Origin of the sequence: Sphingomonas sp. NY01, from assembly GCF_038809135.1 — a bacterium.
GTDB classification, from domain to species: domain Bacteria; phylum Pseudomonadota; class Alphaproteobacteria; order Sphingomonadales; family Sphingomonadaceae; genus Sphingomonas; species Sphingomonas carotinifaciens.
The window spans coordinates 2,142,501-2,372,665 of the sequence record NZ_CP101722.1 but is presented as its reverse complement, the minus strand read 5'-3'; the positions used below and the strand labels follow the sequence as shown (position 1 = coordinate 2,372,665).

The 230,165-nt window shown below is 67.8% G+C and carries 203 protein-coding genes, 3 tRNA genes and 1 riboswitch (2 of these 207 cut by a window edge); of the genes, 125 read left to right on the top strand and 81 right to left on the bottom strand.

The genetic code is table 11. The annotated features are described in order from the left end of the window. Positions 1–89, top strand: partial view of an Hsp20 family protein gene (locus NPJ82_RS11445; protein ID WP_112382730.1) — the end only. The gene continues 382 nt to the left of window position 1, outside the view; the window shows 89 of its 471 coding nt (coding positions 383–471); its start codon lies beyond the left edge, outside the window; the stop codon is at positions 87–89. 178 nt (positions 90–267) lie between these two features. Here NPJ82_RS11445 and NPJ82_RS11440 read toward each other — a convergent pair whose 3' ends face one another. Both NPJ82_RS11440 and secG read right to left on the bottom strand, forming a co-directional pair. Further along, positions 268–1,917: a CTP synthase gene (locus NPJ82_RS11440; RefSeq protein WP_112382731.1), complete on the bottom strand. Its 1,650-nt coding sequence runs from the start codon at positions 1,915–1,917 to the stop codon at positions 268–270. A 110-nt stretch (positions 1,918–2,027) separates the two neighbouring features. After that, on the bottom strand, positions 2,028–2,396 hold the full coding sequence (gene secG, locus NPJ82_RS11435; RefSeq protein WP_342657448.1) for a preprotein translocase subunit SecG: 369 nt from the start codon (positions 2,394–2,396) through the stop codon (positions 2,028–2,030). 257 nt (positions 2,397–2,653) lie between these two features. Between secG and NPJ82_RS11430 the strand changes: the two genes are divergently transcribed. From NPJ82_RS11430 to NPJ82_RS11380, 11 genes are all read left to right on the top strand, one after another. Next, on the top strand, positions 2,654–2,989 hold the full coding sequence (locus tag NPJ82_RS11430; RefSeq protein ID WP_112382913.1) for a MarR family transcriptional regulator: 336 nt from the start codon (positions 2,654–2,656) through the stop codon (positions 2,987–2,989). Beyond that, positions 2,934–3,284, top strand: a complete 351-nt coding sequence (locus NPJ82_RS11425) for an SH3 domain-containing protein (protein ID WP_342657447.1) — start codon at positions 2,934–2,936, stop codon at positions 3,282–3,284. The genes NPJ82_RS11430 and NPJ82_RS11425 overlap by 56 nt, the downstream gene beginning before the upstream one ends. Further along, positions 3,281–4,192 carry an N-acetyl-gamma-glutamyl-phosphate reductase gene (argC, locus tag NPJ82_RS11420; protein WP_342657446.1) on the top strand — a complete coding sequence of 304 codons (912 nt, stop codon included), beginning with the start codon at positions 3,281–3,283 and terminating at the stop codon, positions 4,190–4,192. The genes NPJ82_RS11425 and argC overlap by 4 nt, the downstream gene beginning before the upstream one ends. Before the next feature lie 9 nt (positions 4,193–4,201). Then, the gene (gene zwf / locus NPJ82_RS11415; RefSeq protein ID WP_149680738.1) at positions 4,202–5,665 is read left to right on the top strand and encodes a glucose-6-phosphate dehydrogenase; all 1,464 of its coding nucleotides are present in this window, start codon (positions 4,202–4,204) and stop codon (positions 5,663–5,665) included. Between the two features lie 52 nt (positions 5,666–5,717). After that, a complete protein-coding gene (pgl, locus tag NPJ82_RS11410) occupies positions 5,718–6,425 on the top strand; it encodes a 6-phosphogluconolactonase (RefSeq protein WP_267349755.1) in 708 nt (235 codons plus the stop codon). Then, positions 6,422–8,242: a phosphogluconate dehydratase gene (edd, locus tag NPJ82_RS11405; RefSeq protein WP_342657445.1), complete on the top strand. Its 1,821-nt coding sequence runs from the start codon at positions 6,422–6,424 to the stop codon at positions 8,240–8,242. Before pgl ends, edd begins: the two co-directional genes overlap by 4 nt. Before the next feature lie 77 nt (positions 8,243–8,319). After that, positions 8,320–9,288 (top strand): glucokinase, encoded by a 969-nt coding sequence (gene glk, locus NPJ82_RS11400; RefSeq protein ID WP_342657444.1) that lies wholly within the window; start codon positions 8,320–8,322, stop codon positions 9,286–9,288. A gap of 26 nt (positions 9,289–9,314) precedes the next feature. Then, positions 9,315–9,920, top strand: a complete 606-nt coding sequence (gene eda, locus NPJ82_RS11395; RefSeq protein WP_112382739.1) for a bifunctional 4-hydroxy-2-oxoglutarate aldolase/2-dehydro-3-deoxy-phosphogluconate aldolase — start codon at positions 9,315–9,317, stop codon at positions 9,918–9,920. A 581-nt stretch (positions 9,921–10,501) separates the two neighbouring features. Next, positions 10,502–11,752 carry a lipoprotein-releasing ABC transporter permease subunit gene (locus tag NPJ82_RS11390; protein WP_342657443.1) on the top strand — a complete coding sequence of 417 codons (1,251 nt, stop codon included), beginning with the start codon at positions 10,502–10,504 and terminating at the stop codon, positions 11,750–11,752. Next, complete coding sequence (locus tag NPJ82_RS11385) at positions 11,745–12,425, top strand: ABC transporter ATP-binding protein (RefSeq protein ID WP_112382741.1); 681 nt, start codon at positions 11,745–11,747, stop codon at positions 12,423–12,425. Before NPJ82_RS11390 ends, NPJ82_RS11385 begins: the two co-directional genes overlap by 8 nt. Continuing rightward, positions 12,416–12,892, top strand: a complete 477-nt coding sequence (locus tag NPJ82_RS11380; RefSeq protein ID WP_342657442.1) for a glutathione peroxidase — start codon at positions 12,416–12,418, stop codon at positions 12,890–12,892. Before NPJ82_RS11385 ends, NPJ82_RS11380 begins: the two co-directional genes overlap by 10 nt. Before the next feature lie 38 nt (positions 12,893–12,930). On the opposite strand, the gene NPJ82_RS11375 is transcribed toward NPJ82_RS11380, so the two are convergent. Continuing rightward, positions 12,931–13,506 carry a DUF308 domain-containing protein gene (locus NPJ82_RS11375; RefSeq protein WP_149680732.1) on the bottom strand — a complete coding sequence of 192 codons (576 nt, stop codon included), beginning with the start codon at positions 13,504–13,506 and terminating at the stop codon, positions 12,931–12,933. Between the two features lie 139 nt (positions 13,507–13,645). Between NPJ82_RS11375 and dnaE the strand changes: the two genes are divergently transcribed. Beyond that, the gene (dnaE, locus tag NPJ82_RS11370; protein WP_342659006.1) at positions 13,646–17,092 is read left to right on the top strand and encodes a DNA polymerase III subunit alpha; all 3,447 of its coding nucleotides are present in this window, start codon (positions 13,646–13,648) and stop codon (positions 17,090–17,092) included. 266 nt (positions 17,093–17,358) lie between these two features. Here the strand turns inward: dnaE and NPJ82_RS11365 are convergent, their stop codons facing one another. Continuing rightward, positions 17,359–18,429 carry a PA0069 family radical SAM protein gene (locus NPJ82_RS11365; protein WP_342657441.1) on the bottom strand — a complete coding sequence of 357 codons (1,071 nt, stop codon included), beginning with the start codon at positions 18,427–18,429 and terminating at the stop codon, positions 17,359–17,361. 54 nt (positions 18,430–18,483) lie between these two features. Between NPJ82_RS11365 and NPJ82_RS11360 the strand changes: the two genes are divergently transcribed. After that, complete coding sequence (locus tag NPJ82_RS11360; protein WP_342657440.1) at positions 18,484–18,822, top strand: VOC family protein; 339 nt, start codon at positions 18,484–18,486, stop codon at positions 18,820–18,822. Positions 18,823–18,825: 3 nt separating this feature from the next. Here NPJ82_RS11360 and moaB read toward each other — a convergent pair whose 3' ends face one another. The 3 genes from moaB to NPJ82_RS11345 are packed head-to-tail and all read right to left on the bottom strand — an operon-like array spanning position 18,826 to position 21,963. Further along, the gene (gene moaB, locus NPJ82_RS11355; protein WP_342657439.1) at positions 18,826–19,353 is read right to left on the bottom strand and encodes a molybdenum cofactor biosynthesis protein B; all 528 of its coding nucleotides are present in this window, start codon (positions 19,351–19,353) and stop codon (positions 18,826–18,828) included. Beyond that, positions 19,343–21,172, bottom strand: a complete 1,830-nt coding sequence (locus NPJ82_RS11350) for a lytic transglycosylase domain-containing protein (protein ID WP_342657438.1) — start codon at positions 21,170–21,172, stop codon at positions 19,343–19,345. The genes moaB and NPJ82_RS11350 overlap by 11 nt, the downstream gene beginning before the upstream one ends. Beyond that, positions 21,169–21,963 (bottom strand): uracil-DNA glycosylase, encoded by a 795-nt coding sequence (locus tag NPJ82_RS11345; RefSeq protein ID WP_342657437.1) that lies wholly within the window; start codon positions 21,961–21,963, stop codon positions 21,169–21,171. Before NPJ82_RS11345 ends, NPJ82_RS11350 begins: the two co-directional genes overlap by 4 nt. 105 nt (positions 21,964–22,068) lie before the next feature. Here NPJ82_RS11345 and NPJ82_RS11340 point away from each other — a divergent pair, with 105 nt between their 5' ends. Continuing rightward, a complete protein-coding gene (locus tag NPJ82_RS11340) occupies positions 22,069–23,724 on the top strand; it encodes an electron transfer flavoprotein-ubiquinone oxidoreductase (RefSeq protein ID WP_342657436.1) in 1,656 nt (551 codons plus the stop codon). Between the two features lie 43 nt (positions 23,725–23,767). Beyond that, complete coding sequence (locus NPJ82_RS11335) at positions 23,768–25,300, top strand: tetratricopeptide repeat protein (protein WP_342657435.1); 1,533 nt, start codon at positions 23,768–23,770, stop codon at positions 25,298–25,300. A 61-nt stretch (positions 25,301–25,361) separates the two neighbouring features. Here NPJ82_RS11335 and NPJ82_RS11330 read toward each other — a convergent pair whose 3' ends face one another. Beyond that, positions 25,362–25,868, bottom strand: a complete 507-nt coding sequence (locus NPJ82_RS11330; RefSeq protein WP_174236566.1) for a helix-turn-helix domain-containing protein — start codon at positions 25,866–25,868, stop codon at positions 25,362–25,364. 60 nt (positions 25,869–25,928) lie between these two features. Here NPJ82_RS11330 and NPJ82_RS11325 point away from each other — a divergent pair, with 60 nt between their 5' ends. The 6 genes from NPJ82_RS11325 (at position 25,929) to NPJ82_RS11300 (ending at position 33,627) form a co-directional block, all read left to right on the top strand. Beyond that, the gene (locus NPJ82_RS11325; RefSeq protein ID WP_342657434.1) at positions 25,929–27,026 is read left to right on the top strand and encodes a branched-chain amino acid aminotransferase; all 1,098 of its coding nucleotides are present in this window, start codon (positions 25,929–25,931) and stop codon (positions 27,024–27,026) included. Positions 27,027–27,070: 44 nt separating this feature from the next. Then, positions 27,071–27,145, top strand: a tRNA-Gln gene (locus tag NPJ82_RS11320). A 483-nt stretch (positions 27,146–27,628) separates the two neighbouring features. Continuing rightward, positions 27,629–27,757, top strand: coding sequence for a hypothetical protein (locus tag NPJ82_RS11315; protein WP_342657433.1), 129 nt, complete (start codon positions 27,629–27,631; stop codon positions 27,755–27,757). 576 nt (positions 27,758–28,333) lie between these two features. After that, positions 28,334–30,946 (top strand): TonB-dependent receptor, encoded by a 2,613-nt coding sequence (locus tag NPJ82_RS11310; RefSeq protein ID WP_342657432.1) that lies wholly within the window; start codon positions 28,334–28,336, stop codon positions 30,944–30,946. A gap of 82 nt (positions 30,947–31,028) precedes the next feature. Further along, positions 31,029–31,454 (top strand): DUF2946 family protein, encoded by a 426-nt coding sequence (locus NPJ82_RS11305; RefSeq protein ID WP_342657431.1) that lies wholly within the window; start codon positions 31,029–31,031, stop codon positions 31,452–31,454. 148 nt (positions 31,455–31,602) lie between these two features. Further along, on the top strand, positions 31,603–33,627 hold the full coding sequence (locus NPJ82_RS11300) for a TonB-dependent receptor (RefSeq protein ID WP_342657430.1): 2,025 nt from the start codon (positions 31,603–31,605) through the stop codon (positions 33,625–33,627). A 252-nt stretch (positions 33,628–33,879) separates the two neighbouring features. On the opposite strand, the gene NPJ82_RS11295 is transcribed toward NPJ82_RS11300, so the two are convergent. Then, positions 33,880–34,896 carry a helix-turn-helix transcriptional regulator gene (locus tag NPJ82_RS11295; protein ID WP_342657429.1) on the bottom strand — a complete coding sequence of 339 codons (1,017 nt, stop codon included), beginning with the start codon at positions 34,894–34,896 and terminating at the stop codon, positions 33,880–33,882. Between the two features lie 267 nt (positions 34,897–35,163). Here NPJ82_RS11295 and NPJ82_RS11290 point away from each other — a divergent pair, with 267 nt between their 5' ends. Together NPJ82_RS11290 and NPJ82_RS11285 are read left to right on the top strand one after the other, a co-directional pair. Next, entirely contained in the window at positions 35,164–35,343 is a 180-nt protein-coding gene (locus NPJ82_RS11290; RefSeq protein ID WP_342657428.1) for a hypothetical protein, read from the top strand. Further along, on the top strand, positions 35,344–35,700 hold the full coding sequence (locus NPJ82_RS11285) for a hypothetical protein (protein WP_342657427.1): 357 nt from the start codon (positions 35,344–35,346) through the stop codon (positions 35,698–35,700). A 118-nt stretch (positions 35,701–35,818) separates the two neighbouring features. Here NPJ82_RS11285 and NPJ82_RS11280 read toward each other — a convergent pair whose 3' ends face one another. Continuing rightward, positions 35,819–36,310 carry a MucR family transcriptional regulator gene (locus NPJ82_RS11280; RefSeq protein WP_112382762.1) on the bottom strand — a complete coding sequence of 164 codons (492 nt, stop codon included), beginning with the start codon at positions 36,308–36,310 and terminating at the stop codon, positions 35,819–35,821. A 146-nt stretch (positions 36,311–36,456) separates the two neighbouring features. Between NPJ82_RS11280 and NPJ82_RS11275 the strand changes: the two genes are divergently transcribed. Then, positions 36,457–36,660: a DUF5818 domain-containing protein gene (locus tag NPJ82_RS11275; protein WP_149682454.1), complete on the top strand. Its 204-nt coding sequence runs from the start codon at positions 36,457–36,459 to the stop codon at positions 36,658–36,660. Between the two features lie 105 nt (positions 36,661–36,765). Further along, positions 36,766–37,041, top strand: coding sequence for an HU family DNA-binding protein (locus NPJ82_RS11270; RefSeq protein WP_112382917.1), 276 nt, complete (start codon positions 36,766–36,768; stop codon positions 37,039–37,041). 49 nt (positions 37,042–37,090) lie between these two features. On the opposite strand, the gene NPJ82_RS11265 is transcribed toward NPJ82_RS11270, so the two are convergent. Beyond that, positions 37,091–39,196: a S9 family peptidase gene (locus NPJ82_RS11265; RefSeq protein WP_342657426.1), complete on the bottom strand. Its 2,106-nt coding sequence runs from the start codon at positions 39,194–39,196 to the stop codon at positions 37,091–37,093. Positions 39,197–39,296: 100 nt separating this feature from the next. Continuing rightward, positions 39,297–40,754 carry a L,D-transpeptidase family protein gene (locus NPJ82_RS11260; RefSeq protein ID WP_342657425.1) on the bottom strand — a complete coding sequence of 486 codons (1,458 nt, stop codon included), beginning with the start codon at positions 40,752–40,754 and terminating at the stop codon, positions 39,297–39,299. Positions 40,755–40,928: 174 nt separating this feature from the next. On the opposite strand from NPJ82_RS11260, the gene NPJ82_RS11255 reads away from it, so the two are divergent. From NPJ82_RS11255 to NPJ82_RS11235, 5 genes are all read left to right on the top strand, one after another. Next, the gene (locus NPJ82_RS11255) at positions 40,929–43,568 is read left to right on the top strand and encodes a TonB-dependent receptor (RefSeq protein ID WP_342657424.1); all 2,640 of its coding nucleotides are present in this window, start codon (positions 40,929–40,931) and stop codon (positions 43,566–43,568) included. Further along, the gene (locus NPJ82_RS11250; RefSeq protein ID WP_342657423.1) at positions 43,568–44,668 is read left to right on the top strand and encodes a Ca2+-dependent phosphoinositide-specific phospholipase C; all 1,101 of its coding nucleotides are present in this window, start codon (positions 43,568–43,570) and stop codon (positions 44,666–44,668) included. Before NPJ82_RS11255 ends, NPJ82_RS11250 begins: the two co-directional genes overlap by 1 nt. A gap of 133 nt (positions 44,669–44,801) precedes the next feature. Continuing rightward, positions 44,802–45,284 (top strand): DUF2141 domain-containing protein, encoded by a 483-nt coding sequence (locus tag NPJ82_RS11245; protein ID WP_342657422.1) that lies wholly within the window; start codon positions 44,802–44,804, stop codon positions 45,282–45,284. 58 nt (positions 45,285–45,342) lie between these two features. Next, the gene (locus tag NPJ82_RS11240; protein WP_112382766.1) at positions 45,343–45,714 is read left to right on the top strand and encodes a DUF6481 family protein; all 372 of its coding nucleotides are present in this window, start codon (positions 45,343–45,345) and stop codon (positions 45,712–45,714) included. Continuing rightward, the gene (locus NPJ82_RS11235) at positions 45,711–46,379 is read left to right on the top strand and encodes a spermidine synthase (RefSeq protein WP_342657421.1); all 669 of its coding nucleotides are present in this window, start codon (positions 45,711–45,713) and stop codon (positions 46,377–46,379) included. The genes NPJ82_RS11240 and NPJ82_RS11235 overlap by 4 nt, the downstream gene beginning before the upstream one ends. A gap of 830 nt (positions 46,380–47,209) precedes the next feature. On the opposite strand, the gene NPJ82_RS11230 is transcribed toward NPJ82_RS11235, so the two are convergent. Genes NPJ82_RS11230 through NPJ82_RS11210 form a run of 5 tightly spaced genes read right to left on the bottom strand, consistent with a single transcriptional unit; the run spans position 47,210 to position 57,087 of the window. Continuing rightward, positions 47,210–49,294 carry a glycoside hydrolase family 97 protein gene (locus NPJ82_RS11230; protein WP_342657420.1) on the bottom strand — a complete coding sequence of 695 codons (2,085 nt, stop codon included), beginning with the start codon at positions 49,292–49,294 and terminating at the stop codon, positions 47,210–47,212. Further along, positions 49,291–50,889, bottom strand: coding sequence for an alpha-amylase family glycosyl hydrolase (locus NPJ82_RS11225; protein WP_342657419.1), 1,599 nt, complete (start codon positions 50,887–50,889; stop codon positions 49,291–49,293). The genes NPJ82_RS11230 and NPJ82_RS11225 overlap by 4 nt, the downstream gene beginning before the upstream one ends. After that, entirely contained in the window at positions 50,889–52,697 is a 1,809-nt protein-coding gene (locus NPJ82_RS11220) for an alpha-amylase family glycosyl hydrolase (protein WP_342657418.1), read from the bottom strand. The genes NPJ82_RS11225 and NPJ82_RS11220 overlap by 1 nt, the downstream gene beginning before the upstream one ends. Beyond that, positions 52,697–54,199 (bottom strand): tryptophan halogenase family protein, encoded by a 1,503-nt coding sequence (locus NPJ82_RS11215; protein WP_342657417.1) that lies wholly within the window; start codon positions 54,197–54,199, stop codon positions 52,697–52,699. Before NPJ82_RS11215 ends, NPJ82_RS11220 begins: the two co-directional genes overlap by 1 nt. Positions 54,200–54,255: 56 nt before the next feature. After that, positions 54,256–57,087 carry a TonB-dependent receptor gene (locus tag NPJ82_RS11210; RefSeq protein ID WP_342657416.1) on the bottom strand — a complete coding sequence of 944 codons (2,832 nt, stop codon included), beginning with the start codon at positions 57,085–57,087 and terminating at the stop codon, positions 54,256–54,258. Between the two features lie 182 nt (positions 57,088–57,269). Between NPJ82_RS11210 and NPJ82_RS11205 the strand changes: the two genes are divergently transcribed. Both NPJ82_RS11205 and NPJ82_RS11200 read left to right on the top strand, forming a co-directional pair. Then, complete coding sequence (locus tag NPJ82_RS11205; RefSeq protein ID WP_342657415.1) at positions 57,270–58,295, top strand: substrate-binding domain-containing protein; 1,026 nt, start codon at positions 57,270–57,272, stop codon at positions 58,293–58,295. Positions 58,296–58,321: 26 nt separating this feature from the next. Beyond that, positions 58,322–59,800: an MFS transporter gene (locus tag NPJ82_RS11200; RefSeq protein ID WP_342659005.1), complete on the top strand. Its 1,479-nt coding sequence runs from the start codon at positions 58,322–58,324 to the stop codon at positions 59,798–59,800. Here the strand turns inward: NPJ82_RS11200 and NPJ82_RS11195 are convergent. The 4 genes from NPJ82_RS11195 to NPJ82_RS11180 all read right to left on the bottom strand — a co-directional run bounded on the left by NPJ82_RS11195 (position 59,751) and on the right by NPJ82_RS11180 (position 63,890). Next, entirely contained in the window at positions 59,751–61,106 is a 1,356-nt protein-coding gene (locus tag NPJ82_RS11195) for a HAMP domain-containing sensor histidine kinase (RefSeq protein WP_342657414.1), read from the bottom strand. The genes NPJ82_RS11200 and NPJ82_RS11195 overlap by 50 nt on opposite strands. Positions 61,107–61,116: 10 nt before the next feature. Further along, entirely contained in the window at positions 61,117–61,836 is a 720-nt protein-coding gene (locus NPJ82_RS11190) for a response regulator (protein WP_149683319.1), read from the bottom strand. Positions 61,837–62,067: 231 nt separating this feature from the next. Then, positions 62,068–62,538: a hypothetical protein gene (locus NPJ82_RS11185; protein WP_342657413.1), complete on the bottom strand. Its 471-nt coding sequence runs from the start codon at positions 62,536–62,538 to the stop codon at positions 62,068–62,070. A 113-nt stretch (positions 62,539–62,651) separates the two neighbouring features. Beyond that, entirely contained in the window at positions 62,652–63,890 is a 1,239-nt protein-coding gene (locus tag NPJ82_RS11180; RefSeq protein ID WP_342657412.1) for a TetR/AcrR family transcriptional regulator, read from the bottom strand. 155 nt (positions 63,891–64,045) lie between these two features. On the opposite strand from NPJ82_RS11180, the gene NPJ82_RS11175 reads away from it, so the two are divergent. The 3 genes from NPJ82_RS11175 (at position 64,046) to NPJ82_RS11165 (ending at position 67,518) form a co-directional block, all read left to right on the top strand. Beyond that, a complete protein-coding gene (locus NPJ82_RS11175) occupies positions 64,046–65,290 on the top strand; it encodes an acyl-CoA dehydrogenase family protein (RefSeq protein WP_342657411.1) in 1,245 nt (414 codons plus the stop codon). Positions 65,291–65,349: 59 nt separating this feature from the next. Further along, complete coding sequence (locus NPJ82_RS11170; protein WP_342659004.1) at positions 65,350–66,330, top strand: phosphotransferase family protein; 981 nt, start codon at positions 65,350–65,352, stop codon at positions 66,328–66,330. 114 nt (positions 66,331–66,444) lie between these two features. Then, positions 66,445–67,518 (top strand): PAS domain-containing methyl-accepting chemotaxis protein, encoded by a 1,074-nt coding sequence (locus NPJ82_RS11165; protein ID WP_342657410.1) that lies wholly within the window; start codon positions 66,445–66,447, stop codon positions 67,516–67,518. A 2-nt stretch (positions 67,519–67,520) separates the two neighbouring features. Here NPJ82_RS11165 and NPJ82_RS11160 read toward each other — a convergent pair whose 3' ends face one another. The 5 genes from NPJ82_RS11160 to NPJ82_RS11140 form a co-directional block, all read right to left on the bottom strand. After that, positions 67,521–68,576 carry a low specificity L-threonine aldolase gene (locus tag NPJ82_RS11160; protein WP_205411615.1) on the bottom strand — a complete coding sequence of 352 codons (1,056 nt, stop codon included), beginning with the start codon at positions 68,574–68,576 and terminating at the stop codon, positions 67,521–67,523. Between the two features lie 41 nt (positions 68,577–68,617). Next, positions 68,618–68,728: riboswitch (SAM-I-IV-variant riboswitch) on the bottom strand. A 42-nt stretch (positions 68,729–68,770) separates the two neighbouring features. Next, entirely contained in the window at positions 68,771–69,649 is an 879-nt protein-coding gene (locus tag NPJ82_RS11155) for an acyl-CoA thioesterase II (protein ID WP_342657409.1), read from the bottom strand. 32 nt (positions 69,650–69,681) lie between these two features. After that, positions 69,682–70,809, bottom strand: a complete 1,128-nt coding sequence (locus tag NPJ82_RS11150) for an acyl-CoA dehydrogenase family protein (RefSeq protein ID WP_342657408.1) — start codon at positions 70,807–70,809, stop codon at positions 69,682–69,684. 13 nt (positions 70,810–70,822) lie between these two features. Then, complete coding sequence (locus NPJ82_RS11145) at positions 70,823–72,007, bottom strand: acyl-CoA dehydrogenase family protein (protein WP_342657407.1); 1,185 nt, start codon at positions 72,005–72,007, stop codon at positions 70,823–70,825. Further along, entirely contained in the window at positions 72,004–74,025 is a 2,022-nt protein-coding gene (locus NPJ82_RS11140) for a 3-hydroxyacyl-CoA dehydrogenase NAD-binding domain-containing protein (RefSeq protein WP_342657406.1), read from the bottom strand. Before NPJ82_RS11140 ends, NPJ82_RS11145 begins: the two co-directional genes overlap by 4 nt. 225 nt (positions 74,026–74,250) lie before the next feature. Between NPJ82_RS11140 and NPJ82_RS11135 the strand changes: the two genes are divergently transcribed. After that, entirely contained in the window at positions 74,251–74,427 is a 177-nt protein-coding gene (locus tag NPJ82_RS11135; protein ID WP_162844001.1) for a hypothetical protein, read from the top strand. 3 nt (positions 74,428–74,430) lie between these two features. On the opposite strand, the gene NPJ82_RS11130 is transcribed toward NPJ82_RS11135, so the two are convergent. Continuing rightward, positions 74,431–75,897 carry a glycerol kinase gene (locus NPJ82_RS11130; RefSeq protein WP_342657405.1) on the bottom strand — a complete coding sequence of 489 codons (1,467 nt, stop codon included), beginning with the start codon at positions 75,895–75,897 and terminating at the stop codon, positions 74,431–74,433. Between the two features lie 112 nt (positions 75,898–76,009). Between NPJ82_RS11130 and NPJ82_RS11125 the strand changes: the two genes are divergently transcribed. The 3 genes from NPJ82_RS11125 (at position 76,010) to NPJ82_RS11115 (ending at position 77,482) form a co-directional block, all read left to right on the top strand. After that, on the top strand, positions 76,010–77,185 hold the full coding sequence (locus NPJ82_RS11125; protein ID WP_240313510.1) for an AI-2E family transporter: 1,176 nt from the start codon (positions 76,010–76,012) through the stop codon (positions 77,183–77,185). Between the two features lie 58 nt (positions 77,186–77,243). Then, positions 77,244–77,320: transfer RNA gene (locus NPJ82_RS11120), tRNA-Asp, on the top strand. 85 nt (positions 77,321–77,405) lie between these two features. Next, a tRNA-Asp gene (locus NPJ82_RS11115) sits at positions 77,406–77,482 on the top strand. 340 nt (positions 77,483–77,822) lie between these two features. On the opposite strand, the gene NPJ82_RS11110 is transcribed toward NPJ82_RS11115, so the two are convergent. The 4 genes from NPJ82_RS11110 to NPJ82_RS11095 form a co-directional block, all read right to left on the bottom strand. Continuing rightward, the gene (locus NPJ82_RS11110) at positions 77,823–78,026 is read right to left on the bottom strand and encodes a DUF2842 domain-containing protein (protein ID WP_112382787.1); all 204 of its coding nucleotides are present in this window, start codon (positions 78,024–78,026) and stop codon (positions 77,823–77,825) included. Beyond that, entirely contained in the window at positions 78,023–78,559 is a 537-nt protein-coding gene (locus NPJ82_RS11105; protein ID WP_149683283.1) for a 5-formyltetrahydrofolate cyclo-ligase, read from the bottom strand. The genes NPJ82_RS11110 and NPJ82_RS11105 overlap by 4 nt, the downstream gene beginning before the upstream one ends. A gap of 177 nt (positions 78,560–78,736) precedes the next feature. Beyond that, positions 78,737–79,045 (bottom strand): cell division protein ZapA, encoded by a 309-nt coding sequence (locus tag NPJ82_RS11100; protein ID WP_112382789.1) that lies wholly within the window; start codon positions 79,043–79,045, stop codon positions 78,737–78,739. Continuing rightward, positions 79,045–79,239: a hypothetical protein gene (locus tag NPJ82_RS11095; protein WP_342657404.1), complete on the bottom strand. Its 195-nt coding sequence runs from the start codon at positions 79,237–79,239 to the stop codon at positions 79,045–79,047. Before NPJ82_RS11095 ends, NPJ82_RS11100 begins: the two co-directional genes overlap by 1 nt. A 224-nt stretch (positions 79,240–79,463) precedes the next feature. Between NPJ82_RS11095 and gap the strand changes: the two genes are divergently transcribed. The 29 genes from gap (at position 79,464) to NPJ82_RS10950 (ending at position 105,458) form a co-directional block, all read left to right on the top strand. After that, positions 79,464–80,474, top strand: coding sequence for a type I glyceraldehyde-3-phosphate dehydrogenase (gene gap, locus NPJ82_RS11090; protein WP_149683282.1), 1,011 nt, complete (start codon positions 79,464–79,466; stop codon positions 80,472–80,474). Between the two features lie 16 nt (positions 80,475–80,490). After that, complete coding sequence (locus NPJ82_RS11085) at positions 80,491–80,949, top strand: MOSC domain-containing protein (RefSeq protein WP_342657403.1); 459 nt, start codon at positions 80,491–80,493, stop codon at positions 80,947–80,949. Further along, a complete protein-coding gene (locus tag NPJ82_RS11080) occupies positions 80,946–82,136 on the top strand; it encodes a phosphoglycerate kinase (RefSeq protein ID WP_112382793.1) in 1,191 nt (396 codons plus the stop codon). The genes NPJ82_RS11085 and NPJ82_RS11080 overlap by 4 nt, the downstream gene beginning before the upstream one ends. 128 nt (positions 82,137–82,264) lie before the next feature. Beyond that, the gene (locus NPJ82_RS11075) at positions 82,265–82,495 is read left to right on the top strand and encodes a ribbon-helix-helix protein, CopG family (RefSeq protein WP_112382794.1); all 231 of its coding nucleotides are present in this window, start codon (positions 82,265–82,267) and stop codon (positions 82,493–82,495) included. Continuing rightward, positions 82,492–82,821, top strand: a complete 330-nt coding sequence (locus NPJ82_RS11070; RefSeq protein ID WP_342657402.1) for a type II toxin-antitoxin system PemK/MazF family toxin — start codon at positions 82,492–82,494, stop codon at positions 82,819–82,821. The genes NPJ82_RS11075 and NPJ82_RS11070 overlap by 4 nt, the downstream gene beginning before the upstream one ends. A 38-nt stretch (positions 82,822–82,859) precedes the next feature. Next, positions 82,860–83,768, top strand: a complete 909-nt coding sequence (locus NPJ82_RS11065) for a class I fructose-bisphosphate aldolase (protein WP_342657401.1) — start codon at positions 82,860–82,862, stop codon at positions 83,766–83,768. Between the two features lie 67 nt (positions 83,769–83,835). Beyond that, the gene (gene thiE, locus NPJ82_RS11060) at positions 83,836–84,525 is read left to right on the top strand and encodes a thiamine phosphate synthase (RefSeq protein WP_342657400.1); all 690 of its coding nucleotides are present in this window, start codon (positions 83,836–83,838) and stop codon (positions 84,523–84,525) included. Between the two features lie 84 nt (positions 84,526–84,609). Continuing rightward, positions 84,610–84,777: a hypothetical protein gene (locus NPJ82_RS11055; RefSeq protein WP_342657399.1), complete on the top strand. Its 168-nt coding sequence runs from the start codon at positions 84,610–84,612 to the stop codon at positions 84,775–84,777. Between the two features lie 83 nt (positions 84,778–84,860). After that, positions 84,861–85,442 carry a M23 family metallopeptidase gene (locus NPJ82_RS11050; protein WP_342657398.1) on the top strand — a complete coding sequence of 194 codons (582 nt, stop codon included), beginning with the start codon at positions 84,861–84,863 and terminating at the stop codon, positions 85,440–85,442. 56 nt (positions 85,443–85,498) lie between these two features. Next, positions 85,499–86,062, top strand: coding sequence for an elongation factor P (gene efp / locus NPJ82_RS11045; RefSeq protein ID WP_112382798.1), 564 nt, complete (start codon positions 85,499–85,501; stop codon positions 86,060–86,062). Between the two features lie 94 nt (positions 86,063–86,156). Next, positions 86,157–86,969 (top strand): inositol monophosphatase family protein, encoded by an 813-nt coding sequence (locus NPJ82_RS11040; protein ID WP_112382799.1) that lies wholly within the window; start codon positions 86,157–86,159, stop codon positions 86,967–86,969. Between the two features lie 302 nt (positions 86,970–87,271). Beyond that, a complete protein-coding gene (ndhC, locus tag NPJ82_RS11035) occupies positions 87,272–87,646 on the top strand; it encodes an NADH-quinone oxidoreductase subunit A (RefSeq protein WP_112382800.1) in 375 nt (124 codons plus the stop codon). Beyond that, positions 87,616–88,203 (top strand): NADH-quinone oxidoreductase subunit B family protein, encoded by a 588-nt coding sequence (locus NPJ82_RS11030; RefSeq protein ID WP_342657397.1) that lies wholly within the window; start codon positions 87,616–87,618, stop codon positions 88,201–88,203. The genes ndhC and NPJ82_RS11030 overlap by 31 nt, the downstream gene beginning before the upstream one ends. Continuing rightward, on the top strand, positions 88,200–89,036 hold the full coding sequence (locus tag NPJ82_RS11025; protein WP_342657396.1) for an NADH-quinone oxidoreductase subunit C: 837 nt from the start codon (positions 88,200–88,202) through the stop codon (positions 89,034–89,036). The genes NPJ82_RS11030 and NPJ82_RS11025 overlap by 4 nt, the downstream gene beginning before the upstream one ends. Continuing rightward, complete coding sequence (locus NPJ82_RS11020) at positions 89,033–90,268, top strand: NADH-quinone oxidoreductase subunit D (RefSeq protein WP_112382802.1); 1,236 nt, start codon at positions 89,033–89,035, stop codon at positions 90,266–90,268. The genes NPJ82_RS11025 and NPJ82_RS11020 overlap by 4 nt, the downstream gene beginning before the upstream one ends. Next, positions 90,268–90,939 (top strand): NAD(P)H-dependent oxidoreductase subunit E, encoded by a 672-nt coding sequence (locus NPJ82_RS11015; RefSeq protein ID WP_112382803.1) that lies wholly within the window; start codon positions 90,268–90,270, stop codon positions 90,937–90,939. The genes NPJ82_RS11020 and NPJ82_RS11015 overlap by 1 nt, the downstream gene beginning before the upstream one ends. Further along, positions 90,939–92,240, top strand: a complete 1,302-nt coding sequence (gene nuoF, locus NPJ82_RS11010; RefSeq protein ID WP_112382927.1) for an NADH-quinone oxidoreductase subunit NuoF — start codon at positions 90,939–90,941, stop codon at positions 92,238–92,240. Before NPJ82_RS11015 ends, nuoF begins: the two co-directional genes overlap by 1 nt. Then, entirely contained in the window at positions 92,240–94,243 is a 2,004-nt protein-coding gene (gene nuoG / locus NPJ82_RS11005; protein WP_112382804.1) for an NADH-quinone oxidoreductase subunit NuoG, read from the top strand. Before nuoF ends, nuoG begins: the two co-directional genes overlap by 1 nt. Next, positions 94,240–95,295, top strand: a complete 1,056-nt coding sequence (gene nuoH, locus NPJ82_RS11000; protein ID WP_112382805.1) for an NADH-quinone oxidoreductase subunit NuoH — start codon at positions 94,240–94,242, stop codon at positions 95,293–95,295. The genes nuoG and nuoH overlap by 4 nt, the downstream gene beginning before the upstream one ends. Continuing rightward, on the top strand, positions 95,292–95,777 hold the full coding sequence (gene nuoI / locus NPJ82_RS10995) for an NADH-quinone oxidoreductase subunit NuoI (protein ID WP_112382806.1): 486 nt from the start codon (positions 95,292–95,294) through the stop codon (positions 95,775–95,777). The genes nuoH and nuoI overlap by 4 nt, the downstream gene beginning before the upstream one ends. A gap of 61 nt (positions 95,778–95,838) precedes the next feature. Continuing rightward, entirely contained in the window at positions 95,839–96,450 is a 612-nt protein-coding gene (locus NPJ82_RS10990; RefSeq protein WP_112382807.1) for an NADH-quinone oxidoreductase subunit J, read from the top strand. After that, entirely contained in the window at positions 96,447–96,752 is a 306-nt protein-coding gene (gene nuoK, locus NPJ82_RS10985; protein ID WP_112382808.1) for an NADH-quinone oxidoreductase subunit NuoK, read from the top strand. Before NPJ82_RS10990 ends, nuoK begins: the two co-directional genes overlap by 4 nt. A 4-nt stretch (positions 96,753–96,756) precedes the next feature. Further along, a complete protein-coding gene (gene nuoL, locus NPJ82_RS10980) occupies positions 96,757–98,856 on the top strand; it encodes an NADH-quinone oxidoreductase subunit L (protein ID WP_342657395.1) in 2,100 nt (699 codons plus the stop codon). A gap of 7 nt (positions 98,857–98,863) precedes the next feature. Continuing rightward, the gene (locus NPJ82_RS10975; protein WP_267349546.1) at positions 98,864–100,411 is read left to right on the top strand and encodes an NADH-quinone oxidoreductase subunit M; all 1,548 of its coding nucleotides are present in this window, start codon (positions 98,864–98,866) and stop codon (positions 100,409–100,411) included. Continuing rightward, positions 100,411–101,877, top strand: a complete 1,467-nt coding sequence (gene nuoN, locus NPJ82_RS10970; RefSeq protein ID WP_342657394.1) for an NADH-quinone oxidoreductase subunit NuoN — start codon at positions 100,411–100,413, stop codon at positions 101,875–101,877. The genes NPJ82_RS10975 and nuoN overlap by 1 nt, the downstream gene beginning before the upstream one ends. A 13-nt stretch (positions 101,878–101,890) precedes the next feature. Beyond that, positions 101,891–102,607, top strand: a complete 717-nt coding sequence (locus NPJ82_RS10965; protein ID WP_342659003.1) for a biotin--[acetyl-CoA-carboxylase] ligase — start codon at positions 101,891–101,893, stop codon at positions 102,605–102,607. A gap of 8 nt (positions 102,608–102,615) precedes the next feature. After that, positions 102,616–103,395 (top strand): type III pantothenate kinase, encoded by a 780-nt coding sequence (locus NPJ82_RS10960; RefSeq protein ID WP_342657393.1) that lies wholly within the window; start codon positions 102,616–102,618, stop codon positions 103,393–103,395. Between the two features lie 147 nt (positions 103,396–103,542). Continuing rightward, complete coding sequence (locus tag NPJ82_RS10955; protein ID WP_342657392.1) at positions 103,543–105,180, top strand: ribonuclease J; 1,638 nt, start codon at positions 103,543–103,545, stop codon at positions 105,178–105,180. Between the two features lie 5 nt (positions 105,181–105,185). Next, positions 105,186–105,458 carry a DUF1467 family protein gene (locus NPJ82_RS10950; protein WP_342657391.1) on the top strand — a complete coding sequence of 91 codons (273 nt, stop codon included), beginning with the start codon at positions 105,186–105,188 and terminating at the stop codon, positions 105,456–105,458. Here the strand turns inward: NPJ82_RS10950 and NPJ82_RS10945 are convergent. Further along, entirely contained in the window at positions 105,415–106,515 is a 1,101-nt protein-coding gene (locus tag NPJ82_RS10945; protein WP_342657390.1) for an AI-2E family transporter, read from the bottom strand. The two genes, NPJ82_RS10950 and NPJ82_RS10945, sit on opposite strands and share 44 nt — an antisense overlap. Positions 106,516–106,656: 141 nt before the next feature. Beyond that, entirely contained in the window at positions 106,657–108,891 is a 2,235-nt protein-coding gene (locus NPJ82_RS10940) for a hypothetical protein (RefSeq protein WP_342657389.1), read from the bottom strand. A 223-nt stretch (positions 108,892–109,114) separates the two neighbouring features. Between NPJ82_RS10940 and NPJ82_RS10935 the strand changes: the two genes are divergently transcribed. From NPJ82_RS10935 to NPJ82_RS10920, 4 genes are read left to right on the top strand one after another with little or no spacing between them, the layout of a single operon-like run. Further along, positions 109,115–110,296 carry a hypothetical protein gene (locus tag NPJ82_RS10935; protein WP_342657388.1) on the top strand — a complete coding sequence of 394 codons (1,182 nt, stop codon included), beginning with the start codon at positions 109,115–109,117 and terminating at the stop codon, positions 110,294–110,296. Between the two features lie 36 nt (positions 110,297–110,332). Next, entirely contained in the window at positions 110,333–111,424 is a 1,092-nt protein-coding gene (locus NPJ82_RS10930; protein ID WP_342657387.1) for a DUF2336 domain-containing protein, read from the top strand. Continuing rightward, positions 111,421–112,791, top strand: coding sequence for a HAMP domain-containing sensor histidine kinase (locus NPJ82_RS10925; RefSeq protein WP_342657386.1), 1,371 nt, complete (start codon positions 111,421–111,423; stop codon positions 112,789–112,791). Before NPJ82_RS10930 ends, NPJ82_RS10925 begins: the two co-directional genes overlap by 4 nt. Beyond that, a complete protein-coding gene (locus tag NPJ82_RS10920; RefSeq protein ID WP_342657385.1) occupies positions 112,788–113,123 on the top strand; it encodes a hypothetical protein in 336 nt (111 codons plus the stop codon). Before NPJ82_RS10925 ends, NPJ82_RS10920 begins: the two co-directional genes overlap by 4 nt. A gap of 44 nt (positions 113,124–113,167) precedes the next feature. On the opposite strand, the gene NPJ82_RS10915 is transcribed toward NPJ82_RS10920, so the two are convergent. Genes NPJ82_RS10915 through gltX form a run of 3 tightly spaced genes read right to left on the bottom strand, consistent with a single transcriptional unit; the run spans position 113,168 to position 116,110 of the window. Beyond that, the gene (locus NPJ82_RS10915; protein WP_112382822.1) at positions 113,168–113,371 is read right to left on the bottom strand and encodes a hypothetical protein; all 204 of its coding nucleotides are present in this window, start codon (positions 113,369–113,371) and stop codon (positions 113,168–113,170) included. 4 nt (positions 113,372–113,375) lie between these two features. Beyond that, the gene (locus NPJ82_RS10910; protein ID WP_112382823.1) at positions 113,376–114,659 is read right to left on the bottom strand and encodes a citrate synthase; all 1,284 of its coding nucleotides are present in this window, start codon (positions 114,657–114,659) and stop codon (positions 113,376–113,378) included. Then, a complete protein-coding gene (gltX, locus tag NPJ82_RS10905; protein WP_240313504.1) occupies positions 114,656–116,110 on the bottom strand; it encodes a glutamate--tRNA ligase in 1,455 nt (484 codons plus the stop codon). Before gltX ends, NPJ82_RS10910 begins: the two co-directional genes overlap by 4 nt. Positions 116,111–116,168: 58 nt before the next feature. Between gltX and NPJ82_RS10900 the strand changes: the two genes are divergently transcribed. Next, positions 116,169–118,229 carry a ComEC/Rec2 family competence protein gene (locus NPJ82_RS10900; protein ID WP_342659002.1) on the top strand — a complete coding sequence of 687 codons (2,061 nt, stop codon included), beginning with the start codon at positions 116,169–116,171 and terminating at the stop codon, positions 118,227–118,229. Between the two features lie 7 nt (positions 118,230–118,236). On the opposite strand, the gene NPJ82_RS10895 is transcribed toward NPJ82_RS10900, so the two are convergent. Both NPJ82_RS10895 and purF read right to left on the bottom strand, forming a co-directional pair. Further along, positions 118,237–118,947 carry an SDR family NAD(P)-dependent oxidoreductase gene (locus NPJ82_RS10895; RefSeq protein ID WP_149683261.1) on the bottom strand — a complete coding sequence of 237 codons (711 nt, stop codon included), beginning with the start codon at positions 118,945–118,947 and terminating at the stop codon, positions 118,237–118,239. After that, positions 118,947–120,404: an amidophosphoribosyltransferase gene (gene purF, locus NPJ82_RS10890; protein ID WP_112382827.1), complete on the bottom strand. Its 1,458-nt coding sequence runs from the start codon at positions 120,402–120,404 to the stop codon at positions 118,947–118,949. Before purF ends, NPJ82_RS10895 begins: the two co-directional genes overlap by 1 nt. 141 nt (positions 120,405–120,545) lie before the next feature. Here purF and NPJ82_RS10885 point away from each other — a divergent pair, with 141 nt between their 5' ends. From NPJ82_RS10885 to NPJ82_RS10865, 5 genes are read left to right on the top strand one after another with little or no spacing between them, the layout of a single operon-like run. Beyond that, positions 120,546–120,797 carry a Rho termination factor gene (locus NPJ82_RS10885; protein ID WP_342657384.1) on the top strand — a complete coding sequence of 84 codons (252 nt, stop codon included), beginning with the start codon at positions 120,546–120,548 and terminating at the stop codon, positions 120,795–120,797. Positions 120,798–120,842: 45 nt separating this feature from the next. Continuing rightward, positions 120,843–121,205 (top strand): phosphoribosyl-AMP cyclohydrolase, encoded by a 363-nt coding sequence (hisI, locus tag NPJ82_RS10880; RefSeq protein ID WP_342657383.1) that lies wholly within the window; start codon positions 120,843–120,845, stop codon positions 121,203–121,205. Further along, entirely contained in the window at positions 121,202–121,714 is a 513-nt protein-coding gene (locus NPJ82_RS10875) for a hypothetical protein (RefSeq protein WP_342657382.1), read from the top strand. Before hisI ends, NPJ82_RS10875 begins: the two co-directional genes overlap by 4 nt. Positions 121,715–121,746: 32 nt before the next feature. Then, entirely contained in the window at positions 121,747–122,184 is a 438-nt protein-coding gene (locus NPJ82_RS10870) for a MerR family DNA-binding transcriptional regulator (protein ID WP_112382831.1), read from the top strand. 12 nt (positions 122,185–122,196) lie between these two features. Beyond that, positions 122,197–123,999 carry an acyl-CoA dehydrogenase C-terminal domain-containing protein gene (locus NPJ82_RS10865; RefSeq protein WP_342657381.1) on the top strand — a complete coding sequence of 601 codons (1,803 nt, stop codon included), beginning with the start codon at positions 122,197–122,199 and terminating at the stop codon, positions 123,997–123,999. 1 nt (position 124,000) lies between these two features. Here the strand turns inward: NPJ82_RS10865 and NPJ82_RS10860 are convergent, their stop codons facing one another. Genes NPJ82_RS10860 through NPJ82_RS10850 form a run of 3 tightly spaced genes read right to left on the bottom strand, consistent with a single transcriptional unit; the run spans position 124,001 to position 127,469 of the window. Further along, positions 124,001–125,230, bottom strand: coding sequence for a cell wall hydrolase (locus NPJ82_RS10860; protein ID WP_342659001.1), 1,230 nt, complete (start codon positions 125,228–125,230; stop codon positions 124,001–124,003). Between the two features lie 41 nt (positions 125,231–125,271). Then, the gene (cysK, locus tag NPJ82_RS10855) at positions 125,272–126,192 is read right to left on the bottom strand and encodes a cysteine synthase A (RefSeq protein WP_342657380.1); all 921 of its coding nucleotides are present in this window, start codon (positions 126,190–126,192) and stop codon (positions 125,272–125,274) included. Next, positions 126,189–127,469, bottom strand: coding sequence for an MFS transporter (locus NPJ82_RS10850; protein ID WP_342657379.1), 1,281 nt, complete (start codon positions 127,467–127,469; stop codon positions 126,189–126,191). The genes cysK and NPJ82_RS10850 overlap by 4 nt, the downstream gene beginning before the upstream one ends. 172 nt (positions 127,470–127,641) lie before the next feature. Between NPJ82_RS10850 and pdhA the strand changes: the two genes are divergently transcribed. Further along, positions 127,642–128,685: a pyruvate dehydrogenase (acetyl-transferring) E1 component subunit alpha gene (gene pdhA, locus NPJ82_RS10845; RefSeq protein WP_112382835.1), complete on the top strand. Its 1,044-nt coding sequence runs from the start codon at positions 127,642–127,644 to the stop codon at positions 128,683–128,685. A gap of 1 nt (position 128,686) precedes the next feature. Next, a complete protein-coding gene (locus NPJ82_RS10840; protein ID WP_342657378.1) occupies positions 128,687–130,126 on the top strand; it encodes a pyruvate dehydrogenase complex E1 component subunit beta in 1,440 nt (479 codons plus the stop codon). Between the two features lie 40 nt (positions 130,127–130,166). On the opposite strand, the gene NPJ82_RS10835 is transcribed toward NPJ82_RS10840, so the two are convergent. The 4 genes from NPJ82_RS10835 to NPJ82_RS10820 are packed head-to-tail and all read right to left on the bottom strand — an operon-like array spanning position 130,167 to position 133,226. Continuing rightward, complete coding sequence (locus NPJ82_RS10835; protein ID WP_342659000.1) at positions 130,167–130,790, bottom strand: TadE family protein; 624 nt, start codon at positions 130,788–130,790, stop codon at positions 130,167–130,169. Continuing rightward, the gene (locus NPJ82_RS10830; RefSeq protein WP_342657377.1) at positions 130,790–131,395 is read right to left on the bottom strand and encodes a TadE/TadG family type IV pilus assembly protein; all 606 of its coding nucleotides are present in this window, start codon (positions 131,393–131,395) and stop codon (positions 130,790–130,792) included. The genes NPJ82_RS10835 and NPJ82_RS10830 overlap by 1 nt, the downstream gene beginning before the upstream one ends. After that, positions 131,392–132,903 carry a pilus assembly protein TadG gene (locus NPJ82_RS10825; RefSeq protein ID WP_342657376.1) on the bottom strand — a complete coding sequence of 504 codons (1,512 nt, stop codon included), beginning with the start codon at positions 132,901–132,903 and terminating at the stop codon, positions 131,392–131,394. The genes NPJ82_RS10830 and NPJ82_RS10825 overlap by 4 nt, the downstream gene beginning before the upstream one ends. Beyond that, positions 132,900–133,226, bottom strand: a complete 327-nt coding sequence (locus NPJ82_RS10820) for a pilus assembly protein TadG-related protein (RefSeq protein WP_342657375.1) — start codon at positions 133,224–133,226, stop codon at positions 132,900–132,902. The genes NPJ82_RS10825 and NPJ82_RS10820 overlap by 4 nt, the downstream gene beginning before the upstream one ends. Positions 133,227–133,318: 92 nt before the next feature. On the opposite strand from NPJ82_RS10820, the gene NPJ82_RS10815 reads away from it, so the two are divergent. Continuing rightward, positions 133,319–133,975 (top strand): squalene/phytoene synthase family protein, encoded by a 657-nt coding sequence (locus tag NPJ82_RS10815; protein WP_342657374.1) that lies wholly within the window; start codon positions 133,319–133,321, stop codon positions 133,973–133,975. Between the two features lie 66 nt (positions 133,976–134,041). Beyond that, positions 134,042–134,500 carry a histidine kinase gene (locus tag NPJ82_RS10810; protein ID WP_342657373.1) on the top strand — a complete coding sequence of 153 codons (459 nt, stop codon included), beginning with the start codon at positions 134,042–134,044 and terminating at the stop codon, positions 134,498–134,500. Here the strand turns inward: NPJ82_RS10810 and trmFO are convergent. From trmFO to NPJ82_RS10775, 7 genes are read right to left on the bottom strand one after another with little or no spacing between them, the layout of a single operon-like run. Beyond that, positions 134,430–135,803 carry a methylenetetrahydrofolate--tRNA-(uracil(54)-C(5))-methyltransferase (FADH(2)-oxidizing) TrmFO gene (trmFO, locus tag NPJ82_RS10805; RefSeq protein WP_342657372.1) on the bottom strand — a complete coding sequence of 458 codons (1,374 nt, stop codon included), beginning with the start codon at positions 135,801–135,803 and terminating at the stop codon, positions 134,430–134,432. The genes NPJ82_RS10810 and trmFO overlap by 71 nt on opposite strands. 45 nt (positions 135,804–135,848) lie before the next feature. Continuing rightward, a complete protein-coding gene (locus NPJ82_RS10800; RefSeq protein ID WP_342657371.1) occupies positions 135,849–137,141 on the bottom strand; it encodes a methyl-accepting chemotaxis protein in 1,293 nt (430 codons plus the stop codon). A 33-nt stretch (positions 137,142–137,174) separates the two neighbouring features. After that, a complete protein-coding gene (locus tag NPJ82_RS10795; protein ID WP_342657370.1) occupies positions 137,175–138,365 on the bottom strand; it encodes a DUF885 family protein in 1,191 nt (396 codons plus the stop codon). Continuing rightward, positions 138,362–142,126 carry a LamG-like jellyroll fold domain-containing protein gene (locus tag NPJ82_RS10790; protein ID WP_342657369.1) on the bottom strand — a complete coding sequence of 1,255 codons (3,765 nt, stop codon included), beginning with the start codon at positions 142,124–142,126 and terminating at the stop codon, positions 138,362–138,364. Before NPJ82_RS10790 ends, NPJ82_RS10795 begins: the two co-directional genes overlap by 4 nt. Positions 142,127–142,146: 20 nt before the next feature. Further along, positions 142,147–143,430: an MFS transporter gene (locus NPJ82_RS10785; protein ID WP_342657368.1), complete on the bottom strand. Its 1,284-nt coding sequence runs from the start codon at positions 143,428–143,430 to the stop codon at positions 142,147–142,149. 40 nt (positions 143,431–143,470) lie between these two features. Further along, positions 143,471–144,274: a 2-keto-4-pentenoate hydratase gene (locus NPJ82_RS10780; protein WP_240313507.1), complete on the bottom strand. Its 804-nt coding sequence runs from the start codon at positions 144,272–144,274 to the stop codon at positions 143,471–143,473. Between the two features lie 18 nt (positions 144,275–144,292). Then, positions 144,293–144,478, bottom strand: a complete 186-nt coding sequence (locus NPJ82_RS10775; protein WP_342657367.1) for a hypothetical protein — start codon at positions 144,476–144,478, stop codon at positions 144,293–144,295. Between NPJ82_RS10775 and NPJ82_RS10770 the strand changes: the two genes are divergently transcribed. The 6 genes from NPJ82_RS10770 (at position 144,477) to NPJ82_RS10745 (ending at position 151,208) form a co-directional block, all read left to right on the top strand. Continuing rightward, positions 144,477–145,502 carry a LacI family DNA-binding transcriptional regulator gene (locus NPJ82_RS10770; protein WP_267349941.1) on the top strand — a complete coding sequence of 342 codons (1,026 nt, stop codon included), beginning with the start codon at positions 144,477–144,479 and terminating at the stop codon, positions 145,500–145,502. The genes NPJ82_RS10775 and NPJ82_RS10770 overlap by 2 nt on opposite strands. A 70-nt stretch (positions 145,503–145,572) precedes the next feature. After that, positions 145,573–146,991, top strand: coding sequence for a glucuronate isomerase (gene uxaC / locus NPJ82_RS10765; protein ID WP_342658999.1), 1,419 nt, complete (start codon positions 145,573–145,575; stop codon positions 146,989–146,991). 65 nt (positions 146,992–147,056) lie between these two features. Continuing rightward, positions 147,057–147,896 carry a 5-dehydro-4-deoxy-D-glucuronate isomerase gene (gene kduI, locus NPJ82_RS10760; protein WP_112382848.1) on the top strand — a complete coding sequence of 280 codons (840 nt, stop codon included), beginning with the start codon at positions 147,057–147,059 and terminating at the stop codon, positions 147,894–147,896. Between the two features lie 5 nt (positions 147,897–147,901). After that, complete coding sequence (gene kduD, locus NPJ82_RS10755; protein WP_342657366.1) at positions 147,902–148,657, top strand: 2-dehydro-3-deoxy-D-gluconate 5-dehydrogenase KduD; 756 nt, start codon at positions 147,902–147,904, stop codon at positions 148,655–148,657. A gap of 12 nt (positions 148,658–148,669) precedes the next feature. After that, positions 148,670–149,680 (top strand): sugar kinase, encoded by a 1,011-nt coding sequence (locus NPJ82_RS10750; RefSeq protein WP_342657365.1) that lies wholly within the window; start codon positions 148,670–148,672, stop codon positions 149,678–149,680. Next, positions 149,667–151,208, top strand: a complete 1,542-nt coding sequence (locus tag NPJ82_RS10745) for a carboxylesterase family protein (RefSeq protein ID WP_342657364.1) — start codon at positions 149,667–149,669, stop codon at positions 151,206–151,208. The genes NPJ82_RS10750 and NPJ82_RS10745 overlap by 14 nt, the downstream gene beginning before the upstream one ends. Positions 151,209–151,232: 24 nt before the next feature. On the opposite strand, the gene NPJ82_RS10740 is transcribed toward NPJ82_RS10745, so the two are convergent. Beyond that, positions 151,233–151,436: a hypothetical protein gene (locus tag NPJ82_RS10740; protein WP_342657363.1), complete on the bottom strand. Its 204-nt coding sequence runs from the start codon at positions 151,434–151,436 to the stop codon at positions 151,233–151,235. A gap of 31 nt (positions 151,437–151,467) precedes the next feature. Next, the gene (locus NPJ82_RS10735) at positions 151,468–151,875 is read right to left on the bottom strand and encodes a cupin domain-containing protein (protein ID WP_342657362.1); all 408 of its coding nucleotides are present in this window, start codon (positions 151,873–151,875) and stop codon (positions 151,468–151,470) included. A 230-nt stretch (positions 151,876–152,105) separates the two neighbouring features. Here NPJ82_RS10735 and NPJ82_RS10730 point away from each other — a divergent pair, with 230 nt between their 5' ends. Continuing rightward, entirely contained in the window at positions 152,106–155,093 is a 2,988-nt protein-coding gene (locus NPJ82_RS10730; RefSeq protein ID WP_342657361.1) for a TonB-dependent receptor, read from the top strand. 1 nt (position 155,094) lies between these two features. Here NPJ82_RS10730 and NPJ82_RS10725 read toward each other — a convergent pair whose 3' ends face one another. Continuing rightward, on the bottom strand, positions 155,095–155,988 hold the full coding sequence (locus NPJ82_RS10725; protein ID WP_342657360.1) for a DMT family transporter: 894 nt from the start codon (positions 155,986–155,988) through the stop codon (positions 155,095–155,097). Positions 155,989–156,105: 117 nt separating this feature from the next. Between NPJ82_RS10725 and NPJ82_RS10720 the strand changes: the two genes are divergently transcribed. From NPJ82_RS10720 to NPJ82_RS10660, 13 genes are all read left to right on the top strand, one after another. Further along, entirely contained in the window at positions 156,106–157,740 is a 1,635-nt protein-coding gene (locus NPJ82_RS10720; protein ID WP_162527082.1) for a TldD/PmbA family protein, read from the top strand. A 26-nt stretch (positions 157,741–157,766) separates the two neighbouring features. Continuing rightward, positions 157,767–159,101 carry a TldD/PmbA family protein gene (locus NPJ82_RS10715; protein WP_342657359.1) on the top strand — a complete coding sequence of 445 codons (1,335 nt, stop codon included), beginning with the start codon at positions 157,767–157,769 and terminating at the stop codon, positions 159,099–159,101. Between the two features lie 232 nt (positions 159,102–159,333). Further along, on the top strand, positions 159,334–160,032 hold the full coding sequence (locus NPJ82_RS10710; protein WP_342657358.1) for a DUF4159 domain-containing protein: 699 nt from the start codon (positions 159,334–159,336) through the stop codon (positions 160,030–160,032). A gap of 7 nt (positions 160,033–160,039) precedes the next feature. Next, entirely contained in the window at positions 160,040–161,026 is a 987-nt protein-coding gene (locus NPJ82_RS10705; protein WP_342657357.1) for a MoxR family ATPase, read from the top strand. Then, positions 161,010–161,870, top strand: coding sequence for a DUF58 domain-containing protein (locus NPJ82_RS10700; protein ID WP_342657356.1), 861 nt, complete (start codon positions 161,010–161,012; stop codon positions 161,868–161,870). The genes NPJ82_RS10705 and NPJ82_RS10700 overlap by 17 nt, the downstream gene beginning before the upstream one ends. Next, positions 161,867–162,919, top strand: a complete 1,053-nt coding sequence (locus tag NPJ82_RS10695) for a BatA domain-containing protein (protein WP_342657355.1) — start codon at positions 161,867–161,869, stop codon at positions 162,917–162,919. The genes NPJ82_RS10700 and NPJ82_RS10695 overlap by 4 nt, the downstream gene beginning before the upstream one ends. Further along, on the top strand, positions 162,916–164,982 hold the full coding sequence (locus tag NPJ82_RS10690) for a DUF4175 domain-containing protein (protein WP_342657354.1): 2,067 nt from the start codon (positions 162,916–162,918) through the stop codon (positions 164,980–164,982). Before NPJ82_RS10695 ends, NPJ82_RS10690 begins: the two co-directional genes overlap by 4 nt. Then, complete coding sequence (locus NPJ82_RS10685) at positions 164,979–166,700, top strand: carboxypeptidase regulatory-like domain-containing protein (protein WP_342657353.1); 1,722 nt, start codon at positions 164,979–164,981, stop codon at positions 166,698–166,700. The genes NPJ82_RS10690 and NPJ82_RS10685 overlap by 4 nt, the downstream gene beginning before the upstream one ends. Before the next feature lie 269 nt (positions 166,701–166,969). Next, on the top strand, positions 166,970–176,869 hold the full coding sequence (locus NPJ82_RS10680) for an Ig-like domain-containing protein (RefSeq protein ID WP_342657352.1): 9,900 nt from the start codon (positions 166,970–166,972) through the stop codon (positions 176,867–176,869). Between the two features lie 22 nt (positions 176,870–176,891). Beyond that, positions 176,892–178,112 carry a TolC family protein gene (locus NPJ82_RS10675; protein ID WP_342657351.1) on the top strand — a complete coding sequence of 407 codons (1,221 nt, stop codon included), beginning with the start codon at positions 176,892–176,894 and terminating at the stop codon, positions 178,110–178,112. Continuing rightward, on the top strand, positions 178,112–180,247 hold the full coding sequence (locus NPJ82_RS10670; RefSeq protein ID WP_342657350.1) for a type I secretion system permease/ATPase: 2,136 nt from the start codon (positions 178,112–178,114) through the stop codon (positions 180,245–180,247). Before NPJ82_RS10675 ends, NPJ82_RS10670 begins: the two co-directional genes overlap by 1 nt. Further along, the gene (locus tag NPJ82_RS10665) at positions 180,240–181,421 is read left to right on the top strand and encodes an HlyD family efflux transporter periplasmic adaptor subunit (protein WP_235904138.1); all 1,182 of its coding nucleotides are present in this window, start codon (positions 180,240–180,242) and stop codon (positions 181,419–181,421) included. The genes NPJ82_RS10670 and NPJ82_RS10665 overlap by 8 nt, the downstream gene beginning before the upstream one ends. A 13-nt stretch (positions 181,422–181,434) precedes the next feature. Continuing rightward, complete coding sequence (locus NPJ82_RS10660) at positions 181,435–182,334, top strand: 2-hydroxyacid dehydrogenase (protein ID WP_342657349.1); 900 nt, start codon at positions 181,435–181,437, stop codon at positions 182,332–182,334. Positions 182,335–182,451: 117 nt separating this feature from the next. Here NPJ82_RS10660 and NPJ82_RS10655 read toward each other — a convergent pair whose 3' ends face one another. The 6 genes from NPJ82_RS10655 to NPJ82_RS10630 form a co-directional block, all read right to left on the bottom strand. Beyond that, complete coding sequence (locus NPJ82_RS10655) at positions 182,452–183,393, bottom strand: Gfo/Idh/MocA family oxidoreductase (RefSeq protein WP_342657348.1); 942 nt, start codon at positions 183,391–183,393, stop codon at positions 182,452–182,454. Next, on the bottom strand, positions 183,390–184,028 hold the full coding sequence (locus NPJ82_RS10650; RefSeq protein WP_342657347.1) for a 2-dehydro-3-deoxy-6-phosphogalactonate aldolase: 639 nt from the start codon (positions 184,026–184,028) through the stop codon (positions 183,390–183,392). Before NPJ82_RS10650 ends, NPJ82_RS10655 begins: the two co-directional genes overlap by 4 nt. Beyond that, a complete protein-coding gene (locus tag NPJ82_RS10645) occupies positions 184,025–184,933 on the bottom strand; it encodes a 2-dehydro-3-deoxygalactonokinase (protein ID WP_342657346.1) in 909 nt (302 codons plus the stop codon). Before NPJ82_RS10645 ends, NPJ82_RS10650 begins: the two co-directional genes overlap by 4 nt. Before the next feature lie 58 nt (positions 184,934–184,991). Continuing rightward, on the bottom strand, positions 184,992–185,705 hold the full coding sequence (locus NPJ82_RS10640; protein ID WP_342657345.1) for a FadR/GntR family transcriptional regulator: 714 nt from the start codon (positions 185,703–185,705) through the stop codon (positions 184,992–184,994). 85 nt (positions 185,706–185,790) lie between these two features. Then, positions 185,791–186,651 carry a glutathione-dependent disulfide-bond oxidoreductase gene (gene yghU, locus NPJ82_RS10635; RefSeq protein WP_342657344.1) on the bottom strand — a complete coding sequence of 287 codons (861 nt, stop codon included), beginning with the start codon at positions 186,649–186,651 and terminating at the stop codon, positions 185,791–185,793. A 55-nt stretch (positions 186,652–186,706) separates the two neighbouring features. Beyond that, positions 186,707–187,957, bottom strand: a complete 1,251-nt coding sequence (locus NPJ82_RS10630; RefSeq protein WP_342657343.1) for an FAD-binding oxidoreductase — start codon at positions 187,955–187,957, stop codon at positions 186,707–186,709. Between the two features lie 44 nt (positions 187,958–188,001). Between NPJ82_RS10630 and NPJ82_RS10625 the strand changes: the two genes are divergently transcribed. Both NPJ82_RS10625 and NPJ82_RS10620 read left to right on the top strand, forming a co-directional pair. Further along, positions 188,002–188,916: a dihydrodipicolinate synthase family protein gene (locus tag NPJ82_RS10625; protein WP_342657342.1), complete on the top strand. Its 915-nt coding sequence runs from the start codon at positions 188,002–188,004 to the stop codon at positions 188,914–188,916. 8 nt (positions 188,917–188,924) lie between these two features. Next, positions 188,925–189,923, top strand: coding sequence for a 4-hydroxyproline epimerase (locus NPJ82_RS10620; RefSeq protein WP_342657341.1), 999 nt, complete (start codon positions 188,925–188,927; stop codon positions 189,921–189,923). A 191-nt stretch (positions 189,924–190,114) separates the two neighbouring features. Here the strand turns inward: NPJ82_RS10620 and NPJ82_RS10615 are convergent, their stop codons facing one another. After that, complete coding sequence (locus NPJ82_RS10615) at positions 190,115–191,308, bottom strand: Xaa-Pro peptidase family protein (protein ID WP_342657340.1); 1,194 nt, start codon at positions 191,306–191,308, stop codon at positions 190,115–190,117. Positions 191,309–191,391: 83 nt separating this feature from the next. Between NPJ82_RS10615 and NPJ82_RS10610 the strand changes: the two genes are divergently transcribed. Beyond that, positions 191,392–191,832: a hypothetical protein gene (locus NPJ82_RS10610; RefSeq protein WP_342657339.1), complete on the top strand. Its 441-nt coding sequence runs from the start codon at positions 191,392–191,394 to the stop codon at positions 191,830–191,832. Between the two features lie 25 nt (positions 191,833–191,857). Next, positions 191,858–192,745: a DMT family transporter gene (locus tag NPJ82_RS10605; protein ID WP_205411619.1), complete on the top strand. Its 888-nt coding sequence runs from the start codon at positions 191,858–191,860 to the stop codon at positions 192,743–192,745. 28 nt (positions 192,746–192,773) lie between these two features. On the opposite strand, the gene NPJ82_RS10600 is transcribed toward NPJ82_RS10605, so the two are convergent. The 3 genes from NPJ82_RS10600 to NPJ82_RS10590 all read right to left on the bottom strand — a co-directional run bounded on the left by NPJ82_RS10600 (position 192,774) and on the right by NPJ82_RS10590 (position 195,203). Beyond that, entirely contained in the window at positions 192,774–193,574 is an 801-nt protein-coding gene (locus NPJ82_RS10600) for an SDR family oxidoreductase (protein WP_342657338.1), read from the bottom strand. A 62-nt stretch (positions 193,575–193,636) separates the two neighbouring features. Continuing rightward, positions 193,637–194,068, bottom strand: a complete 432-nt coding sequence (locus NPJ82_RS10595; protein ID WP_112382875.1) for a DUF488 domain-containing protein — start codon at positions 194,066–194,068, stop codon at positions 193,637–193,639. Positions 194,069–194,099: 31 nt separating this feature from the next. Continuing rightward, positions 194,100–195,203 (bottom strand): GDSL-type esterase/lipase family protein, encoded by a 1,104-nt coding sequence (locus NPJ82_RS10590; protein WP_342657337.1) that lies wholly within the window; start codon positions 195,201–195,203, stop codon positions 194,100–194,102. 97 nt (positions 195,204–195,300) lie between these two features. Here NPJ82_RS10590 and NPJ82_RS10585 point away from each other — a divergent pair, with 97 nt between their 5' ends. Beyond that, a complete protein-coding gene (locus NPJ82_RS10585) occupies positions 195,301–196,311 on the top strand; it encodes a glycosyl hydrolase (protein ID WP_342657336.1) in 1,011 nt (336 codons plus the stop codon). Here the strand turns inward: NPJ82_RS10585 and NPJ82_RS10580 are convergent. From NPJ82_RS10580 to NPJ82_RS10570, 3 genes are all read right to left on the bottom strand, one after another. Continuing rightward, complete coding sequence (locus NPJ82_RS10580) at positions 196,295–196,459, bottom strand: hypothetical protein (protein ID WP_342657335.1); 165 nt, start codon at positions 196,457–196,459, stop codon at positions 196,295–196,297. The two genes, NPJ82_RS10585 and NPJ82_RS10580, sit on opposite strands and share 17 nt — an antisense overlap. A gap of 422 nt (positions 196,460–196,881) precedes the next feature. Further along, on the bottom strand, positions 196,882–197,655 hold the full coding sequence (locus tag NPJ82_RS10575; RefSeq protein WP_342657334.1) for a glutaredoxin: 774 nt from the start codon (positions 197,653–197,655) through the stop codon (positions 196,882–196,884). A 70-nt stretch (positions 197,656–197,725) separates the two neighbouring features. Beyond that, positions 197,726–198,856 carry a Gfo/Idh/MocA family oxidoreductase gene (locus NPJ82_RS10570; RefSeq protein WP_342657333.1) on the bottom strand — a complete coding sequence of 377 codons (1,131 nt, stop codon included), beginning with the start codon at positions 198,854–198,856 and terminating at the stop codon, positions 197,726–197,728. Positions 198,857–198,978: 122 nt separating this feature from the next. On the opposite strand from NPJ82_RS10570, the gene NPJ82_RS10565 reads away from it, so the two are divergent. The 4 genes from NPJ82_RS10565 (at position 198,979) to NPJ82_RS10550 (ending at position 203,213) form a co-directional block, all read left to right on the top strand. Continuing rightward, positions 198,979–199,602 carry a TetR/AcrR family transcriptional regulator gene (locus NPJ82_RS10565; protein ID WP_112382879.1) on the top strand — a complete coding sequence of 208 codons (624 nt, stop codon included), beginning with the start codon at positions 198,979–198,981 and terminating at the stop codon, positions 199,600–199,602. Between the two features lie 63 nt (positions 199,603–199,665). Then, the gene (locus tag NPJ82_RS10560; RefSeq protein ID WP_342657332.1) at positions 199,666–201,051 is read left to right on the top strand and encodes a sugar porter family MFS transporter; all 1,386 of its coding nucleotides are present in this window, start codon (positions 199,666–199,668) and stop codon (positions 201,049–201,051) included. A 207-nt stretch (positions 201,052–201,258) separates the two neighbouring features. Further along, a complete protein-coding gene (locus NPJ82_RS10555) occupies positions 201,259–201,696 on the top strand; it encodes a hypothetical protein (protein ID WP_149683219.1) in 438 nt (145 codons plus the stop codon). Between the two features lie 38 nt (positions 201,697–201,734). Then, entirely contained in the window at positions 201,735–203,213 is a 1,479-nt protein-coding gene (locus NPJ82_RS10550; protein WP_342657331.1) for a pirin family protein, read from the top strand. Between the two features lie 92 nt (positions 203,214–203,305). Here NPJ82_RS10550 and NPJ82_RS10545 read toward each other — a convergent pair whose 3' ends face one another. Next, positions 203,306–205,321 (bottom strand): M3 family metallopeptidase, encoded by a 2,016-nt coding sequence (locus NPJ82_RS10545; RefSeq protein ID WP_342657330.1) that lies wholly within the window; start codon positions 205,319–205,321, stop codon positions 203,306–203,308. Positions 205,322–205,330: 9 nt separating this feature from the next. Then, complete coding sequence (locus NPJ82_RS10540) at positions 205,331–206,464, bottom strand: pyridoxal-phosphate dependent enzyme (protein WP_342657329.1); 1,134 nt, start codon at positions 206,462–206,464, stop codon at positions 205,331–205,333. An 84-nt stretch (positions 206,465–206,548) separates the two neighbouring features. On the opposite strand from NPJ82_RS10540, the gene NPJ82_RS10535 reads away from it, so the two are divergent. Beyond that, positions 206,549–207,025, top strand: a complete 477-nt coding sequence (locus tag NPJ82_RS10535) for an Lrp/AsnC family transcriptional regulator (protein ID WP_267350353.1) — start codon at positions 206,549–206,551, stop codon at positions 207,023–207,025. 4 nt (positions 207,026–207,029) lie between these two features. Here the strand turns inward: NPJ82_RS10535 and NPJ82_RS10530 are convergent, their stop codons facing one another. The 6 genes from NPJ82_RS10530 to NPJ82_RS10505 form a co-directional block, all read right to left on the bottom strand. Next, positions 207,030–207,200: a hypothetical protein gene (locus NPJ82_RS10530; protein WP_342657328.1), complete on the bottom strand. Its 171-nt coding sequence runs from the start codon at positions 207,198–207,200 to the stop codon at positions 207,030–207,032. 378 nt (positions 207,201–207,578) lie between these two features. Next, positions 207,579–208,667, bottom strand: coding sequence for an FAD-dependent oxidoreductase (locus NPJ82_RS10525; protein WP_342657327.1), 1,089 nt, complete (start codon positions 208,665–208,667; stop codon positions 207,579–207,581). 5 nt (positions 208,668–208,672) lie between these two features. Next, complete coding sequence (gene rfbC, locus NPJ82_RS10520; RefSeq protein WP_112382886.1) at positions 208,673–209,221, bottom strand: dTDP-4-dehydrorhamnose 3,5-epimerase; 549 nt, start codon at positions 209,219–209,221, stop codon at positions 208,673–208,675. After that, positions 209,218–210,543, bottom strand: coding sequence for a Gfo/Idh/MocA family oxidoreductase (locus tag NPJ82_RS10515; RefSeq protein WP_342657326.1), 1,326 nt, complete (start codon positions 210,541–210,543; stop codon positions 209,218–209,220). The genes rfbC and NPJ82_RS10515 overlap by 4 nt, the downstream gene beginning before the upstream one ends. Beyond that, on the bottom strand, positions 210,540–211,358 hold the full coding sequence (gene rfbF / locus NPJ82_RS10510) for a glucose-1-phosphate cytidylyltransferase (protein ID WP_342657325.1): 819 nt from the start codon (positions 211,356–211,358) through the stop codon (positions 210,540–210,542). Before rfbF ends, NPJ82_RS10515 begins: the two co-directional genes overlap by 4 nt. Continuing rightward, complete coding sequence (locus NPJ82_RS10505) at positions 211,355–212,440, bottom strand: SDR family oxidoreductase (protein ID WP_342657324.1); 1,086 nt, start codon at positions 212,438–212,440, stop codon at positions 211,355–211,357. The genes rfbF and NPJ82_RS10505 overlap by 4 nt, the downstream gene beginning before the upstream one ends. Before the next feature lie 445 nt (positions 212,441–212,885). On the opposite strand from NPJ82_RS10505, the gene NPJ82_RS10500 reads away from it, so the two are divergent. The 3 genes from NPJ82_RS10500 to NPJ82_RS10490 all read left to right on the top strand — a co-directional run bounded on the left by NPJ82_RS10500 (position 212,886) and on the right by NPJ82_RS10490 (position 216,093). Next, positions 212,886–213,611, top strand: coding sequence for a response regulator transcription factor (locus NPJ82_RS10500; protein ID WP_112382890.1), 726 nt, complete (start codon positions 212,886–212,888; stop codon positions 213,609–213,611). A 131-nt stretch (positions 213,612–213,742) separates the two neighbouring features. After that, positions 213,743–214,636 (top strand): glycosyltransferase, encoded by an 894-nt coding sequence (locus NPJ82_RS10495; protein ID WP_342657323.1) that lies wholly within the window; start codon positions 213,743–213,745, stop codon positions 214,634–214,636. Beyond that, the gene (locus NPJ82_RS10490; protein WP_342657322.1) at positions 214,633–216,093 is read left to right on the top strand and encodes an oligosaccharide flippase family protein; all 1,461 of its coding nucleotides are present in this window, start codon (positions 214,633–214,635) and stop codon (positions 216,091–216,093) included. The genes NPJ82_RS10495 and NPJ82_RS10490 overlap by 4 nt, the downstream gene beginning before the upstream one ends. A gap of 3 nt (positions 216,094–216,096) precedes the next feature. Here the strand turns inward: NPJ82_RS10490 and NPJ82_RS10485 are convergent, their stop codons facing one another. The 5 genes from NPJ82_RS10485 to NPJ82_RS10465 form a co-directional block, all read right to left on the bottom strand. Continuing rightward, on the bottom strand, positions 216,097–217,434 hold the full coding sequence (locus tag NPJ82_RS10485) for an outer membrane beta-barrel protein (protein ID WP_342657321.1): 1,338 nt from the start codon (positions 217,432–217,434) through the stop codon (positions 216,097–216,099). Between the two features lie 86 nt (positions 217,435–217,520). Further along, the gene (locus NPJ82_RS10480; RefSeq protein ID WP_149683209.1) at positions 217,521–218,396 is read right to left on the bottom strand and encodes a hypothetical protein; all 876 of its coding nucleotides are present in this window, start codon (positions 218,394–218,396) and stop codon (positions 217,521–217,523) included. Positions 218,397–218,406: 10 nt separating this feature from the next. After that, positions 218,407–218,904 carry a glycosyltransferase gene (locus NPJ82_RS10475; protein WP_342657320.1) on the bottom strand — a complete coding sequence of 166 codons (498 nt, stop codon included), beginning with the start codon at positions 218,902–218,904 and terminating at the stop codon, positions 218,407–218,409. Continuing rightward, positions 218,901–220,019, bottom strand: coding sequence for a Gfo/Idh/MocA family oxidoreductase (locus tag NPJ82_RS10470; protein WP_342657319.1), 1,119 nt, complete (start codon positions 220,017–220,019; stop codon positions 218,901–218,903). Before NPJ82_RS10470 ends, NPJ82_RS10475 begins: the two co-directional genes overlap by 4 nt. A 50-nt stretch (positions 220,020–220,069) precedes the next feature. After that, positions 220,070–221,026 carry a hypothetical protein gene (locus NPJ82_RS10465; protein WP_342657318.1) on the bottom strand — a complete coding sequence of 319 codons (957 nt, stop codon included), beginning with the start codon at positions 221,024–221,026 and terminating at the stop codon, positions 220,070–220,072. A gap of 318 nt (positions 221,027–221,344) precedes the next feature. On the opposite strand from NPJ82_RS10465, the gene NPJ82_RS10460 reads away from it, so the two are divergent. From NPJ82_RS10460 to NPJ82_RS10420, 9 genes are all read left to right on the top strand, one after another. After that, positions 221,345–222,631 carry a hypothetical protein gene (locus NPJ82_RS10460; RefSeq protein ID WP_342657317.1) on the top strand — a complete coding sequence of 429 codons (1,287 nt, stop codon included), beginning with the start codon at positions 221,345–221,347 and terminating at the stop codon, positions 222,629–222,631. Further along, complete coding sequence (locus tag NPJ82_RS10455; protein ID WP_112382899.1) at positions 222,628–223,956, top strand: ATP-binding protein; 1,329 nt, start codon at positions 222,628–222,630, stop codon at positions 223,954–223,956. The genes NPJ82_RS10460 and NPJ82_RS10455 overlap by 4 nt, the downstream gene beginning before the upstream one ends. Positions 223,957–223,987: 31 nt before the next feature. Next, positions 223,988–225,358 (top strand): Wzz/FepE/Etk N-terminal domain-containing protein, encoded by a 1,371-nt coding sequence (locus NPJ82_RS10450; protein WP_342657316.1) that lies wholly within the window; start codon positions 223,988–223,990, stop codon positions 225,356–225,358. After that, entirely contained in the window at positions 225,358–226,092 is a 735-nt protein-coding gene (locus tag NPJ82_RS10445) for a hypothetical protein (protein ID WP_342657315.1), read from the top strand. The genes NPJ82_RS10450 and NPJ82_RS10445 overlap by 1 nt, the downstream gene beginning before the upstream one ends. 161 nt (positions 226,093–226,253) lie before the next feature. Further along, positions 226,254–226,952, top strand: coding sequence for an exopolysaccharide biosynthesis polyprenyl glycosylphosphotransferase (locus tag NPJ82_RS10440; protein ID WP_112382902.1), 699 nt, complete (start codon positions 226,254–226,256; stop codon positions 226,950–226,952). 10 nt (positions 226,953–226,962) lie between these two features. Next, the gene (locus tag NPJ82_RS10435) at positions 226,963–228,123 is read left to right on the top strand and encodes a glycosyltransferase family 4 protein (RefSeq protein ID WP_342657314.1); all 1,161 of its coding nucleotides are present in this window, start codon (positions 226,963–226,965) and stop codon (positions 228,121–228,123) included. A 43-nt stretch (positions 228,124–228,166) separates the two neighbouring features. Then, positions 228,167–228,730 carry a polysaccharide biosynthesis/export family protein gene (locus tag NPJ82_RS10430; protein ID WP_267351565.1) on the top strand — a complete coding sequence of 188 codons (564 nt, stop codon included), beginning with the start codon at positions 228,167–228,169 and terminating at the stop codon, positions 228,728–228,730. Beyond that, positions 228,730–229,284: a UDP-N-acetylglucosamine--LPS N-acetylglucosamine transferase gene (locus NPJ82_RS10425; protein ID WP_342657313.1), complete on the top strand. Its 555-nt coding sequence runs from the start codon at positions 228,730–228,732 to the stop codon at positions 229,282–229,284. Before NPJ82_RS10430 ends, NPJ82_RS10425 begins: the two co-directional genes overlap by 1 nt. Before the next feature lie 550 nt (positions 229,285–229,834). Next, positions 229,835–230,165, top strand: the 5' end (the start) of a protein-coding gene (locus tag NPJ82_RS10420) for a cellulase family glycosylhydrolase (protein WP_342657312.1). It continues 926 nt past the right edge of the window; 331 of the gene's 1,257 nt are visible here — the first part of the coding sequence; its start codon is at positions 229,835–229,837; its stop codon lies off the right edge, out of view.

Here is a 230,165-nt window from a genome sequence, read left to right as displayed (position 1 = left end):
CGATGAAGCCCAAGACGATCGCGATCAAGACGGGTCAGCCGCTCGCCGCGGTGGAGCATGTGGACCAGGGCGAAGCCCAGGCCGCATAAGCCCAAGCTCGGCGCCGACGTCGAACTCCCTTTGATACGGCGCCGCGGGGCGCCCGGGCCGAGAGGTCCGGGCGCTTTGTTTGTTTTGGGCGTTGCGCTGCTTGGGCGGCCTCTCACCCCCCATCGCTTTGCGATGGGTCCCCCCTCTCTCCCCGGAGGGGAGAGGGCTACTTAACAATCACACAAGCCGGCTTTGCTTCAGGGCGGCGCCGATGAAGCTGGCGAACAGGGGGTGGGGGTCGAACGGCTTGGACTTCAGCTCCGGGTGGAACTGCACGCCGACGAACCAGGGATGGTCGGGCCGCTCGACGATTTCGGGGAGCGTGCCGTCGGGCGACATGCCGGAAAAGACGAGGCCGCCCTTCTCCAGCGCTTCCTTGTAGCCGGTGTTCACTTCGTAGCGGTGACGATGGCGCTCGGAAATGTCGTTGCTGCCGTAGATGGAGGCGACGACGCTGTTGCCGGCCAGCTTGGCATCATAGGCGCCGAGCCGCATCGTGCCGCCCATGTCGCCGCTCGCCTCGCGCTTCTCCAGCCCGGCGCGGCCCATCCATTCGGTGATGAGGCCGACGACCGGCTGTTCGGTCGGGCCGAACTCGGTGGAGGAGGCATCCGCGATGCCGGCAAGGTCGCGCGCACCCTCGACGCAGGCCATCTGCATGCCGAAGCAGATGCCGAAATAGGGCACGTTGCGCTCGCGCGCGAAGCGGACCGCGGCGATCTTGCCCTCGGCACCGCGCTCGCCAAAAGCGCCGGGGACGAGGATGGCGTGGCACGGCTCCAGATGCTGGGCGACCTCGCCGTGATCGCCCTCGAACAGCTCGGCGTCGATCCAGCGGATGTTGACCTTCACCTTGTTGGCGATGCCGCCATGGACGAGCGCTTCGTTCAGCGACTTGTAGGCATCCTGCAGGCCGACATATTTGCCGACCACGCCGATCGTCACTTCGCCCTCCGGATTGGTGAGGCGGTCGACGATCTCGGTCCAGCGGGCCAGATCGGGGGCGGCGCCGGGTTCGATCCCGAAGGCGCGCAGCACCTCCGAATCGAGCCCTTCGGCGTGATATTGCAGCGGCACCGCATAGATGCTGGCCGCGTCGAGCGCGGGAATGACCGCGGAGGACGGCACGTTGCAGAACAGTGCGATCTTGGCGCGCTCCGACGGCGGCAGCGGCTTTTCGCAGCGGCAGACCAGCACGTCCGGCGCGACGCCGAGTGCGGCCAGTTCGCGCACCGAATGCTGGGTCGGCTTCGTCTTCAGCTCGCCGGCAGCGGCGATATAGGGGACGAGGGTGACGTGGATCGAGATCGAGCGGCCACGGCCAAGCTCGTTCTTCAGCTGGCGGATCGCCTCGATGAAGGGGAGCGATTCGATGTCGCCGACGGTGCCGCCGATCTCGCACAGCACGAAATCCAGATCCTCGCCGTCATCGTCCAGCGTATCGGCCTGGGCGAACGCCTTGATCGCGTCGGTGACGTGCGGGATGACCTGCACGGTGGCGCCCAGATAGTCGCCGCGACGCTCGCGCTCGATGATCGTCTTGTAGATCCGGCCCGAGGTGACGTTGTCCGACTGACGGCTGGCAACGCCGGTGAAGCGTTCATAATGGCCGAGATCGAGATCGGTCTCCGCCCCGTCGTCGGTGACGTACACCTCGCCATGCTGATACGGGCTCATCGTGCCCGGATCGACGTTCAGATAAGGGTCGAACTTGCGGATGCGCACGCGGTAGCCGCGTGCCTGAAGAAGAGCCGCAAGAGAGGCCGCCATGAGGCCCTTGCCGAGCGACGAGACCACGCCGCCGGTGATGAAAATATACCGCGCCATGGGAGGAACCGCCTAGCTTGGATGGGGGGTAGACGACAACAGCAAAGATGCACGCCCGCATGGGAATGCGGGCGAGCCGTGCCTGTTATCGTGACGAAAAACGAACGGCGTCAGCGCGCCAGCGGAACGGCCGAGTTGTCCGCGGGCTGGACGGGCGCTGCCGCATTGTCGGCCGGAACCGGGGCAGGGGCCGTGGCGGGCGCCGTCTGGGTCGCGGGCGGCGTGCGCGCCAGCGAGGTATCGATCTGCGGCGCGGCGCGGGTGGCCGCATAGACCGCGAGCACGATCGAGAAGCCGACGAACAGCGTCGCCAGCACCGCGGTGGCGCGGGTGAGGAAGTCCGCCGCGCCGCGTGCCGACATCAGCCCGGACGGACTGCCGCCCATGCCGAGCCCGCCACCCTCCGACCGCTGCATGAGGACCACCGTGACGAGAGCCGCGGCGATGATAGCGTGGACGACGAGCAGGAAGGCGAACATGGAGGGCTGGATTTCCCGGGCAAAGCTTGTGTGTAACGGCACGCACATAGGCGAGGGGTCGGTGGGGATCAACCGGCGTGCGCCGGACCGATCCGGACCTTTGCGTCACAAACGGTACGCAAACGCAGCGATTCGACGGAAACCTGCCGTGCCAAGCGGCGTTATGACAGCGAAACAACGCCCGGCAAATGCCCGGAACAGCTAGTGGATTCGCGAACGTGGCAGCACCTGTCGAAGCCCAGTCGCTGGCGGTATGGATGACCGCGCTGGTGGACTATGTGCGATCCGGTGAACCGGACCTGACCAATCGACAGATGGCACTGTTGATGGTGGTGTACCTGCGACCCGGCCCGCATACGGTGCGCGGTCTGGCGCGCTGTTTGAACGTGTCGAAGCCGGTGGTGACGCGTGCCTTGAACAGATTGGGCGCCCTCGGCTATCTGCGCCGCCAGCGCGACGACAGCGACAAGCGCAACATCTTCGTCGCACGCACATCTGAAGGGGCGGACTTTCTTGAAGAATTCGGGCATTTCATCGGTGAAGGCGACGCCCCAGCCCGGCACGGCTCCGTCCCGCAGGGCGTTCCAGCTTAGCGGGCCGACCGTTCGCCTGGACCCGCGTACCCATGCGGTGCGCGGCGACCTGGCGGACGTGCGCCTGGCCGAATACGTATTCGCCCCCCATTATGCCGCCCCGGTGCTACGCACGCTGCGACAGGCGACGTGCTTGCGTGTCGCACGCGAGAGGACAAGCGAAGTGATGGCCGATCTGGATGCCGGCACCCGTTTCGAGGTGCTGGAAGTGACCGGCGGCCTGGCCTGGGGTCTGGCGGCCGAGCAGGGGTTGGCGGGCTATGTCGATGCCGACCTGCTGGACGAGGCGGCATGAGCGCGACCGTCTTCATCGATGGTGCGGCCGGCACCACGGGGCTGGAGATCCGCGAACGGCTGGCGGGGCGCAGCGATCTGTCGGTCGTGACGCTGCCCGAGGAACGGCGCAAGGATGCGGCGGCGCGCGCCGAGGCGCTCAACGATGCCGATTTCGTGATCCTGTGCCTGCCCGACGATGCGGCGCGCGAGGCGGTGTCGCTGATCGCCAACGACCGGACGCGGGTGGTGGATGCCTCCACCGCGCACCGGGTGGCACCGGACTGGACCTATGGCTTTGCCGAACTGGAGCCGGACCAGGCGGAGAAGATCGCCGGGGCGCGGTTCGTGTCCAATCCGGGCTGCTACCCCACCGGGTTCCTGGCGCTGGTGCGGCCGCTGGTGCGGGCCGGGCTGGTGGCGGCCGATGCCGCGCTGTCGGTCTATGCCGCGTCCGGCTATTCGGGTGGCGGCAAGGCGATGATCGCCGAATATGAGGCACCGGGCGCGTCCGCCTTCCGTCCCTATGGCCTGGGGCTGGCGCACAAGCATATTCCGGAGATGCAGGCGCATGCCGGGCTGACCCGCGCGCCGATCTTCGCGCCCGCCGTGGTGCCGACCTATCGCGGCATGGTGGTCGAAGTGCCGTTGTTCCTCCACGCCGACTGGGACGCGGTGGAGGATGCGCTGGCCAAGGCCTATGCCGACAGCGCGCTGGTATCGGTGGCGAGCGGCGATATCGGCGCGATCGGCATCGAGGAAAATGCCGGAACGGACCGGATGACCTTGCGCCTGTGCGGCAATCGCGCCACGGGACAGGCGCGGCTGGTCGCCACGCTCGACAATCTCGGCAAGGGTGCCGGGGGTGCAGCGGTCCAGAACCTCAATATCATGGCCGGGCTCGATCCGGTCGCAGGGCTAGTCCTGTAAGGAGACACCATGACGCGCAACCCCGTGGGCAAGCTTCTGCTGTTCGGTGCGACCGGCGATCTGGCGCAGCGCATGCTGCTGCCGTCGCTGTACGGCCTTCACGCCGATGGGCTGTTGCCCGACGGGTTGACGATCACGGGCACCGCGCGTTCCGATCATGACGATGCCAGCTTCCGCGCCTTTGCCGCGCACGCGCTGGACACGTTCCTGCCCGCCGACCGCAAGGACGAGGGCGCGATCAAGGGCTTCCTGGAGCGGTTGCAATATCAGGCGCTCGATGCATCCTCGCTGGAAGGCTTCCCGACGCTGGCCGAAAAGGTCGGCGACGTGTCGGGTGGCCTTGCCATCTACCTGTCGACCGCGCCGAGCCTGTTCGAATCGACGATCAAGGGCCTGGAGTCGGTCGGGCTGGCCGGCAACACGGTGCGGATCGGTCTGGAAAAGCCGCTCGGCTACGATCTTGCGTCGTCCAAGGAGATCAACGACGCGGTCGCCTTCGCCTTTCCGGAGGAGCGCACGTTCCGCATCGACCATTATCTGGGCAAGGAGACGGTCCAGAACATCCTGGCGCTGCGCTTCGGCAACTTCTTCTTCGAGCCGATCTGGAATGCGCACGGCATCGACAATGTGCAGATCACCATCGCCGAGACGGTTGGGCTGGAAGAACGCGCAGGCTATTATGAAAGCGCGGGCGCGCTGCGCGACATGGTGCAGAACCATATCCTGCAACTGCTCGCGCTGATCGCGATGGAGCCGCCGGCGCGGTTCGACGGCACCGCGGTTCGCGACGAAAAGGCCAAGGTCTTTCGCTCGCTGCGCCTGATGGAGCCGCAGGAGGTGCCGCACGTGACCGTCACCGGCCAGTATGGCGACGGCGCGGTGGGCGGCAAGATCGTCAAATCCTATGCCGAGGAACTGGGCAAGCCGTCCTCGACGGAGACCTTTGTCGCGATCAAGGCGCATGTCGACAATTGGCGCTGGCAGGGGGTGCCCTTCTACCTGCGTACCGGCAAGCGGATGGCGACGCGGCGCAGCGAGATCGCGATCCAGTTCAAGCCGGTGCCGCATTCGATGTTCGCGGGGCGCGGCGGGCTGCTCCAGCCCAACACGCTGATCATCCGGTTACAGCCGGAGGAATATATCCAGCTGCTGGTGATGGCCAAGGAACCGGGGCTGGACCGCGACGGCATCCGCCTGCGCGAGGTGCCGCTGAACCTGTCGATGGACGCCGAGTTCGCGGGCAAGCGCCGCCGCATCGCCTATGAACGTCTGCTGCTCGACCTGATCGAGGGCGACCAGACGCTGTTCGTGCGGCGCGACGAGGTGGAGGCGCAGTGGGCCTGGATCGATTCGATCCGCGCCGGCTGGGACGCCAATGCGATGAAGCCGAAAAGCTATGCCAGCGGAAGCTGGGGCCCATCCGCCGCGATCGCGCTGACCGAGCGCGACGGCGTGACGTGGCAGGACGACTGATACGCCGCTGGCCGCACGAGCGGGCCATCGCGGATGCACAAGGACAGGATATATGACCGAGATCGAATGGTGGGATTATGAGGACGCGGCCGAGATGGCCGATGCCCTTGCCGGCGATATCCAGTTCATCATCGAGGCGGCGATCGATGCGCGCGGCGCGGCGGTGATCGCGCTGGCCGGCGGCAAGACGCCGCTGCCGATCTATGAAAAGCTGGTCAAGGCCAAGCTGGACTGGAAGCGGGTGACGATCCTGCCGACCGACGAGCGCATCGTGCCGCTGGGCGACCCGCTGTCGAACGTCACCGCGCTGGGCAAGACCTTCATCCCCAAGGGTGCGCGGGTGATCCCGATCGTGCCGGCGGCGACCGAGGACTACAAGGCCGCGGGCCGGTCGGCGGACGCGCTGTGCCAGGATCTGCACTGGCCGCTGGACCTCTGCCTGCTGGGCGTGGGCGGCGACGGGCATACCGCCTCGATCTTCCCCGGTCCTGATTTTGACGAGGCGCTGAACGGCCCCAAGGAGCGCCGCGCGCTGGGCGTGATGCCCGAACCGCTGCCGCCCGAGGCGCCGGTCGCGCGCGTGACGCTGAGCCGCGCGGGCATCGCGTCGGCGCGCGCGCTGATGATCGCGATTTCGGGCAAGGCGAAGAAGAAGGTGCTGGAGGACGCGATCAAGCAGGGTGCGTCGTCCGCCTATCCGATCGGCCGGGTGCTGGCCGAGGTGGAATTGCCCGTCGATATCCATTGGAGCGAACAGTGACGCTGAACGCTGCCGTTTCCGCGGTCACCGACCGCATCATCGAACGGTCGCGGCCGGGGCGTCAGGCCTATCTGGACCTGATCGCGCGCGAGGCGGCGACGGCGATCCGGCGACCGAATCTGGGCTGTGCCAATCTGGCGCATGCCTATGCCGGGACGGATGAAGACCGCGAGGCGATGAAGGCCGATCGCGGCATGAACATCGGCATCGTCACCGCCTATAACGACATGCTGTCCGCGCACGCCGTCTACTACCGCTACCCGGAACTGATGAAGGTCTGGGCACGCGAGGTGGGGGCGACCGCGCAGGTGGCGGGCGGCGTGCCCGCGATGTGCGACGGCGTGACGCAGGGCTATGCCGGCATGGAGCTGTCGCTGTTCAGTCGCGACACCATTGCACTCGCGACCGCGGTGGCGCTGAGCCACGGGACGTTCGAAGGGGCAGCCCTTCTCGGCATCTGCGACAAGATCGTGCCCGGCCTGCTGATGGGTGCGCTGCGCTTCGGGCATCTGCCGATGATCCTGATCCCCGGCGGGCCGATGGCGACGGGCCTGGCCAACAAGCAGAAGGCGGCGGTGCGCGAAGCCTATGCGGAAGGCAAGGCGACGCGCGAGGAACTGCTCGACGCCGAGATCGCCGCCTATCACGGCAAGGGCACCTGCACCTTTTACGGCACGGCCAACACCAACCAGATGATGATGGAGGTGATGGGCCTGCACATGCCGGGCGCCGCCTTCGTCAATCCGGGCACCAAGCTGCGCCAGGAACTGACCCGCGCCGCCGTGCACCGGCTGGCGGGGATCGGGCATCGCGGCGAGAACTGGCGCCCGCTGGGTCACTGCGTCGATGAAAAGGCGATCGTCAACGCAGCGGTCGGCCTGCTCGCGACGGGCGGATCGACCAACCATCTGCTGCACCTGCCCGCCATCGCGCGCGCGGCGGGGATCGTGATCGACTGGGAGGATTTCGACCGGTTGTCGGCCAGCGTGCCGCTGATCGCGCGGGTCTATCCCAACGGCTCGGCCGACGTGAACGGGTTCGAGGCGGCGGGTGGCATGCCGTTCGTCATCCGCGAGCTGCTGGGCGCAGGGCTGCTCCACGGCGATATCATGACCGTGGCGGGCGAGGACCTGTCGGCCTATGCGAACCGGCCGGTGCTGGACGCGGCGGACGCGCTGGCCTGGGAGCCGGTGGGGGAGAGCGGGGACGAGAGCATTCTGAGGACGGCGGCGGCGCCGTTTTCGGCAGATGGAGGGATGCGTATCCTGTCCGGCAATATCGGGCGGGCGTGCATCAAGGTGTCGGCGGTCGAGCGCGAGCGCTGGGTGGTCGAGGCGCCGGCGCGGGTGTTCACCGACCAGGCGGACGTGCTGGCGGCGTTCAAGGCGGGCGAGCTGGAGCGGGACGTGGTGGTCGTCATGCGCTTCCAGGGCCCCCGGGCCAACGGCATGCCCGAGCTGCACAAGCTGACCCCGCCGCTGGGCGTGTTGCAGAATCGCGGGTTCCGGGTGGCGCTGGTCACCGATGGCCGCATGTCGGGCGCGAGCGGCAAGGTGCCGTGCGCGATCCATCTGAGCCCGGAAGCGCTGGGCGGCGGACCGATCGGCCGTATCCGCGACGGCGACATCATCCGGCTGGATGCGGTGGCCGGCACGCTGGACGCGCTGGTCGACCCCGCCGAATGGGAAGCACGGCCGCTGGCCGACGCACCGCCCGCCGCGAACGGCATGGGTCGCGAATTGTTCGGCCTGTTCCGCGGTCTGGCGGACGAGGCGGAAAAGGGCGCGTCCGCCGTGCTGGCCGGCGCGGGGCTGTAAGAGAAGAACCGCATGCAGGCCGCCGCCCGGTCGTGGCGGGCGGCATGCGTGCGGTGGCGAGCAGGGGAAGAGGATCAATGGAAGTCGTAGCCGTCGATATCGGAGGCACCCACGCCCGCTTCGCCATTGCCGAGGTGGAAGGGGGCCGCGTCGTCAGACTGGGCGAGGTCAGCACGCAGAAGACGGCTGAACATGCCTCGCTGCAGACCGCGTGGCAGGCATTCGAGGCCGAGGTCGGCCGGGCGCTGCCGAGAGCGGCGGCGCTGGCCATCGCATCGCCGATCACCGGCGACGTGATCCGCCTGACCAACAATCCCTGGGTGATCCGCCCGTCGCTGATCCCCGAGCGGCTGGGCGCCGACATATATACCGTCATCAATGATTTCGGTGCGGTCGGCCATGCGGTCGCGCAGGTATCCGACGAGCATTTCCTGCACCTGTGCGGACCGGACGAGCCGCTTCCCGCCACCGGCATCACCACGGTATGCGGCCCCGGCACCGGGCTGGGCGTGGCGCAGGTGTTCAAGACGGGCGGCTATTACCATGTGCTGGAAACCGAGGGCGGGCACATGGATTATTCGCCGCTGGACGGGATCGAGGATGCCTTCCTGCGCCGGCTGCGTCGCACCTTTACCCGCGTGTCCGCCGAGCGCATCTGCTCTGGCCCCGGGATCGTCGCGATCTACGAGACGCTGGCGGAGATGGAGGGGCGCGCCGTGCCCAGCCGCGACGACAAGGCGATCTGGACCGAGGCGCTGGAGGGCACCGATTCGATCGCGCTGGCGGCGCTCGACCGCTTCTGCCTCGCACTGGGCGCAGTGGCGGGCGACTTCGCGCTGGTGCAGGGCGCCAAGGGCGTGGTGATCGCCGGCGGACTGGGTTTCCGCATCAAGGGCAAGCTGATCCGCTCCGGCTTCGACCAGCGCTTCGTCGCCAAGGGCCGCTTCCAGTCGATGATGGCGAAGCTGCCCGTCAAGCTCATCACCCATCCGCAGCCCGGACTGTTCGGCGCCGCCGCGGCGTTCGCGCAGCAGCATACCGCCTGATTTCCGATCCACGGGGAACCGATCCAATGACCGATATCGCCACCATCATGCAGACCAGCGCCGTCATCCCGGTGCTGGTGATCGAGGATGCCGCCACCGCCAAACCGCTGGCCGAGGCGCTGGTCGCCGGCGGCCTGCGCGTCCTGGAAGTGACGCTGCGTACGCCGGCGGCGCTGGAGGCGATGGCCGAGATGAAAAAGGTGCCCGGCGCGATCGTCGGTGCCGGCACGGTCGTGAACGAGCAGCAGTTGCGCGACGTTGCGGACGCAGGGGCCGAGTTCATCGTGTCGCCCGGCCTGACCGACCGGCTGGGCCGCGCGGTGATCGACAGCGGCATCGCCTATCTGCCTGGAATTGCCACCGCAGGCGACATCATGCGCGGGCTGGACCTGGGGCTGACCCATTTCAAGTTCTTTCCGGCCGAGACGAGCGGCGGGTTGAAGGCGCTGAAGGCGCTGGCGGCACCCTTCTATCAGGCGCGATTCTGCCCGACCGGCGGGATCACCGAGGCGTCGGCGCCCGACTGGCTGGCGTTCAAGCCGGTGCTGTGCGTCGGCGGAAGCTGGGTAACCGGCGGGTCGATGGCGGATGTTGAGGCAAAGGCGCGGGCGGCCGCGGGTTTGCGGGGGTAGTATCCTCCTTCCCCTCTCCCCTTTCCGGGGAGAGGGCGCTGGATCGCTCGTCGTTTCCTGACCTCCGTGCCACGCACGCAAGATCATAAACCACATCAATCAGCCACCTGCCGTTCATCTTCGCTGCGCTAGGTAAAAATCCCGTCCAGGGCGCCGGAGTCGGCGGTGGGAACGGCAGTCTGGAAGCTCCCCGTATCTCATGTCGGCTTCGGCGGCATTCCGGCGGAAACAATTGCGGTTCCGCGTGGTTCTGCTGCACGGCATGTTGCCGAAAAAGCAAACGCCCGGACCGTTGCCGATCCGGGCGCCTGCGTGACGATCGCTCGTCAGCCCCCTTGTCCCGCTCTCGCTCCAGCCCCTTGAAAGGCGGGCGGAAGAGCATTCCCCGAACCACGGCCGTTGCCTGTGTCTCAAGTGAGTTCTTGCTAGGTAAGCCACCGGGCTTTGTCACGCGTCATCAAGACGAGCTTACACGATTGGCCGGGCGCTGTGACTTGCGCGCAACATCGCGCGCCATTGCCAGCCCGGCAGGTGCCGCCTAGAGCCTGTATCATGCATTCCAAGGATCGATCGACCCGCCCATGATCCTCTCTCGCTATGAACGGATGATCGCCCGGCGCTACCTGCTGCCGGGCAAGGGGGAAGCCTTTATCTTCCTGGTCGCGTCGATCAGCCTGGTCGCGGTGATGCTGGGCGTCGCCGCGCTCGTCATCGTGATGAGCGTGATGAACGGGTTCCGCGCCGAACTGTTCGACAAGATCGTCGGCCTGAACGGCCATGCGGTGGTGCAGGGCATCGGCGGGCGCCTGCCCGACTGGCAGGACATCGTGCGCGATGCGAAGCGGACGCCGGGCGTGACCAGCGCGGTGCCGCTGATCGAGCAGCCGTTGATGTCCAGCTATAACGGCCGCGTCGAGGCCGTGCTGGTGCGCGGCATGCGCGTCGCCGACATTCGCGGCAACAGTGCAATCGGGTCCAAGATCGTGATGGGTAACCTGTCCAGCGTCACGCCGGGCAGCAATCGGATCGCGATCGGCAGCCGCCTGGCCGAGGCGCTGGGGGCGACGGTGGGGTCGGACATTTCGCTGATCAGTCCGCAAGGGCAGACCACGCCGTTCGGCACGATGCCGCGCATCATGAGCTTCAAGGTCGGCGCGATCTTCGAGATCGGGGTGTACGATTACGACAAGGCGTATGTCATCATGCCGATCGAGGATGCGCAGACCCTGCTGCTGATGGGTGACGCGGTCGGCATGATCGAGTTGCAGACGGTGAATGCCGACCGGGTCGGGGAGATATTGGCGCCGCTGGCCGACAGGATGGGCGGGCGCGCGGTGATCGCCGACTGGCGGACGATGAACGCGCAACTGTTCGAGGCGCTGGCGGTGGAGCGGGTGGCGATGTTCACCGTGCTGTCGATCATCATCCTGGTGGCGGTGTTCAACATCCTGTCCTCGCTGATCATGCTGGTGCGCGCCAAGACGCGCGACATCGCGATCCTGCGCACCATGGGCGCGACGCGCGGCGGGCTGATGCGCATCTTCATGGTGGTGGGCACCACCATCGGCGCGCTGGGCACGGTCGCCGGCCTGATCCTGGGTGCGATCTTCCTGTTCTATCGGCAGGGGGTGGTGAACATCGTGCAGCTCGTCACCGGTCAGAATCTGTGGGACCCGTCGATCCGCTACCTGACCGAATTACCGTCCAAGACCGATCCGGTCGAGGTGGTGGTGATCACGGCGATGGCCCTGATCTTCTCCTTCCTCGCCACGCTCTACCCGGCCTGGAAGGCGGCGAGCACGGACCCCGTACAGGTGCTGCGCTATGAATGAACCCGTTCTCCAGACCACCGACCTGGCGCGCAGCTTCACGCAGGGCGGGCAGACGATTGACGTGCTGCGCGGCGTGAACCTGTCGATCGCGCCGGGCGAGATCGTCGCGCTGCTCGGGCCGTCCGGATCGGGCAAATCGACGCTGTTGCAGGCGGTGGGGCTGCTGGAAGGCGGCTTTTCCGGATCGATCCGTATCGCCGGCGAAGAGGTGGCGAAGCTGGACGCGCACGGCCGCACGATCACGCGGCGTGACCGGCTGGGCTTCGTCTATCAATTCCACCATTTGTTGCCCGACTTCAACGCGATCGAGAATGTCGTGCTGCCGCAACTGGTGCATGGGGCGGAGACGGTGCCGGCGCAGGAGCGGGCGACGGCGTTGCTGACCGCACTGGGGCTGGGGCATCGGCTGACGCACCGACCGAGCCAGTTGTCGGGGGGCGAGCAGCAGCGGGTCGCGGTGGCGCGAGCGCTGGCCAATCGGCCGGCGCTGGTGCTGGCGGACGAGCCGACGGGCAATCTGGACGAGCATACCTCGCAGGTGGTGCTCGCCGAATTCCTGCGGCTGGTGCGGGGCGAGGGTTCGGCGGCGCTGGTGGCCACGCATAACGAACGGCTGGCATTGAAGATGGACCGCGTCGTGCGGCTGCATGAGGGGATGCTGGAATGCGCGTAACCGACCTGTCCGTGACGGCAGCGGGCGGTGGCATGGTGTCGCTGTCGGACCATGCGGGGCAGGTGCTGCTGATCGTCAACACCGCGTCCAAATGCGGGTTCACGCCGCAATATGAGGGGCTGGAGGCGCTGCACCGGCGCTATGGGGCGCGAGGATTCTCGGTGCTGGGCTTCCCATGCAACCAGTTCGGCGCGCAGGAGCCGGGCGATGCGGCGGAGATCGCGAACTTCTGTTCGACCAGTTATGACGTGACGTTTCCGGTCTTCGCCAAGATTGACGTGAACGGGGCGGATGCGGACCCGCTGTTCGTGCTGTTGAAGGACGAGGCGCCGGGATTGTTGGGATCGAAGGCGGTGAAGTGGAACTTCACGAAGTTCCTCGTCGACCGCGAGGGGCGCGTGGTGCGACGCTATGCGCCGACGACGAAGCCGGAGGAGCTGGCGGCGGATATCGAGGGGCTGTTGTAAAGCCAGCCCTCTCCCCCCGAGGGGAGAGGGCTTATGGATCAGAGCGCGAAGGCGTCTGCGCCCTTTTTGTGGTTCAGGGCCGAGACGATGGCGGTGATGCCGCCGAACAGGAAGCTGAGGCCGAGGATATAGCCCGGCAGGGTCAATGCGCTCCACGGCAGCGTCGCCAGCACCACCAGGGCAAGCACGATATTAAGTGCGCCGAGCGCAAACATCGCGCCGCGCCCGCGTCGCATGCGGCGGCCCCAGACGATCTCCAATATGCCGCGCAGACCCAGCCAGACCGCGACGAGCAGCGTCAGCGACAATGCGCCGGTCGCCGGTTCGAACGCCATGATGAGGCCGATGAACAGCGACAACAGGCCGAAGCCGATCGCATAGCCGCGCCCCTCATGCCCCTGGCCGAAGATGCCGGCGCCGATCGAGACGATGCCGGCGGCGATGAAGCAGGCGCCGATCACCAGCGTCGCGGCGAGCGTCGCCGAGAAAGGCCAGGCGAATGCGGCGACGCCGATCGCCGCGGACAGGATGCCATAGCCCAATATCCAGCCCCAGCCGGACCCGACCCTGGGGGTGCCGATGGACATTTGCGGATCCTGGGAGGCGTCGGTCATGCGGGCATTCTTCCTGTGATTCACGATCGCAACGGGTCGATCGGACGAGGGTTCCGTGCTGGTCGAATCATGCGGGTCGGGCTATGGGGATGCGATGCATTCCGGCTATGTCCCGCTCCGCATCTTTTCCTCCTTCACGATGCTCGACGGGGCGATGGACCCCAAGGCGATCGCCGCGCAGGCGAAGACGCAAGGGTTTCCCGCCGCCGGACTGACCGACCGTAACGGCCTGTATGCCGCGATGGCGTTTTCGGACGCGGCCAAGAAGGCGGGCGTGCAGCCGGTGGTCGGCACGATGCTGGGTCTTGCCCGGCCGGACATGCCCGAGGGCGTGCCGCCGGTGCTGGACTGGATCGCGCTCTATGCGCAGAACGAACGCGGCTACGACAATCTGTGCGCGCTGGTGTCGGCGGCCCATCTGGAGCGGCCGATCGAGCTGCCGGCGCATGTCTGCTTCGAGACGCTGGCGCGGCATTGCGACGGGCTGGTGGCATTGACCGCGGGCGGGGAGGGCGGACTGGCGCGGCTGTTCGCGGAGGATCAGCCGGCACGTGCGGGCACCTATGCGGACCGTTTGCAGGCGCTGTTCGGCGACCGGCTGTTCGTGGAGCTGTGCCGGCGCGACGATCCGGTCGAGATGGCGGCCGAGCAGGCGCTGATCGATCTGGCCTATGACCGGAACCTGCCGCTGGTCGCGACGAACCCGTGCTGCTTCACCGACTCCGCGTTCGGCGATGCGCATGACGCGATGTTGTGCATCGCTAATTCCACCTATGTGGAAAGCGAGGACCGGCCGCGTAGCTGTCCGGAGGCATGGCTGAAGCCCGCGGCGCAGATGAAGGCGCTGTTCGCGGACCTGCCCGAGGCGATCGACAACACGCTGATCGTGGCGCAGCGTTGCGCGGTGATGGCGCCGTGGCGGAAACCCATCCTGCCCAGCCTGGCGGGCGACCGTGACGGCGAGGCGGAGATGTTGCGTCGCGACGCGCGCGCCGGGCTGGAGGCGCGGCTCGACCGCATCGCCGAGCTGGAGGGCGAGGGGGTGCCGGGCTGGCGCGAGGCGTATCACGAGCGCCTGACCTTCGAGGTCGACATCATCATCCAGATGGGCTTTCCCGGCTATTTCCTGATCGTTGCGGACTTCATCAAATGGGCAAAGGACCATGACATTCCGGTGGGCCCGGGGCGTGGTTCGGGCGCGGGCTCGGTCGTCGCCTGGGCGCTGACGATCACCGACCTCGATCCGCTGAAGCTGGGCCTGCTGTTCGAACGCTTCCTGAACCCGGAACGCGTGTCGATGCCCGACTTCGACATCGACTTCTGCGAAACGCGGCGCGGCGAGGTGATCCGCTACGTGCAGGAGAAGTACGGCCGCGATCAGGTGGCGCAGATCATTACCTTCGGTAAGCTGAAGGCGCGCGCGGTGCTGAAAGACACCGGCCGCGTGCTGCAGATGAGCTATGGCCAGGTCGACCGGCTGGCCAAGCTGGTGCCCAACCACCCGACCGACCCCTGGGACCTGAAGCGGGCGCTGAACGGCGTGCCCGAGCTTGCCAGGGAATATGCCAACGACAACCAGGTCCGGCGCCTGCTGGACCTGGCGACGAAGCTGGAGGGTCTGCCGCGCCATTCGTCGACACACGCCGCCGGCGTGGTGATCGGCGACCGACCGCTGGCGCAACTGGTGCCCCTCTACCGCGATCCGCGATCCGACATGCCGGTGACGCAGTTCGACATGAAATATGTCGAGGGCGCCGGGCTGGTGAAGTTCGACTTCCTCGGCCTGAAGACGCTGTCCGTGCTGCAAAAGGCGGTGAAACTGCTGAACAAGCGCGGGGTCGAGATCGATCTTGCCGCACTGCCCTGGGATGACGAGGCGACCTACGGCCTGCTCCAGAAGGGCGACACGGTGGGCGTGTTCCAGCTGGAATCGGAAGGCATGCGCCGGACGCTGTCCGCGGTCCGGCCGACTAATTTCGGCGACATCATCGCGCTCGTCTCGCTCTACCGGCCGGGGCCGATGGACAACATCCCCTCGTTCGGGCGCCGCAAGCAGGGCACGGAAGAGATCGTCTATCCGCATGCGCTGCTGGAGCCGATCCTGGCGGAGACCTACGGCATCTTCGTCTACCAGGAACAGGTGATGCAGGCCGCGCAGATCCTGGCGGGATATTCGCTGGGCGGCGCCGACCTGCTGCGCCGCGCAATGGGCAAGAAGATCAAGGCGGAGATGGACGCGCAGCGCGCGACCTTTGTCGAGGGATGCCTGAGCGCCAACGGTATTCCCAAGGCCAAGGCGAACGAGCTGTTCGACTTGATCGACAAGTTCGCCGGATATGGCTTCAACAAGAGCCATGCCGCCGCCTATGCGCTGCTCGCCTACCAGACGGCGTGGCTGAAGGCGCATCATCCCCACGAATTCTATGCCGCGTCGATGTGCTACGACATGGCGCTGACCGACAAGCTGGCGATCTTTGTCGACGATGCGCGCCGCATGGGCGTGACCATGCTGCCGCCGTGCATTCATGCCAGTCAGGCCGAGTTCGATGTCGAGGTGCATGGCGAGGGACTGGCCGTCCGCTATGCGCTGGGCGCGCTGAAGTCGGTCGGCGAGGGCGCGATGGAGAAGCTGGTCGCCGAGCGCGTCGCAGGCGGTGCCTTCACCACGCTGGATGCACTGGCGACCCGGGTCGATCCGCGCCTGATCAACAAGCGGCAGTTGGAGACGCTGGCGGCGGCGGGCGCGTTCGACGGGGTGGAGGCGAACCGCGCCGGGGTGCATGCGGTGGCCGAGACGATCCTGGCGATCGCGGCACGCACCCATGCCGGGCGGACGAGCGGGCAGGGCGGCCTGTTCGGCGACGGGCCGCAGGCGGGCGATGCGATCAAGCTGCCGGCGAACGCGCGGTGGAGCCTGTCGGAAAAGATGGAGCAGGAGAAGGAGGCGTTCGGCTTCTATTTCTCCGCGCATCCGGTCGACCGGCACGCGCATATCGCGCGGATGCATGGCGCGCGCAGCTATACCGCGCTGTCCGAACTGGTGATCCCGGACGACGGGACGCGTGCGGGCGCGACGATGGCGCTGTTGATCGAGGATGCGCGGTGGCGCACCTCGGCGCGAGGCAAGCGCTATATGATGGCGCAGGTATCCGATGCGACGGGGCAGTTCCTGGCGACGTGTTTCGACGATGCGGTGGCCAAGGATCTGGAGGACGCGGCACGGGTCGGCGGATGCGGGCTGGTCACCGTGGAGTTGGACCGCCGGCCGGGCGAGGAAGCGCCGCGGGTCAGCATCAAGCGTATTCAGCCGTTCGAGAATCTGGCGTCGCAGGCGCGGTTCGTGCTGGAGGTGGCGATCCGCGATGCAGCGGCGTTCCGCCCGCTCGCCGCGTTGCTGTCCGAACATCGCGGCGCCAAGGGGGAAGTCCGCGCGCGGCTGACGCTTCCCGACGGGGGCGAGGCGATGGTGATGCTCGGGCGCGACTTCCTGCTGGACGCGGAACTGGCCGAGCATGTCGAAACCCTGCCGGGGGTGACGGGGGTGGAGATGAAGAACTCCGATGCGCGGTTGGCGCTGGTGGGTTAGCGCCGAGCGCTACAAGGCCAGGCAGCACTGCTGGTCTGCCCCTCACCCTCCCCACGGCTGCGCCGTGGGTTCCCTCTCCCCGGAGGGGAGAGGGATTGTATGGATTACTTGCTTTCGCCTTCGGGCTCTTCGGCGTTGTTGCCGTAGCCGGCACCCGACTCCTGCTCGGTGGGGGTGTCGTCCTGCTGCGGGTCCTGTTCAGGGTCGATCATCGTTCGTCTCCTTCGCAGGTTCAACGGCTGGGATGGCCGCGCGATCCTTTGAGGTCAGAACAACTCGCCCTGCGCCCCGGCCAGCTTGCGGAACAGATCGGTGCGTAAGGTAATGCGCTCACGGTTGAGGTCGTGGCGGCGGCAGGCGAGGTGGAAGCGGGTGCGCAGCAGATCCGCCCAGGGGCCGCTGCCCTTCATGCGTTTGAAGAAGTCCGGATCATTGTCGCGCCCGTCGCGCATCGCCTGGATCGTCGCCATCACCTTGCCGGCGCGGTCGGGGAAATGCGCGTCGAGCCAGGCGCGGAACAGCGGCGCGACCTCATGGGGCAGGCGGACGGGAATGAAGAAGGCGTTGCGGGCGCCGGCCTGCGCGGCGCGTTCGATCAGATGCTCCATTTCATGGTCGGTGATCGCCGGGATGACGGGGGCGATCGAGACATAGACGGGCACGCCGGCATCGGCGAGGCGGCGGACCGCGGCGAGACGGCGTTCGGGATGCGGCGCGCGCGGCTCGATGGTGCCGGCGATCTTCGGGTCGAGCGAGGTGATCGACATGCACACCGCCGCCAGCCCGTCAGCCGCCATGGGCCCGAGCAGATCGAGGTCGCGGACGACGCGGTCGGATTTGGTGGTGATGGTCAGCGGATGGCGGGTTTCCGCCAGTATTTCAATAACGCTGCGGGTGATGCGCCAGTCGGACTCGATGGGTTGATAGGGGTCGGTGTTGGTGCCGAGCGCCATGGGGGCGGGGGTGTAGGTCGGCCGGGCGAGTTCGGTGCGGAGCAGGGTGGCGGCGTCGGGTTTGGCGAAGAGGCGGCTTTCGAAGTCGAGTCCGGGGGACAGGTCGTGAAAGGCGTGGGTGGGGCGGGCGAAGCAGTAGATGCAGCCATGTTCGCAGCCGCGATACGGGTTGATCGAGCGGTCGAAGGGCACGTCGGGGGAGGCGTTGCGGGCGATGATCGTGCGGGGGCGTTCGACCGTCACCGTGGTGCGCAGCCGCGGGGCCTCGCCGTCGATCGCCTCGCGCGCGTCGAGCCAGTCACCATCGGCTTCGTGGCCGGGCAGGTTGAAGCGGGTGCTGGCCGCGTTCATCGTGGCGCCGCGCTGGGGGCGAGTCTTTGCCATTGCGCGATGCTATCGGGCGTGTCAGAACATAGCAAGAACAAGGGAGGCGACGAGATGGCGCGGTTGAACTATCTGGAACTGCCGGTGCGCGACCGGGAGGCGGCGAAGGGTTTCTATGCGCAGGCGTTCGGCTGGGACTTCAGCGATTTCGGGCCGAGCTATGCGGCGACGGTGTCGGGCGATACTGACATCGGGCTGGACGCCGACCGCGATGCGGTGCGCCAGCCGCTACCGGTGATCGAGGTGACGGACCTGGAGGCGGCACTGGCCGCAGTGGCTGGGGCGGGGGGCACGATCAGCGTGCCGATCTTCGCCTTTCCCGGCGGGCGGCGATTCCATTTCCGCGACATGGACGGGCATGAATTGGCCGCGATGCAGCCGGATGCCGGGTAAGGCTCAACGCTCCTGAAGGCGGGGCATCAGTTCCACGAAGTTGCAGGGGCGGTGGCGGCTGTCGAGCTGATCCTTGAGGATGCCGTTCCAGGCGTCCTTCACCGCGCCGGTGGAGCCGGGCAGGGCAAAGATATAGGTGCCGCGGGTGACGCAGGCGCAGGCGCGCGACTGGACCGTGGAGGTACCGATCGTCTGGTAGCTGAGCCAGCGGAAGAGTTCGCCGAAGCCGGGGATCATCTTGTCGGCGACGCGCTCCACCGCCTCCGGTGTCACGTCGCGGCCGGTGACGCCGGTGCCGCCGGTGGTCAGGATGCAATCGACCTCGTGATCGTCGATCCAGGCGTGCAGGCGCGCGATGATCTGTTCCGCCTCGTCGCGGATGATCGCGCGGTCGGCGAGTTCGTGACCCGCCCCGGTCAGCAGGCCGACCAGCGTGTCGCCGGAGCGGTCCTCGGCCAGGCTGCGGGTGTCGGAGACGGTGAGGACGGCGATGCGGACCGGGCGGAAGGTGCGGGTGGGATCAATCGGCACGCGTCACCGTGGTCGATTGCGGACTGACCGCCGCCTGTACCGCGATGGCGGTGGTGGCGTCGGCGGTGGCGCGCGGATTGGGTTTCGCGTTCATGCGGACCGCCGCGGCGCCCGGCAGGCCGGGAAAGCGCGGCCACATGCCCTGCGCCAGCGCGGTGCGGCTGGGCGACCTGACCTTGCCCGCCTGCCCCTCGTACATCCAGTAGTTGCGCAGCACCGTGGTGACGTAGCCGCGCGTTTCCCAATAGGGGATGCTTTCGATGTAGAGCAGCGGATCGCCGCCGTCATGGACGATGCTGTTCCATTCCCCGACCGGCTTGGGGCCGGCATTATAGGCCGCGATCACCTTGGGCAGCAGGCCGCCGGTGATGCCCGCCATGTCGCGCAGCCGCTCCAGATGGCGCTGGCCGACATCCATGTTGGTGGACGGCTTGGTTAGTGCGGACTTGTCGATGGAGACGCCGCGTTCACGCGCGAAGTCGGTCGCGGCGGCGGGCATGATCTGCATCAGGCCATAGGCGCCGGCGGGGCTCACCACCTTGTTGCGGAAACCCGATTCCTGAAGCGTGTGGGCATAGACCAGCGCCTTGTCGACGCGCCAGCCGCTGTCCGGCGTCCAGTTCGGGGTGGGGTAGCGTGCCTCGGCGGTGGCGGTGACACCGGCCGGGCAGTTATGCGCCAGCCAGACGGTGGTCGCCGGCAGGTCGAGCGACTCCGCGAGGCGAACGAGGCTGCGGAACTCGGCGGGGGCACCGATGCGCGCCTGTTGGCGGATCACGGTATCGGCCAGCTCGCTCTCGCCGATTTCCGCCAGCGCGGCGGCGACGCGGATATTGGGGCGGCGGTCGAGCGCGGCCCAGTCGGTGGCGACCAATTGCCCGCCGGGCTGGGTCTGCGTCTTCAGGCCGAGCGCCTGTCGGGCGAGTTGACCATAGAAGCTTTCGCCGAACTGCGCGGCGGCCTTCAGCCGGCCCTCGATCTTGTCGGGGCGGCCGCACACCATGTCGGCACGCGATGCCCAGTAGAGCGCGGCGGCGCGCAGATCGACATCGGAGGCGCGGGCGGCAACCCCCTCGAACCCGTTCTCGGCGGCGGCACAGTCGCCCTGGCGCCAGGCGGACAGCGCGCCAGCCCAGCGGCCCTGGATCGCCCATTCGCCGCTGCCCACCGCCGCCTTGGCCGCCATGGCGCGGGCATTGGTGTCGTCACCGCCGAGGAAATACATCCAGGCGACCCGCTGCTGCCACTCGGTCTGCGCTTCGGGCGTGAGGCCGCTGGTGGATTCGAGCAGCGCCTGTGCCGGTGCACCCTGGTCCGCCTTCACATAAGGCTGCATCTGTACCGCGAGGGTGGCGGCGATCTCGTCGCTTTTCACGCTCTTGGCACGGGCGCGGCGAGGCGCGCCGTCGCGCCAGATCAGCGTCTGGGTTTCAGGAAGCGGGGGAAGTTCGCTGGCGCCGCGCGACCTGGCGAGGCGGGCGAGCTGCTCGGCCTGGGGCAGTTCGGGCGCTTCGTTCAGGACGGCGAGCAGCTTGTCGAGGTCGACGCGCGGCGATCCCTTGACGGTGTAGAGCTCGGCGCGGGCGATGGCGTGGAGCGGACCCGGCTTCAGCGCGTCGAGCTGCAGCTGGGCATCGGTCCAGCGGCCGTCGCGGATCGCGCCGAAGATGGCGCGGTAACCGACCTGTTGCGCGTCGTCGAGCAGCGTGGGGATGCGCGGGGTCTTGGCGGTGGTTGCGCTATTGGCCGGTTCGGCGGTGGCCGCCGCCGCGGCCATGGTGACCGCCAATGCGCATGCGATCGCCAGCGTGCGCGTCATGCCCCGATATCCTTCATCAGCAACTGCAAATCCCTCCAGGTCTCCGCCTTCGCCACCGGCTTTTCCAACAGGAACCTTGGGTGGAAGCTTGCCACCACACCGGTATCCTGCTCGCCGGTCGACCCCTCGATGCCGGTTCTATGGTTAAGCCGGTGCAAAATCCCGCGCGCCTGACGCATTTCGGTCCCAAGGATGGCACGGCTCGCCGCATTGCCGAGCAGCAGCAGCCTTTTCGGCGCGACCAAGCCGACATGGTGGCGGGAGACCTCGCCCAGCCGGGTTTCCAGTTCGCGCGGCATGCGGCCGGCGGCGGGGCGGCGCGCGCAGACCGCGGCGATGTGCACGGTGTCGCGCGACAGGCCGATCGCGGCAAGCATCCGGTCGAACAGGCGCCCGGGCGCCCCGGACAGCAATTGCCCCGCCTGTCCGTCGTCGCGGTCCGGACAGTCGACCAATATCATCACGGCCGCATCCGCCGGACCGCTGGCGGCCAGCGAAATGCCGGTCCAGCCCTGCTCCGGCGCCTCTGGCCCCATGCGCCAGGTGGCGAATGCCTCCAGCGTGTCGGGCAGGGCGGCGGGTGCCGGAGCGATGGCGGCGGAAGATACGGGCAGTGCGACAGGGGCGAGGCCCGGCATGGGCGCGAACGCCTCGTCCGACGGCGCGGCGAGCCAGTCGAACGGATCGTCGCCGACGATCAGGTCCACGCCGGCATCGTGCCACCATTCGAGCGCGCTGGCGGCAAGTGCGGGATCGATGGTCTGGTAAGCCCCCATATTGGGTTCACCCATGCTTCAAGGTTGACGAAAACGTCAATCTGTCGGATCGGCAAAAGGGACAAATTGGTGTTGGCCCGCGCCCGGAAGAGGTGACGCTACGGCCACCGGAGGATGCGCATGACCGAACGCGAATCAATGCCGTATGACGTCGTGATCGTGGGAGCGGGCCCGGCGGGCCTGTCTGCCGCGATCCGTCTGAAGCAGCTGGCCGCCGAGGGTGGCACCGAACTTTCGATCTGCGTGCTGGAAAAAGGCTCGGAGGTCGGCGCGCACATCCTGTCGGGCGCGGTGATCGATCCGCGCGCGCTCGATGAGCTGCTGCCCGACTGGCGCGAGGATGGCTGCCCGATGGCCGAGGTGCCGGTGACGCAGAACCATCACTGGATCCTGTCCGCCACGAAGAAGCGCGTGCTGCCGCATCTGTGGACGCCGCCCTTCATGCACAACAAGAACACCTATACCGGCAGCCTGGGCAATCTGTGCCGCTGGCTGGCGGGCAAGGCCGAGGAACTGGGCGTCGAGATCTTCCCCGGCTTTGCCGCGGCCGAGATCCTGTTCCACGACGATGGTCGCGTGAAGGGCGTCGCCACCGGCGACATGGGCGTGGCGCGCGACGGCACGCGCAAGGCGGACTGGCAGCCGGGGCTGGAGCTGCACGCGAAATATACCTTCTTCGCCGAGGGGGTGCGCGGGCATCTGAGCAAGGAGATCATCCGCCAGTTCGACCTCGACCGCGACAGCCAGCCGCAGGTGTACGGCCTGGGCATCAAGGAATTATGGGACATTGACCCCGCCAAGCACGAACTGGGCAAGGTGGTGCATACGCAAGGGTGGCCGCTGGGCGACGATGCCAATGGCGGCGGCTGGATCTATCACCAGGCGAACGGGCAGGTGTCGATCGGCTTCGTCACCTGGCTGAACTATTCCAACCCCTATCTGTCGCCCTTCCAGGAAATGCAGAAGTGGAAGACGCATCCCGAGATTGCCGAGTTGCTGAAGGGCGGCAAGCGCGTGTCCTATGGTGCGCGGGCGATCAACGAGGGCGGGTTGCAGGCGATCCCGAAGCTGGTCTTCCCCGGCGGCGCGCTGATCGGCTGCTCGGCCGGCTTCCTGAACGTGCCGCGGATCAAGGGCACGCACACCGCGATGAAGTCCGGCATGATGGCGGCCGAGGCTGCGTTCGAGGCCGTGCAGGCGGGGCGTGAGGGCGACGAACTGTCCGCCTACCCTGACGCGTTCGAGCAGTCCTGGGTCAAGAAGGAGCTGTCGATCGTCCGCAACACCAAGCCGCTGGTGGCACGGTTCGGCGACTTCATGGGATCGGGGCTGGCGGGCGTCACCATGTGGCTTGAATATTTCAAGCTGAAGATGCCCTTCACGATGAAGCAGCACCGCGATCACGAAACGCTGTGGCGCAAGGATCAGGTGAAGCCGCCGGTCTATCCCAAGCCGGACGGCGTGCTGACCTTCGACCGGCTGTCCTCGGTGTTCCTGTCGAACACCAATCACGAGGAGGACCAGCCGGTGCACCTGACGCTGAAGGATGCGTCGGTGCCGATCGAACATAACCTGCCGCTCTATGACGAGCCCGCGCAACGATATTGCCCGGCCGGCGTCTATGAAGTGGTGGGCGTCGAGGAGGGTGATCCGAAGTTCGTGATCAACGCGCAGAATTGCGTCCACTGCAAGACCTGTGACATCAAGGACCCGACCCAGAACATCAACTGGGTCGTGCCCGAAGGCGGTGGAGGCCCGAACTATCCGAACATGTAGCCGCATCATCGGGATCGTCCTGGCGTTTTGCCCATCCGCCGCCTTGGCCTCGGCGGATGGGGGCAGGGACGACCTGTCCGCCTATCTGGCGGCGCGGATCGCCGCGGCGCAAGGGCGGCCCGATGCGGCGGCGGCGCGCTTCGGCGAGGTGCTGGCGGGTCGGCCCGACGATCCGGTGATCGCGGTGCGGGCCTATCGCGAAGCGCTGGCCGCGGGCGACGATGCGCTGGTCCGCCGGGCCGCGGCGGTGTTGCAGAAGGCCGATGTCGCGCCGCTGGACGTGGCGCTGATCGCGGTCGCCGATGCCGCGCGGCGGAACGACCCGGCCGCGCTCGATGCCGCGGCAACCCGGCTGGAGCGCGGCGGGCTCGCCATCCTGGCGCCCTCGCTGCATGGCTGGGCGGCGTTTGCGCGGGGCGAGGACCCGAACCCGATCCTGACCGCGACCAAGGATGTGGTGGCACGGCGCCTGTCGCTGGAAACGCAGGTCCTGCTGTCGATCGCGGCGGGGCGTGACGATGGCGGCGGCGCGCGTATCGCCATCGAGGGGGCACAGTCGCCGCTCGATATCCGCATCGCCGCCGCACAGTTGCTGTTCCACCGCCATCGTCGCGATGCGGCGCGGGCATTGATCGCGGGAAGCGATCCGACGCTGACCGCGCATCGCCGCGGCATCGGGGCGAAGCCGACGCTGGCTTTCGGGGTATCGCGGCTGCTCGCCCGCGTGGGCGCCGAGATTGCGGGGCAGGGGCCGCGTTCGCTCGCCATCGCGCTGGCCCGCGCCAGCCTGTCCGCCGATCCGGGATATGACCGCGCGCGGCTCGTGCTGGCCGACGCCTTGTCGCGCGACGGCAGCGAGGGGCAGGCGCTGGCGGTGCTGGACGCCGTGGGGCGCAAGAGCCCCTTCGTCGAACCCGCCGCGGCCAGCCGCATCGGGTTGCTGGATGCGATGGGCAAGGGCGGCGTCGCACTCGATCTCGCACGGGCCCGCGCGACGGCCCGCAATGCATCGTCACGCGACTGGCAGGTCTTCGCCGACCTGTTATCGGAGGATGGCCGCTTTGCCGAGGCGGCCGGCTGGTATGCGCGCGTCGTGGCGGCGGAACCGCCGGTGCCCTGGGCGGCGTGGATGCAATATGGCAGCGCGCTCGATCAGGCGGGGCAGTGGGCGCAGGCGGAGCCGGCCCTGGCGCGGGCCGTGGCGCTGGCGCCCGACGAGCCGCTGGCGCTCAACTATCTCGGCTATGCCCGGGTGATGCGCGGGCAGGATGTCGCGGGTGCGACGAAGCTGCTGGAGACGGCGAGCCGGATCGCACCGAACAATCCGTCCATCACCGACTCGCTCGGCTGGGCCTATCATGTCGCCGGCCAGTCGCGCCGGGCGGTGCCGCTGCTGGAGCGTGCGGCGGCGGAGGAACCCGCCAATGCCGAGATCGCCGAGCATCTGGGCGATGTCTACTGGGCGCTCGGCCGCAGGTTCGAGGCGCGCTATGCGTGGCGGGCGGCCGCCTTGTATGCCGAAGCGCCGGACGGCGAGCGGCTTGTCGCCAAGCTCGCCCGCGCGCCGGAGGGGTGAAGGGGTATCCGCATATGGGCGGGATGATGCCGGTCGTGCCCCACCGGCGGGGGGTCAGGGGTCAACCCGGACGTTTGTCCAGCAGGCGCAATTTTTCGATGCGGGTGCGCTCTTCCTCCGGGATCAGTCCTTCCAGCACCGTCCAGAAGCCGGTCACCGCCTGTTGCCCCGCGCGGGCATAGGCCAGGGACAGCTTCTCGCGCAGCGCCTCGAAGAGCGTGCTTTCCATCGTCAAACCCTCGGGCGTCAGGCGCAGCAGCCTTTGGCGCCGGTCCCGGTCGCCGGGCCTCGTCTCCAATAATCCTCGTTCGGTTAGTTCGTTGAGCACGCGGCCCAGCGACTGTTTGGTGATGGCCAGTATCGACAGCAATTCGCTGACCGTCATGTCGGGCCGCCGCGCGATGAAGTAGAGCGCGCGGTGATGCGCACGCCCCAGCCCTTGCGCCGCCAACCCGCGATCGATCGATCGCACGATATGGCTGTTGCCGAAATACATGAGTTCCATGCCCTTGCGGAGCTCTGGTTCGCGGAGAAATTGTGCCGATGCGGACTGGTTCAAGGCAGTCATGTTGACCGGTTTAGCCATCGGTCCTACGCGTCCGCAACCTGATTGTTTGAGAGGACCGCCATGCACGCGCCGACGACCGTCCCGTTCCGCTTCGATCCCAGCGCGACCCCGGTCGACGCGAGCGAGCGTGCGGCGCGGCTGGTCGACCCCGGTTTCGGGCGCGTCTTCACCGATCACATGGCGCTGATCCGGTGGGACGATGCGCAGGGCTGGCACGACGCGCAGATCACCGCGCGCAAGCCGCTCACCCTCGATCCGGCCGCCGCGGTCCTGCATTATGCGCAGGAAATCTTCGAAGGGATGAAGGCATATTCGCTGGAGGATGGCGGTATCGGCCTGTTCCGGCCGGAGATGAACGCGCGCCGGTTCAACGATTCCGCGCGGCGCATGGCGATGCCCGAATTGCCCGAAGCGCTGTTCCTGGAATCGATCGAACGGCTGGTGCAGGCCGATCGCGACTGGATCCCGACGATGGAGGGCGGGTCGCTCTATCTGCGGCCGTTCATGATCGCCAGCGAGGTGTTTCTGGGGGTGAAGCCCTCGTCCGAATATCTCTACATGGTGATCGCCTCATCGGTCGGTGCCTATTTCAAGGGCGGCGCGCCGGCGGTGTCGATCTGGGTCAGCCAGGGCTATACCCGCGCAGCCCCCGGCGGCACCGGCGCGGCCAAGTGCGGCGGCAATTATGCGGCCAGCCTGCTCGCGCAGAAGGAGGCGATCGCGCAAGGGTGCGACCAGGTCGTGTTCTTGGACGCGGCCGAGCGCAAATGGGTCGAGGAACTGGGCGGCATGAACGTCTTCTTCGTCCTCGACGACGGCTCGCTGGCGACGCCACCGCTGAGCGGGACGATCCTGCCCGGCATCACGCGCGATTCGGTGCTGACGCTGGCCCGCGATGCCGGGCTGACGGTGCGCGAGGAGCCTTATTCGCTCGATCAGTGGCGCGCCGATGCGCAGAGCGGTCGTCTGGTCGAAGCGTTCGCATGTGGCACGGCGGCGGTGGTCACGCCGATCGGCAGCGTGGCTGAGCCGGCCGGGCGCTTCACCATCGGATCGGGTGGCCCGGGCCAGCTCACCACCAAATTGCGCGAGCAACTGGTCGCGATCCAGCGCGGCCATGCGGCCGACCCGCATCAGTGGCTCCGCCGCCTAGATTGAGGCTTTTCAAGTGGCGCGCCGCCCTTTAAGGCGCGCCACTCCACTGGGGCGTCGCCAAGCGGTAAGGCAACGGTTTTTGGTACCGTCATACGCAGGTTCGAATCCTGCCGCCCCAGCCATCTGCCTGAAATCCCAGCCAATTGGCTGCTAAGTGTTTAAAGATACTGGCTGACTATCAGGGTCGGCCGTTGGCACCTGCACAATTGTGCATCGGATTGTGCCAATGCGCTGGCCGGGAAGGCCGCGGTTTTGGACTGTCTTCAACACGTTTACCGGCGCGGGCACATTTTCTGGTGGCGCCGAATTCACCGTTTATTGGATAATGGCACCCTAGATGTCCGGCTGTCGCTGCGGACCACCGACCGGAAGGCAGCGCGCAACATGGGGGCGGCGCTCACGGCGGTGACGCCGAAGGTGCTGGAGATGCTCTACAGGCGGAGCAGGCCGAGTACCGAAACAATCGGGCAGGCGTTCTAGGTGATTGTGAAGGCCGGAAGGTCTGCACCTTGCAACAGTCGATGCCGTACGATGTCTAGAACCATTCGACCACCAGTCTGGCCTTCGTCGACTATGTCGAACGGCTGAAGCATCCGGGCGGTCACATGTCCTTCCTGCCGGCCGAAGAGCGCAGGCTGGAGGCGGAGGGCTGGAGCACGCAGCGGATCGCGGGGCTGCGTGCGATCGTCACCATGCCCATGTTGGCCCGATTTCATAAAGACCTTGCCAGTTGATCGGCCGGGTCGCGCGTGGTGCGCTGCCGATCATGGCAACGGTCCGCCCGATAAATATGGCCGCAACGAGGTCGGTACGGCGGTTGGGCGGGACGAGGCTGGCCACGACGACGGATCTGGCGCCAAAACGACATTGTGATCAAACGAAGTGATGGTCCGAGCAGCCGTTGGCAACCATCCGCTAGTGCAGGCAGGCATACCGTGGGTGAAGATGCGCAAGAGTGCGACCAGCAACTTTCTTCGCTGAGGCGTGCGGTGGTCCGCGTCATCAACCGCGGGACGATCAGCACGCCCATCGCTCAGGCGCTGAGCAGATTGCGATAGGCGGTCTCGGTGGTCCGTGCCGTGGCGTCGTGACGCCGTGACGCCGTGACGCGCAGCTTCCAGATTCACGATGTCGCGGTCAACGTCATGACGCGTTGCGCAAACGACGCCGCTGACGTCCACTTCGGTTGCAGGCGTTGCGGCGGCTCGCCGGTGCATATCCGACGATTGTGCATGCCACCTGCCTTGATCCCGACCCACTGTCTGCCCTACGGAGTTACGTGATAACATAACCATACAAAAGGGTTAACTATGAGATCGTTCGCGATCGCAGTGTCCGTTGCCTGCGCGTTTTCGTCACCGCTTTCGGCACAGGATGCCGGTCAGGCCGCCGATCCGGAAGAGCCGGACACCGAACGGGGCGAGATCATCGTGACGGGCAGCCGTTTTGGCGGTCGCACCGCGACCCAATCCTCGACGCCCGTGGATGCCATCTCCCGCGAGGAACTGCAGCAGAGCGGCCGGGTGGACCTTATCCAGATGCTCAAGGTCCAGGTGCCGAGTTTCAGTGCGCCCCGGCCGCTTGCATCGGGCGTCGGCGATTTCATCCAGCCGCCATCGCTGCGCGGGCTGGGTGCGGGCGAACTGCTGGTGCTGGTCAACGGCAAGCGTCGGCATACGACGGCGGATCTGAATTCGAGCAACGGCATCGGCCGCGGCGACGTCGCGGTCGACTTCAATGCGATACCGACGCTGGCACTGTCGCGGATAGAGGTGTTGCGCGACGGGGCGGCGGCCCAGTACGGCTCCGACGCGATCTCGGGCGTCATCAACATGATCCTGGACCGCTCCATCGGCACCCATGCCCAGGCAAGCTACGTGCAGACCACAGAGGGGGACGGCGATACCTATGAGGTTTCCGCCTCGACCGGGGTGCGGCTTGGCGAGGAGGGCGTTTTTCGTCTCACCGCCGCCTATCAGGATCGGGGCGGGACCAACCGTGCCCGGCCGGATACCCGGCAGCAATATTTCGGACTGAATGCTGCCGGCCGCCCGGTTGCGCCATCGGCCAATTACGGGTCGGGCGTCGGCCGCACGCCCAGCAACGGTGCGCTCGACCCGCGTGAGGCGGATTTCGATCGCAACGTGTTCCAGCAGGGCGATCAGCCGAGCCGCAACTACCAGCTCTTCTACAACCTCGTGGCACCGATGGGTGGTGGCGCCGAGCTGTACAGCTTTGGCGGGTATAACCGCCTGAACGGCGACATCCGGTATCTTTTCCGCCGGGCCGGGCAGGACGAAACCGTGCGCGCGCTCTATCCCGACGGCTATAGCCCCGGCCTCGCCACGCGCTTCGAAAATGTCTCCACGGCGCTTGGCCTGCGCGGCGACGATCTGGCCGGATTTGCATGGGACCTTTCGACCGCCTATGGGCTCAGCACCGTCCGCACCAGCTATGTCGACAGCGTCAACGTGACGCTTGGCGCCGCATCACCCTCGCGTTTTTATCGGGGCGGCAGCGACTTCTATCAATGGACCAGCAACCTCGACTTCACCCGCGAAATTCCGCTGGGTGACGACCAGCCGCTGCGGATCGCGTTTGGGGCGGAGTATCGCGAAGAGGATTATCGGCTCTTCTCCGGTGCGCCCAACGGCTATCGCAACGGCGGCGTGCTGATCCCGGACGGCCCCAATGCCGGCCGGCCGGGGCCGATCGGCTCGCAGCCCGGACCCAGCAACGGTCCCGACGATCGCGCGTCGATCGATCGCAACAGCGTTGCGGCCTATGCCGAGGTCGAAAAGCAGGTTTTCGAGCGCCTGCTTCTTTCCGGCGCGGTCCGGCACGAGCGATACTCCGACTTTGGCAACACGACCAATTTCAAGGTCGCCGGGCGCCTGGGACTGTTCGGTGGGCTGGCACTGCGCGGGTCGTACAATACCGGCTTTCGCGCGCCGGCCCTGGCGCAGTCAGGCTACAACGCGTCGAACACGCTGATCCTGAACGGGACGCAGGCGATCGTGCGGGTCGCAGCGGTCGACAATCCCGCGGCGCGACTGGCAGGCGCGACCGATCTCAAGCCCGAAAAATCCCGAAACGTGTCGGTCGGAGCGGTGTTCGAAACCCAAGGGTTTACGGCAACACTGGACGCGTATCGGATCAAGGTGCGCGACCGGATCGCGATTTCGTCGACGTTCCAGGATACGCGGCTGACCAACTTCCTGGCCGCCAACGGCCAGTCCGGCTTTGCCGCGCTGTCCTTCCTGACCAATGCGGTGGATACCCAGACGCAGGGTATCGATCTGGTGGTGAATTACCGGCACCGCTTTGGCGACGGCAGCCGGTTCACCGGCACGCTGGCAGGCAATTACAACAAGACCCGCTTCGATCGGATCGCGGGCACGCCTGCGCCGATCGCCGCGCTGGGCATCACGACGCCGTTGTTCGACCTGACGCAGCAGTTGCGCTTTTCGGACAGCCTTCCCCGCGACAAGGTGACCCTCGACCTCAACTATGCGCGCGGGCCGTTCACCCTGTCCGTCACCAACACGCGCTATGGAAAGGTTTCCACGGTGGCGCTGCTCAACCGGACACCGGCCCAGGTTGCGGCGCTGGTGCCCGGCTATGACGTGCAACAGGTGCCGGCCGCGAGCAATACGGCCAATTCCGACATCATCCAGCGGTTCGGTGCCAAGGTGCTGACCGACGTCGAACTGGGCTGGCAGGCGACACCCGCCCTCCGGTTGAGCGCCGGTGCGCAGAACCTGTTCGACGTCTATCCGGACGAGAACATCGCCTCCACCGTTGCCAGCGTTGCCGCCGGCACCAACGGTTCCGACAATGCCGGCACGCAGCCCTATAATGCGATATCGCCTTTCGGTTTCAACGGGCGATCGGTCTTCGTTCGCGCCGGCCTCGCCTTTTGAACAGGGCGGGTATCGGCGGCGGCGGCAGAGCGGGCGGAAATGCCCAAGTGACACCGGCCGGCATCGACGATAACCCGCCAGCGTGATCGCCGTCCGGCATCTTCTGGCGCAACGCCGTCTTGCCGTGCTGATCTGCGCGGCGGCCTTGCTGCTGAAGCTGCTGGTGCCGACCGGGTACATGATCGGGAACGATCACGGGGGCCTCGGCATCGTCATCTGCCCGGGCGCGGCACCGATGATGACGATGCCGGCCGGTGACGACGCCATGGCGGCGATGCATGACACGGCGCCCGAGCAAGGGCCATCGAAGGAGCATGGCAAGTCCGAGATGCCATGCGCCTATGCGGGCCTGTCGGCGCAGATGCTCGGCGCCGTCGATCCGGTCGTGCTGGTGGCCGCGCTTGCCGTCGTGGCGGCGATGGCGCTGCTCCCGGCGCCGCGGCGCGTTCATCGATCCGCGCACCGTCTACGGCCGCCTCTGCGCGGCCCTCCGCTCCCCCGCGACTGACGACTGTGGGCCGCCCGGTCTGACCGGACGCGGCCGCTGGCTTTCATGTGATCCGGCCCGCGCGCGTGGTGCGCGCTCGCGACGTTTCGACGGGCAGGCGGCGCTGGCTTCCGGCCATGTTCGCTCTGGCCGAAATGTGGGGAATGGCATGTTTCGAGTTCATCGTCTGACAGGCGCGGCATCCTGCCTGCTGCTGTCCACGGCCGCCGTCGCGCAGGAGCGTGAGGCGTCCACCACCCGGCCCGATACGCAGGTCGCGATCGGTGGGGGCGAGATCGTCGTCACCGCCAGCGCGATGGCACGATCGACCGCCCACGTGCTGACCTCGGTCGACGTGCTCGGCGGCGACGTGGCGCAGCGCCAGAATGTCGACAATGCGTGGGAGCTGTTCGCGCGGCTGCCGGGCGTGGTGCTGACCGATTTCAACCAGGGTACGACCTCCGGCCGCTTCTCGATCCGCGGCTTCAACGGCGAGGGCGAGATCAACGCCGTCAAGCTGCTGATCGATGGTGTGCCGTCCAACGACAATGCCGGGCGGATGGACTTCATCGACATGGTGTCGCCGCTCGACATCGCCTCGGTCGAACTGGTGCGCGGCACGTCCGACCCGCGCTGGGGCCTCCACGCCATCGCCGGCAGCGCGAACGTCAGGACGCGTACCGGTGGCACCTATCTCGACGCGCGTGGCATCGCCGGCGCATTCGGCACCCGGGACGCGCAGCTCTCGGCCGGGGTCGAGAGCGGCCGGCTGAGCCAGAACTACCTCTTCGCCTATCGCCGGACCGGCGGATACCGGGACCATGCCGATCTCGACCGGCTGAACTTCGCGGGCAAGTGGTTCTACGACCTTGGGCCGGCCAAGCTCGGCGCGATCGTCCGCCACAGCCGCGCGGAGGCGGAGGAGCCCGGCTATCTGATCGATGCCGACGCGTATCGCGACCGGTGCCGGTCCTATGCGGTGTCGGAAACCGATGGCGGCACGCGCCGCTTGTCGCAATACAGCCTGCATCTCGATGCCGATCTTGCCGCCCGCCTGTCGCTGACCGCGGTGGGCTACGCCAACAGCATCGACGACAATCGCTATGTCCGCTTCTCCGCCGATGTCGCGCAGCAGCAGCGGCTGACCGATGAGCAGCAATATGGCGTCGTCACCGGCCTGCATTGGCATGCCGCCGACTGGCTGATGGCGGAGGCGGGCGGCGATGTGCAGTGGCAGCACAACCGGAGTTTGCGCTGGACCACCGACCGCCGCACCATCGTGGCGGCAACGCGCGACCAGGATTTCGACCTGACGGTCGGCGGCGCCTATGTGCAGGCGATCGTGACGCCGCTGCGCTGGCTGACGGTAACGCCGGCGTGGCGGATCGACCGGGTCGGCGGCACCTTCACCAACCGGCTGAACGGGGTCAGCTACCCGCTCAACGACTATGGCACGATCAGCCAGCCCAAGCTGTCGGTTGCACTGACGCCGATCACCGGCATCACCGCCTATGGCAATTACGGCCGCACCTTTCAGATCGGTGCCGGCTCGGGCACGTTCGTCGTGCCGCCGCGGGTCCGCGACCTCGAAGCCTCGATCAACGAAGGTTTCGAGGCCGGGATAAAGCTTGCGCAGGGCCGCTGGCTGACCGCGCGCGCGGCGGTGTGGCAGCAGACCGCCAGCGGCGAGCTGCGCCGGCGCCTGAACGATCCGTCGGGCGAGTTCGACAATCTGGGCGAAACCCGCCGCCGCGGCTTTGACCTGGAGGCAAGCGTGCAGCCGGTATCGGGCCTTTCCGCCTGGGCAAGCTGGTCGCACCAGAAGGCGGTGATCCGCGTCGCCGATCCCGCCGCGCCGCTGACTGCCGGCAACGAGATCGATCACGTTCCCCGCAACGTCTATACCGCCGGCATCGAATGGGCGCCGGCTGCGCTCCCATGGCGCGCTTCGCTATGGGGCAATGGTCAGTCCGCCTACGAACTGAACACGGCAAACAGTCAGGGGCGCTATGGCGACTATTTCCAGGTCACCGCCGAGATCGCCTATCGGCTGACCAAGGCGATCGAGGTGTCGACGCAGGTTCGCAACCTGACCAACGACCATTATGAATATGTCTGGTTCGACGGGGCCCAGCGGCTGCACGCGCCCGCCGATCCGCGCAGCCTGTTCGCATCGGTACGGGCGCGCTTCTGACGCCCGATGGGTCACGGTGTCGTCACCGCTCGGCCCGACCGGTTCGTGGCCGGGTGGTGGCTGCGGCCTCAATCCTTGTGGATCAGCGCCTTTGCCTTCCACGGCGCTGGCGCTCGGTGTCGGCGCTGTCACTATCACTGGCAAGAGTTTTCGGTGCTACTGTGTGGGTGGCCATCGCCGTTGGGCGTCATTGGTCATGGGCGGGGTTGTCGCCCGAAGGGCTATACCTGCCCGGCATCCGTGGTGGTAGGATCAGCCACCGGCATGGCGGCTGCTCGGCAGATGTCCGAAGCGCTCGCGATACCGTTTGGCGAAGTCGCTCATGTGAACGAACCCCCAGCTCGCCGCCACCTGACGGATCGTCTCGCTTTCGGACAGGCGAAGTTGCGCATGCACCCGGTCGAGACGCCGTGCGATGATGTAGTTGATCGGCGTGCAGCCCATTTGCTGCTTGAAGGCGATTTGCAGCGCACGCACGCTGATGCCGGCGGCTTCGGCCAGATCGCGGATGGCAATCCGCTCGCGCAGATGCGCTTCGATATGATCGATCGCCTGCCGGACCGCACGGCCGGTCGCGGTGGGAATGTGCAATGAGGATCCGGTGCCGATCATCGGCCAGCTTCCGGCGAGTTGATAGAGCAGCACCTCCTGCAACAAGGGGAGCATCAGGTCGATCGGGCCTGCCGCCGTGGACAGATGCTGGCGCAGGGCGGTGACCGTGGAGCGCACCGCGCGCAACCCGGTGGTGTCGAGATCGACCACTGTTTCGAACTGCGGCAGCATCGTCGTCTCGGCGCCGAACAGCGCTCGGCAGGCGTCGAGAACGGCACCGCGGCTGACGGTCGCGCTGATCGCGGAAAAACCCGGCGTGGCCTGTTCGCGCCGCATCACGTCGAACGAGGTGAGCAGCGCCTGTGCCGGGCTTACGATCACGTCCGCGCCGTTCTGGTTGATCCGGACCATGGCCCCGGCCTCGACGAACCGGATCGTGACGAGTTCGGCCGTCATCATCGGGCTGGTGATGAAGCCGGTCCGGCTCTGGGTTTCCCAGACGCTGAGGGTTTCGCTCTGGCTCCCTTGGAACGCCAGATGGACGCTCCGACCCTGAGTCGCGAAGCTGACCGCGATGCCGCCGCTCGCGTTCAGGCCTTCCAGCTGGTCGGGGCTGGTGACGCTGTGGATGAAGCCGGCTTGCGGCCGCCACCCCGTCGCCACGCCGTTATCCTCCGCCTGAGCATTGATCCTATTGCTGTCGATATTACTTGACATGTGATATATATGCACCACTAGGTCAGGTTGTCATGCAAAGATTGCGAAGGCGTTCGTAACGCCGCCGCAATGGTGACGAGGTGGCGGACGGCTACCATGTCAATATTGCGAAGACGTGTTTACCGCCATCGCGATCGATAACTGTAAACTGTTGATATTATCTCACTTTTCCCGGTTGTCGCCTTCAATGGCACCCCGATTTGCTTTAAAAGTCCGATTATCGACTGCCATTTCGGGGCAATCGTCGGACGGAGGAGTATTCGGGAAATGGCAAGTCGTGACGTCGCCGTCGCGCATCTGCGCAAAGCGTTGGCGATCCTCGACGCGGAGTCGAGCGATGTGGCGGCATGTCACGTGCAGCTTGCGATCGATCTCATTCTCGCGCCGCGTTGCGGATCGCTCGACACGGGGTCCTTGGCCGCTGTTGCGACGTCGGCGGCCGCCTGAATGTTGCGGCATCCGGACCGGATCCAGGCATTCTACCCGGGGATTGCTCGGCAGGACCCTGGCAAGATCTCAGGACATCATGGCTTGCGGACCAGCGCAGCCAGCGAAATCAAGAGCGTGTTCACGATGATCCGCAGCAACTGTCACACCGATTTGGCGGAAGATCATGAGTTGGCGATGGAAAAGGTCGACACGGCTCTGGATGTGCTGAGCCATTTCGACGGTTCGATCTTCAGTGGTGACGGATGCTGGGCGGATCCGTCCGCCGCCTTACGCGCGATCCGCGAATCCATCGCGCTCCTGCAAAGCGCCGAGGCGATTGCGCTACGCGGGCTGAGGGCGCAACCGGTCGGCTAGGATCGCGACACGAATTCGGCCTCCAGCGAAGGGGCGCGGTCGCTGCTGCCAGGATGACTGCGCCGCCCGGCGGTGGCGGGGTTCGGCAGCTGCCGACCCCCGACCGTCGCGACGCGGTTTATTCGCCGGTCAGATGCGCCTGGGCCGCGGCCTTGGCCTCGCTGGCATTCTTCGGCTTGCGCGCAGGAGCGGCGCCGGCTTTGCGACCAAGGCCGATCTTGTGGGCCATGGCGCGGCGGCTTTCCGAATAGGTCTCGGCAACCATCGGATAATCCGGCTTCAGGCCGAAGCGTTCGCGATAGGCTTCCGGCGTCAGCCCGTTGGTCTTCAGGTGGCGGCGCAGCGTCTTGTACGGCTTGCCGTCGATCATCGAGATGATGTGATCCTTGGACGCGAGTGACTTTCGCACCGAAACGGCGGGCGTATAGTCCTGCGTGTCCGGCTGCGCGGTGTCCTGCACCGTGCCGCTGGCAAGCTGTGCCACCGTGTCATGCATCGTGCGCAAGAAGGCCGGCACGTCTTCCGCCGAAACCCGCGTGTTGGAATTGCCAAGCCAGGCGACCGTCAGTTCCGTTGCCAATTCTACCGTGTTGAACACGTCGTCCGCCATATCAAGTCCTTGCATCGTGGGAGTTCGATTGGGTCGAGTTAATTACAATCTCAAGCTAAGCAAGTGTTTTGCGAAGAGTTTTTGTCAGAATGCGACAGGATTGGGACGTGGCTTTGCTGATGCCCGCGATTGGGATAAAGCGGGGCATGGCTGTTATCGGAACACGGATCGACGAAACGGGCATGCTGATCCGCGATGGCGGCGGCTTCTACCTGCGGCGTGATCTCGGTGGCCGCTATCTGCTGGCGCTGCCGCGTACGCCGGTCGATCTGGTGGAGAAGCGGGTGCGGCTTGTCGGCACGCTGGTCGGCGACGATCTGGTCGATGCCGACGGCGTCGCCCCGGCGTGACCTGCCGCCCGATCTGACACCGGTTCTCCGCTACCTGCGACCGCCATCTGTCGCCAAGCCGCATTTTGCCCGCTAAAGGCGGCGCCCCAATTGGAGACGATCATCATGAACAATGCCGAACTCGCCGAAACGCTTGTGACCAATCACGGCCTGACCAAGGCCGATGCCCGCAAGGCGGTCGACGATCTGATGGCCGCCATCGTGGCCGCCGCCGCCAAGGGCGACGAGGTGTCGCTTTCCGGCTTCGGCAAGTTCAAGATCAAGGACAGCCCGGCGCGCGAAGGCCGCAACCCCGCCACCGGCGAGACCATCCAGATCGCCGCTGCGCGCAAGCTGACCTTCGTGCCGGCCAAGGCGGTCAAGGACGCGCTGAACGGCTGAACCGGACCGGCGACCGCGCGGGGCTCCTCGCGCGGTCGCCCGTTTCCCGTTATTTCCCGCCCGGCGCGACGCCGAGGTGGTCGAGCATGAACGCCTGCCACTCGGCGTTCTGGCGATAGCGTTCGAACCGGCCCGACTTGCCGCCATGTCCCGCCTCCATGTTGGTGCGGAAGAGGAGCGGATTGCTGTCGGTCTTGCGCTCGCGCAGCCGGGCAACCCATTTTGCCGGCTCGTAATATTGCACTTGGCTGTCCCACAGGCCGGTGCCGACGAACATCGCCGGATAGGCCTTGGCCGCGACATTGTCGTAGGGCGAATAGCTCAGCATATAGTCGTAGAAGGGCTTTTGCGCCGGATTGCCCCATTCGTCATATTCGAAGGTGGTGAGCGGGATCGACGCGTCGAGCATCGTCGTCACCACGTCGACGAACGGCACCTGTGCGACGATCACCTTGTAATCGGCGGGTGCCATGTTGGCGACCGCGCCCATCAGCAGCCCGCCGGCGCTGCCGCCCATCGCTGCGACCCGGTCCTTGGCGCCATATTTCTGCGCGATGAGATAACGCGTCACGTCAATGAAGTCGGTGAAGCTGTTCTTCTTGTTGAGCAGATGGCCGTCATCATACCAGCCGCGCCCCATTTCCTGCCCGCCGCGGATATGGGCGAGGGCGTAGACGACGCCGCGATCGAGCAGGGCGATGCGCCCGGCATCCACCGCCGGGTCCATCGATATGCCGTAGCTGCCATAGGAATATTGGAACAGCGGGGCGGTGCCGTCGCGCGCCACGCCCTTCTTGTATACCACCGATACGGGGATGCGCGTCCCGTCGCGCGCCGGCGCCCATAGCCGTTCGGTGACATAGTTCGCCGGATCATAGCCCGGCACCGGCGCGACCTTCAGCACCCGGCGCGCGCCCGTCTTCGCATCGACCTCATAGGTGGTCGTCGGCGTCTTGAGCGAGCCGTAGCTGTAGCGCACGACGCGCGCGCCGGGCTCCTCGTTGACCGACAGCGCCATCTGATAGGCGGGCTCGTCCGCCTCGACGGCGGTCGACCGCCCCTGTGCGTCCAGCAGGCGGATCATCCGGTTGCCGCCCTCGCGCTGGTTGATCGCGACAAATCCTTCGAAGGGCTTGAAGTCCTCGATGAACACGCTGTCGCTTGGCCGTGTCAGGTCCTGCCACCCGGCGACGCCCCCGGCGATCTGCGCATCGGCGACGGTGACCAGCTTGTAGTTCTTGGCCGCACGATTGGTGCGGATCACCCAGCGGCCACCGGCATGATCGGCACTGTAGCGGAACTCGCGCGCGCGCGGCGCCAGCACGGTGAAGCGCGTCGGATCGCCCGCCGGGGCACAACGCTGTTCGTCGCTGACCGTGCTCTGCACGGTGATGCACGCGTATCGATCGTCCATCGTGCGCATGATGCCCATCTGGAAGGTGTCGTCCTTCTCCTCGTAGAGCAGGCGGTCGGCGCTGACCGGGGTGCCCAGCACATGCGCCATCACCCGGTAACCGCGCAGCGTGACGGGGTCCTTGGCGATGTAGAGCAGGGTGCGGTTGTCGTCCGCCCACACGATGTTGGGCTCCACATTGGTGATCGTGTCGCTCAGCACGCGGCCGGTGGCGAGATCCTTGACCTTCAGCACATATTGGCGCCGGCCGACGACATCCTCGGCCCATGCGACCAGTTTATTGTCGGGGCTGACCTGCCATTCGGACAGGGCGAAGAAGCTGTGGCCCCTGGCCATCGCCGGCTGGTCGAACATCAGTTCGGCCGGGGCATCCGGTGCGCGGCGCCGTTCGACCACCGGATAATCGGCACCCGTGGCGAAGCGCGTCTGATACCACCAGCCATTGTCGCGGTAGGGGACGCTGCTGTCGTCCTGCTTGATGTGCGACACCGTCTCTTCGTACAGCCGGGCCTGCAGCGGCTTCAGCGAGGCCAGCCGCGCATCGGCATAGCTGTTCTCCGCATTCAGATAGGCGAGCATCTCCGGATTTTTGCGGCTGTCGTCGCGCAGCCAGTAATAATCGTCCTCGCGCACGCCGTTGGGCGACGTGACCTGATAGGGCTTCCTGGCCGCGCGCGGCGCTTCCTGCGCGGTGGCGGCGACGCCGATCATCGCCGCACCTGCCACCATCAACCTCATCATCGCTGCGTTCCCCTTGTTCCGGAACGCCAAGGCTAGGCGTGGCATCGCCCGGCCGCCAGCAGGAAAATGGCGGCCGGGGCGGGGGCGTCAGGGGCGAGGCTTACGGCCCGACATCGGCAGCGTCCGACTTGACGCGCAGCGCCTTGCCCGCCTTGAACCCGAGCGCGGAGCCGATGCGATCGTCCCAGCCATAGGGATCGTTGCGCACGATCGGCTCGCCGGCCTCGTCGAACAGCACGGTGTGGTAGAGCATGCGGACCGGGATCTGGCGCGGCAGCTTGACGAACGTTTCCTTGCCCGTCGCCCGTGCCTTGTGCCACTCGTCCAGCACGCCCTCGTCGCGGGCGAGCATCTCGGCGAAGCCGAGCGCATCCTCCACCCGCACGCAACCATGGCTGCGCTGGCGCTGCACCATATTGAACATCGCCTTGGCCGGGGTGTCGTGCAGATAGATCGCATGCTCGTTCTGCATGTCGAACTTGACCAGTCCGAGCGAATTCTTCGGACCCGGCTGCTGCACGATCCAGCCATCCTTCCAGGCCATGTTGTTCGCGCGGAGATAACCGGCGCCCTTGCTCGCCAGCTCCTTCTTCTGGATCGAACGGGGCACCGTCCAGGTCGGGTTTGCCACCAGGCGGAAGATGGGGGAGCCGAGTTGCGGCGTTTCGGTATCCGGCTCGCCGACGACGACCTTGCGGCTGTCGACGATCTTGCCGTCGCGCCAATAGGTCAGGCGTGCCGCGGCCAGGTTCACGTCGATCCGGGTGGCGGGCGGATTGCGGTCCAGCCAGCGCACCCGCTCCATGGCGATCGCGATGGCGCGCGCGCGGTCGAGGTCGGACATGTTGAGAATGGCCAGCGCCTCGTTGCCGATCAGGCCATCGGGTTTCATCCCGTAATCCGCCTGCATCGTACGCACGGCCGCAACCATCGCCGGGGTATAGCGATCCCCTTGCGCACCCTCGGCCGGCAGATAGTCCAGCACCACCAGTTCGCGGGCGATCGCCGGAATGCGCGGATCGACCGCATTCGCCTCGATCGCCTCGCCGGTGCCGGCGATGGCGGGTGCCGGACCGTCCGGCTGGCGGCTCAGCTTGCGATAGGCCGCAGACAGCCGCTTGTAATTGGCGTCGGTGGGCGCCAGCCCGTTCAGCCAGCCACTGATGTCGTCGGCGCGCAGCGCCGCGGCCAGACCGGCGCGCAGATCCGGATCGGGCCGGGGCACGGTATAGACCTCGTATAATTTGGTCGGGTCGGTCGCGCCGCGCGCCAGCGCGCCGGCAAAGTCCAATGCCTGCTTGGTCAGGGCGGCATTGTCCGAACCGCTTGCGGCGAAGGGCAGGTGATCCAGGCCGTGATCGGCACGGGCGGCGATGGCGTCGCGCAATTGCTTGCTCGTCCGGTCGCTCCACTGTGCGGGTTGTGCCGCCTCGCTCGCATTCGATCCCGCCGTCTGCTCCGCCGGCTGCGTGTTGCAGGCGGCGAGCAGCAGGGCCAGCGCTACCGAGGTCCCGAATTTCGAATGTCCGATTTTCGAATGCCCGATTATCGAATGCACGTGTTTCTCCGCCAATGGTTGCCGGGGGAAACGCGCGACCCGGCCACTCGGCTCCCGCGACGGAAACGCGTCCGTAACGAAACTGTCGCGGCTCTGACCTTTGGGTGACACGCATACCGGTTAGCCGCCCGGCAAAGGGCGCCAAGCCAATGGCGCCAAAGGGGAATTTACTCGATGGTGTCTCTTCGCAGCCTGTTTCGGGCATCGGTCTCGCTCGCCCTCGTCACCGGCACGGCTGGCATGGCCCACGCCCAGTCTGTGACCGCGCAGGATGAACGCACGGGCGGGAACGATGCCGATGCGACCGGCGAGGATATCGTCGTCAACGGCTCCTATGCCCGCAGCCTGTCGGCGGCCGCGGAAACCAAGCGCCGGGCGGCTTACGGCGTCGATTCGATCAGCTCGACCGATATCGGCAAATTCCCGACCCAGAATGTCGCGGAAGCGTTGCAGCTCGTACCCGGCGTCGCGATCACGCGGCCGCGCGGCGAGGGGCTGTATGTCAGCGTCCGGGGGCTCGGGCCGCAGTTTCAGAATACGCTGATGAACGGTCGCACCGTCGCCCTGAATGACCTTATCGAAAATGGCGGCGCCGCCGGGCGCCAGTTCCGCTTCGAAATGCTGCCGGCCGAATTCACCAGCAGCATCGATGTGGTGAAGACGCCCACCGCCGACATGAGCGAGGGCGCGCTGGGCGGCAATATCGACGTCAAGACGTTCCGCCCGCTCGACGTGGGCAACGGGACCACGCTGAACCTGCGCGGCACCTACACGACGCAGACCGAGAAGGTGAAGCCCAACGCGACGATCCTGACCAGTGCCAGGAGCGCGGACGGCAGCTTCGGCATCCTTGCCGGCGCGCAATATTGGGGCAAGGCGGTACGCAACGACCGCTTCATGAATTTCGGTTGGCTGCTCGATCGCTACACCGCTGCCGCCGCCGGCGGACTACCCACCGGTCTTTATTCGCCCACCCGTACCCGCCCGACGGTGGAGACCGAGGATCGCAAGCGCGTGTCCGGCATCGTGTCCGCCCAGTGGCGCCCGACGCCCGAGCTGGAGACCACGCTGGATGTGATCGCGACGCGGCTGGATGTCGCCTATGACGAGTTCGGGCTCGACATCTATCCCGACGATCCCGGCACGTCGGTGGTGCCCGGATCGGTCGTGCGCGACGGCGACACGATCACCCGCGCGACGATCAACCGCGTCCGCTTCATGGCCTCGCGCGAATACAGCCTCAACCGGCACGACCTGCTGACGATCGGGCTGAAGCAGACCTGGAACCCGGATCGCTGGCACCTGTCGGCCAATGTGAACTGGTCGGCCGCGCACAGCTTCCATCCCGATTACCGGACCGGGACGGTGCGCAGCCGCGCGGTGTTCAACGCGCCGCTGACCTATGACGCGTCGGGCGGGTACAAGGTGCTGCCCGTCTTCACCACGCCGGTCGATCCCACGGTTGCGGCCAACTACACCCTCTACCCCTTCAACATCGCACCCAAGGACAGCAAGGACTGGGACAGCTATTCGCGGGTCGACGTGGCGCGCGACATGGGCGGCGTGCTGGCGAAGCTGGCGGCGGGTGCCGAATATCACTGGCGCAAGCGCGACTATTTCCGGCGCGACTATAACGTCAATCCGGCGGCGAACACGCCGCTCACGTCGCTTGGCGCGGGCGCGTTCGAACAGATGCCGTTCAACGATTTCCTGAAGGATGTCGGCGGCGCGGTGCCGCGCAACTGGCTGGTGCCGGTGACGGGCGCGTTCGTGAACGCCTTCTTCACCCCGGCGGTGGAGAACGCACCGCTGACGCTGGGCGATCGCCGTTCGTCCTTCGTGGTGACGGAAAAGATCGCGGCGGGCTATCTGCGCGCGGATTACGAGCTGGGGATGATCAGCGGCAATGTCGGCGTGCGCTACGTCCATACCGATCAGGTGGCGAGAGGTACGCTGACCAGCGGCACCACCGCGACGCCGGCCAGTTTCCCCAAGACGTTCAACAACGTGCTGCCCAGTTTCAACCTGCGTGCCGACCTGTCCGCCACCCTGGTCGGCCGCCTGGCCGCCAGCCGCGTCCTCACCCGCCCCAACGTCACCGACAGCGCCCCGCGCATCACTGTGTCGACCGACGCCCCCACCGCCAGCGGCGGCAACCCCGAACTCGTCCCCTTCCTCGCCACCCAGTTCGACGGCTCGCTGGAATGGTACTTCGCCCCCTCCGGCCTCCTGTCTGGCGCCATCTTCTACAAGGCGATGGATGACTATATCACGCAACAGAACCTCACCATCGACATCCCGGGCCGGGGCACCGTCCGCCTCGCCACCCAGGTCAATGGCGGCAATGCCAAGGTCTACGGCGCCGAGGTCGCCTACAGCCAGGTGTTCACCTTCCTGCCTGCGCCGTTCGACGGCTTCGGCGTGCAGGGGTCGTACACGCACACCTCGGTCAAGGCGGATTACACCGCCGGCTCGCGTACCATCCGCGACCAGCTGATCGGCTTGTCCAAGAACAGCTTCAATCTGGTCGGCTTCTACGACAAGGGGCCCTTGTCGGCGCGGCTTTCCTATGTCTGGCGCGACCGCTACCTGGCGGGGACCGGCAGCACGGTACAGGCGCCGACCTATGTTGCGCCCTTCGGATCGCTGGACGGCAACCTGTCCATCCGCGTCACCGACGCCGTGACGCTCAGCCTGGAAGGGATCAATCTCGCCGGCGCGCGGCAGAACAGCTACAACGACGACCGGCTGCGCTTTGGCGAGATCAACTATTATGGCCGCACGATCCTGTTTGGCGCGCGGGCGGCATTCTGATGATGAAGCGCGCACTTCTTGCCCTTTGCGCACTGGGAGCGGTGGCGGCGGGCGAGCCGCCCGCGCGGATGAACGACATCCAGGTCGTCGGCTCGCACAACAGCTTCAAACGACGCATTCCCGCCGCGGTGATGGAGGAGTTGCGGCGGCGCGAGCCGAAGCTGGCGGACGGGCTGGATTACGATCACCTGTCGATCACCGAACAGCTCGACCGCGGGGTTCGCCAACTGGAACTGGACATCTTCGCCGACCCGGATGGCGGCCGCTATGCCGATCCCAGGGGCGAGGCGCTGGCAAAGGCGGCGGGGGAGAAGACGGGCTTTGACCGGGCGGCGATGCTGCAACCGGGGTTCAAGGTGTTCCACATCCCCGACATCGATTACCTGTCCGGCTGCGTCACCTTTCGCCGCTGCCTGGCGGAAATCGACGCCTGGTCGCGCGCCCACCCCGATCACCTGCCGATCATGGTCACGATCAACGCCGCCGACCAGCCCTCCGGCCGCCCGGGCATCACCGACCCCCTCCCGCTGACCGCCCCCTTGCTCGACGCCCTCGACCGCGAACTCCTCGCCGTCCTGCCCCGCGACCGCCTGATCACCCCCGACACCATACGCGCCCACGCACCAAGCTTACGCCACGCAATACGCACCCGCGGATGGCCCACACTTTCTGCCGCGCGGGGCCAGTTGTTCTTTCTCCTCGACGTCCGGCCCGCGGTGGGCGAACTGTACCGCGCCGGCCATCCTTCACTGGCCGGGCGGCCCATCTTTGGCTGGTACGACGTGGGAGATCCCGATGCTGCGGTAGCGATCGTCCAGGATCCGCTGGTGGACGGCGCGTTGATCCGGCGTTTGGTGAAGGACGGCATGATCGTCCGCACCCGCACGGATGCCAACACGTTCGAAGCGCGGGCGGGCGACTATCGCAAGGCTCGAGCCGCGATTGCCAGCGGTGCGCAGGCTGTCAGCACAGATTATTATCCAGGCGCTCCGACGCGCATGGGACAAAACTTTACGGTGACGTTGCCCGGCGGTGTGATGGAGCGGTGCAATGCCTTGCTGTTGTCGGGGCATCGTGACGTGGGGAAAGACTGCCGGTGAGGTAAGGCGACAGCGCGCGTTCATGTTGAGGATGCAAAGGGCGCAGGTGCCATGGCGGTGATTGCGTGCGTCTGCCGAGCGGCAGATGAGGCAGGTCACCATATGGTGTCGCCGGTAAGCGCGAAGGGACCCGATGCTGAACACGATGATGATGCTGGTGCTTTCGAGTGCTGCCGCAGCGGCGAGCGTTCAGGGCAGCAATCCGACGCAGGGTGGGGCATGCGAGGCGGGGACTGGGCAGCGGGTCATGGTGACGGTGCGAGGGCTGAAGGGGGCGACGGGGATGGTGCGCATCCAATTGTACGACGGCCCCGGATTCCTGAAGAAAGGTACGTGGTTAAGCCGTGTCGAGGCGAAGGCGAATCGGTCGGAGATCACGATGTGCATCGCCGCGCCTCGCCCCGGACAATATGCGATCGCCGTGCGCCATGACACGAACGGCAACGGCAAATCCGACTGGAACGACGGTGGCGGCTTCTCACGCGATCCCAAGCTGTCGCTGCTCAACCTGAAGCCGAGCTTCGACAAGGTGGTCCTCCCGGTCCATGCCGGCACCACCAACGTCGTGGTGACGATGAACTACCGGCAGGGATTGAGCATCGGGCCGGTCGATTGAGCGGTGCCATGAATCTCTGATCTTTCCCGCCGCCAACTTTGTGCTAACAGGCGCCGGCATGACAGGATTCAAAGTTCCGAGCTTCCAGGATCGCGCCGCAGCGGCGCGTGAAGCAAAGCAGCGCGCGTTGGAGAAGATGCGCAACAAGCCCGTGGTCGATGCGGCGGTCGTGGCAGAGCGCCTGGCAGCGGCCGAGGCGAAGGAGGCGGCAGCGGCCGAGCGACGGGCCGCGCGACAGGCCGAGATCGAGCAGAAAAAGGCGGCAAAGGAAGAGCTTCGCGCCAAAGCCGCCGCCGAGGCCGCGGAAGCCGCCGAGCGCGCCGCAGCCGCGCGCCGGCCCGCACCGCCGCCCGTCCTGCCCACCCCGGCCGAATTGAAAGCCGCGCGCGATGCGCGCTATGCCGCACGCAAGGCACGCCAGCGGGGATGACCCCCCGCGAGCTGATCGGCGTTGCCGAGGTGCCCGGGGGACCGCCGCTCAGGCTGTTCCGCCGGGGCGGCGACTTCATGATCGTGCTCGAACGCAACGAACTGATGAGCACGCGCATGAGCGGGTCCGAGGTCGCACTCGGCACCATGACGTGCGAGCGGTTGCGCGGACACCCGGCGCCGCACCTGCTGATCGGTGGGTACGGCATGGGGTTCACGCTGCGCGCGGTACTGGGGCTGCTGGGCGGGCACGCGCGGGTGACGGTAGCCGAGCTGGTGCCGGGCATCATCGAATGGGCGCGCGGGCCGATGGCGGCGATGACCGACGGATGCCTGGACGACCCCCGCGTCACGCTGGCAATGGGCGATGTGGCCGAGGCCATCCGCGCCGGCGTCGGGCGTTATGACGCGATCATGCTGGACGTGGATAACGGGCCGGACGGCCTGACCCGGCCGGCGAACGACGGCATCTACACGCCGGAAGGACTGGCCGAGGCCCGCCGTGCCCTGCGCCCCGGCGGGGTGCTGGCGATCTGGTCTGCGGGTGCGGATGCAGCGTTCACGCGGCGGCTGGGGCAGGCGGGGTTCGCGGTCGATGAGGTGCGGGTGAAGGCGCGCGACAACGGCAAGGGGCCGACGCATGTGATCTGGTTCGCGCGGCGTTAGAGCGGGACGGCTTCATTCTGATACGCTGATACGCGCGGCGATGTGTCTCTCGATAGATCGTCTCGATACGCGGCTTTGCCGCTATTCGACGACTATTCGAGACGAACGGGGGGAATGGATCGATACGGCGTCTCGGTACGCGTCTTTGCCGCTATTCGGCGATTGATCGAAACCGAGGGCAAGGGATGGATCAAGCCGATGTCATCCGGTCCTAGGTCGTGAACTCACAAACGACCGCTGTCGGTAACCCGCCTGAATGTCTGAGATTGGGTGGGAAGTGGTCAGGCGACTATCAGCGGCATATTGCAAAAGCAGCCGTTCGCGCAGAGCCTCTCGCCATGCGCCTCCCCATGCTCCTTTGCTTACCCATCGTGCTGGCTGCTTGCTCGTCAGGTTCAGGTGAGCAAGCAGCCGCAGCCCGCAATGCCTCAGAAGCGAGAGAGCCTGCAGCAATCAAGTCGGCTCGCCAGGCTTGTAAGCACCTGCGCGAACCGCCAGGAGAACACGAGAAGTTCGACGTAGGCATTACGGACTACGAAGCGTGCCTCGGCGAAAGGGCGAACCTGACACACCCGGCTAATCCACAACTTTGCAATCTCGCCAAGAGCACAATGTCGGCTTCTGGGACATGCGTCTTAGGGGAGTGAGGTCTACATCTGGGCGGCTTTGGACATTTCACATTTATGAGTCTGCGACCCGGTCGGGCCGGCCAGGTATCTCCTTGTCAGCAGCGCGTTTGTGGAAGCACCCCACCCCAATCCAGCGACAGATGAACGGCACCCGGTGCTGTTCACCTGTCGATCCCGAAGGGGAGGGGCCTCTTGTTTGTATCAGCGGCCTGCCTTGAAGCGGATGGCCTGGCCGCCGCCGGGGGCGAGCGACAGGATGATCGTGTCGCCCTTCTTCACGCGCTTTGTCTCGAAGGCGATCGCGTGGCGGGCTTCGGTGGCGTAGGTGGCGCCGGGGCCGTCCTTGTAGATTTGCGCGGTGTAGGTGCGGCCGGGTTCGAGGAAGTCGAGCGTGACCGTCACGTTGCGCGGGTTTTCGTCGGTGATGCTGCCCAGATACCAGTCGCGGCTGTTGCGATCGGCCCGCGCGAAGGTGACGAAGTCGCCGACCTCGCCGTTCAGCACGCGGGTGTCCTGCCAATCGGTGGGCACGTCGCGGATGAAGCGGAAGGCGTCGGGGTATTTCGCGTAGTTCTCCGGCGTGTCGGCGGCCATCTGCACCGGCGAATAGAGGACGACGTAGAGCGCAAGCTGCTTGGCGATGGTCGACTGGATCGGGCTGTTGTCCGAACCGGTCAGGCTGAGCACGCCGGGGGTGAAGTCCATTGGCCCCTCCAGCATGCGGGTGAAGGCGAGGTTCGCTTCATGTTCGGGCGGGTTCTTGCCGGGCCATGCGTTATATTCCATGCCGCGTGACCCCTCGCGCGCGAGCCAGTTCGGGTAGGTACGGCGCAGCCCCGTGTCCTTGACGGGTTCGTGCGCGTCGATGCCGACGCGGTATTTGGCGGCGGCCTGCACGACGCGCAGGTGATGGTTCACCATCCACTGGCCCTCATGCCATTCGCGCGCGATGGAGCCGTCCGGGTTGGCGCGCTCGATCTGGCCGGCATCGGCGACATAGCCGGTCTTCACCACATGCTCGCCGTGATCGGCGGCGAATTTGAACGCCTGGTCGAACTGGCTCTCGTAATGGCTGGCGGCACCCCCGGTTTCGTGATGGCCGATCAGCGAGACCTTCTTCGACTTCGCGTATTTCGCGAGATAGTCGGCATCGAAGTCGGCGGTCGGGGTGGCGAACTGCATCGCACTGCCATTGCCGGCCCAGTCGCCGTCCCAGCCGACGTTCCAGCCCTCCACCAGTACGCCTTGGATGTTGTTGGCGCCGGCAAAGTCGATATATTTCTTCACGTTGGCGGTGGTGGCGCCGTGGCGGGGGCCGCGCGCCCACGTCCAGTCGCCCTTGATCATGTTCCACCACACGCCGACGAACTTGCCCGGCTTCACCCAGGACACGTCACCCAGCTTGTTGGGCTCGTTCAGGTTGAGCATGAGGTGGCTCATATAAAGGCCGGGGGCGTCGTCGGCGATCAGCAGGGTACGCCACGGCGTCGTCCAGCTTCCCGTCTTGACCACCTTCGGTCCGCCCGAGCCGGGGGTGAGGACGGTGCGCAGCGTGTTGCCTTCGGTCTTCATCACCGCGGTGGAGGCATAGTCGACGAGGGCGGCCTCGTGCAGCGCGACATGCGTGCCGCCGGCCAGCTTCAGCGTGATCGGGGTGGCGGCGGTGCCGACCGCGGACAGGGGTGTGCGCTGGTAGAGATATTCCTCGCGATTCCACTGGAACGCGACCTTCCACCAGGCGGTGGCATCCTCGGCGAAGCTGAATTCGGTCAGCTCGTCTGCAATGTTGGCGCCGTGCATGTTCGCCTGATCGGGCACCTCGTAGCGGAAGCCGATGCCATCGTCCTGCACGCGGAACACGACATCGATGACGCGGTGGAGCGGCGTCGTCTCCATGAGGCGGACGCGCATCTCCTTGTGATTGTCGCGGATCGTGCGCCATTCGCCCCAGGGTTGCGTCCATGTCGTATCGACGGGCTTGGCATGGGTGACCGACTGGATGCGCAACTGACGCTCGATCTTGGGCGCGTCGGTGAACAGGAAGCCGAGGCGCGACGGGGCGACGATCAGCGTGCCGCCGCGCGAAACGGACCAGAGCGCGCGGCCGTCATTGTCGGTGGTGACGGAGACGGCGATGCGGCCATCGGGCGAGGTTTCGATCGCCTCCGGCTGGTCGGCGGGGCGGGCGAACTTGAAGGTTTCGTTGACGGCAGGGGCGGCGGTGTCCTGCGCGGACGCCGTGGTGGTGGCGAGGCCGAGGGCCAGCAGGGCGGCGATACGGGTCATGCGATCTTCTCCGCGATCAGGGCGGCATAGGGGCCGAAGCGCCAGCCGGTGCAGTCGTTGACATGGGTGAGGGGGCGCCACGCATCGGCGTCTTGCGGCGTCCAGCGGGCAGGGGTTTCGGCCATGTTGAAGACGCAGAGCAGCGTCTGATCCCCCTCATGACGCTCGAAGGCGAGCAGCGTATCGGTGACCGTGACGAGGTGCAGGTCGCCGGTGGCGAGGGCCGGGTTGTCGCGACGCAGGCGGATGAGCGCGCGCGTGAGGTTGAGCAGCGAGGCCGGATCGCCCTCCTGCCGGTTGACCGCGAACTGGGCATGATCCTCGCCCAGCGGCAGCCAGGGCCGGGCGTCGGAAAAGCCGCCGTTCACGGCGTTGCTGCTCCACGGCATGGGCGTGCGGGCGCCGTCGCGCGACAGGGTGAGCGGCCAGTTGGCGATCGCCTCCGGATCCTGCAGCCGGTCGAAGGGCACCTCGACCTGGGTGAGCCCCAGCTCCTCGCCATTATACAGGAAGACATTGCCGCGCAGGGCGAGCAGCAGCAGCATCTTCATGCGCGCGAAACGGTCGCGATAGTCGGGCGCCACCCAGCGCGAGACGGCGCGCGGCGCATCATGGTTCTCGAACGCCCAGCTCGGCCAGCCGATATTGTCGCCCGCCGGCCAGCGCTCCAGCGCCTCGGCGACGACCGCCGGGGTCAGGCGATCGGCATACAGGAAGTCGAAGCCATAGGCGGTGTGAAGACGCTTCGCCCCTTCGGTGAACAGCTTCATCTCGCGGTCGGCATCGTCGCCGCCGACCTCCGCCACGGTGAAGCGGCCGTCATATTCGTCGAGCAGGGCGCGGATGCGCTCCAGAAAGGCCGGGATGCCGGCATGGCTCTGGTTGTGGATCTTGAGCTGGTAATCGAACGGACGGGTGCGGACCTTGCCCGTGTCGGGTGCCGGTGGATTGTCGGTCAACTCATGCGTGTGCATCATGAAGTTGATCGCATCGAGGCGGAAGCCGTCGACGCCGCGATCGAGCCAGAAGCGCGCGGTGGCGAGCAATTCCTCCTGCACCGCGGGCAGGTGGACGTGAAGCTGCGGCTGCTCTTTCAGGAAGTTGTGGAGGTAATATTGGCGGCGGCGCGCGTCCCAGGTCCAGGCCGGGCCGCCAAAGACCGATTGCCAGTTGGACGGGGGCGAACCGTCGGGCTTGGCATCGGCCCAGACATACCAGTCGGCGCGCGGGTTGTGGCGGCTGGCGCGGCTTTCGACGAACCACGGATGCTCGTCGGAGGTGTGGCTGTACACCTGATCGATGACGACGCGTAAGGACAGGTCATGCGCGCGGGCGACGAGGGCGTCGAAATCGGCCAGCGTGCCGAAGATCGGATCGACGTCGCGGTAGTCGGCGACGTCATAGCCGAAATCCTTCATCGGCGAGGTAAAGAAGGGCGAAAGCCAGATGGCGTCGACGCCGAGGCTGGCGACGTGATCCAGCCGGGCGGTGATGCCGGCGAGGTCGCCGATGCCGTCATTGTTGGAATCGGCGAAGCTGCGCGGGTAGATCTGGTAGATCACCGCGCCTTTCCACCAGGGTTTTGGGAGGGGCATCAACGGGGCTCCGCGACGCAGACGGCGTAGCCGAAGGCGGGAAGGGTGAGAAGGAGGCTGCCGGGTGCGGCGGCCTGGGTAGGGCAGGGGCCGGCGAGCGCGGTGAAGCGGGTGGCGGCGGTGTCGACCTCGACCCCTTGCGTGACGGGTTTGTCGCTGGTGTTGAAGGCGAGCAGGATCTCGCGGCCCGTGTCGGGATCGATGCGGGAAACCGCGAACAGACCGGGCTTGTCGTCGCGGGCGCGGATGATCTGGCGGCCGCGGGTGAGGGCGGGGTGCGAGAGGCGGAGTTTCGCCAGCGTCGCAATTTCGCGGTAGAGCGGGTGGCTGGTGTCGAAGTTCGCGGTGGCGGTGGTCGCGGTCGTGCCGACAAGTTTGTTGTCGTTATAGACCGCGACCTTGCTGGCGAACATGTCCTCGCGGGCGTCCTGATCGTTGCCGTCGCCGGCAAAGCCCTGCTCGTCGCCGGAATAGATGGTAGGTACGCCCCGCAGCGTCATGAGCATCGCATGGCCGAGCTGGACGCGCTTCAGCACCTCGTCGTCCGACGCATTCGGGTTCGCCTCGCGCACGTCGCGGGCGAAACGGCCATGGTCGTGATTGCCGAGAAAGGTGGGAAGGATCATCGCGGTGTCCTCGCCTCGCGCGTAGAGCACGTCGCCCTCGAACAGGGAGGCCAGCTCGCTGGTCGGCTTGTTGCCCGCCACCGTGTCGATCACCGCGTTCATGAAGGCGAAGTCGAGGACCGCCGGGTAATCGGCGATCTTCGTCCAGCGCGCGAGATAGCCGGGCTCCATGCCCGAGGTGACTTCGCCGAAGATGTGGAAATTGGGGATGCCGTTGGCACGCGCGCGCGCCTGCATCGCGGGCACGAAGCTGCGCCAGAATTCGGGGTTCACATGCTTGGCAGTGTCGACGCGGAACCCGTCGACGCCGAACCGGTCGATCCAGCCGCCGAAGATGTCGATCATGCCGGCGATGACGCGCGGGTTCTCGGTCATCAGATCGTCGAGGCCGGAAAAGTCGCCGGTGGTGCTGCTCTCGTCGGCAAAGGTCGTGTTGCCGCGATTGTGATAGTAGATGGGGTCGTTGAGCCAGGCGGGGGTCTTGGCGTTCCGCTCCGCAGGCGGAACGTATGGGGTGTAGGCGTAGGCCGGGTCGGTGAGTTTCGCGAAGTTCTGCGGCGTCTGCACGCCGTCGCCCGCAAAGCCGGGATTGATGGCGGCACCGTTCAGCCCGCCCTTGCGGCTATAGGGATAGTTGCCGCGATCGCGGTAGGGGCAGGGCGATCCTTCGGCGCATTCGCGGTACTGGATCACATCGGCGGTGTGGTTGACGATGATGTCCATATAGACCTTCATCCCCCGGCCGTGCGCGGCATCGATGAAGGCGCGCAGGTCCGCCTCCCTGCCGAGGTGCGGATCGACGGTGGTGAAGTCGGTGATCCAGTAGCCGTGATAACCGGCGCTCTCCCGGCCCTTCGCGCCCTGCACCGCCTTGTTCTTGAAGATGGGCCCGAGCCAGATCGCGGTGGCGCCGAGCGACTGGATATAGTCGAGACGCTGCGTCAGCCCCTTCAGGTCGCCGCCGTGGAAGAAGCCCTTGTGCGTCGGGTCGAAACCGGTCCGGAGCGGGCCGCCGGTCAGGCCGCCGCGGTCGTTGGCGGGATCGCCGTTTTCGAAGCGGTCGGGCAGGACGAAGTAGATCACCTCGTCCTGCGGCAGGCGCTGGCGATAATCCTGGGCAGGCGCCGCGGTGGCGGTGGCAGTGGCGAGCAACGTGCTGGCGAGGAGGGCGAATAGTCTCATCAAGCGGCCTTTGAAACGGGGGCGGCGCAGTGCGCGGCGATGAAGGCGTCGTGGGCGGGCATGCGCGCGGCGACGGCGGCGGCATGGGTGCGGGCGAGCGCCAGGAAGTCGGCGAGGTCGGCGGGCGGGATCGCGTCGGCGAGCGCGTGGTGGCCGAGGGGCTGTACGCCCTGGCCGATCAGGACCTGGAGCCAGCCGACCTCGGTGAACAGCTCGTCGCCCTCGCGCAGGATGCGGCCATTGGCGCGGAACAGGGCGAGGCGCTCGGCAAGGCTGTCGGGCAGGGGGGCGTCGCGGCGGGCCTGCCAGAAGGGCTCGGTGCGGGCGTTGGCGTGATAGTGAAGGATGAGCAGGTCGCGGATCGCCAGCCATTCCGCTTCGGTACGCCGGTTGAAGGCGGCGATGTCGGCACCGGCCAGCGTCTTGCCCGGCCAATATTCGAGCAGGCGGGCGATGCCGGACTGGACAAGGTGGATGCTGGTCGATTCCAGCGGCTCCATGAACCCGGCGGCGAGCCCGAGCGCGACGCAGTTGCCGACCCAGGCGGCGCGGCGGCGGCCGGTGGTGAAGCGCAAAGGTCGCGGGTCGGCGAGGGGCGCGCCGTCGCAGCCGGCGAGGAGGCGGGCAGTGGCCTCGTCGTCGGAGAGATAAGCGCTGGCATAGACGATGCCGTTGCCGGTGCGATGCTGGAGCGGGATGCGCCATTGCCAGCCGGCGGGGTGGGCGGTGGCGCGGGTGTAGGGGGGGAGGGGCGAGAGGCGGGCCGTGGGAACGGCGATCGCGCGGTCGCAGGGGAGGTGGTGGGACCAGTCCTCGAACGCGGTGCCGAGGGTTTCGCCCAGCAGCAGGCTGCGAAAACCGGAGCAGTCGATGAACAGGTCGCCGGCGACCCGTCGATCGCCCTCGAGGTGAACGGCGGCGATGTGGCCGGTTTGGCCGTCGCGCTCGACGCCGGTGATGCGGCCTTCGATGCGCTCCACCCCGGCGGCCTCGGCATGGCGGCGCAGGAAGGCGGCGTAGAGGGCGGCATCGAAATGGAACGCCCAGGCGATGCCGCTGGGCAGATCGGGGCGCCCGTGGTCGCGGGCGAAGCGGCCGGCGGCGGCGGCCTGCGCGGCGGCGCTGTAGTTCCACAGCGAGTCCGGACGGCCGGCGCGCAGCCAGTAATGGTGAAAGGGGACAAGGCCGAGCGCGCGGCCGATGGTGCCGAAGGCGTGGGTGTAGCGGCTGCCGTCGCCGGACCAGCCCGCAAATTCGATGCCGAGTTTGAACGTGCCCTGCGTCGCACGCAGGAACGCGTCCTCGTCGATCCCCAGCATGTGGTTGAAGATGCGCAGCGCAGGGATCGTCGCCTCGCCGACGCCGACGGTGCCGATCGCGTCGGATTCGACCAGCCGGATGCGGTGATCCGGCGGCAGGAAGCGGGCGAGCGCGGCCGCGGCCATCCAGCCGGCGGTGCCGCCGCCGACGATGACCACGCTTCGGGTGCTGGAGCCGGTCATGAGCCTCCCCTCGGCATGCGATGCCCCCTCCGGGGTGGAAGGGGCAGTCTGCGACATCAGAAGCGGTAGGTGAAGCCGGCGAGGAAACGGCGGCCGAAGCGCTGGAAGTCGATCACTTCGGCGGTGTTGGTGCCGTTGATCGTCTTGAACGGCTCGTCGGTCAGGTTCTGGCCCTGGAGGAACAGCGACAGGCCATTGAACGTGCCGGACGAGAAGTCGTAGCCGATCTGGCCATCGACGATCAGTTCGCCGGCCGCCCGGCGGCGGGTACGCTGCGCACCGAAGCCCGACAGTTCACCGATGAAGGTCGAACGGTAGCGGACCGAGCCACGCACGTTCAGGCCCCACTTCTCGAAAAAGGCGGTGCCGTTCGCCACCCAGCGCGAATAGCCGGGAATATCCTCCGCCGCGCCGCCCGGCGTGGGGGTGATTTCGGTCTTGGTATAGGAGCCGCCCCCGGTCACGCCGAACCCATCGAGCGCACCGACGATCTGGCCGAGCGGCAGCGTCCCGGCGAGTTCGACGCCGTAGATCTTGCCGCCCTCGCCGTTGATCGGAATGGTCGCGCGGCCAAGCGTCGGCGTGCCCGCAGGAGCGGCCGGGGGCAGCGGGAAGCCCGAGTAATCGTACGGAACCTCCAGGTTATAAACGAAGCTCTTCAAGTCCTTGAAGAACCCCTGCACCGCCAGATAGCCGCGATTGCCGAAATACTTTTCGATCGTCACGTCATAGGAATTGGAACGGATCGGGCGGAGAAAGGGATTGCCGCCGCTGCCGGTCAGGATGCCTTCCTGAAGGCTGAAGCCATAGCCGAGCGCGACACGCATGTCGTCCATGCGCGGACGCTGCATCTGCCGGGCGGCGGCGGCGCGGATCACCCAGTCGCTGGCGAGACGCAGGCTGAGGTTCGCGCTGGGCAGGATGTCCAGATAATCGTCACCCCGCGTGATCGTGCTGAACCCGGTGCCGTTGAAGACGAGACCGGAAGACTTCTGTTCGGTGAGCATCGCCTGCACACCGATATTGCCGGTCAGTTCCGCCGACCCGATCGGCTGGCGCAGATCCGCCTGGAGATAGGCGGTCATGATGTCCTCCTTCACGCGGAAGGCGGAGGAGACCACGTCGTTGCTGTTGTTGCGGGTCAGTGAATAGATGCCGCCATCCAGCACGGCACGCGGATCGTAGCTGAGCATCGGACCGAGACCCAGGTAGGACAGGTTGGTCGGGTCGAGCCGATACTGGCTGGGCAACGTACCCTGCGCAGCGCCACTGGCAAGTACCAGGAAGAACTGGTTCGGCGTCAGCGACTTGTCATGCGTCGTATAGTTGAGCCCGAAACGGGCCGCCGAAATCGGGCTGCCGATCTCCCGCTCGATCTCGGCGCGGTACTGGCGGATCGAGTCGCGGACCGAGCGGTCATTGTAATAGCCGGCCTGACGCGTGGCGCCGCCCCAGCCGAGCGGATCGGTAAGCTGGATGAGGTCGGGATCGGAATAATTGAGGGTCGGCGTGAAGGTGGTGCCGTTCGGCGTCGTCTGGAAACCGATGGTGTCGGTCGCGCCGTTGCCGGGGCCGAAACCCGTGCCGGCATAGCTTTCCAGCACCAGCTCGCGACGCTTGGTGAGCGAGTAGGACACGTCGACCTGGGCGTTCCAGCCGTCGTCGCCCTCATATTTGGCATTGTAGCCGAAGGAGTAGAGCTTGGCCTTGCGGTCGAAGGCGTCGTTGCGGACGACCGCTTCCACACCGTTCCATGTGCCGCCGGTGACGAGACCGTTGGTGACGGTCGGGTTGGTAAGCGTCGGCGCGGGCGAGCCGAAGCCGAGCGGCAGTTCGATGCCGCGCTTGATCTGCTCGTCGGAGAAGTCCGAGTAAAAGGCGTCGAGCGTCGTGGTGACGGTATCGGTCGGCTTCCACTGCACCGTGCCGGACAGGCCGAGGCGCTTCAGCGTGGTCGAGGTGACATAGGATTTGGAGCCGCCGATGACGTTGGTCGGCGTGCCGTTCACCGGCACCTGCGCATAGCCCCAGGCGTTGAACTCCTGGATCTGGTACGGCTCGTCCAGATAGGAGGCGGACAGCGCGACGCCCAGCGTATCGTCGGCGAACTGGTCGACATAGGTCGCGGTCGCGCGGTAGCCGAATTCCTTGGAACCGGCGTTCAGCTTGCCGATATCGGCATAGGTGCCGCGCGCGCCGACCGAGATGACCTGCCGGCCATAATCGAGCGGGCGGATGGTGCGCAGGTCGACGGTGCCGGACAGGCCCTGACCGATCAGGCCGGCCTGCGCGGTCTTGTAGATCAGCACCTGATTGACGACTTCGGCGGGATATTGGTCATATTCCACCGCGCGGTTGTCGCCGGTCGAGGTCTGTTCGCGGCCGTTCAGAAGCGTGGTCGAGAAGTCGGGGGCAAAGCCGCGGATCGAGATGGCGTTGGAGCGGCCGTTGACGCGCTGCGAGGTGACGCCGGGCAGGCGCGCGATCGACTCCGCGATCGAGGCGTCGGGCAGTTTGCCGATATCCTCCGCCGAGATGGATTCGACGACGAGATCGCGGGTCTTCTTCTCCACCACCGCATTTTCCAGCGCGCGGCGGAAGCCGGTGACGACGATGTCCGCGCCTTCCTCTTCCGGTGCCGGTTGGGTCGCGACGGGCGATTGCTGGGGGGTGGTGTCACCGGTGACGGCGGCGTTGTCGCCCTGCTGGTCGGCGGCGCTGGCGGGCTCGTTGGGGTTTGCGCCGGTGCTGGTGCTGGCTGCCGGATCGGGCACCGTGGTCGATGCCTGGGCGAAGGCCGGGCTGGCGAGCGTCAGGGCCAGCGAGCTGGCGCCGAGATGAAGCGCGAGGCGGGCGGCGCGCGCCGACGCGGCGGTACGAACGATCATAACTATCCTCCCCGAGGAGCCCTTGGCGCTCTTGTGTCGCCATGAGCATGTGTGTGTATCCGCAATGGATTTTGCCGCGGTGGAAGCCAAGGAATGCGCATACGTATTCTATGCGGCCGATATGGTACCGTTGCAGCCGGGCCACGGTTGACGGCGTATCGCAGCGGTAGGATGAGACGGGGGTGACCGGCCGCAAGCCCACCTCCTTCGACATCGCGCAACTCGCCGGCGTGTCGCAGCCGACCGTCAGCCGGGCGCTGCGCGGCAGCACGACGGTGAGCGCGGCGACGCGCGCGCGCATCCAGGCGATCGCGAAGCAGTTGAACTATACCGTGGACCGGGCGGCCTCCAACCTGCGATCGGGGCGGACGCGGACACTGGCGCTGCTGCTGTTCCGCGACCCGTCACCGGGGCATACGCTGATCAACCCGTTCTTCCTCGGCATGCTGGGATCGATGATGGGCGCGTGCGCGGAGGCGGGATACGACCTGCTGATCTCGTTCCAGGATTTTTCCAGCGACTGGCATGTCGATTATGAGGACAGCCACCGTGCGGACGGGCTGATCCTGCTGGGGTACGGGGATTATGCCCAGTACCGTGCACGGCTGGAGCAGCTGGTGGCGCAGGGTACGCGCTTCGTGCGCTGGGGATCGGTGGCGGCGGGGCAGCCGGGGCTGACGGTCGGGTGCGACAATGTCGCGGGAACCGCGGAGGCGACGCGGCACCTGATCGCGCGCGGGCGGCGGCGGATCGCGTTCCTGGGCGATGCGACGGACCATTACCCGGAATTTCACGATCGATATCGCGGCTATGCGATGGCGCTGGCGGAGGCGGGGCTGGGGGTCGATCCGGCGTTGCAGGTGCCGGCGCTGTCGAGCGAGGAAGAGGGCGAACGGGCGGCGCGCGAATTGCTGGCGCGGGGGGTGGCGTTCGATGCGATCGTTGCGGCGAGCGACCTGATCGCGCTGGCGGCGATGCGCGTGCTGCATGCCAGCGGACGGCGGGTGCCGGACGATGTGGCATTGGTCGGGTTCGACGATATTCCGGCCGCCGGGTTCGCCAGTCCGCCGTTGACCACGGTGGCGCAGGATGCCGACGGGGCGGGGCGATTGCTGATCGATACGCTGCTCGCCGAACTGGGCGGGCGACCGCGGCGCAGCGTGCTGTTGCCGACACAATTGATGGTGCGCGGGTCCACCGGCGCCTGAACAGATAAAAAAGGGGAGAGAGGGTGATGGAGAAGCCGCGGCAAGGCTTTCGGGGCCTGTGGAATATTTCGTTCGGCTTTTTCGGCATCCAGATCGGCTTTGCGCTGCAAAATGCCAATGTCAGCCGCATCTTCCAGTCGCTGGGGACGTCGGTGGACGATCTGGCGTTCCTGTGGATCGCGGCACCGCTGACCGGACTGCTGGTGCAGCCGGTGATCGGGCATTACAGCGACCGGACCTGGGGGCGGCTGGGGCGGCGGCGGCCATATTTCCTGGCAGGTGCGGTGCTGGCGACGGCGGCGCTGGTCGCGATGCCCAATGCGCCGGTACTGCTGGTCGCGGCAATCCTGCTCTGGCTGCTCGATGCGTCGCTGAACGTGTCGATGGAGCCGTTTCGCGCATTCGTGGGCGACATGCTGCCCAAATCGCAGCGGACCGCGGGCTATGCGTTCCAGACCGGGTTCATCGGCGCGGGCGCGGTGGTGGGCAGCCTGGCGCCGATCGTGCTGACCGATGTGTTCGGGGTGGCGAACACCGCCGCTGGCGGGGGCGTGCCGCCATCGGTGCAATATGGCTTCTACATCGGGGCGGCGGCGCTGTTCGCGGCGGTGCTGTGGACGGTGCTGACCACGCGTGAATATTCGCCCGCCGAAATGGCGGCGTTCGAGGATGCGGAGGGCGAGGTTGCCGCCGCACCCGCCACGGTGCGGCGCGGCAGCGGGCTGGCGCCGTTGTGGATCGCGCTGGGCATCGCCGTGATCGTCGCGGTGGAGCGGCTGGCGCTGGACAAACCGCTCTATATCCTGGGCGGCGGATTGATCGCCTATGGCGCGGCGCTGATCGTCAGTGCGGGGCTGGTGCGGCGGGGCCGGGGCGACAATGCGCTGAGCCAGATCCTCGGCGACCTGGCGGCGATGCCGCAAACGATGCGGCGGCTGGCGCTGGTGCAGTTCTTCACCTGGTCGGCGCTGTTCATCATGTGGATCTACACCACGCCGATCGTCACCGCGCGCGCCTTTGGTGCCACCGATGCGGCGAGTGCGGCGTATAATGCGGGTGCGAACTGGGTCGGCGTGCTGTTCGCGGTGTATAACGGCGTGGCCGCGCTATGGGCGTTCGTGATGCCGGCGCTGGCGGCGCGGATCGGGCGGCGCGATACGCATATCCTGGGGCTGCTGAGCGGGGCTGCGGGCTTCGCTTCTTTCCTGGTGGTGCGCGATCCCATGGTGCTGGTGGGGTCGATGGTGCTGATCGGCATCGCCTGGTCGTCGATCCTGACCATGCCCTATGCGATCCTGTCGGCCGCGCTGCCGCAGGAGAAGCTGGGCATCTATATGGGGCTGTTCAACATCTTCATCGTGCTGCCGCAGCTGATCGTGTCGTCGGTGATGGGCGAGGTGGTGCGCCGCTTCTTTCCGGGCGATCCGGTATGGGCGATGGGCATCGCCGCCGCGGTCATCGTGGCAGCGGCGATGGCGATGCTGCGCGTGCCGCGGCGAGCGTGATCGTCGCGCAAAGCCCGCCCTCGGGCCGGTTGGCGAGGGTGATCTCGCCACCGGCATCGCGGACGATCGAGCGGGCGAGCGCGAGGCCGAGGCCGATCCCGCCGGTTTCGCGATTGCGGGAGGTTTCGAGGCGGGTGAAGGGATCGAAGACGTCGCCCAGACGGTCGGGCGGGATGCCGGGGCCGCGGTCCATGACGTGGATGGCGATCCGCTGACCTTGCGCGTCGATGCGGACATCGGCCGCCTCGCCATATTTCACCGCATTCTCGATCAGGTTGCGAACCGCGCGGCGCATCAGCGAGGGGCGCAGGCGCAAGCGCAGGCGCGGGGTTTCGGCGAAGCTGACATCCTGGCCGAGATCGCGGAAATCCTCCACCACCGCATCGACCAGCGCGGCGAGATCGACCTCGGTTGCGGGCTCGCTGGGACGACCCATGCGGGCGAGCGACAGGATGTCGTCCAGCATGCGGTTCATTTCCGAAATGGTGTCGGCCATGCGGGCGCGGTCGCCGTCATCCTCCACCGATTCGATGCGGACGCGAAGCGCAGCGAGCGGGGTGCGCAGGTCGTGGCCGATCGCGCCCAGCATCCGGTCCTTCTCGTCCAGCATCGCCGCGACGCGCAGGCGCAGCGCGTTGAAGGCGGCGATCAGCGCGGACACGTCGAGAGGGCCCTGTTCGGGTACCGGCGGCCCCTCGATACGGGGGTCGAAGCCCTCGGCGGCGCGGGTGAGGTCGCGTAAAGGGCGCGATATACGGCGGCCGATCCAGAGGACGGGCAGGAGGATGATGCCGTAGAGGATCAGCGTCTGGAAGATCAGGCGCCAGACGAGGTACATGGTGTCGTGCGGCCAGCCGGAGCGGGTGACCAGCCAGCCGCGGCCGGGCTGTTCCACCGCGATGACCAGTTCGGCCCGCCAGCGTCGCGGCGGCTGGCCCCGGCGGTTCTCCACTTCGGGACGGGGCGGGCGTACGCCGGTGACGATGCGCAGCGGCGTGTGCCCGGCCTCCGCCAGTCCGGCGCGGATCGCCGCCTCCACCGTCGGTTCGGGCGCCATCGCCGGGCCGATCGGATTGAACGCCATGCGGCGGACGCGACCGCGATCGGCGACGGGGCCACGCCCGTTCGCGGTGCGCTCGATCGCGTCGTTGAGCCGGGCGATAGCGGGGCCGGTGACCTGTTCGAGCAGCAGCGAGCGGCGCTCGCGCAACAACAGGCCGAAATTGATCGCCTGCGCGACGAACAGCCCGATCGCGACGAGCAGCGCCATCTGCCCGGCGAGGCTGCGCGGCCAGATGCGCATCATGCCGGCATGCTCACAGGCGGGTGACCTCGGCGGCCAGCGTGTAGCCGCCGCCCCAGACCGTCTTGATGATATCCGGCGCCTTGGGATCATGCTCGATCTTGCGGCGCAGGCGGCTGACCTGATTGTCGATCGCGCGGTCGAAGGCGGCGGCCTCGCGCCCTTGCGTCAGGTCGAGCAACTGGTCGCGGGTCAGCACCTGACGGGGGCGGGTGACGAGCGCGAGGAGGAGGTTGTATTCGCCGGTGGAAAGGGGGACCGAGACGCCCTCGCGATCGACCAGCGTGCGTTCGCCCGATTTCAGCACCCAGCCGGCAAAGGCGTAGGAGCCGCTTTCGGGCGCGTGCTGGCGGGTGCCGCCGGACTGGGTCCGGCGCAGCACGACCTTGACGCGGGCGGACAGTTCGCGCGGCGAGAAGGGCTTCACTACATAATCGTCGGCGCCCATTTCCAGCCCGACGATGCGGTCGGTCTCCTCCGACCGGGCGGTGAGCAGGATGACGGGGACGTCGCTGGTCGCGGCGATGTGGCGGCACAGGGAGAGCCCATCCTCGCCGGGCATCATGATGTCGAGAATGACGAGATCGATCGCATAGGCGGCGAGGCGAGTGCGTGCGCTTTCCGCGTCGCCCGCCTGGGTGACGCGAAACCCCTGTTTGGTGAGGTAAACGGCAAGCGGTTCGCGGATCGAGCGTTCGTCGTCGACGAGCAGCAGGTGCGGCGTATCGGTCATGATGTCGGGCTGTAGCATGGCCATCCCCTTCTGACAGGCGGGCCTTTTCGATTGGTGGGGTGGGCATGGCGCTTCGGCCCCGACCCGTTCGGCCTGGAGCGAAGCCGAAGGCGCCAGGTGCGGGTGGCGATGCTTCGACTTCAGCGCAAAGCGCTGAAGTTTATCCTGAGCGGCTGGCTTGCCAGCCAGTCGAAGGGCTCAGCACGAACGGCGGGAGGTATCAGGTCCGGTTCAGTCCTCGTGCGCAGGCGGACCACCGGCAGGACCGCCTGCAGGGCCGCCGCGTCGGTGATCGCGGCGGTGGTCGCGCATTGCCTGTAGCTCGGTGGCGTCGAGGCGGCCGTCATGGTTCGCATCCGCGCGGTCGAAGCGTTGTAGCATGCGGTCGCGGAAGCCTTCAGCGGTCAGCGGCGGCCGGTCGGGGCGGGCGGACGCGTTCGCCCGCGGTGGCGCGCCATCGGGACGGGGCGCACCGCGCATCCGCTCGCGCGCGGCGCGCATCTCGTCGGGCGTGACGCTGCCGTCGCGGTTGGTGTCGAGGGTGGCGAAGCGGCGGTCGGCTTCCGCGGCGACGGCGGTGCGGGCGATCGTGCCGTCGGCGGCGGGCGCGACGCCGAAGGGATTGCGGGGGGCGGTCTGGGCAGACGCCGCGCCGGCGAGCAGCGTGGCGGCGAGCGTGAGGGCGGTCAGGGTGGCGCGCATGGGGTGTCCTGTGACTGGGCGAGCGTGATGCCCGATGACCGCCCTTCTGAACCCCGCCTGTCGCAGCGATATGTCGCGCACGGGGTCAGTTGTCGCAAATTGTCGCCAGCGGGTCAGCCGGCCATGCGGTCGTCGAACAGGCCGTAAAGGATGGTGGAGGCGTACATCGCGATGGCGCGCTCGCGCGGCATGGTGGAGGCCCATTTGCGCATGTCGAACGCGGCATTCTGGATCGCCATCAGCGTCTGTGCGGCGATCAGCGCGTCGACGGCGCGGATCGACCCTTCGGCAATGCCATCCATGATCGTGCCGGCATAGCGGCGGGCGATGCGGTTGGAGCGTTCGACCATGGCGTCGCGGACATCGTGCGGCAGGCCGGACAAGGCCGTGGTGCGGAGCAGCGGACTGCGTTCCGCGAACTGCACGTCGAGCAGCGTCGCGGTGGCGCTGGACAATCGGTGCCACTGGCTGCCGCCCGCGGCGTCGGCGCGGCTCTGCGCCGCGGTGATCGTATCGAAGCTGCGCCGGTAGCAGGCGATGACCAGATCGTCCTTGGCATCGAGATGGTGGTAGAAACTGCCCTTGGTGACGTTCAGTTCGGCGGCGATGCGCTGCACGCTGGCACCGCGATAGCCAAGCTGGTTGATGAGGCGGGTGGCCGCGAACAGGAAGGCGGCGCGACCGGGCTCCCCCTCCGGCCCCAACAGGTCGATCGGGGCGGGCGACCAGTCCGCCCCGGCGACCGCGATGCCATGCGCAAGGACATCGAACAGCCGTGCCTCCACCCGGTCATATTGGTCGGGTTCGTAGCGGGGCAGCCACAAGGGCAGCCAGAAGGTGTTTTCGAGCAGCACATGGGCACGCGCGCCGTACAGATCGGTATGCGCGCGGCTGGGCGCCGGTCCCCAAAGCGCGCGGGTGGCGCGAAAGACCTTTTGCCAGCCGGCCATCAGCGTGCTGCGCGCGGGTTCCTCCATGGCGCGCAGATCGGACAGCACGGCGAAGGCGGTTTCTTCCCCCCGCTCGATCCGGGCGAGGCGGTCCATGTTGAGCGCGACATAGCGGGCGACCCGCGCCTGGGGCGTGGGTTCGGCCAGCGCCGTGGTCAGCATCTCCATCAGCCGGTCCAGCGTATATTCGAACGCGGCGGCGGCAAGATCCTCCTTGCGCTTGAAATAATAGGTGACGCTGGTGGTGTTGAGGCCGACGCGGCGCGCAACATCGGCAAAGGTCATGCCCTTGGCCGATTGCTCATTGATCGCATCGGCGGCGGCGGCGAGGATCGCGTCACGCTTCTGCCGGAAACGCCGGGTGCCCTGTTCCGTCTTCGTCGCGTCCGTGCCGTCCTGCATGGCTGGCATGCTACCACCGGAAGTCGCAAGCGACAGCCTTTTTTCGAGTATGGGGTTTGGGCGCCGAACCAGGCTTTGTCCGGTACGGCTTCGCCACTTTACCGAATATCGGGTATGGCATAGAAGTTCGCCAAACAGCGAACAGGAGAGCGACGGTGGATTTCACCCTGACCGACCGCGAGACACGTATGCGCGACCGCGTCCGTGACTTTATCGATCGTGAGATCCGCCCGCGCCAGCCGCTCTATGATGCGCAGGCGCATGACGGCGAGCGGTGGAAGATCCTGCCCGTCATCGAAGAGGTGAAGACGCTGGCGCGGGCGGAAGGCTTGTGGAACCTGTTCATGCCGCCGGGGTCGGGGCGCGCGCCGGTGGACGACAGCTTCACCTTCGAAGGCGAGCAACTGACCAACCTGCAATATGCGCTATGCGCGGAGGAAATGGGGCGGATCGGCTGGGCGCCCGAATGTTTCAACTGCTCGGCGCCGGATACGGGCAATATGGAGGTGTTCCACCGATACGGCACGCGCGAGCAGAAGGACCGGTGGCTGAGGCCGCTGATGGATGGGTCGATCCGTTCCGCCTTTCTGATGACCGAGCCGGCGGTGGCATCGTCCGACGCGACCAATATCGAGACGCGGATGGTGCGCGACGGCGACGATTATGTCGTCAACGGACGCAAATGGTGGTCGAGCGGGGTGGGCGATCCGCGCTGCAAGGTGGCGATCGTGATGGGCAAGACCCGGACCGACGGCCCGCGCCACCAGCAGCAGTCGATGATGATCCTCGACATGAACGCGCCCGGCGTGCGGATCGAACGGATGCTGTCCGTCTATGGCTATGACCATGCGCCGCACGGGCATGGCGAGGTGGTGCTGGAGAATGTGCGCATCCCGGCCGCCGACATGCTGCTGGGCGAGGGGCGGGGGTTCGAGATCGCGCAGGGGCGGCTGGGGCCGGGGCGCATCCATCACTGCATGCGCACGATCGGCGTGGCGGAGGCCGGGATCGAGGCGATGGCGCGGCGACTGCTCGGCCGGGTCGCGTTCGGCAAGCGGATCGCCGACCATAGTGTGTGGGAGCAGCGGATCGCGCGGGCGCGGATCGACATCGAGATGACGCGGCTGCTCTGCCTGAAGGCGGCGGACGTGATGGACAAAGCGGGCAACAAGGCGGCGCAGCTGGAGATCGCGATGATCAAGGTGCAGGCACCGACCATGGCGCTGCAGATTCTGGACGATGCCATCCAGGCGCATGGCGGGGCGGGCGTTTCCAGCGACTTTTCGCTGGCGCATGATTGGGCGGCGGTGCGTACGCTGCGCTTCGCGGACGGGCCGGACGAGGTGCATGCGCGTGCCATCGCCAAGGCCGAGCTGGCCAAGTACGAGGCGCCGCGGTGAACGCCACGGCGGCGGTGGGCGAGCGCGACCGGCTGGACCTGGACCGGCTGGACGCGTGGATGGCGGGCCACGTTCCGGGCTATGCCGGCCCCTTGTCCTATGCCAAGTTTTCGGGCGGGCAGTCCAACCCGACCTATCGGCTGGATACGCCGGGCGGCGCCTATGTGTTGCGCCGCAAGCCGTTCGGGCCGATCCTGCCGTCCGCACATGCGGTCGACCGGGAACACCGGGTGATCGCGGCGCTGCATCCGACCGGCTTTCCGGTGCCGCAACCGCTGGGGCTGTGCGAGGACGGGGCAGTGATCGGCGCGCCCTTCTACGTCATGGCGCTGGTCGAGGGGCGGACGCTGTGGGACGGCGCGCTGCCCGGCATGGCGGCGGCGGCGCGCCGGGCGCATTACGAGGCGATGATCAATACGCTGGCGGCGCTGCACCGGATCGATCCGGCGGCGGTGGGCCTTGGCGATTATGGCCGGGCAGGCAATTACTTCGAACGCCAGGTCGCGCGCTGGACCAAGCAGTACCGCGCGGCGGAAACCGATCGGATCGAGGCGGTGGACCGGCTGATCGACTGGCTGCCGCGCACCCTGCCGCCGCAGACGGGGGTGTCGATCGTGCACGGCGACTACCGGATCGACAATCTGATCTTCGCGCCCGACGGGGCGGAGGTGCGGGCGGTGCTGGACTGGGAATTGTCGACCTTGGGCGATCCCTTGGCCGATTTTTCCTATCTGTTGATGAACTGGCAGACGCCGCCGGACGGGCGGGCGGGGATCGCCGGGATGACGGGCGCGCAGACGGGCATTCCGACGATGGAGGAGGCGGTGGCGCGCTACTGCACGGCGACGGGGCGGGACGGGGTGCCGCAGCTCGACTGGTATTTTGCCTATAACCTGTTCCGGCTGGTGGGCATCGTGCAGGGGATCAAGCGGCGGATGATCGATGGCAACGCATCAAGCGCACAGGCCGAGCAGACGGTGGCACGCCTGCCGATGCTGGCGGCGGCGGCGTGGCATTTCGCGACGCGCGCGGGGGCGTGAGTGCTGGCCGATCCGTCGCGCATGCCCCCGGAATGATCCGATATTGATGCATGTTGGTCAAGTTATGGGCCAGGTTTAAGATTGGCTTAGCGGTCTTCGGTGCAGAGGGAAAATATGGCACAAAGGCTTCCCGAGGAAATCACCAGCAGCGCGTTGCGGGAAGGCGCCCTGTGGGCGGCGATCGACCGGTCCCAGTTGCTGGTCGAATTCGAGCTGGATGGTCGGGTGGCGTGGGCGAACGCCAACTTTCTCCAAGCGACCGGATACCGTCTGACGGACATCGTCGGGCAGCATCATCGGTTGTTCTGCCCGCCCGATTTTGCCGCCTCGCCCGAATATGACGTGTTCTGGAAAGCGCTAGCAAAAGGGTCCTTTCAGGCGGGGCAGCATCGCCGGTTGGGCCGGGATGGCCGCGCCTTGTGGCTGGAGGCGACGTACAACCCGATCTGCGATGCCACCGGCGCGCCGCGGAAGGTGCTGAAGATCGCCACCGACGTGACCGCGCAACGCCGCGAAGCGGCAGCGGCCGAGGGCATGCTGAGCGCCATCGATCGGTCGCAGGCGGTGATCGAATTCGATCTGGCCGGCCGGATTCTGTACGCCAATGCAATTTTCTCCGACCTGTTCGGTTGCCACAGCAGGCATCTCGTCGGTCAGCATCACCGCACGTTCTGCGACGAGGGCTATGCGGCGTCGGAGGAATACCGCGATTTCTGGCAGGCGCTGGGGGAGGGGCAGTTCGCGTCCGGCCGGTTCCGGCGACGTGCGGCGGATGGCCGCATGATCTGGATTCAGGCGACCTATACGCCGATTCTGGATGCGGACCGCCGACCGTGGAAGGTGGTGAAGTTCGCCACCGATATCTCGGCACAAGTCAAGCTGGAGCAGGAAGTGGCAGCGCGGCTGGATGAAAGCCAGCGCTTTCGGGGCGAGGCGGATGCCCGACGCGCGGATGTGGAACGCGTGCTGGACGAGCTGACCCGCGTGGTGGACAGCATTGCCGGCATCGCCAGCCAGACCAACATGCTGGCCCTGAACGCGACGATCGAGGCGGCGCGGGCCGGTGATGCCGGGCGTGGCTTCGGCATCGTCGCCGGCGAGGTGAAGAAACTGGCCAACGACACGCGCGCCGCGACCCATGCGGCGCGCGCGATGCTGGCGGACACGGCGGCGTTCGCCACCCGCTGAGATCAAGCGGGAACGAGGTCCTCCGCCAAGGCGGCGGCGCGAATGTCGGCGATCAGCGCCTCCACCCGGTCCGGATCGGCATCCCAGGCGAACATGAACCGGGCGCCGCCGCCGATAAAGGTGTAGAAGCGCCATCCCCGCTCACGCAGGCCCGCGAGCACGGATTCGGGCGCCTGGAGGAACACCGCGTTCGCCTCCACCGGGAACATCAGCCCGATGCCGGGCAGGTCGGCGACCCGCTGTGCCACGCGCTGTGCGCAGGCATTGGCGTGGGCGGCATTGCGGACCCAGGCACCGCTGTCGAGCAGGCCGACCCAGGGGGCGGCGAGGAAGCGCATCTTGGACGCAAGCTGGCCCGCCTGCTTGCAGCGATAATCGAAATCCTGCGCCAGCGCGCGATCGAAGAACAGGATCGCCTCGCCCACGCCCATGCCGTTCTTGGTGCCGCCGAAGCACAGCACGTCGACCCCGGCCTGCCATGTCATCGCCGCGGGCGAGCAGCCGAGCGTGGCGCAGGCATTGGCGAAGCGGGCGCCGTCCATGTGAAGGCGCAGGCCCAGTTCGCGGCAGGTGGCGGACAGCGCCTCGATCTCCGCGATGGTGTAGACCTGGCCGGTCTCGGTCGGCTGGGTGATGGTGACGGCGCGCGTCTTGGGAAAGTGGATGTCGGAGCGGCTGGTGGCGAGGGCTCGCACCGCCTGAGGCGTCAGCTTGCCGTCGGCGGTCTGCGCGACGAGCAGCTTGGAGCCGTTGGAGAAGAATTCGGGCGCGCCGCACTCGTCGGTTTCGACATGGGCGGACGAGGAGCAGATGACGCTGTGATAGGACTGGCAGAGCGCGGCGAGCGCCAGCGAATTGGCGGCGGTGCCGTTGAAGGCGAAGAAGACCTCGCAATCGGTGTCGAACAGGCGACGGAACGCGTCGGCAGCGGCATCCGTCCAGGGATCGTCGCCATAGGCGGGGGCATGGCCGCGGTTCGCCTGCGCCATCGCGTCCCAAGCCTCCGGACAGATGCCGGCGTAGTTGTCGCTCGCGAATTGCTGGGCAGTGTGGGGCACGCGTAGGGTTCCTGTCTTGCAGAGACGGAACGACGCAATGGGAAGGGCCCGAGGTTTGCCAGTCGGCCACATCCCCCCATCCGCGGATGGGGGCACCACCTTGCCCGGGAGCAGGTTGGTGCCGGGCGTCGGCCCGACTCTTGATGTTGTGGCGGGGCGGGTAGCAAAGGATTGTGGGCAGGGCAAGGGGCGCGTCAGCTGCGCTGACGGATCAGGCCTTCCTGGGCGACGCTGGCGACGAGGCGACCGTCGGCGGCGAAGATGGTGCCGCGGTTGAAGCCGCGTGCATGGCCGGCCCAGGGGCTGTCGGTGACGTAGAGCAGCCATTCGTCGGCGCGGAACGGCTCGTGCAGCCACAGCGCATGGTCGAGGCTGGCGGTCTGGATCGAGGGCGTCAGCCAGTGGACACCGTGGGGCAGCATGGCGGTGCCGAGCAGCGCCATGTCCGACGCATAGGCGAGGATCGCGCGGTGCATCGCGTCGTCGGCGTCGATGGGCGCGACGAGGCGGAACCAGATGGCCTGTCTGGGGGCATGTTTTTCCGGCGACATCCAGTCGTGCGGATAGACCGGGCGCATCTCTATCGGGCGTTCGCGCAGCAGCAGGCGGCGGAGCTTTTCGGGAATGGCGTCGGCGGTGTCGCGGCGCAGTTCCGCCTCGCTGCGCAGGGATTCCGGGGGCGGCACCTCGGGCATCATGTCCTGATGCACCAGGCCGTCCTCGGGCATCTGGAACGAGCATGCCATGTTGAGGATCGGCCGGCCGCGCTGCATGGCGATCACCCGACGGGTGGCGAAGCTGCGCCCCTCGAAATCGCGGACGACGCGGTAGATGATCGGGAAGGCCTCGTCGCCGGGCCGCATGAAATAGGCGTGGAGCGAATGGGCGACCTTGGGCGCGTCGGTGGCGCGCTGTGCCGCCTGCAAGGCCTGCGCGATGACCTGTCCGCCAAAGACGCGGCCGACCCCGCCCGGCTGGCGACGGCCGCGATAGAGGTCGGTATCCAGTTCCTCGACATCGAGCAGGTCGACCAGGTCTTGCGCAAGGCGGCGGGGATCGGTGGTGTCATCCATCACCACCCGTGATGGCGTGCTTTCCGTAAACGTCAATAGCCCGATGCGACCGCCAGCCGATCGGCATGATAATTGACGTCGCCGAAGAACTCCGCGAGAACGCGCGCGCGCTTCATGAAGAAGCCGATGTCATATTCGTCCGTCATGCCGATGCCGCCGTGCATCTGGATGCCCTCCTGTACGGCGAGCGTGGCGGCGAGGCCGGACATCGCCTTGGCGACCGACACCGCTTCGTCCGCTGCCGCATCGCCCGCGTCGAGCAGTTGCTGCGCCTTCAGCACCGCGGCGCGCGCCACCTCCATCTCGCTATACAGATGTGCGGCGCGGTGTTGCAGTGCCTGGAAGCTGCCGATCGGTTGGCCGAACTGGCGGCGTTCCTTGAGATAGCCGACCGTGCGGTCCATCGCGCCGGTGCCGACGCCGAGCAGCTCGGCCGCGGCGCCGGTGCGGCCGGCGGCGAGCAGGCGGGCGAGGGGGACAGCGCCGGCATCGACCTCTCCGACGACGGCATCGGCATCGACCTCCACGCCGTCGAAGACGAGATCGGCGGCAAGGCCGGCATCGGCGAGCCGGTGAGCGTCCGCCGACAGACCGGCACGGTCGCGATCGAGCAGGAAGAGGGTGAGGCCCGCCTGTTCGCCGGGTGCGCCTGCGGTGCGGGCGGCGACGAGGATCAGGTCGGCGGTGTGACCGTGCGTGACGAACCGCTTGGTACCCGACAGGCGAAAGCCGTTGCCCGCACGTTCGGCGCGCAGGGCGATATGATCGCGATGCTTGGGCCCTTCGTCGATGGCCAGCGCGGCGACAGTGTCGCCCGAGACGATGCCGGGAAAGACGTTTGCGGCATGAGGCGTATCGCTCAACGCGGCGACGGCCGCTACTGCGGTGGACAGGAACGGGGATGGAGAGAGGTTGCGGCCGATCTCCTCCAGCACCACCCCCGCCTCGACATGGCCGAGGCCGAGGCCGCCTTGTGCCTCGGGAATGAGGATGCCGGTAAAGCCCAGCTCGGCGAACTGCTTCCACAGGTCGCGCGAGAAGCCGGTCGGGTCATTGGCATCGCGCAAGCCGCGCAGATGCGACGGCGGCGCGGCATCGCCGATGAAGTCGCGCGCGGTGTCGCGCAGCATCGACTGTTCTTCGTTCAGGAACAGGGGCATGGGGGTAAACTCCTCAGGCGCCGGGCAGGTCGAGGATGCGCTTGGCGATGATGTTGAGCTGGATTTCGCTGGTGCCGCCCTCGATCGAATTGGCCTTGGTGCGCAGCCAGGCGCGGGGCTTCGCGCCGCCGTGCGAGCGTTCGCTCTCCCATTCCAGCGCGCCCGATCCGCCTGCTGCCATGACGAGTTCGTGGCGCGCCTTGTTCAGCTCGGTGCCATAATATTTCATCATCGATGGTTGCGCCGGATGCGCCTGACCGGCCTTCAGTTCGTCCATGAACCGCTCGCTCATCGCGGCAAAGGCGCGGGCGCGAATGTCGAACAGTGCGATCTGGCCGCGCAGCAGCGGATCGGCGAGGCGACCGGCCCCGTCGCGGCCGATCGCCTGAACCGCGCCGTCGATCAGCGCGGTCTCGCCGCGCGCGCCCAGCCCCATGCCCGAGATCATCTCGCGCTCATGGCCGAGCAGATATTTCGCGACGTCCCAACCCTTGTTCTCGTGGTGGATGCGGTTGGCCTTGGGGACCTTCACGCCGTCGAAAAAGGTCTCGCAAAAGGGCGAATAGCCGCTGATCAGCAGGATCGGCCGGGTCGAGACGCCGGGGGATGCCGTGTCGAACAGGACGAAGCTGATCCCGCCCTGCTTGCTCTCCTTCGAGGTGCGGACGAGGCAGAAGATCCAGTCGGCCTTGTCGGCATAGGACGTCCAGACCTTTTGGCCTGAGACGACATAATGATCGCCGGCATCCTCCGCCCAGGTGGCGAGCGAGGCGAGGTCGGAGCCGGCATTGGGTTCGGAATAGCCCTGGCACCAGCGGATTTCACCGCGCGCGATCTTTGGCAGGTGGTCGAGCTTCTGTTCCTCGGTGCCGTATTTGAGCAGCGCGGGGCCGAGCATCGAGATGCCGAAGGAATAAAGCGGGGAGCGGGCGCCGAGCGCGCGCATCTCCTCCCGCAGGATCTTGGCCTCTGCCGGCGACAGGCCGCCGCCGCCATAAGCGCGCGGCCAGTCGGGCACCGTCCAGCCGCGCGTCGCCATGCGGTCGAGCCAATCCTTTTGCGCCGGCGAGGATGGCTGGAAACGGCGGCCGCCCCAGCAGATGTCCGTATCGGAGCGGACCGGCTCGCGCATTTCGGGCGGGCAGTTTTCCTCCAGCCAGGCGCGGGTCTCGGCGCGAAAGGTGGCGAGGTCGCTCATTTGATGTTGCCCTGGCGCAGGCTGTTCGCGACGGGAAAGCCGTGCTTGTCGAGGCCGGCGACGATCTTGTCATAGCCCTCGGCCTTTGCCCAGAACATCGGGCCGCCGCGATAGACCGGCCAGCCATAGCCGTAGATCCACACTACATCGATGTCGGACGCGCGCTGCGCCTTGCCTTCCTCCAGGATCAGCGCGCCTTCGTTGACCATGGTGTAGAGGGTGCGCTCGACGATTTCCTCGTCGCTGATCTGGCGTTGCGGGGTTTGCGTCTTCAGGCGCCATTCGTCGAGGATCTCGGCGACGCGCGGGCTGGACCGGGGCGTGCGCTTCTCGTCATAATCGTAGAAGCCGGCCTGTTTCTTCTGGCCCCAGCGCCCTTCCGCGGCGAGCTGGTCGCGGACGCTTTCGATGCGGGTCGGATCGCGGTGCCAGCCGATGTCGACGCCGGCGAGGTCGGCCATCTGGAACGGGCCCATCGGCATGCCGAATTCGACATGGACGCGGTCGATCTGTTCGGGGCTGGCGCCTTCGAGCAGAAGGGCGTTGGCCTCCGTCTGGCGCGGTATCAGCATGCGGTTGCCGATAAAGCCATAGGTGACGCCGGCGACCACCGCGACCTTCCGGATCTTCTTGGCAAGCGCCATGACGGTGGCGAGGACGTCGCCCGCGGTCTTTGCGCCCCGGACCACTTCCAGCAATTTCATGACGTTGGCGGGCGAGAAGAAGTGCATGCCCACCACGTCCTGCGGCCGGGCGGTGCAGGCGGCGATGGCGTCGATATCGAGATAGGAGGTGTTCGACGCCAGAATCGCGCCGGGCTTGGCGATGGCATCGAGGCGGGTGAAGATATCCTGCTTCACCTCCATATTCTCATAGACGGCCTCGATGACGAGATCGGGGGTGCCGAGCGCGTCGAATTCGAGGGTCGGGGTCAGCAGCGCCATGGCGCGTTCGACCTGTTCGGGCGTCATCCGGCCCTTGGCCGCGGTCGCCTCGTAATTGCGGCGGATAACGGCAACGCCGCGGTCCAGCGCCTCGGCACTGGTTTCCACGATGGTGACGGGCAGGCCGGCGGACAGGAAATTCATGGCGATGCCGCCGCCCATCGTGCCGGCACCGATGATGCCGACATGATCGACAGGGCGGAGCGCGGTTTCGGCGGGCACGTCGTCGATGCGGGCGGCCTGCCGCTCGGCGAAGAACAGATGGCGCTGCGCGGCGGACTGGTTGCCTGTCATCAGGCGCATGAATTCGGACCGCTCGAACTCGACGCCCTCCGGGTAGCCGGTCTCGCTGGCCTTGACGATGCAGGCGATGTTGGCGGCCGGCGCCTCGAAACCGCGGAAGCGGCGGGCATTGGCCTTGGTGAAGGCGGCGACGGCGTCCGGGTCGGGGGCAAGCGCACGCTGCGACGCGCGGGGGATGGGACGCTTTGCCCTGATCTCCCGGGAGAAGGCGAGCGCGTCTTCGGCCAGGCTGTCCTCGCCGACGATGCGGTCGATCAGGCCGGCATCGAGCGCGGTGCGTGCGGAAACCGGATCGCCCTTGGCCGTCATTTCCAGGGCCAGCGGAATGCCCGCGACCCGGGGCAGGCGCTGCGTGCCGCCGGCACCGGGAAGCAGGCCCAGCTTCACCTCGGGCGTGCCGAGCTTGGCAGAGGGCGCGGCGACGCGGTAGTGGCAGGCAAGCGCCACCTCGCACCCGCCGCCCAGAGCGGTGCCGTGGATCGCGGCGACGATCGGCTTGTCCGACGCTTCGATCATGTCGACCAGCATGGGGAGCAGCGGTGCCTGCATCGGCTTGCCGAATTCGGTGATGTCGGCGCCGGCGAAGAAGGTGCGGCCGTCGCAGCGGATCACCATCGCGGCGATCGACGCATCGGCGACACCCTGCTTCACCGCCGCCTCCAGCCCCTGCCGGACCGCGGCGCCCAGCGCATTCACCGGTGGGTTGTCGGAGACGATGACGAGGATGTCGTCATGTCGTTCGGTGCGGATGGGGGATGCGGTGGTGGTCATCGAACACTCTCCTGGTCGATGGCGGCGGCGTCGTGCGCCATACCATGCTTTCTAATCTGAATGGGTGTATCGCGCCGTATCTGCGGCGGCGCAAGCGCATTATCGTGCCGTCCGGCCGAACCCGATCTTCAACATGATGTTGGAAGCACAGGCTTAACGCTTTGTGTGTTTGTGTTGGCGTACAAGCGCGTTAGCCTTGGGCGGCGGACTTCAGGGAGATCGGTGATGGACGGTGCGAGCGATGACCAGGGTTCGGAGCGTGCGGAGCTGCATTTTCTGGCGGCGCTGACCGACGAGCTGATGCGCCACCTGATGGACGCGGGCGTGCTGAGCCGTGCGCAGTTGCAGGCGATCGAGAATGCGGTGGCCGAGCGTACGGGCAGCGTGCCGCGCGCCTGGTAGCGGCTAGGCGCCGGTGACGCGGCGGACGGCGTCCGCCCAGCCGGCGAGACGCGCGGCGCGGGTCGATGCGTCCAGCGAGGGGCGAAAGGCGGTAGTGGCCCCGCGCATCGCCGCGGCCTCCTCCAGCGAGCCGAACAGCCCGATGCCGACGCCGGCGAGCATCGCGGCGCCAAGCGCGGTCGTCTCCGCAAAGTGCGGCCGTTCGACCTCCAGCGCGAGCATGTCGGCCAGATCCTGCGCCATCCAGTCGTTGGCGACCATGCCCCCGTCGATGCGCAGGCGGTGCCAGTCCTGACCGTCGGCGGCGAAGGCGGTCTTCAGGTCGTGCGCCTGATGCGCCATCGCCTCCAGCGCGGCGCGCACGACATGCGCCTTGTTCGAGGCGAAGCTGAGCCCGGAAATGGCGGCGCGCGCGTCCGGCTCCCACCAGGGGGCGCCGAGGCCGCTGAGCGCGGGCACGAGATAGACACCGGCGCTGTCCGGCACGCTGCGGGCGAGCGCGTCGGTTTCGGCGGCGTCGCGGATCAGGCCGAGCGAATCGCGCAGCCACTGGATCAGGCTGCCGGCGACGAACACCGATCCTTCCAACGCATAGGTGCGCATGCCGCCGACCTGCCACGCGATGGTGGACAGCAGGCGATGGCCGGAGGTGCAGGCGCGGGTGCCGGTGACCGACAGGATGAAGGCACCGGTACCGAAGGTCGCCTTGGTCTCGCCGGGTTTGAGGCAGGACTGGCCGATGGTGGCGGCCTGCTGGTCGCCGGCAAGCCCGGTGATCGGGATCGCCCCGCCAAAGGCGCTGGTGGTGCCGAAGCGGCCCGCGCAGTCGGTGATCTCGGGCAGCGCAGACAGCGGCACGTCGAACAGCGCGGCCAGGTCGTCGTCCCAGCCGCCGCCGGGGGCGGTGTTCATCAGCGCGGTGCGGCTGGCGTTGCTGGCATCGGTGATGTGGAGGCCACCGGTCAGTTTCCAGACCAGCCAGCTTTCCACAGTGCCGATCGCCAGCCGGTCGCCGGCTTCGGCCAGTTGCGGCCAGTGACGCAGCGCCCAGCCGATCTTTGAGGCGGAGAAATACGGATCGAGAATCAGGCCGGAGCGCGCCTGGACGAGCGGTTCATGGTCATGCTCGCGCAACTGGCGGCACTCGGCGGCGGTGCGGCGATCCTGCCAGACGATGGCGGGAGCGAGCGGCTCGCCGGTCGCCTTGTCCCAGAACACCACGGTTTCGCGCTGGTTGGCGATGCCGATCGCGGCGATCCGGTCCGCCCCGCCGGCTTGCGCGACCATCGCGGCGGTGACGTTGAGCGAGCGGCGCCAGATTTCGGCGGCGTCATGCTCCACCCAGCCGGGCCGGGGATAATGCTGGGTCAGGGCCGACGCCTCGCTGGCGACGCAGCGGCCATCGGCGGTGAACAGCATCGCGCGGGTGGAGGTGGTGCCCTCGTCCAGGACCAGAAGATATTCACGCATCGGCGGTACGCTAGCCGGGATTACTTGGACCAGGAAAGGCGCTAGACCAGATATCATGCAAGACACCGATCCCGATCAGCCGGCGGATGCCGCGCCGCCCCCGACGCTTCCCATGGGGGACAGTATCCTGGGCATTCCGAGCGGCGTGGACGCGGAGGATGCGGTGCGGATCGCGATGCGGCGCGACCGGCTGCTCGCCGCGCTGACCCTGACCGCGGGGGTGGGGCTGGTGCTGGCGCTGCCCTTTGCGTTGAAGGAAGGGGCGGAGTTCTTCCTGCCGCTGACCACCGCACTGGTGATCGCGGTGGCGCTGGTGCCGGTTCTGGAATGGCTGGAGCGGCGGCGGGTGCCGTCGCCGCTGGCGTCGATCCTGTGCGTGCTGATCTTCCTGATCGTCGCCAATGTCGCGCTGGCCGCGATCGTGGTGCCGGCGACCGACTTCTTCCGGCTGCTGCCGAGCCGGCTGGGGCGCATCCAGGACAATCTGGCGCCGCTGCTCGATCTGTATTCCAACCTGGAACGCTATGTGAACCGGGCGCTGCGGCAGGTGGCATCGACACCGGTGCGATCGCCCTCGACCCCGGCGGTGGCGCCGCCGTCTTCCATTCTGGAGCTGGCGGCGACGTCGGCGCCGACGGTGATCGTGCAGTTCCTGTTCGGGGTGCTGGTGGTGTTCTTCTTCCTGTCGGGGTGGACGCGGATGCGCCAGCAGACGATCACCGGGCGGACGAGCTTCGATGGGGCGATGGCGACAGCGCGGGTGATCCAGGACGTGGTGGACGACGTGTCGGCCTATCTGGGGACGATCACGATCATCAACCTGGCGCTGGGCGGGGCGGTGGCCGGGGTGCTGGCGCTCTACGGCATGCCCTATCCGCTGATGTGGGGCGGCATCGTCGCGCTGTTGAACTACATCCCCTATTTCGGGCCGGTGATCGGCGCGATCCTGCTGGCGCTGGGCGGGCTGATGACCTTTGGCGACATCTGGACCGCGCTGGTGCCGCCGGCGATCATGTACGGCATGCACCTGGTGGAGGCGAACGCGATCACGCCGTTCGTGGTGGGCCACCGGCTGACGATCAATCCGATCCTGATCCTGATCTCGCTGAGCTTCTGGGGATGGGTGTGGGGCACGATCGGCGCGCTGCTGGCGGTGCCGCTGCTCATCATCATCCAGACCGTCATAAAGGCGGCGGGCAAGCCCGATATCGCCGGTTTCCTGTTCGAGCACGGCACGCTGGTCCAGCAGCAGCAGGACCGCCGCAAGCCGGCCGCGAAAGAGCCGTGAAAAAGAGGCGTTGACACCCGTCGGGCGCTCGCCTAGTTGGCGCGCCTCGACGCTTTCAGCGGGTGTAGCTCAGTTGGTTAGAGCGCCGGCCTGTCACGCCGGAGGTCGCGGGTTCGAGCCCCGTCACTCGCGCCATTTCCCCTTGTCGGGGCGGTGGTCAAGGAATGTCGAAATCCCTGTGGATCGCACGATCTCGCGCTAGTGCGACATCGGACGCTTAGCGGGTGTAGCTCAGTTGGTTAGAGCGCCGGCCTGTCACGCCGGAGGTCGCGGGTTCGAGCCCCGTCACTCGCGCCATCCCTTTCATGGGACGGCGTATCCACCGCCTCGCGGGATGCGAGGATTTTATTCTCCCCGGTGATGTTGAAAACTCAGGTGCGGCTTTGGTCGGGCGCCTGTTGATTTTTGTTCGCGCGAAGACGCGAAGGCGCGAAGAAGATTTTGTTCGCGCGGAGACGCGGAGGCGCGGAGAGGTTCGCCGAGCCGAAGGCTCATTCATTTACCACAGGCCGTTGCTTGTCTTCCGATCGCGGAGGTCAGGCGCGGCTGCGGCAGGCGCAACTTCTCCGCGCCTCCGCGCCTCCGCGTGAACCCATCTTCTTATCTTCGCGTCTTCGCGTCTTCGCGTGAATCAAGATTATCGCCGCCCGCCTTCCATCCAGCGAAGGAGGGGTTTCATCGGCGTGATCCAGACGATGCCGGTGACGAGATAGAACACCAGTTGCAGCGTCCAGTGCCAGCGGCCGACCGTGACGGACAGGCTGGTGATCAGGATGGCCCAGGCGGCGATGATCGCGAGGATCAGGAGCATGCCTGCGGGTTTGCGCCAGCTGGGGTTCATGGGACGATCCAATCGAGTTCGGTGGCGATCGCGTGCAGCGGGATGTCCCAGGCGTCGGGCGCGAGGGCATCGACCTGTTGCACGCTCCAGGCGATGCCGATGCGGCGGGCATCGGGAAATTCGGCGAAGGCGCGGTCATAGTGGCCGGCGCCTTGGCCCAGCCGGTTGCCCCGCGCGTCAAAGGCGACGAGGGGAGTGAGGATGATATCCGGCGTGGCGGGCGGTGCTGCGGGCAAGGGCTGGCGCAGGCCGAAGGGGCCGGTGACGAGCGGCGCGATGCCGTCCCAGTTGAGGAAACGCAGCGGCGTGGCGCGATCGATGACATGGGGCAGCGCCACGGCGAGCCCGGCCTTGCGCGCCGCGTCGGTGAAGGGCGCGGGATCGGCCTCCGCGCCGACCGGCATGTAGCTGGCGATCGTGCGGGCACCTTGCAGCATCGCCAGAAAGGCGGCGGGAACGGGCAGGGCACGGACGCGATCATGCCCGTCGCGAACCGCCCGCATGCGGGCGCGCAGGGCGCGTTTATCGGTCATGAAAGGCGGGTGGCGGGACCGCCATGGCCGTTTGCCGGAATATCCACTGACGCCCAGTACGTCAGGTGGGGACCATGTGCGTCGGGCCAGGGCCCGGGCAGGGACAGCCCCCTTGGATGATGAATAGCCTCAGGGATGATCGAGGCTCGTACCGGGCAGAACCCGCCGGACACGGACTTAGGCGCTCGGACCGGTTTGCTCAAGGGCATTGGCGAGACTTTCCAACCGATCGGCAATGCGATCGAGCGTCGCCTCGCTGATCGCGGCGCCCGCGGGAGGCTGGCGCTCGACGGCTTCGAGGTCGTCGGCGAGCATCAGGGCGACGAACAGCATCGCGCGTTCGCCATGCTGGCCGCCGGCGGCGCGCAGCGCCGCGGTCCAGCGCTGATCGAGAACCTGCCCCAGCGTGCGCAGCCGCGCCTCTTCGCCATCGCGGCATTGCACGGTGTGCGGGCGGCCGCCGATGCTGAGCGTGACCTGTGCCATCAGTTCTGCGCCCCGCGCGCAATGACCTCGTCAAGCGCGTGCACCGCCTCCGCCATGCGCTCCTTGAGCGCGGCGTGGCGTTCGGCCAGCGCAGCGGCACTGTTCAGCCGCGCCTCGATCGCGGATTCGATGCGCGCGATGGCGGCGTCGATACGGTCCACGGCGGTGGCGGGCGGTGCGGTCGGCTCTGGCATGATCCGGACTTAGGCGGCGGCCGGGGTTGCGGCAAGCGGGAAGCAGTGCACCGCCCATGTTGCCGGCGAAGGCGGCGCAACGGTTGACAGCAGGCGGCGCGGCTCCGAAAGGCAGTGCCGAACGCTTAAGCGCGTGCAGTGCAGCGATGTGCCGTGACGGGCGGGCGTGATGATCGCCGGGGTGCTCCCGGTGATTTGACAGACATTTGTAGGAGATTGCTGGCATGACGGTCAAGGTTGCAATCAACGGCTTCGGCCGCATCGGTCGTCTGGTCGCCCGCGCCATTCTGGAGCGCGGCGCAGGCGAACTGGAGCTGGTCGCGATCAACGACCTGGCGGACGCCAAGTCGAACGCCTGGCTGTTCAGCCGCGACAGCGTGCACGGCAAGTATCCGGGCGAGGTTCATGCCGAGGGCAACGACATCGTCATCGACGGCAAGCACATCCGCGTGACCGCCGAGCGCGATCCGGCCAACCTGCCGCACAAGGAACTGGGCGTCGACCTGGTGCTGGAGTGCACCGGTTTCTTCACGGACAAGGCATCGTGCCAGAAACATCTGGATGCCGGCGCCAAGAAGGTGCTGATCTCGGCACCCGGCAAGGGCGTCGACCTGACCGTCGTGTACGGCGTGAACCATGACAAGCTGGAGGCCGGTCACACGATCGTGTCGAACGCATCGTGCACCACCAACTGCCTGGCACCGGTGGCGAAGGTGCTGAACGATGCGATCGGCATCGAGCGCGGCCTGATGACCACGGTGCATGCCTATACCAACGACCAGAAGATCCTCGACCAGATCCACCCGGACCTGCGCCGCGCGCGCGCCGCGGCGATGTCGATGATCCCGACCACGACGGGCGCCGCCCGCGCGGTGGGCGAGGTTCTGCCCGAGCTGAAGGGCAAGCTGGACGGCTCGGCGATCCGCGTGCCGGTGCCCGATGTCAGCCTGGTCGACCTGACCTTCACGCCCAAGCGCGACACCACCAAGGACGAGGTGAACGCGATCCTGAAGGCCGCCGCGGACGAGGGCCCGCTGAAGGGCGTGCTGGTCTTCTCGGACGAGCCGCTGGTCTCGATCGACCTGATGCACTCGCCGCAATCCTCGACCGTCGACAGCCTGGAGACGGCGGTGATCGACGGCAAGCTGGTGCGCGTGGTCAGCTGGTACGACAATGAATGGGGCTTCTCCAACCGCATGGTCGACACCGCGACCGCCATGGCGAAGTTCCTCTGAGCCGAGCGGGGTGGGCATGACGGGTACGCTTGCAGGCATCGCACGGCGTGCCCGCCCCAAGGCACCGATGGAGGTGTTGACCAGCGCGGCGGTGACGCTGGACGGCGGGGTCGAGGGCGACTGGCGAGGCCAGGTAAAGCCCGGCGGCCGCGGCCGGCGGCAGGTGTCGCTGATCGAGCGGCGCGACTGGCTGGCGGCGATGGCCGAGCTGGGCACCGACCTGCCCTGGCAGGAGCGGCGCGCGAACCTGCTGGTCGATGATCTCGACCTGCCGCAGGTGCCGGGGACGCGGTTGCGCATTGGCCCGGTGCTGCTGGAAATCACGGTGGAATGCGATCCGTGCATCCGAATGGAGGCGGTGGCGCCCGGGCTGGAGGCGGCATTGACCCCGGACTGGCGCGGCGGCGCGCTGGCGCGCGTGATCGAGGGCGGAACGATCGCTGTCGGCGATCAGATCAGGATCGAGGAAGCATGACCAAGGCATTCAAGACGCTCGACGATATCGGCGAACTCCATGGCAGGCGCGTGCTGGTGCGCGAGGACCTGAACGTGCCGATGGCGGACGGTCAGGTGAGCGACGACACCCGGCTGCGCGCCACGATCGCAACCGTCACCGAACTGGCGGACAAGGGCGCGATCGTATTGATCCTGGCGCATTTCGGCCGGCCCAAGGGGGTGCCGAACCCGGACATGTCGCTGGCGATGCTGGCGCGGCCCTATAGCGCGGTGCTGGGGCGCGAAGTGCGCTACATCGACTGGGAAGGCGACGCGGCGGCGGTGGCCACGATGCAGCCGGGCGACATCGCGATCCTGGAGAACACCCGTTTCTTCGGCGGCGAGGAAAAGAACGATCCGGCAGTGGTCGAGCGGTTCGCGAAGCTGGGCGACCTGTACGTCAACGATGCGTTTTCCGCCGCGCACCGGGCGCATGCCTCGACCGAGGGGCTAGCGCGGGTGTTGCCCGCCTATGCGGGCCGCGCGATGGAGGCCGAACTCGACGCGTTGGAAAAGGCGCTGGGCGCGCCCGAGCATCCGGTGGCGGCCGTGGTCGGCGGGGCCAAGGTCTCGACCAAGCTGGCGGTGCTGAAGCATCTGGTCGGCAAGGTCGATCACCTGATCATCGGTGGCGGCATGGCCAATACCTTTCTGGCTGCGCGCGGCGTCGACGTGGGCAAGTCGCTGTGCGAACACGACCTGACCGACACGGCCGAAGAGATTCTGGAGGCGGCGGACCGGGCGAACTGCACCGTTCACCTGCCGTACGACGTGGTGGTCGCCACCGAATTCAAGCCGAACCCTGCGACGCGGACGGTGAACGTCCATGAAGTGGCCGCGGACGAGATGATCCTGGACCTGGGGCCGAACGCGGTGGAAGCGCTCGGCGACGTACTGAAGAATTGCCGGACGCTGGTGTGGAACGGGCCGCTGGGTGCGTTCGAAACGCCGCCCTTCGACACCGCCACCGTCAGCCTGGCCAAGACCGCCGCGGCGCTGACGCAGGATGGCAGCCTCGTCTCCGTCGCCGGCGGCGGGGATACGGTGGCCGCGCTGAACCAGGCGGGCGTGGGGGACAAGTTCACCTTCGTCTCGACCGCGGGCGGCGCGTTCCTGGAATGGATGGAAGGCCGCGAACTGCCGGGGGTGGCCGCGCTTCGCGCCTGAACGCCCTCAAAAGGTTAGACATTTAGACGCCGCGGGGGCTTACGGGCCGCCGCGGCGTTTTTCGTCATGGTGCATTGCAATGCACGGCCAAGCGGCGTAGGTTAAACGCGTTAAACGGAGAGTGATGGATGCTCGGCGTCCGGTTGGATACGGAACTGGAAGAACGGCTGGCGGCCGTTGCGCGCACGCAGGGGCGCAGCAAGAGCGACATCGCGCGCGAGGCGGTGCGACGCTATGTCGACCTGCACGACGAAGCGTATCGCCGGGAGGCACGCCGTCAGTCCGAGCGCGCGTCGCGGCGGGACAAGGCCGAGGATTTCGCGCTGTGGAACGCGATGGCGGCCGAGGACGCGGCATGAAGATCAGCCACGGCGCGATCGTGCTGGCGGGCACCGCCGAGAAGGGCGGCGATCACCGCCCGTTCCTGGTCGTCCAGTCCGACCTGTACAACGAAACGCACAACACCATCACCCTGTGCCCGATGACCAGCGTGGTGGGGGGCGAGGCGCTGTTCCGCGTCGCCTTCTCCCCGCGCGAGCATACCGGCCTCACCGTCGAGTGCGAGGTGCAGTGCGACAAGATCCTGTCGGTACCGCGCGGGCGCATCGTCAAGGTGCTGGGCCACGCCTCGCCCACGCGGATGGAGCAGGTGGACCAGGCGCTCCGGCGCTGGCTGATGCTCTGAACCCGATCCTTTCACGTCACCTTCCTCAGGAGAGTTCGATGACCCCGATCGTCAAGGCCATATTGGACAAGTACGAAGGCACCAATCCGGCGGTGAAGGCCAATCTGGCCCGCATCCTGATGCAGGGACGGCTGGGCGGCACCGGCAAGCTGATCATCCTGCCGGTCGATCAGGGGTTCGAGCATGGGCCGGCGCGCTCCTTTGCGGTCAACCCCGACGCCTACGACCCGCATTACCATTTTCAGCTGGCGATCGATGCCGGCCTGTCGGCCTATGCCGCGCCGCTGGGCATGCTGGAGGCGGGCGCGGAGACCTTTGCCGGGCAGATCCCGACCATCCTGAAGATCAACAACTCCAATAGCTGGGCCACCTCGATCAACCAGGCGGTGACGGGCAGCGTCGAGGACGCGGTGCGGCTGGGCTGCGCGGCGATCGGCTTCACCATCTATCCCGGGTCGGACGGCATCTTCGATGCGATGGATCAGATCGCCATCCTGTCGGCACAGGCCAAGGAAGCGGGCCTCGCCACGGTGATCTGGAGCTATCCGCGCGGCGGCAAGCTGTCCAAGGACGGCGAGCTGGCGCTGGACATCGGGGCCTATGCCGCGCACATGGCGGCGCTGCTGGGTGCGCATATCATCAAGGTGAAGCTGCCCTCCGCCCATATCGAGCAGCCGGAGGCGCAAAAGGTGTATGAGGGCACCGACTGGTCCAACCAGGCGGACCGCGTGCGCCATGTGGTGCAGGCGAGCTTTGCCGGGCGCCGGATCGTGGTGTTCTCGGGCGGTGCGGCCAAGGGCGCGGACGCTGTCTATCAGGATGCCCGCGACATTCTGGCCGGTGGCGGCAACGGATCGATCATCGGGCGCAACACCTTCCAGCGGCCGCGCGCCGATGCGGTGGCGATGCTCGACAAGCTGGTCGCGATCTACAAGGGCGAGGCATGAGCCATCTTCCCCTCCCGCTTGCGGGAGGGGAGTTGTTGCGCGCCGGTTGCGCGACTAGGAGCGGGGCATGACGCTTGAAGACGATCCCCTTGGCCCGCTCGACCCGAATTTCGCCGCCGCATTCACGCGCGACGTGCGGCGGCCGCCGTGCCAGCTTTACCTGATCTCGCCGCTGGAGGTTGGGGGCGACTTTCCCGACCGGCTGGCGCGCGCGCTGGCCGCCGGGCCGGTGGCGGCGTTCCAGTTCCGGGTCAAGGACATGGACCAGCATGTCGCGGCCAAGCTGGCCGAACCGTTGCAGCGGCTGTGCGCGGAGCGCGAGGTCGCCTTTATCGTCAACGATTCGATCAGCCTGGCCAAGCGGCTCGGGGCGGACGGTGTGCATCTGGGGCAGGATGACGGCGACCCGCGCGAGGCGCGCGACGTGCTGGGGCCGTCTGTGCAGATCGGTGTGACCTGTCATGACAGCCGCCATCTGGCGATGGAGTCGGGCGAGCGCGGTGCGGATTATGTCGCGTTCGGCAGCTTCTATCCGACCACGACCAAGGCGGTGAAGCATCAGGCGGAACCGGTGCTGCTATCCTGGTGGTCGACCGTGTTCGAACTGCCGGCGGTGGCGATCGGGGGGATCACCCCGGACAACGCCGCGCCGCTGATCCGGGCGGGCGCCGACTTCATCGCGACCTGTGGTGCGGTGTGGAACGGCGACGAGGCTGCGGCAGTGCGTGCCTTTTCCGAGGTGCTGGACGCCGGATAAGCCGCGGAACTCATTGCGGATCGGAAACAAGCAGGAAGCGCTGCGTTTTTCATCGATCTGGGCGATGTGTGTGTGGAGCGTGTGATGCGGAAGCTGGGTATGGCGATGGCGGGCGGTATCGCCGCCGCGGTAGTGGCCGTCGCGACCGGGCCGGCACCGGCACAATCGCGTGCCGGTGATGGGACGCAGGCGCATCATGGTCCGACGACGGCTCTTCATGTGGCGGCAAGCGGCGACGCGGGGACGCGCTGATCCGGATGTGCTGTGCCAAGCCTGGGCGCCATCGTTGCGGATGGTGAGAATGAACGTCGGCGTGATGTGCCGGGCCTGATGCGGTGACGCGGCTCGGTTGGGGTATTCTGGCGCTGATCCTGCTCGTCGCTGGCGCCTTTGCGTCGATGCTGTCCTTCGGGCCGTCGCCGGCGCCTGTGCCGACCCCGCGGGGCTCGGCTCCGGCAGTCGAGGTGGCGGCGAAGGGCTTGCGCGTGCCGGTGCGCGGTGCCTCCATGGCGGCATTGCGGGACAATTGGGGCGAGGCGCGGGCCGGTGGGGCGCGCGAACATCATGCCATCGATATCATGGCGGCGACGGGAACGCCGGTACTCGCGACCGCGCCGGGCACCATCGAGAAGCTGTTCGACAGCCATAACGGCGGGCACACCATCTACCAGCGCAGCGCCGACGGCGGCACCGTCTATTATTATGCGCATCTGGCAGGATATCGGCCGGGATTGCACGAAGGGCAGGCGGTACGCGGCGGCGAGGCGATCGGCTTTGTCGGGGCGACGGGCAATGCCGATCCCGGTGCACCGCATCTGCATTTCGAGATCAAGCGGATGGCGCCGGGCGAGCGCTGGTGGCAGGGCACGAACGTCAACCCATACCCGCTGCTTGCCGAACGGGACGCCAATCGCTAGATCGCGCGACACCGGGCGTAGCGACGCCCTTCGCTCTTTCCAGCAGGTTGAACCCCATGAAGATCAGCGGCGTGGACATTCGTCCCGGCAACATCATCGAGTATGAAGGCGGCATCTGGCGCGCGGTGAAGATCCAGCATACGCAGCCCGGCAAGGGTGGCGCCTATATGCAGGTCGAGTTGAAGAACCTGCGCGACGGCCGCAAGAACAATGTCCGCTTCCGCTCGGCCGAGACGGTGGAGCGCGTCCGCCTCGACACCAAGGACTTCCAGTTCCTGTTCGCCGACGGCGACAGCCTGGTCTTCATGGACAAGGACACCTACGACCAGGTCTCGCTGCCGCGCGATCTGCTGGGCGATGCCGCCGCGTTCCTGCAGGATGGCATGGACGTGGTCATGGAACTCTATGACGAAGAGCCGATCAGCGTGCAGTTGCCCGACACGATCGAGGCGACCATCGTCGAGGCGGATGCGGTGGTGAAGGGGCAGACGGCCTCGTCGTCCTACAAGCCCGCGATGCTCGACAATGGCGTGCGCGTGATGGTGCCGCCGCACATCGCGGCCGGCACACGCATCGTGGTCGACGTGTACGAGCAGACCTACGTCCGCCGCGCGGATTGATCCAAACCCCTTCGCCCCGGCTGCATCGACGCGGCCGGGGCGACAAGAACAGGCTCCGCTCGCGCCATCGTGAACGGAGAGAAAGAACAGAGCCATGCCCTCCCATTCCGGTCTTCTCACCATCATGGAGCGTGCGGTGCGTAAGGCCGCGCCGCGGCTGCGTCGCGACTTCAACGAGGTCCAGCACCTGCAGGTCAGCCGCAAGGGGCCTGCCGACTTCGTGTCGATGGCCGACAAGCGTGCCGAGGAAACCATCTTCGAGGAACTGCGCAAGTCGCGGCCCGACTGGGGTTTCCTGATGGAAGAGGGCGGCGAGATCGCGGGCGACCCGACCAAGCCGCGCTTCATCGTCGATCCGCTGGATGGCACCTCCAACTTCCTGCACGGCATCCCGCATTTCTGCATTTCGATCGCGGTCGAGGAGCCGCTGGCGAACGGCAAGCGCGAGGTGACGACGGGCCTGATCTACCAGCCGCTGACCGACGAAAGCTTCTGGGCGGAAAAGGGTCGCGGTGCGTGGTTGCAGGGCGGACGCCTGCGTGTGTCGTCGCGCCGCGACATGTCTGAAGCGCTGATCGCGACCGGCATTCCGTTCCTGGGGCATGGCGACTTCGTCGAATGGAGCCGCATCTTCGGTGCGGTGGCACCGGAAGTGGCGGGCATTCGCCGGTTCGGTTCGGCCGCGCTCGACCTCGCCTGGGTGGCGGCGGGCCGGTATGACGGATTCTGGGAATCCGGCCTGAAGCCGTGGGACGGGGCGGCGGGCATGCTGCTGGTCAAGGAAGCCGGCGGCTTCGTCACCGACTTCCGCGGCACCGATCGCTCGATCGAACGCGGCGAGTATCTGGCGGGCAACGAGGCGTTGCACTCGCGGCTGCACAAGCTGGTCGCGAACGCCTTGCGCTGAGTGGCCTTCCTCTTCCCGTTGGGGGGGAAGGGTGGGGGGTAGACCAGCAGTGCTGCGCTGCTTGGCGGCCCCTCGCCCTCCCATCGCTTCGCGATGGGCCCCTCCAGCATCAGGTCGTCCATGCCCCCGGCATGGACTAAACAGCGTGGGACGCTGTTTACCTGATGCTCCCCGAGGGGAAAGGGAATAGGGTGCTAAGCCACCCGTTAAGTTGCGATTCATTCTCACAGGCTCCGCCGCTTGCCCCTCGGGTGGCATCGGCTTAAAGCGCCTTCATCCATTCCGCACCCGCGAGAGAAGCCTTGGTCGATCTGTCGCAATATCTGCCGATCCTGTTGTTCCTGGGCGTTGCCCTGGTCCTGTCGAGTGCGTTCGTATTCCTGCCGATGGTTGTCGGCCGGCTGACGGGCGCGCACAAACCGAACGAGCAGAAGCTCGCCGAGTATGAATGCGGCTTCCCCGCATTCGAGGACCCGCGCTCCCAGTTCGACGTTCGTTTTTATCTCGTTGCCATCCTGTTCATCATCTTCGATTTGGAGGCGGCGTTCCTATATCCTTGGGCAGTAAGCGTTTTCAGCCTCGGCTGGACCGCGTGGATCTCGATGATGATCTTCATCGGCGAGCTCGGCCTCGGGCTTGTATATGCATGGAAGAAGGGAGCGTTGGATTGGGAGTAATTCCTCACTCCGGTCCGGTCGAACTCAAGGTTCCGGCCAGCGGGCAGGGCGTCGTCCCGCCCGATCAGGGCTTTTTCGACAGCCTCAACGGCGAGTTGATCGACAAGGGTTTCCTGGTCACCTCGACCGAGGAGCTGTTCCAGTGGGCGCGTACGGGCTCGCTGTGGTGGATGACGTTCGGCCTCGCCTGCTGCGCGGTCGAGATGATCCACGTCAACATGCCGCGCTACGATCTGGAGCGGTTCGGTGCCGCGCCGCGCGCGTCGCCGCGTCAGTCGGACGTGATGATTGTCGCGGGCACGCTGTGCAACAAGATGGCCCCGGCACTCCGCCGCGTCTACGATCAGATGTCGGAGCCGAAATACGTCATCTCGATGGGTAGCTGCGCCAATGGCGGCGGTTATTACCATTACAGCTACTCGGTGGTCCGTGGCTGCGATCGCGTGGTGCCGGTGGACATCTACGTCCCCGGGTGCCCGCCGACCGCAGAGGCGCTGCTCTATGGCATCATGCAGTTGCAGCGGAAGATCCGCCGTTCGGGGAGCATCGAACGGTGAGGGCGCCTGCACCCCGTTTCGCCAGCAATGACGGCGTGATCGACGCGGCCCGTGCCGCGCTCGGGCCGTGGCTGCTGGATGCGCGCGACCATGCGGGCGAGGTGGCGCTGGTCGTCGACCGCGTGAACGTGGTCAATGCGCTGGCGGCGCTGCGCGATACGCGCGGTCTGGAATACCAGCAGCTGATGGAGATTGCGGGCGTCGATTATCCCGAACGCGTGGAGCGTTTCGAAGTGGTCTATTGCCTGTTGTCGCTGACCCGCAACCACCGCCTGCACGTCCATGTCTCGACCGACGACGCCAAGCCGGTGCCGTCAGTGACGGGACTGTGGCCGGTTGCCGGCTGGCTGGAGCGCGAGGTGTATGACCTGTACGGCGTGCTGTTCGAGGGCAATGCCGACCTGCGTCGCATCCTGACCGACTATGGCTTCCGCGGCCATCCGCTGCGCAAGGACTTCCCCCTGACGGGCTATACCGAGGTTCGTTACTCCGAAGAGGAGAAGCGGGTGGTGTACGAGCCGGTCAGCCTGGCGCAGGATTTCCGCACCTTCGACTTCATGAGCCCATGGGAAGGCGCGGAATATGTGTTGCCGGGCGACGAGAAGGGTACGCAGCCCCAGGCCAAGGGCGCACAGACCCCGGCAAATGCCGAGGCGGTGAAGAAGGCGGATGCCCCGCCGGCTCCAAATGCCGATCCCAAGGCCCGCGATACCAAGACGACGGATAGTCCGGCGCAGACGGGTGCCGGGCAGCCGCATCCGGGCAACAAGCCCGAGCATAAGCCCGAAGAGTCGGACGTCCCGACGGCCAAGGGCGGAGGACAGAACCAGTGAGCGACTATGTCGACGAACTGATGCACAAGACGGACGGCGTCGACCCCACGGTCGGCGACGTGTCGATCCAGAACTACACGATCAACTTCGGCCCGCAGCATCCGGCCGCGCACGGCGTGTTGCGGCTGGTGATGGAGCTGGACGGTGAGATCGTCGAGCGGATCGATCCGCATGTCGGCCTGCTGCACCGCGGCACCGAAAAGCTGATCGAATACAAGACCTATGCGCAGGCGATCCCGTATTTCGACCGGCTCGATTACTGCTCGCCTATGTGCATGGAGCATAGTTTCGTGTTGGCGATCGAGAAGCTGCTCGACCTCGAAGTGCCGCTGCGCGCGCAATATATCCGCGTGCTGTGCGCCGAGCTGACGCGCATCAAGAACCATATGCTCAATCTGGGCAGCCATATCATGGACGTCGGCGCGATGACGCCGAACCTGTGGCTGTTCGAGATTCGTGAAGACTGCATGGGCTTTTACGAGCGGATTTCGGGCGCGCGTATGCACGCCAATTATTTCCGCGTCGGCGGCGTGCATCAGGACCTGCCGGTCAAGCTGCTCGCCGATCTGGCAGAATGGCTCGATACGCGCCTGCCGCGCCTGTTCGAGGATGCGATCAGCCTCGTCGCAGACAACCGCATTTTCAAGCAGCGCAACGTCGACATCGCGACGGTCAGCCGCGAGGATGCGATCGCCTGGGGCTTCTCCGGGCCGATGATCCGTGCGGCGGGCATTCCATGGGACCTGCGCAAGTCGCAGCCCTATGATGCCTATGACCGTGTCGAGTTCGACGTGCCGGTGGGCACGCGCGGCGATTGCTACGACCGGTTCATGGTGCGCGTGGAAGAGGTCCGCCAGTCGGCGCGGATCATGAAGCAGTGCCTGAACGACATGCCCGAAGGGCCGATCGCGGCGACCGATCGCAAGGTCGTGCCGCCCAAGCGCGGCGAGATGAAGCGCTCGATGGAAGCGCTGATCCACCACTTCAAGCTCTATACCGAGGGCTATCACGTCCCGGCGGGCGAAGTGTACGTCGCGACGGAGAGCCCCAAGGGGGAGTTCGGCGTGTATCTGGTGTCGGACGGGACCAACAAGCCGTACCGCTGCAAGATCCGGCCGACCGCGTTCAGCCACCTGCAGGCGATGGATTTCATGTCCAAGGGCCACATGCTGGCGGATACGACCGCGATCCTGGGCGCGATGGATATCGTTTTTGGTGAATGTGACCGCTGATGGCTGAAGCACCGCAGATCCCCGACGAGGCCGAGACCCGCGCACGCTGGGGCAATTTTGCCTGGTCTGACGAGAACCAGCGCAAGGCGAACGAGATCCTGTCGCGCTACCCCAAGGGGCGCGAACAGTCGGCGTCGATTCCGTTTCTCGATCTGGCGCAGCGCCAGGTGGGTGCCGAGACGAACACGCAGGGCTGGTTGCCGGTTCCGGTGATCGAGTTCGTCGCGCGTTCGATCGGCGTGCCGTATATGCGCGTGTACGAGGTCGCGACCTTCTACACCATGTTCAACCTGGCGCCGGTGGGCCGCTATCATGTGCAGGTGTGCGGCACGACGCCGTGCATGCTGCGCGGGTCGGACGACGTGCTGGCGGCGTGCAAGAACAAGGGGCTGATCAAGGGGCGCACCACGCCCGACGGCATGTTCACGCTGACCGAGGTGGAATGCCTGGGCAATTGCGCGTCGGCCCCGATGGTCCAGATCAACGACGACAATTACGAGGATCTGGACTACGACCGCACGACCGCGCTGCTGGAAGCGCTGGCGCGTGGCGAAAGCCCGAAGACGGGTACGCAGGAGCCCGGCCGCCACACGGTGGAGCCGGTCGGCGGCCCGACGACGCTGACCGCGATGGTCGGCGAGAACCATGATTATCGCGGGGAGTGGGCGTGATGCTTGCCGACAAGGACCGCATCTTCACCAATCTCTACGGCTACCAGCCGTGGAACGTCGACGCAGCCATCATGCGCGGCGACTGGGACAATACCAAGGACCTGATGGCCCGGGGGCAGGACGCGATCATCGACGTGATCAAGGCGTCGGGTTTGCGCGGGCGCGGCGGGGCAGGCTTCCCGACCGGCATGAAGTGGAGCTTCATGCCCAAGGAACCGAAGCCGGACCGCCCCAGCTTCCTGGTCATCAATGCCGACGAGTCCGAGCCGGGCAGCTGCAAGGACCGCGAGATCATCCGCCACGATCCGCACAAGCTGATCGAGGGGGCGCTGATCGCGGGCTATGCGATGCGCGCGCGCGCCGCCTATATCTACATCCGCGGCGAATATATCCGCGAGGCGGAGACGTTGTTCGCCGCTGTCGCCGAGGCGTATGACCGGGGCTTCGTGGGCAAGAACGCCTGTGGCTCGGGCTATGACTTCGACGTGTTCGTGCACCGCGGCGCCGGCGCCTATATCTGCGGCGAAGAAACCGCGATGCTGGAGTCGCTGGAGGGCAAGAAGGGCCAGCCGCGTCTGAAGCCGCCTTTCCCGGCGGGTGCGGGCCTGTATGGCTGTCCGACGACGGTCAACAATGTCGAGTCTATTGCGGTCGCCCCGACGATCCTGCGGCGCGGGGCCGAGTGGTTCTCCTCCTTCGGGCGCGAGAACAACAAGGGCACCAAGCTCTTCCAGATCTCCGGCCATGTCGATCGTCCCTGCGTGGTCGAGGAAGCCATGTCGATCTCGTTCCGCGAGCTGATCGAAAAGCATTGCGGTGGCATTCGCGGCGGCTGGGACAATCTGCTGGCGGTGATCCCCGGCGGATCGTCGGTGCCGCTGGTGCCGGCGCGTGAGATCATCGATGCGCCGATGGATTTCGACGGGCTGAAGGCGGTCGGATCGGGTCTGGGTACCGCGGCGGTGATCGTCATGGACAAGTCCACCGACATCGTACGCGCGATCAGCCGCCTGTCCTATTTCTACAAGCATGAAAGCTGCGGCCAGTGCACGCCGTGCCGCGAGGGCACCGGCTGGATGTGGCGGGTGATGGAGCGTTTGCGCACCGGCGATGCCGATGTGTCCGAGATCGACACGCTGCACCAGGTGACCAAGCAGGTGGAAGGTCATACAATCTGCGCGCTGGGCGATGCCGCGGCGTGGCCGATCCAGGGCCTCATCCGCCATTTCCGCCCCGAACTGGAGCGCCGTATCCGTGAGCGTGGGGGCGACCTTGCGCCGATGATGGAAGCTGCCGAATAATGCCAAAGGTCAAAGTCGACGGCGTCGAGGTCGAGGTGCCGCAGGGCGCCACCGTCCTGCAGGCGTGCGAGATCGCGGGCAAGGAAATCCCGCGCTTCTGCTATCATGAGCGGCTGTCCATCGCGGGCAATTGCCGCATGTGTCTGGTCGAGGTGAAGCCGGGGCCGCCCAAGCCGCAGGCATCCTGCGCGCTGCCGGCCGCGGACAACCAGGAGATCTTCACCACGACGCCGATGGTGAAGGCCGCACGCGAAGGCGTGATGGAATTCCTGCTGATCAACCATCCGCTCGACTGCCCGATCTGCGATCAGGGTGGCGAATGCGACCTGCAGGACCAGTCGGTCGCGTACGGCAAGGGCCATAGCCGCTACACCGAGAACAAGCGGGCGGTGACAGAGAAGTATATGGGTCCGATCGTCAAGACGATCATGACCCGTTGTATCCAGTGCACCCGCTGCGTCCGCTTCGCCGAGGAAGTGGCCGGCGTGGAGGAGATCGGCGCGATCTATCGCGGCGAAGACATGCAGATCACCTCCTATCTGGAACAGGCGGTGACGAGCGAGCTGTCGGGAAATGTTGTCGATCTGTGCCCGGTCGGCGCGCTGACCTCCAAGCCCTATGCGTTCGAGGCGCGCCCCTGGGAGCTGCGCAAGACGCTCGCCATCGACGTGATGGATGCGGTGGGCACCAATATCCGCCTCGACAGCCGTGGCCGCCAGGTGCTGCGCGCCGTGCCGCGGGTGAATGACGAGGTGAACGAGGAATGGGCGTCGGACAAGACGCGCCATGCCGTCGACGGTCTGGTCCGTCGTCGTCTCGACCGCCCCTATATCCGGCGTGACGGCAAGCTCGTCGCGGCCACCTGGGACGAGGCGTTCGCCGCGATCAAGGCGGTGAATGCCGGCTCCAGCGTTGCCGCGATCGCGGGCGATCTGGTCGATTGCGAGACCATGTTCGCGGCCAAGGCGCTGCTCGGCAAAATGGGGTCGACGCTGCTCGAGGGGCGGCAGACCGGCATGGACTATGATGTGTCCAGCCTGGCGGCCGTCAATTTCAACACGACGATCGCCGGGCTGGAACAGGCCGACGCGATCCTGCTCGTGGGCACCAACCTGCGCTGGGAAGCGCCGCTGGTGAACACGCGCATCCGCAAGGCGATCAAGCGCGGCGCCAAGGTGTTCGCGATCGGGCCCGAGACCGATCTGACCTACAAGGTCGAATGGCTGGGCAGCGATCTGGGCGTGCTGGGCGACGTGCCGCAGGCGGTGGCGGACCTGTTCGCCAAGGCGGAGCGGCCGGCGGTGATCGTCGGGGGCGGGGCGCTGAAGGGCGGCCACGGCGCTGCGCTGAAGTTCGCCGAGCGCTTCAACCTGGTGCGTGACGGCTGGAACGGGTTCAACGTCGTTCACATGGCGGCGTCGCGGATGGGCGGGCTGATGCTCGGCTATGCGCAGAAGGGTGGTATCGCCGACGTGGCGAACGCCGCGCCGAAGCTGGCCTTCTTCCTGGGCGCGGACGAGGTGGACTTCGCCAAGTTCGGCAGCAGCTTCAAGGTGTTCGTCGGCCATCATGGCGATCAGGGCGCCCATCATGCCGATGTGATCCTGCCCGGTGCGACCTATGCCGAGAAGTCGGGTACGTGGGTCAATCTGGAAGGTCGCGTGCAGCGCGGCGAGCAGGCGGTGTTCGCACCGGGCGACGCGCGCGAGGATTGGACGATCTTCCGCGCCTTGTCCGAAGTGCTCGGCCACACCCTGCCGTTCGACACGCTGCCGGCGCTGCGTCTCGCCATGGCGGATGCCGTGCCGATGCTGGCGAAGGAAGGGCTGGTGACGTTCGACTGGTCGGTGCCCTCGCTGGATGCGACGGCGACCGGATCGATCGCAGGCTATCCGATCAAGGACTTCTATCTCACCAACGCGATCTGCCGGGCCAGCCCGACGATGCAGCGCTGCTCGGCCGAACTGGTCCATGGTGAGGAATTTGCGGAGGCAGCGGAGTGACCGCGTTCTTCAACACGACGCTGGGCCTGTCCTATGGATGGAGCTGGTTCCTGGCGACGATCGTCGGCATCCTGGTCATTGCGCTGCCGCTGATGCTGGCGGTGGCGATGATCATCTATGCCGATCGCAAGATCTGGGCGGCGATGGCGCTGCGCCGCGGTCCGAACGTGGTGGGGCCGTTCGGCCTGCTCCAGTCGTTTGCCGACGGTTTGAAGGTGTTCCTGCAGGAAACCATCATCCCGGCCGCCGCCAATCGCGGCCTGTTCCTGCTCGCGCCGATCATCACCTTCACCACCGCGCTGATCGTATGGGCCGTCGTGCCCTTCGCGCCCGGCGTCGTGCTGGCCGACATCAATGTCGGCTTGCTCTACATCCTCGCGGCATCGTCGCTCGGCGTGTACGGCGTGATCCTGTCGGGCTGGGCATCGAACTCCAAATATCCCTTCTACTCGGCGCTGCGTGCGGCGGCGCAGATGGTGTCCTATGAAGTGGCGATCGGCTTCATCCTGATCTCGATCGTCATGTGGGCGGGCACGTTCAACCTGTCCGGCATCGTGATGGCGCAGCAAAGCACGCTGAACACCGGGATCAACGGGTTCTTCATCAACCCGCTGCTGTTCCCGATGGCGGTGATGTTCTTCATCTCGGCGCTGGCCGAGACGCAGCGCGCGCCGTTCGACCTGACCGAGGCGGAGTCCGAGCTCGTCGCCGGCTATCAGACCGAATACAGCTCGATGTCCTTCGCGCTGTTCTGGCTCGGCGAATATGCCAACGTCATCCTGATGTGCGCGCTGAACGCGACGCTGTTCTGGGGTGGCTGGCTGCCGCCGATCAACTGGGCGCCGCTTTATGCCGTGCCCGGGATCATCTGGCTGCTCGGCAAGATCGCATTCTTCTTCTTCGTCTTCAGCTGGGTCAAGGCGACGGTGCCGCGGTATCGTTATGACCAGCTGATGCGGCTGGGCTGGAAGGTGTTCCTGCCGGTGTCGCTGTTCTGGGTATTTCTGGTGTCGGGCATCCTGATGTGGGTGCGGACGGGAGTGGGCGCATGAGCGTTGCGCAATATGTGAAGGCCTTTACCCTGTGGGAGTTCGTCAAGGCGCATGCGCTGACCTTGCGCTACTTCTTCAAGCCCAAGGCGACGATCAACTATCCGTTCGAGAAGAACCCGCTGTCGCCCCGTTTCCGCGGCGAGCATGCGCTGCGTCGCTATCCCAACGGGGAAGAGCGGTGCATCGCGTGCAAGCTGTGCGAGGCGGTGTGCCCGGCGCAGGCGATCACGATCGAGGCCGAACCGCGTGACGACGGCAGTCGCCGCACGACGCGCTACGACATCGACATGACCAAGTGCATCTATTGCGGTCTGTGTCAGGAAGCGTGCCCCGTCGACGCGGTGGTCGAGGGGCCGAACCTGGAGTTCGCGACCGAGACGCGCGAGGAACTGATCTACGACAAGGCGAAGCTGCTCGACAACGGCGACCGTTGGGAGCGCGCCATCGCGGCGAACCTTGCCGCCGATGCGCCGTACCGTTAATGCCCGCCGCGACCGACATGTTCGGCGCTTCGGGGCGACATAATAAGGGGCCTGACAGGCAGTGATACAGGCTATCGCCTTTTACATCTTCGCGATCGTGGTGATCGGGTCTGCTGCGATGACGATCTCGTCACGCAACCCGGTCCACTCGGTCATGTGGCTGATTTTGGCCTTCTTCAACGCGGCCGGACTGATGGTGCTGTGCGGCGCCGAGTTCATCGCGATGCTGCTGGTCATCGTCTATGTCGGCGCGGTCGCGGTGCTGTTCCTGTTCGTCGTCATGATGCTCGACATCGAGGTGGCACAGATGCGGGCGGGCTTTGCGCGCTATCTGCCGATCGGGCTTGCGCTGTCGATCGCACTCGCCGCCGAGATCATCATCGCGCTCGGCGCATGGAGCGCGGGCGGCGTGCAGCTTGCCCGCCGCGTCGCCCCGATGGATGCGACGGTGTCGAACATCCAGTCGATCGGCAACCTGCTCTATTCGCGCTACCTGTTCGTGTTCGAGGGAGCGGGCCTGGTCCTGCTGGTGTCGATGATCGGCGCGATCGTGCTGACCCATCGCCCGCGCGGTGGTACGCGTCCGCAGAACATCGCGCGCCAGATCGCGCGGCGTCCGCAGGATGCCACGCGCAACGTCAACCAGCCCGTGGGGCAGGGGGTGCAGCTGTGATCGGCTTGATCCACTATCTGGTGGTCGCGGCCATCCTGTTCACCATGGGGGTGCTGGGCATCTTCATGAACCGGAAGAACCTGATCGTCATCCTGATGGCGATCGAGTTGATCCTGCTCGCGGTGAACCTGAACCTGGTCGCCTTTTCCGCCTATCTCCAGGACCTGGTGGGCCAGGTGTTCGCGATGTTCGTGCTGGCGGTCGCCGCCGGCGAATCCGCGATCGGGCTTGCGATCCTGGTGATCTATTTCCGTGGCCGCGGCACGATCGCGGTCGACGATGTCAACCGGATGAAGGGGTAAACGGTTGATCCTCCTTATCGTCTTCCTGCCGTTGCTGGCGTCCGCGATCGCGGGCCTCGGCAACAAGGCGCTCGGCAATACGCCGGCCAAGCTGGTCACGACCGGCGCGCTGTTCGTGTCCTGTGCGTTGTCCTGGCCGATCTTCATCGGCTTCCTGACGGGTGCGAACAGTGCGACCGTCACGCCGGTGCTGCACTGGATCACCAGCGGCGACATGAGCGTGGACTGGGCGTTGCGCGTCGACGCGCTGACCGCAGTCATGCTGGTGGTCATCACCAGCGTGTCGGCGCTCGTCCACCTGTATAGCTGGGGCTATATGAGCGAGGAGCCGGATCAGCCGCGCTTCTTCGCCTATCTGTGCCTGTTCACCTTCGCGATGCTGATGCTCGTGACCGCGGACAATCTGGTGCAGATGTTCTTCGGCTGGGAAGGCGTGGGTCTCGCATCCTACCTGCTGATCGGCTTCTGGTTCCGCAAGCCTTCGGCCAATGCGGCCGCGATCAAGGCATTCGTCGTGAACCGCGTCGGCGATCTGGGCTTCATGCTCGGCATCTTCGGGACGTTTCTGGTGTTCGGCACCGTGTCGATCCCGGCGATCCTGGCGGAAGCGCCGAACATGGCGGGTTCGACGATCGGCTTTCTCGGCTATCGCTTCGACACGATGACCGTGCTGTGCCTGCTCCTGTTCGTCGGCGCGATGGGCAAATCGGCGCAGCTCGGCCTCCACACCTGGCTGCCGGACGCGATGGAAGGCCCGACCCCGGTGTCGGCGCTGATCCACGCGGCGACGATGGTCACCGCGGGCGTGTTCATGGTGTGCCGCCTGTCGCCAATGTTCGAGGCGAGCCCGACGGCGCTGACCTTTGTGACGTTCATCGGCGCGGCGACCTGCCTGTTCGCGGCGACTGTCGGGACGGTGCAGACCGATATCAAGCGCGTCATCGCCTATTCGACCTGTTCGCAGCTCGGCTACATGTTCTTTGCAGCGGGCGTCGGCGCGTATGGCGCGGCGATGTTCCACCTGTTCACGCATGCCTTTTTCAAGGCACTGCTGTTCCTGGGTGCGGGCTCGGTGATCCACGCGATGCACCACGAGCAGGACATGCGCTATTATGGCGGCCTGCGTAAGCACATCCCCGTGACCTTCTGGGGCATGATGATGGGCACGCTGGCGATCACCGGTGTCGGCATCTATGGCGTGGGCGGCTTTGCCGGCTATCACTCCAAAGATGCGATCCTTGAGGTCGCGTGGGCCGGCGGTTCGCCGGGTGCCTTCTGGGTGGGTACGTTCGCGGCGCTGCTGACGAGCTTCTACTCCTGGCGCCTGATGTTCCTGACCTTCTGGGGCAAGCCGCGCTGGGCCGCTTCCGAGCATATCCAGCATGCCGTTCACGATGCGCATGGACACGGGGCGCATGGCCACGACCAGCATGATGCGCATCATCACGACGAAGCGCATCACAATGTGGCGCATGCCGAGGATGCCGGTGATGAGCCGCACGTCCATGGTCCGTCGCATGAGGAACTGCCCACCGGCACGGCGGGCTATCACCCGCACGAAAGCCCGCTGGTGATGCTGATCCCCTTGATCGTCCTGTCGATCGGTGCCGTCGCGGCGGGCTTCGTGTTCGCAGGCTTCTTCGTGGAGCCGGAAAGCGCCGGGGCGTTCTGGAAGGGTTCGCTGTTCTTCAACGAGCATCTGATGCACGAGATGCACGGCGTGCCGATCTGGGTAAAGCTGGCGGCGACCGTGGTCATGCTGATCGGTCTGGCGATCGCGTTCCTGACGTATATCGTCTCGCCCGGCTTCCCGGCGAAGTTCGCGGACCAGTTCCGCATCCTGTACCGCTTCCTGCTCAACAAATGGTATCTCGACGAGATCTACCATTTCCTCTTCGTGCGCCCCGCCTTCGCGCTCGGCCGCCTGCTCTGGCATCGCGGCGACGAGAAGACGATCGACCGCTTCGGCCCCAACGGTTCGGCCTGGATCGTCCAGGCGGGCAGCCGGGCGGCAGCGCACCTTCAGACGGGATATCTTTATACCTATGCGTTCGTCATGCTGATCGGGCTTACCGCCGCGGTCACTTGGGCCATTGCGGGGTGATCGGCTGATGTTCGACTTTCCGATCCTTTCCGTCATGCTGGCGGTGCCCGCGATTGCCGCGGTCGCCTGCCTGTTCCTGGGTGCGGAGGCTGCGCGGCGCACCGCGCTGGTCGCCACGCTGATCGACTTCGTCCTCGGCATCATCCTCTGGTCCAACTTCCAGGTGGGCGGCCCGCAGTGGCAGTTCGTGGAAAATGCGCCGGGTCTCTTCGGTCCGTTCGGCTGGTCGCTGGGCATCGACGGGTTCGCGCTCATGCTGATCATGCTGAGCGTGTTCCTGATGCCGATCTGTATCGGGGCGAGCTGGCGGTCGGTGACGAACCGGGTGCCGGAGTATATGTCGGCGTTCCTGTTCACGGAGGTGCTGATGATCGGCACCTTCGCGGCGCAGGACCTGTTCCTTTTCTACGTCTTCTTCGAAGCCGGCCTGATCCCGATGTACCTGATCATCGGCATCTGGGGCGGGGCGAACCGCATTTACGCGTCGTACAAGTTCTTCCTGTACACGCTGCTCGGCTCGCTGCTGATGTTCATCGCGATGCTCTACATGGCGGGCACCGCAGGCACCTCCTCGATCCCGGCGCTGCAGAACTATGACTTCCCCGCTTCGGTGCAGACATGGTTGTGGCTGGCCTTCTTTGCCTCGTTCGCGGTGAAGATGCCGATGTGGCCGGTGCACACCTGGCTGCCCGATGCACACGTGCAGGCCCCGACCGCAGGCTCGGTGATCCTCGCGGGCGTGCTGCTGAAGCTGGGCGGCTACGGCTTCCTGCGCTTCTCGCTGCCGATGTTCCCGGAAGCGTCAGGGCAGCTCACCTGGCTGATCTTCGCGCTGTCGTCGATCGCGGTGATCTACACGAGCCTCGTCGCGCTGGTGCAGGGCGATATGAAGAAGCTGATTGCCTATTCGTCGGTCGCGCACATGGCGATCGTAACCATCGGTCTCTACGCGTTCAATGCGCAGGGCATCGAGGGCGCGATGATCATGATGCTGAGCCACGGCCTGGTGTCTGGCGCGCTGTTCCTGTGCGTCGGTGTGATCTATGACCGCCTGCATACCCGCGAGATCGCGCGGTATGGCGGCCTGTCGATCAACATGCCGCGTTATGCGATCTTCTTCCTGTTCTTCACCATGGCCTCCATTGGCCTGCCGGGCACCAGCGGCTTCGTCGCCGAGTTCCTGTCGCTGATGGGCACCTATCAGGTGTCGACCTGGACGGCGCTGCTGTGCACCACGGGCATCATCCTGGGTGCGGCATATATGCTCTACCTGTACCGGCGGGTCGCCTATGGCGAGATCAAGTCGGACGAGGTGCGTGGCATGTCGGACCTGTCGAGCCGCGAATTGTGGCTGCTCGCGCCGATCGCGGCGGTGGTGCTGTGGATGGGCGTGTACCCGGAAAGCTTCCTGGCGCCGATGCGGCAGGATGTCTCGACGCTGCTCGCCCGTATCGAACGCGCGTCGCCGCATAGCGACTCGCAGCCGACCGCCGGCAGGCCCGCTGCTGCAACTGAACACAATGCCCATGCGCCCACGCATGGGGAGGCGCACTGATGGATACTTCGATGAACCTGGCGATGGTGCTGCCGGAGCTGGTGCTCTCGCTGGGCGCCATTGCCCTGATGCTGGTTTCCGCCTGGGGCGGTAACGGCTCCACGCGGGCGGTATCGATCGCGGCGATCTTCGTCCTGGCAGGCGCGCTGGTCGCGCTGACGGGGCCGGCGTCGAGCGGCGGCGCGGCGTTCGGTGGCCTGTTCCTCGCCGATGCGTTCTCCAGCTTCGCCAAGGTGCTGATCTACATCGCGACCGCCGTGGCGATCATCATGGCGCCGGGCTTCTTCCAGCGGACTTCTGGGGAAGACCTGCGGCCCGAATATCCGGTGCTGATGCTGTTGTCGGCAGCGGGCATGGGCATGATGGTGTCGGCCGGTGACATGCTGACGCTGTACGTCGGTCTGGAGCTTCAGAGCCTGTCCGCCTATGTGCTGGCCAGCTTCATGCGCCGAGACACGCGCTCGGCCGAAGCGGGGTTGAAGTATTTCGTGCTGGGCGCACTTGCCTCGGGCATCCTGCTCTACGGGATCAGCCTGGTTTATGGCTTTACCGGCACGACCATGTTCGACGGTATCGCAAACGCTTATGCAGCGGATCACCTGCTCGCAGGTGAAGCGCGGTCGCTGGGGCTGATGTTTGGCCTGGTGTTCGTGTTCGCCGGGCTGGCGTTCAAGATCGCCGCCGTCCCGTTCCACATGTGGTCGCCCGACGTGTATGAGGGCGCGCCGACGCCGATCACGGCCTTCTTCGCCTCCGCACCCAAGGTCGCCGCCGTGGCGCTGAGCGTGCGTGTCGCGGTGGAGGCGATGGGCCCGGCGACGGACCAGTGGCGTCAGATCGTGATCTTTGCAGCGCTTGCATCGATCGTGCTGGGTGCGGTCGCCGCCATCGGGCAGACGAACATCAAGCGGCTGCTCGCCTATTCGTCGATCAACAATGTCGGCTTCGCGCTGATCGGTCTGGCGGCCGGGACCGCCGAGGGTGTCGCCTCGGTCCTGACCTACATGACCATCTATGTCGTCATGACGCTCGGCAGCTTCCTGGTGGTGTTGCAGATGCGCGGCGCCGATGGACAGTCGGTGGAAAGCATCGCCAGCCTGTCGGGCATGTCCCGCACGCGACCCGGCCTTGCCGCGGCACTGGCGATCTTCATGTTCTCGCTGGCCGGTATTCCGCCGCTGTTCGGCTTCTATGCCAAGTTCGCGGTGTTCCAGGCGGCGGTTCATGCTGGGCTGTTCCCGCTGGCGGTAATCGGTATCGCCGCCTCGGTGATCGGTGCCTATTATTATCTGCGTGTCGTCAAGACGATGTACTTCGACGAGCCTGCACCCGCATTCGCGCCGGTCGCCAATCCGGTGGAGGGCGGCCTAATCGCGCTGACCGCGATCTTCGTGTCGCCGCTCGGATACTTCCTAATCCCGGCGCTGGGCGTCTGGACGATGGCGGCGGCGCAGGCGCTGTTCTGATCGGGATGTCACGCTGACCCGTATCGTTCACGTCGCGGAAACGGGCTCCACCAATGCCGACCTCCTCGCGCTGGCCAAGGCCGGGGTCGAGGAGGGGAGCTGGGTTCGAGCCGACCGGCAGGCCGCGGGGCGGGGGCGGCAGGGGCGGGCCTGGATATCGCCGCCGGGTAATTTCTATGCCAGCACCCTCGTCCGGCTGCGTTCGGGCGACCCCGGCGCGTCGGGGCTGGCCTTTGCCGCGGCCGTCGCGCTGGAACAGGTGGTACGCGACCTGTTGCATGCGCGCGACGCAGGGACGCTGTGCCTGAAATGGCCCAACGACCTGCTGCTGTCGGGCGAGAAGCTGTCGGGCATCTTGCTGGAGCGCGCAGAGGATGCGCTGGTCATCGGCATCGGCGTCAATCTGGCGCATCATCCCGACTTGCCGGATCGAGCGACGACGAGTCTGGCAGTGCACGGCGTGTCGGTGACGCCGGAAGCCTTTCTCGATCGCCTGGCCGAGGCGGTCGGGCAATGGATAAGCATCTGGCGAAACAAGGGATTGGCGCCGGTGGTCGATCGATGGCTCGCCCGTGCGCATCCGGTGGGCACGCCGATTACGGCGCGAGTGCCGGACGGGGCGGTGGTCGAGGGGCGGTTTGACGGGCTGGCGCTCGATGGTGCGCTGCGGCTGCGCTTGGCGGACGGGGCCGTCCGTGTCATGCACGCCGCCGACATCTTCCTGATCTGAGGAAAACCATGCTGCTCGCGATCGATGCCGGCAACACCAATGTGGTCTTCGCGCTGCTCGACGGGCGGACGATCAAGGGGCGCTGGCGCATCGCGACCGATCCGCGGCGCACCGCCGACGAATATGCGGTGTGGTTGAGCCAGTTGCTGGCGCTGGAGGGCTATGCGCGCGAGGACGTGAAGGGCGTGATCATCGCCACCGTCGTGCCCCGTGCGCTCCACAATCTGCAGGTGCTGGCGAGCAAATATTTCCGGTCGGAGGCGCTCATCGCCGGGCGTGCGCCGCTGGAATGGGGTATTGCGATCGACGTGGACGAGCCGGCCTCGCTGGGGGCGGACCGGGCGGTCAACACGATCGCGGCGCATGCCCTTTATCCCGGCGACCTGATCACGATCGATTTCGGCACGGCGACCACCTTCGACGTCAGCGATTATTCCGGCGCGTACAAGGGTGGCATCATCGCGCCGGGCATCAACCTGTCGCTGGATGCGCTGGTGACCGCGGCGGCCAAGCTGCCGCGCATCGCGATCGAGGCGCCGGAGACGGAAACGGTGGTCGGGCGCAACACGGTCGACCAGATGCATATCGGCATCTACTGGGGCTATATCGCGATGATCGAAGGGCTCGTCGCCCGCCTGAAGGCGGAGGTCGGGCGGCCGGTAAAGGTGATCGCGACGGGCGGACTGGCGACCTTGTTCGAGCGGCACACGGCCGTGTTCGACCATATCGAGCCTGATCTGACGATCCAGGGGCTGGCGATCATGTGGGAACGCGCCCATATTCATTGAAACGAATTCCCGCGCGGGCGTGCTGCCCGCGCTCAGCTTCCCGCGCGGGCGTGCTGCCCGCGCTCAGCAACGCAACGTATGACGGCACCGATGGCGGTGCCATTCCCCAAGACCCGGATACAACCGGGCCCTTCTGACAGGAAATGAATGACTCCCAAGACCAACGAACTTCTGTTCTGCGCACTCGGCGGCTCCGGCGAGATCGGCATGAACGTCAATCTGTACGGCACCGAAGGCAAGTGGGTGATGGTCGATTGCGGCATCACCTTCGCCGACCCGGCCTATCCCGGTATCGACGTGGTGTTGCCCGACCTGGCCTTTATCGAGGACCGGCTGGACGATCTGGTCGGCATCGTGCTGACCCACGGGCATGAGGACCATATCGGTGCGCTGCCCTATCTGGCCGAAGATCTGGGTGTGCCGCTCTACGCCACGCCGTTCACCGCAGGCCTGATCCGCGGCAAGCTGGACGAGGAAGGCAGTGCCGACCGCGTGAAGCTGCGCGTGATCGAGCAGCGTGAAAGCTTCCAGGTGGGGCCGTTCGGCTTCACCTTCGTGCCGCTGTCGCACTCGATCCCGGAATCGAGCGCGCTGCTGATCGAGACCAAGGCCGGCCGCGTGTTCCATACCGGCGACTGGAAGCTGGATGCCACGCCGATCATCGGCAATCCGGCATCCGCCGACGAACTGAGCGCGATCGGCGACAAGGGCGTCGACGTGCTGGTGTGCGATTCGACCAACATCTTCAACACCGAAGCGTCGGGTTCCGAGGCCAGCGTCCGCAAGGGGCTGGCAGAGACGGTGGCCAAGGCGCGCGGGCGTGTGGTGGTGACGACGTTCGCGTCGAACGCGGCGCGGCTCGTGACGCTGGGCGAGGTGGCCAAGGAGACGGGGCGCAAGCTGTGCGTCACCGGCCGCTCGCTCGACCGCATCCTGAAGGTCGGCCGCGCCTGCGGCTACTTCAAGGGGTTCCCGGAGACGGTCGATCCCGAGACGGCGATGAAGCTGCCGCGGGACCGGGTGCTGATCGTCGCGACCGGCGGGCAGGGCGAGGCGCGTGCCGCGCTGGCCCGGATCGCGGAGGGCAGCCACACGGTTCGGCTGGACGCGGGCGACACCGTCGTCTTCTCGTCCAAGCAGATTCCGGGCAACGAGGTGGCGATCGGCCGCATCCAGAACACGCTGGCGGGCAAGGGCGTGTGGATGGTGACCGAGCGCCAGGCGCATGTCCATGTCTCCGGCCATCCGGGCCAGCCCGAGCTGGCGCAGATGTATAGCTGGATCAAGCCGAATGCGCTGGTGCCGGTGCATGGCGAGATGCGGCACATGATGGAGCATGCCCGCTTCGGCCTGTCGAAGGGCGTGCCGCAGGCGATCGTGCAATCCGACGGTGACATCGTGCGCCTGCTGCCCGGCGACCCCAAGAAGGTCGGCCGCGCCAGCATCGGCCGGCTGGTACTGGACGGGGACGTGATCCTGCCGTCCGATGGCTCGACGATCAACGAGCGGCGCAAGCTGGCGCTGAACGGCCAGATCTCGGTCGCGGTGGCGACGGCCAAGGGCCGCGCCTTCGGCCGGCCGCAGGTGCGGGTGCAGGGCGTGCCGGTGGAGGATGAGCGCGACGCGTTCATCGCCGAGGCCGTCGAAGCCGCAGCCAAGGCGGTGGAGAATGGCCGGCGCCCGATGGAGAAGATGCGGGAGGACGTGCGGCTGGCCGTGCGCCGTGTCGCGACGCGCTGGACCGGCAAGAAGCCGATCGTCGATGTGCTGGTGATCGAGGCGTAAGGACCATGCACTGGACGTCGGCACTTGCGATCTACGTCCTGTTCTGGTTCCTGGCGGTGTTCCTGGTCCTGCCCTTCGGGGTCAGGACCACATACGAGGCCGGGGGCGAGCATGTCCCCGGCACCGCCGAAAGCGCGCCGCACACATTCCGGCCGGGGCGGGCCGCGGTCTGGGTGACGATCGTCGCCACCGCCATGTTCGTCGCCTTCTACGCCAATTATGTTTTCGGCTGGATCACGGCCGATATGCTGGACTGGGTGGGCGTTCCGAAGGTGTAGCCTGTGCCTCGCGCTGTTCGGTCAGGATCTGCCATGCGGTGATGAACAGCGCACCCGCCAGCGGCCCGACGACGATGCCGCTGAGGCCGATCAGGTCGATGCCCCCCAGCGTGGTGACGAGGACCAGCCAGTCGGGAATACCGGTATCGCGACCGACGAGGATGGGGCGCAGGATGTTGTCGGCTAGGCCGATGACGAAGACGCCCGAGAGAATGACCACGGCCGCCTGCCAGATCGCGCTGGTCGCCAGCAGATAGATGGCGATCGGCACCCAGATGATCGCCGGACCGATCGCGGGCAGCAGCGCGGCGATCGCCATCAGCAGGCCCCAGAGGAGCGCGGCGGGGATGCCGACGATCCAGAAGGTGATCGCACCAAGCGCACCCTGGACCAGGGCGACGACGCCCGAACCCTTGATCGTGGCGCGGACCACCGCGACGAACTTGTCCGCGATGCGCTCCGCCACGGCGGGGCGGAGGGGTAGCGCGCGGACGACGGCAGGGCCGAGGCGATCGCCGTCGCGCAGCAGGAAATAGGTGACGTAGAGGCCGACGCCGAAGGCGAGCAGGAAGGCGGCGGCGTTACGCCCGATCGACAGGGCCTGGGACGCGATCACACTCACGCTGTTGCTGATGACGGCGGAGATGCGGGCCTGGGCACGCTCGAAGCTGTTGAAGCCGGAATTGTCGAGCAGATGCTGGAGCCGCAGCGGCAGGGCATCGTGCACCTGCTGGAAATAGGCGGCGAAGTTGATCCGGCCGCTGCGCATCTGGGTATAGACGCCCGCCGCCTGGTCGATCACGAGGCTGGTGATCACGATCGCCGGGATGACGACGGCAACGGTGATGATGAGCAGCGTCACCGCCGCCGCCATGTTGCGGCGGTCGGGCCAGCGCGCGAGCAGGCGCTGGAAAAGCGGCTGGAACAGCAAGGCAGCGAGTGCCGCCCAGAGCAGCGCGCCGGCGAAGCTGGATACCACCAGCGCCAGTGCCAGGGTGATCCCGGCGATGAACAGGATCAATCCGCCATTTTCCACCCGGCCACGATCGACGGACATATGCTTCAAACCCCCCTGATGGTGACAAAGGCGATGCCGGAGGTGTCCCCTGTGGGGATCAGACCGTAGCCGGCGCCTTGCACCCGGCAATGCTGACCTGGGCCAAACCCGTCAGCATATGTTTTGCTCCGCCGCGGGCGATCAGCGAAGGCGCTCGATCGCCTGGGCAAGCGCGACATAGAGCTTGCCCATGTCCGACGACAGGAGCGTGACGCCGAGCGGGGAGCCGTCACGCTGTGCCAGCACGCCGCGCAGCATCGCTTCGAAATCGTGGATGTAGCGGTTGATCTGCTCGCGGACCTTGGCGTCGTCGTCATAAAGCCGGGCGATGTCGCGCGCCTGCACCGCATCGAGAATGCGGACCGCCCGGCGGGTGAAGACGCCGCGGTCGCCCTTCAGATAGGCGCCCCAGGCGCTGTCGGTCACGTCGGGCGCGTAGATCTTGGTCAGGTCGATCGCGGCGGAGTTGAGCGATTCGATCAGGAGCGAGGCGCGGCGCGCGAAGGTGTCGCGGTCGGCCGCCTCGCGTTCGCTTCGCGCTTCCTCGACATGGCTTTCCACCACCGCGGCCTGCTCGGCGATCGACTGGACCTGCGCGGCGACGCGTTCGGTGGCGCGGGTGGCGGCGGCGACCGCCTGGTCGGTGGCGTCGGCGATGGCCTGGATCTGGCGCTGCACGGTATCGGCCGTCGCCCGGCGCATCGCCTCGCTGCTCGCCTGTTCCAGCAGTCCCGCCGCCTGCGGCACGATACCGGCGAGCGTGTCGCGGGCCTCGTCCGCGGCGGTGACGGCGGTTTCGCGAACGCGAAGCAAGGCGTCGACCAGCCGGGGCGCGGCCTCTTCGGCGAAGCGGTGCGTGCGCTCGATCGTCTCGTCGACGACGTGGCCGAGTGCGTCGGCTTTCGCGCGGCCGGCGGAAAGAGTGTCGAGAAGGGTGGCGGAAAGGGTGTCGAGTGTGCGGCGCTGTTCGGCGATCACCCCCGCGATCGCCTCGATCGCGTCGTGCGTGCTTTCCGCGGCGGTGACGAGGGCGAGAAGCTCCGGCTTGGCGGCGCTGACCACCTGCTTGCTGGCGGTCAGGCGGGTATCGAGCCGCGCCAGCGCCTCGGGCAGGGTTTCGTCGATCTCCCGCGCGGCGGCATCGAGCGCGACAAGTAGCTGTTCGGCCGAGACGATCGTGCGGGTCGCCATGGCATCGCCCGCCTCCAGCGCGACGGTCATCGCATCGGCCGAGCCGGTGAGCGCGCTGATCGAGGCGGCAAGCATCTGGTTGCGCTCGATCCCCTGAGCCTGCAGCGCGGCCATGCGGGTTTCGACCTGATCGATGCCGGCGTGCAACTGGTCCACCATCGCATCGCCCGCGACCCGGTGCGCGTCGAGACGGGCGGTGACGCGCTCGATCACGGTGTCGATCGAGCCGATACGGTCGGCGAGCGCGTCGGCGCTGTCACGCGCGCTGATCTCCAGCGCGGACTGATGGGTGGAGACCATCGCCAGCATCGCTTCGCCCTGCGCGGCGATCGACTTGCGCGATTCGTCCACCGCATGCGCCGTCCGGTCGAGCAGCAGGTCGACGGTGGCGGACATTTCGGCAGCGACCGATTCCAGCCGCGCGCCGGCATTGTCGCCCGATGCCTCCATGCGCTGGATATGCGCGGCGAGGCGCTGGGCGGCGCCGGTGGCGATCATGTCGGCATCCTCGCCGCGGCGGCCGAGGGCGACGAGTTGCGCGTCGAGGGCGGCGGCGTGGTCGCCGGCAGAGTGCGCGGCGCGGTCGAGGAGGGTGGCGACGGCTTCGATGTCGGTGGTGGCGCGGGGGAGGGAGGCGAGAAGGACGCCGAGGCTGGCCTGGGTGGCGGCCGCGGCGTCGGACAGGCTGCGGGCGTGCGCGTCGGCCGCGGCGATCTCGTCGGCAAAGCCGCTGCTGACCGCGCCCAGCCGCTGTTGCGCGGCGTGGCCCATTTCCATGAGCGCGGACACCTGCTTGGCGAGTTCGACGCGGTTGGCGTCGAGCGAACGGGTGATGGCGGCGACGCTGTGTTCGAGCGCGGCGGCCTCCTGCCGCATGCCGTGCGCGGTGAGGCCGAAGCGGACCGCCTCGGCGCGGCTGTTGCGTTGGGTAAGGAGCCAGACGAGGGCGATAAGGATGGGAACGCTGGCCAGCGCGGCGACGAACTGTACGCCCTCGACCGCGGTCAGCCGGGTCAGTTGCGATCCGGCGAGTGCAAGAACGAGGACGACCCAGGCGAGCGTGGCGGCGACGGCCAGGATCAGCGGCAGGCGCGACGGCGTATCGGGCAGCGGATCGGCGGCCTGATGTTCGGCAAAGGCGAAGTGGTTTTCGGATGCCGGTTCGGGGGCGAGGTCTTCTTCCATGGGCTCCATGGCCGATCGCGGTTGATCCGCGCGCAAATCTACGATCATTTCTGGCCCCCGTTCACGGGCCCGGTTTATCATGTTTGTCGGCATCAGGAAGGGGATAGCGCACGCTTCGCCGCACCGGCTTGGCGCGGGGCTCGCCCGGACCGGCTATGGTGCGGGTGCGACGGCGTTGGAAACGGGGCTGGCCGAGAGCCCGCGACCCGCCTAACAGCCGATCATGCTTGCCGGGCTTCTTTTCGCCATAGACGACGCCGAGGACCGCCCCGGGCGGTTGACCGCGACCCTGCCGTTCGCGGGGGTGACGCTGATCGAATATCAGGCGCGCCTGCTGATGGCCGCGGGCGCGGCGCAGATCATCGTGGTGGTGGCGCGACTTACCCCCGAACTGCTGGGTTCGATCGCGCGGATAGGGCAACGCGGGGTGGTGGTGGATGCGGTGCGCTCCGCCGCCGAAACGGTGGAGAAGCTGCACCCGCTGTCGCGTCTGGTGATGCTGGCGGACGGGCTGGTGGCAAACGAGGCGACGGTGGCGGCGCTGGCGCAGGAAGGCGGCGACGCCCTGCTGGTGGTGCCGGAGGTGGATGCGCAGGCCGGGCTGGAGCGGGTCGGCGGCCAGATGGCCTGGGCCGGCGTCGCCCGGCTAGATCCCAAGCGGGTGGCCGAGGTGGCGGCGCTGCCGCGCGATTACGACCTGCAATCGACACTGCTGCGTATGGCGGCGCAGGCGCGGGCGACGCATGTGCTGGTGCCCGGCGAGGCGATCCGGGCCGGGCACGGCGTGGTGCGCGACGGGCGGATGCTGGACGAGCGCAGCCGCGCGGTCCTGGCGGCGCTGGTATCCGGGCGGCGTAGCGGGTTTGATCGCTGGCTGCTGGCGCCGATCGCGCGGATTGCGCTGCCGCGGCTGGTGGCGCGGGGCGTGGGCAGCGCGGTGGTCGGCGGTGCGGGCGGGGCGCTGGGGGTGGCCGGATGCGCGGCGATCCTGATGGGAGCGCCGGTCGCCGGACTGTTGCTGGCGCTGATCGGCTGCCTGGGACTGGGGCTGGGCCGGACGTTGAGCGATTTGCGGGACGAGGCGGGGCAGCCGCGGCTGATGGACGGGGCGATGGCGGCGATCCCGGCGGCGGCGGTGCTGGCGCTGGGATGGATGCTGCGCGAGGCACGGGCCGACGATGTGCCGCTGCTGCTCGCGGTCGCGCTGGTGGTCAGCGGCGGGCTGGCGGCGCGGGCAGTGGTGGAGCGGATGCGGCGACGCTGGTGGGCGGTGCCCGCGGCGTATCTGCCGGTGGTGCTGTTGCCGGCGCTGCTGGGCCTGCCGGTGTTCGGGCTGGTGCTGGCATGTGGCTATGCGGTGGCCAGCCTGGCGTCCGCAATTGAGACACTTCGCACGCAAGCTTAGTGTCGCTTTAATGTTCGACACGGTAGCACATCGCCGATGTCGGTCGGCAAAGCCCCTTTTTCGGATGCCTGGCCGGACGCCTGGGACGCGTCCGCGCTGAGCGCGCGGGCGTCGCGGGCGCGGGTGCTTGCCGATGCCCGGCTGTCGGGCGCGACGACCGACCTGTTCCTGGACGATGCCGCGCGGCTGGACGATCGCACGCGCTGGATGCTGGGTCGCAGCCTGCGGGCGAATGTGGGCGCGATCGCGCAGGATCTGCGCCGTCATGCCGCACGGGTGCTGGCCGGGCGGGGTGCCACGGCGCTGGCCGAGACGCTGCTGGAAGCGCGCGACGATGTCGCCGAGCGGTTGACGCGGGCGGGATTGCTGCGCGACCCGGCGTTGATGGATGAGATGATAGCGCGGGTGCGTGCGGACATGCTGGCCGATTCGCTGCCGACCGTGGTGGCGGGGCCGGATGCGCCCAGCCTGCTGGTCCGACTGGCGGATGCGCCGGACGGGGTGATCGCGGCAGCCGCGCGGGCGCTGCTGGCGGCGGAGAGCCGCCGGCGCACCGCGCTGGACGAGGCGACCGGGCGCAGCGACCTGCCCGCCGAACTGCACCACCGGCTGGTCTGGTGGGTGGCGGCGGCAGTGCGGCCGGGCGATGCCCCGGATATCGACCGGGCGATCGCCGAAGCGGCGGCGCGCAGCTTGGCGGCGCATGACGAGGGGGAGCGGCCGGAGGCGGCGGCGTTGCGGCTGGCGGTGGCGATCGACGCGCGGCCGGACGAGCTGCCCGACCTGTTGATCGAGGCGCTGGGCGACCGGCGACTGGCGCTATTCATGGCGCTGCTGGCGCATGCGCTGAACATCGAGATCGAGGAAGCGCGCGCGATGGTATTGGAGCCGGAGGGCGACCGGCTGTGGCTGGCGGCGCGGGCGCTGGACCTGGACCGGCCGACGATCGCGCAGATCGCGCTGTCCCTGTCGGAGGCGGATGCACGGCGCGATATCGAGGCACTGGCCGATCAACTGGATGCGATCGTGGCGATCCCGCCCGAGGCGGCACGCCACGCGCTGGGGCCGATCGGATTGCCGCGCGACTTTCGGGCAGCGATCGGCGCGATCGAGCGGGCGGCGGCATGATGGCACCGGGCGGCGACGGCGGGGCGCAGGCGGTGGCGCATGCGGTGATCGATGCCGAGGGCATCCTGATCTCGGCCGAGCCGGCGATCGATGCGCTGAACCGGCGGGCCGGCGGTGCGCTGGGCGAGCCGCTGGCAGTGCCGCAACTGGCGACGGTGGTGCGGCTGGCGCGGCGGCTGGGCATCGTGGTCTCGCGCAGCGTGACGGTGGCGGACGAGGATGCCGACATCACCTTGTGGCTGCGCGCCCAGCCCGAGGGCGGGCGGGTGCGACTGGCGGCGAGCGGCTGGCACGAGCAGCGGCCCTGGCGACCGGCGGACGATGGCGAGATGCAGGCCGCGCGTGCGGAAGCCGACTGGCGGTGGGAAACCGATGCCGGTCTGCGCCTGACCTTTTTGTCGCTGGATGCGGGGCCGCGATACGGTTTCGACGCGCTGGCGCTGCTCGGGCAGCCGCTGACCGCGTTGTTCACGCTGGAGGCCGATGGGCAGGGCGACCTGCCGATCCTGGGCGCGCTGGCGCGGCGGCGGCCGCTGGACGGGCAGCGTGCGCGGCTGAAGACATCGGGGCGGGGCGTGCGGCTGTCGGCGGCGATCCACCGCGACGGGCAGGGCATGTTCGCCGGTTTTGTCGGCACCGCGCGGATGGACGAGGAGGGCGAACCCGCCGGCAGCGCACCGGTGGATGGCACCGCACTGACCGCGACCTTTACCGCAGGGCTGGACCGGGCGCTGCGCACCCCGCTCGCGCGGATCGTGGCGAGTGCCGACAGCATCCAGGCCCAGACGGACGGGCCGATGCTGCATGACTATACCGACTATGCCGCCGATATCGCGACGGCGGGCCGGCACCTGCTGGGGCTGGTCGATCATCTGGTCGAGTTGCAGGCGATCGAGCAGCCGGACTTCGCGCTTCGCCCCGAGCCGATCGACCTGGCGGATGTGGCGCGGCGCGCGGCGGGATTGCTGGCGGTGCGCGCCGACTCGGCGGGCGTGCGGATCGCGCGACCGGGGTTCGAGGCGAGCGGCCCGGCCTGGGGCGATTTCGGGCGGGTGTTGCAGATCCTGTTGAACCTGATCGGCAATGCGCTGCGCTATTCCCCGCATGGCGAGGCGGTAACCGTGTCGGTCGGGCAGGGCGAGGGGTGCGTCTGCGTGCGCGTCGCGGACCGGGGCAAGGGGATCGCGCCGGCCGACCAGATGCGCATCTTCGAAAAGTTCGAGCGGGTCGATCCGAGCGAGCCGGGGGGCAACGGGCTGGGCCTGTATATCGCGCGGCGCCTGGCCCGCGCGATGGGCGGCGACCTGACCGTGGAGAGCGCCGCCGGCGAGGGGGCGACCTTTACGCTGAGCCTGCCCGAACGGTGAGCGCGGGGGCGGCACGGGCGATCGGCCTTGCCGGCGTTGCCATCGCCTATTGGTTCATGGTCGCTGCGCTGTCGGGCGTGGGTGAACCGTGGGATGCGGCGCGTTACTGGTGGCTCTGGTATCCACTATCACTGGTGATAGCCGGTTTTGGCGGGCGCTTGCTGCGGCGACGCGCGTGGCTGGCCGGGGTGATCGTCACCTTTGCGCAAGCGCCGGTGATGGCGATCGGGGGTGCGGCCGGGCCGTTATGGGCGGTGGGTCTGCTGATGCTCGGCGTGTTGGCCTTGCCTGCCGTTATCGTCGCTTTGTTGGCGGGACGGCTTTTGCGCTGACATCAAAGGTGGGGGGGAAGCGGTGCGCTTGCTCTGTCGGGCGGTCAGCGGCGCAGGCGGCGGGCGACCAGGATCAGCAGCAGGCCGATGACCGCGACGGCGGCGCCGCGGTCGGCCCAGGCGCGGTCGTCCAGCATCGTGCTGGACGCCGGCCAGGATATGTAGCCGAGACCCTGGCCGATCCAGAGCGCACCGATCAGCGCCACCAGGACGCCGAGCGCGATCAGGATCGGACGGAGCCTCGGCATCGGCTCAGCGCTGGCCGACGGGGACGTAGCTGCGCTGCGTCGGGCCGGTGTAGAGCTGGCGCGGACGGCCGATCTTCTGGTCCGGATCGGTGATCATCTCGTTCCACTGCGCGACCCAGCCGACGGTGCGGGCGAGCGCGAAGAGCACGGTGAACATCTCGGTCGGGAAGCCGATCGCCGACAGGATCACGCCCGAATAGAAGTCGACGTTCGGGAACAGCTTCTTTTCGACAAAGTAATCGTCCGACAGCGCGATCTCTTCGAGGCGGAGCGCGGTCTCGAACAGCGGATCGTTGACCTTGAGCGCGTCGAACACCTCGCGCACCGTCTTCTGCATGACGGTCGCGCGCGGATCGTAGTTCTTGTAGACGCGGTGGCCGAAGCCCATCAGGCGGAACGGATCGTTCTTGTCCTTGGCGCGGGCGATGAATTCCGGGATGCGATCGGGGGTGCCGATCTCGCGCAGCATGTTGAGCGCCGCCTCGTTGGCGCCGCCATGTGCCGGGCCCCACAGGCAGGCGATGCCGGCCGCGATGCACGCGAACGGATTGGCGCCCGACGAACCCGCCAGACGTACGGTCGAGGTCGACGCGTTCTGTTCGTGATCGGCGTGGAGGATGAAGATGCGGTCCATCGCACGCTCGACCGCCGGGTTCACCTCATAGGGCTCGGCCGGCACGCCAAAGGTCATGCGCAGGAAGTTGCCGGTATAGGACAGCGAGTTGTCCGGATACTGGAAGGGCTGGCCGACGCTGTACTTGTAGGCCATCGCCGCGATCGTCGGCATCTTGGCGATCAGGCGGTGCGACGCGATGGTGCGCTGTACCGGATCGTGGATGTCGGTCGAGTCGTGGTAGAAGGCGCTGAGCGCGCCGACGACGCCGCACAGGATCGCCATCGGGTGCGCGTCGCGGCGGAAACCGCGGAAGAAATTCGCCAGCTGCTCATGCACCATGGTGTGGCGCGTGATCGTGTTGGTGAAGGTCGACAGGTCCGACGAGGACGGCAGTTCGCCGTTCAGCAGGAGATAGGCGACCTCCATGAAGCTGGAATGTTCGGCCAGTTCGCCGATCGGATAGCCGCGGTGCAGCAGAACGCCTTCGTCGCCGTCGATATAGGTCAGCTTCGACTGGCACGAGGCGGTCGAGGTGAAGCCGGGATCATAGGTGAAGGCGCCCGACTGGCCATAGAATTTCCGGATGTCGACCACGTCGGGGCCGACCGAGCCCGACAGGACCGGATATTCGAGATCGTTGCCGCCGAGGTTGATTTTCGCGGTGTCGGTCATGCAGTAATGTCCTTCCTCTCTGCGGTCGTCTGGTCGGCGATCCGCCCCAGGCTCTCGGTCCGGCCCAACAGGACCAGCACGTCGTAGATGCCCGGCGACGTCTTGCGACCGGTGAGTGCGGCGCGAAGCGGCTGTGCGACCTGGCCCAGCTTTTGCTGCCGGGTCTCTGCCACCTGCCGTACCGCGCCTTCTAGCGTCTCCGTATCCCAGTTGTGCACCGCGTCAAGCGCGGCGTGCACCGCGGCAAGCGTCTCGCGTCCCTTGTCGTCGAGCAGGGCGGCGGCGGCATCGTCCAGCGTCAGCGGGCGCTGGCGGAACAGGAAAGCGGCGCCGTCGGCCAATTCGCCGAGGTTGGCGGCGCGAGGTTTGAGCGACGGCATGGCGCGGGTGAGCAGCTCGACATCGGCCGAATCGCCGATGCGGCCTGCGACGAGACGTGCCAGGGCTGCGTCGTCCGCCTCGCGGATATAGTGGCCGTTCAGATTTTCGAGCTTCTTCAGGTCGAAACGCGACGGCGCCTTGCCGACGGCGGCGAGGTCAAACCACTGGATCGCCTCTTCGCGGGTGATGATCTCGGCATCGCCGTGACCCCATCCGAGGCGCAGGAGATAGTTGTCGAGCGCTTCCGGCAGGATGCCCATCTCGTCGCGATAGGCCTCGATCCCGACCGCGCCGTGGCGCTTGGACAGCTTGGCGCCGTCCGATCCGTGGATCAGCGGGATATGCGCATAGATCGGCTCGGGCCAGCCATTGGCCTTGTAGATCGGCAGCTGGCGGAAGGCGTTGTTCAGATGGTCGTCGCCGCGGATGACATGGGTGACGCCCATGTCGTGATCGTCCACCACCACGGCGAGCATATAGGTCGGCGTACCGTCCGAGCGGAGCAGGATGAGATCGTCCAGCTCGGCATTCTGAACGGTGACGCTGCCCTGTACGCGGTCGGCGATCGTGGTCGCGCCCTCACGCGGGGCGCGCAGACGGACGACGAAGGGCTGGTCGGCCGGTGCGGTCGCGGGATCGGCATCGCGCCAGGGCGAGCGGATGCGCAGCGGCTGCTTGGCGGCCTGCGCCGCTTCGCGCTGCGCGGTGATCTCTTCGGCGGTCATGTAGCAGCGATAGGCATGGCCGTTCGCCACCATCTGGTGCGCGACCTCCGCGTGGCGGGCGCTGCGGGCGAACTGGAACACGGCATCGCCGTCCCAGTCCAGGCCCAGCCAGCGCATCCCCTCCAGAATCGCGTCGATCGCAGGCTGCGTCGAGCGGGCCCGATCGGTGTCCTCGATCCGCAGGAGGAACTTGCCGCCATTCGCCTTGGCGAACAGCCAGTTGAACAGCGCGGTGCGCGCGCCGCCCAGATGCAGGAACCCCGTCGGCGACGGGGCGAAGCGGGTGACGACGTTTGCGTCGCGGTGGGGCGCAGGTGCTGCGCCGGTATCGGTGGTTGCGCCCAAGCGCGCTTGCTCCCAAGCTGGATGATCCATGGCCAGTTCAGCCGCCGCCGCCCCTAGCATGTCGCTCCCCCGGCGCCAAATACCGGGATCAGGTGCCGTGGAACGGTGGCTGGAGGCGGAGCGCGACCAACTGGCGCTGTGGGCGCCGGTGATGGCAGGGCTGGGCGTCGCGTTGTGGTTCGTGCTGCCGGACCCGCCGGGCTGGGCGGGGGTGATGCTGGGCGCGGGCGGCGTGGCCGCGGTGGCGCTGGCGATGGCCGGGGGCGGACGGCTCGCGCGGGCGATCGGCATGGCCGGGCTGATGATCGCGCTTGGGCTGGGATGGATATGGTGGCGCGCCGAACGGGTGGCGGCGCCGGTGCTGGTGCGGCCGGTGGTGGCGGCATTCACCGCGCGGGTCGAGCGGGTCGAGCCGCTGCCGGCGCGGGAGCTGGTACGCCTGACGCTGAGGGTCGCACATGGCGGGGACCTGCCGCCGCGGGTGCGGGTGAACGTCGCGGAGCGCGACGCGCCTGCCGATCTTGGCGGGGCGAAGGTCGTGCGGTTGCGGGCACGGCTGATGCCGCCACCGGACCCGGCGGTGCCGGGCGCCTATGATGCGGCGCGGGCGGCATGGTTCAATGGCATCGGCGCGATGGGACGCAGCCTGGGCCCGGTCGTGGTGGAAGAGAGCGACCCGGCGGCCGGGCGGGTGCGGGCGCGACTGTCCGCGCATATCATCAGCCGGTTGCCGGGGAGCGCGGGTGGCATTGCGGCGGCTTTGGCGACGGGGGATGTGGGCGCGATCGCGGAGCCGGACGCGGAGGCGATGCGCAGGGCGGGGCTGGCGCATCTGTTGTCGGTGAGCGGGTTGCACATCACCGCGGCGGTGGGGATCGCGATGGTGGTGACGATGCGGCTGCTGGCATTGTGGCCGTGGGCCGCGTTGCGCATCAGATTGCCGGTGGTGGCGGGGCTGGTGGGGGCCGGAGCGGCGATCGGCTATACATGGCTGACCGGGGCGGAGGTGCCGACGATCCGGTCGTGTGTGGCGGCGCTGCTGGTGCTGGCGGCGCTGGCGATCGGGCGCGAGGCGATGACGCTGCGGCTGGTGGCGGCGGGGGCGGTGGTGGTGCTGGCCGGCTGGCCCGAGTCGCTGGCGGGGGCGAGTTTCCAGCTGTCCTTTGCCGCGATCACGGCGCTGGTGGCGCTGCACGAGCATCCGGCGGTGCGGGCGTGGAGCCTGCCCCGGGAGACGCGGGGCGGCCGGATGGTCCAGGGCGCTGCGATGCTGTTGCTGAGCGGGCTGGTGGTGGAAGCGGCGTTGCTGCCGATCGCGGCCTATCATTTCCACAAGGCGGGGCTTTACGGGGCGCTGGCAAATATCGTGGCGATCCCCTGGACGACCTTCGTGGTGATGCCGCTGGAGGCGGGGGCGTTGCTGCTCGACACGGTCGGGCTGGGGACGGCGCTCTGGTGGCTGGTGGGGCAGGCCTTGGCGCTGTTGCTCGCGCTGGCGCATCTGGTGGCGGGGTGGCCGGGCGCGGTGGCAGCGGTGCCGGTGATGCCCGACGGCGCCTTTGCCCTGATCTTCGGCGGCGGCCTGTGGCTGGCCCTGTGGCGGACGCGAGTGCGACGGGGCGGGCTGGTGCCGATCGCGATCGGGCTGGGCTGGGCGCTGTTGACGCCGGCGCCGGACGTGATCGTGACCGGTGACGGGCGGCATGTCGCGGTGCGGACGGCGGCGGGGCTGGCGCTGCTGCGCGACCGGACGGGGGATTATGTCAGCGACGTGATGGCGGGGGCGGGCGGGGTCGACGGCGTGCCGCTGATGCTGTCCGAACAGCCCAATGCGCGGTGCAGTCGCGACCTGTGCCTGGTCGATGTGGCGGGGCGGCGGGTGCTGGCGACGCGCAGCGCCTACCGCGTGCCCTGGGCCGAACTGGTCGCGGCGTGCAGGGCGGGGGACATCGTAGTGAGCGAGCGCGCCCTGCCGCGAGGATGCAGGTCGCGCTGGTTGCGGCTGGATCGGGCAACGCTGCGCGAGACGGGCGGGGTGGCGGTGACGCTGGGCAACGGGTCGGTTCGCACCGTCCGCCGACCGGGCGACCGGCATCCGTGGAGGATGGCCGGCCGCTAGGGGCGTGTCAGGCGTCGACGCGTTCGCGGTGATTGGGTTCGAAACCGTCGGTCGCCAGCGCGACGATGCGGGCGGCGACAGTTTCGGGCGGCTTGACGGACGCAGGGTCCTCACCCGGATAGGCGCGGGCGCGCATCTTGGTACGGGTGGCGCCGGGGTCGACGATGGCGACCCGAACCTGGCTGATCTCCGCCATTTCGTCACCATAGGCGCCGAGCAGCGTGTCGAACGCCGCCTTTGATGCACCGTAAGCGCCCCAATAGGCGCGGGGGTTACGGCCCACCGACGAGGTGACGCCGATGACGCGCGCTGCCTTGGACCGGCGCAGCATCGGATCGAAGGCGGCGATCATCGCGGCCTGCGCGCTGACGTTGAGGGTCAGGACCTGCGCCAGTTCGCGCGGATCGATGGCGGGCACCGCGGCGAGCGATCCCAGCGTGCCGGCGTTCAGCACCAGCGTGTCGAGCGCCTGCCACCGGTCACCGATCGCGCCGGCGAGCCGGGCGATGGCGTCCGTCTCGGTCATGTCGAGCGGAGCGATGGTGGCGGAGCCGCCGGCGTTGAAGATCGTTTCCTCGACCTCCTCCAGCCCCTTGGCGGTGCGGGCGGTGAGCACGACATGCGCGCCCTGCGCCCCCAGCGCGATCGCGGTGGCGGCACCGATGCCGCGGCTGGCGCCGGTGACCAGCGCCAACGTGCCGGAAAGCGGACCCGGCATCAGACGACGCGCTCCGCAAGCATCTGGAACTGATCGACGGTGGCGCTTTCGTCATAGTCGGTCAGCGTCGTCGGATAGGCGCCGGTGAAGCAGGCATCGCAATATTTCGGGCGGATATCGGCGCGGCGCGCCTCGCCCAGTGCCTTGTAGAGACCGTCGATCGACACAAAGGCCAGGCTGTCGGCATGGATGAAGTCGGTCATGCCGCCAAGGTCGTGCTGTGCCGCCAGCAGCTTGGCGCGCTCCGGCGTGTCGACGCCGTAGAAGCAGCTATGCCGGGTCGGCGGGCTGGCGATGCGCATGTGCACCTCCGCCGCGCCCGCTTCGCGCATCATCTGCACGATCTTCAGGCTCGTGGTGCCGCGCACGATCGAGTCGTCGATCAGCACGATGCGCTTGCCCTGGATCAGCGCGCGATTGGCATTGTGCTTCAGCTTGACGCCGAGGTGGCGCACCTTGTCGCCCGGCTGGATGAAGGTGCGGCCGACATAATGCGAGCGGATGATGCCGAGTTCGAACGGGATGCCGGACTGCTGCGCATAGCCGATTGCGGCGGGGACGCCCGAATCGGGAACCGGGATGACCAGATCGGCCTCCACCGGCGCTTCGATCGCGAGTTGCGCGCCGATGCCCTTGCGCACCGAATAGATGGAGTGATCGTCGACGATCGAATCGGGGCGCGAGAAATAGACCCATTCGAAGATGCACGGGCGCGGCGCCACCGCCTGGAACGGGCGGATCGAGCGGATCTCGGTGCCCTGGACGATGACCAGTTCGCCCGGATCGACCGCGCGCTCGAAGGTTGCGCCGCACACGTCGAGCGCGACGGTTTCCGAGGCGAAGATCACCGCATCGTCCAGCCGGCCCATGACGAGCGGGCGGATGCCGAGCGGATCGCGACAGGCGATCATCCCCTCGGGCGTGGTGACGATCAGCGAATAGGCACCCTCCACCTGCTTCAGCGCGTCGATGAAGCGATCGAGCAGCGTGCGGTAGTTGGAGGTGGCGACGAGATGGATGATCGTCTCGGTATCGCTGGTCGACTGAAAGATCGAACCGCGGCGAACGAGTTCGCGACGCAGCTTCATCGCGTTGGAGATATTGCCGTTGTGCGCTACCGCGAAACCGCCGGTCGACAGATCGGCATAAAGCGGCTGGACATTGCGCAGCGCGGTCTCGCCGGTGGTCGAATAGCGGACATGGCCGACCGCCACGTCGCCGGGCAGCGCGCGGATCACGTCGTCGCGGTCGAAATTGCCGGCGACATGGCCCATCGCGCGGTGCGTGTGGAACAGATGGCCGTCGAAGCTGGTGATGCCGGCGGCCTCCTGGCCACGGTGCTGGAGCGCGTGCAGGCCGAGCGCGACCAGCGCGGCGGCGCCGGAACTGCCGGACACGCCGAAGATGCCGCACTCCTCGCGGAGTTTGTCGTCGTCGAAGGGATGGGTGGTCAGCATGGAAGGGGAGGCTCACACGTTGCTGGCGGGGCTGGCGGGCATATAGGAGCGGCGATCGGGTTTGTCGCCTGTTTGTCATGTCGGGGCTGGAGCATTTTACCGCTTCGGGCGTTTTGGGCGCCTGACGGGAGGGTCAAAGGCATGGCGCGCGATCACGGCAAGCAGATCAAGGACGACACGCTTTACGAGGACCTGCGCAAAGGCGGGGCGTCCAAGGAGAAGGCGGCACGGATCGCCAATGCCAAGGCGAAAGGCTCGCTGGAGCATCGCGGCACGCAGCTTGAGGACCGCAGCAAGGCCGACCTGCTGGCGGAGGCGCGCAAGATCGGGATCGAGGGGCGATCCAAGATGAACAAGGCCGGGCTGGTGAAGGCGATCCGCGATCACGGGTGACCGGCGGCGTTTTCGCGAACGCCGCGACCTGCTAGACGGCGCGCCATGGCTGATCCACGCGACACCGGGCTGACGCTCGACCCCAAATATGACGCCAGCGGACTGTTGACCGCAGTGGTGACCGATGCCGCCTCGGGCGGGTTGCTGATGGTGGCCCATATGAACGCCGAAGCCTTTGCCGCGACGCAGGCGACGGGCGAGGCGCATTTCTGGTCGCGCAGCCGCGGCCGTCTGTGGAAGAAGGGCGAAACGTCGGGGCACGTGCTGCGCGTGACCGAGATGCGGATCGATTGCGATCAGGACGCGCTGTGGCTGATCTGCGAGCCGGCGGGACCGGCATGCCATACGGGGGCGACGAGTTGCTTCTACCGCCGCGTCGAGGGAGACCGGCTGGCGCCCGCCGCATGAGGTGGATCACCGGTGCGGCGCTGTTGCTGGCAAGTTGCGGATCGCCGGGTGCCGGGAACAAGGGCGGCGACGACGACCCGGCGGGCGCGCGGCTGGAAAAGGCGGCGATCGCCGCGGGGCTGGTGATCGATCCGGAAAGCACGTCGCTTCAGGGAAGCTGGGCGCGCGACGACGACCGGATGTGCATCGTGCCGGGCGAGGAGGCCGGGGCGGATCGGATCGGCATCCTGCTGGATTATGGACCGGGCAACGGGTGCAGCGCGGCCGGCACCGTGCGCCGGCGACGAAGCGGCAATTTGGCGGTGACGCTGGGGACTTGCCGGTTCGATGCGCAGTTCGATGGCGAGCGGATCGTCTTTCCCGCCGAACTGCCCGAGCCTTGCGCCGCCTTGTGCACCGGGCGGGCGACTTTGGCGGCCATGTCGGTGGAGCGGCTGAGCGCGTCGGTGGCGGAGGCGCGGACGCTGCGCGCCGCCGATCAGGCGCCACTCTGCGGTGCTGATGGTTGACGTTGACGTAAAGGGCAGGTAGCGTCGCTGCCATGTCCAGTGCCGCCTATGCCCTGATCCCGTCGCCCAGCGACCGGGAGCATCACACCATATCCGACCTGTCGGACGAGTTCGGGGTGACCGCGCGGGCGCTGCGTTTCTACGAGGACGAAGGGCTGATCGCGCCGGAGCGGCGCGGCACCCAGCGCATCTATTCGCACCGCGATCGCGCGCGGCTGGCGTGGATCCTACGCGGCAAGCGGGTCGGGTTCAGCCTGGCGGAGATCCGCGAGATGATCGACCTGTATGATCTGGGCGACGGGCGGCGGGTGCAGCGGCAGGTGTCGATCGAGCGGTGCCTGGGGCGGATCGACCTGCTGGAAGCGCAGAAGCGCGACATCGACGCGGCGATCGCGGAGTTGAGAGACTTTGTCGCGGTGGTCGAGGCAGCCCAGGTCCACGACAGCAACGACAACGAAAAACAAGCCTGAAGGAGCAAGAGGATGCCCCAGTACACGCCACCCGTGCGCGATACGCGCTTCGTGCTCGACCATGTGATCGGGCTGCAGCAACATGCCAATCTGCCGGGGTTCGAGACGGCGTCGCCCGATGTGGTGGAGGCGGTGCTGGAGGAAGGCGGCCGCTTCGTGGCGGAGGTACTGTTCCCGCTGAACCAGGTCGGCGACCGGCAGGGCTGCACGCGCCATGAGGACGGATCGGTGACGACGCCGGAAGGCTTCAAGGATGCGTATCGCCAATATGTCGAGAGCGGCTGGGCGACGCTGGGCAACCAGCCCGAACATGGCGGGCAGGGGATGCCGCACAGCATTTCGGTGGCGTTTCAGGAATATCTGATCTCCGCGAACATGGCGTTCGCCATGTATCCGGGGCTGACCCACGGGGCGATCGCGGCGCTGGTCGCCAAGGGAAGTGCCGAGCAGCAGGCGATGTACGTGCCCAAGATGGTGTCGGGCGAATGGTCCGGCACGATGAACCTGACCGAGCCGCAATGCGGCACCGACCTGGGCCTGATCCGCACGCGCGCCGAGCCGAATGCGGATGGCTCCTATGCGATCACCGGCACCAAGATCTTCATCTCGGCGGGCGAGCATGACCTGACCGACAACATCATCCATCTGGTGCTGGCCAAGACGCCGGGCGCGCCGGACAGCTCCAAGGGTATCTCGCTGTTCGTGGTGCCCAAGGTGCTGGTGAACGACGACGGATCGCTGGGCGCGCGCAACGCCGTCACCTGCGGCTCCATCGAGCACAAGATGGGTATCCACGGCAATTCGACCTGCGTGATGAATTATGACGGGGCGACGGGCTGGCTGGTCGGCGAGGAGAATAAGGGGCTGGCCGCGATGTTCATCATGATGAACGCGGCGCGGCTGGGCGTGGGGTTGCAGGGGCTGGGCGTGGCCGAGGTCGCGTACCAGAATGCCGTGCATTATGCGCGCGACCGGCGGCAGGGGCGCGCCCTGACCGGCGCGGCCGAGCCGGACGAGAAGGCCGACACGCTGTTCGTCCATCCCGATGTGCGCCGCATGCTGATGGAGGGCAAGGCATGGACCGAGGGGCTGCGCGCGCTGTGCCTGTGGGCCGCGCTGCAAGCCGATCTGGAGCATGCCGCGCCCGACGAGGCGGACCGCGAGCGCGCGGCGGACCTGATCGGGCTACTCACCCCGGTGATCAAGGGGGTGGGCACCGACAAGGGCTATGAGGTCGCGACCAACGCGCAGCAGGTCTATGGCGGACATGGCTACATCGCCGAATGGGGGATGGAGCAATATGTGCGCGATGCGCGGATCGCGATGATCTACGAGGGCACCAACGGCGTGCAGGCGATGGACCTGGTCGGTCGGAAGCTGGCGCAGAAGAATGGCCGCGCGGTGCAGGCGTTCTTCCAGATGGTGGCAACCGAGGTCGCGGAGGCCAAGGGCGACGCGGCGGCGGCGGATCTGGCCGGGCGGCTGGAGAAGGCGCTGGGCGAGTTGCAGGCGGCGACGATGTGGTTCGTGGGACACGGCCTGAAGAACCCCAATCATGTCGGGGCGGGCGCGGTCGCCTATATGCACCTGATGGGGCTGGTCGCGGTCGGCCTGATGTGGCTGCGCATGGCGCGCGCCGCCGCGCGGTTGAAGGCGGCGGGCGAGGGGGAGGCGGGCTTTCTGGAGGCCAAGCTTGTGACGGCGCGGTTCTTTGGCGAGCGGATGTTGCCCGATGCGGGCGCGCTGCGCCGCAAGATCGAGGGCGGGGCGGACAGCCTGATGGCGTTGCCCGAGGACGCGTTCCTGGCGGCGTAGATCAGGGCTGGCGGGGTGGTTCGGCCGGGGCTGCGGTGACGCTGCGCCGGCGGACGCCGTCCAGCTCGGCGACCGGCGACGGGGTGGGCGAGGCGACCGGCTCCGCGCGCAAGGTCTGGCGCTTCATGCATTCGGACGGTTTCCAGCGGGGGAAGACCGCGCAGTTCCAGAGCTGGCGTTCGATGCCGCTGTCAGGATCGCGCAGATAGCTGAACGCCATGGCGGCGACCTGCGCCATGTCGAGCGGCAGGGTGCGGGGGGTGGCGGCCGCGTCGCTCCAGGCCATGACCTTGCAGGCCTTGCGATCGCCGCAGGTGCGCTGCGCAAGAGCCGGCAGGGCGTCGGAAGTCACCCCCTTTGGCAAGGTGAGCAGGAAGCTGTTGGGCTCGCCGGGGACGGGGGCGATGGCGGCGGGGACGGCGCCATCGGCGGCGACGCCGGCTTCGACCATGGCGGCGTCGGCGGCGGCCAGCGCTTCACCCATGCGGTGCGCGTCGGAGCGGTCGGCGAGCTTGGCGATCACCGGCTCTCCACCGGTCCAGCGGCGATTGAAGGCGGGCGGCGTGCCCCACCAGCCCGACCAGCGGAAGAACAAGTGGCTGCCGACGCCTGCCACCTTGTCGAGGCTGGACTGCCAATAGGGTACGACCCAGTCGGTATGATAATGGGTCGCATGGCCGACCGGGCGATAGACCGCGCCGTTCAGCGCCAGTTCCGCCACCTGCCGCGCCCGGCGCCAGGCGATGTCGGAGGGGTGCCAGCGATCCAGCGCACCGTCGCAGGTGAAGGTGAACTGGCAACCGGTGGTGCGCTCCTGCCCCTCGAACACGACGCCGCAAACGGTCTTGGGGAAAGCGGGGTGGCGCAGGCGGTTGAGGATGACCTGTGCCACGGCGCGTTCGCCCACCGAGTCGTCGCCCGCCTCGTAGACCACCGCGGTCGCCAGACAGTCCAGCGCCCGCGCGCGGTCTTCGGCCGAGCCGGCGAAACGGAAGGGCCGGGCGGCGGGGTTGGGGGCCGTGGAGAAGGGGATGCCGGCATTATAGACGCGCGCCTCGTCGGGGGCGAGGTCGACAAAGGCGACGGGTTCGACCGGCGGTACCTCCGCCTTGGGCACGACGCGCTGCGGCGGTGCCTTGACGTGCGCGCGGGGCCGCACCGGCGTGGCCGGCGCGTGGGTGACCACCAGGGTCGGCGCGATCACCGCCGTAGCGGCGATCGCGCAAAGGATAGCGCGCAAGGGTCCTCTTACGCGCTGTTCGGGGATGGGCGTCACTGTTCGGGCAGGAAGTCCGGCACGGAAAGGTAGCGTTCGCCTGTGTCGTAGTTGAAGCCGAGGACGCGGACGCCGTCGGGGAGGTCGGGGAGTTTCTGGAGGATGGCGGCGAGGGTGGCGCCCGACGAGATGCCGACCAGGATGCCCTCTTCGGCGGCGGAGCGGCGGGCCATGTCCTTGGCGACGGAGGCGTCGACCTCGATGACGCCGTCGATGGCGGCGGTGTGGAGGTTGGCGGGGATGAAGCCGGCGCCGATGCCCTGTATCGGGTGCGGACCGGGCTGGCCGCCGGCGATGACCGGCGAGGCCGCGGGTTCGACCGCGAAGACCTTGAGCTCCGGCCATTCCTTCTTCAGCGTTTCGGCGACGCCGGTGATGTGGCCGCCGGTGCCGACGCCGGTGATGAGCACGTCGATCGGCGCGTCACGGAAGTCGTTCAGGATCTCCAACGCCGTCGTGCGGACGTGCACGTCGATATTGGCCGGGTTCTCGAACTGTTGCGGCATCCAGGCGCCCGGCGTTTCGCGAACCAGCTCCAGCGCCCGTTCGATCGCGCCCTTCATGCCCTTCTCGCGCGGCGTGAGATCGAACGTCGCCCCGTAGGCGAGCATCAGGCGGCGACGCTCGACCGACATCGATTCGGGCATGACGAGGATCAGCTTGTAGCCCTTCACCGCCGCGACCATGGCGAGGCCGACACCGGTATTGCCGCTGGTCGGCTCGACGATGGTGCCGCCGGGTTGCAGGCTGCCGTCCGCTTCCGCCGCCTCGATCATGGCGAGCGCGATGCGGTCCTTGATCGATCCGCCGGGATTGGACCGTTCGGATTTGATCCACACCTCGGATTGCGGGAACAGGCGCTGGATCTTGATGTGCGGCGTGTTGCCGATTGTATCCAGGATCGTGTTGGCCTTCATGGCTTCGCTTCTCCGTGCTGAGGTTCAACCTGTAACATATCGGGGGGATCGAAGGTCCGTGCGCGCTTCAACTCAGGGAAGAGGCGCGCCCAGGCGAGCGTGACGACGATCGCGGCACAGCCCCCCGCCACCACCGCGCCGACGGGGCCGAGCAGCGAGGCGAGCAGGCCGCTTTCCGCCTCGCCCAGTTCGTTGGAGGCGGAGATGGTGAGTTGCGACACGGCCGAGACCCGCCCGCGCATCTCGTCGGGCGTGTGCAACTGGATCAGCGACTGGCGGACATAGACCGAGACCATGTCGGCGCCGCCCGCGACGATCAGCGCGGCGACGCTGAGCGGGAAGGAGGTGGAGATGCCGAAGGTCAGGATGGCGACCGCAAAGACGATCACGGCGATCAGCATCTTCACGCCGACATTGCTCTTCATTGGCCGGAAGGAGAACCAGATCGCGGTGGTCGCCGCACCGATGCCCATGCCCGCGGCCAGCAGCCCCAGTCCTTGCGCGCCGACATGCAGGATGTCGCGCGCATAGATGGGCAGCAGCGCGGTCGCGCCGGCGAGCAGCACGACGAACAGATCGAGCGTGATCGCCGCCAGCACCAGCCGGTTGCGGCGGACATAGGAAAAGCCCTCCAGGATGCGGACGAGCGGCCGGCGGTCCTTTTGCGCGGGCGGCTGCGGCACCGGGCCGATGGTGAGCATGGTCAGGAGGGCGACCACGAACAGGCCGGTGACGGTCGCATAGGCGACATCGGGGTGGATGGCATAAAGCAGCCCGCCGACGCTGGGCCCGGCGATCGAGCCGACCTGCCACGCGATCGAGGATATCGCGATGGCGGTGGGCAGGCTTTCGCGCGGCACGAGATTGGGGGCGAGCGCCGAATAGGCCGGGCCGGTAAAGGCACGCGCGATGCCGATCAGCACCGCCGCACAGAACAGCGCCGGCAGGGTCAGTGCCTCGGCCCAGGTGAGGAAGCCGAGCCCGGCGGACACCAGCATGATGAGCGCGGTCGTGGCGCGCACGATCCAGCGCCGGTCGACACTGTCGGCGACGAGGCCGGTGACCGGGGTCAGCAGGAACAGCGGCACGAACTGCGCCGCGCCGATCATGCCGAGCAGAAAGGCGGCGTCGCGCACGTCCATGGTCTGCCGGGCCAGGCCATAGACCTGCCAGCCGATGACGATGGCCAGCGCGGTCTGTGCGATGGTGCCCGACAACCGCGACAGCCAATAGGCGCGGAAGTTGGCGATGCGGAACGGATGCAGGGGTTTGTCCATGATATTGGTAGGTCTTTAGGCGGGCCTGCGGCAAACTGGCAACCATGGCAACGCTTCTGCCATGCGAAGCTGAGGTCGTGCTGCACTGCACCATCGAAGGGGTTTGAGTTTCGCGCGAAATCGCGCTTATAGGCGGGCATCCTCCCCTACGGAAACAAAGGTGTTCCCGACTGTGGCCAAAGCCCCAAGCCGTTCGACCGAACCGCCCGTCCCTAACCGGGAGCGCCCCGCCGAACCGCAGCCATACCAGGCGACGCGCGAGGAGTTGCTCGACTTCTACAAGCACATGCTGCTCATCCGCCGCTTCGAGGAGAAGGCCGGTCAGCTCTACGGCCTGGGCCTGATCGGTGGTTTCTGCCACCTGTATATCGGCCAGGAAGCGGTGGCCGTCGGCCTGCAGTCCGCGCTGGACGGCGACAAGGATTCGGTGATCACCGGATACCGCGACCATGGCCACATGCTGGCCTATGGCATCGATCCCAAGGTCATCATGGCCGAGCTTACGGGGCGTGCCGCCGGCATCTCCAAGGGCAAGGGCGGGTCGATGCACATGTTCTCGACCGAGCATAAATTCTATGGCGGCCACGGTATCGTCGGCGCGCAGGTGTCGCTGGGCACCGGCCTCGCCTTCGGCCACAAGTACAGCAACGACGGTGGCGTGTGCCTTGCCTATTTCGGCGACGGCGCGGCCAACCAGGGCCAGGTGTACGAGAGCTTCAACATGGCCGAGCTGTGGAAGCTGCCGATCATCTTCGTGATCGAGAACAACCAGTACGCCATGGGCACCAGCGTCAATCGCGCCTCGTCCGAGGACCAGCTTTACAAGCGGGGCGAAAGCTTCCGCATTCCGGGCATCCAGGTGGACGGCATGGACGTGCTGGCCTGTCGCGGGGCCGCCGAGGAGGCGCTGGCCTGGGTTCGTGCGGGCAAGGGCCCGGTGATCCTGGAAATGAAGACGTACCGCTATCGCGGCCACTCCATGTCCGACCCTGCCAAGTATCGCAGCCGCGAGGAAGTGCAGGGCGTGCGCGACAAGTCCGACCCGATCGACCACGTCAAGCGGCTGCTGGAAGAGCAGGGCGTGAAGGAGGACGAGCTGAAGACGATCGAGCAGCAGATCCGCAAGGAAGTGAACGCCGCCGCCGACTTCGCGGAACAGACCCCCGAGCCGGATCCGGCCGAACTTTACACTGAAGTGCTGGTGGAGCGTTACTGAGATGGCGATCGAGATCAAGATGCCGGCCCTGTCGCCCACGATGGAAGAGGGCACGCTGGCCAAGTGGCTGGTGAAGGAAGGCGACACGGTCAAGTCCGGCGACATCATGGCCGAGATCGAGACCGACAAGGCGACGATGGAATTCGAAGCGGTCGATGAGGGCGTGATCGCCAAGATCATCGTCGCCGAGGGCACTGACAACGTAAAGGTCGGCACCGCCATCGCGCTGATCGCCGAAGAGGGCGAGGACGTCTCGGCCGCGGCGGCAGGTGCGGGCAGCGCCACCAAGGACGACAGCCCTGAGGGCCTGGCCAAGGCCGACGAGAACAAGCCGGCCGACACGGTCGAGGATTCGGCCCATCCGGCGCAGGAAAAGGTCGAGACCGGCACGCGCCAGATGTTCGAGGCGGCCGCGCATGAGGGCGAGGTCGCCGATCCGGAGATCCCGGCGGGCACCGAGATGGTGAAGACCACGGTCCGCGAAGCGCTGCGCGATGCGATGGCCGAGGAAATGCGGGCCGACGACCGCGTGTTCGTGATGGGCGAGGAAGTCGCGCAGTATCAGGGCGCGTACAAGGTGACGCAGGGGCTGCTCGACGAGTTCGGCGACCGTCGCGTGATCGACACGCCGATCACCGAATATGGCTTTGCCGGCGTCGGCACCGGTGCCGCGATGGGCGGCCTGCGCCCGGTGATCGAGTTCATGACGTTCAACTTCGCCATGCAGGCGATCGACCACATCATCAACTCGGCCGCCAAGACCAACTACATGTCCGGCGGCCAGATGCGCTGCCCGATCGTGTTCCGCGGTCCCAACGGCGCGGCGAGCCGCGTCGGTGCGCAGCATTCGCAGAATTATGGCCCGTGGTATGCCAGCGTCCCCGGCCTGATCGTGATCGCGCCCTATGACGCGGCCGATGCCAAGGGCCTGCTGAAGGCGGCGATCCGTTCGGAAGATCCGGTCGTGTTCCTGGAAAACGAGCTGATGTACGGCCGCTCGTTCGACGTGCCCAAGCTCGACGACTTCGTGCTGCCGATCGGCAAGGCGCGGATCATGCGGCCGGGCAAGGACGTGACGATCGTGTCCTATTCGATCGGCGTCGGCGTCTCGCTGGAAGCCGCCGACAAGCTGGCCGAAGAGGGCATCGATGCGGAGGTCATCGACCTGCGCACGCTGCGTCCGCTGGACACCAAGACCGTGCTGAAGTCGCTCGCCAAGACGAACCGCCTGGTGGTGGTGGAAGAGGGCTGGCCGACCTGCTCGATCGCCTCGGAAATCGCCGCGGTGGTGATGGAGCAGGGCTTTGACGATCTGGACGCGCCGGTGCTGCGCGTGACCAACGAGGACGTGCCGCTGCCCTATGCCGCCAACCTGGAAAAGCTGGCGCTGGTCGATGCGGCCCGCGTGGTGAAGGCGGTGAAGAAGGTGACGTACAAGTAGGATGCGCTCGGGGGAGCGGCCGGGGTCGGCCGTTCCCCCGTCAGCAGGTGGAGACGGGTGCCGCCTGCACGTTGTTGATGCCCGACAGGTCGCGCCGCTCGCGCACCGCCATCGAGGCGATCTCGGTGATCTCCGTTGCCGGCGCCAGCCGCGCGCTGACGAGCGGCGGATAGACATAATAGACCTCCACGAACATCGTCGCGCTGTTGGGGAGCGCGGTCGCCTGCCGGCCCGCAGGGCCGATGCCGGTCATGTTGTTCGTGCCCGCGGTGCCATAGCTGGAGGCGCGCGCGACCTTTTGTCCGTAGCAGCGCTGCCAGACGATGCGGAAGCGGCCGGCATTGGCCGGGTCCTGCTCCAGATCAGACAGGATCGCACGGCCGTTCGTGCGCAGGTCCAGACCGCCCGATTGCAGGTTGGCGCCAACGAACAGGTCGTTGATGTCGGTTTCGGTGATGATCTTGGCCGCGAGCGGCGAGCCGGCGCCCATGCGTGCGGCATTGTCCGCCAGTTGCAGCGCGAGCTGGCTGACCCGCATCTTGGTGATGATGAAGTTGGTGATCTCCGCGCCCGTCAGGCACAGGGTGAGCAGGATCGGGAAGATCAGCGCGAATTCGACCAGCGCGATCCCGCGGCGGTCACGGCGCAGGCGGAGCCACCGCATCACGCGCAACGCCCCGTCGCGGTCGAACTGGTGGTGGTCTGGTCCGCATAGGGCTGGTTCTGGAGGACGGTGGTGGCGGACACGGTGGTCGTCGCGCTGCCGCCGATGAACTTGTGGATCGGGAGCATGCGGGGATAGTTGAGCGTGACGGTGTAGACGACGCGGTCCTTGGCACCGCCGACGCCGGCCGATCCGCCGTCCGCGTCCCAGGTGCCGTTGCCGTTGCTGTCGACATAAACCTCCTGCGCGTCGCAGCGGCCATTGCCGTTGGTGTCGACCCACACCTCCGGGACCTTGGCGGCGGCCTGCGCATAGGTGGTGAAATAGCGGCGCGAGAAGCTGGGGGTGATGCCGTTGTAAAGCTCGCGGACCTGCGCGGTGATCGCGGCGTCGATCTCGGCCTGACGGGTGGCGGTGGTCGAGCTTTCCAGCGTCGAGTCCCGGCCGGTCTTCTGGACGATGCCCTGCAGGACCGAGCGCATGTAGAGGGTGTGGGCGACATCGAATGCGCCCGCCAGGAACAGGCACAGGATCGGCGCGACCAAAGCGAATTCGACGATGGTCGCGCCGCGTGTGTCGCGCAGAAGGGGTGGCCGGCGGGTCACTTGGTCAGCCGGAGTTGCGAGATCTGGGTCGCGATGCTGTTGAACGCGGTCTGGAGTGCCGCGGAGTCCGCCGCCTTGAAATAATAGGTGCCCGACGAGGCGCAGCGTTGCAGGCGGCTTTCGGTATCGGCGTTGCTGCCATTGCCGAACGAAATCACCCATAAGGTTATGTTCTTGTTCTTGACCGCGGTGCACAGCGCCTCGAACCGGGCGTTCACCTCGTCGTTGAAGCTGGCGGTGGGCGACGATGGATTGGCCACGTTGCGGCGGTCGAACCACGGCACGCCATAGGCGGTATAGTCGGACGCGCGGGTGACCGTGTCGCCGTCGGTCATGAAGATCATGTGGCGTTCGATGTCGCCCCCCGACGGCGTCTTGGCATTGTCGGCCGCGAAGATGCCGGTCGGCGACATCAGCCGGGCGCCCCACAGGATGCCGATGTCGTGATAGGTATTTCCCTCCGGCGTCAGGCTGTCGACATAGCTGCCGAACGTCGAGGGATTGTCCCATGTCTGCAGGCGGCGGGCCGCTTGCGGGCAGGCGAAATAGGAGCCGTTGCCATAGTTCTCGGTGGTGCTGACGGCGTCCCGGTTCCAGTTGCTCGTGTTGTTCTCCGACGCCCGGCGTGTGAAGATCAGGTCGGGAAGCGCGGGCCCCCATTGCGTGCCCGGATCGACGGGGTTCGGTACGGCATCGATGTTGAGATCGGTCGCGCCAGCCGGAATGGGGCTGAAGCTGGTGCCGGATACGGTGGGGCGGCGTTCCTCGATGCAACCGCGCCATTCGATCGTGGCCGGGCTGCCGCCGGCACCGATCGGCAGGGTGAAGCTGGTGTTCCAGGTGGACCCGTTCTTCAGCCCGCTGACGTCCTGCTCGATGGCGTCATAGCGCCATATTGTGGTCTGGCTGGCGCGCTGCACCTGATAAACGCAGGTGAAAAAAAGAAGCTGCCAGGTTCTCGCGGACAGACGATACTGCTCGGTTGCCGTATTTGGTGGTGGCGCTGGGCAGTTGGTGAACAGACCTACATCGGTCTGAGAGAAATATTGCCAGTCACTCCATGCCGTGCCGCGCGACTCGACACGTCGCGACTGATAGGTCCAGCGGTTGGCGATCGCGCTGGTCGGCAGCAGGTAGCCGACGTTCACGTTGGTCGCATAGGGGACGAAGCCGAAGCGGATCTGTACGCCCGAGGTGCCGCCGGTCGGCTTGCTGCTGGTGCAGAAACCATCGGTCGGCAGCTTTGCCAGGATTTCATAAAAGCATTTTACCGCGTTGCGCAGGCCCTGGATCTTGGTCTGGCTATCGGTGGACACCGCCCGGTCCGCCATCGAGCCCGTCGTATCGAGCACGAACATCACGTCGGTATTGGGCAGGCGCATGTCGGCGTCGCAGGCGACCGTCACCGGCTTGTCGCCCGCGCCCAGCACCCGCATCAGCGTCATCGGCAGGGTGGCGGTGACGGCGCCGGAAACCTTGCCGCCGCTTTCGGTAAAGCTGGTGGTCAACGCGGTGCTGCCATAGGCGCCGGGGGGTAGTTGGCGTTGAAGAACTGGTTCGCGGCAGCGAGCGAGGCGGCGTTCCAGGTGCCGCCGCCCATCGTCCGGCGCCCGGCCAGGACCGCCGCGTCGCAGGCATGCTGCATCCGCGTCTTGGTGAGATACAGACGGCTGACGTCGAGCGCGCCGCCCATCATGCCGATCAGCGGGATCATCGCCGCCGCGCCGATCGCCAGCGTGTTGCCGCCGATATCGCGCAGCAGCCAGCCAAGGAACGCGGCAAGGCGCCCGCGTCGCGACGCCGACTTGCCCCCGATCCGCTTCGCCGTCATGACCCGCGCTACGCTCCGCATTTCCAGCCAATTCAATGTCTTGGCCTACGGGGGCGATGGATAATTTCATGGTAATGCAGGTGGTTAACAGCATGGTAGCACCCGAGTCGGCCCCCGATCCGCGCGCCGCGGAACGCACGCTGGTGCTGAGTTATGCGCCGGTCGACGCACGCGGGGCGGTGGAGGCGCTGTTCGCGCTGGACGACACGTTGGCCGCGATCCTGCGCACGACGACCGAGCCGATGATCGGGCAGATGCGGCTGACATGGTGGCATGAGGCGCTGAGCGCGCTGGGGAACGCGGCGCCGCCCGCGCATCCGCTGTTGCGGGCGCTGGCCGGGGCGGGCGTGCCGGGGGCGGAATTGGCCGGGATGATCGATGGGTGGGATGTGTTGCTGGAGGAGCCTTTGGACGGGGACGCGATGTTGCGCCATGCGCAGGCGCGCGGCGGCGGGCTGTTCCGGCTGGTGGCGGATCTGTCGGGCTTTGCCGATGCGCGGGTCGCGCAATGGGGGGAGGGTTGGGCGCTGGCCGATCTGTCCCGGCATCTGAGCGACGCGCAACTGGCCGAACGGGCGAGGAAAGAGGCCGGGGCACGGCTGGACGACCGCTTTGCCCCGTCGGTAGTGGCGCGGGGGCGGGTGCTGGGCGCGCTGGTCACGGCGGCGCGGCTGGATCTGGCGGGACGCGCGGCCGGATCGCCGGGGCGGGTGGCGCGGCTCGCCTGGCATCGGCTGACAGGGCGGTAAGCGGGGCTTGCCGCCGGGGGTCGGGACCGCCTAGCCTGATGGCGACGGGTTCGTTGGGAGGCGGCGATGTGGCGATATCTGGTGGGGGGCGTGGGCGCATTGGCGCTGGTAGGTGGCGGCGTGCTGATCCTTGGGGGGCGGACGCCGGCCGGCACGGTGCTGGCCCAGGCGCCAAAGGTGGTCCCCGCGACGCCCGAGCCCCTGCCCGAACGGGCGCCCGAAGCGACGGTCAAGACGCGCGAGGAAAAGCGCTTCGGCCGCTATGACAAGGATCGTGACGGGCGGATCACGCGTGACGAATATCTGGCGTCGCGGCGCAAGGCCTATGCGAAGCTGGACAGCGACGGGCGGCTGTCCTTCGAGGAATGGTCGGCAAAGACGGTGGCGAAATTCACCGGCGCCGACCGTGATCGGTCGGGCACGATGGACGCCGCCGAATTTGCCACCACCGCGGTCAAGCGGAAGCCGGCTCGCGCGAAATGTCCGCCGGGAGCGCCCCGACAGGAGCCGCCGGAAGAGAGCTGAGCCAGGGGGACAGCGCGGCGCGGGCGCGGTCGGTATACATGCGCTTGCGATCCGCCTTTTTCGTGCGGCCCTCGATCGGTGGGAACAGGCCGAAATTGACGTTCATCGGCTGATAGGTCTCCGCCTCCGCCGCGCCGGTGATGTGGCCGAGCAGCGCGCCGAGCGCGGTTTCGACCGGGGGCGGGGCAAGATCATGGCCGAGCAGCTCGGCTGCGGCGAAACGGCCGGCGATGAGGCCGATCGCGGCGCTTTCGATATAGCCCTCGCATCCGGTGATCTGGCCGGCGAAGCGGATATTGGGCCGCGACTTCAGCCGCAGCGTCGGATCGAGCAGCTCGGGCGAGCGGATAAAGGTGTTGCGATGCAGGCCGCCCAGACGCGCGAATTCGGCATTTTGCAGGCCGGGGATGGTGCGGAACAGGCGGACCTGTTCGGCATGTTTCAGCTTGGTCTGAAAGCCGACGATATTCCACAGCGTGCCGGCGGCATTGTCCTGACGCAGCTGCACCACGGCATAGGGCCAGCGTCCGGTGCGCGGATCGTCGAGGCCGACGGGCTTCATCGGGCCGAAGCGCAGCGTGTCGACGCCGCGCTCTGCCATCACCTCGATCGGCATGCAGCCCTCGAAATAGGGCGTATCGCGCTCCCAGTCGCGGAACGGCGTCTTCTCGCCATCGACGAGGCCCTGGTGGAAGGCGAGATACTGCTCCTTGTCGAGGGGGCAGTTGATATAGTCTTTGCCGTCTCCCTTGTTCCAGCGGCTCTGGAACCAGGCGGTATCCATGTCGATGGAGTCGCGGTGGACGATGGGGGCGATGGCGTCGAAGAAGGCGAGCGCATCGCTGCCGGTCGCGGCGCCGATCTGGTCGGCGAGGCCGGTGGCGGTCAGCGGTCCGGTGGCGATGATCGCAGGGCCGTCAGGCAATGTGTCGATGCGCTCGCGCACCACCGTGATGTTGGGATGCCCCTCCAGCATGGCGGTGACCCCGGCGGAAAAGCCGTCGCGATCCACCGCGAGTGCGGAGCCGGCGGGGACACGATGCCGGTCGCCCTCAGCCATGATGAGCGAGCCGAGCGTGCGCATCTCCTGATGCAGCAGGCCGACCGCGTTACTGTCGGCGTCATCCGAGCGGAAGGAATTGGAGCAGACGAGTTCGGCGAGGCTGTCGGTGTGATGGGCAGGCGTGGCGTCGCCGCCGCCGCGCATTTCGGAGAGGCGGACGCGGATGCCGGCCTGCGCCAATTGCCATGCGGCCTCCGAGCCGGCGAGGCCGCCGCCGACGATATGGATCTGATGGGTCATGTCCTGCCCCCTAATCCATTGCGGCGGGTTCGTCCAAGCGGGGGTTCAGGCAGCGATGACGGTAACGAAGGCCTGTGCACGCTCCCGAAGCATGGCGACGGTGGCGGACAGCGTATTGGAAAGGGCGAGCAGCGCGTTCGCGTCCTGGCCCACCTGGCCGGCGGCATCGTCCGCCAGCCGGGCCTGCGCATCGATGCTGGCGGCGGCATCGACCGATTGTTCGACATTGGCGGCGATGGCGGTGAGCGCGAGCCGCTGTTCGTCCACCGCGGAGGCGATGGTCGCAGCGCTGCCGGCGATGGAGGCGATCGTCTCGCCGATCCGATCATGTTCGGCGACGAGGTCGTGGACGGCGCCGTGCACCGACTGGACGCTGGCCGCCGCATCTTGCGCGGCGCCGCCGGTTTGCATCGCAAGCGTCTTCACCTCCTGCGCGACGACGCCAAAACCCTGTCCGGCGGGGCCGGCACGCGCGGCCTCGATCCCGGCGTTCAGGGCGAGGAGGTTGGTTTGGCGGGCGACGGTGTGGATCAGCACCAGCATGCGGTCGATCGCGGCGGCATTGTCGGCCAGCGCCCGGGACTGTGCGCCGGCGTCGCCGACCCACGCGTCGATCTGGCTGCGCAGGCGCTGCGACGCCGCAAGTTCGGCGGCGATGGTGACGAAGGCATCGGCCAGGCCGCGGCTGCGCGCGGCGATCTCGCCCAGCGCGGTGCCCGTCTGGCCGGCGGCGGTGGCGACGATCGCGGCGCTGCGCCGTGCCTCGCCGACATGGTCGGATAGCGTTCGCGCCGTGGTGGCGCCCTGTTCGGCGGCGCGGGTCAGACCGTCGGCGAGCGCGGCGATATCGGCCAGGAAGCCCCGCGTCGCGGCCTCGACCGCATCGGCGCGCGCGAGACGGGTGCGTGTCTGCTCCAGTTGCAGGTCCGCCGACTGGCGCAGCAGGGTACGGGCATCGACCAACGTGTCGAAGCGGCCGGCGCGGGTCAGGATCAGCCCCTCGGGCGCGCCGGCGGCGGCATGCACCGCAAGCCTTTCCGCCAGTGGCCGGTCGTCCTCGCATACCGGGCAGGGCTGAACGAGGTCGATCAGGCGCGAGCAGAAATCGGGGTTCTGAAGAAGTGCATGACCATAGGGGCTGAACAGCAGGTCGCGCAGATCGGCCTCGTAGATGGCGCCGAGCGGCCGCCGGGCTTCGTCCAGAACGGGAAGAACGCGCAGGTCGGGATGGGCGCGGAACAGGGCAATGGCCTGGGCAACAGGGGCGTCGGCGGCGATCGAGGGGGTCGGTGCGGTCATCGGCAGCGTGAGCGACGGATCGGCGAACATGTCCCTCATCTAGCGCCCGTTAGTAAACGGCAGATGCCGGTTTCATGACGGTGATGTGACAGCGATGCGATCGGAGCGGCGGCGGCCGTCGATCAGCATCCGATGATGAAAGGTCGGCAGGCTCTTGGGCGGAGCGGCATCGGCAAGCGCGAGCCAGGCCAGCGCCTCGGCGACGCGGGTCGCGGGTTCGCGAGTGATACGCGCAAGGTCCGCGTCGAAGCCGATAAAGGCGACGGGTTCGCCCAGCCATTCGGCCATGCGCGCGGCCATGACGTCGGGCGCGACATGGCCGTCGTGAACGGCGAGGTCCGCCAATGCCCGCGCGGTGCGGAAGAGCAGCCAGTGCACATGGCCGAGTTCGACGCGAGGGTCCGCCCCCAGCCAGCCGCCGTTCCAGGCAAGTCCTTCCGCATAGGTGGCCCAGCCTTCGGCGAAGCCGGGTGCGTAGCGCAGGCGCAAGGGGTGGGGGTCGGCAGCGACCTCCAGGGGGAGCTGGATCATGTGGCCGGGCAGGAGTTCGTGGGCGACGACCGAGGGGAGCGACCAGGCGGGGCGGCGGCGGATGGCGCGCAGGTCGACGACATAGGCGCCGGGAAGGCCGGGGCGGGGGAGCGTGCGGTAGCCGCCCTTGCCGGCTGCATCCTCGGCGGCGGTCATGCGGGCGGGGTGGACGTCCAGGCACCATGGCGGAACGGGGCCGATGATGGGCGCGAGATGGGCGCGGCAGCGATCCAGCGTCGCACGCATGTCCGCGATCGCCCTGTTTCGGCCGGCTTCGCTGTCGGGGTAGAGGAAGCGTTCGTCCGTCCAGAGCCGGCGATACCGCTCGCCGACGGAGCCGCTCCTGTCGCCCAAAGTGTCGAACAGGCGGTCGGCGCGGGCGAGCAGGCGGGTATGTTCGTGGGTCAGGCGGTCACGGGCGGTGGCGGGCGTGACCGTGTCGCCGATGATGCGGCGGAGTTGCCAGAGATAGGACGGGGTGGCGGCCAGCCTGATCTCTGCAGCAAGACCAGCGCGCGCGGTGTCGAGATCGAGACGGTCGCGCGGCGAGGTCGCTTCGAGGGGGGCGAGCAGCGCCAGTGCGTCCGCCGGGGGCAGGGTGGCGCCCCGATTGAGTGTGACGCGGATGCTTTGCCCGCGGTTATCCTGTGCTTGGCTGCCCTGCGCGCGGATGGGGGACGCCGCCAGCGCGATGGCACCGCCCAGCACCGCGCGGCGGCTCCAGCACGTCATTGCGGTAGCGGCACGCGGTTGTTGAGCCGGGTCACTTCGGGGGCGTCGCCGGTGAGGGCGACCTCGACCATCGCGGCGCCGGGGCGGCGGGGCAGGCGCAGCCTCGTGGTGCGCGGGCGCAGGTCGGTGGGGGCCGCCATGGCCGGGATCGCGGTGGTGGCGAGCACGCGGCCGTCCGCGGCGAGCAGGCGGGCCTCGCCACCCGGTACAGGGCGCGCGCCCAGGCTGTGCACGGTGAGCGCGATGCCGCGGCCGTTTGCGACCACATCGTCGGTGCCGATGCCGAGATCGGCGCGATCCTCCACCGGGGTGCCGGGTTCGGCGAGCGCGAAATCGTACACGGTGGTGGTGCGGGGGGCAAAGACCACCTGCGTCCCCAGGCTGCGTTCGAGCGGCACGGTGGCGGCGGGGCCGTCGGGAACCAGCGTGCGTGCATCGTCCGGACTGGTGGCGCGCTGCACGGTCCAGCGGCCGGCATCGATCGACCAGCCGGTCATCGTCGCGACCTGCGGCCGATCGGTGGTGTTGTAGGCGATTACGCGGAAACGGGTGCGGGTGGCGCCCGGCATCAGAATGGCGACGCGCTCTGCCGCGCCGTCCTCGGCAAAGCGCCAGCTGACGGTGTTGCCGGGCCAGCTCTGATTGCGTTTCAGCGCGACGCCGCCGAGACGTTCGCGTTGCAGAAGGTCGGTGGGCATGTCGACCCGGTCGCTCCACCAGTGGCCCACGGTCAGCATGTCCATGCGCTGCATCTTTTCGGTCGCCGCCTCGGCATGGAGGGTGGCAAGCGGGGTGGTGTCGCCCGACATCTGCCAGCGGGCATAGCGGCCGATATCGCTGCTGCCGGTGCCGGTGCCGGCCTTGGCCAGCAATTCGGCACCGCCGGGGATCAGGGCGGGCGCCTCATTGAATTCGGCGAGCGCGGACGCGCCCGCCTTGGCCAGCCGTGCCTCGACCGGGCGCAGGTAGCGCGCGTCGCCGGTGAAGCGCCATGCCGCCCAGGCGCCCTGCAATGGCACGGTGGCGCCGCCGCCATCGCCCGTCCGGGTGGCATCGGTGCGCCAGTTGATCTCGTTGGGATAGGACCAGAGGCCATCGGCCCCTTGGCGACCATGCGCCAGCCAGCCGTCGATCACCCCGGTGACGAGGCCGCGGGCGGCGGCGTTGCCGTTGAACAGGCCGACCAGCATCGGCCCGTGAAGGACGGTGAAGCTGTACGGCTTCTGCCACTCCCACGGCCCTTCGCGATATATGCGGTTGCCGCCATACCAGTTGGAGGCGAAGTGGTGATGGCCAGCCGCGTTGGGCAGGATGACGCCGCTCAAGCCGCGGGTGTTTTCCATCAGGCGTTCGACCGCGATCGGCTCGCCCCAGTTGAGATACAGGCGCGCAGCGTTGGAGTTCAGCCCTTCCTCATAGGCGTGCAGTTCGTCGGTGGTGATCGCACCCAGCCCGTTCACGATCATGCCGTTGCGATAGACCGCATCGGACAGCGCACGCAGCGAGGCATTGATCCGGTCGGGCGCGACGCCCATCAGCGCCAGCGCCGGCCATTGCTGCACAAGGTCGGTATCATCGGACAGGCCGCCACCGAAATCGCCATAGGGCACCTGGCGCTCGGCGATCCACCATTCCACGAAGCGGTGCGACAGCGACAGATCCTGCAACTGGCGAAAGGCCCAGGCGGGGGTGTCGGAGGTTACCGGGGGCAGCGTGACGGGCGGCAGGTTCTCCGGCCGGTAATTGATGTCCGCCCAATAGGCGCGGGCGCCGGCATGGTCGGGGGCGACACGCAGCAGATCGCTGATGTCGGCATAAAGACGGCGATAAAGGCCGGCGCGCTGCGAGGCGGTATGCTCCTCAACCAGAAACGCCCAATTGTCCTTCACCTGGTTGAAGCGGTCGGCGACGTGTTCGGGCAGCGCCTGCTCGCGTGGCTTGAAGACCAGGCGGATGCGGGCGCCGTCGATGCTCGCCGGGCCGAACGCGGGATCGGCGGCGGCAAGGGTCAGGGCCAGGCTTTGCGCGGGCAGGATGCGGTCGCGCAGGTCGAGCCACAGCGTGCGGGCCTCGCCCGGCGGGAGGGAGACGGACAGGTCGATCAGGTCGCGGCCGGGCCAGAGCGGATCATGGACCTTGATATTGAGGGGGATGGGGGCGTCGCCCTTGAGGGCGGGCAGGTCGATCGCGATGCCGTCCAGCCCGTCGTGCAGATTGTGCCAGCCATAATCCCATGCGCGGGCAAGGGGTTGGTCGGCGGGGGCGTCGCCGAAGCTGGAGGGAATGAGGATGTGGACGATCGGGGCCGCGGCGGCCGATGCCGCGGCGCGGGCAGTGGGGGCGCCGCTGCCGGCGCCGACTGCGGCCTTGATGCCGGTGCTGGGAAGCGCGACAACGGTTGTGCGTTCCTCGGGCGCGAAGCGGCCGGCGATCCAGGCGTTCAGATCGCCAAGGGCGGCAAGCGTCGGGGCGGCGGCGGCGTTGACGGTGTAGCTGAGCTGGAAGCTGCCGGCCGGCACGGTGCCGGGCGTGACGTCATAGGCCCAGAGTTCCTGGATCGGCTGTTCGGCCATGCGGTTGGTGAAGCGCAGCCGGCCACCCTGGCGCGGAGCGATGGCGGTGACGCTGCGCACCACGCCGCGGGGGCGATCGGCGAGCGGGGTATAGCGTTGCCCGTCGGCGGAAAAGGCCAGCGTGCCATAGGCGGCGCCGCGCAGCTCGATACGGTTGATCCGCTCGTTCGGCGGGATGGCGAGGTCGTAGGTGCGGCCACCCTCCACATAGGTGTTCCAGTCGGGCAGCTCGAAATAATCGTGGCGACCGGGCAGGGCGGAGCGGTTGTAGACGCCGGGCCATGTCGTCTCGGCGATGCCGTCGACGCCCTTCCACATCCATTGCTTCAGGTCGCGGGCGTCGGCGAACTCGACCTTGCGGACGCGGGTGACGGGATCGGTGAGCAGCGGCGGCCTGGCGGTGTCCCAGCCATAGCGGTGGAGCCATGCCGTTCGGTCGCCCGTCGCGGGGGCCGGGGGCGGCGCGGGATCGCCCTTGGCGGCGAGCGCGGCGATGCCGGCGGCATCCAGCGCGGCGTCATAGATGCGCAGTTCGTCAAAGTCCGAGCCGCGCATGAAATTGTAGCGGCTCTGCACCTGATGCGGGGCGATGACGCGGCCGGCAAAGCCGAACTGGTCCAGCCCGGCATCGAGATCGGCGGGGGTTTCGGCACGCGCAACCTCGCGACCCTCCACATACAGGCGGATGCCCCGGGTCTCGTCCCAGGTGAAGGCGAGATGCTGCCATGCCGCGGCATCAGGGCGCCGGGGGATGGTCCAGGACACGCGGATGCGCGACAAATTGGCGTCCGTGACGAAGGCGTCGAAGCCGTGGCCGTTCCAGTCGATGCGCAGGAACGCCATGTCCCAGCTGCTGTGATCGGCATAGCCGGTGCGGAAGATCACGAACGGCGCCTCGCCCAGCGGCTCGCGCGCGCGCCAGAAGAAGGACAGCGTGCCACGCGCCGCGGTGATGTTGCCGGGCGCGCGCCAGGCGACATAGCCGTCATCCTGCCAGCGCGCGACGCCGCCGATCGCGCCGTCGCCGACGACGCTTACCCCGCTGCGGAAATTCGGAACGGGATCGCCGGCCGCCTGCTCCGCCGTCAGGCTCTGGTCGGCGGAAAGGCGAAAGGTGAGCGTCTGGGCGGCGGCGGGGGAGGTCAGGGCCGCGCCCAGGGCGAGAAGGGAACAGGTGGTGCGCGTCAACGGATAGCCTCCCCGCCCGATCAGGCCTGCACGCGCGCGAGGCGGGGGCTGAGCAGGTGAATGACGATGATCGCGATCAGATAGGTCGATCCCGCCACCGCGAAGATCGGCGCATAGCTGCCCGTCGTTTCCAGAATATAGCCGGTGAACTTGGCCATCATCATGCCGCCGATCGCGCCCAGCGTGCCGCCGATGCCGACCACGGAGCCGACGGCGGCACGCGGGAACATGTCGGAGGGCAGGGTGTAGAGATTGGCGGAAAAAGCCTGATGCGCGGCGGTTGCCAGCCCGACAATGCCGACCGCGACCCACAGGTTGCTGGTATATTGGGCAAAGACGATCGGCATGACCAGGAAGGCGCAGGCGAGCATGGTAAGCTTTCGCGCCGCGTTCGCCGACAGGCCGCGCTTCATCAGGCGCGAGGACGACCAGCCGCCGGCGACGCTGCCCAGGTCGGAGATCAGGTAGATGACGACCAGCGGCGGGCCGAAGCTGAGCAGGTCGAGATTATAGGTCTTGGCGAGGAAATCCGGCGTCCAGAACAGGAACAGCCACCAGATGGGATCGATCAGGAACTTGCCGAGCGCAAAGGCCCAGGTCTCGCGATAACGGAGCAGGCGGCCCCAGGAAATCGGGGTGACCGGGTCGGCGGGGTCGGATTCGATCAGTGCGAGTTCCGCCGCGCCCAGCCGGGGATGCTCGCGCGGGCGGCGATACAGGGCCAGCCATGCGACCAGCCAGAGCAGGCTGACCACGCCGGTGACGATGAACGCCATCCGCCAGCCATAGGCCACGGTGATGATCGGCACGACCAGCGGCGTGATGATCGCGCCGACATTGGCGCCCGCGTTGAACACGCCGGTGGCAAAGGCCCGCTCGCGCGCCGGAAACCATTCCGACACCGCCTTGATCCCGGCCGGGAAGTTGCCGCTTTCGCCCACTCCCAGGATGAAGCGCGCGACCGAGAACTGGAAGGCGTTGCCGACAAAGCCGCACAGGGTGTGGCCGAGCGTCCAGATGATGAAGGCGATGGTGTAGCCGATGCGCGCGCCGACGAGATCGACGATCCGCCCGAAGCTGAGATACCCGATCGCATAGGCGGCCTGGAACCAGAAGATGACATCGGCATAGGTCGTCTCCGACCAGCCGAGTTCGGCGGAGATGGTCGGCTTCAGCACGCCGATCATCTGGCGGTCGACATAGTTGATCGCGGTGGCCGCGAACAGCAATGCGCAGATGCCCCAGCGATACCGGCCCACCCGGCCGGCCGCGGCGGCGACCTCCGGTGTCACGTCCATGGCCATGCCCTTCCTCTCCCCTTGTCCGTCCCGCGATTGGTCCGCGTCAGCCTTGCGCCTTGATGGTGCATGCCAGACGGTAGCTGCCGTCGAAGCGTGCCTCCACCCGGTCGCCGACCGCAACAGGATGCACACCGGTCACCGCACCTGTCGAGACCCATTGTCCTACAACTAGCGGTTTGCCGCGGGCGGCGAGATGCCCGGCCAGAAAGGCGACGGCGCCGAACGGGCCGTCCAGCATGTCGGCCGCGATGGCCGCGCCGATGCGCGCATCGTTGATCCACAGTTCGACCGGCCAGCACAACAGGTCCGTGTCGCGCCAGTCCGGCACCTCGGCGCCGATGACGAGGCCGTTGTTGTTGCCGAAGTCGGAAATGGTGACCAGCGCGCCATCGGCATTGATGTGCGGGTAGGGCGAGCTGGCGATCTCGATGCCGACATGGACCGCATCGACCAGCGCACGAGCGTCGTCACGGGTGAAATGGCGCTGCGCCGGATCGGGCGCGGTGCCGATCCGCATCAGGAACTCGGCCTCCGCCGCGGCAAAGCCGCCGGCATAGACGGGCATGGCAGGGGGTGGTTCGCTTGCAATCACCTGATCCGCGAAGATCGGACCGGCGAGGCGGTCGGCCGTGCCGATCGGCGGGTTGATGCGACCCACCTTCCAGCCGGCAACCGTGCCGCCATGCCGTTCAAGCGCGGCGTCCTGCACCGCATAGGCATCGCCCAACACGGTCGGGCGCTCGCCGGGATAGTCGGGCAGTGCGTGCCCGGCGTGGCGGGCGGCGACGAAGCTGTCGGCGATGCGCGCACGGTTGCTGATCGCGCTGGTGTCGATATCCGGCTGCACGGGCCGTCCCCTCCCTTGTTACTGTTCGACCGCCATCGTGACGCGGTAGGAAACCGGTGTCAACAGGGTGGCGCGGATCACGGCGTGGGGCTGGCCTTTACCGAAAACCGGTGTCAGGATCGGGCTTGCCTGTGCCGCTGCGGGGCGCCGGGCCGGAAGACCGGCACTGGCCGCGGGGCCGAGGGGGAGGTAGAGCACCGCCATGCAGAAGACCGGTCAGCCGACGATCAACGACGTGGCGCGCGAGGCCGGCGTGTCCAAGAAGACGGTCAGCCGGGTCATCAACCGCTCGCCTTTGTTGGGTGACGATACCCGCCGGCGGGTGGAGGCGGTGATCGAGCAACTGGGCTATATCCCCAATCCGCAGGCACGCGCGCTGGCCTTGCGCCGCAATTTCCTGATCGGGCTGGTCCACGACAACCCCAATGCGCAAACGGTGATGAACGTCCAGCAAGGCATGCTGGAAGGCCTGTACGGCACCGAGTTCGAGATGGTGGTGCGGCCGCTGGACCGTGGATCGCCGAGGATGCTGGACGATCTGCGCCACTTTCTGGAGCGGCAACGCCTGTTCGGGGTGCTGCTGCTGCCGCCGGTCAGCGAGAACGACACGGTGGCCGAGCTGTGCCGGGACATCGGCTGTCGCTATGTGCGGATGGGATCGGCGCCTCTGGATGCGCCGGAGCAGATGGTGGCGTCCAACGACCGCGAGGCCGTGCGCGCCGCGACCGACTATCTGATCGCGCAGGGGCACCGGCGGATCGGCCTGATCTGCGGCCCCCATGGCTTTCGCTCAGGGGTGGAGCGTCGCCGGGGCTTCGAGGAGGCCTTGGCGGCGGCGGGGATCGCGCTGCCCCGCTCGCTGATCGCGGACGGCAACTACACGTTCGAGTCCGGGCTGGTGGCGGCGGACCGGCTGCTCGATCTGGTGCCGCGGCCGACCGCGATCTTCTCGTCCAACGACGAGATGGCGGCGGGCGTGATCCATGCGGCGCGGCAGCGCGGATTAGAGATACCGCGCGACCTGTCGATCATCGGGTTCGACGATACGCCGATTGCGGCGCATGTCTGGCCGCCCCTGACCACGGTGCGCTGGCCGATCGCGTCCATGGCACGATCGGCCGCGCTGAAGCTGATCGCGGGATATGAGGAAGGGGAGCCGGTAGAGGAGCCGTCGCTCTTCCTGTCCACCCTGATCCGGCGCGGATCGGTATCGACCGCGCCGGCCTGACCTTGCCATGGTGTCTGACACCGGTTACCAATTGTCACACAGCCGCGGGGAAGCGGCGGAGAGGAAGATGATGACCCGGCCGTTGACCCTGCACCCCGACCGGCTGTTTCCGGCAGACCCGACGACCCGCGCCATCGCGCGGACACTGTATGCGCAGGTCGCCGATCTGCCGATCGTCAGCCCGCACGGGCATGTCGATCCCTCCTGGTTCTCCAGCGATGCGCCGTGGACGGATGCGACGAGCCTGTTGCTCGCGCCCGACCATTATCTGTTCCGCATGCTCTACAGCCAGGGGCTGGACCTCGACCGGCTGGGGATAGCGCGGCGCGGGGGCGTGGTGCCGGATACCGATCCGCGCGCGGCATGGCGGCTGTTCGCCGAGCATTACCCTCTGTTCCGCGGCACGCCGTCGCGCCTGTGGCTGGACCACGTCTTTGCCGAGGTGTTCGGGATCGACGTGGCACTGGAGGCGGCAACAGCAGATTTATACTATGACCTGATCGGCGAGGCGCTTGCCACTGAGGCGTTCCGCCCGCGTGCCCTGTTCGAACGGTTCCGCATCGACTTTCTGGCGACGACGGAGGGCGCGCAGGACGATCTGGCGCATCATGCCGCGATCCGCGCCTCGGGCTGGCAGGGGCGCATCGTCACCACCTATCGCCCGGACGGGGTGATCGATGTCGAGCATGAGCAGTTCGCCGGAGCGATGGAGCGCTTTGCCGAACTGACCGGTGAGGATGTCCATGACTGGCACGGCTATCTGGCGGCGCATGCCAAGCGGCGCGCGGCGTTTCGCGCCATGGGCGCGACCGCGACCGATCACGGCCATCCCACCGCCCAGACCGCCAATCTGTCGACCGCCGAATGCGAGTCGCTGTTCGCCCGGATCGTCGGCGGCACTTGGTCGGCGGCGGATGCCGAGCTGTTCCGTGCGCAGATGCTGACCGAGATGGCCAGGATGAGCGTGGAGGACGGCATGGTGATGCAGATCCATCCCGGCTCCTTCCGCAACCACAATGCCGGCCTGTTCGCCAGTTATGGCCGCGACAAGGGCGCCGACATCCCGATGCGGACCGATTACGTGTCCGCGCTGAAGCCGATGCTGGACGTGGTGGGTACCGAGCGCGACCTGACGATCATCCTCTTCACGCTGGACGAGAGCAGCTATGCACGCGAGCTGGCGCCGCTGGCGGGCCATTATCCCTGCCTGAAGCTGGGTCCGGCCTGGTGGTTCCACGATAGTCCGGAGGGTATGCGCCGGTTCCGCGAGATGACGACGGAGACGGCCGGATTCTACAACACGGTCGGGTTCAACGACGATACCCGCGCATTCCTGTCCATCCCGGCGCGGCATGACGTCGCGCGGCGCGTGGACTGCGCGTTTCTGGCGCGCCTCGTTGCCGAACACCGGCTGGAGGAGTGGGAGGCGGCCGACCTGGCGGTCGAGCTGACCAGTGGATTGGTACGCCGCGCCTATCGCATCGCATAAAAATATGTGGGAAGCGTTCTCACCATGTGCAACATTCCCCGCAATCTGATGACGGAGCCTGTTTGATGTTCGACCGCACCTATTACGCCACGCACCCCGACATGATGGAATGCGTATCCAATGACGAACTGCGCGACCGCTACCTGATCCAGGGGCTGTTCCGGGCCGGCGAATGCGTGCTGAACTACACCCATGCCGACCGGTTCGTGATCGGCGGCGTCGCGGTCGAGACCGGATCGGTGAAGCTGCCCGACCAGACCGAGCCGGCATCGGCGGCGGGTCATCCCTTCCTGGAGCGGCGCGAACTCGCGATCGTCAATGTCGGCGCGGTCGAGGGCACAGTGACGGTGGACGGCGAGGTCTTCACCCTGGCGGGCAAGGATTGCCTGTACGTGACGATGGGTGCGACCGACGTGCAGTTCGCCGGCGACGGCGCGCGCTTCTATCTGGCGTCGTGCCCGGCGCACAAGGCGTTCCAGACGCGCAAGCTGGGCATCGCCGACGCCAACGCGCTGGATCGTGGCAGCCTGGAGGAATCGAACGAGCGGACGATCTTCCAGCTCGTCATCCCCGGCGTGTGCGACAGCGCGCAGCTGGTGATGGGTCTGACCGTGCTGAAGCCGGGCAGCGTGTGGAACACCATGCCCCCGCACGTCCATGAGCGCCGCAGCGAAATCTATTTCTACTTCGAACTGGACGGCCCGAACGACCGGGTGATGCATTTCATGGGCGAGGGCGAGGCGATGCGCCACATCGTCATGGCGAACGAGGAAGCGGTGATCAGCCCGCCCTGGTCGATCCACATGGGTGCCGGCACCAAGGCCTATGCCTTTATCTGGGCGATGGCGGGCGAGAACCAGGACTATACCGACATGAACGTCCTCGACATCTGTCAGCTGGCGTAAGCACGATGGGCAATCCTTTCGACCTGTCGGGCAAGGTCGCGGTCGTCACCGGTGCCAATACCGGGATCGGCCAGGCGATCGCGCTGGCGCTGGCCGAGGCCGGTGCCGACATCGCCTGTGTCGGGCGCACCCCGGCAGAGGATACGGTGGCACAGGCACGCGCGCTGGGCCGGCGCGCGGAGATCGTGTCCGCCGACCTGTCCACCATCCAGCCCGTGCGGCGGGTGGTGGACGAGACGCTGGAGAAGCTGGGCGGGCTGGATATCCTGGTCAACAATGCCGGCATCATCCGCCGGGCAGACGCGGTCGACTTCACCGAGGAAGACTGGGATGCGGTGGTCGACACCAACCTGAAATCGGTGTTCTTCCTGGCCCAGGCGGCCGGGCGGCACATGATCGCGCAAGGTGGCGGCAAGATCATCAACATCGCATCGATGCTGACCTTCCAGGGCGGTATCCGCGTGCCGAGCTACACCGCGTCCAAGGCTGGCATCGGCGGGCTGACTAAGCTGCTGGCGAATGAATGGGCCAAACACGGCGTACAGGTGAACGCCATTGCGCCGGGCTATATCGCCACCAACAATACCGCAGCACTTCAGGCGGATGCGGCGCGCAACAATGCGATCCTCGACCGTATTCCGGCGGCGCGCTGGGGTGACCCGGCCGATCTGGGCGGCGCGGCGGTGTTTCTGGCGAGCCGCGCGTCCGATTATGTGCAGGGCCATATCCTGGCGGTCGATGGCGGCTGGCTGGCCAGATAAGGGGTAAAGGACATGGGTCGGTTCCTGGCTTTCGGCGAGGTGATGCTGCGCCTGTCGCCGCCCGGGCGCGAGCTGTTGATGCAGTCGCCCAGGCTGGACGTGTGGGTGGCGGGGGCGGAGGCCAATGTCGCGACCCAGCTGGCGCGGCTGGGGCATGATGTCGGGTTGGCGACGCGCGTGCCGGACAATGATCTGGGGCGCGCAGCGATCACCACGCTGCGCGGCCACGGCGTCGATGTGTCGCAGGTGCAGACGGGCGGCGAGCGGATGGGGTTGTACTTCGTCACCGCGGGCGCCGGCCTGCGCGCGACGGAGGTGATCTACGACCGCGCCCATTCCGCCTTTGCCGAGGCGCCCGTCTCCGCCTGGGACTGGGACAGGATGCTGGCGGGGGTCGACCGGCTGCACCTGTCGGGTATCACGCCGGCGCTGGGCCCCGTGCCGGCGGAAAGTGCGATCGCGGCGGCCGCGGCAGCGCGCGAGCGCGGCATCGCGGTGTCGTTCGACGGCAACTGGCGCGGCAAGCTGTGGGAGCGGTGGGACAGCGACCCGCGTGCGATCCTGCGCCGGATCGTGGAGCAGGCGGACCTGATGTTCGGCAACCACCGCGATATCGCGCTGCTGCTCGGGCGGGACGATTTCGGCGGCGAGGGCGAGGATCGGCGCCGCGCCGCGGCCGAGGCCGCGTTCGAGGCGTTCCCCAATCTGCAGACGATCGCGTCCACCGCGCGTCATGTCGAGCATGTCGACCTGCACCGGCTGTCGGCGCGCGTCGATGCGCGGGATGGCCATGCGCAGACCGCGGAGGTGGAGGTGGCCGGCATCGTCGACCGCATCGGCGGCGGCGACGCCTTTGCCGCGGGCGTGCTGCACGGCCTGCGCCGCGGTGGCGATATCGGGCAGGCGGCGGCGACCGGGCTGGCGCTGGCCGTGTTGAAACATTCGTTGCCGGGCGATGCGGGTCTGTTCCGCCAGCCCGATCTCGACGCCTATCTTGCAGGCGGGCTGGATGTCCGCCGCTGACGGCTGGACGCGCCGCGCGGCCCTGGGTGGCGGCGCGGCGCTGCTGCTTGGCGGGACGGCGGCGGCGCGGCAGGTGCGTGCGGTGCGATGCGCGGCGGGCGATTTCATCGGCACGCATGAGGGCGGGGTGCGGGTGTTTCGCGGCATCCGCTACGGCCGGGCGGAGCGGTTCCGCGCGCCCGTCGCGGTAGCATTGCCGGGCCGGCGGGTGGCGGCCGACGCCTTCGGCCCGGTCTGTCCCCAGACGGGGCCTTATGGCCCGCAGGACGAGGACTGCCTGTTTCTCAACATCTGGACGGCAGAGGCGGATGCCCGCACGCGCAAGCCCGTGATGCTCTACATCCATGGCGGCGCCTATTCGAACGGCAGCGTCACCGATCCGATGAACGACGGCCGTCACATCGCGGGCCGCGGCGATGCGGTGGTGGTGACGGTGAACCACCGACTGAACGCGTTCGGCTATGCCTATCTCGCACGGCTCGACCCGCGCTTTCCCGACAGCGGCAATGCCGGGCAACTGGACCTGATCCTGGCGCTGCGCTGGGTGCGCGCGAACATCGCCGCGTTCGGCGGCGATCCGGGGCGGGTGATGGTGTTCGGCCAGTCGGGCGGCGGCGCCAAGATCGCCACGATGATGGGGATGGAAGCGGCGCAGGGCCTGTTCCACCGCGCCGCGACGATGAGCGGGCAGCAGGTGACGGCGTCCGGCCCGATGAACGCGACGGCGCGGGCGCGCGCGCTGCTCGCCCGGCTGGGGGTGGGCGAGCGCGACCTGTCCCCGTTGCTGACCATGCCGGCCGCGCGGATCGTCGAGGGGCTGGCGGCGACCGACCCGGTGCTGGGCGGGGGCCTGTATATGGGGCCGGTGCTCGACATGACATGGCTGACCCGCCATCCATTCTGGCCCGACGCGAACCCGCTGGGCGCGCGCGTGCCGATGATGCTGGGCAACACGCATGACGAGACGCGCGCCTTTATCGGCCCCGACTCGCCAAGGGTAAGAGGGCTGAACTGGGACAATCTGGCCGAGCGGATGGCGCCGGAGTTGAAGGTGGACATCCTGCCCGAATGGGTCGTCGCCCAGTTTCGGGCGCGCTACCCGGCCTATGGCCCGCTGGACGTGTTCTATGCCGCGACGACGGCGGGACGAAGCTGGCGCGGACAGGTAGAGGAAGCCGAGGCGCGGGCGCGGGCCGGGGTGCCCGGATGGGTATATCAGGTCGATTTCGCCTCGCGCACCGATCCGGCGCGTGGCGCCTTTCACACCATGGATATTCCGCTGGTGTTCGGGACGCTGGATGCGCCGGGGTCGCAGACGGGAACGGGGGAGGATGCGCGGGCCGCATCCAGGGCGATGCAGGATGCGTTCTGCCGCTTTGCCGCGAGCGGCGAGGCCGCATGGCCGCGCTATACGCTGGAGACGCGTGCGACGATGATCTTCGATGCCGCGTCGCGGGTGGAGAACGACCCGCGACGCTGGGAGCGCGAGCTGTTTGCGCGGGTGCCCTATGTGCAGCCAGGAACGTGAGACGGCATCCTGACCAGCGCGGTTTCAGCGACCGGATCGAAACGCGAAATACCGGGGATAGCGTGACTTCAGGAGGATGAGCGCCATGACGAAAGGCGCAAGGCCGACAGCCGAAGCGGTGGTGAAGCCCATCCGAGGCTGAAGAAGCGCGACGGCGCCATATTGGCAGAACTTGCCGAGTATGACGCCCAGCACGACGAACGCCAGCGTGTAGATCGTCCGTTTCAATGTCACCCCCGGTCGGTTCAAAGGACGCCGTTCACGGGCGTACCACCGGATAGGCGATGATCAAGGCCAACGGCTCGCGACCGGTCTGGCGGATGCCGACCCGCTCGCCGTTGTAGAGATAGGCGGCCATGCCGGGGCCGACGGCGCGGCGCGCGCTGCCCGATGTCACCTCGCCGCGGCCGGACAGCACATAATAGACCTCGTCATGCGCGATCACATGCGCGCCGATCGCGGCGCCGCGATGCAGGATGCGCTTGCGGAATTCCATGGTGCGGTCGGGCACGCCGTCGCTGATCCGAAACGCGGTGCTGGTGCCGATCGCGCCGTGCGGCGGGCTTTCCTCGCGCCGGACGGTGCGTTCGTCGATGACGATCAGGGGGCGGGGCGCAGGGGTCTGCGCGGCGGGCAGGAGCATCAGCAACAGCGTGGCGACGGGCATCCGGGGCACCTTTCCAACGAGAGTATTGACAGGCGTTTATCGTGCTTTCATGATCCTGACACCGGTTACCTGTTCCATGCAAGGGGCAGGCGGGCGCACCAGAGCACTGGGCGTTCGGGAGAGGAAGGCGAGACCGCCCAAGGGCTGGCAACGCATCGTCTCCGACCAGATCATAGGAAACCGGCGGCAACCGGTGTCAGCGGCATCGTCCGCTTTGGGAGGGGATGAGCATGACCAAGGGTATCAACCTCATGCGCCGCAATCGGATCGGCCTTGGCGTATCGCTGGCGGCGCTGACCGCGGCGCTCGCCATGCCGACGAGCGTCGGCGCGCAGGCCGCCAATATCCCGTCGACGCAGACCCCGGGAACGCCGGCGCAGACCGATCCCGCCCCGGCGCAAACGGGCGTGGTCCCGCCCGGCACCACCGAGGAACCGGCCGATTCCAGCGCGATCGTGACGCCGCAAAGCGCCGATCCGGCCGCGGGCGGCGATGCGGACATCATCGTCACCGGCTTTCGCCGGTCGCTGGATGCCGCGCTGAACGTGAAGCGCGATTCGGTATCCGCGGTCGATGCGATCGTGGCGGAGGATATCGCCAAATTCCCCGACCAGAACCTGGCCGAGTCGCTGCAGCGCATTCCGGGCATTTCGATCCAGCGCGACGCCGGCGAGGGGCGGGCGATCACCGTGCGCGGTCTGGGCGCGCAATTCACCCGCGTGCGCGTCAACGGGCTGGAAACGGTGGCGACCTCCACCGACGGTGCCAGCGCGAACCGCGACCGCGCGTTCGACTTCAACGTCTTCGCATCCGAGCTGTTCAACTCGATCGTCGTCCACAAGACCGCCGAGGCGTCGCTGGACGAAGGGTCGCTGGGCGCAGTGGTCGATCTCAACACCGGCAATCCGCTGGGCGGCAAGACCGGGGTGACCTTCGTCGCGGCGGCGCAGGGGACATATAACGACCTCTCGGAAAACCTGCGGCCGCGTGTCGCCGGGCTGTTGTCCTGGAAATCGGCGGACGGCAATTTCGGCGCGTCGGTATCGGGCGCCTATACCAAGACCGACAATCTGGAACTGGGCAACAACACCGTGCGCTGGGCACAGGCCCGCTTCGACTCGGTGAACGGCACGCCCTGCTATTTCACGAGCGCCACCAGCGCCACGCGTGCGTCGAATGCGGGTGGCGTGTACCGCCCGAGCGCGGCGTGCGACCAGGCGGCGCTGGCCTTCCACCCGCGCATCCCGCGCTATGGCGAGGTGTTTCACGGACGCGAGCGGCTGGGCCTGACGGGCAGCGTGCAATGGTCGCCGTCGGACGCCACCAAGGTGTCGATCGACGCGCTCTATTCGCGCTTCACCGAGGATCGCGAGGAGAAATGGGGCGAGGTGCTGCTCCGCTCCAACGAGCGGTCGATCGACCTGCTGAACCCCGTCTATGACGCCAACAACAATCTGATCTCCGCGACGCTGAACGATGCCTGGGTGCGGACCGAGCATTATTATCGCCGGTCCAAGACGGAATTCTATCAGGTCGGCGGAAGCTGGGATCAGGATGTCAGCGACCGGTTCCGCTTCACCCTGATGGGCGGCATATCGCAGTCGGATGCGACGATCCCGGTCGAGACGACCTTCGTGTTCGACGATCGCGACGCGCAAGGGTACAGTTATGACTATACCAACTCGCGCAGCCCGCGGCTGACCTTCGGCACCAGCGTGACCGATCCGGCCAACTTCCAGCTGGCTGAGATCCGCGACCGCCCCTCGACCACGGTCAACAAGTTCCGCACCGGCCAGCTTCGGACCGAATGGGACGTGACCGACGGGTTCCAGGTGAAGACGGGCGCGATGTATCGCCGGTTCGAGTTCGATACCGAAGGGTTCACCCGCGACGCGGTGCTATGCCCGACCAGCACGACCGCGCGTCCCGACGCGGTGCTGGGCGCGGTGACGTGCACGCCCTCCTCCGTCTTTGGCGCAAATGCGGTGTACGGCCTGCCGGCGGGCAATCTAGGCGAGATCTTCAAGCTGGGCAGGGCGGGGCAGCCGCAGGGTACGACGACCGAGTTCCTGATCCCCAACATCGCCGCATCCGCCGCCGCGACCGGGCTGTATAATCGTCCCCTGGTGGTCGACCCCGGCAACATCCGCAACGTCGTGGAGGAAGTGACCGGCGGCTATGCCCAGTTCGACGTGAAGGGCAATGTCTTCGGGCTGGACTATGCGGCCAATGCCGGCATGCGCTACGCCCATACCGCGCAGCGCTCCACGGGGTTGAACAACGGCGTCGCGGTGACGGTGGAGCGCAGCTATGACGACTGGCTGCCGGCCGCCAACCTCGCCTTCTTCCCGACCAGCGAGGTCATTCTGCGTGCCGCGGTCGCCAAGGTCATCACGCGTCCGGCACTGGGCAACCTGACGCCGGGCGGGTCGGTCGACGGCTTCAACTACCGGATCAGCTTCGGCAATCCCAACCTGCTGCCGTTCCGTGCCACCGCGTTCGATCTGGCGGCGGAATGGTATTTCGCGCCGCAGTCGATCTTCTCGGTCGCGGCGTTCAAGAAGAATGTGGAAAGCTTCCCCGTGTCGGTGACGACGGCGGGCACCTATGCCTCCACCGGCCTGCCGCTGTCGATCATTCCGCCATCCTCGCCCGCCGCCTCGGCGCCGGAGGGGCAGATCTGGACGATCAACTCGATCACCAACGGCACCGGCGCCAGCCTGAAGGGCGTGGAGATCGCGCTGCAGGCGACGTTCCGCTTCCTGCCCGGCTTCCTGAAGAATTTCGGTGCGATCGCGAACGCGACCTTTATCGATTCCGATGCGACCTATACGCAAAGCGGCCCTGCCGTGGTGCCGGGCGGCGCGCTGGTGAACGTGGTGCGCACCGAGACGCTCTATGGCCTGTCCAAGCGGCAGTATAACGGCACGCTCTATTACGAGGATGCCCGCTTCTCGGCACGCGGTTCGATCAGCTACCGGGGGCCGTATATCGATGGCAGCTCGGGCACGGGCAACATCTTCGAGGGGTATAATTCGACGATCAACGTCGATGCCTCGCTGCGCTACAAGCTGACGCCCAATCTGGAGATATCGCTGGAGGGCACGAACCTGACCGACGAGTATCGGGACCGCTACACCGATCTCGATGCCAACCGGAATTACGAGAATAATCACTTCGGCCGCACCTTCCTGTTCGGTGCGCGCTTCAAGATGTAGGTCAGTCGACGAACAGCCCATGGGGCGGGGTGGCGGGCGCGTCGATCGCGGGCCGCTCCCCCAGCACCACGACGATGCTGCCGATGACGATCAGCACGCCGCCCGCGATCAGCGCCAGCCCCGCGGGGTCGCCGAACAGGGTGATGCCGACCAGCGCGCCGAACAGCGGTTCGATGTTGATGAAGACGCCCGCACTCGCGCTGTCGACGCGCGCCGCGCCATATTGCCACGCGGCGGTGGCAAAGAAGGTGGAGAGCAGTCCCTGGCCGATGATCCCCGCCCACGCGACCGGCCCGATGGCGAGCGACGGGGGACCGTGCAGCACCAGTGTGACGGGCAGGATGGCGAGCAGCGCCACGACGAGCGTCACCGCCGGCACCGCCAGCGGCGAGCGGGTGGCGGGTGCGCGCTTCGCCAGGATCAGCCAGCCGAGGAACACGACCAGCGAGGCGAGCGACAGCGCGATGCCGACCGGCGTGCCGGCTCCGCCGGGCTTGCCCGCGATCAGCGCGGCGCCAAGTGTCGCGCCGGCGACGCCCATCCATGACGCGCGGCTGACCCGCTCGCCCATCGCCCAGGCGGCGACCGCGACCAGCGCGGGCATCGCGCCGACCAGCAGCGCGGCCAGCGTGACCGTGACGCCGGCCAGCCCCTCGAACTGGACGATGAAGGCAAGGCCGTAGAGCACGCCCGCCGCGACCACCGCCGGTGAGCGGAACAGCGCACGCGCCTCCGCACTGCCCAGCGCAAAGGGCAACGAGGCGATGCTGGCGACCGCAAAGCGCAGCAGCACCATGTGCGCAGGCGCCACCTCCCGCAGGGCCAGCTTGCCGAGTGGGAAACCGAGGCCCCAGAACAGGCCGGCGAGGGTAAGGGCGATAAAGGCAGCGCGCATGGGCCGCCCCTGCAACGCCATGCCTTTTTTACGCAAGACAAATTGACGAACGCCCCCGCCCGCGCAATCATCCGTATTATAGCCGTAAGACGGCGCAACGATCGGGGGATTAAGAGGGTGCATCGACGCGATTTCCTGGCCGCGACCACCGCGGCGCTGGGCAGCGGTCTGCTGCCGGGCTATCTCGGCCGCGCGATTGCGGCTGAAGAGCTGCAATCGGCCATCCCGGGCGAGGTGAAGAAGCGGCTGGCCGATGTCGCGCTAAATGCCGCGCGCGGTGCCGGCGCGACCTATACCGATGTCCGCATCGGCCGCTATCTGCGCCAGTTCGTCATCACGCGCGAGGCGAACGTCCAGAATGTGGTGAACACCGAATCGCTGGGCGTTGGCATTCGCGTGATCGCCGACGGCGCCTGGGGCTTTGCCGCGACCAACGGGCTGACCGAGGATGCGGTGGCAGGCGCCGCGCGCCAGGCGGCCGCCATCGCCAAGGCCAATGCGAAAATCCAGTCCGAACCGGTGCGCCTTGCCCCGACGCCCGGCGTGGGCGCGGTGTCGTGGAAGACGCCGATCGTGAAGAACGCGATGGCAGTGCCGATCAAGGACAAGGTCGATCTGCTGCTGGGCGTCAATGCCGCGGCGCTGGGGGCAGGGGCCAACTTCGTCAACTCGATGCTGTTCGTCGTCAACGAGCAGAAATATTTCGCCTCCTCCGACGGATCGTACATCGATCAGGACGTGCATCGCATCTGGGCGCCGATGACGGTGACCGCGATCGACAAGGCGACCGGCAAGTTCCGCACGCGCGAGGGATTGTCCGCGCCGATGGGGCTGGGCTTCGAATATCTCGACGGCAAGGCGGCGGACAAGTTCACCTCGCCCAACGGCGTCGTGAATTACGGCATGTCCTACGACATGAAGGAGGATGCGATCGCCGCCGCGCGTCAGGCCAAGGCGAAGCTGACCGCACCGTCGGTGAAGCCGGGCAAGTACGACCTGGTACTCGACCCCTCGCACACCTGGCTGACCATCCACGAATCCGTCGGCCATCCGCTCGAACTCGACCGGGTGCTGGGCTATGAGGCGAATTACGCCGGCACCAGCTTCGTCACGCTCGACAAGGTCAAGGAGCGTTTCCAATATGGCAGCCCCGAAGTGTCGATCGTCGCCGACAAGCTGCAACCGGGCAGCCTGGGTGCGGTCGGGTATGACGACGAGGGCGTGAAGACCAAGAAGTGGGACCTGATCCGCGACGGCAAGCTGGTCGACCTGCAGGCGATCCGCGATCAGGCGGCGATGCTGGGCAAGTCCGCGTCGGACGGTTGCTGCTACGCCGATAGCTGGTCCAGCGTGCAGTTCCAGCGCATGCCGAACGTCAGCATGGAGGCGGGCAAGAAGAAGCATTCGGTGGCCGACATGATCGCCGGCGTCGACAACGGCATCTACATCGTCGGCGACGGCAGCTTCTCGATCGACCAGCAGCGCTACAATGCGCAGTTCGGCGGGCAGCTGTTCTACGAGATCAAGAACGGCAAGATCACGCAGCAGATCGAGGACGTGGCCTACCAGATCCGCACGCCGGAATTCTGGAACGCCTGTGTCGGGGTATGCGACCAGAGCGATTACCGCCTGGGCGGCTCGTTCTTCGACGGCAAGGGCCAGCCCAGCCAGGTGTCGACGGTCAGCCATGGCTCGTCCACCGCCCGCTTCAACGGCATCAACGTCATCAACACCGCGCGCTCGCTCGGCTGAGACCGGTCTTCCAAGGAAATCCGCACATGACCATTTTCACCGAAGACCAGGCGCGCGCGATCCTGACCAAGGCCGTGTCGCTGTCCAAGGCGGACGAGTGCACCGCCCAGCTGTCCGGTTCGATCAACGGCAATATCCGCTTTGCGCGCAATGCGGTGTCGACCAGCGGCATCGTCGACGATGCCGATCTGGGCGTGACCGTCGCGTTCGGCAAGCGCGTCGGCACGGCCACGATCAACGCCTTTGACGACGCCTCGCTCGCCCGCGTGGTCGCACGGGCCGAGGAACTGGCGCGGCTCGCCCCCGAAAACCCCGAATTCGTCCCCGCCATCGACAAGCAGGCCTATCGCGTCAGCCCGACATTCAGCGCGGCGACCGCGGGCATCACTCCGGATTACCGCGCCAAGGTGGCCGGCGATTCGATCGCGGCCTGCAAGGGCGAGAAGCTGGTCGCGGCAGGCTTCCTTCAGGATGGGCAGAGCTTCACCGCCTTTGCCAATTCCAAGGGCAATTTCGGCTATCAGCGTGCCAGTGGCCTGGATTACACCTGCACGGTGCGCACGGAGAACGGCCAAGGATCGGGCTGGGTCGGCCGCAACCTTCAGGATTCGTCCGCCTTTTCCGCGGCGACGGAGGTTCGCACCGGCATGCGCAAGGCGGCCGCCTCGGTCGAGGCGCGGGCGCTGGAGCCGGGCAAATATACCGTGATCCTGGAACCGGCGGCGGCGGCGGGGCTCATCAGCTTCATGATGAACTTCTTTGGCGCGCGCGAGGCCGACGAGGGACGCAGCTTCCTGTCGAAAAAGGGTGGCGGCAACAAGCTGGGCGAGCAGGTCTATGACCCGCGCGTGACGATGATCGCCGATCCGTGGCATCCGGAGGCGGCGGTGATGCCGTGGGACGGCGACGGCCTGCCCCGCCAGCGTCAGGCGATCGTGCAGGACGGCAAGATCGCCTCGCTCGATTACAGCCGCTTCTGGGCGCAGAAGATGGGCAAGACCGCGGTCGGATCGCCGGGCAACCTCATCATGTCGGGCGGGACCAAGTCGACCGCCGACCTGATCCGCGGCACCGAGCGCGGCATCCTCGTCACCCGCACCTGGTACATCCGCATGGTCGATCCGCAGACGGTGCTGCTGACCGGCCTGACCCGCGACGGCACGTTCTATATCGAGAACGGGCAGATCAAATATCCGGTGAAGAATTTCCGCTTCAACGAAAGCCCGGTGATCATGCTCAACAATATCGACGAACTGGGCAAGCCGGTGCGCGTGGCGGGCGACGAATCCTCGCTGGTGATGATGATCCCGCCGATGAAGCTGCGGGATTTCACCTTCACCTCGCTATCCGACGCGGTGTGAGGGAAGGGGGTGCCTATTGCCCTCTCCCCTCCGGGGAGCATCAGGTGAACAGCGCCCTGCGCTGTTCAGCCCATGCCGGGGGCATGGGCGACCTGATGCTGGAAGGGGCCCGCTGCCGCAAGGCAGTGGGAAGGGTGAGGGGTAGTCAGGCAGTGCTCCGTTCGTGGCAGCCCCTCATCCTCCCCACGGCTGCGCCGCGGGTCCCCGCCTTCTCCCCGGAGGGGAGAAGGCGATGCTAACCCGCCATCAATTTCTCCGCCGTTTTGTAGCGGCAGCTACCGCCACCGCGCTCCCCCGCGCCGCGCAAGGCGCCGGCGCCTATGACTTCTGGTTCACCCGGATACGCTACGATTCCGGCGACTGGGACGTGGATCAGCGCATGCCGAGCAACCTGCTGACCGCACTGGTCGACTATACCAACCTGCGCGTCGACCCGCGCGAGCGGGTGGTGGCACTCGCCGATCCCAGGATGCTGACCGCACCCTTCTGCTACATGGCGGGGCACAAGCTGGTCGACTTCTCACCCCCCGAACGGCGCAATTTCGAGCGTTATGTCCGCAATGGCGGGTTCGTGTTCGTGGACGATTGCAACCACGATATCGACGGGCTGTTCGCCACCTCGTTCGAACGGCAGATGGCGGCGATCTTCGGTGCCTCCGCGATGAAAAAGCTGCCGAATAGCCACGCGCTCTATTCCAGCTTCTTCAAGTTTCCGGGGCCTCCCGCCACCGGGTTCGAGCTGAACGGATGGGGCGACGACCTCGTCCATGATTATCTGCGCGGCATCAGCATCGATGGCCGGCTGGGCGTTCTCTACAGCAACAAGGATTATGGGTGCGAATGGGACTACGATTGGCGCAACAAGCGTTTCCTGGCGGACGACAATACGAAGTTCGGTGTCAACATCGTGCTGTATGCGCTGAACAATTGAGTCTGGCATGACCGAAGGGGAGATCGAGGCGCAACTCGCCACGCTGACTAGCTTACGCGCCGCGATCGGGCAGGCGATCGTCGGGCAGGCGGAGGTGGTCGAACAGCTGCTCATCGGCCTGATCGCGGGCGGGCACTGCCTGTTGGAGGGGGTGCCCGGTCTCGGCAAGACGCTGCTCGTCCGCTCCCTGGGCGAGGCGTTGCATCTCGACTTCCGCCGCGTGCAGTTCACGCCCGATCTGATGCCCAGCGACATTCTCGGCACCGAATTGCTGGAAGAGGATCACGGCACGGGCAAGCGGCATTTCCGCTTCCAGCCCGGCCCCGTCTTCACCAACTTGCTGCTGGCCGACGAACTCAATCGCACGCCGCCCAAGACGCAGGCGGCGCTGCTGGAGGCGATGCAGGAACGCACCGTCAGCTATGGCGGCGTCACCCACATGTTGCCGCAGCCCTTTTTCGTGCTGGCGACGCAGAACCCGCTGGAACAGGCGGGCACCTATCCGCTGCCCGAGGCGCAACTGGATCGTTTCCTGCTCCACATCCGCGTCGGCTATCCGAGCGAGGCGGAGGAGCGTGCGATCCTGGCGCAGACCACCGGCAGCGGCCTGCCCGCGGTACCGCGGGTGATGGAGGGGGCGGCCGTTCTGTCGCTTCAGGCGCTGGTGCGGCAGGTGCATCTGTCGGACGGGCTGCTCGACTGGATCACGCGCATCGTGCGTGCCAGCCGACCGGGGGACGGCGTGCCCGATGTCGTGACACGCTATGTGCGCTGGGGCGCCGGCCCGCGCGCCGGCCAGTCGCTGGTGCTGGCGGCCAAGGCGCGGGCGCTGATCCACGGCCGCCTGGCGGCGACGCGGGAGGATATCGCGGCGCTGGCCGGGCCCGTGCTGCGCCACCGGTTGCTGCTGTCCTTTGCGGCCGAGGCGGAGGGCATGGACGCCGATGCCGTCGTGGCGGGCCTGGTCGCGGGAGTGGGTGGCCCTGTCGGCTGACCTGATCCCCGCCGACGTTCGCTACCGTCTGAAGGCGCTCGGGCTGGCCACCCGGCGCGCGGTGGGCGATCGGGGGATCGGCGCGCATGCCAGCCGGTCGCGCGGCGCCGGTCTCGAATTCGCGCAATACCGCGCCTATGAGCGGGGCGACGAGCCGCGGCAGATCGACTGGAAGCTTTATGCACGCTCCGACCGGTTCTTCGTGCGCGAGGCGGAGCGGGAAAGCCCGGTGGCGCTGTGGATCATGCTCGACGCCAGCGCCTCGATGGCGGACCGCTTGCCCGCGGCGCGTGGGGTGGCGGCATGTCTGGCCGAACTGGCGCTGGCGAATGGCGACCGCTTCGGCCTGTTGGCGTTGCGGGGCGACGGCCTGCAAAGGGTGGCACCGGCATCGGGAACGCAGGCGCGGGACCGGTTGCAACGGATGCTCGCCACGCTGGAAGCCGGGGGCGGCTTGCCCGACGAAGCGATGCTGGCGCCGTTATGGGAACGGATCGGTGCGCGTGACCTGATCGTGATGCTGTCCGACTTTTTCGACGATGCCGCCGCCTCGCTCGCCACCCGATTGTCGGATGCGGGGCGGGAGGTGCTGGCGATCGACATTCTGACGCCGGCTGAGCGCGACTTCCCCTTTGTCGATGGCCATGTGTTTCGCGATCCGGAAACGGGCAGGGAGCTTGTGGGCGACGGTCCTGCGTTGCGCGACGCGTTTCTGCTGCGATTCGCGGAAGCCCGAGCGGCGCTGCACGCACGCTTTACCGCTGCCGGGGTGGCCTGCGCGACGCTGTTCACCGACCAGCCGGTCGATACGCCGCTCCACGCCCTGTTCGGCCGGCGGGCATGACGCCTGCGCTGCTCGCTCCGGCGGCGCTCGCCAGCCTTGCCGCGATCCTGATTCCACTGGCCATTCACCTTGCCCGTCGGACCGAGCATCGCCTCCTCGACTTTCCCGCCCTTCGATGGCTCCACCAGACGCCGCGCCCCCGTCACCGCCCACGCTTCGACGAATGGCCGCTGCTGCTCCTGCGCTGCCTGTTGATCCTGCTGCTCGCACTGCTCCTCGCCCGCCCGGTCCTGTGGAACGCCGACGCTCCCCACCCCGTCCTCGCGGCCGTGCCGGGTGCGCGGGTCGATGGCGCGCGGGGCGTGTGGCTGGCGCCCGGTTTCCCCTCGCTTGATACCGCCCCGCCGCCCCGTCAACCGGTGGCGAGCCTGTTGCGCCAGCTCGATGCCGAGTTGCCCAAGGGGGCGTCGTTGACCGTTCTGGTGCCACCGGTGATCGACGGCATGGACGCGATGCTGCCGGCGCTCTCCCGGCCGGTGACCTGGCGGATCGTGGCCGGTGCCGAACCCCCGCCGCCTCCGCCCGCCGCTGCCCCGCGGCTGGTCGTACAGGGGGCGGGGGTGGGCACGAACGTTCTGCATGCCGTTGCGGCTGCATGGGGTGGCGGGGCGAACGCGCCGCGGGTCATCGCTGCCGTGGCGCCCGGCGCGCTGCCCTCGGCGGTACGGGACCATGTCGCGGCGGGGGGAGGCGCGCTGATCGGCCCGCGCACCGCCGTTGCGGTGACATGGGCCGATGCCGACGGCGCGATCCCTGCACAGGAGGCGCATCTGGGGCGCGGCAGGCTGGTGCGCCTGACCCGCCCGCTCGATCCGGTCGCCATGCCGATGGTGCTCGACCCCGATTTCCCGACGCACCTGCGTACCCTGCTTCAACCCTTGCCCGCACCCTCCCGCGCGCCGGCCGCCGGCCTCATCCCCCGCACCGGCGGCCCGACGCCCGATCGCCCCCAGCGCGATCTGACGCCCCACCTCCTATGGACGACCGCCCTGATCTGGCTCGCCGAACGCCTACTCGCGACCCGGTCGCGCCGGGCTCCGTCGCTATGACGGCAGCGGTGATTGAGCGGTTGGCGGGGCCGGCACGTCGTCGCGCGGGCCAGATCGTGGCGGCCCGCGCTATCCTACCGGCAGCAGTGCTGGCGCTACTTGGCTGGCGGGCCGGCGGCGTGTGGCTGGCATTGGGCTTGCTGGTTTCCGCTGGCGTGACGATCGTGGCGGCTGCGCTTCGCGAAGCGCGGCGCCTTGACGAGGATTGGCTCGTGGCGACGTTGGATCGCACCCATCCCGAGCTGGAGGACTCGACTGATCTGGTGTTCGCCGATGCTGAAGGCCTGAGCTCGCTTCAGCGCGTGCAGGCGGGCAGGATCGCGGTGCGTGTCGAGGCCATTCCGCCTCGCCAGTTGCTCGAGGTCTGGCCTGCGCGCGAATTGACGACTAGCGGGATCATCGCAGTCGCACTCGCGACGATCGTTCTGGCTTGGCCTGACAGCAGGGTGCCGATGCTGGCGCCAGCGGATGAAGGGCTCGCCGCGTCACCAGGCGTGCCGCGGCTGGTCGGGCAAGCTCTGATGGTTGAGCCGCCAGCCTATACCGGTGCCCCGACGCAGACGCTCGGCACGTTGGATGCGCGCGTGCCCGAGGGTAGCCGACTGGTGTGGACGCTGCGGTTTGTGCCGCAGCCTGCGGGGGCGGGGCTGGGGTTGCTGGAGGGTGGGCGGATCGGGCTGGAGCCGGGGGCGGGGGTGTGGCGTGCGTCACGGCGGCTGACGCGGTCGTTGCTGTACCGGGTGCGGCCGGAAGGGGGCAGGGGATTGCCGCCGCTGCACCGGATCGAGGTGATCGCGGACAGGCCGCCCGAGGTGCGCGCGCTGGTGCCGGGCGCGACGTTGACCATGGCGGCGGGGGGGCAGCGTGCGTGGCGGGTGATGTTCGAGGCGGTGGACGATTACGGGGTGATGCCGGAGGCGACGCTGAGGCTGGTCCTGGCGCAGGGTGAGGGGGAGAATGTCACCTTCCGCGAACGCAGCCTGACGGTGCGGGGGACCGGCGGCGGGCAGCGGATGCGGTTCGGGACGAATATCGATCTCGGGGCGATCGGTTTTTCCGAGCCGGGCGACCTGGTGGCGCAACTGACGGTCCGGGATGCGAAGGGGCAACGCGTGCAGGGGCCGAGCGTGATCCTGCGGCGTCCGCCGCCGCGCCCGGCAGACAGCGGTCTGGAGGCGATGACGCGACAGGCGCTGCCCGCCTATTTCCGCAGCCAGCGTCAGGTGATCATCGATGCCGAGGCCCTGATCGCGACGCGGCCGCGGCTGGCCGCGGATCGCTTCGGCGCCCGCTCGAACGCGATCGGCGACGATCAGCGGTTGCTGCGGATGCGGTATGGGCAGTTTATGGGGGAGGATAGTGGCGGGGGAGCGTCCGCGGCGATGCCTACCAACGATGCCGAGGAAGGCGAGGAGGGGCATGAGCATCGGGAGGCCGCGCCCTCTGTCTTCGGGGCGCTGGGCGACATCACGGCAGAGGTGGGGCACACGCATGACGAGCCGGAAGCGGCGACCCTGCTGGACCCCGATACGCGCGCGATCCTGCGGCAGGCGCTGGATGCCATGTGGCAATCCGAAGCCGCCCTGCGCCTGGGCGAGCCGAAGCGGGCGCTGCCCCATGCCTACCGCGCCCTGCGCTTCATCAAGCAGGTCCAGCAGGCGACCCGCATCTTTCTGGCGCGCACCGGGCCGCAATTGCCGCCGGTGGACGAGAGCCGGCGGCTGACGGGCAAGCGGGAGGGGATTGGGGCGCGCGGCCTGCCTGATCTGGCGGCGCGTGCGGCGGATCCGGTGCCGGGTGCGGCGTGGCGCGGATTGGAGGACGGGCGCGCGGTCGATCTGCCGGCCCTGCAGCGGTGGGTGGCGGCGAATGCGGCGCGGATCGGCGATCCGCTGGCGCTGGCGGCGGCGATCGATGGGGTGCGGGTGGAGCCGGGTTGTGCGGCGTGTCGGGCGCGGTTGCGGGCGGAGTTGTGGAAGGTGATGGCGCGACCGGCGGCCGGGGTGGTGCGGCGGGCGCGCGGCGACGCGATGGGGCGGCGGTATCTGGAGGCGCTGCGATGAGCGTCGCGCTGGCGGCGGTGCTGGCGGTCGGGGTGGTCGTGGCCTGGGTGCGGTTATGGACCTGGCAGCGGGCCGGGGCGGCCAAGGCATCGAAGACGCGGCTGACCATCCTGATCGCCGCGCAGCCGGTGCTGGCGATCCTGCTATACCTCGGCTTGCAGCCGCCGGTCGGGGGCGGCGGGGCGCGGCATATCGTGGTGGCGACGCGGGGCGCGGTGGCGGGCGCAGGCGTGGTGGCGCTGCCGGAGGCGGGAGCGGCCGAGGGAGCGAAGCGGGCGCCCGATCTGGCGACGGCGCTGCGGCGGGCGGGAGACGTGCGCAGCGTGCGGATCATCGGCAGTGGGCTGGAGCCGCGCGACCGGGAGGCGCTGGACGGGGTGGCGGTACAGTTCGATCCGCCGTCGTTGGCGCGGGGGATCGTGAAGGTGGGGGCGCCGGCGTGGGTGGCGGCGGGGGACCGGTTCGAGATCGCGGTGCGGGCCGAGGCGCCGGCGGGGGTGGAGGTTCGGCTGATCGATCCGGCGGGGCGGGTGGTGGACCGGCAGACGCCGGACGCGCGTGGCGAGGCGGTGCTGTCGGGTACGGCGCGGACGGCGGGGGCGGTGCTGTTCACCGTCAGACTGGGCACCATCGACACGGTGACGGTGCCGCTGTGGACGCGTGCGCCGGCCGTGGTGCGGCTGTTGATCCTGAGCGGCGCACCGGGGCCTGAAATCAAGGCATTGCGGCGCTGGGCGACGGATGCCGGGCTGACGGTGGAGGTGCGGGCGGCGCTTGGCGGCGGCGCTACGCTCGGCGGTGCGGTGCGGGTCGAGCCGGGCGCGCTGGCCCGGACCGATATCCTCGTGCTGGACGACCGCGCCTGGACCATGCTGGGCAGCGATGGACGCAGCGTGGTGCGCACGGCGCTGCGTGGCGGCATGGGACTGGTGCTGCGCGCGACCGGGCCGTTGCTGCCGGCAGTGCGCCAGGATTGGCGGACGTTCGGGTTCGGATTGCAAGGCGACGGCGCGGACCATGTCGTTTCCCTGCCGCCGGCCGCGCCCGACGATGCCGCGCTGGCGGCGCGGCGGGGACCGGGAAGCGCCGACGTGCCGTTGGCCATTGCCGGTGATCGCGCGGCGGTACCCGAGCTGACGCGCACAGGATACGGCGTGACGGGCGCGGCGATCATGCGCGACAAGGGGGGCGCGATGCTGTCCGCATGGCGGCCGGCCGGACAGGGACGGGTCGCGCTGACCCTGGTGCAGGACAGTTTCGCGCTGACGACCAGCGGGCATGGCGATCGTTATGCCGAGTGGTGGAGTGCGCTGCTGTCGGCGGTGGCACGGCCGGGCGACGGGGCTCCGCCGAGCATATCGGACCGGCCACGCGCGGGGGTGCGGGCCGTGGCATGCGGGGTGAAGGCGGGCGACCGTTTAATTACGCCAAGCGCACGGGCCGTGGAATTGCAACCGGAACGGGGCTGTGCCGCCTTCTGGCCGCGGGTGGCGGGCTGGTACCGGCTGGGTGAACGGCCGGTGCATGTCGGTGCCGCCGATGCCGATCCGGCGATGCAGGCGCGCGAACGGCGGGACGCGACACTGCGGCTCGTTCGCGGCGAATCCGCACTTTTGCAAGCAACGCCGTCGCATATCTGGCAAAGCCGATGGTTCTGGCTGGCGGCGTGGATGATCGCAGCGGCCAGCACATGGTGGTTCGAACGCCGCCGCAAGTAACACTGAGCAGCGTCCAAATAACCACCACAACGTGTTGTTTCAAAACGGTTTTGATAGTCGAAATTCGTCCTCTTTTAACGCAGCGTTAACTATTGAGGCGGCGTTCTGGGTGCCTGACGCGGGTGAAAGTGCCCGCGTTTCGAAGGGGATGAGGATGACGCGATCCGCGACATGTCCGGCGTTTTCGCATCGGCGCCACCGCGCCGTGTGACCATGCCGGGCGCGTATCGCCCACCACCTTTCGGGGGGAGCCGAAGAGGAGGATTTCCATGAGCATCCAGGCCAAGATCACGCCCGCCAACACGCCCGTTTCCACCGGGGCGGAGCAGACCGTCACCGGATCCGTCACCGTTCAGCCGGGCGACAATGTCGCGCTGGCGGTGAATGCGCAGGATGTCGCCAGCCTGACGCGCGATGGCGCCGACCTGGTGCTGACGCTGAAGGACGGGCAGACGGTACGCGTCGTCAACTTCTACGCCGCAGCGGACAAGCCGAGCCACCTGTATCTGCTGGACGGAGAGCAGGAGCTGGTGCTGGCCGAACTGTCCCCCGCGGCGGCGGACGGCACGGTGGCGGCGGCCTATGTCCCGCAGGGCGTGGCGGCGGATTTTGCCAGCCTGGGTGCGGCGGGCGCAGCGGCGGCCGGTGGCGGCGGTGGCCTGGGGATCGCGGGCATATTGGGTGGATTGGCGCTGGCCGGCGGCGGCATCGCCGCGCTGAGCAGCGGCGGGGATGATGACGATCGTGGCGGCAGCACGCCGCCCCCGCCGGTCGCCGACACGACGCCGCCGACCGCCGCAACGGGGTTGAGCTTCAACGCGGCCGGTACGCAGTTGACCGGGCAGGCCGAGGCGGGCGCGACGGTGCTGATCGACGTCAATGCCGACGGCACGGCGGATTTCACCGTGACGGCGGGCGCCGATGGCCGCTTTACCGCGACCCTGTCGCCGGCGGTGGCCGACGGGCGGACGGTCAGCGTGACGGTGCGCGACACGGCGGGCAATGTCGGTCCGGCGGCAACGGTCGCCTCGCCCGATACGACGCCGCCTGCCTCTGCCCAGGGGGTGACGCTGTCGCCGGACGGCACGACGGTGACCGGGACCACGGAGCCGGGCGCGACGGTGCAGATCGACATCGATGGCGACGGCATTCCCGACATCACCGGCGTGGCGGGGGCCGATGGTCGCTTCATCATCGACCTGCCGACGCCGCTGACCGATGGCGAGATGGTGATGGTCACGGTGCAGGATCCGGCCGGCAATATCGCCCCGCCGGTGATGGTCGCCGCGCCCGACGTGACCGCGCCCGAGCCGGCGACCGGGCTGGTGATCGCGGACGGCGGAACGAGCGTGTCGGGCCAGGCGGAGCCGGATGCCATCGTGTCGGTCGACACCAATGGTGACGGCGTTGCGGATGCGACCGGCACGGCCGGGCCGGACGGCACGTTCGTGATCCCGCTGGTGCCGGCGCTGACCAATGGCGAGACGGTGACGGTGACGGTGACCGATGCAGCCGGCAATGTCGGCGCGCCGGCCACGGTGGTCGCGGCCGATACGACCGCGCCGGCGGCGGCGACCGGGCTGGTGATCGCCGAGGGTGGCACCAGCATCTCCGGCTCTGCCGAGGCGGGCGCCGCGGTGTCGGTCGATACCAATGGCGACGGGGTGGCGGATGCGACGGGCACGGTCGGTGCGGACGGGACGTTCGTGATCGCATTGGTGCCGGCGCTGACCAATGGCGAGACGGTGACGGTGACGGTGACCGATGCCGCGGGCAATGTCGGCGCACCGGCCACGGTGGTCGCGGCCGATACGACCGCGCCGGCGGCGGCGACCGGGCTGGTGATCGCCGAGGGTGGTGCCAGCATCTCCGGCTCTGCCGAGGCGGGGGCCGCGGTGTCAGTCGACACCAATGGCGACGGGGTCGCGGATGCGACGGGCACGGCCGGTGCGGACGGGACGTTCGTGATCGCGCTGGTGCCGGCGCTGACCAATGGCGAGACGGTGACGGTGACGGTGACCGATGCCGCGGGCAATATCGGCGCGCCGGCCACGGTGGTCGCGGCCGACACGACCGCGCCGGCCGCGGCGACCGGACTGGTGATCGCGGCGGACGGGGCGAGCCTTTCGGGCGTGGCCGAGGCGGGCGCGACCGTCGGGATCGACATCGATGGCGACGGCGTCACCGATCGGACCGCCGTTGCGGCGGATGACGGCAGCTTCACCGTGCCGCTGTCGCCGGCGCTGCTCGATGCGCAGGTGGTGAGCGTGGTGGTGACCGACGCGGCGGGCAACAGCAGCGTGCCGGCAACCGTCACTGCGCCCGATACCATCGCGACCCCGCCGGCACCGACGATCGACCCGACCAACGGCACGGTGGTGACGGGCACGTCGCAGCCGGGCTATGCGATCCTGATCCTGGTGGATGAAACCGGCGCGACGATCGGCACCGCGCCGGTGCGCGCCGATGGCACGTGGAGCCTGACGCCGGCGACACCGCTGGCAGATGGCACGGTGGTGCGCGCCTATGCCACCAACGGGCAGGGCGAGCGCGGGCCGGCGGCGGCAGTGATCGTCGACGCGGTGGCGCCCGATGTGCCGACGGTGGCGGTGAGCGACGGCACGGCCTTTGCGGGCACGGCCGAGGCGGGGGCGACGATCACGCTGAGCGATGCGGCCGGCACGGTGATCGGCACGACGACGGCCGGCGCGGATGGCGCCTGGGCGCTGACCCCGGCGGCGCCGGTCGGCGACGGGGTGGCGGTCAGCGTGGTGGCGCGCGACGCCGCGGGCAATGTCAGCGCGCCGGCCGGCGTGACGGTGGATGCGGCGGCACCGGCGGCGCCGGTGATCGCACCGAGCAACGGCACGGTGCTGACCGGCACGGCCGAGATCGGCAGCACGGTGGTGGCGACCGGGCCGGACGGCGCGGTGATCGGCAGCGACGTGGTCGGTGCGGACGGGCAATGGTCGGTGGTGCCGGCGGCCCCGCTGGCCGACGGGACGACGGTGCGGGTCGAGGCCCGCGACGCGGCGGGCAATGTCAGCGACGCCGGCACGACGACGGTGGATGCGGTCGCGCCGGGTGCGCCGGTGACGGTGCCGAGCAACGGCACCGTTGTGTCCGGTACCGCGGAGCCGGGAGCCACGGTGACGCTGACCACGCGTGACGGGACGGTGATCGGAACGGGAACGGCGGGTGCGGATGGCGGCTTTGCCGTCACGCCGACCGCGCCGCTGGCCGATGGGACGATCGTGCTGGTCGCGGCCAGCGATGCGGCCGGCAATGCCGGGCCGGCAAGCGCGGTGCGCGTCGATGCGGCGGCCCCGGTCGCACCGGTGCTCGACCCGACGAATGGCACGGCGATTACCGGCACCGCGGAGGCGGGTGCCACGGTCAGCGTGACCGATGGCACGGGCGCTTCGCTGGGCCAGGTGGTGGCGGGCGCCGATGGCAGCTTTGCGATCACGCCGTCCGCGCCGATCGGCGACGGCGCGGTGCTGACGGTCGTGGCGACCGATGCGGCGGGCAATGCCGGGCCGGCCGCAGTGGTGACGGTGGATGCGGTGCCGCCGGCGGTGCCGGTGCTGGAGCCGAGCAATGGCGCCGTGCTGAGCGGCACCGCGGAGCCGGGCAGCAGCGTGACGCTGAGCGCGGGCGGTGTGGCGCTGGGCCAAGTCACAACCGATGACGATGGCAATTTCCAGCTGGTGGTGACGCCCCCGGTCGCGGACGACGCGGTGGTGAGCGTGGTCGCCACCGATGCGGCGGGCAATGCCAGCGCGCCGGCCACGCTGGTGATCGACGCCAGCTTGCCCTCCACCCCGGTGATCGCGCCGACGAACGGCACGGTAATCACCGGTACGGCGGATGCGGGCACCACGGTGACGGTGACCGATGCGGCGGGCGCGACGATCGGCAGCACGGTGGTGGATGCGAGCGGCACGTGGAGCGTGACGCCGGCGGCACCGCTGGGCGACGGCACGGGCCTCAGCGCGGTGGCGACGAACGGCGTCGGCAGCGTTAGCGGCATCGGCCGGGCGACGGTGGACGCGGTGGCGCCGGATGCGCCGGTGCTGGCGCCGAGCGACGGTACGGTGGTGGCCGGGCTGGCCGAGGCGGGGGCGGCGATCAGCGTGCGTGACGCGGCGGGTGTCGAGATCGGCACCGGCGTGGCGGATGGCACGGGAGCCTTCAGCGTGACGCTGGTGGCGCCGCTGGCGGATGGCGCGGCTGTGGTCGTGGTGGCGACGGATGCCGCGGGCAATGCCAGTGCGCCGGGCGGCGTGACGGTGGATGCCGTAGCGCCGGGCGTGCCGGTGATCGATGCCGGCAACGGTGTGGTCGTGACCGGCAGTGCCGAGGCGGGTGCGCTGGTGACGCTGACCGATGCGGCCGGCACGGTGCTGGGCAGCGCGGTGGTGCAGGCCGATGGCCGGTGGCAGATCGCGCCGGGGGTGCCGCTGGGTGACGGCGCGGTGGTGAATGCGGTGGCGACCGATGCGGCCGGCAATGCGAGCGCGCCGGCGACGGCGGTGATCGATGCGGTGGCACCGGGCGCGCCGGTGATCGCCCAGAGCAACGCGGCGGTGGTCGCGGGTACGGCCGAGGCGGGCGCCACGGTGGTGGTGAGCGCGGGTGGCGCGGTGATCGGGCAGACGGTGGCGGCGGCCGATGGGTCGTGGTCGGTGGCAGCGACGCTGGGCGATGGCGCGGTGGTGCGCGCGGTGGCGATCGATGCGGCGGGCAATCGCAGCACGCCGGCGGCCGCGACGGTCGACGCGGTGGCGCCGGGCGTGACGATCGCGCCGAGTGCGGGCGTGACCTTTGCCGGGGTGACCGAGGCGGGGGCCAGCGTGACGGTGACCGCGGCCGGCGGCGCGGTGCTGGGCACGGTGACTGCGGGTGCGGATGGTCGGTGGGTGTTGAGCGCGGGCGCGGCGGTGGCGGACGGCACGGCGGTGAGCGCGGTGGCGACCGATGCGGCGGGCAATGCGAGTGCACCGGCGGCAACGATCGTCGATGCGGTCGCGCCGGGCGCGCCGGTGATCGCGCCGAGCACGGGTGCGGTGCTGACCGGCACCGCCGAGGCGGGATCGCTGGTCACGGTGCTGGGTGCGGCGGGTGCGACGATCGGCACGGTGCAGGCCGGTGCCGATGGCCGCTGGCGGATCGTGCCGGGCACACCGGTGGCGGACGGAACGGTGCTGAGTGCGACCGCCACCGATGCCGCGGGCAATGTCAGCGCGGCCGGGCAGGGCATCGTCGATGCGACCGTGCCGGTCACGCCGGTGATCGACCCGAGCGCGGGTGCGATCGTGACCGGCACCGCGGAGGCGGGCACCACGCTGGTGCTGACCGACGGCGCCACCGGTGCGGTGATCGGCAGTGTCGTGGTGGGCGTCGATGGCCGGTGGAGCATCACGCCGGGCACGACGCTGGCCAACGCTACGCCGCTGGCGGCGGTGTCGACCGATGCGGCGGGCAATCCCAGCGTGGCGGGCGTGAACATCGTCGACTCGGTCCCGCCCGATGCGCCGGTGGTCGCCCCCAGCAACGGCAGCGTGCTGGCTGGCACGGCCGAGGCGGGCGCGACGATCACGATCAGCGACGCGAGCGGCGTCATCGCGACCACGGTCGCCGATGCGGGCGGCGCCTGGGCGGTGACGCCGGGGGTGGTCCCGGGCGACGGCACCGCGCTGTCGATCACGGCGCGCGACGCGGCGGGCAATGTCAGCACACCGACCACCATCGTGATCGACGCGGTGGCGCCGGCCGCGCCAGTGATCGATCCCTCCAACGGACAGACGATCGCCGGCAGCGCCGAGGTCGGCGCGACGGTCGCGGTGACCGATGCCGCGGGTAACCCGATCGGCAGCGCTGTGGTGGGTGCCGATGGGCGCTGGGTGGTGACGCCGGGCGCGCCGCTACCCGATGGCACGGGCATCGTGGCGACCGTCAGCGACGCGGCGGGCAACACCAGTGGCCCGGCGGGCGTGACGGTGGATGCCATCGCCCCTGCGGTGCCGGCGGTGAACCCGAGCAACGGCGCCATCCTGACGGGCACCGCCGAGCCGCTGTCGAGCGTCGTCCTGACCGATGGCGCGGGTGGCACGATCGGCACGGCGACCGTCGATGCCGACGGCAACTGGCAGTTCGGCCCGATCCCGGCGCTGGCGGACGGCACCCAGGTGCGCGCGGTCGCGGTCGACGCGGCCGGCAATAGCAGCGGGGCGGCGACGGTGACGGTCGACGCGGTCGCACCGAACGTGCCCACGGTGGTGGCGGGCAACGGCACGCTGCTGACCGGTACGGGCGAACTGGGTGCGACGATCACGCTGAGCGAGCAGGGCGGGGCCCCGATCGGCACCACAGTCGTAGGGGCGGACGGAAGCTGGTCGTTCCGGCCCACCACGCCCCTGGTCGATGGCACCGTGGTCAATGCCGTCGCCAGCGATGCGGCGGGCAATGCCAGCGGGCCGGCGAGTTCGGTGGTGGATGCGGTGGCGCCGCCGCTACCCGATATCGATCCGAGCCGCGGCGTGGCGATCACCGGCACGGCGGAGGCCGGCGCGACGGTGGAATTGCGCGATGCGAACGGTGCGCTGATCGACCGGGTGACGGTGGACGGCAACGGCAACTGGACGTCGACGCCGGCAACGCCGCTGCCCGACGGGCAGGTGGTGCGCGCGGTGGCGATCGATGCCGCGGGCAACATCAGCGACGTCGCCAGCGTGACGATCGACGCCGTGGCGCCGCCGGCACCGGTGATCGACCCGACGCGCGGCACGATCGTGACGGGACGTGGCGAGCAGGGTACGGTGGTCACCGTGGTGGACGGCGGCGGTACGCCGGTCGGCACCGCGACGGTGCAGGCGGACGGATCATGGGCCCTGGCGCCGGCCGCGACACTGGCCAATGGCACGACGCTGAGCGCGACGGCGCGGGATATCGCGGGCAATGTCAGTGACGCCGGCCTGGGCGTGGTCGATCAGATCGCACCCGACGCGCCGATCATTGCAGCGACCAACGGCGTCAGCGTGACCGGAACGGCAGAGGTGGGTGCGCTGGTGTCGCTGACCGATGCGCAAGGACAGCCGATCGGCACGCCGGTGACGGCGGGCAGCGATGGCCGCTGGACGGTGACGCCAGCCCAGCCGCTGGCCGATGGCACGGTGGTGGTGGCCCGCGCGACCGATGCGGCGGGCAATGTCAGCGGGCCGGCGGGCGTGCTGGTCGATGCCCTGCCGCCGGCGACGCCGACCATCGATCCGAGCAACGCGACCACCATCCGTGGCAGCGGCGAGATTGGATCGATCGTGACCGTCACCGCCGGTGGCGTGCCGGTCGGTACGGCGACGGTGGGCGCGGATGGTCGCTGGACGCTGACCGCGACCACTTCGCTGGCCGACCTGACCACGATCGAGGCAAGTGCGCGTGACGCGGTCGGCAATGTCAGCGGTATCGCGACCGGCGTGATCGACGCCGCCGCGCCGTCAGCGCCGAGCGTCAATCCGAGCAACGGCACCGTGGTGTCCGGCATCGCGGAGGCGGGTGCCACCGTCACCATCACGCTGGGCGGTGTGCCGGTGGCGACGGCGGTCGCCGATGCCAATGGCGCCTACAGCGCGCGGCCGACGACGCCGATCGGCAACGGCCTGGCGGTCGCGGTGACCGCGACCGATGCGGCGGGCAATGTCAGCGGTCCCGGCAGCGTGACGATCGATGCATCGTTGCCGGCGACGCCGACGATCGCGCCGACCAATGGCGTGACCATCACCGGCACCGCCGATGCCGGCACGCAGGTGACGGTAAGCGCGAACGGGACCGTGCTGGGCACGGTGCAGACCGATGCTACGGGCGTGTGGACGCTGCCCAACGGCACGCCGCTGCCCGATGGCACTTCGCTGAGCGCCGTGGCGACCAATGCGGCCAATACGCCGAGCGGTACGGGCCTGGGCATCGTCGATGCGCTGGCGCCGGCCGTGCCCGACATCGCCCCGAGCAATGGCACCGTCCTGTCCGGTACGACCGAGGCGGGGGCGCTGGTGACGCTGACCGTGGGCGGGGTGCCGCTGGGCACCACGACCGCCGGAGCCGATGGTCGCTGGCAGTTCACGCCGGGCACGGCGCCGGCGAACGGTGCGGTGGTGTCCGTCACCGCGACCGATGCGGCGGGCAATACCGGCGCGGCGGCGAGCGTGACGATCGATGCCCTGCCGCCCGGCGTGCCGACGATCCGGCCGAGCAACGGCACGGCCTTGATCGGGACCGCAGAGGCGGGATCGACGGTGACGTTGACGGCGGGCGGTGCGCCCCTTGCCACCGTCGTGGCCGACAGCGCCGGCAACTGGCGGTTCGTACCGGGCACCGCACTGGCCAATGGCGTCGCGGTCACCGCACAGGCGCAGGATGCGGCGGGCAATATCGGCCCGGCCGCCACCGCGCTGGTCGACAGCGTGGCGCCGGCAGTCCCGACTGGTCTGGCGATTTCGGCGGGCGGTACCGTGCTGACCGGCCTTGCCGAGCCGGGTGCACAAGTGCAGGTGACCGTGCGCGGATCGACCACGCCGATCATCGCGCCGGTGGCGGCAGACGGCACGTTCAGCGTGACGCTGCCGGTGCCGCTGGTCGACGGGCAGTTGGTGAGCGTGGTGGCGATCGATGCCGCGCAGAATGTCGGCAATCCCGCGACCGTCCTCGCGCCCGATCTGGGCGTGCCGGTGGTGAGCGTGATCGAGGCGGCTGACGGCTTCGTCAACAATGTCGAAGCGCGCAGCGGCGGCGGCATCCAGGTGGCGGTGGGGCTGACCCCCGGCGCGACCGCGGGTGACACGGTGCTGGTCACCCTGACCTCGCAGAACGGCTATGTCGTGCAGACGACCGCGACGCTGACCGCCGCGGACGTGGCGGCACGATCGGTGGGCGTGACGGTGCCGGTGATCGGCAACGCAGCGGACGGCCCTGCGCAGGTGACCGCGCAGATCGACGGCGGGCTGGTGTCGCCACCGGCGACGTTCGTGATCGACACGATCGCGCCGCAGACGCCGGTGCTGTCGCTGGTCGGCAATCTGCTGGGCGTATCGGGCGAGCCCAATTCGATCGTGACCGTCGACGTGTCCGCGCTGGGCACGACGGCGACCGCGACGGTGCAGCTCGACAATCGCGGCCTGGGGTCGCTGGACCTGATCGGCGGCCTGAACGTCGGCCTGTCGCTGGCGGACCTGCTGGATGCGTCGGTGAGTGCACGCGCCACCGACCGGGCGGGCAATGTCAGCAACATCGCCGCGCTGGGGCTGGAAGACGCGCTGACCGGCGACCTGCTGACGGTCGGTGGCATCCGGCTGAACACGTCGCTGATCCCGCTATCCATCGGCCTGGTCGCGCAGACCGAGCCGGGGACAACCGTCCGGCTGGAAGTGGTGACGCCGGCGGCGACGGTGCGGCTGGCGCCGCCGGTCGATGCGAACGGCAATTTCGGGTTGAACCTGCTCGACCTGAACCTGCTGGGGCAATTGGGGCTGAGCGTCTTCGGACTGCTGAACCTGGGTGCCGGCCTGTCGGTCAACATCATCGCCACCGACCAGTTCGGCAACGACAGTGCGCGCTACGGCGTGTCGCTGCTCGGCAACGGATCGCTGCTCAGCCTGGGTGAGATCTCGGTGAACGGGACGGACGGGTCCGACGTGCTGACCGGCGTGACGGGCACCAGCGAGGTCTTCTACGGTGGTGCCGGGGCGGACCTGATCCTGGGCGTGCACACCGGCGATGCGGTGTTCGCCGGGGCCGGTGACGATTCGATTCAGCTCACCGCCACCAACTTCCGCTCGGTGGATGGCGGGGCCGGGTTCGACACGCTGTTGCTGAGCAATGGCATCGACCTGGACTATGGGCCCGGGACATCGGGCACGATCGCCAATATCGAGCGGATCGACCTGGGGCACGGCGACGGATCCAGCGTGCTGACGCTGACCGCGGCCGAGGTGAACGCGGTGACCAGCACCGGCAACACCCTGCAGATCACCGGCGATGCCGAGGATCGGCTGGTGGTGCGCGGGGCGACGGATACGGGCACCGACGTAACGATCCAGGGGACGGTGTACGACGTCTACAGCTTCAACGGCACGACACTGCATGTCGAACAGAACACCGTCACCGTCGTTGTGTAAGCGCCGTGGATGGGCAGCCGCCATGCTGCCCATCCTGTTGTCGCCGCTCTGGATCATGCCCGCCGAGGCCCGCACGCTGGCGGAGGCGGTGCGCATGGGACTGGCGATCAGCCCGGAGGTCAAGGCTGCGCGCGCCAGCGAGGCGGCGGCCGAAACCGATGTGCGGATCGCCAAAAGCGGCTATCTGCCCTCGGTATCGGTATCCGGCGGGCCGCAATCGTTCGACCTGGACGGGCTGGGCTATGAAGTGACGGCCGCGCAGGCGCTGCACGACTGGGGCCGGGTGCGCAGCAGCGTCGACCGGGCCAAGGCGCAGCAGGGCCGGCTGGGCGAGCAGGCGCTGGTGCGGCGCGACGAGATCGCGCTGGATATCGCCGAAGCCTATTGCGACATCCTGGTCACCGAGCGGCAGGTCGCCAATGTCGAGGCGTTCATCGCGGCCCTGAGCGGCATCGAGGCGATGACGGCGGCGCGGTTCGAGGGGCATTTCGCCGACCGGTCGGAGCCGGAACGGGTGCGGCTGGAACTGGCACGGGCACGCGAGCAGCTGGCGATCGAGCAGGGAACGCTGGTCGATGCGCGCAACCGGTATCGCCTGCTGGTGGGCGAGGAGGCGGCCGATCTGGCCGAGCCGCGGCCGATGGCGTTTACCGAGCATATCGCGGCCAAGGGCCTGGGCGAGCTGATCGCGGACTCGCCGCTTTATCGCAGCGCGGTGGCGGATACGCGTACCGCGGAGGCGGACCTGCGCGGGGCAAAGGCGCAGTTGCTGCCGCAGATCAATGCCGAGGCGACGACGCTGCGCCGGCCGATTGGCGGCATCGCGCGGTCCGACACGATCGTCGGCATCCGGTTTCGCATGTCGACGATGCAGGGCTTTTCCGCCTTTCTGCGGCCGCAGGGCGAGGCGCAGCGGGTGCAGGCCGCGATCCTGAACCAGGGGGCGGTGGACCGGCAGCAGCGCCGCGAGGTGCGCACCCTGATCGACAATGCCGCGATGATGGCGGCGCGCGAACAGGCGTTGCAGACGCAGGTGGGAACGGCGGACGCGGTGGGTCAGACCTATCTCGACCAGTTCACCGTCGGGCGCCGCGACCTGATCGACATCCTCAACACGCGGCGCGAGCAGTTCGAGGCGCAGCGGCAACTGACCAATATCCATATCGACCGGCTGCGCGTGCAGTTTCGCGCCGCGGCACGGCTGGGCCTGATCGGGCCGTTGATCGAAGGGGGGCTATCCTGATGGCGACCGCACTTTCGCTGGTGCCGGACGTGCCGCCGGCGCCGCCGGTCGATCCGCTGCGCGAGGGGCTGGTGCTGCTGGCACAATTGCTGGGCCGGCCGACGAGCGTGGCGGAACTGGGCGACGGCCTGCCGCTGAAGGACGGGCGGCTGCCGATCGCGATGGCGCCGCGTGCGCTGCGCCGGGTCGATGTCGCGGGCAGGGTGGCGGACTTCCGGCTGGCCGATCTGGACGCGATGCTGCTGCCTGCGCTCCTGGTGCTGACCGGCGGCGAGACGGTGGTGGCGACGGGGCTCGGCGACGGCACGATCGATCTGGTGTCGCCCGCCACCGGCGGCGGCGCGCAGACGCTGCCGCTCGCCGAGGTACAGGCGCGGTATTCGGGCACCGCCGTGTTCGCCAAGCCGCGGTACCGGCCGGACGGCCGCGCGCTGCGGCATCACGTGGCCGTGGGCGAACACTGGTTCTTCGGAACGTTGAAGCGGCTGCGGCGCGACTATGCCGAGGTGGCGCTGGCGGCGATGACCGCGAACCTGCTGGCGATCGGGTCGGCGCTGTTCGCGATGCAGGTCTATGACCGGGTAGTGCCCAATGCGGCGTTCGATACGCTGTGGATCCTGGCGAGCGGCGTCGGCCTTGCGATCGTGCTGGAAAGCCTGCTCCGGGTGATGCGCGCGCACCTGCTCGACACGATGGGCAAGCGGCTGGACCTGAAGCTGTCGTCGCAGCTTTTTGCGCGGGTGCTGGACACGCGGCTGGCCGCCAAGCCGCCGTCGCTGGGAGCATTCAGCACGCAGATCCGCGAATTCGAGAGCGTGCGCGAGTTCTTCACCTCGACCAGCGCGGCGATCATCAGCGACCTGCCGTTCGTGCTGATCTTCCTGGGGCTGATCGCGCTGATCGGCGGGCCGATCGTGTGGGTGCCGGTGGCGGCGGTGGTGTTGATCCTGTTGCCGGGGCTGGCGACGCAGAAGCGGCTGGGGGACCTGTCGCGACGCAACTTACGGGAAGGAGCGGTCAAGAACGCCATCCTGCTGGAATCGATCGAGCATCTGGAGACGGTGAAGGCAGGGCGCGGCGAGGGGCGGGCGCTCCACCAGTGGGAGACGCTGACCGCGGAGCTGGCGGGGAGTTCGGCGCGGACGAGCCTGTTGGCGACCGGACTGGCGTACAGCGCGTCGATGGTGCAGCAGCTCGGCTATGTCGGGGTGGTGGTGTTCGGGGTGTACCGGATCAGTACCGGCGAGATGTCGATGGGCGCGCTGGTCGCCTGTTCGATCCTGGCGTCGCGCGGCATCGCACCGATGTCGCAGGCCGCCGGCATGCTGGGGCGGTGGCAGCATATCCGGGTGGCGATGGAGGGGCTGGACCAGTTGATGGCGGCCCCCGCGGAGCGGCCCGCGGCCAAGGTGTTCGTCGCGCACGAGCGCACCGAGGGCGCGTACCGGCTGGAGGAGGTGCGCCTGCAGCATGGCGACGGGCCATTGGTGGTCGATGTCGCCGCGCTGAGCATCGGGGCGGGCGAGCGCGTCGCGCTGCTGGGTGGCAACGGCGCGGGCAAGTCATCGCTGCTGCGGCTGTTGTCGGGGTTCGGCGATGCCAGCGGCGGCCGCATCCTGCTGGACGAGGTGGCGATCGGCGCGATCGATCCGGGCGACCGGCGGCGGGCGATCGGATATCTGCCGCAGGACGTGGCACTGCTGCACGGGACGCTTCGCGACAACCTCAACCTTGGTGGGTTGGCGGTGAGCGATGCGGAGATGTTCGAGGCGCTGGACGCGGTGGGGCTGGGACCGTTCGTGCGTGCGCACCCGCGGGGACTGGACATGGCGATCCAGAGCAGTGCGAGCTTTTCGGGGGGGCAGCGGCAGGCGGTGGGGCTGGCGCGCGTTCTGTTGCAGGATCCACGGGTGGTGTTGCTCGACGAGCCGACGGCGTTCTTCGACCAAGCGAACGAAATGCAGATAATCCAGTATCTTCAGCATTGGCTGGGCAACCGGACACTGGTGGTTACGACGCACAAGCGCAGCGTGCTGGATCTGGTGGCCCGCGCCGTGGTGCTGCGCCAGGGCAAGGTGGTGATGGACGGTCCGGTGGCCGGGCTGGTGTCGAAGGAGGGGACGGTCCGTGCTTAGCCTGACGCCCGCCGAGCGGATGCGGCGCGAACTGGCCGACCCGCTGTTGACCGATGTGCACCCGCGGTCGCGCATGATGCTGTGGACGGTGATCGCCTGCGTGGCGATCTTCGTCGGCTGGGCGACCTGGGCGCAGCTCGACGTGGTGACGCGCGGCGACGGGCGCGTGGTGCCCTATAGCCGCATCCAGAAGATCCAGAGCCTTGAGGGCGGCATTCTGGGCGAATTGCTGGTCAAGGAGGGCGATCTAGTCCGCGCCGGCCAGCCGCTCGTCCGGTTGGACCCGACACGGTTCGAGACATCGTTCGCCGAATCCTCGAACCAGGCGGCAGGTTTGCGCGCATCGATCGCGCGGCTGGAGGCAGAGGTGCTGGGGCGCGGCACGGTGGCGTTTCCGACTGGAATCGAACCATCCATACAGCGGTCGGAAATGGCGCTGTTCCAGTCGCGGCGCGAGAAGCTGCGCGAAAGCGTCGCCTCGATCGGCAAGCAGATCGGCATCGCGCAGAACCAGTTGGCGCTGATCCGGCCGCTCGTCGCCAGGCAGGTGGTGAGCGAGATGGAGGCGCTGAAGCTGGGGCAGGAGATCGCGACGCTGAACGGCAAGCTGATCGAGGTGAAAAGCAGCTATGCGCAGGAAGCCTACACCGAATTGTCGCAAAGAAAGGCCGAGCTGAGCCCGCTGGAGCCGATCGTGGCGCAGCGGCAGGATCAGTTGCGCCGGACGCAGATCCTGTCGCCGGTGACGGGCCGGGTGAACAAGATCCTGATCACCACGCGCGGCGGCGTGATCCAGCCGGCCGAGCCGATCATGGAGGTGGTGCCGATCGAGGACCGGTTGCTGGTGGAGGCCAAGGTGAAGCCGCGCGACGTGGCGTTCCTGGTGCCGGGCATGTCGGCCAAGGTGAAGCTGACCGCATATGACTATACCATCTACGGCGATCTGGCCGGCAAGGTGGAACAGATCAGCGCCGATACGATCGAGGAAGACACGCCGCACGGCAAGGAGCCCTATTACAAGGTGCTGATCCGCACGGACGGCAGCCAATTGCGCCGGGGGAGCGAGGTGTTGCCGATCATTCCGGGCATGGTGGCGGAGGTGGATATCCTGAGCGGCAAGCGCAGCGTGCTGAACTACCTGCTGCGCCCCTTGTTGAAGGCGCGGCTGGTGTAGCTATGCTGGGGGCATGAACCAACGCCCCCTCGTGCTGCTGCTCGCCGATCCGGAGTCCACCGTGGGCCGGATGGTATCCGACCGTTTCGACGTGGTGCGGGAGCCCCAAGCCGAGGTGCGGGCGGTGGTGGGAACGGGCATGAGCCGCATCCCCGCCGCATTGATCGAGGCGCTGCCGAAGCTCGGACTGATCGCGATCAACGGCGTGGGCTATGACGGGGTCGATCTGGGCGCGGCGCGGACGCGCGGCGTGGCGGTGACGACGACGCCCGACGTGCTGACCGACGATGTCGCGGATCAGGCGATCGCGCTGATGCTGGCGGCGCAGCGACGGATCGCCGCGAACGACCGGGCGGTGCGGGAGGGGCGGTGGTCGGTGCCGCTGGCCCGGCGAGCAAGCGGGCGAACCGTGGGCATCTTCGGGCTGGGGCGGATCGGACGGGCCATTGCGGCGCGGGCGGCGCCATTTGCCGGCGAGGTGATCTATGCCAGCCGGCGGGTGCATGACGATGTGCCGTGGCGGCATGTGGCGGATATCGCGGCGCTGGCAGCGGCGAGCGACGTGCTGATCCTGGCGGCGGCGGCGACGGGCGAAACCGAACGGGTGGTGGATGCCGGAGTGCTGCGTGCGCTGGGCAGCGACGGCGTGCTGGTGAATGTCGCGCGCGGGTCGCTGGTGGATGAGGCGGCGCTGGTCGATGCGCTGCGTGACGGCACGATTGCGGGGGCGGGGCTGGACGTGTTCGCCGACGAACCATGCGTGCCCGAGGCATTGCTCAAGATGGATCAGGTGGTGCTGGCACCGCATCAGGCAAGCGCGACGGTGGAAACGCGGGCCGCGATGGCGGGGCTGGTGGTGGATAATCTGGAGGCGTTCTTTGCGGGGCGGCCGCTGGTGACGCCGTTGGGGTGAGTTCCGCTCAAATCACCCTCACTCTTCCCACCCGGCTGCGCCGGGCGGGCCCCTTCCCTCTCCCGGCGGGAGAGGGAGGGAGCGGCGGAGCCGCGGAAGGGTGTGGGTGACTGTTTCCTACTCCTCGAACGCCTCCACCGTGACCCGCCGGCCGCGCAGGAAGGCGTCGGCGACGTGCCGCAAGGGGGCGACATCGACGTCGGAGGTGCCGGCCTGCACGATTTCGGCAAAGCGGGCATAGAGGCCGGGATATTCGCCGTGCAGCCCTTCGTGACTCATCGGCGTGCTGCCGTCCGGGAAGGTGAGTTCGGCCCCGCCCTTGGCGAGACGCAGCGTGCCCTGGTCCGTTTCGACCACGATGTCCCAGCTTTGCGGGCCTTCCTGCCGCCAGTCGAGGTCCATGGCGACGGGGGCGCCGGCGGTATCACGGAAGTCGACGCGCGCGGCGATGGGGGCGTCGCGGTTGGCGGGGAAATCCAGCACCGCCCGTTCGATCAGGAAGGGGCGGGGCAGGATATGCGTCGCGATCGACAGCGCGTTGATGCCGGGGTCGAACACGCCGAAGCCGCCGGCCTCCCAGATCCATGCCTGACCCGGATGCCAGACGCGAACATCCTCGCGCCAGGTGATCGTCACGCGGCCGATGGTGCGCGCCGCCAGCCAGTCGCGGGCCGGCGCGACGCCGGGGGCGTAGCGGGAATGCCAGCTTGCGAACAGGCTGATGCCCGCGGCGTCCGCCGCATCGGCAAGCGCCGCGACCTCGGCCAGGGTCGCGCCGGGGGGCTTTTCGAGGAAGACGTGCCAGCCGTTGGCGATGGCCTCGGCGGCGGCGGGGTAGCGGACCTGGGGCGGGGTGCACAGCGCGACCGCGTCCACGTCGATCCCGCTGGCGGCAAGCGCGGCGAGATCGGGGACGCTGGGCAGGTCGTCGACCGTTTCGCCGCTGCGACTGACGCAGGCGACCAGGGTGATGTCGGGATTGGCGGCGATCGCGGGGACGTGCTGGTCGCGCGCGATCTTGCCGATGCCGACAAGCGCCAGACGGATGGGCGCGGTCACAGCACGGCCTTCACGGCGGTGACGAAGCGTTGCGCGTCGGTGGCGATCTCGGCGGCGGGCTTGCCGACGCGGTAGAGGTTGGAGCCGAGACCGAAGCCGTTGGCGCCGGCCGCGACCCACTGCGCCATGGTATCGGGCGTGATGCCGCCGACCGCCAGGACCGGCAGGTCACGCGGCAGCACGGCGCGCTGCGCCTTCAGCATGGCAGGCGTCGTGCCGTCGGCGGGGAAAAGCTTCAGGCCATGTGCGCCCGCGGCGACTGCGGCAAAGCCCTCGCTGGGGGTGAAATAGCCGGGAAGCGAGATCAGGCCGGCGGCCACGCTCGCCTCGATCACCGCGGTGTCGGTATTGGGCGACACGATCAGGGTGCCGCCGGCATTGGCGACATCGGTGACCTGGGTGGTGCGCAGAACGGTGCCCGCACCGATGATCGCACGGTCGCCGTATGCCTTGACGATCTTTTCGATGCTGGTGAACGGATCGGGCGAGTTCAGCGGCACCTCGATCAGGGTGAAGCCGGCATCGACCAGCGCACCGGCGACGGGCAGCGCCTCGTCCGGGGTCAGGCCGCGGAGTATCGCGACGAGCGGGCACGCGGCGAAGCGTTGCGCAAACTGCGCGGCGGGGTCGGTCATGCAAGATGCTCCTGGATCTGATGGATACCGGCAAGAAAGGCGGCGTGGCTGTCGACGGGAACGGCGGTGCCGCCACGCTGCGCGATCGCGATCGCGTACAGGTCACCCAGCGCACCGCCGGCGAGAAGATGGACGGTCCCGCCGAGAATGCCGGCGACCGCGCCGACATCGGCGCCGATCAGCAGGCCGCTGGCAAAGGCGGCGGCGTCCTCCGGAGCGCGGCGGCCGAGAAGGACGCCGGCGCGGATCTCGAAGAGGGCGGCGGGCAGGTCGCAGGCGCCGCTGCCCCGGGCGAGCCCTTCGCGAAAGGCGGGGCCGTCCTCGACGGGGCCGTCGAGCATGCCGGCCAGAATGCCGTGGCCGCGAAGCAGCGCGAACAGCTCGCCGGTCATTGCGGTCGCGAAGTCGGTGATGCGCGCCCCCTTCGTGAACACCCATTTATTGTGGGTGCCCGGCTGGCAGAACAGCGCATCGGCCGGCGCGAGGCTGGCGGCGATGGCGCCCAGCACCTGCACCTCCTCACCCCGCATCACGTCCGCGCGCGGACCGGTGGCGAGCGAGACGCCGGGGACGATGGCGACATCCTCCTCCGCAATGCGGGTCGCCTGTGCCGCCAGCGTGGGCAGGTCGGCGGGGGCAGGGACATAGGGTGCCTCGCGCCAGCCACGCGTCGAGCCGACCATGCCGGCGGCGATCACCGGCAGGGCGCCGAAGCGGGTACGGATGGCGGCGATGGCGGCAGGATAGTCGCCCGCGCCCATCGCCAGCACGCCGCGGTCGTCCCGCTCGGTGGCGAGCATGCGGCCGTCAGCGGCGATCAGATAGGCGCGGCGATTGGTCGTGCCCCAGTCGATCGCGATATAGGCGCCGTCGGCAGGAACGACGTGTGGGGGAGCAGGCGACAAATCGGAAACCCTTTTCGGAGTGGGGTGATTTGTAAGACAATAGCGCGCCGCCCGCAAGTCAGGCCGAGTGGGAAAGCAGCCTTTCGGTATCCTCGTGCGCCTGATCGATCAGCTTGATCGTGGCATCGCGCGCGGCGGCGGTGTCGCGGTTGGCGATCGCCTCGAACAGCAGGCGGTGCTGCGGCATGGAATCGCGGGGGCGGTGGCTGCCGCGATGCTTGAACAGGGTGGTCCAGCGCACCGCGGCGCCGATGCTGCCGGCAAGGCTGACCAGCAGTTCGTTATGCGTCGCCTCCAGGATGATGTTGTGGAAATCCTGGTCGGCGGCCTGGCCGGTCGCGTTGCCCAGCCCGTGCTGCGCCATGGTTTCGAGCGCATGCCCCATGCGGCCCAACTGGCGCGCATCGCGACCGATCGCGGCGAGTTCGGCGGCGGCGGGCTCGACGATCATGCGCAACTGGAACAGGCTGCGCACGAAGCCGGCGGGGGGCTCGCCCTCGAACATCCAGGCGAGCAGATCGGGATCGAGCAGGTTCCAGGTCTGGCGTTCGCGAACGCGGGTGCCGGTCTTGGGCTTGCTCAGGACGAGGCCCTTGGCGGCGAGCATTCGGATCGCCTCGCGCACCACGCTGCGCGAGACGCCGCGACGCTCAGCGATCTCCACTTCGCCGGGCAGGGTGCTGCCGGGCGGGTGCTGGCCGGTGACGATCGCGATCCCGATTTCCCGCGCGATCAGCGAATGTGCGGGGCCGCGTCGTTCTTCTTTCAGCATTCGCTCTCCCATCGGGTCCGGCCCATCGACTGCGGACGTGCGCGTCGGGACCGGATAAGTCAAACCGGTGCCGTCCTTTAGCGGCTCAATCGCTCAGCTTGTCTTGGGTGCGGGTGTCGAAATCGGTGGCGTCATGGCGTTCATGCAACTGCTCGGCAGGGTCGCCGAACAGGCGGTTGACCATGCGGCCGCGGATGACGGCGGGGCGCGCGGCGATATCGTCCGCCCAGCGGCGGACATGAGTGTAGTCCCCGACCGACAGGAACTCGGCGGCGTCGTACAGCTGGCCGAGGACGAGGCCGCCATACCAAGGCCAGGCGGCCATGTCAGCGATGGTATAGTCGTCACCGGCGAGGAAGCGGGTTTCGGCGAGACGGCGGTCGAGCACGTCGAGTTGGCGTTTGGCCTCCATGGCGAAGCGGTCGATCGCATAGGCGATCTTGGTCGGGGCATAGGCGTAAAAATGGCCAAAGCCGCCGCCGACGAACGGGCCGCTGCCGACCTGCCAGAACAGCCAGGACAGGCATTCGGCGCGCGCGGCACCGGAGGCGGGCAGGAAGGCGCCGAACTTTTCGGCAAGATAGGTGAGGATCGCGCCGGATTCGAACAGGCGGACGGGCTCTGCACCGCTGCGGTCCATCAGCGCGGGGATCTTGGAATTGGGGTTCACCGCGACGAAGCCGCTGCCGAACTGGTCGCCATCGTTGATGCGGATCGGCCAGGCGTCATATTCGGCCCCGGCATGGCCGAGCGCGAGCAATTCCTCCAGCATGATCGTCACCTTCACGCCGTTGGGCGTGGCGAGCGAATAGAGTTGCAGGGGATGTTGCCCGACCGGCAGCGCCTGTTCGTGGGTGGCGCCGGCGACGGGGCGGTTGATGCTGGCGAAGCGGCCGCCATTGTCCTTGTTCCATTCCCACACGCGGGGCGGCACGTAATCGGTCATCACCAAGGTCTCCGCAAAGCAAAACGCTGTCCGGAGGTAGCTGTGACGGCGGTATTTACAAGCCGCGGGAAAAGCGATCGGGGGTGAAGCGCGACAGGTCGACGGGCGGGGTCTCGCCCATTGCCAGCGCGGCGATCGCCTCAGCAGTGATGGGGGCGAGCGTCAGGCCGAGATGGTTGTGGCCGAAGGCGCAGAGGATGCCGGCGGCGGTGCCGATCGCGGGGAGATAGTCGGGCAGGGTGGGCCGCGCGCCCATCCAGGGTTGCGCGCCCGTCATCGGCAGGCCGAGCGCGGCGGCGTGACGATGCAGCCGTGCCCATTTGCGCGGATCGGGGGCGGCAGAGACGCCGGCGAACTCCACGAAGCTGGCGGCGCGCAGGCCGCTTTCGAAGCGGGTGACGATCATCGACCGATCCTCGAATACCACCGGGGGCAGGTCCGCCGGCCAATCGACGCCGGGCGGGGACTGGAGGTGGTAGCCACGCTCGGCAATGATCGGCACCTTGAGGCCATGCGGGCGGAGCAGCGCCGCCGAGCCGGTACCGGCGGCGAGAACCACGCGGTCGGCGGTCAGGCGGGTGCCGTCCGCCAGCGTCGCGGAGGCGGCGTCGACCGCGGTGACGGTGGCGATCCGCTCGCTGCCCCCCGCCGACAGGAAGGCGGCGCGCGCGGTCCGGGCGAGGCGGCCGGGGTCGGCGACCTGCCCGCTGCCGGTAAAGCGGATGCCGCCGGCCAGCGGTGCGGCGATGCGTTGGCGCAGGGCATCCAGTTCGCTGCCGTCGAGCGGCGCGAACCGGGTGGTGCCGATATCGGCGGCCCGCCAGGCGGCGAGGCCGGCGGCGGCGGTTTCGGGCGTTTCCCAGACGACGATATGGCCGTCTTCGCGCAGCAGATCGGGGGTGCCGATCACATCGACGTAGCGGCGCCATGCGGGCATCGCCTCTGCAAGCAACCCCGACAGCGCGGTGCGACCCCGTGCGAAGCGCGCGGGTGAGGCGGCGCGGGCGAGGCGGAGCGCGAAGGGCAGCCAATGCGCGATCTGGCCGGGGGGAAGCGCCAGCGCGCCGCCGCGCAGGAACAGGCGCTTCGCCGCGGTGCGTACCATGCGCGGCGAGGCGATGGGTTCGGTCTGCTCGGTGGCGATATGGCCGGCGTTGCCCCATGATGCGGCGCGTGCTTCGGACGAAGCCTCGATCAACGTCACCGCGGAGCCAAGCCGTTGTAATGCCAGGGCGCAGCTAAGGCCGATCACGCCGCCGCCAATGACCAGAATCGTACGGGGTGCTTCAACAGAATGGTTGCGCATACCGTGGGTTATACCGTATACGGACGTCATTCAAGGAGTAAGACGTGAACGCATCACCTAAGCTTTGGCACGGCGTTTATCCGGCCGCCACCACCCAGTTCACCGAAGCGCTGGACATCGATCACGACGCCACGCAGGGCGTGCAGAGCGCGCTGGTGGACGACGGGGTGACCGGCCTGATCATCCTAGGCACCTGTGGCGAGAACAACTCGCTGGAACCGGACGAAAAGCGCGCGGTGCTGAAGGGCGCCAAGGAAGCGGTGAACGGCCGCGTGCCGCTGGTCGCGGGCGTATCGGAGTTGACCACGGCACGGGCGGTGGCGTTCGCCCGCGATGCGGAGGCGATCGGCGTCGACGCGCTGATGCTGCTGCCGGCGATGGTCTATGTGCCCAAGCCCGCTGAGCTGGTCGCGCATTGCCGCGCGGTGGCGGAGGCGACGGGCCTGCCGATCATGCTCTACAACAACCCGCCGGCCTATCGTGTGTCGTTCGACTGGGAGACGCTGGACGCGCTGGTCGACGTGCCGGGTGTGGTCGCGGTAAAGGAAAGCGCGCCCGATCCGCGCCGTTTCACCGACGTGTTCAACCGCTATGGCGACCGTTACACGCTGATGGCGGGACTGGACGATGTGGCGCTGGAAGGATTGCTGCTGGGCGCGACCGGCTGGGTCTCGGGCCTGACGAGCGCGTTTCCGCAGGAATCCGTCGCGCTGGTCGCGGCGGTGGATCGCGGCGACTGGACCGCGGCACGCGAGATCTATCGCTGGTTCATGCCGCTGCTCCACCTGGATGCCGAGCATGATCTGGTGCAGTCGATCAAGCTGGCCGAGCAGATCATGGGCCGTGGTTCGGAGCGGGTGCGCATGCCGCGCCTGCCGCTGGAAGGCGACCGCCGGGCCGAAGTGATCGCGATGGTGGAAAAGGCGGCGGCGACGCGGCCGACGCTGGCCGGCGCCTGACGGCCACGATGCGCCACACCTTCTTCTGCATCGACGGGCATACCGCGGGTAACCCGGTACGTCTGGTGGCGGGAGGGGCGCCGCTGCTGCGCGGCGCCTCCATGGCGGAGCGGCGGCTGGATTTCCTGGAGCGGTTCGACTGGATCCGCACCGGGCTGTGCTTCGAGCCGCGCGGGCATGACATGATGTCGGGCGGGTTCCTCTACCCGCCCTGCCTGCCCGACAGCGATGCCGCGATCCTGTTCATCGAGACGAGCGGATGCCTGCCGATGTGCGGGCACGGCACGATCGGGATGATCACCTTCGGGCTGGAACATGGCCTGATCACCCCGCGCGAGCCGGGGCGATTGCGGGTGGAGGTGCCGGCGGGGGTGATCGACATCGACTATGCGGTGGCAGGACCCAAGGTCACCTCGGTGCGTATCCGCAACGTCCCCGCCTATCTGGCGGCGGAGGGGATCGCCATCGACGTGCCGGGCTTCGGGCCACTCAGCGTCGATGTCGCCTATGGCGGCAATTATTATGCGATCGTGGAGCCGCAGGGGGCGTACACGTCGCTGGACGATCTGGGTGCGTCGCGGCTGGTGGAGTTGAGCCGCACGATCCGCGAGCTGGTGCGCGCCAAGTTCGAGCCGGTGCATCCGCTGGAGCCCTCGATCCGCGGGGTCAGCCATGTGCTGTGGGCGGATGTGCCCTCCAGCGACGGGGCGGATGGCCGCAATGCCGTGTTTTATGGTGAGCGTGCGATCGACCGTTCCCCTTGCGGCACCGGAACGTCGGCACGGCTCGCCCATCTGACGGTGAAGGGGCGGCTGCAGGTTGGCGACCGCTTCGTTCATGAAAGCTATATCCGCAGCCGGTTTACCGGGCGGGTAGAGGCGGCGACCTCCCTGGGGGACCGGGAGGCGATCATTCCGTCCATCGAGGGATCGGCAATTTCGACCGGGTTCAATACGATCTGGATCGATCGCGAGGATCCGTTCTGGGCGGGGTTCAGCGTGGTCTGATTTTCACGCGAAGGCGCGGAGGCGCGGAGAGTAGCACCGAGCCGAAGGCTCATTCCTCACCAACGGGTGACGGCTTGTCTCCCGATCGGAAGGGGCGCACGCGGGCGCGGCCGACGCAACACCTCCGCGTCTCCGCGTCTCCGCGCGAACAAACCTTCTTCTTCGCGTCTTCGCGCCTTCGCGTGAAAATATCAGCCGAGATCGTCGATCGCGGGCTGGGGCGCGGTGAACCAGGCGGCGCCGGTTTCGGTGACGTGGAAATGATCTTCCAGACGAACGCCGAAGCGGTCCGGGACGACGATCATAGGCTCGTTCGAAAAGCACATACCGGGCGCCAGCGGGGTGGTGTCGCCGCGCACCAGATAGGCGGGTTCGTGGATGCTGAGGCCGATGCCGTGGCCGGTACGGTGCGGCAGGCCGGGCAGGCGGTAGTCGGGGCCGAGGCCGGCCCGTTCCAGCACGCGGCGTGCGGCGGCGTCCACCGCTTCGCAGGGCTCACCGGGGCGGACCGCGTCGAAGGCGGCGGCCTGTGCCTCGTGTTCGATGGTCCAGATGGCGCGGATGTCGTCGCCGACGTCGCCGAACGCGTAGGTGCGGGTGATGTCCGAATGATAGCCATCGGCAAGGCAGCCGGTGTCGACCAGCACGAGGTCGCCGTCGCGCAGGATGTCGTCCTGGGGCAGTCCGTGGGGGAAGGCGGTGGAGCGGCCGAATTGGACGGCGCAAAAGGTGCTGCCGGTCGAGCCGAGCGCGCGGTGGGCGGCGTCGATGAAGCGGATGACTTCCGACGCGCGGATGCCTTCATCGAGGATGCGTGCGGTGCGGCGGTGCACCTCCAGCGTCATCGCCTTGGCCTGGGACAGGAGGGCCAGTTCGGCGGGGGATTTGATCATGCGGCAGCCGTCGATGACGGGGCTGGCGTCGATCAGAGCGACGTGGGGGGCGTCGCGGCGGATGCGGTCGACGAAGAGAAAGGCGAGGGCGGGGTCGATGGCGAGGGTAGTGGCGTTCGCGGCGCGCAGGGCGTCGGCGACCAGAGCGGAGGGACGTTCATCCTCTTCCCACAAACGGACATCGCCATTGATGCCGATGCCCGCTTCGAACGAGCCGAGTTCGAAGGCGGGGCAGATGAAGATCGGGTCGCCCGCGATCGGCAGCAGCATCGCGACGAGCCGCTCGGTCGCGCCCCAGGCGAGGCCGGCAAAATAGCGCAGGCTGGCGCCCGCACCGACGATCAGCATGTCGGCCCCGGCCCCGGCCATCAGCGTGCGGGCGCGGTCGATACGGGCGCGGCGTTCGTCGCGGGTGATGGCGGGGGCAGCGGTCGCCCAGGGGTGCAAGGCGCCCAGTTCCGCTGCCGCCGTCGAACCGCCGATACCTGCCATCGTCCCACACTCCGTTGTTGCGCGATCGTCTTGGCAGAGACGGCCGGGGACTTCCACTGCGACGGCGCGTTGGAGCGGCAGCGATGATGGAGGTACGGATGCTGTTTGCGGTGACGACGATGCTGGCGGCCGCTTCGGTCGCGCCGGCGGAGAAGACGCCGGCGGCCGCAAGGGCGGTGATCGAGCGGTATTATGCGGCGATCGCCCACAGGGATTTCGCCCGCGCCTACCGGTTGTGGAGCGACAATGGCCGCGCAAGCGGCAAGACGTTGGCCGGCTTTACGCGTGGGTTCACGCAGACGGCGGATACGCGGGTATTCACCGCCCCGCCGGTGAACGGCGATGCCGCTGCCGGATCGGTGTTCGTCACGGTGCCGGTGCGGGTCGAGGCACGATTGAAAAGCGGCTTGCGCCAACGCTTTGCCGGACGCTACGTGCTGCGCCGCGTGAACGATGTCCCCGGTGCGACCGCCGAACAGTTGCGCTGGCACATCATGTCGGCGCGGCTGACGCCCATTCGATGATACCCCGTCCAAGGAATTTCCAACCATGCTGCAACATGGCGTGCTGCTGGCCTTTTTGTCGTACAGCGCCTTTGCGCTGAGCGATGCGTCGATCAAGCTGTTGGAAGGGACGATCAATCCGTTCCAGCTTGCATTTACCGGCGCGGTGCTGGGCTTTGCCGCGGTGCCGTTCGCACGGCGCAAGGGGGAGCGGTGGAGCGATCTGGTGCGATCCAGCCGGCCGGGGCCGTGGTTCGTGCGGGCGGTGGCGTCGGGCATCTGCGCGGTGTCGAGCGTGGTGGCATTCACGCGCCTGCCGATGCCGGAGGCGTTCTCGCTGATCTTCCTGATGCCGATCTTTGTCACGATCCTGTCGGTGGTACTGCTAAAGGAGGAGGTAGGCGTCTGGCGCTGGGGCGCGGTGGTGCTGGGGTTCGCGGGCGTGCTGGTGGTGCTGCGGCCCGGCTTTCGCGCGCTCCATCTGGGGCATCTGGCGGCGCTGTCGGCGGGCGTCACCGCGGCGATCGCGATCGTGATGTTCCGGGTTGCGGGGCCGGGCGAGAAGCGGATCGCGCTCTACGGGGCCGGGTTGATCGGGCCGCTGGTGCTGAACGGGTTGCTGATGATCCCCGGCCTCGCCATGCCCACGCCAAGGCAGATGGCGTTCATGGCGAGCTATGGCCTGCTCGCGGCGCTGGGCAATGTGCTGCTGATGTTCGCCGCGCAAGCCTCGCCCGCCAGCCGGATCGCGCCGCCGCAATATAGCCAGATGATCTGGGCCGTGGGCCTGAGCTACTGGCTGTTCGGGCAGTCGGTGGACGAGGCGACTTTCGTCGGCATCGCGATCATCGTCGCGGCCGGGCTGCTGACCTGGGCGCGTGAGCGGATCAAGGTGCCGGTGTGGCTGCGGCGGATGCCGATGCGGCCGCGCTGACCGCAGCCGCGCCTGCATCGCCCCCGCTCTATCCGTTGTCGCTGAAGCCGGGATAGAGCGTCATGCCGCCATCGACATAGAGGGTGGTGCCGGTGATATAGTCGGCTTCGTCCGAGACGAGCCAGGCGACGGCGCGGGCGACATCCTCCGGCTCGCCGATGCGGCCATAGGGGATGAGGCGGAGCAGCTTTTCCAGCGCCTCCTTTTCCTCCCATGCCTCGCGGTTGATCGGGGTGCGGATGGCGCCGGGCGAGATGGCGTTGACGCGAATACTCTCGGGCGCGACCTCCTGCGCCAGCGACTTCATCAGCATGGCGACCCCGCCCTTGGTCGCGGCATAATTGACGTGGCCAGCCCAGGGGATGATGTCGTGCACCGAACTCATCGATACGATGGCGCCGGCCGCGCGGGTCGGGGCAGCGGCGCGGTCCTGCGATCGGAAGCGGCGGATCGCCTCGCGACTGCACAGGAACTGGCCGGTCAGGTTGAGCGAGATCACCGCGTTCCAGTCGGCCAGCGTCATCTCGCCGATTGTCGCGTCCTTCTGGATGCCGGCATTGGCGACAAGGATATCGACGCGGCCGAAGCGTTCGACGGTGCGGTCGAACATCGCCGTCACCTCCTCCTCCACCGCGACGTCGGCCCGGTGCGCGAAAGCCTCGCCACCGGCCTGTTCGATCTCCGCCACCAGAGCCTCGGCGGACTCCGCGTCGCCGTGATAGTTGACCGCGACCTTCGCCCCGCAGGCGGCGAGATGGCGCGCCACGGCAAAGCCGATGCCCGAACTGGCGCCGGTGACGATCGCGCTTGCCCCGTCGAGTTTGGTCATGCTGTGCTATCCCGGTTGCCTTTACCAGCGGCTACAACACGGCGACGGGGATCCGCGATCCCTTATGGAAACAGATGGGTGACGGTGGCGTCGGGCATCACCGCCTCCACCAGCAGCGAGCGGTGGCAGCCATGGGGTTGCCGCTCGAAGCAGAGCAGCGCGGTGGGCCGCTCCTGCGCCAGATCGCGAAGCTGCGCGCCCTGAAAGATCGCCTCCGGCAGTTCGAGCTGGCCGGCATAGATGGTGGCGAGGCGGGCATGGTCGAGCTTGCGTGCCGCCTCGCGCCCCTCGGGCGGGGTGCCGAGCGCCTTCAGCCCGATATAGTCGATGCCGGCCTCGCGCAGGCCGTTCGCCAGGATGTTCTTGGAAAAGCCGGGGCGGCGCGACAGCGGCACGGCGCGGACATCGGCCAGAAGCGTGACGCCGGCGGACTGGAGGGCGGCGATCAGGTCCGCCTGGGTGGCGCCCTCATAGCCGATGGTGAAGATCTGCATGGACGGGAGATGGGGTTCGGGGCGGGGGGTGTCACCCCTTCCAGGCGGTCGGGTCCGCATCGATCGCCCTGGCAACGGCATCGGCGATGGCGGCATCGTCCGCAGTATCGGGATGGGCGTGGCAGCCGGTGAAGCCCAGCTTGTGCACGGAAACGTAGGACAGGCGGGTGTCGCCGGCCGCGCGCAGGCGGGCATGGACCTGCGCGACCTGCGCTGCGATCTCGCCATCCGCGAGGTCGGTAGACCAGAGGATGATGCGTGCCGCGGGATGGCGGGCGCGCAGCGTCTGCACGAAGCGGATATAGGTCTGCTGATAATCCGCGTGGAGAGCGTCCCGCGTCTTCCATCGTTCCGCCGGGCGCAGCGGGGTGGAAAAGTCGTTGGTGCCGAGCGCGATGACGATCACCTGCGGCGACCAGCCGCGATCGTCGGCGGGATGCGCGTGGTCGAGCGTCGCATAAGGATAGGCCTGGGGCAGGGTGTCGGCGGCGAAGCCGTCGTAATTGCGCACGATGCCGCGGCCGGAGATCGCGTTGACCCGGTAATCGGCATCGTAGCGCGCACCAAGCAGGCCCGGCAGGCCCCGGGCAGTGTCGGTGGTCGACCAGACCTGATCCTGCGTACAGGTGTTCGAGGTGGCGGTGTTGCCATAGCCGACGGTATGCGAGTCCCCAATGAATTCGATGCGGCGGGCGCGCGCGCGCAACGGCCGGGCCGTGGTGCCGGCGGGCGCGAAGATGCCGCCAAAGGCGGTCGCCTCCGCCTGGCTTTCGCTGACCACGTCGATGCGCAGGCGGTGGTTGCCCGGTGTCAGGCCGGCGATGCGGTAGAGGCCGGGCTTGGGCTCGACCAGCGACGCCGGAGTGCCGTTGTCCACGCGCGCGGTGAGGTGGACGCGACCCTTGCCAACCGCGAAGGCGATGGCGGGGCCATGAAAGGCGCTTTCGAAATAGGTGCCGGGCCACTGCCTGAGCAGTTGCGTACCATCCTGCACGGTGCGGCCACCGACTTGCATCGGCAGCGCGCGCAAGGTGGCGGGTGTGTCCGCGATCCGGGTGATGGCGAGTGGCGGCGCCTGCGTAAAGGCGGACGCCGCAACCAAGCCAAGTCCCACCGCCATCATCATGAACCGCATCACGACCCCCAAATAAGACAATTTTCTTTAATGCTATGTTCGGGCAAGCATAGCGTTCTGGCAGAGGATGACCATGACAATGCAACAGCGGGATGGAATGAGCCGGCGCGCGACGCTGGCGGGGGCGGCGGCGATCGTCGCGGCGTCGGGACTGGCGACCGGACGGGCATGGGCGCAGGCTGCAGCGCGGTCGCTGAGCAATCCGGCGGCGTCGGCGGAGGCGCGGGCGCTCTATGCATGGCTATGGTCGATCTATGGCACCAAAACGCTGACCGGACAGCAGGAGCAGAATTTCAAATCGGCCGGGGCGGGGCTGGAGCTGAACCATATCCGGCGGGTGACCGGCAAGGCGCCGGCGCTGCTGGGGTTCGACTATATGGACCCGGAGGATCAGGCGGCGACCAATGCGCGGGCACTGGCCTGGCACAAGGCCGGCGGGATCGTGTCGATCTGCTGGCATTGGGGCGCGCCGGATATCGGCACGGGCTATGAGAACTCCAAAAAGGCGTTCGACGTCGGGCAGGCGCTGGTCGCGGGCACGCCGCAGAACCGGGCGATGATGGCCCAGATGGCCGGCGTCGCCGATCTGTTGACGCAACTGCGCGATGCGCGTGTGCCGGTGCTGTGGCGGCCCTTTCACGAGTTCAGCGGCACCTGGTTCTGGTGGGGGCAGCATGGGCCGGATGGGTTCAAGGCGCTGTGGCGGCTGATGTACCGGTATTTCACGACCGAGCGGAAGCTGGACAATCTGATCTGGGTGCTGGGCTGGGCCGGGCAGAATGTCGATGCCGCCTATTATCCGGGGCGCGACTGCGTCGACGTGGCGGGCGCCGACCTTTATGTCGACGATCACGGCAATCTGGCGCCGATGTTCGGGCAGGTGAAGGCGATCGTCGGGACCAGCGTGCCGATCTGTCTGCACGAGAACGGGCCGATCCCGGACCCGGCGACCCTCGGGCCCCAGGCGGACTGGCTGTGGTTCATGACCTGGCATACGCGCTGGCTGACCGATCCGGCGCAGAACCCACCCGCGTTGTTGCGCGACTATTACCGGTCGGCGCGCTACCTGACCAGGGACGAACTGCCCGGGGTCAGGCCGTGGGGGTGACCATCAGGGTCAGCGCGGGGCCTTCATGGCCGGCGACCTGGAGCAGGTAGCGGCCGGCGCGCAGGTCGAAATCCACCATCTTGCGGATGCCCGAGCAGGCGGGGCCATGGCCGTGCGCGACGGCGGTCGCGGTGCGGCCCGCGGCCACGACATCGACCCAGGCGGGGGTGCCAAGCGCGACGCGGTAACGGCCGGGGCGGGTGACGGCAAAGGCGAACAGCCCCCCTGGGTGGCGGGCGGAGACGCCTTTTGCGGCGGTGGCACGGTGAAGGCGAGATCGGCGAGCGGATGCAGCGTGGCGCGCACCGAGGTGCCGATCGGCAACATGGCATGCGACACGCCGCGCGTGCTTTCCGCCGCCGCGATCGGCGCGCTCTGTCGCCAGCCGGACAGCATGGCGGGCAGTGGTGCCGGCGGCGTGGGACAGGGCGCAGATGCCGCCGCCTGCGCGGCAGCGAGCGCTGCGGCATGGGCCAGCATTGCGAGCATCTGTTCCTCCAATAATCGGGCGGTATCGCGGCGGCTATATTACGGCTGGGGCGGATCGAACAGGCCGGGCAGCCAAGTCGTTCAATTCATTGGAATAGACCCCGAGATCGCGAACGTCATCGCCAGTGCCATCACCACCATCATCACGTTTTCGGTGAGCGACACGAAGCCGAGCGGCACATTGCCGCTGCCGCCGACACAGGCGCATTTCAGCGTGCGGCGCTCGATATAGACCGCCCGGAACACCGAGACGGCGCCGATGCCGCCAATGACGAGGGCGACGGGGATCGAGACGAGCGGCAGCACCCCGGCGAGCATCAGCGCGCCCGCGCCCAATTCCAGAAACGGATAGGCATGGGCATAGGGCAGGTAGCGGCGGGCGAGCAGGTCGTAGCCGATGAACATGGTCGCGAACCGCTCGATATCCTGCAGCTTCAGCATGGCGAGCAGCATCATCGACGCCGCAATGAAGCGACCGGCCCCGACGAGGCCGATCAGCGGGGTGGCGGTGAGCATGTTGATCGCCAGCGCGATGAGCGCGGCGACCGCGAACACCGCGATGACCGGGGTGTAGCTCGTCGCCTGGGGATCGCGGACCTTCAGGGCGAAGTGGCGGCGCAGATCGTCATAGCCGCCGATCCGCCGGCCATCGATGAAGATTTGCGGCGTGGTCTTCACGCCGTGCTCGGCCTTGAACGCGTCCTGCTCGGCGCGGGTGGTCAGCCAGCGATCCTCGACGGTGAAGCCGCGGCGGCGGAGCAGGTCGAGCGCCTTGATGCCGAACGGGCAGATATGTTGGGGCATGACCATGCGGTACAGGGTGGCCGTCTTGGTCCGCGGGTCGCCGGTCATCATTCACTCCTTCTCGGCCAAGCCATATAGGAGCGAGCCCGGCGCCGCGCAGGGGCGGCGCCGGGCAGGTGGGTCAGCGCGTCGGACTGTCGGCGTTGACCGTCTCGGGGGGCGAGACGGGGGACAGGCGCTGTTCCTGTGCGTCCGGGTCGATGCGGCGGCTGCGGGCGAGGGGCTCGACCGCGACTGGGCCGCCCGATTTCAGCGCCTTCACGACCGCCTCGATCACGAGAATGTCGGCAAGCCCCTCCTCGCCGTCCGGCTCCGGCGTGCGGTCCTCCAGGATGCAGTCGGAGAAATACTTCATCTCGCCGCCGAACTGGTCGGTCGCCTTGAACACCTCATGCTCGGTATCCTGACCGATGGTGCGGATCTGTTCGAGCGACTTGCCAAAGGTATAGGCCGGGTTGAGCGTGATCGACCCCTTGGTGCCGGCGATGGTCAGCGTCTCGACGCCGTTCAGATAATAGCTGACGACGAACTGGGCGAAGCGGTCGCCGGGCAGGCGCAAGGTGACGGTGATCGTGTCGTCCAGATCGCCGAAGCCGGCCTCCGGATGACGGGTGCCGACCGCCGAGACGACCTCGACCGGCTCCGCCCCGAACAGGTAGCGGATGGCGTTGATCGGATAGGCGCCCATGTCGAACAGCGGGCCCGCCTCGATACCGTGATGGGCGCGGTGGTTGGCGGGGTCGAGCATCTGGCCGAAGCAGGAGGTGAAGGCGAGGACGTCGCCCAGTTCGCCCGCGCGGATGCGGCGGATGGCGTCCAGCGTGGCGGGTTCGAAGTGGAGGCGATAGGCGGTCATCAACTTCGCCTTGCCCGCCTTTTCCGCCGCCAGGATCGCGCGGGCCTGTTCGGCGGAAACCTCCAGCGGCTTTTCGCAAAGAACGTGGATGCCCGCGTTCAGCGCCGGAACCGCGAACTCGGCATGGCGCCAGTTGGGGGTGCCGATATAGATCGCGTCGATCGTGCCCGACGCGATCAGCGCATCGAACTGGTCGTAGCGATACCGTCCCTCCACGCCGTATGCGTCGCCGATCTTGGCGAGCTTTTCCGCGTCGCTGGAGACGAGCGCGGTCACCTCCGAATTGCCGGTGTGCTTGACGCCGGGCAGCATCGCCGACTGGGTGATGTCGCCCAGGCCGACCATGGCGTAGCGGACCTTCTTGCCACCCAGTCCGAGTGCCGATGCGAGGCTCATGCCGATCTCCGTTTTCGTTTGCAGTCGCGGCAGGAACGAATGGAGTGCGCCGCGTTCCCCCGACCGCCGCAAAAAAGCCGGTGGGTGGACTTGGCGCCGGGCAGACTTATATACCGCTCGTTATGGAAACTGTCACCGACGTTCCCGACTGCACCGTGACCAAGGGCCGGCCGCGCGAATTCTGCGTCGACGCCGCCCTGGCCAAGGCGCTGCGCGTGTTCTGGAGCAAGGGATATGACGGGGCGTCGCTGGCCGACCTGACCGGCGCGATGGGGATCACCAAGCCCAGCCTTTATGCCGCGTTCGGCAACAAGGAAGCGTTGTTCCACAAGGCGCTGGACCTGTATGAGGCCGAGAAGATGGCCTATGTCCGCGCCGCTCTCGACCAGCCGACGGCGCGCGGCGTCGCGGAAGCGCTGCTGCGCGGAGCGGTGGATGCGCAGACGCGGTGCGACGAGCCGCATGGCTGTCTGGGCGTGATCAGCAGCGTCGCCTGCGGTCCCGAGGCGGAGTCGATCCGCGAGGCGGTGGTGGCGCGGCGCGCCTCGTCCCATCGCATGTTGCTGGAACGGTTCGAACGCGCACGCAGCGACGGCGACCTGCCGCCGCATATCGACCCCGAAGGCTTGACCAGCCATCTGTATGCGATCCTGCAGGGCATGGCGGTGCAGGCCGGATCGGGCGCGCCGCGCGAGGCGCTGGACCGTCTGGTCGAAACGAGTCTGGCACTCTGGCCGAGCCGCTGATCCGCCTCTAGAAAAGCCTGCGACGCACGGGCGGGACGCGCGTGGAAGCGGGAGACTAAGTGCATGCAGGTGGCGCCAACGACCGGCGGTTCGGCCGACGAACCATCGCTGCTGAACCCCGGACTGATCGCCTGTATCGCCACCGCGGCGCTGGCGGGCCTGTTGTTCGGCTTCGATACCGCGGTCATCTCCGGCACCACCGAGGCGATGGTGCGGACCTTCCGGCTCGATCCCTTCTGGCTGGGCATCACCGTGTCAGCGGCCTTGTGGGGGACGCTGGTCGGCGCGCTGACCGCCGGGATCCCGGGCGACCGGTTCGGCAGCCGCAATACGCTGCGCGTGCTGGCGGTCTTCTACGTCGTTGGCGGGCTTGGCTGCGGGCTCGCCTGGGACTGGGGATCGCTGGTGCTGTTCCGGGTGATCGCGGGACTGGCGGTCGGTGGATCGTCCGTGCTGGCGCCCGTCTATATCTCCGAGATCGCGCCGCCCAGCAAACGGGGCGGACTGGTCGCGGCGTTCCAGTTCAACATCATCCTGGGCATCCTGCTCGCCTATGTGTCGAACGCGATCATCGCGTCGATGGACCTGGGCCTGAGCGACTGGCGGTGGAAGTTCGGGGTGAGTGCGGTGCCCGCGGTCGTCTTCCTGCTGTTGTTGCTGCGCATCCCCAACAGCCCGCGCTGGCTGGTCGGACGCGGCACGACAGCGGAGGCGCGCGATGCGCTGGGGCGGATCGGCATGAACGCGGCACAGGTGGACCGCGAGATCGACGCCATCGAACGGGCGGGCGAACAGGCGGCGACCGCACAGCCGGGGGGCGAGCGCCTGTCGTGGCGGCGGCATTCCAAGCCGATCATGCTGGCGATCCTGGTTGCCGGGTTCAACCAGCTGTCGGGCATCAACGCACTGCTTTATTATCTGAACGACATCTTTGCGGCGGCGGGGGGATCGCTGTCCGCGGATATGCAGGCGGTGATCATCGGGCTGGTCAATGCGCTGTTCACCGTGGTCGGGATGCTGCTGATCGACCGGCTGGGGCGGCGGACGCTCTTGTTGATCGGATCGGCGGGGATGGCGGTGTGCCTGAGCGTCGCCGGACTGGCGATGGGCGGGATGCTGCCGGCGCATCTGGTGCTGTGGGCGCTGATCGGGTTCATCGCCTTTTTCGCGCCGAGCACGGGGGCGGTGATCTGGGTATATATCAGCGAGGTGTTCCCGACCGGCGTGCGCGGGCGCGGCAGCGCGGTCGGGGCCTCCACCCATTGGGGGCTGGACGCGGTGATCGCGGCGGGCTTCCCGGTGGTGGCGGCGATGTCGGCAAGTCTGCCCTTCCTGTTCTTTGCCGTGATGATGGCGCTGCAGTTCGTGGTGGTGCTGGTCTATTTCCCGGAGACCAAGGGCGTGCCGCTGGAGGAGATGGAGCGGAAGCTGGGCATCGGCGCAGCCTGACGCATGGGGCCTTTCCAACAAAAATACCGTTCGGTACAGAAAGCCGTTGACGGGTCCGCCAGCCGCTTTTATACCGGCCGGTATAGAAGATGGTCGCAGCCGATCGCGGCGGGCCATCTTCGGGATTTTGGTCAACGGTCGGCGTGACGGACGCCGCCGGGCTGCGGCTCGGCGGGTGCGGCCGGCCATGTGCAGGGAGTGATGGGCATGGCATATCTCGGCTTTTCCGAACTGGGCGGCCCGGCAATGGCGCGTGCGGCGGTGACGCGGCCGGTAAAGGCGCCTGCGCCGGCCCCGCGTGCAGCGAGCCTGTCGGCGCTGGAATGGCAGGTGGTGGCGCTGGCCCAGAAGGACCGGATCGCGACGCTGCGGTCGCCCGGCCGGCTGGCGATGGCCATGGGTGCGCTGTTCGGCGAGCGGCACAATCCGCGGCTGGCCGACCCGCAGCTCGAGGCGCTGCGCCGGATGGCGGTGCTGAGCTGGCACCATGGCTATACCGTGGCCCCGCACGAGGTGCGCCGGTTCCTGGCGGCGGGCTATTCGGCCGATCAGTATGAATTGATGGTCGACAGCATCAATGCCGGGCGCACCGCGCGCGGCGCCAATACCGGGCTGGTGATCGCAGAGGTGCCCGCCGCCGCCTGACGCGGCGCCGAATGCCCTGCCGGTGCGTTGAACCGGCCATGTTGGTGTTTCTGGATTTCGAGGCATCCTCGCTGAACAGGCATGGCTATCCGATCGAGGTCGGATGGGTGTTCGAGGATGGCGACAGCGAGGCGCATCTGATCCGGCCTGCGCCCGGCTGGGACGACTGGGACGACGAGGCCGAGGCGATCCATCACATCTCGCGCGCGATGCTCGCCGCCGAGGGTACGGCGCACGATGTCGTGGCGCAGCGGATGGTGGCGGTGCTGGCGGGGCATGACCTGCTGGCAAGTGCGCCGTCCTGGGATGGCAAATGGTTGAGCGCGCTGTTGCGGGCCGCCGGCCTGCCGCGGCACACGTTGCGGCTGCGCAATACCGAGGAGGCGCAAGGCGAAACGGCGCGGGCGATCCTGGCGCCGGTACTGGCGCAACCCGCGCTCGACCAGGCGGTGTACGACGTGATGACGCTGGTCGAGGTGCGCCGGGAAGGGCCGCCGCGCCACCGGGCGCTGGCCGATGCCGAGGACGAACGGGCGCGCTGGCGCATGGTGCGCGAGGCGGCGCAGGCCAGGGCCGACGACTTGGCGCACCGCGCGGTCGGCGGCGCAGTAGCTCCGCCCCCCCCAAGGAGTTTGCCCATGACCCATGATCGATCCCTGACCGCCACCCATTCCGCGCTGCGCGACGATATCGGCGACCTCGTCACCCGGCGGCCGGTGCCGGGACCCGGACTGGCACAGGTCGATCCCTTCCTGTTTCTCAATCATCATGGGCCGCAGGTCTATGCACCGAATAATGGCGGATTGCCGTTCGGGCCGCATCCGCACCGCGGGTTCGAGACGGTGACCTTCATCCTGTCGGGCAGTCTGGCGCATCACGATACGGGCGGGCACCAGAGCGTGATCGAGGCGGGCGGGGTGCAGTGGATGACGGCGGGGGCCGGGCTGATCCATGCGGAGGTGTCGCCGCCGGCGTTCAAGCGCGAGGGCGGGGCGCTGGAGATATTGCAGCTTTGGGTGAACCTGCCGTCGCGGCTGAAGATGACGGCGCCGCGCTATACCGGGTTGCAGGGCGATGCGATCCCGGTGCTGACGGTGGAGGGCGGTAGCGTGGCGCTGGTGTCGGGGGCGTACGGGGCGGCCGAGGGGCCGATCCGCTCACTGACGGGGGTGATGTTGGCGGTGGTGAGGCTGGCGGCGGGGGCGGCGATCATGTTGCCGGCGCCGAGGGGGCGCAGCGTGCTGTTCTACACGGTGACGGGATCGGTCGAGGTCGGCGGCGACAACATGGTGGCGCCGTGGCAATTGGCGACCTTTGCCGATGATGGCGAGGTGATCACGGTGCGCAGCGCGGCGGGTGCGGTGCTGTTGTTCGGGCATGCCGATCCGATCGACGAGCCGGTGGTGGCGCATGGACCGTTCGTGATGACGACGCGCGAGGAGATTTCGGACGCGATCCGCGATTACCAGGCGGGGCGGTTCAACGGGACGGGACCGTTGCTGGACGTCGGGGCCTGAGAGTCCGTTTGGAAATGCGCTCACAGCGCATTTCCAAACGGACTCTGAGCGAAGCGGGGCAGACGTCGATCGCCTGCCCCGTCGCCCCGCGATCAGGCGGCCAGGCCGTGGTGGCGGAGCAGCGCATCCGGCTCCGGCGCGCGGCCGCGGAAAGCGCGGAAATTGTCGCTGGCGCTGCGGCTTGCACCCCGTGCGAGCACCTCGCGACGGAAGCGTTCGCCGGCCGGCTGACCCTCTTCGGCAAAGGCGGCGAAGGCGTCCGCCGAGAGCAGTTCGGCCCAGAGATAGCTGTAATAGCCGGCGGCATAGCCTCCGGCGAAGACGTGCGAGAAGCCGTGGGGGAAGCGGTTCCAGGCGGGGGGCACGATCACCGCCACCTCGGCACGCACGGCGTCCAGCACCTCCATGACCCGCGCGCCCCGGGCCGGATCGTAATCGCGGTGGAGGCGCAGGTCGAAGGTGGCGAATTCGATCTGACGCAGCAGGAACAGCCCGGCCTGAAAACGACGCGTCGCCAGCATCTGTGCGAACATGGCGTCGGGCAGCGGCTCACCGGTGGCGACATGGCCGGAAAGCTCCGCCAGAGTGGCGCGGTCCCAGGCGAAATTCTCCATGAACTGGCTGGGCAGTTCCACCGCGTCCCATTCCACGCCCGAGATGCCCCCGATCGAGGGCAGATCGACCTCGGTCAGCAGATGATGGAGAACGTGGCCGAATTCATGGAGCAGCGTCACCACGTCGCCATGCGCGAGCAGGGCGGGGCCATCGGCGGTAGCGGGCGGGAAGTTGCAGGTGAGATAGGCGACCGGGCGGTGGAAGCGGTCGGCATCGCGGAAGCGCGGGCGGCACACGTCCATCCAGGCGCCGCCACGCTTGCCGGCACGGGCGTGGAGATCGAGATAAACGCCGGCGACGACTGCACCGGCGGCATCCACCACATCGTAGAAGCGGACATCGGCGTGCCACGTCGATACGTCGTCCCGCTCGACCAGTTCGACATCGAACAGGCGGCGGATCAAGGCGCGGGTGCCCTGCATCACGCGGGGCAGCGGGAAATAGGCGCGGATCGCCTCCCGGTCGACGCCGTAGCGCTCGCGGCGCAGCGCCTCGGCAACGAAGGCCGTATCCCATGGCATCAGCTCGGCGATGCCGAACCGCTCGGCGGCGAACCCGCGAGCTTCGGCCAGTTCGGCCTCGGCCAGCGGGCCGGCACGGCGGGCGAGATCGGCGAGAAAGGCGAGCGCCTCGTCCGCCGACTGCGTCATCTTGGTCTCCACCGAACGCGCCGCGGCATCGGAGAAGCCGAGCAGCTGCGCCGCCTCATGACGCAGCGCCATGATACGCTCGATCCGGGGGCCGTTGTCGAAGCTGGTATCGGCCGCCTGGTCGGACGCGCGGGTGGCATAGGCGCGGTACAGGCGGGCGCGCACGTCGCGGTCGCGGGCATGGGTCAAGACCGCCTGCACGCTGGGTTCGCGCAAGGTGACGAGCCAGCCGTCCAGACCCTTTTCCGCGGCATAGGAAGCAAGGATTGCCTTGGCGGTTTCGGGCAGGCCGTCCAGCAGCGCCTCGTCCGTGACGTGCTCGCTCCACGCCTCCGTGGCGTCCAGCACGGCGTTGCTGAACTCGGTGGCCAACTGGTTCAGCTCCACGCCGATCTGGCGGTACCGCGCCTTGGCCTCGTCCTCCAGCGCGACGCCGGCGAGGCGGAAATCGCGCAACGCCAGTTCGACCGCACGCTCGGCGGCGGGGGACTGGCCCGTCGCATCGACCAGCGCATAGGCCGCATAGAGGCGGGCGTCCTGCGCGGCTTCCATGCCATATTCGGCGAGCATGGTCTGCGCCTGCGCATAGGCGGCGCGGTATTCGGGCGTGTCGGCGACGGCATGGAGATGCCCGGCGGGCGACCAGCCGCGCGCCAGGGCAAAGCCCGCCCGCTCGCTGGCGAGAACCACGCTGTCGAAGTCACGGATGTTGGAGCCGGCAATCGCATCGGCGGCGGCGCGGCCCTGTTCGATCAGACCGGCGACGGCGGGAACGAGATGTTCGGGGCGGATCGCGGCGAAATCGGGCAGGTCGTGGTCGGCAAGCAGGGGATTGGGGGACATGAACGCTCCTCAAGGCCGCCGCAACAGGGCGGTACGCAGCTTCATTTCGGCAGTATCGACCGCGGTGGCAAGGCCCTGCCGCGCTAGCCAGTCGCGGTCCTGATGGCATTCGGCGTAGCGGTCGCCCGCATCGCACAGGATGGTGGCGATCGATCCCGGCAGGCCGGCGGCGTGCATCTGGGTGGCGAGCAGCGCGGTGGCGACGAAGTTGAGCCCGGTCGAGGGACCGACGCGGCGGCCGAGCAGATCGCCCGCGATACGCATGCCCGCGATCGAGACGGCATCGGGCAGCTTCATCATCCGGTCGACGGTGCCGGGCAGGAAGGAGGGTTCGACGCGGGGGCGTCCGACCCCTTCGATCCGCGACGGGCGATCGGCGGTGGCATCGGGATCGGCGTCGCGATACCCCTCGAAAAAGGCGCTGTGTTCGACATCGGCGACGCATAGCCGGGTGGAAAGGCCGCGATAGCGCAGGTGGCGGCCGATGGTGGCGGCGGTGCCGCCGGTGCCGGCGCCCGCCACGATCCAGGCGGGGAGCGCATGGGGTTCACCCGCCATCTGCTGAAGGATGGCCGAGCCGATATTGTCGCAGCGCCAGTCGGTCGCGCGTGCGGCATTGGTGAACTGATCGAGATAGACGCCGCCCTGCGCCCGGGCCAGCGATGCGGCCTCGGCATAGAGCGCATGGGGCGCGACGAGGTGACACAGGCCCCCCTGCGCCTCGATCGCGCGGACCTTTGCCACCGAGGTGCCGACCGGCATGACCGCATGGAAGGGCAGGCCGAGAAGGCGGGCGAAATAGGCCTCCGACACCGCGGTCGAGCCCGATGACGCCTCGACCAACGGCGTGTCGCAGCGGATGACCCCGGCAACAAGGCCGGCGGTGAACAGCGACCGGGCCAGGCGATGCTTGAGGCTGCCCGTCGGGTGGGCGGATTCGTCCTTCAGATACAGGTCGACGCCCGGCGTCGCGGGCAGGTGCAGCGTGAGCAGCGGCGTTTCCGGGCAGCGCCGCCGGTCGCGGTCGATGATGGCGAGTGCGGCATCGACGAAGCCGCGATCGTCCGGGCGTTCGGTGGCGATGACGCCCAGCGTTTCGGCAAGCGGGCAGGAGGGGGGCAGCGCGGCGAGGGGCATCAGCATGCGCCGAAGTGTATCTCGACTTCGCCGCAAAAACCTCCCAAACTTTGCTCGATTTGGCCCGATCATTGGGATATTCTTACCGTCATGACGGCCAATCTGGACAAGATCGACTTCGCCATTCTCGACGAGGTGCAGCGGGATGCGACGCTGTCGGTGGCGGAGGTCGCCAACCGGGTGCACCTGTCGCACAATGCCTGCTGGCGGCGGATCAAGCGGCTGGAGGACGAGGGCTATATACGGGCACGCGTTGCGCTGCTCGATCCGGCGAAGCTGGATGCAGGCATGACCGTGTTCGTCAGCGTGCGTACCGCGGAGCATTCGGCGGCGTGGCTGGCGGAGTTTTCGGCGGCGGTCCGCGACCTGCCGGAGGTGGTGGAATTCTATCGGATGGCGGGCGAGACCGATTATCTGATCAAGATACGGGTGGCCGACATCCAGGCCTATGACCGGGCGTACAAGCGGCTGATCGAGCGGGTCCGCCTGACCGATGTGAGTGCGGCGTTCGCGATGGAGGAGATCAAGTGCAGCACCGCCATCCCCTTGCCGGGGCGGGACGGATAAGCCCTTACCAGCCGGGCGGCAGCAACCGGGCGAAGATGCCGAACTGGCGGGCTCGCGCCTCGCGCCGCCGCCATTCCGCCGTTGCGCGTGCGGCACGGGCGTGCAGCGCCGCCAGTCGCGCATCGCCGTGCAGATCGGAGAGGCGGACGGGCAAAGGCCGGTGGCTCACGGACATGGCGATCCTCCCTGCATGATGTTGGTCCCTTGAAGATAATCGGGACAGGCGCGCTTGCGATCGGCAATTCCGGCGGGCCGCCATCTCGGAAGGAGTGTTCGGGGGCAGAGGTATGACCACCGTGCTGGCGATTGGGCTGGCCTGCCAAAAGCGTAGGATGGGGGCGGCGGGGCGATCGGCTGCCCCGTGCCGCATGGCCCGACAGAGGCAGGGCGGGCCGCCAAGGCTACCTTCCGAAACGCGCACGGCGGCGGCCCCGACCCACCCCCGGCGGCCCCCGTCGCCGTGCCGGAATTTCCTTGCGCCCGGCGCGAGCCGACCTTTTCCCGATACATTGCCCCGATACGTACCCGGTGCAGCCGATCGGCGGCCAGTGCCTCAGACGATGCGGAGGGCGACGTCGTCGGCGATGGCGAGCGAGGCGGTGAGGCCGGGGGACTCGATGCCGTAGAGGTTGACCAGACCGGCGAGGCCATGTTCGGCAGGACCGTCGATCGCGAAGTCGGCGGCGGGGTCGCCAGGGCCGCCGAGCTTGGGGCGGATGCCGGCATAGCCGGGGGCGATCCGGCTGGGGTCGAGCGCGGGCCAGATGCGGGCGGCGGCCGCGCGAAAGCTGTCGCCGCGGGCGGGGTCGACGTGGTAGTCGATGGTGTCGATCCATTCGACGTCGGGGCCGAAGCGGGCGTTGCCCGACAGGTCGAGGGTGAGGTGCGTGCCGAGGCCGCCGGGCACGGGCACCGGATAGATGAGGCGCGAGAAGGGCACCCGGCCGGCATAGGTGAAATAATGGCCGCGCGCGTAGCGGAGCGTTGGGACGTATTCCAACCCTTCGGTCGCCGCGGCGAGCGCGGCGGCACCCAGGCCGGCGGCGTTGACGATGCGGGTGGCGGTCAGCGCGGGCTCGCCGTCCACCATGACGGTCCAGCCGCGGCACCCCGGCACCAGCCCCGACACGCGCGTGCGGCAGGCGAGGACGGCGCCGGCATCCTCCGCATCGGCGAGCAGCGCCTGCATCAGGCCGTGGCTGTCGATGATCCCGGTCGATGGCGACAGCAGGGCTCCGGCGCAGCGCAGTTCGGGTTCGAGCGCGCGCGCGTCCGCGCCGGTGAGCGCCACCAGATCATCAACGCCGGCGGCGCGCGCATCGTCCATGATGCGCGACAGGGTGGCAAGCTCGGCAGCCTCGAACGCGACGATCAGCTTGCCGATGCGGCGATGGGCGACACCGCGCGTCTGCGCATAGGCGTAGAGATGTTCGCGCCCGGCGATGCACATGGCCCGCTTGCGGGGCGTCGCGCCGTAATAGAGGCCGGCATGGATCACCTCGCTGTTGCGCGAGCTGGTGCCATTGCCGATCACGGCGTCCCCCTCCACGATGATCGTGGACAGGCCGGCGGTGGCGAGCCGCCGGGCGACGGCGAGGCCGATGACGCCTGCGCCCACCACCACCGCATCGACATCGGCCATCTGCGTCAGAGTGCCGGCAGCGCGGCGCGGTCGATCAGCGGCCAGGCGGCATCCTTGGGCGAGACGACGGTGGCGACGAGCGGCCATGCGATGCCGAGTTCGGGATCGTCGTGGCGAAGCCCGCCTTCCGATGACGGCGTATACAGGGCGGAGACCAGATAGGTCACCTCGACATCGTCGGTCAGCGTCTGGAAGCCGTGCGCGAAGCCCGGCGGCACGTAGAGCTGGCGCCGGTCGCGATCGTCGAGCAGAAAGGCCTCGGAGCGCATATAGCTGGGCGAGGCGGGGCGCAGATCGACGATCACGTCCAGGATCGCGCCGCGCACGCAGCGGATCAGCTTGGCCTCGCTATGCGGGGCGCGCTGGAAATGCATGCCGCGCACCGTGCCCTTGTGTGCGGACATCGACACGTTCTGCTGCACATAGGCCGGGATCATGCCGGCGGCGGTGAACTCGTCTTGGCACATCGACCGGGCAAAGAAGCCGCGTTCGTCGCCGCGCTCCTCCAGTTCGATCAGCAGGGCGTCCTGAAGATCGGTCTTGTGGAATTTCATGCGGCTAGGCTCCTGGTGGAGAACAGGGCGGCCTGTTCGGCGTAGAGGCGATCGACGAGGCGGCCTTCGGGGATGGCGACATCGGCGTAGGTTAGGATGCTGTCCCGGGCGACGAAGCGGGTGACGGTGCAGTCGAGCGCGAGGCCGAGCGGCAGGAGGCGGTCCTGTTCGATCACCGGATAATTCTCCGCCACGCCGTAGCATTCATAGCCGCCGAACTCGGCGATGCGGTCGCCGGGATGGAGGTCCTTCTTGGCGGCGGCGACCACGCCGACCTGTGGCCCGCCCGAGGGGGCGAGTACGGCGTCGCCGAACAGCGCGGCGCGCGCGATCGAGGTCGGCACCTCGAAATGGCAGAGATGATAGGGGGTGTAGAACAGGTAATATGGGCCGGCGCCGAGCTTGTAGAGGTTGAGGAAGTGCTGCTGGCGCGGGTCGTCATGCGTGCCCAGCACGAAGACGCCGGGGCCGGGGCGGGCGCCGACGACATAATCGACCAGGCCGGGCCCATGCGTGTCGAGCGCATCGGCCAGCGGCGCGATGATGTCCTCCAGCGGTTGCAGCGGCACGGTGGGATCGCGGTTCGTGGGGTCGGGGCCGACCATGCCGCGCTGCGCGACGCGAAAGCCGGTGCCGTTGGCGACCACCGCCTGCTCATACGAGATCTTGGTGCCATCGGCGAAGGAGGCGACCATGGCGGGCTTCTGCCCCCATTTCTCGGCAAAGCCGGCCTGGGTGGTTGGATTGCGATACGGGTCCTGCAACCCCTTGATATTGCCGCACAGGACGGGCGTGACCCCGAGGCCGCGGACGAAGCGGACGAGGTTCATCTGCACCCCCGGCTGATCGCCGTCGGAAAAGGTGTAGATGACGCCGGCCGCATCGGCGCGCGCCTTGAGCACCGGGCCGACGGTGCCGTCCAGTTCGGCGTTCATCTGCACGACGTGCTTGCCCGCCTCGATCGCGGCGAGAACGACGGTGGCGGCATAGTCGACCGAGCCCGTCACCTCGACCACGACATCGATGCCGTCCGCCTGTGCAAGCCCCACCGCATCGTCGGTGACCGCGATGCGGCCGGTGGCAATCGCACGTTCGATCGCGGGGCGGTCGTCGCAGACCAGAGGTGCGATGCCGAGCACCTCGACCGCGGCGACCGCGGGCGCAAGGTTGCGGTTGGCGACCGCGACGACGCGCATCCCCTTGGTGGATCGCACGATTTGGCGGACGATGGCGGCACCCTGAAAGCCGGCGCCGACGATGCCGACGCGGATCGGGTTGCCGGCCGCTTCGCGCGCGGCGAGCGCGGTGTCGACCAGGATCATGCCGTGCGCCTCAGCGGGGTGATGCTGGCGGGCGCGGTGTCGTGCCAGACCTTCCAGGGCGGGCTGCCCCCCTGCCACAGGCTTTCGAGCAGATGCTTATCACGGAGCGTGTCCATGCTCTGCCAGAAGCCGTCATGACGATAGGCGCCGAGCCGGCCGGCGGCGATCAGCCGGTCCATCGGCTCGTTTTCCAGCACCGTGTCGTCATTGTCGATCAGGTCGAGCATCTCGGGCGAGCAGACGAAGAAGCCGCCATTGATCATGCCCCCGTCCGACTTGCCCTTCTCGCTGAAGCCCTGCACCTGCGTGCCGCCATCGATACGCAGCGCGCCGTAGCGACCCGGTTGCGACACCGCGGTCAGCGTGCACCAGGCGCCGCTGTCCTTGTGCTGCTGGACCAGCGCGGGAATATCGACGTCGCTGACGCCGTCGCCATAGGTCAGGCAGAAGGGCCCGTCCTGAAGCAGATGACGGGCACGGCGCAGACGGCCGCCGGTCATCGAATCCAGACCGGTATCGAGAATGGTGACGCGCCAGTCCTCGGTCGCGCAGCTCAGCCATTCGACGGCACCGGTGCCCAGATTGACCACCATGTCGCAGTTGCGCGCCTGATAGTTCAGGAAGTAGCTGCGGATATAATCGACCTTGTAGCCACCCAGCACCACGAAATCGGTGATGCCGTAATGGGCATAGATCTTCATGATGTGCCACATGATCGGCTTGCCGCCGATCTCCACCATCGGCTTGGGAGTGACGGTGGTTTCCTCGGCAAGGCGGGTGCCGAAGCCGCCGGCCAGCAGAACAGCCTTCATCATGCCGCCTCCTCGATCTCGGGCGTCCAATGGGTGGCGTCCGGCTTTGACCAGTGCAGGTCTTCGCTGAGGAAGCCATCGGCGATCAGGCCTTTCAGGACCTGAAGCCGGATCAGCGAGGAGGTGCGGAAATCCGGGTCGGCGAAGTCGATCCCCTGCAGGCCGGCGATCAGGCCCTGGATGGAGTCATCGAGCGACAATTGCGGACGGTGCGCCGGCGCCAGTTGCGCAAAGCGGCTGAAATCGACCTGGTAGGAGCGGGAGTCGACCGGTGCATCATGGTTGATGGACACGGTGCAACCGGGGACGAGACGACCCACCGCCTGCGCCAGATCGCGGACCTGGTAATTGGCGGTGGTGGCCCCGGCATTGACGACGAGGTTGCGGCCGCCATGATCGGCGGTGCGCGTCGCGGCCCATTCGATCGCGCGCGCCATGTCAGCCACGTCGATCAGCGGGCGCCAGGGGGTGCCGTCGGAAAGGATGGTGATGCGGCCGGTGGCGAGGGCGCTGGCGACGAAATCGTTGAGGACGAGGTCGAGGCGAAGGCGCGCCGACATGCCGCAGGCGGTGGCGAAGCGCAGGCTGGTGATGACGGTGTCGCCGCCGATCGTGGCCAGCGCCTGTTCGGTGCCGATCTTGGAGGCGGCATAGGCGGTGATCGGGTTGACCGGATCATCCTCGCGCCGCGGCCCGCCCTGGGCAATGCCGTACACGCTGCAGCTGGAGGCGAAGACGACGTTGCGCACGCCGGCATCGGAGGCCGCCCGGGCGAGCGACACCGCCGCCTCGCGGTTGATGGCATCGGTGACGCCGGCGAACCGCTCTCCCATCGGGTCGTTCGACACCGCCGCCAGGATGACCACCGCGTCATAGCCCTGCAGGTCGCCGGCCCGCAGCGCGCGCGCATCGCCGAAGCTCTGGCGGTTCAGGTCGCGTTCCGGCAGGCCGGTCCGCGTCGTCAGGCAGTGCGCGAAAAAGCCCGCGTCGAAGCCGTCGATGACGGCGTCAGGAAACCGGCTACGCAAGTGACGGACCACCGCGGGCCCGACATAGCCCATATTGCCGGTGATGAGGATCTTCATCGACGCACCCCTTCGTGGATGACTGTTCCAAAAACTGCCGCCCGTTGATGCGGGCTCATTCGGCAGCAGGTGCAACATTCCCGAAGCTAGGCCCCGTGTCGCCCCGATCATCGGGACATCATCCCAGGGGCGTACATAGAGATTTTTACATGTTATTCGAGCGCGAGATAATGAATGTGATTTTATTCCTGAAATTGTCCAAGTTGTTGCGAGTCCCATTTTTGGCAAGATGTTAATGGTGACTTCTAATTACCGACGTAGTAACCATTTTGTGCCTTGCGCAGGTTAACGTGCTTTAATGCATAATGACTGCTGTTGACTGACTTTCCGGTTACATCGTCTGCGAATTCGGACGGCGAGGGAGGCAGCCTGAGTATAGGGTGCGACCCGGTTGGAACATGCAACGTGACTTGAGGGGTTAAGCCACGCAACGAGGGGGACCATCATGATATCGGACATTCGGGTTACACTGCTGGGGAGCAATCCCATCGCCCTTGAAGGGCTGGACCGCGTGCTGAGGGAGCAGGGGTTCCGGATCACCGCCCTGGTGTCCGATCCGGACGATGTGGCGCAGGCGGTGGCCCTGCACCCCGACGACTGCAATCTGGTGGTGGTGGACGGGCTGGCGACGCCCGACCGGACGCTGACCCAGGACCTGCTGGAAGCATCGCCGGCCGCGCGGATCGTGATCCTTGCGGACCAGTTCGATTTCGACGTGATGGCGCGCAATTTCGACCAGGGCGCCTATGGCTATATCGTCAAGCGGATCGCATCGACCTCGCTCATCAAGCTGCTGAACCTGGTGGCGGACGGCGAGAAGGTGATGCCCAGCAACCTGGCCGAGACGCTGCGTCATCATATCGGGCAGAGCGAGCCGGTGGGCAGCACCGCATCGATCCAGGCGGCCGGGCTGTCCACGCGCGAGGTGCAGATCCTGACCTGTCTGGTGTCGGGCAATCCCAACAAGATCATCTCGCGCGAGCTGGGCATCAGCGAGGCGACGGTGAAGGTCCACGTCAAGGCGATCCTGCGCAAGATCGGCGTGCAAAACCGCACCCAGGCGGCGATCTGGGCGCTGGGCGAGCGGGGAAACGCGCCGACGGCTGATGGTCATCCGAGCCATCATGCCCGCCAACTGATCCAGCAGCGCATCGGACAGCAGCTGCAATAAGGGGCGAACCCCGCCGGTCAGCCGGCCGGGGTATATCGGAATAGCGCGCGACGCAGTGCAGCATGGCCTTATCCTGAAGACGCGCCCGATCAGGGGGCCCGCCATCGGAGCGGAGGCGAAGGGGAATGCGCATGTCGATCGTCTGTGCCGTGGTGCTGACCTATAACCGGCGGACGATGCTCGACCAGTGCCTGACCGCGCTGGTCGGGCAGTCGCGCGTGCCGGACCATATCCTGGTGCTGGACAATGCCAGCACCGACGGCACCGCGCCGTTCATCCGCCGCGAATGGGGCGAGCGGGTGCAACTGGTATCGCTGCCCCGCAATGTCGGCGCGGCTGGCGGCTTTCGCGCCGCCCTGCACGATGCGTTCGAGACGGATGCCGATCACGTCTGGATGATGGACGACGACGTGTTGCCGGACCGCGACGCGCTGGAGCGGTTGCTGGCGGCGGACGAGACGCTGGCGGGGCAGGGGGTGAGCCCCAGCTATCTGGTGTCGCGCGCGCGCGGCCGGAGTGGCGCGCTGACCGACGTGCCCGACCTAGACCGGCGGGCCAACGCGATCGGCTTCCAGAACTGGCCGCTGCTGCTGGACCATGGCATGGTGCCGACCAGGGGCGCGACGTTCGTGTCAATCCTGCTGCCGCGGGCCACGGTCGAGGAACATGGCCTGCCGCTGGCGGACATGTTCATGTGGGGCGAGGACCGCGAATATACCGTGCGGATCAGCCGCGAACGGCCCGGTTTCCTGGTGGGGGGCAGCACCGTGCTGCACGCCCGCGCCACGGAGGGCCAGCTGGACATCCGCACCGAACGCAATCCGGAGCGTATCCGCTACCATTATTTCATGGTGCGCAACACGACCTTCACCACCCGGCGGTACGAGCGCAAGCGGCAGTTGATCTACCTGCTGATCCGGCAGACGCGGCTTGCCGCCGGGATGGCGACGCGCGGCCGCTGGCACGGCGCGGCGCTGATCCTGCGCGGCCTGTTGCACGGCTTCCTGTTCCAGCCCGCCACATGAGCCGTGCGCGTATGGGCGGCCACGCCGCCTGGGCCGTGCTGGGCCAGGGGGCGGGGCAGATGTTGTCGCTGCTGGTCTTTCTGGTTATCGCGCGGTTCGTGTCGCAGGCCAGTTTCGGGCTGGTCGCGGTCAGCCTGGCGGTGGTGGAGGTGGTGCGGCGGTTGTTGATCGACCCGGTCACCAACGCCACCAATGCGCGCACCGAGGTCAGCAACCGCGATTACGACCTGTGCTTCAACGTCATCCTGATCCTGGGCGGCCTGAGCGCGGGCGTCGTCGCGTTGAGCGCGGCGGAGCTGACCCGGCTGATCGGCTCGCCGGAAGCGGCGCCGGTGCTGCGCGTGCTGTCCGTGATCCTGCTGGTGATGGGGCTGGCGGGGACGCACGGCGCGTGGCTGGCCCGGCAGATGCGTTTCCGGGCGCTGGCGGTGCGATCGACGCTGTCGGTGGTCGCGGGCGGCGTGGTGGGGCTGGGCATGGCGTTCGCCGGGTTCGACCTGTGGAGCCTCGTCGGGCAGCAACTGACCATCAACCTGTTCAACATCATCACCTTGTGGGTCAGCGCGCCCTATCGGCCGCGGCCCTGGCTGCCATGGGCGGGGCTGCGCGACCTATGGAAGCGGGCGCGGCATATCTCGCTGGGCGCGGCATGGAATGCGGTGGCGACCGATGCCGACCTGTTCTTTGCCTCCGCCTGGTTCGGGCCGGCGGCGGCGGGCATCTACAACGCGGCCAAGCGGATCATGCTGTCCGCCAACATGATGCTGGTCAACGCGATCTCCTCGGTCACGCTGCCCGCGCTCGCCGGGATCGCCGACGACCGGGCACGCGCGCGCGCCTTTGCCGGCGGGCTCACGATGATGAGCCTGGCGGTGGCCCCGGCCTTTGCCGGGCTGGCCGCCGCCTCGCCGTTCCTCGTCCACCTGCTGCTCGGCGCGCGGTGGGAGGCGTCCGCGCCGATCCTGACCGCGCTGGCGGCAAGCGGATATCTGGCGGCGCTGGGGCAGTTCGCCAGCTCCGCGCTGCTGGTGGAGCAGCGATCGCATCATGATGCGTTGACGTCCGGGGTGGCAGCGGGGGTGAACGTGGCGATGCTGTGGATCGCGGCGCCCTATGGGCCGGTGGCGCTGGCGGCGGGGGTGTCGATGGCGACGCTGATCGTGCTGCCGCTGCGCCTGCGCTTTGCGATGCATGCGATGGGGCTGGGGTGGCGGACGATCGGCACGGCGCTGTTGCCGTCGGTGGCGGCGGCGGTCGCGATGATGGCCGCGCTGTTCGCGATGCGGCCGGTGCTGGCGGCGGTGCTGCCGGGGCCGGTGGTGCTGATGGTGATGATCCCGGCGGGCATGCTGCTCTATGGCGTGTTACTGCGCATGGTGGCGCCGCAACTGTTCCGCACGACCTTTGCCACCGCGCTGGAAATGGCCGGCCGCGGCAAGCGGCCGGTGGAGGCGTGACGGCTAGAGGCTGAAGCGGGTGCGCACGAAGATGCGGACCTGATCGAAGCTGGGGGCGAAGGCGTCGTTCCGGACGGAGCGGTCGAGATAGCTGACATCGCCCTCCAGCGCGAAGTTGCGGTTGACGCTGTAGCGCGCGCCCGCCGACATCTCCCACACCTTGTCGCGGCGCGGATTGTCGCGGAAGTCGTTGTAGCGATAGCCGGCACCGAGATTGAGGATAAGCTCGCGCAGCAGCTCGAAATCGGCACGGCCGGACAAGGCGGTGCTGATATAGCCGGACGCGTTCTGGAGCACGGCTTCCTCGACGGTACGCGATGCCTGCGCCGACAAGGTGAGGACGGGGGTGATGAAATAGCGCAGGTCGCCGTTCAGCGCGAAGCCCTTGATCTGGCCGATCGCGGCGCGGTTGTAGTCGCGCCAGACATAGCCGGCGCCGACCGACCCCTGGATCAGCCGGTTCGCGCCGAAGGCGATGCCGGCCAGCGCGGTGGTGGTGGTGCCGGTGAGATTGGGGACGCCGGGGGCGATATCTTCGCGCCGATAGTCGATCGATCCGCGCACCCCTTGCGCGAAGACGGCGAGGTCGGGGCCGATCTCATATTCGCCGCGCAGGGTTCCGCGCCAGCTATGGGAGTCGCGCACGTCCTGGTCGATGCGACCGATGGGCGCCCCGGTGATCGACAAGGCGTTGCTGTCGCGGAAGTTGAGGTTGATGTAATCGACCTGCGCCAGTGCACGCACCCGGCCGATTTCGTAGCGGCCGCGCGCCCAGCCGAGCGTCTGGAGATAGCGGACGGGGCCGACCCGGCCGTTGGGAAAGCCGCTGGAGTCGCGCCGTTCGATCAGTTGCGAGAAATCGGCGCCGGCCTCCAGCACGGCGCGGGTGCCGGTTTCGTAGCGGCCATAGGCCGCGGTGCGGTAGCTGGTTTCGTTGGCCTGGGATTCGTCGGCGAAGCGCGCGAAACGGCCGCTCGCCTCCAGCCGGAGCTCGCCGCTGGAAAAATTGTCGCTGGCGACGAGCGAGGGTTCGACCTGGACGAACAGGTCGCCCTGGCGGTTGGTTTCCACGCCGAAGGGATTGCTGTCGGCCCCGATGCCGGTGGTGATGCTGGGGAAAAGCCGCCAGTTGCCCAGTGTTACGCCGACCGGATCGAAGGCGGGTCGGCGACGGCGGGCGACGTCGAGGTCGATGCCCTGATCGGCTCCCTGGTCGATGCGCAGCGCCGGGATCTCGCCCAGCCGTGGCAGGGTGGCGGCCTGTCCCCAAGCATTCGCCGGGATCAGCGACAGGCCGAGCGCGAGCAGCCCGGAACGCGCGGCATGGATGGTCTTCGTCATGGCAGTTCCCCCCTTTGTGATAACGGATGCCCGGCGGCGGGGCGGCCGATCGGCAACGACCCTTGCCCCGACGCCGGCGTGATGGATCAGGCCGGCGCGAGCGCGCCGTCGAAGCGGTGGATCAGGTCAACGGTGCTGCGGATGTTGCGCTCGCTGGAGGCGCCGAACAGGATCGAGCGGACATAGGGCTCGTTCACCACCCATTCGATCGCCTCGGCCGGCGGGATGGCGCCCGATGCCAGCACCGACATGGCGATGACGCGTGCAGGCCATTCCTGCGTCGCCCGGCGATACGCCTCGATCCCGCCGGACATGCGAAAGCCGATCTTGTTGACGTTGGCGCAGACGATCGGGTTCCTGATGCCGACGCTGTCGAGCGCGGGCAGCAGCATGGGCAGGTTCATGGTGATGAAGCCGGCCTCGGCGTTGTAGCGCTTCTCGATATGGTCGGCGAAGATCTTGAACGCCTCGAAATAGCCGAGGCCGAGGATCAGGTCGGTGACGACGTTCTGGACGAAGACGATGGGCGTCTCCAGGCCCTTGAACGGTTTCATCTCGGCATCGATCAGCAGGGTGGCGACGCTTTCCATGTCGCGGGTGAGCAGCGCCTTGCCACCACGCATCGCCGCGTCCAGCAGGCCGCCGCCGGGCAGGAAGCGCTTCAACGCGTCGAAATAGCCATATTCGGTGACGGCATTGGCGTATTTGTGCGCATAGGGCATGCAGGGGTAGAATTTGAAGCCGGCCCATTCCTCCGGCTGGTCGCGGACGACCTCCGCCACCTCGGCGATGCGGTCATGGGTGGTGCACATGAACACGTCGACGCCGGCATTCTTGGCGCCGCGCAGCGTTTCCATAATCGGGGCGAGGTCGGCAAAGCGCATCGACTGTTGCCGTGCCTTCTCCTCCGACATGTGGTTGATGCCGAAGAACTGATTGTCGCCGAACAGGATGCGATCCATCGGGTGATCCTTATGAAGCGGCCGGAAGGCCGTGGAGAAAGGCGCCGATCCGCTGCGTCATCGCGGGCGGTGCAGCGGTGGAGATGGCGGCGGCGGGCGCCGCGGGGTGGGCGAGATGATGGTCGATCGCGGCGTGAAGCGCGGCGACGTCGTCCACGATGGTCAGGCCGGCCGTGTCCCGGAACCGCGTGGCGGTGTGGAGCTGGTGGTCGGTGGTATGCTCGCCAAGCGAGGCGAGGCGCGGCAGCATCACCATTGGCCGCCCGGTTTCCAGCGCCTGCACGATCGATCCGATGCCGACATGCGCGACGAACAGCGAACATCGCTCCAACAGCGCCATGTAGCGCGGATGTGGCACGATCCGCACCCAATCGGCATGGCGCGGTTCATAGGTGCCGTCGCCGATCTGGATGGTGACCGGCGTAGCGGGATGTGCCGCCGCCCACCCGTCGACCGCCTCCACGAAGCGGTCGAAGGGCAGCATCGAGCCCACGGAGGCGAAGATCATGCCCGCTTCAGCGTCCAGCCGAACAGGCCGGCGCGCATCGCGGGGCGCTGCGGCACCGGCTTCAGCACCGCGGTGGCGCGGGCAGGGACGACGCCGCGGGCGCTGTCGCGGATCATCGACAGCGTCCGGTCGGTGGCGGCGCCGCTGGCGAAGTCGTTGACATAAGGACCGACGGGATTGCGCATCGCCGCGACGAACCCCTCCATCTGCGCCGAATATTCCTCGCCACGCAGATAGAAGGCGGGATGATCGGTCAGCTCGGTGATGTATTTGATCGTCCAGCCCTTGCGATAGCCCTCGGGCGGCGTGCCGTTGGTGCCGATAAAGACCTGTATCTCCTGGCGATCGACGGTGATCTTGCCGTGATCGCCCCACAGGCAGAGCTTGGTCGTCATCTTGCGCGCGGTTTCGTCCGCCCAGTTGACCGAGACCTGACCCGATACGCCACCGTCAAAGGACAGGTTGGCGAACACCGCGTCATCGACATCGGTCGACCATTGCTGCGTCATCTGCGCGCCCGAACAGGTGACCGGCGCCCCGGCATACCAGTTCATCAGGTTCACCGGATGCGCGGCATAATCGTAGAGGCAACCGCCCCCTTCCGACGACTGGCTGCGCCAGGTCTTGGCAGCGGGCTTCAGGACGACGGGGCCGTAGGCCTCGGCATGGATATGGCGCAGGCGGCCGAGCGCGCCGAGATCGAGAAGGCGCTTGGCCTCGCCAAAGGTGCCCACGAAGCGGTTGTGATAGCCGACCTGGCCGACAAGGCCTGCACGCGCCGCCTCGTCGGCGATCGCGCCGCTGGTATCGGCATCGAGCGTCATCGGCTTTTCGCAGAAGACATGGATGCCGCGCGCCATCGCCTGCCGGATCATGTCGGCATGGAAGCGGGTGGGGGTGGCGACGATGACGCCGTCAAGGCCGGGCAGGCTCAGCGCATCGGCATATTGGGCCAGATAGGGGATGTTGGCATATTTCTGCACCATGCCGCCGAGCAGCGCGGAGGTATCGCACACCGCGACGACCTTCATCCCCGGCGTGGTGTTGGCGATGGCGAGGTGGGAGATGCCCATCTTGCCCAGCCCGACAAGGGCGACGTTGAACGGTTCGGTCATGGTCTTCGGCTCCGTATCGGAAAGGGTCGTGAACAAGGGTCGCGGCGGCGTCACAGGCGGGCGACGAAGGCGCGGGGCTGGCCGAGCGCCCGGTGGCGCAGCACCATCTCCACCTGACGCAGCGCCAGCTTGGTGCGGGCATGGGCGCGGTAGCGGGCAAGGAAGATGTCCGGCGCGAAGGGCAGATGCGCCTGCGTCGCCAGAAACTCCTTGTCGGCGGGCAGGTGCAGCACCGCGCGGTCGGTGAGGGTGGACAGGCGCGGCTGGGGAAAGGGGCGCTTGGCGGTCCACCAGCGCACCACCGTACCGCGAACACCAAGCTCGCAGATCGCGCCGCCGCGCGCGACGTGGAGGTTGAGCGCGGTGGAGACCGGCGCCTCGTCGCCACTGTGGTAAAGATCGGCGTGACGCCGCCAATAGCGCGGCTCCACCATGTCGAGCAGGGTGGTGAGCGTGCGGAACTCGGAGGAGCGCGCGACGATCAGCTCGCCGCCATACCAGCGCGGGCTTGCGATCGGCTCGGGCGCGATGGCGTGGATATCGGCGGCGGCACGGTTGCCGGACTCCGCGGTCATCGCCTCGCTGATGTCATAGGCGCCGATCGCGCCGGGCGCGGGCAGGTCCCTGTCGCCCAGCGCCCGCAGGAACACCGCGTCGAGATCGACGATCAACGCCATCGCGTCGGCGGGACGCGCGGCAAGGTCGCGGATCACGTCCAGCTTGTGATGCGCGGCCCGGTGCAGCGCGCCGGGATCGAGCCGCGACACGAACTGCCGCTGGGTAAAGGTGACGCCCGGCGGCACGCCCAGTTCGGCGAAGTCGCGTTCCAATATGTCGGCGCGATTGGTGACGATGGTCGGGTGATAGCCGGCGGCCAGCGCCGAACGCGCCATCAGCGCGGCACAGCGGATATAGGTCGCCGCCGCGTTGCCCGGATCGCGGAGATTGGGAAAGCGGGTCGAGCCGTCGTCCAGGACGAGCAGACCCGTCACCTGAACCCTATCCATCAGGCAAGTCCTTCCAAAGATCGCTGGCTAATCAAATATGGGTACGGCAAGTATTCATGGTGGTGAGTCAGCATCAGCAAACATTCCAATCAAGTAGTGCCGTTGCCGAAGGACTTGCATAAACAAGCAATTGGTGAAAGACCCTATAAAGGACAGCCGGCCAGGGGGTGGTGTACGGCGATGCCGGAAAAGATCATGACATTTGGGCGACAACACAGCCGTTTCATTGATCCTGTTAAGGAAGCGGGTGCCGAATACTCGCCTTCCGGAGCAGCGGATACTCATGAAGGCGTAGGGGAAAACCCGCGGATCGCCTGGTTGCCGGTGCTGCTGACCGTGGCGGCATTGTCGTTCAACGGCGTGCTGGCGATCGTGAACGCACATGGGCCGTCGCTGACCATCACGCAGGTCGCGCTGGCCGAATTCGGCATATTGGCGGCCGTGGCGCTGAGCGTGATCGCGTTCGGGCTGCAGGTCGAGGATACGCCGCCGGTCGGCCTGGGCGTCGCCTTCCTGTTGCTGGCCATCGGATTGTCATTCGCCAATGGCGGCTTCGCGATCGAGGCGCTGCGCAACGTGACGATCATCGTGCTGTTCACGATGCTGGGCATGCGGTGCAACATGCCGACGATCCGGGCCGCCTTCGTCGCCGGCGTCGGGCTGGTGGTGGCGGTGATGCTGATGGAGATCGCCTCCACCGAGCTTTACGCCAAGATATTCAGCCCGTTCAGCTATTATCAGAACACGCGCGGCCTGGGCGATGTCGACCAGAGCGATATCGGGTTGTTCGGCAATGCGCTGGGGTTCGAGGGGCGGTTCAGTTTCGGCCTGTTCACCACGCCGCGCACCTCATCCATCTTCATCGAGCAGACCTCGATGGCGAATTTCGCCAGTGTCGTCGCCATCTACGCGGTGGCGATGTGGGACCGGATCGGCTGGGCGGAACGCGCGCTGACCGCAGGGTTCGTGCTGCTGGCGCTGTTGTCGAACAACACCCGGCTGGGGTCGACGCTGGCGGTGCTGACGCTGGCCGGATACTGGCTGTACCCGCGCCTGCCGCGGGCCGGGCTGCTGCTGTTCCCGCTGGTTCTGCTGGGGCTGGCCACCGCGTTGTCGGCGCATCTGGGTCCGTCCAAGGAGGACGATCTGGCCGGACGCATCGGCCTGTCGGTCGACTTCCTGGCAAAGACGGACATGGCCGCGGTGCTGGGCGGGCGGGTGTGGGAGGCGGGCCGCTTCGTCGACAGCGGCTATTCCTATGTCCTGTATTCCAGCTCGCTGGCCGGCGCGATCCTGTTGTGGCTGTATGTCGGCCTCGTCATCCCGTTCCGCTCGCCCGAACAGCGGCGCTGCGCCTGGGCGACGGGGGTGTTCCTGTTCGTCAACCTGCTGATCGCGGGCAATGCGGTGTTCAGCACCAAGGTGAGCGCGATGATGTGGCTGCTCGCCGGGTTCATGCGCGCCGGCAGCTTCGCGCCCGCCGCCGCACCGCCCAAGCCCCGCGCCGTGCGGCGCTTCGGCACTGGTTTCTCCTTTCCCGCGCACGCCCGTGCGCCTTCCCCGCTTCTGACAGGAGGGTCTATGCAAGACGGCTTGCGGCGATGACGGCCAAGCAGATGATGCTGGCCGCGCCCTATCCGGACGATCGATCGACGTCCGCGCGCTGGTTGAAACGCCTGAAGGCGTGGCTGATGGGCACGCCGCCGCCACGCCGCCTGCCCGAGCCGGTGGAGCCGGTGCTGGAAACGGCGGCGTCGCCCTCCTTCCGGGCGACGGCCGATGCGGTGACGCAGGACGACGAGTTGCCGCCCAAGCGGATGCCGGGCCGGTTCGGCGCGAAGAACGCGACCGCGCGGATCATTGAGGCGTTCGATTCCGCGCATCCGGTGCGTCAGCGCAAGGACCTGCACGGCCGCGACGACAAGCTGGACACGCTGTTCGAGGCGGTGCTGTTCAGCCGCCAGCACGCGATCATCCACGGTGCGCGGGGGTCGGGCAAGACGTCGCTGGCCCAGGTGTTCGGCGACTATGCCGACAGTCAGGGCGCGGTGGTGATCTATACCGCGTGCGAGGCGACGGCGAGCTTTGCCGAGCTGCTGCGTCCCTATCTGTCGTTCATTCCGGAATCGGCGGTGCCGTTCGCGGAAAAGGCGCTGTTCGCCCGCGAGCGCGAGGCGCTGCCCGCCGAGTTCGGGCCGCGGCAGGTGGTCGATCTGGTGTCCCGCCTGTCGCCGGACAGCCAGACGATCCTGATCCTGGACGAGTTCGACCGGGTCGAGAGCGAGGCGGTGAACAGCCAGATCGCCACGCTGATGAAGCTGCTGTCGGATGCGAGGGTGCCGGTGCAGGTGCTGCTGGTCGGCATCGCACGGACGCTGGACGAGCTGATCCTGTGTCACCCTTCGCTGCGCCGGCACCTGACCCCGATCCCGATCGGGCGCATCTCGCGCGAGGATACCCACCGGTTGATCGACCGTGGTGCGGAGCGTGCGCAGGTCCGCTTCGACGAGGCGGCGCGCGCGGAGATCGCGTCGATCTCGTGCGGGTCGCCCTATCACGTCCAGCTGTTCTGCTACGTCGCGGCGATCGAGACGGTGCGGCGCGGCGGCGAGGTGATCGACCTGGAAGCGACGCATCGCGGGCTGGCGCGGGCCTTCACCATCTGGGCGATGCTGAACCACGAGGATGCCGACATCTTCGACGCGCTCGTCGCCGATCCGGCGCAGCCGGTCGACGCGGTCGAGCGGATCGCACGCGAGGCGGCGGTGCACGACAGCTTCGTCGGCGACGAGGCGGACGCCGCGATTTTCGGCGCGGCGGTACGCGCCGACGACCGGCAGGCCACGCGCTTCCATTTCCGCGACGGCGCGGCACCACAATTCCTGCTGGCGAAGCTCGCCACGCGCGAACGACAGACAGAGGCGGCCTGACCGCACCAAGAACAGGGAGGGTATAAGGGCGATGTTTTCATCCGATATGGCGGCCGCGCTGAAGGCGCGGTGGAAACTGATCGTGGCGGTGCTGATCGCCACGCTGGTGCTGGCGGGGATATGGCTGACCACGGTGCAGCGCACCTATGTCGCCACCGCGTCGCTGTTGTTCGACGATCGGGGGCCGAACCCAGCGTTGCAGGACAATCCCCAGCAACAGGACGACCGGTCGATGCTGGGCACGCAGGCGGACATCATCCGCAGCGATGCGGTGGCCCGGCGCGTGGCGCGCAACGAGCGGCTGGTCCGCAATCCCGAACTGCGCACCCGCTGGCTGGAGGAAGGCAAGGGCGAGGGCAGTTTCGAGAACTGGATCGTCACCGACCTGCTGGCCCATCTGGAGGTGGCGCCGGGGAAGGACACCAACGTGCTGGCGGTGCGCTTCCGCGCGTCCGACCCGACCTTCGCGGCGCGCATGGCGAACAGCTTTGCCCGCAACTTCGTGACGATGCGGCTGCAGATCAGCACCGATACCGCCAAGCAATATGCCACCTGGTTCCAGAGCCGCACCGACGAGGTGCGTCGCAACCTGGAGGCGGCACAGGGTAAGGTGACCGATTTCCAGCGCAGCCACGGCCTGATCGACGGCAATGTGCTGGCGCTGGAATCCGACCGGCTGAACGCGCTGTCGGGTCAGTTGGCCAATGCCGAATCGAGCGCCGCCGACCTTCGTTCGCGTGCCGGATCGCGTGTGTCGGAATCGCCGGACGTGCAGCAGACCGCGGTCGTCGGCATGCTGCGCCAGCAGATCGCCGCCAATGACGCCAAGGTCAGCCAGCTGGCGGCGACGCATGGCGACAGCCACCCGCTGCTCGTCGCGGCGCGCAGCGAGCTGGAGGTGCTGCGCGCACGGCTGGCGAGCGAGACGTCGGCGGCCAGCCAGTCGGTGCGGGTCGCCAGTTCGGCGGCGGCGACGCGGGAGGCGCAACTGAGCGGCCTGGTCGCACAGCAGCGTGCCCGGATGATGCAGATGACCGGCTATCAGAGCCAGTTGGAGGCGTTGCAGAACGACGTCGCCACCGCGCAGAAGGCGTATGACAACGTCACCCAGCGCCTGAACCTGATGCGGCTGCAAAGCGGCCTGCCGACCACCAATGCGCAGCAGATCGACCGTGCCACCGCGCCGCTGCTTCCCGCCAGCCCGAACGTGCCGCTGCTGCTGCTGTTCGCGACGCTGGGCGGGCTGGCGCTGGGCGTGATCGCGGCGATGCTGGCCGAATGGAGCCGCCCGCTGGTGCGTACCGCGGGCGGGCTGATCGATGCCACCGGCGTCCCCGTCGTCGGCAGCTTCAACTTCGCGCCGTTCCGTCACGGACGGGCGCATGCCGTGGGAGGGATGTGATGCGCATTCGATCGAGCGAACACCGCGTGCTCGTCGCGGACCGGGTAGAGACCAACGAGAACGAGCCGCGGCGGCCACAGCCGGACGTGGTGCTGGCGCCCGAGGATGCGCGGCTGAGCAGCTATGCCCGTGCGGCCTATGACCCGGACGATCCGGTGGCACGCATGGCCCGCTCGCTGCGGCTGTCGATCGCGGCCTCCACCCGCGCCGATGCGATGCCGGTGCGATCGGTGGCGATCCTGGGGATAGGGGCGCCGTTCGAGGCGTCCGTGGTCGCGGCCAACCTGGCGATCTCCTATGCGCAGGCGGCGACGCCGACGGTGCTGGTCGACGCCAATCTGGCCAGTCCGGCGCAGCATGCCCTGCTCGGCATGCCGCAGACCGCCGGGCTTGCCGCGGCACTGGCCGGGGACGACGATGCCCGCTCGCTGGTCGAGCCGTCGGCGGTGCGCAACCTGTCGGTGCTGGTGGCGGGACGGTCCGGGCCGGACGCGGCGGTGCTGCTAGACGGCGAGCGCTTCCACCGAAGGGCGATGCCGCTGCTCGACAGCTTCGGCATGATGGTGGTCGATGTCGGCATGACCCACAACGATCCCCCGACGCTGTGCGAGGCGGTGGATGCCGCGATCCTGATCGTGCGCCGTGGATCGACGCCGGTAGAGGCGATCCGCCACGTGGCCGACCGGCTGGGCGAGATGCGCACTGCGCTGGTCGGTACGCTGCTGGCGACCTGATCCCGATATGGGACGGGCGGCGCGGGTCCTCTCAAGGGGAGTAGCGCCGCCCCCTCTTATGCACCGGCCCGGCGGCTTGTGGCGGTGCGGCAGGGTAGGTTAGCCTTGAGGCAACAGGGGCAAAATTCTTTGGCGCAACGCTGAGAATATTGGGGGTCGACATGCAGAACCTCGATGGCTGCGCAACCGATGACATACTGGATGTCGATGGTGCCGTCGCAGACGATATCACGCAAACATCGGGGGTCATCGCGGTCGAGAACCATCCGGCTACGGCGATATCGAAGCGGATACTGGATATTGCGGTATCATCCGCATTGATCGTCTTCGTACTCCCGGCGCTGATCCTGGTGTCGATATTGATCCGGGCGACCAGTCCCGGGCCCATCCTGTTCCGCCAGCGGCGCAGCGGGCTGAACGGCGAGGCGTTCGAGGTGCTGAAGTTCCGCACCATGTTCTGCACCGAAAATGGCGAGGAGATCCGCCATGCCACGCGCCGCGATGCGCGGGTGACGCCGCTGGGCGCGGTGCTGCGCGCGACCAGCATCGACGAGCTGCCGCAGCTGTTCAACGTCCTGCGCGGCGACATGTCGCTGGTCGGACCGCGGCCGCACGCGCTGGCGCATGATCGTCATTATGCGCTGCTGGTCGCCGATTACATGAAGCGGTTCGCGGTGCGGCCGGGCATCACCGGGCTGGCGCAGATCCGGGGCCTGCGCGGCGAGATCCACGACCTGTCGTGCATGGAACGCCGGGTGCGTGCGGACTGCGAATATATCGAGCGGTGGAGCCTGGCCTTCGACCTGGCGATCATCCTGAAGACGATCCCCCGCATGGTGCGCGACCCCAATGCCTATTGAAAGGACCCGAATGCGGATCACGCATGCCACGCGCCAATATGCCCCCGGCATCGGCGGCATGGAGAATTATGTCGCGCTGCTGGCGCAGGAACAGCGCCGCGCCGGGCATCAGGTGCGGGTGGTGACGCTGGACCGCATCTTCGACGGCGACGGCACGCGGTTGCCGGCGCGCGAGGTGATCGACGGGATCGAGGTGGTGCGCGTGCCGTTCCGCGGCAGCCGCCGCTATCCGCTGGCGCCGGGCGTGGTCGCCGCGGTCGGGCGGCCCGACGTCATCCATGTCCATGGCCTGGAATTCTTCGCCGAGGCGCTGGGCTGGACCCGCTGGCGGCACCGGGCCGCGCTGGTGATGACGTCGCATGGCGGCATCTTCCACACCCCCTTTGCCATGCGGATGAAGCGGCTGTGGTTCGCGACGATCAGCCGTGCGACCCTGACCCGGTATCACACGGTGATCGCCTCCAGCCTGCAGGATGCGGACAGCTTCGGCCGGATCGCGGCCGGGCGCGTGGTGCCGGTGGAAAACGGCGTCGACGTGGCCAAGTTCGCCGGACTGGCGCAGCCGGGCACGAAGACGATGATCTATTTCGGGCGGCTGGCACCGCACAAGGGCGTCCACCGGCTGCTCGCCTGGTTCGCCGGCCTGCGGGAGGTAGATCCGGCATGGCGCCTGATCGTGGCGGGCAAGGAAATGGGCGTGACCATCGCCGAGCTGCGGTTGGCGGCGCGCGAACTGGCGCTGGACGATGTGGTCGAATTCCACGGGTCGCCCAGCGACGAAGCCTTGTGCGACCTGATCGCGCGCAGCAGCGTCTATGCCTGTCCGTCGGGCTATGAGGGCTTCGGCCTCGCCGCGGTGGAGGCGGCGTCGGCCGGCCTGTTCCCGGTGCTGAGCGGCATTCCGGCCTTTCGCCGGACGCTGGACCGACTGGGGACCGGGCTGACCATCGGGTTCGACTATGGACGCGAGGTGGATGTGTTCCTGGAGGCGCTGGCCGCGTTCGAGGCCGATGCCGGCCGCGCCGAGCGACTGGCGGCACCGCTGGCGAGCTTTGCGTGGAGCGGCATCGCCGACGAGATCGAGCGCATCTATCGCAGCGCCACCGGAGGCCGGGGCGGCGTTCGCCCGGCGCCGTGGCCGCAGGAGGCGACCGTCGCGACGGTACCGTGACGGCGATGGTTCGGGGGCATTCGTCAGGAGAAGGAGTGGGGTCATGCGTAAGACTATGATGATGGCAGGAGCGATGACGGCAGCGGCCTTGCTGGCCGGGTGCGCCGCACAGCCGCTGCCGGTGGAGAGCGCCGCCGCGATGCCCAGCGCCTATACGCTGGGCGCAGGTGACAAGCTGCGCATCACCACTTTCGGGTTCGAGGAGTTCAGCGGGGAGTTCATGGTCGCGGCCGACGATTCGCTGGCGATGCCGATGCTGGGCACGGTGCCGGTGCGCGACGTGACCCCGGACCAGTTGAGCCGCAAGCTGGAGGCGGCGCTGGGTGCCAAGGGGCTGGTGCGCCAGCCGCGGGTCAGCACCGAGGTGACCAAATACCGCCCTTATTATATCTCCGGCGAGGTCAACCGGCCCGGCAAATACGATTTCGCCAGCGGGCTGACCGTGATGCAGGCGGTGGCCGATGCCGGCAGCTTCACCTACCGCGCCAAGAAGAAGATGGTGTTCATCAAACGCGCCGGCGCGCCCGCCGAGGTGGCGGTGCCGGTCACCGCATCCGCGCCCGTGCTGCCGGGCGACACGATCCGCGTGGTGGAGCGATATTTCTGATGGGTGCAGGCTCCATCGCGCTGGCACGGGCGGCACGCGGGCGAGGGGAGGGCGGCCCCTCCCGCCCGGTGCCCGGCAAGACGGCGCCCGCGCCGTCCGGTGCGCGTCGTCCGCGCCTCCTGGCCGGTGCATCGGGTGGCGGGCATTGGGTGGAGTTGCGCCGGCTGCGCGCCGCGTTCGAGGGGTTCGACGTGGCCTATGTGTCGACCTTCGAAAGCTATGCGGAGGTGGTGGCGGGGCATCGCTATTATGCGGTGCCCGACGCGTCGCGCTTCAGCCTGAAGGGGTTTGCGCCGATCTTCGCGCGGGCACTGGTCGTGATGATCCGCGAGCGACCGGCGGCGTTCATCACCACGGGATCGGCGCCGATGCTGCCCTTCCTGTTGATGGCGCGGCTGTTCGGGGTACGGACGCTGTGGATCGACAGCATCGCCAATGCCGAGCATCTGTCGACCTCCGGCCGAATCGCCAAGCGGCTGGCACATCGCTGTCTGGCACAATGGCCGGAGGTGGGCGCGCAGGAAGATATTGAGTGCTGGGGCCGAATTGTGTGAAAAAACCGACGGAATGCTGCTTAAGTAGTGGTTGACCCGAACCGGAGGTAGAGCGCCTACTCCCTTCGGACTACTTGTTTATGTTCAATAATATTGGGTATGATCCGGTCGTTACCTCAAGAAGGGCGGCCATGATTGACGCGTCTCCCCTTGCCGGACCGATGGACCTCGCACGCACGCGGCCACGGCGTTGGCGATCGTCGCTGCTGAAGGGGGTAATATTCGCATGTCCCATCAACATCATCGTCTGGGGAATGGTGATCTGGATGGCCCGGTAACGGGCGCGCCCTGCGATTGCCGCCACTGAATATGAAACATCAGCATTAGCACGGGGCGAACGCTGCCCCGAGCGCGAGGGCCTTGGGCAGACGTCCGGGCGTAGCCGCGCTCCACACACACATCCCTTCCGCACCTGTATCGTAACAGCCGCCCCGGCACGTCACCGGGCGCGGAGCAAAGCGCGTGCGCCGCGTGCGGCGGCCGCGTGCCCCGAGAGATTGATCATGGTAATTATGTGCTTATCCCGCCCCGTCACCTGCCAGGAGCATGCATGATGCGCAGCCCGGTGGATCAAGGCCCGGTCGGCCGGCGCGAATTGTTGCGCTGGATCGCCGCGGGCAGTGCCGTCTTCGTATCCGGTTGTGGCGGCGATGGTGGCAGCAGCGGATCGGCCAGTGCCGCGGTGGACGTGGTCACGGGATCGGCGTCTGCGCAGCGCCCGATACCCGCTCCGAGCCCCACGCCGACGCCCGCACCGGCCGCAGCCGCCTTCACCATGCCGTTCCGCTCCGGCGTTTCCTTCTCGACGATCGAAGGCGCGGCGGACTCGTTGCCCGGGCACCTGAACGGGGAGGTGTTCGTCACGCCGACGTCGCACTTCG

Coding starts and splice junctions, on each gene's coding strand:
- NPJ82_RS11440 (WP_112382731.1), bottom strand. CDS start 1,917: ATGGCGCGGTATATTTTCATCACCGGCGGCGTGGTCTCGTCGCTCGGC.
- secG (WP_342657448.1), bottom strand. CDS start 2,396: ATGTTCGCCTTCCTGCTCGTCGTCCACGCTATCATCGCCGCGGCTCTC.
- NPJ82_RS11430 (WP_112382913.1), top strand. CDS start 2,654: ATGACCGCGCTGGTGGACTATGTGCGATCCGGTGAACCGGACCTGACC.
- argC (WP_342657446.1), top strand. CDS start 3,281: ATGAGCGCGACCGTCTTCATCGATGGTGCGGCCGGCACCACGGGGCTG.
- zwf (WP_149680738.1), top strand. CDS start 4,202: ATGACGCGCAACCCCGTGGGCAAGCTTCTGCTGTTCGGTGCGACCGGC.
- pgl (WP_267349755.1), top strand. CDS start 5,718: ATGACCGAGATCGAATGGTGGGATTATGAGGACGCGGCCGAGATGGCC.
- glk (WP_342657444.1), top strand. CDS start 8,320: ATGGAAGTCGTAGCCGTCGATATCGGAGGCACCCACGCCCGCTTCGCC.
- eda (WP_112382739.1), top strand. CDS start 9,315: ATGACCGATATCGCCACCATCATGCAGACCAGCGCCGTCATCCCGGTG.
- NPJ82_RS11390 (WP_342657443.1), top strand. CDS start 10,502: ATGATCCTCTCTCGCTATGAACGGATGATCGCCCGGCGCTACCTGCTG.
- NPJ82_RS11385 (WP_112382741.1), top strand. CDS start 11,745: ATGAATGAACCCGTTCTCCAGACCACCGACCTGGCGCGCAGCTTCACG.
- NPJ82_RS11380 (WP_342657442.1), top strand. CDS start 12,416: ATGCGCGTAACCGACCTGTCCGTGACGGCAGCGGGCGGTGGCATGGTG.
- NPJ82_RS11375 (WP_149680732.1), bottom strand. CDS start 13,506: ATGACCGACGCCTCCCAGGATCCGCAAATGTCCATCGGCACCCCCAGG.
- dnaE (WP_342659006.1), top strand. CDS start 13,646: ATGCTCGACGGGGCGATGGACCCCAAGGCGATCGCCGCGCAGGCGAAG.
- NPJ82_RS11365 (WP_342657441.1), bottom strand. CDS start 18,429: ATGGCAAAGACTCGCCCCCAGCGCGGCGCCACGATGAACGCGGCCAGC.
- NPJ82_RS11360 (WP_342657440.1), top strand. CDS start 18,484: ATGGCGCGGTTGAACTATCTGGAACTGCCGGTGCGCGACCGGGAGGCG.
- NPJ82_RS11350 (WP_342657438.1), bottom strand. CDS start 21,172: ATGACGCGCACGCTGGCGATCGCATGCGCATTGGCGGTCACCATGGCC.
- NPJ82_RS11345 (WP_342657437.1), bottom strand. CDS start 21,963: ATGGGTGAACCCAATATGGGGGCTTACCAGACCATCGATCCCGCACTT.
- NPJ82_RS11340 (WP_342657436.1), top strand. CDS start 22,069: ATGACCGAACGCGAATCAATGCCGTATGACGTCGTGATCGTGGGAGCG.
- NPJ82_RS11330 (WP_174236566.1), bottom strand. CDS start 25,868: ATGACTGCCTTGAACCAGTCCGCATCGGCACAATTTCTCCGCGAACCA.
- NPJ82_RS11325 (WP_342657434.1), top strand. CDS start 25,929: ATGCACGCGCCGACGACCGTCCCGTTCCGCTTCGATCCCAGCGCGACC.
- NPJ82_RS11315 (WP_342657433.1), top strand. CDS start 27,629: ATGTCCTTCCTGCCGGCCGAAGAGCGCAGGCTGGAGGCGGAGGGCTGG.
- NPJ82_RS11310 (WP_342657432.1), top strand. CDS start 28,334: ATGAGATCGTTCGCGATCGCAGTGTCCGTTGCCTGCGCGTTTTCGTCA.
- NPJ82_RS11300 (WP_342657430.1), top strand. CDS start 31,603: ATGTTTCGAGTTCATCGTCTGACAGGCGCGGCATCCTGCCTGCTGCTG.
- NPJ82_RS11295 (WP_342657429.1), bottom strand. CDS start 34,896: ATGTCAAGTAATATCGACAGCAATAGGATCAATGCTCAGGCGGAGGAT.
- NPJ82_RS11290 (WP_342657428.1), top strand. CDS start 35,164: ATGGCAAGTCGTGACGTCGCCGTCGCGCATCTGCGCAAAGCGTTGGCG.
- NPJ82_RS11285 (WP_342657427.1), top strand. CDS start 35,344: ATGTTGCGGCATCCGGACCGGATCCAGGCATTCTACCCGGGGATTGCT.
- NPJ82_RS11280 (WP_112382762.1), bottom strand. CDS start 36,310: ATGGCGGACGACGTGTTCAACACGGTAGAATTGGCAACGGAACTGACG.
- NPJ82_RS11275 (WP_149682454.1), top strand. CDS start 36,457: ATGGCTGTTATCGGAACACGGATCGACGAAACGGGCATGCTGATCCGC.
- NPJ82_RS11270 (WP_112382917.1), top strand. CDS start 36,766: ATGAACAATGCCGAACTCGCCGAAACGCTTGTGACCAATCACGGCCTG.
- NPJ82_RS11265 (WP_342657426.1), bottom strand. CDS start 39,196: ATGATGAGGTTGATGGTGGCAGGTGCGGCGATGATCGGCGTCGCCGCC.
- NPJ82_RS11255 (WP_342657424.1), top strand. CDS start 40,929: ATGGTGTCTCTTCGCAGCCTGTTTCGGGCATCGGTCTCGCTCGCCCTC.
- NPJ82_RS11250 (WP_342657423.1), top strand. CDS start 43,568: ATGATGAAGCGCGCACTTCTTGCCCTTTGCGCACTGGGAGCGGTGGCG.
- NPJ82_RS11245 (WP_342657422.1), top strand. CDS start 44,802: ATGCTGAACACGATGATGATGCTGGTGCTTTCGAGTGCTGCCGCAGCG.
- NPJ82_RS11240 (WP_112382766.1), top strand. CDS start 45,343: ATGACAGGATTCAAAGTTCCGAGCTTCCAGGATCGCGCCGCAGCGGCG.
- NPJ82_RS11235 (WP_342657421.1), top strand. CDS start 45,711: ATGACCCCCCGCGAGCTGATCGGCGTTGCCGAGGTGCCCGGGGGACCG.
- NPJ82_RS11230 (WP_342657420.1), bottom strand. CDS start 49,294: ATGACCCGTATCGCCGCCCTGCTGGCCCTCGGCCTCGCCACCACCACG.
- NPJ82_RS11225 (WP_342657419.1), bottom strand. CDS start 50,889: ATGCCCCTCCCAAAACCCTGGTGGAAAGGCGCGGTGATCTACCAGATC.
- NPJ82_RS11220 (WP_342657418.1), bottom strand. CDS start 52,697: ATGAGACTATTCGCCCTCCTCGCCAGCACGTTGCTCGCCACTGCCACC.
- NPJ82_RS11215 (WP_342657417.1), bottom strand. CDS start 54,199: ATGACCGGCTCCAGCACCCGAAGCGTGGTCATCGTCGGCGGCGGCACC.
- NPJ82_RS11210 (WP_342657416.1), bottom strand. CDS start 57,087: ATGATCGTTCGTACCGCCGCGTCGGCGCGCGCCGCCCGCCTCGCGCTT.
- NPJ82_RS11200 (WP_342659005.1), top strand. CDS start 58,322: ATGGAGAAGCCGCGGCAAGGCTTTCGGGGCCTGTGGAATATTTCGTTC.
- NPJ82_RS11195 (WP_342657414.1), bottom strand. CDS start 61,106: ATGATGCGCATCTGGCCGCGCAGCCTCGCCGGGCAGATGGCGCTGCTC.
- NPJ82_RS11190 (WP_149683319.1), bottom strand. CDS start 61,836: ATGACCGATACGCCGCACCTGCTGCTCGTCGACGACGAACGCTCGATC.
- NPJ82_RS11185 (WP_342657413.1), bottom strand. CDS start 62,538: ATGCGCGCCACCCTGACCGCCCTCACGCTCGCCGCCACGCTGCTCGCC.
- NPJ82_RS11180 (WP_342657412.1), bottom strand. CDS start 63,890: ATGCAGGACGGCACGGACGCGACGAAGACGGAACAGGGCACCCGGCGT.
- NPJ82_RS11170 (WP_342659004.1), top strand. CDS start 65,350: ATGGCGGGCCACGTTCCGGGCTATGCCGGCCCCTTGTCCTATGCCAAG.
- NPJ82_RS11165 (WP_342657410.1), top strand. CDS start 66,445: ATGGCACAAAGGCTTCCCGAGGAAATCACCAGCAGCGCGTTGCGGGAA.
- NPJ82_RS11155 (WP_342657409.1), bottom strand. CDS start 69,649: ATGGATGACACCACCGATCCCCGCCGCCTTGCGCAAGACCTGGTCGAC.
- NPJ82_RS11150 (WP_342657408.1), bottom strand. CDS start 70,809: ATGCCCCTGTTCCTGAACGAAGAACAGTCGATGCTGCGCGACACCGCG.
- NPJ82_RS11145 (WP_342657407.1), bottom strand. CDS start 72,007: ATGAGCGACCTCGCCACCTTTCGCGCCGAGACCCGCGCCTGGCTGGAG.
- NPJ82_RS11140 (WP_342657406.1), bottom strand. CDS start 74,025: ATGACCACCACCGCATCCCCCATCCGCACCGAACGACATGACGACATC.
- NPJ82_RS11135 (WP_162844001.1), top strand. CDS start 74,251: ATGGACGGTGCGAGCGATGACCAGGGTTCGGAGCGTGCGGAGCTGCAT.
- NPJ82_RS11130 (WP_342657405.1), bottom strand. CDS start 75,897: ATGCGTGAATATCTTCTGGTCCTGGACGAGGGCACCACCTCCACCCGC.
- NPJ82_RS11125 (WP_240313510.1), top strand. CDS start 76,010: ATGGGGGACAGTATCCTGGGCATTCCGAGCGGCGTGGACGCGGAGGAT.
- NPJ82_RS11110 (WP_112382787.1), bottom strand. CDS start 78,026: ATGAACCCCAGCTGGCGCAAACCCGCAGGCATGCTCCTGATCCTCGCG.
- NPJ82_RS11105 (WP_149683283.1), bottom strand. CDS start 78,559: ATGACCGATAAACGCGCCCTGCGCGCCCGCATGCGGGCGGTTCGCGAC.
- NPJ82_RS11100 (WP_112382789.1), bottom strand. CDS start 79,045: ATGGCACAGGTCACGCTCAGCATCGGCGGCCGCCCGCACACCGTGCAA.
- NPJ82_RS11095 (WP_342657404.1), bottom strand. CDS start 79,239: ATGCCAGAGCCGACCGCACCGCCCGCCACCGCCGTGGACCGTATCGAC.
- gap (WP_149683282.1), top strand. CDS start 79,464: ATGACGGTCAAGGTTGCAATCAACGGCTTCGGCCGCATCGGTCGTCTG.
- NPJ82_RS11085 (WP_342657403.1), top strand. CDS start 80,491: ATGACGGGTACGCTTGCAGGCATCGCACGGCGTGCCCGCCCCAAGGCA.
- NPJ82_RS11080 (WP_112382793.1), top strand. CDS start 80,946: ATGACCAAGGCATTCAAGACGCTCGACGATATCGGCGAACTCCATGGC.
- NPJ82_RS11075 (WP_112382794.1), top strand. CDS start 82,265: ATGCTCGGCGTCCGGTTGGATACGGAACTGGAAGAACGGCTGGCGGCC.
- NPJ82_RS11070 (WP_342657402.1), top strand. CDS start 82,492: ATGAAGATCAGCCACGGCGCGATCGTGCTGGCGGGCACCGCCGAGAAG.
- NPJ82_RS11065 (WP_342657401.1), top strand. CDS start 82,860: ATGACCCCGATCGTCAAGGCCATATTGGACAAGTACGAAGGCACCAAT.
- thiE (WP_342657400.1), top strand. CDS start 83,836: ATGACGCTTGAAGACGATCCCCTTGGCCCGCTCGACCCGAATTTCGCC.
- NPJ82_RS11055 (WP_342657399.1), top strand. CDS start 84,610: ATGCGGAAGCTGGGTATGGCGATGGCGGGCGGTATCGCCGCCGCGGTA.
- efp (WP_112382798.1), top strand. CDS start 85,499: ATGAAGATCAGCGGCGTGGACATTCGTCCCGGCAACATCATCGAGTAT.
- NPJ82_RS11040 (WP_112382799.1), top strand. CDS start 86,157: ATGCCCTCCCATTCCGGTCTTCTCACCATCATGGAGCGTGCGGTGCGT.
- NPJ82_RS11030 (WP_342657397.1), top strand. CDS start 87,616: ATGGAAGAAGGGAGCGTTGGATTGGGAGTAATTCCTCACTCCGGTCCG.
- NPJ82_RS11015 (WP_112382803.1), top strand. CDS start 90,268: ATGGCTGAAGCACCGCAGATCCCCGACGAGGCCGAGACCCGCGCACGC.
- nuoF (WP_112382927.1), top strand. CDS start 90,939: ATGCTTGCCGACAAGGACCGCATCTTCACCAATCTCTACGGCTACCAG.
- nuoG (WP_112382804.1), top strand. CDS start 92,240: ATGCCAAAGGTCAAAGTCGACGGCGTCGAGGTCGAGGTGCCGCAGGGC.
- nuoI (WP_112382806.1), top strand. CDS start 95,292: ATGAGCGTTGCGCAATATGTGAAGGCCTTTACCCTGTGGGAGTTCGTC.
- NPJ82_RS10975 (WP_267349546.1), top strand. CDS start 98,864: ATGTTCGACTTTCCGATCCTTTCCGTCATGCTGGCGGTGCCCGCGATT.
- nuoN (WP_342657394.1), top strand. CDS start 100,411: ATGGATACTTCGATGAACCTGGCGATGGTGCTGCCGGAGCTGGTGCTC.
- NPJ82_RS10960 (WP_342657393.1), top strand. CDS start 102,616: ATGCTGCTCGCGATCGATGCCGGCAACACCAATGTGGTCTTCGCGCTG.
- NPJ82_RS10955 (WP_342657392.1), top strand. CDS start 103,543: ATGACTCCCAAGACCAACGAACTTCTGTTCTGCGCACTCGGCGGCTCC.
- NPJ82_RS10950 (WP_342657391.1), top strand. CDS start 105,186: ATGCACTGGACGTCGGCACTTGCGATCTACGTCCTGTTCTGGTTCCTG.
- NPJ82_RS10945 (WP_342657390.1), bottom strand. CDS start 106,515: ATGTCCGTCGATCGTGGCCGGGTGGAAAATGGCGGATTGATCCTGTTC.
- NPJ82_RS10940 (WP_342657389.1), bottom strand. CDS start 108,891: ATGGAAGAAGACCTCGCCCCCGAACCGGCATCCGAAAACCACTTCGCC.
- NPJ82_RS10935 (WP_342657388.1), top strand. CDS start 109,115: ATGCTTGCCGGGCTTCTTTTCGCCATAGACGACGCCGAGGACCGCCCC.
- NPJ82_RS10930 (WP_342657387.1), top strand. CDS start 110,333: ATGTCGGTCGGCAAAGCCCCTTTTTCGGATGCCTGGCCGGACGCCTGG.
- NPJ82_RS10925 (WP_342657386.1), top strand. CDS start 111,421: ATGATGGCACCGGGCGGCGACGGCGGGGCGCAGGCGGTGGCGCATGCG.
- NPJ82_RS10915 (WP_112382822.1), bottom strand. CDS start 113,371: ATGCCGAGGCTCCGTCCGATCCTGATCGCGCTCGGCGTCCTGGTGGCG.
- NPJ82_RS10910 (WP_112382823.1), bottom strand. CDS start 114,659: ATGACCGACACCGCGAAAATCAACCTCGGCGGCAACGATCTCGAATAT.
- NPJ82_RS10900 (WP_342659002.1), top strand. CDS start 116,169: ATGTCGCTCCCCCGGCGCCAAATACCGGGATCAGGTGCCGTGGAACGG.
- NPJ82_RS10895 (WP_149683261.1), bottom strand. CDS start 118,947: ATGCCGGGTCCGCTTTCCGGCACGTTGGCGCTGGTCACCGGCGCCAGC.
- purF (WP_112382827.1), bottom strand. CDS start 120,404: ATGCTGACCACCCATCCCTTCGACGACGACAAACTCCGCGAGGAGTGC.
- NPJ82_RS10885 (WP_342657384.1), top strand. CDS start 120,546: ATGGCGCGCGATCACGGCAAGCAGATCAAGGACGACACGCTTTACGAG.
- hisI (WP_342657383.1), top strand. CDS start 120,843: ATGGCTGATCCACGCGACACCGGGCTGACGCTCGACCCCAAATATGAC.
- NPJ82_RS10875 (WP_342657382.1), top strand. CDS start 121,202: ATGAGGTGGATCACCGGTGCGGCGCTGTTGCTGGCAAGTTGCGGATCG.
- NPJ82_RS10870 (WP_112382831.1), top strand. CDS start 121,747: ATGTCCAGTGCCGCCTATGCCCTGATCCCGTCGCCCAGCGACCGGGAG.
- NPJ82_RS10865 (WP_342657381.1), top strand. CDS start 122,197: ATGCCCCAGTACACGCCACCCGTGCGCGATACGCGCTTCGTGCTCGAC.
- cysK (WP_342657380.1), bottom strand. CDS start 126,192: ATGAAGGCCAACACGATCCTGGATACAATCGGCAACACGCCGCACATC.
- NPJ82_RS10850 (WP_342657379.1), bottom strand. CDS start 127,469: ATGGACAAACCCCTGCATCCGTTCCGCATCGCCAACTTCCGCGCCTAT.
- NPJ82_RS10840 (WP_342657378.1), top strand. CDS start 128,687: ATGGCGATCGAGATCAAGATGCCGGCCCTGTCGCCCACGATGGAAGAG.
- NPJ82_RS10835 (WP_342659000.1), bottom strand. CDS start 130,790: ATGCGGTGGCTCCGCCTGCGCCGTGACCGCCGCGGGATCGCGCTGGTC.
- NPJ82_RS10820 (WP_342657375.1), bottom strand. CDS start 133,226: ATGACGGCGAAGCGGATCGGGGGCAAGTCGGCGTCGCGACGCGGGCGC.
- NPJ82_RS10815 (WP_342657374.1), top strand. CDS start 133,319: ATGGTAGCACCCGAGTCGGCCCCCGATCCGCGCGCCGCGGAACGCACG.
- NPJ82_RS10810 (WP_342657373.1), top strand. CDS start 134,042: ATGTGGCGATATCTGGTGGGGGGCGTGGGCGCATTGGCGCTGGTAGGT.
- trmFO (WP_342657372.1), bottom strand. CDS start 135,803: ATGACCCATCAGATCCATATCGTCGGCGGCGGCCTCGCCGGCTCGGAG.
- NPJ82_RS10800 (WP_342657371.1), bottom strand. CDS start 137,141: ATGAGGGACATGTTCGCCGATCCGTCGCTCACGCTGCCGATGACCGCA.
- NPJ82_RS10795 (WP_342657370.1), bottom strand. CDS start 138,365: ATGACGTGCTGGAGCCGCCGCGCGGTGCTGGGCGGTGCCATCGCGCTG.
- NPJ82_RS10785 (WP_342657368.1), bottom strand. CDS start 143,430: ATGGCCATGGACGTGACACCGGAGGTCGCCGCCGCGGCCGGCCGGGTG.
- NPJ82_RS10770 (WP_267349941.1), top strand. CDS start 144,477: ATGCAGAAGACCGGTCAGCCGACGATCAACGACGTGGCGCGCGAGGCC.
- NPJ82_RS10775 (WP_342657367.1), bottom strand. CDS start 144,478: ATGGCGGTGCTCTACCTCCCCCTCGGCCCCGCGGCCAGTGCCGGTCTT.
- uxaC (WP_342658999.1), top strand. CDS start 145,573: ATGACCCGGCCGTTGACCCTGCACCCCGACCGGCTGTTTCCGGCAGAC.
- kduI (WP_112382848.1), top strand. CDS start 147,057: ATGTTCGACCGCACCTATTACGCCACGCACCCCGACATGATGGAATGC.
- kduD (WP_342657366.1), top strand. CDS start 147,902: ATGGGCAATCCTTTCGACCTGTCGGGCAAGGTCGCGGTCGTCACCGGT.
- NPJ82_RS10750 (WP_342657365.1), top strand. CDS start 148,670: ATGGGTCGGTTCCTGGCTTTCGGCGAGGTGATGCTGCGCCTGTCGCCG.
- NPJ82_RS10745 (WP_342657364.1), top strand. CDS start 149,667: ATGTCCGCCGCTGACGGCTGGACGCGCCGCGCGGCCCTGGGTGGCGGC.
- NPJ82_RS10735 (WP_342657362.1), bottom strand. CDS start 151,875: ATGCCCGTCGCCACGCTGTTGCTGATGCTCCTGCCCGCCGCGCAGACC.
- NPJ82_RS10730 (WP_342657361.1), top strand. CDS start 152,106: ATGACCAAGGGTATCAACCTCATGCGCCGCAATCGGATCGGCCTTGGC.
- NPJ82_RS10725 (WP_342657360.1), bottom strand. CDS start 155,988: ATGCGCGCTGCCTTTATCGCCCTTACCCTCGCCGGCCTGTTCTGGGGC.
- NPJ82_RS10715 (WP_342657359.1), top strand. CDS start 157,767: ATGACCATTTTCACCGAAGACCAGGCGCGCGCGATCCTGACCAAGGCC.
- NPJ82_RS10710 (WP_342657358.1), top strand. CDS start 159,334: ATGCTAACCCGCCATCAATTTCTCCGCCGTTTTGTAGCGGCAGCTACC.
- NPJ82_RS10705 (WP_342657357.1), top strand. CDS start 160,040: ATGACCGAAGGGGAGATCGAGGCGCAACTCGCCACGCTGACTAGCTTA.
- NPJ82_RS10695 (WP_342657355.1), top strand. CDS start 161,867: ATGACGCCTGCGCTGCTCGCTCCGGCGGCGCTCGCCAGCCTTGCCGCG.
- NPJ82_RS10690 (WP_342657354.1), top strand. CDS start 162,916: ATGACGGCAGCGGTGATTGAGCGGTTGGCGGGGCCGGCACGTCGTCGC.
- NPJ82_RS10685 (WP_342657353.1), top strand. CDS start 164,979: ATGAGCGTCGCGCTGGCGGCGGTGCTGGCGGTCGGGGTGGTCGTGGCC.
- NPJ82_RS10680 (WP_342657352.1), top strand. CDS start 166,970: ATGAGCATCCAGGCCAAGATCACGCCCGCCAACACGCCCGTTTCCACC.
- NPJ82_RS10675 (WP_342657351.1), top strand. CDS start 176,892: ATGCTGCCCATCCTGTTGTCGCCGCTCTGGATCATGCCCGCCGAGGCC.
- NPJ82_RS10670 (WP_342657350.1), top strand. CDS start 178,112: ATGGCGACCGCACTTTCGCTGGTGCCGGACGTGCCGCCGGCGCCGCCG.
- NPJ82_RS10660 (WP_342657349.1), top strand. CDS start 181,435: ATGAACCAACGCCCCCTCGTGCTGCTGCTCGCCGATCCGGAGTCCACC.
- NPJ82_RS10650 (WP_342657347.1), bottom strand. CDS start 184,028: ATGACCGACCCCGCCGCGCAGTTTGCGCAACGCTTCGCCGCGTGCCCG.
- NPJ82_RS10640 (WP_342657345.1), bottom strand. CDS start 185,705: ATGCTGAAAGAAGAACGACGCGGCCCCGCACATTCGCTGATCGCGCGG.
- yghU (WP_342657344.1), bottom strand. CDS start 186,651: ATGACCGATTACGTGCCGCCCCGCGTGTGGGAATGGAACAAGGACAAT.
- NPJ82_RS10630 (WP_342657343.1), bottom strand. CDS start 187,957: ATGCGCAACCATTCTGTTGAAGCACCCCGTACGATTCTGGTCATTGGC.
- NPJ82_RS10620 (WP_342657341.1), top strand. CDS start 188,925: ATGCGCCACACCTTCTTCTGCATCGACGGGCATACCGCGGGTAACCCG.
- NPJ82_RS10615 (WP_342657340.1), bottom strand. CDS start 191,308: ATGGCAGGTATCGGCGGTTCGACGGCGGCAGCGGAACTGGGCGCCTTG.
- NPJ82_RS10610 (WP_342657339.1), top strand. CDS start 191,392: ATGATGGAGGTACGGATGCTGTTTGCGGTGACGACGATGCTGGCGGCC.
- NPJ82_RS10605 (WP_205411619.1), top strand. CDS start 191,858: ATGCTGCAACATGGCGTGCTGCTGGCCTTTTTGTCGTACAGCGCCTTT.
- NPJ82_RS10600 (WP_342657338.1), bottom strand. CDS start 193,574: ATGACCAAACTCGACGGGGCAAGCGCGATCGTCACCGGCGCCAGTTCG.
- NPJ82_RS10595 (WP_112382875.1), bottom strand. CDS start 194,068: ATGCAGATCTTCACCATCGGCTATGAGGGCGCCACCCAGGCGGACCTG.
- NPJ82_RS10590 (WP_342657337.1), bottom strand. CDS start 195,203: ATGCGGTTCATGATGATGGCGGTGGGACTTGGCTTGGTTGCGGCGTCC.
- NPJ82_RS10585 (WP_342657336.1), top strand. CDS start 195,301: ATGAGCCGGCGCGCGACGCTGGCGGGGGCGGCGGCGATCGTCGCGGCG.
- NPJ82_RS10575 (WP_342657334.1), bottom strand. CDS start 197,655: ATGATGACCGGCGACCCGCGGACCAAGACGGCCACCCTGTACCGCATG.
- NPJ82_RS10570 (WP_342657333.1), bottom strand. CDS start 198,856: ATGAGCCTCGCATCGGCACTCGGACTGGGTGGCAAGAAGGTCCGCTAC.
- NPJ82_RS10565 (WP_112382879.1), top strand. CDS start 198,979: ATGGAAACTGTCACCGACGTTCCCGACTGCACCGTGACCAAGGGCCGG.
- NPJ82_RS10560 (WP_342657332.1), top strand. CDS start 199,666: ATGCAGGTGGCGCCAACGACCGGCGGTTCGGCCGACGAACCATCGCTG.
- NPJ82_RS10555 (WP_149683219.1), top strand. CDS start 201,259: ATGGCATATCTCGGCTTTTCCGAACTGGGCGGCCCGGCAATGGCGCGT.
- NPJ82_RS10550 (WP_342657331.1), top strand. CDS start 201,735: ATGTTGGTGTTTCTGGATTTCGAGGCATCCTCGCTGAACAGGCATGGC.
- NPJ82_RS10545 (WP_342657330.1), bottom strand. CDS start 205,321: ATGTCCCCCAATCCCCTGCTTGCCGACCACGACCTGCCCGATTTCGCC.
- NPJ82_RS10540 (WP_342657329.1), bottom strand. CDS start 206,464: ATGCTGATGCCCCTCGCCGCGCTGCCCCCCTCCTGCCCGCTTGCCGAA.
- NPJ82_RS10535 (WP_267350353.1), top strand. CDS start 206,549: ATGACGGCCAATCTGGACAAGATCGACTTCGCCATTCTCGACGAGGTG.
- NPJ82_RS10530 (WP_342657328.1), bottom strand. CDS start 207,200: ATGTCCGTGAGCCACCGGCCTTTGCCCGTCCGCCTCTCCGATCTGCAC.
- NPJ82_RS10525 (WP_342657327.1), bottom strand. CDS start 208,667: ATGGCCGATGTCGATGCGGTGGTGGTGGGCGCAGGCGTCATCGGCCTC.
- rfbC (WP_112382886.1), bottom strand. CDS start 209,221: ATGAAATTCCACAAGACCGATCTTCAGGACGCCCTGCTGATCGAACTG.
- NPJ82_RS10515 (WP_342657326.1), bottom strand. CDS start 210,543: ATGATCCTGGTCGACACCGCGCTCGCCGCGCGCGAAGCGGCCGGCAAC.
- rfbF (WP_342657325.1), bottom strand. CDS start 211,358: ATGATGAAGGCTGTTCTGCTGGCCGGCGGCTTCGGCACCCGCCTTGCC.
- NPJ82_RS10505 (WP_342657324.1), bottom strand. CDS start 212,440: ATGAAGATCCTCATCACCGGCAATATGGGCTATGTCGGGCCCGCGGTG.
- NPJ82_RS10500 (WP_112382890.1), top strand. CDS start 212,886: ATGATATCGGACATTCGGGTTACACTGCTGGGGAGCAATCCCATCGCC.
- NPJ82_RS10495 (WP_342657323.1), top strand. CDS start 213,743: ATGTCGATCGTCTGTGCCGTGGTGCTGACCTATAACCGGCGGACGATG.
- NPJ82_RS10490 (WP_342657322.1), top strand. CDS start 214,633: ATGAGCCGTGCGCGTATGGGCGGCCACGCCGCCTGGGCCGTGCTGGGC.
- NPJ82_RS10485 (WP_342657321.1), bottom strand. CDS start 217,434: ATGACGAAGACCATCCATGCCGCGCGTTCCGGGCTGCTCGCGCTCGGC.
- NPJ82_RS10480 (WP_149683209.1), bottom strand. CDS start 218,396: ATGGATCGCATCCTGTTCGGCGACAATCAGTTCTTCGGCATCAACCAC.
- NPJ82_RS10475 (WP_342657320.1), bottom strand. CDS start 218,904: ATGATCTTCGCCTCCGTGGGCTCGATGCTGCCCTTCGACCGCTTCGTG.
- NPJ82_RS10470 (WP_342657319.1), bottom strand. CDS start 220,019: ATGACCGAACCGTTCAACGTCGCCCTTGTCGGGCTGGGCAAGATGGGC.
- NPJ82_RS10465 (WP_342657318.1), bottom strand. CDS start 221,026: ATGGATAGGGTTCAGGTGACGGGTCTGCTCGTCCTGGACGACGGCTCG.
- NPJ82_RS10455 (WP_112382899.1), top strand. CDS start 222,628: ATGACGGCCAAGCAGATGATGCTGGCCGCGCCCTATCCGGACGATCGA.
- NPJ82_RS10450 (WP_342657316.1), top strand. CDS start 223,988: ATGTTTTCATCCGATATGGCGGCCGCGCTGAAGGCGCGGTGGAAACTG.
- NPJ82_RS10445 (WP_342657315.1), top strand. CDS start 225,358: ATGCGCATTCGATCGAGCGAACACCGCGTGCTCGTCGCGGACCGGGTA.
- NPJ82_RS10440 (WP_112382902.1), top strand. CDS start 226,254: ATGCAGAACCTCGATGGCTGCGCAACCGATGACATACTGGATGTCGAT.
- NPJ82_RS10435 (WP_342657314.1), top strand. CDS start 226,963: ATGCGGATCACGCATGCCACGCGCCAATATGCCCCCGGCATCGGCGGC.
- NPJ82_RS10430 (WP_267351565.1), top strand. CDS start 228,167: ATGCGTAAGACTATGATGATGGCAGGAGCGATGACGGCAGCGGCCTTG.
- NPJ82_RS10425 (WP_342657313.1), top strand. CDS start 228,730: ATGGGTGCAGGCTCCATCGCGCTGGCACGGGCGGCACGCGGGCGAGGG.